Origin of the sequence: Polynucleobacter nymphae, assembly GCF_018882155.1 — a bacterium.
Classification (GTDB): domain Bacteria; phylum Pseudomonadota; class Gammaproteobacteria; order Burkholderiales; family Burkholderiaceae; genus Polynucleobacter; species Polynucleobacter nymphae.
The window spans coordinates 630,890-861,575 of sequence record NZ_JACVPA010000001.1; the positions used below are offsets into that span (position 1 = coordinate 630,890).

Annotated in this window: 217 protein-coding genes, 3 tRNA genes and 1 pseudogene (2 of these 221 cut by a window edge); 68 read left to right on the forward strand and 153 right to left on the reverse strand. The window is 45.0% G+C overall.

The features are described from left to right. The 3 genes in view from guaB to ICN29_RS03295 are tightly spaced (at most 26 nt apart) and all read right to left on the reverse strand, a layout consistent with a single transcriptional unit that may run on beyond the window. Positions 1–1,375 carry the 5' portion of an IMP dehydrogenase gene (gene guaB, locus ICN29_RS03285; protein WP_216129681.1) on the reverse strand. 89 nt of this gene lie to the left of the window's left edge, so the window shows 1,375 of its 1,464 coding nt (coding positions 1–1,375); the start codon lies at positions 1,373–1,375; the stop codon falls past the left edge of the window. A 26-nt stretch (positions 1,376–1,401) separates the two neighbouring features. Further along, the gene (locus ICN29_RS03290; RefSeq protein WP_216129684.1) at positions 1,402–1,752 is read right to left on the reverse strand and encodes an RnfH family protein; all 351 of its coding nucleotides are present in this window, start codon (positions 1,750–1,752) and stop codon (positions 1,402–1,404) included. Next, positions 1,745–2,176 carry a type II toxin-antitoxin system RatA family toxin gene (locus ICN29_RS03295; RefSeq protein ID WP_216129686.1) on the reverse strand — a complete coding sequence of 144 codons (432 nt, stop codon included), beginning with the start codon at positions 2,174–2,176 and terminating at the stop codon, positions 1,745–1,747. Before ICN29_RS03295 ends, ICN29_RS03290 begins: the two co-directional genes overlap by 8 nt. A gap of 25 nt (positions 2,177–2,201) precedes the next feature. On the opposite strand from ICN29_RS03295, the gene smpB reads away from it, so the two are divergent. Further along, positions 2,202–2,654: an SsrA-binding protein SmpB gene (gene smpB, locus ICN29_RS03300; RefSeq protein WP_216129688.1), complete on the forward strand. Its 453-nt coding sequence runs from the start codon at positions 2,202–2,204 to the stop codon at positions 2,652–2,654. Positions 2,655–2,712: 58 nt separating this feature from the next. Here the strand turns inward: smpB and ppsA are convergent, their stop codons facing one another. Beyond that, a complete protein-coding gene (ppsA, locus tag ICN29_RS03305; RefSeq protein WP_216129690.1) occupies positions 2,713–5,118 on the reverse strand; it encodes a phosphoenolpyruvate synthase in 2,406 nt (801 codons plus the stop codon). Positions 5,119–5,222: 104 nt separating this feature from the next. Here ppsA and ppsR point away from each other — a divergent pair, with 104 nt between their 5' ends. Continuing rightward, positions 5,223–6,050: a posphoenolpyruvate synthetase regulatory kinase/phosphorylase PpsR gene (ppsR, locus tag ICN29_RS03310; RefSeq protein ID WP_216129692.1), complete on the forward strand. Its 828-nt coding sequence runs from the start codon at positions 5,223–5,225 to the stop codon at positions 6,048–6,050. A 9-nt stretch (positions 6,051–6,059) separates the two neighbouring features. Here ppsR and ICN29_RS03315 read toward each other — a convergent pair whose 3' ends face one another. The 16 genes from ICN29_RS03315 to rpsB all read right to left on the reverse strand — a co-directional run bounded on the left by ICN29_RS03315 (position 6,060) and on the right by rpsB (position 21,043). After that, positions 6,060–6,884, reverse strand: coding sequence for a TrmH family RNA methyltransferase (locus ICN29_RS03315; RefSeq protein ID WP_216129694.1), 825 nt, complete (start codon positions 6,882–6,884; stop codon positions 6,060–6,062). Positions 6,885–6,886: 2 nt separating this feature from the next. Next, complete coding sequence (gene rnhB, locus ICN29_RS03320) at positions 6,887–7,480, reverse strand: ribonuclease HII (RefSeq protein WP_216129696.1); 594 nt, start codon at positions 7,478–7,480, stop codon at positions 6,887–6,889. After that, positions 7,477–8,682 carry a lipid-A-disaccharide synthase gene (lpxB, locus tag ICN29_RS03325; protein WP_216129698.1) on the reverse strand — a complete coding sequence of 402 codons (1,206 nt, stop codon included), beginning with the start codon at positions 8,680–8,682 and terminating at the stop codon, positions 7,477–7,479. The genes rnhB and lpxB overlap by 4 nt, the downstream gene beginning before the upstream one ends. A gap of 9 nt (positions 8,683–8,691) precedes the next feature. After that, positions 8,692–9,489, reverse strand: coding sequence for an acyl-ACP--UDP-N-acetylglucosamine O-acyltransferase (lpxA, locus tag ICN29_RS03330; RefSeq protein ID WP_216129700.1), 798 nt, complete (start codon positions 9,487–9,489; stop codon positions 8,692–8,694). Further along, positions 9,489–9,938, reverse strand: a complete 450-nt coding sequence (gene fabZ / locus ICN29_RS03335; RefSeq protein ID WP_216129701.1) for a 3-hydroxyacyl-ACP dehydratase FabZ — start codon at positions 9,936–9,938, stop codon at positions 9,489–9,491. The genes lpxA and fabZ overlap by 1 nt, the downstream gene beginning before the upstream one ends. 47 nt (positions 9,939–9,985) lie before the next feature. Further along, positions 9,986–11,053 carry a UDP-3-O-(3-hydroxymyristoyl)glucosamine N-acyltransferase gene (gene lpxD, locus ICN29_RS03340; protein ID WP_216129703.1) on the reverse strand — a complete coding sequence of 356 codons (1,068 nt, stop codon included), beginning with the start codon at positions 11,051–11,053 and terminating at the stop codon, positions 9,986–9,988. Positions 11,054–11,058: 5 nt separating this feature from the next. Then, positions 11,059–11,586: an OmpH/Skp family outer membrane protein gene (locus ICN29_RS03345; RefSeq protein ID WP_216129705.1), complete on the reverse strand. Its 528-nt coding sequence runs from the start codon at positions 11,584–11,586 to the stop codon at positions 11,059–11,061. 17 nt (positions 11,587–11,603) lie between these two features. Further along, the gene (bamA, locus tag ICN29_RS03350; RefSeq protein WP_216129707.1) at positions 11,604–13,952 is read right to left on the reverse strand and encodes an outer membrane protein assembly factor BamA; all 2,349 of its coding nucleotides are present in this window, start codon (positions 13,950–13,952) and stop codon (positions 11,604–11,606) included. Continuing rightward, the gene (locus ICN29_RS03355; protein WP_216129709.1) at positions 13,949–15,079 is read right to left on the reverse strand and encodes a M50 family metallopeptidase; all 1,131 of its coding nucleotides are present in this window, start codon (positions 15,077–15,079) and stop codon (positions 13,949–13,951) included. The genes bamA and ICN29_RS03355 overlap by 4 nt, the downstream gene beginning before the upstream one ends. Positions 15,080–15,119: 40 nt before the next feature. Then, a complete protein-coding gene (gene ispC, locus ICN29_RS03360; RefSeq protein WP_216129711.1) occupies positions 15,120–16,295 on the reverse strand; it encodes a 1-deoxy-D-xylulose-5-phosphate reductoisomerase in 1,176 nt (391 codons plus the stop codon). After that, the gene (locus ICN29_RS03365) at positions 16,295–17,122 is read right to left on the reverse strand and encodes a phosphatidate cytidylyltransferase (protein WP_216129714.1); all 828 of its coding nucleotides are present in this window, start codon (positions 17,120–17,122) and stop codon (positions 16,295–16,297) included. Before ICN29_RS03365 ends, ispC begins: the two co-directional genes overlap by 1 nt. Before the next feature lie 19 nt (positions 17,123–17,141). Then, positions 17,142–17,915 carry a polyprenyl diphosphate synthase gene (gene uppS, locus ICN29_RS03370; protein ID WP_216129716.1) on the reverse strand — a complete coding sequence of 258 codons (774 nt, stop codon included), beginning with the start codon at positions 17,913–17,915 and terminating at the stop codon, positions 17,142–17,144. Positions 17,916–17,940: 25 nt separating this feature from the next. Next, a complete protein-coding gene (gene frr, locus ICN29_RS03375) occupies positions 17,941–18,501 on the reverse strand; it encodes a ribosome recycling factor (RefSeq protein ID WP_216129718.1) in 561 nt (186 codons plus the stop codon). 11 nt (positions 18,502–18,512) lie between these two features. After that, the gene (gene pyrH / locus ICN29_RS03380) at positions 18,513–19,223 is read right to left on the reverse strand and encodes a UMP kinase (RefSeq protein ID WP_216129720.1); all 711 of its coding nucleotides are present in this window, start codon (positions 19,221–19,223) and stop codon (positions 18,513–18,515) included. 186 nt (positions 19,224–19,409) lie between these two features. Further along, positions 19,410–20,294 carry a translation elongation factor Ts gene (gene tsf / locus ICN29_RS03385; RefSeq protein ID WP_216129722.1) on the reverse strand — a complete coding sequence of 295 codons (885 nt, stop codon included), beginning with the start codon at positions 20,292–20,294 and terminating at the stop codon, positions 19,410–19,412. Further along, entirely contained in the window at positions 20,294–21,043 is a 750-nt protein-coding gene (gene rpsB, locus ICN29_RS03390; protein WP_216129724.1) for a 30S ribosomal protein S2, read from the reverse strand. Before rpsB ends, tsf begins: the two co-directional genes overlap by 1 nt. 268 nt (positions 21,044–21,311) lie before the next feature. Here rpsB and map point away from each other — a divergent pair, with 268 nt between their 5' ends. Beyond that, positions 21,312–22,148 (forward strand): type I methionyl aminopeptidase, encoded by an 837-nt coding sequence (gene map / locus ICN29_RS03395; RefSeq protein WP_216129726.1) that lies wholly within the window; start codon positions 21,312–21,314, stop codon positions 22,146–22,148. Positions 22,149–22,152: 4 nt separating this feature from the next. Next, on the forward strand, positions 22,153–24,753 hold the full coding sequence (locus ICN29_RS03400; protein WP_216129728.1) for a [protein-PII] uridylyltransferase: 2,601 nt from the start codon (positions 22,153–22,155) through the stop codon (positions 24,751–24,753). Here ICN29_RS03400 and ICN29_RS03405 read toward each other — a convergent pair. Together ICN29_RS03405 and gcl are read right to left on the reverse strand one after the other, a co-directional pair. After that, complete coding sequence (locus ICN29_RS03405; RefSeq protein WP_216129730.1) at positions 24,750–25,229, reverse strand: NUDIX hydrolase; 480 nt, start codon at positions 25,227–25,229, stop codon at positions 24,750–24,752. The two genes, ICN29_RS03400 and ICN29_RS03405, sit on opposite strands and share 4 nt — an antisense overlap. Positions 25,230–25,364: 135 nt before the next feature. Next, positions 25,365–27,155 (reverse strand): glyoxylate carboligase, encoded by a 1,791-nt coding sequence (gcl, locus tag ICN29_RS03410; protein WP_216129732.1) that lies wholly within the window; start codon positions 27,153–27,155, stop codon positions 25,365–25,367. 133 nt (positions 27,156–27,288) lie between these two features. On the opposite strand from gcl, the gene ICN29_RS03415 reads away from it, so the two are divergent. After that, a complete protein-coding gene (locus ICN29_RS03415; RefSeq protein WP_216129734.1) occupies positions 27,289–28,212 on the forward strand; it encodes a LysR family transcriptional regulator in 924 nt (307 codons plus the stop codon). Between the two features lie 44 nt (positions 28,213–28,256). On the opposite strand, the gene ICN29_RS03420 is transcribed toward ICN29_RS03415, so the two are convergent. The 5 genes from ICN29_RS03420 to smc are packed head-to-tail and all read right to left on the reverse strand — an operon-like array spanning position 28,257 to position 35,819. Beyond that, complete coding sequence (locus tag ICN29_RS03420; RefSeq protein ID WP_088524572.1) at positions 28,257–28,439, reverse strand: 4-oxalocrotonate tautomerase; 183 nt, start codon at positions 28,437–28,439, stop codon at positions 28,257–28,259. Positions 28,440–28,451: 12 nt separating this feature from the next. Then, positions 28,452–29,189, reverse strand: a complete 738-nt coding sequence (locus ICN29_RS03425; RefSeq protein WP_216129736.1) for a class II aldolase/adducin family protein — start codon at positions 29,187–29,189, stop codon at positions 28,452–28,454. Between the two features lie 42 nt (positions 29,190–29,231). Continuing rightward, on the reverse strand, positions 29,232–31,247 hold the full coding sequence (gene ligA / locus ICN29_RS03430; RefSeq protein ID WP_216129738.1) for an NAD-dependent DNA ligase LigA: 2,016 nt from the start codon (positions 31,245–31,247) through the stop codon (positions 29,232–29,234). 9 nt (positions 31,248–31,256) lie between these two features. Beyond that, entirely contained in the window at positions 31,257–32,297 is a 1,041-nt protein-coding gene (locus ICN29_RS03435) for a cell division protein ZipA C-terminal FtsZ-binding domain-containing protein (protein ID WP_369411624.1), read from the reverse strand. Further along, entirely contained in the window at positions 32,298–35,819 is a 3,522-nt protein-coding gene (gene smc / locus ICN29_RS03440; protein ID WP_216129740.1) for a chromosome segregation protein SMC, read from the reverse strand. 175 nt (positions 35,820–35,994) lie between these two features. Here smc and dapD point away from each other — a divergent pair, with 175 nt between their 5' ends. From dapD to prmB, 3 genes are read left to right on the forward strand one after another with little or no spacing between them, the layout of a single operon-like run. Continuing rightward, positions 35,995–36,822: a 2,3,4,5-tetrahydropyridine-2,6-dicarboxylate N-succinyltransferase gene (dapD, locus tag ICN29_RS03445; protein WP_216129742.1), complete on the forward strand. Its 828-nt coding sequence runs from the start codon at positions 35,995–35,997 to the stop codon at positions 36,820–36,822. A gap of 6 nt (positions 36,823–36,828) precedes the next feature. Then, positions 36,829–37,980: a succinyl-diaminopimelate desuccinylase gene (dapE, locus tag ICN29_RS03450; protein ID WP_216129744.1), complete on the forward strand. Its 1,152-nt coding sequence runs from the start codon at positions 36,829–36,831 to the stop codon at positions 37,978–37,980. A 38-nt stretch (positions 37,981–38,018) separates the two neighbouring features. Next, entirely contained in the window at positions 38,019–38,918 is a 900-nt protein-coding gene (prmB, locus tag ICN29_RS03455; protein ID WP_216129746.1) for a 50S ribosomal protein L3 N(5)-glutamine methyltransferase, read from the forward strand. 10 nt (positions 38,919–38,928) lie between these two features. Here prmB and radA read toward each other — a convergent pair whose 3' ends face one another. Genes radA through ICN29_RS03470 form a run of 3 tightly spaced genes read right to left on the reverse strand, consistent with a single transcriptional unit; the run spans position 38,929 to position 42,678 of the window. Continuing rightward, the gene (gene radA, locus ICN29_RS03460) at positions 38,929–40,293 is read right to left on the reverse strand and encodes a DNA repair protein RadA (RefSeq protein ID WP_216129748.1); all 1,365 of its coding nucleotides are present in this window, start codon (positions 40,291–40,293) and stop codon (positions 38,929–38,931) included. Between the two features lie 40 nt (positions 40,294–40,333). Further along, a complete protein-coding gene (locus tag ICN29_RS03465) occupies positions 40,334–40,840 on the reverse strand; it encodes a hypothetical protein (RefSeq protein WP_216129750.1) in 507 nt (168 codons plus the stop codon). After that, on the reverse strand, positions 40,837–42,678 hold the full coding sequence (locus tag ICN29_RS03470) for a potassium transporter Kup (protein WP_255538130.1): 1,842 nt from the start codon (positions 42,676–42,678) through the stop codon (positions 40,837–40,839). The genes ICN29_RS03465 and ICN29_RS03470 overlap by 4 nt, the downstream gene beginning before the upstream one ends. Before the next feature lie 258 nt (positions 42,679–42,936). Here ICN29_RS03470 and ICN29_RS03475 point away from each other — a divergent pair. The 3 genes from ICN29_RS03475 (at position 42,937) to ICN29_RS03485 (ending at position 44,615) form a co-directional block, all read left to right on the forward strand. Beyond that, positions 42,937–43,013: transfer RNA gene (locus ICN29_RS03475), tRNA-Met, on the forward strand. 248 nt (positions 43,014–43,261) lie between these two features. Next, the gene (locus ICN29_RS03480) at positions 43,262–43,435 is read left to right on the forward strand and encodes a hypothetical protein (RefSeq protein ID WP_216129754.1); all 174 of its coding nucleotides are present in this window, start codon (positions 43,262–43,264) and stop codon (positions 43,433–43,435) included. A gap of 334 nt (positions 43,436–43,769) precedes the next feature. Next, positions 43,770–44,615, forward strand: a complete 846-nt coding sequence (locus ICN29_RS03485) for a hypothetical protein (RefSeq protein WP_216129756.1) — start codon at positions 43,770–43,772, stop codon at positions 44,613–44,615. Between the two features lie 13 nt (positions 44,616–44,628). Here the strand turns inward: ICN29_RS03485 and ICN29_RS03490 are convergent, their stop codons facing one another. From ICN29_RS03490 to ICN29_RS03560, 15 genes are all read right to left on the reverse strand, one after another. Then, the gene (locus ICN29_RS03490; protein ID WP_216129758.1) at positions 44,629–45,018 is read right to left on the reverse strand and encodes a hypothetical protein; all 390 of its coding nucleotides are present in this window, start codon (positions 45,016–45,018) and stop codon (positions 44,629–44,631) included. Between the two features lie 13 nt (positions 45,019–45,031). Then, on the reverse strand, positions 45,032–45,322 hold the full coding sequence (locus ICN29_RS03495) for a hypothetical protein (protein WP_216129760.1): 291 nt from the start codon (positions 45,320–45,322) through the stop codon (positions 45,032–45,034). 19 nt (positions 45,323–45,341) lie between these two features. Continuing rightward, positions 45,342–46,295 carry an SHOCT domain-containing protein gene (locus ICN29_RS03500; protein ID WP_216129762.1) on the reverse strand — a complete coding sequence of 318 codons (954 nt, stop codon included), beginning with the start codon at positions 46,293–46,295 and terminating at the stop codon, positions 45,342–45,344. A 128-nt stretch (positions 46,296–46,423) separates the two neighbouring features. Continuing rightward, positions 46,424–47,023, reverse strand: coding sequence for a hypothetical protein (locus ICN29_RS03505; RefSeq protein WP_216129765.1), 600 nt, complete (start codon positions 47,021–47,023; stop codon positions 46,424–46,426). Further along, positions 47,023–47,244 carry a hypothetical protein gene (locus ICN29_RS03510; protein WP_216129767.1) on the reverse strand — a complete coding sequence of 74 codons (222 nt, stop codon included), beginning with the start codon at positions 47,242–47,244 and terminating at the stop codon, positions 47,023–47,025. The genes ICN29_RS03505 and ICN29_RS03510 overlap by 1 nt, the downstream gene beginning before the upstream one ends. A gap of 112 nt (positions 47,245–47,356) precedes the next feature. Continuing rightward, positions 47,357–48,892, reverse strand: a complete 1,536-nt coding sequence (locus ICN29_RS03515) for a YfjI family protein (protein ID WP_216129769.1) — start codon at positions 48,890–48,892, stop codon at positions 47,357–47,359. 109 nt (positions 48,893–49,001) lie between these two features. Beyond that, positions 49,002–49,226: a hypothetical protein gene (locus ICN29_RS03520; protein ID WP_216129771.1), complete on the reverse strand. Its 225-nt coding sequence runs from the start codon at positions 49,224–49,226 to the stop codon at positions 49,002–49,004. After that, complete coding sequence (locus ICN29_RS03525; protein WP_216129773.1) at positions 49,223–49,459, reverse strand: hypothetical protein; 237 nt, start codon at positions 49,457–49,459, stop codon at positions 49,223–49,225. The genes ICN29_RS03520 and ICN29_RS03525 overlap by 4 nt, the downstream gene beginning before the upstream one ends. 128 nt (positions 49,460–49,587) lie before the next feature. Continuing rightward, positions 49,588–50,286 carry a hypothetical protein gene (locus ICN29_RS03530; protein WP_216129775.1) on the reverse strand — a complete coding sequence of 233 codons (699 nt, stop codon included), beginning with the start codon at positions 50,284–50,286 and terminating at the stop codon, positions 49,588–49,590. 94 nt (positions 50,287–50,380) lie between these two features. Further along, positions 50,381–51,682, reverse strand: a complete 1,302-nt coding sequence (locus ICN29_RS03535) for a tyrosine-type recombinase/integrase (protein ID WP_216129777.1) — start codon at positions 51,680–51,682, stop codon at positions 50,381–50,383. Positions 51,683–51,972: 290 nt separating this feature from the next. Beyond that, complete coding sequence (locus ICN29_RS03540; protein WP_216129779.1) at positions 51,973–52,512, reverse strand: hypothetical protein; 540 nt, start codon at positions 52,510–52,512, stop codon at positions 51,973–51,975. A gap of 108 nt (positions 52,513–52,620) precedes the next feature. Next, a complete protein-coding gene (locus ICN29_RS03545; protein WP_216129781.1) occupies positions 52,621–55,014 on the reverse strand; it encodes a DNA internalization-related competence protein ComEC/Rec2 in 2,394 nt (797 codons plus the stop codon). Between the two features lie 79 nt (positions 55,015–55,093). After that, positions 55,094–55,930: a TatD family hydrolase gene (locus ICN29_RS03550; RefSeq protein ID WP_216131973.1), complete on the reverse strand. Its 837-nt coding sequence runs from the start codon at positions 55,928–55,930 to the stop codon at positions 55,094–55,096. A gap of 11 nt (positions 55,931–55,941) precedes the next feature. Continuing rightward, positions 55,942–56,637 carry an ABC transporter ATP-binding protein gene (locus tag ICN29_RS03555; protein ID WP_216129783.1) on the reverse strand — a complete coding sequence of 232 codons (696 nt, stop codon included), beginning with the start codon at positions 56,635–56,637 and terminating at the stop codon, positions 55,942–55,944. Beyond that, a complete protein-coding gene (locus ICN29_RS03560) occupies positions 56,630–57,892 on the reverse strand; it encodes a lipoprotein-releasing ABC transporter permease subunit (protein WP_216129785.1) in 1,263 nt (420 codons plus the stop codon). Before ICN29_RS03560 ends, ICN29_RS03555 begins: the two co-directional genes overlap by 8 nt. A 67-nt stretch (positions 57,893–57,959) precedes the next feature. Between ICN29_RS03560 and ICN29_RS03565 the strand changes: the two genes are divergently transcribed. From ICN29_RS03565 to lysS, 4 genes are all read left to right on the forward strand, one after another. Further along, complete coding sequence (locus ICN29_RS03565) at positions 57,960–58,931, forward strand: hypothetical protein (RefSeq protein WP_255538049.1); 972 nt, start codon at positions 57,960–57,962, stop codon at positions 58,929–58,931. Continuing rightward, positions 58,931–60,682 carry a single-stranded-DNA-specific exonuclease RecJ gene (recJ, locus tag ICN29_RS03570; RefSeq protein ID WP_216129789.1) on the forward strand — a complete coding sequence of 584 codons (1,752 nt, stop codon included), beginning with the start codon at positions 58,931–58,933 and terminating at the stop codon, positions 60,680–60,682. Before ICN29_RS03565 ends, recJ begins: the two co-directional genes overlap by 1 nt. Before the next feature lie 34 nt (positions 60,683–60,716). Then, positions 60,717–61,821 (forward strand): peptide chain release factor 2 gene (prfB, locus tag ICN29_RS03575; protein ID WP_216129791.1). Its coding sequence is split into 2 segments (ribosomal slippage): positions 60,717–60,788 and positions 60,790–61,821, totalling 1,104 coding nucleotides; the frame shifts between segments, so codons are not numbered across the junction. A 28-nt stretch (positions 61,822–61,849) separates the two neighbouring features. Continuing rightward, positions 61,850–63,394: a lysine--tRNA ligase gene (lysS, locus tag ICN29_RS03580; RefSeq protein WP_216129793.1), complete on the forward strand. Its 1,545-nt coding sequence runs from the start codon at positions 61,850–61,852 to the stop codon at positions 63,392–63,394. Between the two features lie 28 nt (positions 63,395–63,422). Here lysS and ICN29_RS03585 read toward each other — a convergent pair whose 3' ends face one another. After that, complete coding sequence (locus ICN29_RS03585) at positions 63,423–63,893, reverse strand: chemotaxis protein CheW (protein WP_216129795.1); 471 nt, start codon at positions 63,891–63,893, stop codon at positions 63,423–63,425. 2 nt (positions 63,894–63,895) lie between these two features. Next, entirely contained in the window at positions 63,896–66,127 is a 2,232-nt protein-coding gene (locus ICN29_RS03590) for a chemotaxis protein CheA (RefSeq protein ID WP_216129797.1), read from the reverse strand. 148 nt (positions 66,128–66,275) lie between these two features. On the opposite strand from ICN29_RS03590, the gene ICN29_RS03595 reads away from it, so the two are divergent. Further along, positions 66,276–67,904, forward strand: a complete 1,629-nt coding sequence (locus tag ICN29_RS03595) for a methyl-accepting chemotaxis protein (RefSeq protein WP_216129807.1) — start codon at positions 66,276–66,278, stop codon at positions 67,902–67,904. A 137-nt stretch (positions 67,905–68,041) separates the two neighbouring features. On the opposite strand, the gene ICN29_RS03600 is transcribed toward ICN29_RS03595, so the two are convergent. Next, the gene (locus ICN29_RS03600; protein ID WP_216129809.1) at positions 68,042–68,524 is read right to left on the reverse strand and encodes a disulfide bond formation protein B; all 483 of its coding nucleotides are present in this window, start codon (positions 68,522–68,524) and stop codon (positions 68,042–68,044) included. Positions 68,525–68,696: 172 nt separating this feature from the next. Between ICN29_RS03600 and ICN29_RS03605 the strand changes: the two genes are divergently transcribed. After that, entirely contained in the window at positions 68,697–69,473 is a 777-nt protein-coding gene (locus tag ICN29_RS03605) for a ferredoxin--NADP reductase (RefSeq protein ID WP_216129811.1), read from the forward strand. Positions 69,474–69,521: 48 nt separating this feature from the next. On the opposite strand, the gene ICN29_RS03610 is transcribed toward ICN29_RS03605, so the two are convergent. The 7 genes from ICN29_RS03610 to accB form a co-directional block, all read right to left on the reverse strand. After that, the gene (locus ICN29_RS03610) at positions 69,522–69,692 is read right to left on the reverse strand and encodes a hypothetical protein (RefSeq protein WP_216129813.1); all 171 of its coding nucleotides are present in this window, start codon (positions 69,690–69,692) and stop codon (positions 69,522–69,524) included. A gap of 81 nt (positions 69,693–69,773) precedes the next feature. Beyond that, complete coding sequence (locus ICN29_RS03615; RefSeq protein WP_216131975.1) at positions 69,774–70,532, reverse strand: TSUP family transporter; 759 nt, start codon at positions 70,530–70,532, stop codon at positions 69,774–69,776. Continuing rightward, positions 70,529–71,305 (reverse strand): ABC transporter ATP-binding protein, encoded by a 777-nt coding sequence (locus ICN29_RS03620; RefSeq protein WP_216129815.1) that lies wholly within the window; start codon positions 71,303–71,305, stop codon positions 70,529–70,531. Before ICN29_RS03620 ends, ICN29_RS03615 begins: the two co-directional genes overlap by 4 nt. Before the next feature lie 41 nt (positions 71,306–71,346). Beyond that, positions 71,347–72,120, reverse strand: coding sequence for an ABC transporter permease (locus ICN29_RS03625; RefSeq protein WP_216129817.1), 774 nt, complete (start codon positions 72,118–72,120; stop codon positions 71,347–71,349). A 6-nt stretch (positions 72,121–72,126) separates the two neighbouring features. Further along, positions 72,127–73,410 (reverse strand): ABC transporter substrate-binding protein, encoded by a 1,284-nt coding sequence (locus ICN29_RS03630; RefSeq protein ID WP_216129819.1) that lies wholly within the window; start codon positions 73,408–73,410, stop codon positions 72,127–72,129. Between the two features lie 60 nt (positions 73,411–73,470). Then, positions 73,471–74,928, reverse strand: a complete 1,458-nt coding sequence (locus ICN29_RS03635; protein ID WP_216129821.1) for a pyruvate carboxylase subunit B — start codon at positions 74,926–74,928, stop codon at positions 73,471–73,473. Beyond that, the gene (gene accB, locus ICN29_RS03640; protein ID WP_255538050.1) at positions 74,928–75,506 is read right to left on the reverse strand and encodes an acetyl-CoA carboxylase biotin carboxyl carrier protein; all 579 of its coding nucleotides are present in this window, start codon (positions 75,504–75,506) and stop codon (positions 74,928–74,930) included. Before accB ends, ICN29_RS03635 begins: the two co-directional genes overlap by 1 nt. 112 nt (positions 75,507–75,618) lie before the next feature. Here accB and ICN29_RS03645 point away from each other — a divergent pair, with 112 nt between their 5' ends. Genes ICN29_RS03645 through ICN29_RS03660 form a run of 4 tightly spaced genes read left to right on the forward strand, consistent with a single transcriptional unit; the run spans position 75,619 to position 79,697 of the window. Then, positions 75,619–76,431, forward strand: coding sequence for an IclR family transcriptional regulator (locus tag ICN29_RS03645; RefSeq protein ID WP_216129823.1), 813 nt, complete (start codon positions 75,619–75,621; stop codon positions 76,429–76,431). A gap of 16 nt (positions 76,432–76,447) precedes the next feature. Beyond that, complete coding sequence (locus ICN29_RS03650; RefSeq protein ID WP_216129825.1) at positions 76,448–77,278, forward strand: 3-oxoadipate:acetyl-CoA acetyltransferase; 831 nt, start codon at positions 76,448–76,450, stop codon at positions 77,276–77,278. 5 nt (positions 77,279–77,283) lie between these two features. Continuing rightward, positions 77,284–78,894, forward strand: a complete 1,611-nt coding sequence (locus tag ICN29_RS03655; protein WP_216129827.1) for a GMC family oxidoreductase — start codon at positions 77,284–77,286, stop codon at positions 78,892–78,894. Beyond that, the gene (locus ICN29_RS03660) at positions 78,894–79,697 is read left to right on the forward strand and encodes a sulfite exporter TauE/SafE family protein (RefSeq protein ID WP_369411625.1); all 804 of its coding nucleotides are present in this window, start codon (positions 78,894–78,896) and stop codon (positions 79,695–79,697) included. Before ICN29_RS03655 ends, ICN29_RS03660 begins: the two co-directional genes overlap by 1 nt. Here ICN29_RS03660 and ICN29_RS03665 read toward each other — a convergent pair. Genes ICN29_RS03665 through ICN29_RS03675 form a run of 3 tightly spaced genes read right to left on the reverse strand, consistent with a single transcriptional unit; the run spans position 79,686 to position 83,648 of the window. Further along, entirely contained in the window at positions 79,686–81,212 is a 1,527-nt protein-coding gene (locus ICN29_RS03665) for an AMP-binding protein (RefSeq protein ID WP_216129831.1), read from the reverse strand. The two genes, ICN29_RS03660 and ICN29_RS03665, sit on opposite strands and share 12 nt — an antisense overlap. A gap of 8 nt (positions 81,213–81,220) precedes the next feature. Further along, positions 81,221–82,627, reverse strand: coding sequence for an acylating sulfoacetaldehyde dehydrogenase (sauS, locus tag ICN29_RS03670; protein ID WP_216129833.1), 1,407 nt, complete (start codon positions 82,625–82,627; stop codon positions 81,221–81,223). Positions 82,628–82,670: 43 nt separating this feature from the next. Beyond that, positions 82,671–83,648, reverse strand: coding sequence for a tripartite tricarboxylate transporter substrate binding protein (locus ICN29_RS03675; RefSeq protein ID WP_216129835.1), 978 nt, complete (start codon positions 83,646–83,648; stop codon positions 82,671–82,673). A 193-nt stretch (positions 83,649–83,841) separates the two neighbouring features. Here ICN29_RS03675 and ICN29_RS03680 point away from each other — a divergent pair, with 193 nt between their 5' ends. Genes ICN29_RS03680 through ICN29_RS03705 form a run of 6 tightly spaced genes read left to right on the forward strand, consistent with a single transcriptional unit; the run spans position 83,842 to position 90,661 of the window. After that, complete coding sequence (locus ICN29_RS03680) at positions 83,842–84,642, forward strand: IclR family transcriptional regulator (RefSeq protein WP_255538052.1); 801 nt, start codon at positions 83,842–83,844, stop codon at positions 84,640–84,642. 37 nt (positions 84,643–84,679) lie between these two features. Then, positions 84,680–85,591, forward strand: coding sequence for a bifunctional enoyl-CoA hydratase/phosphate acetyltransferase (locus ICN29_RS03685; RefSeq protein WP_216129837.1), 912 nt, complete (start codon positions 84,680–84,682; stop codon positions 85,589–85,591). A gap of 12 nt (positions 85,592–85,603) precedes the next feature. After that, positions 85,604–88,489: a molybdopterin oxidoreductase family protein gene (locus ICN29_RS03690; protein ID WP_216129839.1), complete on the forward strand. Its 2,886-nt coding sequence runs from the start codon at positions 85,604–85,606 to the stop codon at positions 88,487–88,489. Continuing rightward, on the forward strand, positions 88,486–89,142 hold the full coding sequence (locus ICN29_RS03695; RefSeq protein ID WP_216129842.1) for a 4Fe-4S dicluster domain-containing protein: 657 nt from the start codon (positions 88,486–88,488) through the stop codon (positions 89,140–89,142). Before ICN29_RS03690 ends, ICN29_RS03695 begins: the two co-directional genes overlap by 4 nt. Beyond that, complete coding sequence (locus tag ICN29_RS03700) at positions 89,142–90,077, forward strand: dimethyl sulfoxide reductase anchor subunit family protein (RefSeq protein WP_216129844.1); 936 nt, start codon at positions 89,142–89,144, stop codon at positions 90,075–90,077. The genes ICN29_RS03695 and ICN29_RS03700 overlap by 1 nt, the downstream gene beginning before the upstream one ends. 14 nt (positions 90,078–90,091) lie before the next feature. Beyond that, the gene (locus ICN29_RS03705) at positions 90,092–90,661 is read left to right on the forward strand and encodes a nitroreductase family protein (protein ID WP_255538053.1); all 570 of its coding nucleotides are present in this window, start codon (positions 90,092–90,094) and stop codon (positions 90,659–90,661) included. Here ICN29_RS03705 and ICN29_RS03710 read toward each other — a convergent pair. From ICN29_RS03710 to xsc, 4 genes are all read right to left on the reverse strand, one after another. Next, on the reverse strand, positions 90,658–91,065 hold the full coding sequence (locus tag ICN29_RS03710) for an aconitase X swivel domain-containing protein (protein ID WP_216129846.1): 408 nt from the start codon (positions 91,063–91,065) through the stop codon (positions 90,658–90,660). The genes ICN29_RS03705 and ICN29_RS03710 overlap by 4 nt on opposite strands. Then, positions 91,062–92,294, reverse strand: a complete 1,233-nt coding sequence (locus ICN29_RS03715; RefSeq protein WP_216129847.1) for an aconitase X — start codon at positions 92,292–92,294, stop codon at positions 91,062–91,064. Before ICN29_RS03715 ends, ICN29_RS03710 begins: the two co-directional genes overlap by 4 nt. A 17-nt stretch (positions 92,295–92,311) precedes the next feature. Further along, positions 92,312–93,295: a Bug family tripartite tricarboxylate transporter substrate binding protein gene (locus tag ICN29_RS03720; protein ID WP_216129849.1), complete on the reverse strand. Its 984-nt coding sequence runs from the start codon at positions 93,293–93,295 to the stop codon at positions 92,312–92,314. 99 nt (positions 93,296–93,394) lie between these two features. Continuing rightward, positions 93,395–95,203 carry a sulfoacetaldehyde acetyltransferase gene (gene xsc, locus ICN29_RS03725; protein WP_216129851.1) on the reverse strand — a complete coding sequence of 603 codons (1,809 nt, stop codon included), beginning with the start codon at positions 95,201–95,203 and terminating at the stop codon, positions 93,395–93,397. A 193-nt stretch (positions 95,204–95,396) separates the two neighbouring features. On the opposite strand from xsc, the gene ICN29_RS03730 reads away from it, so the two are divergent. Next, positions 95,397–96,323 carry an AAA family ATPase gene (locus ICN29_RS03730; RefSeq protein WP_216131978.1) on the forward strand — a complete coding sequence of 309 codons (927 nt, stop codon included), beginning with the start codon at positions 95,397–95,399 and terminating at the stop codon, positions 96,321–96,323. Positions 96,324–96,343: 20 nt separating this feature from the next. Further along, on the forward strand, positions 96,344–98,071 hold the full coding sequence (locus ICN29_RS03735; protein ID WP_216129853.1) for a cobaltochelatase CobT-related protein: 1,728 nt from the start codon (positions 96,344–96,346) through the stop codon (positions 98,069–98,071). On the opposite strand, the gene ICN29_RS03740 is transcribed toward ICN29_RS03735, so the two are convergent. The 5 genes from ICN29_RS03740 to ICN29_RS03760 are packed head-to-tail and all read right to left on the reverse strand — an operon-like array spanning position 98,068 to position 102,270. Continuing rightward, on the reverse strand, positions 98,068–98,787 hold the full coding sequence (locus ICN29_RS03740; protein ID WP_216129856.1) for a GntR family transcriptional regulator: 720 nt from the start codon (positions 98,785–98,787) through the stop codon (positions 98,068–98,070). The two genes, ICN29_RS03735 and ICN29_RS03740, sit on opposite strands and share 4 nt — an antisense overlap. 10 nt (positions 98,788–98,797) lie before the next feature. Beyond that, entirely contained in the window at positions 98,798–99,970 is a 1,173-nt protein-coding gene (locus ICN29_RS03745) for a UxaA family hydrolase (protein ID WP_216861467.1), read from the reverse strand. A 40-nt stretch (positions 99,971–100,010) separates the two neighbouring features. Then, positions 100,011–100,292 (reverse strand): UxaA family hydrolase, encoded by a 282-nt coding sequence (locus tag ICN29_RS03750; RefSeq protein ID WP_028818665.1) that lies wholly within the window; start codon positions 100,290–100,292, stop codon positions 100,011–100,013. 30 nt (positions 100,293–100,322) lie between these two features. Then, positions 100,323–101,333, reverse strand: a complete 1,011-nt coding sequence (locus ICN29_RS03755; protein ID WP_216129858.1) for an Ldh family oxidoreductase — start codon at positions 101,331–101,333, stop codon at positions 100,323–100,325. 1 nt (position 101,334) lies between these two features. Continuing rightward, positions 101,335–102,270 (reverse strand): hydroxyacid dehydrogenase, encoded by a 936-nt coding sequence (locus ICN29_RS03760; protein WP_369411627.1) that lies wholly within the window; start codon positions 102,268–102,270, stop codon positions 101,335–101,337. 138 nt (positions 102,271–102,408) lie between these two features. Between ICN29_RS03760 and ICN29_RS03765 the strand changes: the two genes are divergently transcribed. Beyond that, complete coding sequence (locus ICN29_RS03765) at positions 102,409–103,398, forward strand: Bug family tripartite tricarboxylate transporter substrate binding protein (RefSeq protein WP_216129860.1); 990 nt, start codon at positions 102,409–102,411, stop codon at positions 103,396–103,398. 64 nt (positions 103,399–103,462) lie between these two features. Here ICN29_RS03765 and ICN29_RS03770 read toward each other — a convergent pair whose 3' ends face one another. From ICN29_RS03770 to uvrB, 15 genes are all read right to left on the reverse strand, one after another. Next, positions 103,463–104,206 (reverse strand): sulfite exporter TauE/SafE family protein, encoded by a 744-nt coding sequence (locus ICN29_RS03770; RefSeq protein WP_216129862.1) that lies wholly within the window; start codon positions 104,204–104,206, stop codon positions 103,463–103,465. Between the two features lie 11 nt (positions 104,207–104,217). After that, positions 104,218–105,939, reverse strand: a complete 1,722-nt coding sequence (locus ICN29_RS03775) for an L-aspartate oxidase (RefSeq protein WP_216129864.1) — start codon at positions 105,937–105,939, stop codon at positions 104,218–104,220. Continuing rightward, the gene (locus ICN29_RS03780) at positions 105,936–106,547 is read right to left on the reverse strand and encodes a fumarate hydratase C-terminal domain-containing protein (protein ID WP_216129866.1); all 612 of its coding nucleotides are present in this window, start codon (positions 106,545–106,547) and stop codon (positions 105,936–105,938) included. The genes ICN29_RS03775 and ICN29_RS03780 overlap by 4 nt, the downstream gene beginning before the upstream one ends. A gap of 11 nt (positions 106,548–106,558) precedes the next feature. After that, entirely contained in the window at positions 106,559–107,434 is an 876-nt protein-coding gene (locus tag ICN29_RS03785) for a fumarate hydratase (RefSeq protein WP_216129868.1), read from the reverse strand. A 10-nt stretch (positions 107,435–107,444) separates the two neighbouring features. After that, a complete protein-coding gene (sdhC, locus tag ICN29_RS03790) occupies positions 107,445–107,804 on the reverse strand; it encodes a succinate dehydrogenase, cytochrome b556 subunit (protein ID WP_216129870.1) in 360 nt (119 codons plus the stop codon). Then, a complete protein-coding gene (locus ICN29_RS03795) occupies positions 107,801–108,151 on the reverse strand; it encodes a succinate dehydrogenase (protein ID WP_216129872.1) in 351 nt (116 codons plus the stop codon). The genes sdhC and ICN29_RS03795 overlap by 4 nt, the downstream gene beginning before the upstream one ends. Then, positions 108,148–108,879 carry a succinate dehydrogenase/fumarate reductase iron-sulfur subunit gene (locus ICN29_RS03800; protein ID WP_216129874.1) on the reverse strand — a complete coding sequence of 244 codons (732 nt, stop codon included), beginning with the start codon at positions 108,877–108,879 and terminating at the stop codon, positions 108,148–108,150. The genes ICN29_RS03795 and ICN29_RS03800 overlap by 4 nt, the downstream gene beginning before the upstream one ends. A gap of 320 nt (positions 108,880–109,199) precedes the next feature. Then, positions 109,200–109,538, reverse strand: a complete 339-nt coding sequence (gene fdx / locus ICN29_RS03805) for an ISC system 2Fe-2S type ferredoxin (RefSeq protein WP_216129876.1) — start codon at positions 109,536–109,538, stop codon at positions 109,200–109,202. Between the two features lie 32 nt (positions 109,539–109,570). Beyond that, positions 109,571–111,436 carry a Fe-S protein assembly chaperone HscA gene (gene hscA / locus ICN29_RS03810; protein ID WP_216129878.1) on the reverse strand — a complete coding sequence of 622 codons (1,866 nt, stop codon included), beginning with the start codon at positions 111,434–111,436 and terminating at the stop codon, positions 109,571–109,573. 28 nt (positions 111,437–111,464) lie between these two features. Next, positions 111,465–111,992, reverse strand: a complete 528-nt coding sequence (gene hscB / locus ICN29_RS03815; RefSeq protein ID WP_369411628.1) for a Fe-S protein assembly co-chaperone HscB — start codon at positions 111,990–111,992, stop codon at positions 111,465–111,467. Then, complete coding sequence (gene iscA, locus ICN29_RS03820) at positions 111,970–112,293, reverse strand: iron-sulfur cluster assembly protein IscA (RefSeq protein WP_216129882.1); 324 nt, start codon at positions 112,291–112,293, stop codon at positions 111,970–111,972. The genes hscB and iscA overlap by 23 nt, the downstream gene beginning before the upstream one ends. A gap of 13 nt (positions 112,294–112,306) precedes the next feature. After that, the gene (gene iscU / locus ICN29_RS03825; RefSeq protein WP_216129884.1) at positions 112,307–112,693 is read right to left on the reverse strand and encodes a Fe-S cluster assembly scaffold IscU; all 387 of its coding nucleotides are present in this window, start codon (positions 112,691–112,693) and stop codon (positions 112,307–112,309) included. Positions 112,694–112,721: 28 nt separating this feature from the next. After that, positions 112,722–113,981: an IscS subfamily cysteine desulfurase gene (locus ICN29_RS03830; protein WP_439651249.1), complete on the reverse strand. Its 1,260-nt coding sequence runs from the start codon at positions 113,979–113,981 to the stop codon at positions 112,722–112,724. A gap of 26 nt (positions 113,982–114,007) precedes the next feature. Further along, a complete protein-coding gene (locus ICN29_RS03835) occupies positions 114,008–114,577 on the reverse strand; it encodes a Fe-S cluster assembly transcription factor (protein WP_216129886.1) in 570 nt (189 codons plus the stop codon). Between the two features lie 138 nt (positions 114,578–114,715). Beyond that, positions 114,716–116,872 carry an excinuclease ABC subunit UvrB gene (gene uvrB / locus ICN29_RS03840; RefSeq protein ID WP_255538054.1) on the reverse strand — a complete coding sequence of 719 codons (2,157 nt, stop codon included), beginning with the start codon at positions 116,870–116,872 and terminating at the stop codon, positions 114,716–114,718. Positions 116,873–117,031: 159 nt separating this feature from the next. On the opposite strand from uvrB, the gene ICN29_RS03845 reads away from it, so the two are divergent. Genes ICN29_RS03845 through ICN29_RS03865 form a run of 5 tightly spaced genes read left to right on the forward strand, consistent with a single transcriptional unit; the run spans position 117,032 to position 121,374 of the window. Continuing rightward, a complete protein-coding gene (locus tag ICN29_RS03845) occupies positions 117,032–118,231 on the forward strand; it encodes an amino acid aminotransferase (RefSeq protein ID WP_216129888.1) in 1,200 nt (399 codons plus the stop codon). Positions 118,232–118,262: 31 nt separating this feature from the next. Next, a complete protein-coding gene (locus ICN29_RS03850) occupies positions 118,263–119,555 on the forward strand; it encodes a polyhydroxyalkanoate depolymerase (RefSeq protein ID WP_216129891.1) in 1,293 nt (430 codons plus the stop codon). Between the two features lie 52 nt (positions 119,556–119,607). After that, entirely contained in the window at positions 119,608–120,300 is a 693-nt protein-coding gene (gene rsxB, locus ICN29_RS03855) for an electron transport complex subunit RsxB (RefSeq protein WP_216129893.1), read from the forward strand. Then, positions 120,300–120,956, forward strand: coding sequence for an endonuclease III (gene nth, locus ICN29_RS03860; RefSeq protein WP_216131986.1), 657 nt, complete (start codon positions 120,300–120,302; stop codon positions 120,954–120,956). The genes rsxB and nth overlap by 1 nt, the downstream gene beginning before the upstream one ends. After that, positions 120,949–121,374, forward strand: coding sequence for a DUF1841 family protein (locus ICN29_RS03865; protein WP_216131988.1), 426 nt, complete (start codon positions 120,949–120,951; stop codon positions 121,372–121,374). Before nth ends, ICN29_RS03865 begins: the two co-directional genes overlap by 8 nt. A gap of 28 nt (positions 121,375–121,402) precedes the next feature. Here ICN29_RS03865 and ICN29_RS03870 read toward each other — a convergent pair whose 3' ends face one another. From ICN29_RS03870 to clpB, 10 genes are all read right to left on the reverse strand, one after another. Next, the gene (locus ICN29_RS03870; RefSeq protein ID WP_216129895.1) at positions 121,403–122,215 is read right to left on the reverse strand and encodes a substrate-binding domain-containing protein; all 813 of its coding nucleotides are present in this window, start codon (positions 122,213–122,215) and stop codon (positions 121,403–121,405) included. A 25-nt stretch (positions 122,216–122,240) separates the two neighbouring features. Next, positions 122,241–122,624, reverse strand: coding sequence for a Zn-ribbon domain-containing OB-fold protein (locus ICN29_RS03875; protein ID WP_216129897.1), 384 nt, complete (start codon positions 122,622–122,624; stop codon positions 122,241–122,243). Continuing rightward, positions 122,624–123,793 (reverse strand): thiolase family protein, encoded by a 1,170-nt coding sequence (locus ICN29_RS03880; protein WP_071464787.1) that lies wholly within the window; start codon positions 123,791–123,793, stop codon positions 122,624–122,626. Before ICN29_RS03880 ends, ICN29_RS03875 begins: the two co-directional genes overlap by 1 nt. Before the next feature lie 37 nt (positions 123,794–123,830). Beyond that, on the reverse strand, positions 123,831–124,760 hold the full coding sequence (locus tag ICN29_RS03885; RefSeq protein ID WP_255538055.1) for a tripartite tricarboxylate transporter substrate binding protein: 930 nt from the start codon (positions 124,758–124,760) through the stop codon (positions 123,831–123,833). A 58-nt stretch (positions 124,761–124,818) separates the two neighbouring features. Further along, positions 124,819–125,481 carry a 3-oxoacid CoA-transferase subunit B gene (locus tag ICN29_RS03890; RefSeq protein WP_216129899.1) on the reverse strand — a complete coding sequence of 221 codons (663 nt, stop codon included), beginning with the start codon at positions 125,479–125,481 and terminating at the stop codon, positions 124,819–124,821. Further along, on the reverse strand, positions 125,478–126,149 hold the full coding sequence (locus ICN29_RS03895; RefSeq protein WP_216129901.1) for a 3-oxoacid CoA-transferase subunit A: 672 nt from the start codon (positions 126,147–126,149) through the stop codon (positions 125,478–125,480). Before ICN29_RS03895 ends, ICN29_RS03890 begins: the two co-directional genes overlap by 4 nt. 63 nt (positions 126,150–126,212) lie before the next feature. Then, on the reverse strand, positions 126,213–126,653 hold the full coding sequence (locus tag ICN29_RS03900; RefSeq protein ID WP_216129903.1) for an HIT family protein: 441 nt from the start codon (positions 126,651–126,653) through the stop codon (positions 126,213–126,215). 112 nt (positions 126,654–126,765) lie between these two features. Continuing rightward, entirely contained in the window at positions 126,766–128,064 is a 1,299-nt protein-coding gene (gene aceA / locus ICN29_RS03905) for an isocitrate lyase (protein ID WP_216129905.1), read from the reverse strand. A gap of 269 nt (positions 128,065–128,333) precedes the next feature. Beyond that, on the reverse strand, positions 128,334–129,569 hold the full coding sequence (locus tag ICN29_RS03910) for an MFS transporter (protein ID WP_216129907.1): 1,236 nt from the start codon (positions 129,567–129,569) through the stop codon (positions 128,334–128,336). Positions 129,570–129,610: 41 nt separating this feature from the next. Beyond that, on the reverse strand, positions 129,611–132,214 hold the full coding sequence (gene clpB / locus ICN29_RS03915) for an ATP-dependent chaperone ClpB (RefSeq protein ID WP_216129909.1): 2,604 nt from the start codon (positions 132,212–132,214) through the stop codon (positions 129,611–129,613). Between the two features lie 94 nt (positions 132,215–132,308). Between clpB and ICN29_RS03920 the strand changes: the two genes are divergently transcribed. Continuing rightward, complete coding sequence (locus ICN29_RS03920; protein WP_216129911.1) at positions 132,309–132,548, forward strand: GIY-YIG nuclease family protein; 240 nt, start codon at positions 132,309–132,311, stop codon at positions 132,546–132,548. A gap of 31 nt (positions 132,549–132,579) precedes the next feature. On the opposite strand, the gene ICN29_RS03925 is transcribed toward ICN29_RS03920, so the two are convergent. The 8 genes from ICN29_RS03925 to ICN29_RS03960 all read right to left on the reverse strand — a co-directional run bounded on the left by ICN29_RS03925 (position 132,580) and on the right by ICN29_RS03960 (position 141,810). After that, positions 132,580–133,860, reverse strand: coding sequence for an APC family permease (locus ICN29_RS03925; RefSeq protein ID WP_216129913.1), 1,281 nt, complete (start codon positions 133,858–133,860; stop codon positions 132,580–132,582). A 74-nt stretch (positions 133,861–133,934) separates the two neighbouring features. Next, complete coding sequence (locus ICN29_RS03930; protein WP_216129916.1) at positions 133,935–135,737, reverse strand: sulfatase family protein; 1,803 nt, start codon at positions 135,735–135,737, stop codon at positions 133,935–133,937. A 57-nt stretch (positions 135,738–135,794) separates the two neighbouring features. Further along, positions 135,795–136,256 carry a molybdopterin synthase catalytic subunit MoaE gene (gene moaE / locus ICN29_RS03935; RefSeq protein ID WP_216129918.1) on the reverse strand — a complete coding sequence of 154 codons (462 nt, stop codon included), beginning with the start codon at positions 136,254–136,256 and terminating at the stop codon, positions 135,795–135,797. A gap of 1 nt (position 136,257) precedes the next feature. Further along, positions 136,258–136,515 carry a molybdopterin converting factor subunit 1 gene (moaD, locus tag ICN29_RS03940; RefSeq protein WP_216129920.1) on the reverse strand — a complete coding sequence of 86 codons (258 nt, stop codon included), beginning with the start codon at positions 136,513–136,515 and terminating at the stop codon, positions 136,258–136,260. A gap of 18 nt (positions 136,516–136,533) precedes the next feature. Then, on the reverse strand, positions 136,534–137,760 hold the full coding sequence (locus tag ICN29_RS03945) for a molybdopterin molybdotransferase MoeA (protein ID WP_216131992.1): 1,227 nt from the start codon (positions 137,758–137,760) through the stop codon (positions 136,534–136,536). A gap of 35 nt (positions 137,761–137,795) precedes the next feature. Continuing rightward, positions 137,796–139,238: a threonine synthase gene (gene thrC, locus ICN29_RS03950; protein WP_216129922.1), complete on the reverse strand. Its 1,443-nt coding sequence runs from the start codon at positions 139,236–139,238 to the stop codon at positions 137,796–137,798. 8 nt (positions 139,239–139,246) lie between these two features. Next, positions 139,247–140,557, reverse strand: coding sequence for a homoserine dehydrogenase (locus ICN29_RS03955; RefSeq protein ID WP_216129924.1), 1,311 nt, complete (start codon positions 140,555–140,557; stop codon positions 139,247–139,249). Continuing rightward, positions 140,554–141,810 (reverse strand): pyridoxal phosphate-dependent aminotransferase, encoded by a 1,257-nt coding sequence (locus tag ICN29_RS03960; RefSeq protein ID WP_216129926.1) that lies wholly within the window; start codon positions 141,808–141,810, stop codon positions 140,554–140,556. The genes ICN29_RS03955 and ICN29_RS03960 overlap by 4 nt, the downstream gene beginning before the upstream one ends. 79 nt (positions 141,811–141,889) lie before the next feature. Here ICN29_RS03960 and ICN29_RS03965 point away from each other — a divergent pair, with 79 nt between their 5' ends. The 10 genes and pseudogenes from ICN29_RS03965 to ICN29_RS10785 form a co-directional block, all read left to right on the forward strand. Next, entirely contained in the window at positions 141,890–142,267 is a 378-nt protein-coding gene (locus ICN29_RS03965) for an Mth938-like domain-containing protein (RefSeq protein ID WP_216129928.1), read from the forward strand. Further along, positions 142,267–143,955 (forward strand): ArnT family glycosyltransferase, encoded by a 1,689-nt coding sequence (locus tag ICN29_RS03970; protein WP_216129930.1) that lies wholly within the window; start codon positions 142,267–142,269, stop codon positions 143,953–143,955. Before ICN29_RS03965 ends, ICN29_RS03970 begins: the two co-directional genes overlap by 1 nt. 11 nt (positions 143,956–143,966) lie before the next feature. Further along, entirely contained in the window at positions 143,967–145,130 is a 1,164-nt protein-coding gene (locus ICN29_RS03975) for a DegT/DnrJ/EryC1/StrS family aminotransferase (RefSeq protein WP_216129932.1), read from the forward strand. Positions 145,131–145,171: 41 nt separating this feature from the next. Further along, entirely contained in the window at positions 145,172–146,134 is a 963-nt protein-coding gene (locus ICN29_RS03980; protein WP_216129934.1) for a glycosyltransferase, read from the forward strand. Next, a complete protein-coding gene (locus tag ICN29_RS03985; protein ID WP_216129936.1) occupies positions 146,135–147,004 on the forward strand; it encodes a formyltransferase in 870 nt (289 codons plus the stop codon). Between the two features lie 48 nt (positions 147,005–147,052). Next, positions 147,053–148,099 (forward strand): bifunctional UDP-4-keto-pentose/UDP-xylose synthase, encoded by a 1,047-nt coding sequence (locus ICN29_RS03990; protein ID WP_216129938.1) that lies wholly within the window; start codon positions 147,053–147,055, stop codon positions 148,097–148,099. 19 nt (positions 148,100–148,118) lie between these two features. Continuing rightward, positions 148,119–149,036 carry a polysaccharide deacetylase family protein gene (locus ICN29_RS03995; protein WP_216129940.1) on the forward strand — a complete coding sequence of 306 codons (918 nt, stop codon included), beginning with the start codon at positions 148,119–148,121 and terminating at the stop codon, positions 149,034–149,036. Positions 149,037–149,073: 37 nt separating this feature from the next. Next, positions 149,074–149,541 carry a peroxiredoxin gene (locus tag ICN29_RS04000; protein WP_216129942.1) on the forward strand — a complete coding sequence of 156 codons (468 nt, stop codon included), beginning with the start codon at positions 149,074–149,076 and terminating at the stop codon, positions 149,539–149,541. 235 nt (positions 149,542–149,776) lie between these two features. After that, complete coding sequence (locus tag ICN29_RS04005) at positions 149,777–151,423, forward strand: PhoH family protein (RefSeq protein WP_216129945.1); 1,647 nt, start codon at positions 149,777–149,779, stop codon at positions 151,421–151,423. A 4-nt stretch (positions 151,424–151,427) separates the two neighbouring features. Continuing rightward, a pseudogene (locus ICN29_RS10785) lies at positions 151,428–151,928 on the forward strand (C40 family peptidase); the annotation flags it as partial. 17 nt (positions 151,929–151,945) lie between these two features. Here ICN29_RS10785 and dnaB read toward each other — a convergent pair. The 6 genes from dnaB to ICN29_RS04040 form a co-directional block, all read right to left on the reverse strand. Continuing rightward, the gene (gene dnaB, locus ICN29_RS04015) at positions 151,946–154,441 is read right to left on the reverse strand and encodes a replicative DNA helicase (RefSeq protein ID WP_439651250.1); all 2,496 of its coding nucleotides are present in this window, start codon (positions 154,439–154,441) and stop codon (positions 151,946–151,948) included. A 22-nt stretch (positions 154,442–154,463) separates the two neighbouring features. After that, a complete protein-coding gene (rplI, locus tag ICN29_RS04020) occupies positions 154,464–154,916 on the reverse strand; it encodes a 50S ribosomal protein L9 (RefSeq protein ID WP_216129947.1) in 453 nt (150 codons plus the stop codon). A 13-nt stretch (positions 154,917–154,929) separates the two neighbouring features. Then, entirely contained in the window at positions 154,930–155,202 is a 273-nt protein-coding gene (gene rpsR, locus ICN29_RS04025) for a 30S ribosomal protein S18 (protein ID WP_028819198.1), read from the reverse strand. Positions 155,203–155,215: 13 nt separating this feature from the next. Further along, positions 155,216–155,509 (reverse strand): primosomal replication protein N, encoded by a 294-nt coding sequence (priB, locus tag ICN29_RS04030; RefSeq protein WP_216129949.1) that lies wholly within the window; start codon positions 155,507–155,509, stop codon positions 155,216–155,218. A gap of 59 nt (positions 155,510–155,568) precedes the next feature. Then, positions 155,569–155,943 carry a 30S ribosomal protein S6 gene (gene rpsF / locus ICN29_RS04035; protein ID WP_087909118.1) on the reverse strand — a complete coding sequence of 125 codons (375 nt, stop codon included), beginning with the start codon at positions 155,941–155,943 and terminating at the stop codon, positions 155,569–155,571. Positions 155,944–156,077: 134 nt separating this feature from the next. Then, positions 156,078–157,154 carry an asparaginase gene (locus ICN29_RS04040; protein WP_216129951.1) on the reverse strand — a complete coding sequence of 359 codons (1,077 nt, stop codon included), beginning with the start codon at positions 157,152–157,154 and terminating at the stop codon, positions 156,078–156,080. Positions 157,155–157,214: 60 nt separating this feature from the next. Here ICN29_RS04040 and lexA point away from each other — a divergent pair, with 60 nt between their 5' ends. Beyond that, positions 157,215–157,934 (forward strand): transcriptional repressor LexA, encoded by a 720-nt coding sequence (gene lexA / locus ICN29_RS04045; protein WP_216129953.1) that lies wholly within the window; start codon positions 157,215–157,217, stop codon positions 157,932–157,934. 73 nt (positions 157,935–158,007) lie between these two features. Here lexA and ICN29_RS04050 read toward each other — a convergent pair whose 3' ends face one another. From ICN29_RS04050 to uvrC, 5 genes are all read right to left on the reverse strand, one after another. Beyond that, on the reverse strand, positions 158,008–158,469 hold the full coding sequence (locus ICN29_RS04050; protein ID WP_216129955.1) for a hypothetical protein: 462 nt from the start codon (positions 158,467–158,469) through the stop codon (positions 158,008–158,010). Between the two features lie 95 nt (positions 158,470–158,564). After that, positions 158,565–158,638: transfer RNA gene (locus tag ICN29_RS04055), tRNA-Cys, on the reverse strand. Positions 158,639–158,687: 49 nt separating this feature from the next. Continuing rightward, positions 158,688–158,763 (reverse strand) — tRNA-Gly (locus ICN29_RS04060). A gap of 82 nt (positions 158,764–158,845) precedes the next feature. Next, positions 158,846–159,421 (reverse strand): CDP-diacylglycerol--glycerol-3-phosphate 3-phosphatidyltransferase, encoded by a 576-nt coding sequence (gene pgsA / locus ICN29_RS04065; RefSeq protein ID WP_216129957.1) that lies wholly within the window; start codon positions 159,419–159,421, stop codon positions 158,846–158,848. Between the two features lie 34 nt (positions 159,422–159,455). Further along, a complete protein-coding gene (uvrC, locus tag ICN29_RS04070) occupies positions 159,456–161,378 on the reverse strand; it encodes an excinuclease ABC subunit UvrC (RefSeq protein WP_216129960.1) in 1,923 nt (640 codons plus the stop codon). On the opposite strand from uvrC, the gene earP reads away from it, so the two are divergent. From earP to ICN29_RS04085, 3 genes are all read left to right on the forward strand, one after another. Then, positions 161,377–162,447: an elongation factor P maturation arginine rhamnosyltransferase EarP gene (gene earP / locus ICN29_RS04075; RefSeq protein WP_216129962.1), complete on the forward strand. Its 1,071-nt coding sequence runs from the start codon at positions 161,377–161,379 to the stop codon at positions 162,445–162,447. The two genes, uvrC and earP, sit on opposite strands and share 2 nt — an antisense overlap. A gap of 86 nt (positions 162,448–162,533) precedes the next feature. Continuing rightward, on the forward strand, positions 162,534–163,094 hold the full coding sequence (gene efp / locus ICN29_RS04080) for an elongation factor P (RefSeq protein WP_216129964.1): 561 nt from the start codon (positions 162,534–162,536) through the stop codon (positions 163,092–163,094). Positions 163,095–163,177: 83 nt separating this feature from the next. Next, the gene (locus ICN29_RS04085) at positions 163,178–164,182 is read left to right on the forward strand and encodes a GNAT family N-acetyltransferase (protein ID WP_216129966.1); all 1,005 of its coding nucleotides are present in this window, start codon (positions 163,178–163,180) and stop codon (positions 164,180–164,182) included. Positions 164,183–164,202: 20 nt separating this feature from the next. Here ICN29_RS04085 and nagZ read toward each other — a convergent pair whose 3' ends face one another. The 17 genes from nagZ to ICN29_RS04170 all read right to left on the reverse strand — a co-directional run bounded on the left by nagZ (position 164,203) and on the right by ICN29_RS04170 (position 179,472). Continuing rightward, positions 164,203–165,276, reverse strand: a complete 1,074-nt coding sequence (gene nagZ / locus ICN29_RS04090; protein WP_216129968.1) for a beta-N-acetylhexosaminidase — start codon at positions 165,274–165,276, stop codon at positions 164,203–164,205. A gap of 31 nt (positions 165,277–165,307) precedes the next feature. Further along, on the reverse strand, positions 165,308–165,700 hold the full coding sequence (gene acpS, locus ICN29_RS04095) for a holo-ACP synthase (protein ID WP_216129970.1): 393 nt from the start codon (positions 165,698–165,700) through the stop codon (positions 165,308–165,310). A gap of 5 nt (positions 165,701–165,705) precedes the next feature. Next, a complete protein-coding gene (gene pdxJ, locus ICN29_RS04100) occupies positions 165,706–166,437 on the reverse strand; it encodes a pyridoxine 5'-phosphate synthase (RefSeq protein ID WP_216129972.1) in 732 nt (243 codons plus the stop codon). A gap of 12 nt (positions 166,438–166,449) precedes the next feature. Continuing rightward, positions 166,450–167,184 (reverse strand): DNA repair protein RecO, encoded by a 735-nt coding sequence (gene recO / locus ICN29_RS04105; RefSeq protein WP_216129974.1) that lies wholly within the window; start codon positions 167,182–167,184, stop codon positions 166,450–166,452. A gap of 6 nt (positions 167,185–167,190) precedes the next feature. Beyond that, on the reverse strand, positions 167,191–168,126 hold the full coding sequence (era, locus tag ICN29_RS04110; protein WP_216129976.1) for a GTPase Era: 936 nt from the start codon (positions 168,124–168,126) through the stop codon (positions 167,191–167,193). A gap of 2 nt (positions 168,127–168,128) precedes the next feature. Continuing rightward, a complete protein-coding gene (rnc, locus tag ICN29_RS04115) occupies positions 168,129–168,920 on the reverse strand; it encodes a ribonuclease III (protein ID WP_216129978.1) in 792 nt (263 codons plus the stop codon). Positions 168,921–168,925: 5 nt separating this feature from the next. Continuing rightward, the gene (gene lepB, locus ICN29_RS04120; RefSeq protein WP_216129980.1) at positions 168,926–169,732 is read right to left on the reverse strand and encodes a signal peptidase I; all 807 of its coding nucleotides are present in this window, start codon (positions 169,730–169,732) and stop codon (positions 168,926–168,928) included. After that, positions 169,732–171,537 carry a translation elongation factor 4 gene (lepA, locus tag ICN29_RS04125; RefSeq protein WP_216129982.1) on the reverse strand — a complete coding sequence of 602 codons (1,806 nt, stop codon included), beginning with the start codon at positions 171,535–171,537 and terminating at the stop codon, positions 169,732–169,734. Before lepA ends, lepB begins: the two co-directional genes overlap by 1 nt. 136 nt (positions 171,538–171,673) lie before the next feature. Next, positions 171,674–173,122 carry a DegQ family serine endoprotease gene (locus ICN29_RS04130; protein ID WP_216129985.1) on the reverse strand — a complete coding sequence of 483 codons (1,449 nt, stop codon included), beginning with the start codon at positions 173,120–173,122 and terminating at the stop codon, positions 171,674–171,676. A 50-nt stretch (positions 173,123–173,172) separates the two neighbouring features. Continuing rightward, positions 173,173–174,420, reverse strand: a complete 1,248-nt coding sequence (fabF, locus tag ICN29_RS04135) for a beta-ketoacyl-ACP synthase II (protein ID WP_216129987.1) — start codon at positions 174,418–174,420, stop codon at positions 173,173–173,175. Positions 174,421–174,441: 21 nt separating this feature from the next. Beyond that, a complete protein-coding gene (gene acpP / locus ICN29_RS04140; protein ID WP_028819177.1) occupies positions 174,442–174,681 on the reverse strand; it encodes an acyl carrier protein in 240 nt (79 codons plus the stop codon). 102 nt (positions 174,682–174,783) lie between these two features. Beyond that, positions 174,784–175,527 (reverse strand): 3-oxoacyl-ACP reductase FabG, encoded by a 744-nt coding sequence (gene fabG, locus ICN29_RS04145; protein ID WP_216129989.1) that lies wholly within the window; start codon positions 175,525–175,527, stop codon positions 174,784–174,786. A 27-nt stretch (positions 175,528–175,554) separates the two neighbouring features. After that, the gene (fabD, locus tag ICN29_RS04150; protein ID WP_216129991.1) at positions 175,555–176,490 is read right to left on the reverse strand and encodes an ACP S-malonyltransferase; all 936 of its coding nucleotides are present in this window, start codon (positions 176,488–176,490) and stop codon (positions 175,555–175,557) included. Positions 176,491–176,531: 41 nt separating this feature from the next. Further along, entirely contained in the window at positions 176,532–177,518 is a 987-nt protein-coding gene (locus ICN29_RS04155) for a beta-ketoacyl-ACP synthase III (protein WP_216129993.1), read from the reverse strand. Continuing rightward, on the reverse strand, positions 177,515–178,528 hold the full coding sequence (gene plsX, locus ICN29_RS04160; protein ID WP_216129995.1) for a phosphate acyltransferase PlsX: 1,014 nt from the start codon (positions 178,526–178,528) through the stop codon (positions 177,515–177,517). The genes ICN29_RS04155 and plsX overlap by 4 nt, the downstream gene beginning before the upstream one ends. Positions 178,529–178,611: 83 nt before the next feature. After that, positions 178,612–178,791 (reverse strand): 50S ribosomal protein L32, encoded by a 180-nt coding sequence (gene rpmF / locus ICN29_RS04165; RefSeq protein WP_011902241.1) that lies wholly within the window; start codon positions 178,789–178,791, stop codon positions 178,612–178,614. Positions 178,792–178,893: 102 nt separating this feature from the next. Next, on the reverse strand, positions 178,894–179,472 hold the full coding sequence (locus ICN29_RS04170; protein WP_216129997.1) for a YceD family protein: 579 nt from the start codon (positions 179,470–179,472) through the stop codon (positions 178,894–178,896). A 54-nt stretch (positions 179,473–179,526) separates the two neighbouring features. Here ICN29_RS04170 and ICN29_RS04175 point away from each other — a divergent pair, with 54 nt between their 5' ends. Then, positions 179,527–180,123, forward strand: a complete 597-nt coding sequence (locus ICN29_RS04175) for a Maf family nucleotide pyrophosphatase (RefSeq protein WP_216129999.1) — start codon at positions 179,527–179,529, stop codon at positions 180,121–180,123. Between the two features lie 21 nt (positions 180,124–180,144). Continuing rightward, positions 180,145–180,915 carry an SAM-dependent methyltransferase gene (locus ICN29_RS04180; protein ID WP_216130001.1) on the forward strand — a complete coding sequence of 257 codons (771 nt, stop codon included), beginning with the start codon at positions 180,145–180,147 and terminating at the stop codon, positions 180,913–180,915. A gap of 4 nt (positions 180,916–180,919) precedes the next feature. Here ICN29_RS04180 and sppA read toward each other — a convergent pair whose 3' ends face one another. From sppA to ICN29_RS04195, 3 genes are read right to left on the reverse strand one after another with little or no spacing between them, the layout of a single operon-like run. Beyond that, positions 180,920–181,867: a signal peptide peptidase SppA gene (gene sppA, locus ICN29_RS04185; protein ID WP_216130003.1), complete on the reverse strand. Its 948-nt coding sequence runs from the start codon at positions 181,865–181,867 to the stop codon at positions 180,920–180,922. Between the two features lie 28 nt (positions 181,868–181,895). Beyond that, positions 181,896–182,570 (reverse strand): HAD-IA family hydrolase, encoded by a 675-nt coding sequence (locus ICN29_RS04190; protein ID WP_216130004.1) that lies wholly within the window; start codon positions 182,568–182,570, stop codon positions 181,896–181,898. Positions 182,571–182,603: 33 nt separating this feature from the next. Beyond that, on the reverse strand, positions 182,604–183,608 hold the full coding sequence (locus ICN29_RS04195; RefSeq protein ID WP_216130006.1) for an RluA family pseudouridine synthase: 1,005 nt from the start codon (positions 183,606–183,608) through the stop codon (positions 182,604–182,606). Positions 183,609–184,070: 462 nt separating this feature from the next. Here ICN29_RS04195 and ICN29_RS04200 point away from each other — a divergent pair, with 462 nt between their 5' ends. The 5 genes from ICN29_RS04200 (at position 184,071) to ICN29_RS04220 (ending at position 190,110) form a co-directional block, all read left to right on the forward strand. After that, positions 184,071–186,656 (forward strand): ribonuclease E/G, encoded by a 2,586-nt coding sequence (locus ICN29_RS04200; protein WP_216130008.1) that lies wholly within the window; start codon positions 184,071–184,073, stop codon positions 186,654–186,656. 93 nt (positions 186,657–186,749) lie between these two features. Further along, positions 186,750–187,886, forward strand: coding sequence for a GTP 3',8-cyclase MoaA (gene moaA / locus ICN29_RS04205; RefSeq protein ID WP_216130010.1), 1,137 nt, complete (start codon positions 186,750–186,752; stop codon positions 187,884–187,886). Next, positions 187,886–188,491, forward strand: coding sequence for a molybdenum cofactor guanylyltransferase MobA (gene mobA / locus ICN29_RS04210; protein WP_216130012.1), 606 nt, complete (start codon positions 187,886–187,888; stop codon positions 188,489–188,491). Before moaA ends, mobA begins: the two co-directional genes overlap by 1 nt. Then, positions 188,488–189,804 (forward strand): molybdopterin molybdotransferase MoeA, encoded by a 1,317-nt coding sequence (moeA, locus tag ICN29_RS04215; protein WP_216130014.1) that lies wholly within the window; start codon positions 188,488–188,490, stop codon positions 189,802–189,804. The genes mobA and moeA overlap by 4 nt, the downstream gene beginning before the upstream one ends. 12 nt (positions 189,805–189,816) lie before the next feature. Continuing rightward, positions 189,817–190,110 (forward strand): hypothetical protein, encoded by a 294-nt coding sequence (locus ICN29_RS04220; RefSeq protein ID WP_216130016.1) that lies wholly within the window; start codon positions 189,817–189,819, stop codon positions 190,108–190,110. Positions 190,111–190,199: 89 nt separating this feature from the next. On the opposite strand, the gene ICN29_RS04225 is transcribed toward ICN29_RS04220, so the two are convergent. Next, positions 190,200–191,186 carry a 2-hydroxyacid dehydrogenase gene (locus ICN29_RS04225; RefSeq protein WP_216130018.1) on the reverse strand — a complete coding sequence of 329 codons (987 nt, stop codon included), beginning with the start codon at positions 191,184–191,186 and terminating at the stop codon, positions 190,200–190,202. Between the two features lie 48 nt (positions 191,187–191,234). Further along, positions 191,235–191,903, reverse strand: coding sequence for a DsbA family oxidoreductase (locus ICN29_RS04230; protein ID WP_216130020.1), 669 nt, complete (start codon positions 191,901–191,903; stop codon positions 191,235–191,237). Positions 191,904–192,122: 219 nt separating this feature from the next. On the opposite strand from ICN29_RS04230, the gene ICN29_RS04235 reads away from it, so the two are divergent. From ICN29_RS04235 to ICN29_RS04245, 3 genes are all read left to right on the forward strand, one after another. Next, positions 192,123–193,238, forward strand: coding sequence for a TRAP transporter substrate-binding protein (locus ICN29_RS04235; protein ID WP_216130022.1), 1,116 nt, complete (start codon positions 192,123–192,125; stop codon positions 193,236–193,238). Between the two features lie 126 nt (positions 193,239–193,364). After that, positions 193,365–194,033, forward strand: coding sequence for a TRAP transporter small permease subunit (locus tag ICN29_RS04240; RefSeq protein WP_216130024.1), 669 nt, complete (start codon positions 193,365–193,367; stop codon positions 194,031–194,033). Beyond that, positions 194,026–195,906, forward strand: a complete 1,881-nt coding sequence (locus ICN29_RS04245) for a TRAP transporter large permease (RefSeq protein WP_216130027.1) — start codon at positions 194,026–194,028, stop codon at positions 195,904–195,906. Before ICN29_RS04240 ends, ICN29_RS04245 begins: the two co-directional genes overlap by 8 nt. Positions 195,907–195,979: 73 nt before the next feature. On the opposite strand, the gene ICN29_RS04250 is transcribed toward ICN29_RS04245, so the two are convergent. Together ICN29_RS04250 and ICN29_RS04255 are read right to left on the reverse strand one after the other, a co-directional pair. Beyond that, positions 195,980–196,516: a hypothetical protein gene (locus ICN29_RS04250; RefSeq protein WP_216130029.1), complete on the reverse strand. Its 537-nt coding sequence runs from the start codon at positions 196,514–196,516 to the stop codon at positions 195,980–195,982. A gap of 99 nt (positions 196,517–196,615) precedes the next feature. Next, on the reverse strand, positions 196,616–197,530 hold the full coding sequence (locus ICN29_RS04255; RefSeq protein ID WP_216130031.1) for a 2-dehydropantoate 2-reductase: 915 nt from the start codon (positions 197,528–197,530) through the stop codon (positions 196,616–196,618). A gap of 175 nt (positions 197,531–197,705) precedes the next feature. Between ICN29_RS04255 and fdxA the strand changes: the two genes are divergently transcribed. From fdxA to ICN29_RS04275, 4 genes are read left to right on the forward strand one after another with little or no spacing between them, the layout of a single operon-like run. Further along, positions 197,706–198,029 (forward strand): ferredoxin FdxA, encoded by a 324-nt coding sequence (fdxA, locus tag ICN29_RS04260; RefSeq protein ID WP_216130033.1) that lies wholly within the window; start codon positions 197,706–197,708, stop codon positions 198,027–198,029. Positions 198,030–198,055: 26 nt separating this feature from the next. Further along, positions 198,056–199,102, forward strand: a complete 1,047-nt coding sequence (locus ICN29_RS04265) for an NAD(P)/FAD-dependent oxidoreductase (protein WP_216130035.1) — start codon at positions 198,056–198,058, stop codon at positions 199,100–199,102. 34 nt (positions 199,103–199,136) lie between these two features. Beyond that, the gene (locus tag ICN29_RS04270) at positions 199,137–199,931 is read left to right on the forward strand and encodes a thymidylate synthase (protein ID WP_216130037.1); all 795 of its coding nucleotides are present in this window, start codon (positions 199,137–199,139) and stop codon (positions 199,929–199,931) included. A 17-nt stretch (positions 199,932–199,948) separates the two neighbouring features. Then, entirely contained in the window at positions 199,949–200,437 is a 489-nt protein-coding gene (locus ICN29_RS04275) for a dihydrofolate reductase (RefSeq protein WP_216130039.1), read from the forward strand. Positions 200,438–200,511: 74 nt separating this feature from the next. Here the strand turns inward: ICN29_RS04275 and ICN29_RS04280 are convergent, their stop codons facing one another. The 10 genes from ICN29_RS04280 to ICN29_RS04325 all read right to left on the reverse strand — a co-directional run bounded on the left by ICN29_RS04280 (position 200,512) and on the right by ICN29_RS04325 (position 220,756). Then, the gene (locus ICN29_RS04280; protein WP_216130041.1) at positions 200,512–201,354 is read right to left on the reverse strand and encodes a peptidylprolyl isomerase; all 843 of its coding nucleotides are present in this window, start codon (positions 201,352–201,354) and stop codon (positions 200,512–200,514) included. 50 nt (positions 201,355–201,404) lie between these two features. Beyond that, the gene (locus ICN29_RS04285) at positions 201,405–201,725 is read right to left on the reverse strand and encodes a hypothetical protein (protein WP_255538056.1); all 321 of its coding nucleotides are present in this window, start codon (positions 201,723–201,725) and stop codon (positions 201,405–201,407) included. A 38-nt stretch (positions 201,726–201,763) separates the two neighbouring features. Beyond that, a complete protein-coding gene (gene msrQ / locus ICN29_RS04290; protein ID WP_216130043.1) occupies positions 201,764–202,357 on the reverse strand; it encodes a protein-methionine-sulfoxide reductase heme-binding subunit MsrQ in 594 nt (197 codons plus the stop codon). A gap of 66 nt (positions 202,358–202,423) precedes the next feature. Next, a complete protein-coding gene (locus tag ICN29_RS04295; protein ID WP_216130045.1) occupies positions 202,424–204,652 on the reverse strand; it encodes a xanthine dehydrogenase family protein molybdopterin-binding subunit in 2,229 nt (742 codons plus the stop codon). Between the two features lie 10 nt (positions 204,653–204,662). Beyond that, the gene (locus ICN29_RS04300; protein ID WP_216130047.1) at positions 204,663–205,160 is read right to left on the reverse strand and encodes a (2Fe-2S)-binding protein; all 498 of its coding nucleotides are present in this window, start codon (positions 205,158–205,160) and stop codon (positions 204,663–204,665) included. Positions 205,161–205,293: 133 nt separating this feature from the next. Next, positions 205,294–205,707: an ExbD/TolR family protein gene (locus tag ICN29_RS04305; protein WP_255538057.1), complete on the reverse strand. Its 414-nt coding sequence runs from the start codon at positions 205,705–205,707 to the stop codon at positions 205,294–205,296. A gap of 42 nt (positions 205,708–205,749) precedes the next feature. Further along, positions 205,750–206,388, reverse strand: coding sequence for a MotA/TolQ/ExbB proton channel family protein (locus tag ICN29_RS04310; RefSeq protein ID WP_216130051.1), 639 nt, complete (start codon positions 206,386–206,388; stop codon positions 205,750–205,752). Between the two features lie 18 nt (positions 206,389–206,406). Beyond that, the gene (locus ICN29_RS04315) at positions 206,407–207,051 is read right to left on the reverse strand and encodes an energy transducer TonB (RefSeq protein ID WP_216130053.1); all 645 of its coding nucleotides are present in this window, start codon (positions 207,049–207,051) and stop codon (positions 206,407–206,409) included. A 35-nt stretch (positions 207,052–207,086) separates the two neighbouring features. Next, positions 207,087–218,741, reverse strand: coding sequence for a YDG domain-containing protein (locus tag ICN29_RS04320; RefSeq protein ID WP_216130055.1), 11,655 nt, complete (start codon positions 218,739–218,741; stop codon positions 207,087–207,089). 251 nt (positions 218,742–218,992) lie between these two features. After that, a complete protein-coding gene (locus ICN29_RS04325) occupies positions 218,993–220,756 on the reverse strand; it encodes a ShlB/FhaC/HecB family hemolysin secretion/activation protein (protein WP_216130057.1) in 1,764 nt (587 codons plus the stop codon). A 222-nt stretch (positions 220,757–220,978) separates the two neighbouring features. Between ICN29_RS04325 and ICN29_RS04330 the strand changes: the two genes are divergently transcribed. Further along, entirely contained in the window at positions 220,979–221,194 is a 216-nt protein-coding gene (locus tag ICN29_RS04330; RefSeq protein WP_087909072.1) for a hypothetical protein, read from the forward strand. Between the two features lie 13 nt (positions 221,195–221,207). Here ICN29_RS04330 and ICN29_RS04335 read toward each other — a convergent pair whose 3' ends face one another. Continuing rightward, complete coding sequence (locus tag ICN29_RS04335; protein ID WP_216130059.1) at positions 221,208–221,501, reverse strand: 4a-hydroxytetrahydrobiopterin dehydratase; 294 nt, start codon at positions 221,499–221,501, stop codon at positions 221,208–221,210. Beyond that, positions 221,502–222,227 (reverse strand): pseudouridine synthase, encoded by a 726-nt coding sequence (locus tag ICN29_RS04340; protein ID WP_216130061.1) that lies wholly within the window; start codon positions 222,225–222,227, stop codon positions 221,502–221,504. A gap of 103 nt (positions 222,228–222,330) precedes the next feature. Here ICN29_RS04340 and ICN29_RS04345 point away from each other — a divergent pair, with 103 nt between their 5' ends. Then, a complete protein-coding gene (locus ICN29_RS04345) occupies positions 222,331–222,864 on the forward strand; it encodes a DUF2889 domain-containing protein (protein WP_216130063.1) in 534 nt (177 codons plus the stop codon). Positions 222,865–222,868: 4 nt separating this feature from the next. Here ICN29_RS04345 and ICN29_RS04350 read toward each other — a convergent pair whose 3' ends face one another. The 6 genes from ICN29_RS04350 to ICN29_RS04375 all read right to left on the reverse strand — a co-directional run bounded on the left by ICN29_RS04350 (position 222,869) and on the right by ICN29_RS04375 (position 228,934). Then, positions 222,869–223,639, reverse strand: a complete 771-nt coding sequence (locus tag ICN29_RS04350) for an SDR family NAD(P)-dependent oxidoreductase (RefSeq protein ID WP_216130065.1) — start codon at positions 223,637–223,639, stop codon at positions 222,869–222,871. A gap of 89 nt (positions 223,640–223,728) precedes the next feature. Beyond that, the gene (locus tag ICN29_RS04355) at positions 223,729–224,646 is read right to left on the reverse strand and encodes an HpcH/HpaI aldolase/citrate lyase family protein (RefSeq protein WP_216130067.1); all 918 of its coding nucleotides are present in this window, start codon (positions 224,644–224,646) and stop codon (positions 223,729–223,731) included. A 24-nt stretch (positions 224,647–224,670) separates the two neighbouring features. Next, on the reverse strand, positions 224,671–225,888 hold the full coding sequence (locus ICN29_RS04360) for a CaiB/BaiF CoA transferase family protein (RefSeq protein ID WP_216130069.1): 1,218 nt from the start codon (positions 225,886–225,888) through the stop codon (positions 224,671–224,673). 23 nt (positions 225,889–225,911) lie between these two features. Then, positions 225,912–226,760: a TauD/TfdA dioxygenase family protein gene (locus ICN29_RS04365; RefSeq protein WP_216130072.1), complete on the reverse strand. Its 849-nt coding sequence runs from the start codon at positions 226,758–226,760 to the stop codon at positions 225,912–225,914. Between the two features lie 9 nt (positions 226,761–226,769). Beyond that, positions 226,770–228,185: an MmgE/PrpD family protein gene (locus ICN29_RS04370; protein WP_216130074.1), complete on the reverse strand. Its 1,416-nt coding sequence runs from the start codon at positions 228,183–228,185 to the stop codon at positions 226,770–226,772. Continuing rightward, entirely contained in the window at positions 228,185–228,934 is a 750-nt protein-coding gene (locus tag ICN29_RS04375) for a GntR family transcriptional regulator (RefSeq protein ID WP_255538058.1), read from the reverse strand. The genes ICN29_RS04370 and ICN29_RS04375 overlap by 1 nt, the downstream gene beginning before the upstream one ends. 127 nt (positions 228,935–229,061) lie before the next feature. Here ICN29_RS04375 and ICN29_RS04380 point away from each other — a divergent pair, with 127 nt between their 5' ends. Together ICN29_RS04380 and ICN29_RS04385 are read left to right on the forward strand one after the other, a co-directional pair. Further along, the gene (locus tag ICN29_RS04380; RefSeq protein WP_216130078.1) at positions 229,062–230,051 is read left to right on the forward strand and encodes a Bug family tripartite tricarboxylate transporter substrate binding protein; all 990 of its coding nucleotides are present in this window, start codon (positions 229,062–229,064) and stop codon (positions 230,049–230,051) included. 43 nt (positions 230,052–230,094) lie between these two features. Beyond that, on the forward strand, positions 230,095–230,686 hold the 5' portion of the coding sequence (locus ICN29_RS04385; RefSeq protein WP_216130080.1) for a Bug family tripartite tricarboxylate transporter substrate binding protein. Its footprint extends 371 nt past the window's final position; 592 of the gene's 963 nt are visible here — the first part of the coding sequence; its start codon is at positions 230,095–230,097; the stop codon falls past the right edge of the window.

A 230,686-nucleotide genomic window follows, 5' to 3' on the forward strand; every position in this document is an offset into this window, starting at 1 on the left:
AATTGGCTTTTTCATGCAATTCAGCAATGGTTTTACAACCCAGATAACCCATTGAGGAACGAATACCGCCTGTGAGTTGATGCAAGATTGCTAGAACACTACCCTTGTAGGGAACTTGTCCCTCAATGCCTTCTGGAACCAGCTTCTCTGCATTGGCCACGATATCGCTCTGGAAATAGCGATCTGCAGAACCATCAGCCATTGCGCCCAATGAACCCATGCCGCGATAACTCTTGTAAGAACGTCCTTGATATAAGAACACTTCGCCTGGGGCTTCTTCAGTGCCAGCGAACATACCACCCATCATCACAGAACTTGCGCCAGCTGCTAATGCTTTTGCAATATCGCCAGAGTAACGCACACCACCGTCAGCAATTAATGGAATGCCGGTACCCTTTAGTGCAGCAGCTACGTTGACGATCGCAGTAATTTGAGGAACACCAACCCCCGCAACAATCCGAGTAGTACAAATTGAGCCAGGACCAATGCCAACCTTAACGCCATCAGCGCCATGATCAACTAAAGCCTTAGCTGCATCACCAGTAGCAATATTGCCGCCAATCACTTGCACATGTGGGAATTTTTTCTTCACCCATTTGACGCGATCTAGAACACCTTGGCTATGACCATGAGCAGTATCAACCACAATGACATCTACCCCAGCGCGCACTAAAAGCTCAATACGTTCATCATTATCAGGACCCACACCAACCGCAGCACCCACGCGTAGCTTGCCTTCGCTATCTTTGCAAGCATTAGGGTGTTCAGTGGCCTTCAGAATATCTTTCACAGTGATCAGACCACGTAATTCAAATTTGTCATTCACAACCAATACGCGCTCTAAGCGATGCTGACTCATTAAGCGCTTTGCTTCTTCTAATGAGCAACCTTCTTTCACAGTCACCAAGCGCTCACGTGGAGTCATTTTGGTTTTTACTGGAGCATCTAAATCTTCCTCGAAACGCAAATCACGGTTTGTGATAATGCCGACAACTTCTTTACCAACTAGAACTGGAAATCCAGAGAAGCCATGTTCACGAGAAAGTTGAATCACTTGGCGCAGGGTCACATCTGGAGCAATAGTGATTGGGTCGCGCAGAACCCCTGATTCGTATCGCTTTACTTTGGCTACTTCACGCGCTTGCTCAGCTGGCGTTAAGTTTTTATGAATAATCCCAATGCCGCCTTCACTAGCCATGGCAATTGCCAAACGACCTTCGGTCACGGTATCCATTGCAGCAGACACCAGCGGTGTATTGAGAGAAATTTCTCGAGTTAACTTACTTGCCAGACTGGCATCTCGAGGGAGTACCGATGAATAGGCCGGCACGAGGAGCACATCGTCAAAAGTGAGTGCTTTTTGAATGAGTCGCATACAAAACCCCTAGTCACAAAAACAGATTATAGCCTCCTAGCCTTTCTTTTAGCTGCGGCAGCCTGGAATTTGGCATCCTGGTTCTGGTTGGCCTTCTTACGACGGACGCTCTTGGGGTCAATTAAAAGCGGGGAATACAGCTCCAAACGATCCCCTGAGTAAATGGGGCTATCCCAATCTTTACGCTTTCCAAAGACCCCAAAACAGCCTTTTCTGGCTAAGACTGGGTCATCTTGACCGGTCGCAATACCTGCCCTTACCAAGGCCAAACCCACCGTAGCCAATTCGCCATCTTTGAGAGTTAACTGAAATGAGCTCAGAACGGGGTCACCCTTTCTGGCATCACAAAGCAAGAGATCTAGGCTGCGACTAGCCATCCAGATCCTCCGCCCTTTTCACAAAACAATCCACAAAAGTACCAGCAATATGGCTGAAAACAGGGCCGATGATCTTATCGAGAATGGCACTCTTAAATTCCCAATGGAGCTTAAATTCGACCTTACAGGCATCTTCTCGCAAGGGCACGAAATTCCACTGCCCCGAAAAATGCTTAAAAGGGCCATCTACAAAGACCATATCAATTGTTTCTGGGCGATGGTTGATATTGCGGGTATGGAAAAATTGAGTAATACCCTTGAAATGAATATTAATTTTGGCGTCCAAAACTGTCTCAGTTTGCTCAAAAATCTCTACTCCACCACACCAAGGCAAAAACTCGGGGTAGCGCGCCACATCAGTTACCAAGCCATACATTCGGTCAGCTGAGTGCCCAATTAAAACGGTCTTGTAGACGTCTGCCATAATCGATCTTGGAAGCTAAATAACTATGAGTATCGTCGATAACAAAAAAGCCTTCTTCGATTATTTTATCGAGGAACGCTTCGAGGCCGGGCTTGTACTGGAGGGCTGGGAAGTTAAAGCCATCCGCGCAGGTCGCGCGCACATCAAGGAAGCGTATGTCGTCATTCGCAAGGCGGAGCTTTTCCTGATCGGCTGCCACATCACCCCCCTGCTTTCCGCTTCTACTCATATTGTTCCTGACAGCACCCGCACCAGAAAGCTACTCCTGAATGCCATTGAGATCCGCAAGCTGATCGGCAAAGTAGAGCAAAAAGGCTACACCTTGGTACCACTTAATCTCCATTTCTCCAAAGGCAATGTGAAGTGCGAAATTGGGCTAGCTAGAGGTAAAAAGCAACATGACAAACGCGCCGCCACCAAAGAGCGTGAATGGGAAGTTCAAAAAGGCCGCATTGCTAGAGGCGATTTAAATGCCTAGCGCTTCTGAGAAAAAGGCCTAGATTCAATCTAGGCCTTTTGATGTACTGCTTGAGTTATTAGGTTTTTAAATTCTTACCTAACATTTCCCAGGTCTCAATCACGCTATCTGGGTTTAATGAGATTGAAGTAATCCCCTTCTCTACCAACCAACGTGCAAAGTCAGGGTGATCTGATGGGCCTTGGCCACAGATGCCAACATACTTATTTTGTTTGAGGCAAGCATCAATAGAGCGTGCAATCATGAACTCTACAGCTGGGTCGCGCTCATCAAAATCAATTGCAAGCAACTCCATGCCAGAGTCACGATCAAGACCTAGGGTTAACTGGGTCATATCATTAGAGCCGATAGAGAAACCATCGAAATACTCTAAGAACTGATCAGCCAAAATCGCATTTGATGGAATCTCACACATCATGATGAGACGCAAACCATTGACACCACGCTTCAGACCAAGCTTCTCCATCATCTCAATCACGCGCTTAGCTTGATTAATAGTCCGTACAAATGGCACCATGATCTCTACATTATCAAGGCCCATCACTTCGCGCACGCACTTCATCGCTGCACACTCCAGAGCAAAAGCTTCACCAAAATCTGCAGATACATAGCGTGATGCGCCACGGAAGCCTAGCATTGGATTTTCTTCATCAGGCTCATAGCGTGAACCGCCAATCAACTTCTTGTACTCATTCGATTTGAAGTCAGATAAACGCACGATCACAGGTTTTGGATAGAAAGCGGCTGCAATCGTTGCTACACCCTCAACTAACTTATCCTCATAAAACTGACGTGGGCTAGCATAACCGCGGGCCACGCTCTCTACAGCACGTTTGAGATCAGGATCAATGTTTGGGTACTCCAATACTGCACGGGGATGAACGCCAATGTAATTGTTGATAATGAATTCAAGACGGGCAAGACCTACGCCAGCATTGGGGATTTGGCAGAAATCAAATGCCAGCTGAGGATTGCCAATGTTCATCGTGATCTTCACAGGAATCTCTGGCAATACGCCCCGAGATATTTCGGTGACCTCAGTTTCGATCAAGCCATCATAAATATGACCCTCATCACCTTCAGCACAAGATACGGTCACCATCATGCCATCTTGCAAATGCTCGGTTGCATCGCCACAACCGACTACTGCAGGGACGCCCAGCTCACGCGCAATAATCGCTGCGTGACAAGTACGACCTCCACGGTTAGTGACAATTGCAGAAGCACGCTTCATCACTGGTTCCCAGTTCGGGTCAGTCATATCAGCAACCAATACATCGCCTGGCTGAACGCGATCCATCTCGCTAGGATCACGAATGATTCTCACAGGGCCTGCGCCAATTTTCTGGCCAATTGCACGACCTTTAGCTAAAACCTTAGAACTCCCTTTGAGTTTGTAACGCATCTCGACTTGGCCAGCCGCTTGACTCTTCACAGTCTCAGGGCGGGCCTGAAGAATGTAGATACGGCCATCTTGACCATCTTTACCCCACTCGATATCCATTGGACGACCGTAGTGCTTTTCGATAATGACGGCATATTTAGCTAACTCAGTGATGTCTGCATCTTCCAAAGAAAAACGATTACGCTTTTCTGGGGTGACATCAACCGTTTGCACTTTTTCAGTAGACCCTTTAGGCGCAAATTGCATCTGAATTAACTTGGATCCTAAAGAGCGACGAATAATCGCTTTTTTATCTTGGGCTAGCGTAGTTTTAAATACATAAAACTCATCAGGGTTGACTGCACCCTGCACCACTGTCTCACCCAAGCCGTAGCTTGATGTAATGAAGACTACATCTTTAAATCCAGATTCCGTATCTAAGGTAAACATCACACCAGCAGCGCCCAAATCAGAACGAACCATACGCTGAATACCAGCAGACAAGGCAACTTCAGCATGGGCAAAGCCTTTGTGAACACGGTAAGAAATTGCTCGATCGTTATAAAGGGAGGCAAATACTTCACGGATTTTCTTCAGAACATCGTCGATACCCTCAACGTTTAAAAATGTCTCTTGCTGCCCAGCAAAAGAGGCGTCTGGCAAGTCTTCTGCAGTGGCAGATGAACGCACAGCAAAAGAACCTTTGCCAGAATCATCCAAAACTACAAAAGCTTTACGAATTTCTTCATCTAACTTTGCTTGAAATGGTGCTGTTTCGATCCAGTTACGAATTTCAGCACCAGCTTGCGCTAATGCCCGAACATCATCGATATTCAAACCTTCCAAACGCTTTTGAATACGCTCGGTCAGATTATTGTGTTTCAGAAAATCTCGAAATGCCAATGCAGTAGTCGCAAAACCCGTTGGTACTCGAACTCCTGTGGAGGCTAACTGAGAAATCATCTCACCTAATGAAGCATTCTTACCGCCGACTGATTCAACATCAGTCATCCGAAGCTGCTCAAAAGGCAAAACATAGGCATCTGCCATACTGCTATTTTGTTGCTGTTGGTTGGACATAAAAACTCTCTAAGGGAAGAAAAAACTGGTCGAGCGGCCACTCAAATGGGGCATACTTCAATAATTCCTATTGTAGTGCTGACCCTGACTTTTAGGCCAAATCCATGTCTACCGAAACCCGTATAGTTTTTATTGTTTCTGATGGAACCGGCATTACTGCCGAGAACTTCAGCCAATCGATTCTGGCCCAATTTGAGGCTACTTTTAAGCACATTCGCATTCCCTTTGTGGATAGTGTTGATAAAGCTCATGAGGCCGTCAGCAACATCAACCAAGCACTTAACAAATATGGTGTACAGCCGATTGTGTTCACCACTTTGGTGAATCCTGAACTCAATCATATTGTCAGTAAAGCTAATGGCCTGATTTTGGATATGTTCCAAACCTTTGTGGTGCCTCTTGAGGCCGCACTAGGTATGAAATCAACCCATGCTATGAACCGCCTGCATCACAATGCGGATACTGAAGCCTATAAGAACCGTATCGAGGCCATCAATTACTCCTTGGCTCACGATGATGGGCAATCCAATCAAAATCTCGTAGAAGCTGATGTCATATTGATTGGCATCTCGCGGGTTGGTAAAACGCCAACTAGTCTTTACTTGGCAATGCAATACGGATTGAAGGCAGCAAACTATCCGCTGATTCCAGAAGACTTCGAACGCGGGCATTTACCTAAAGACTTGATACCGTATCGCCAAAAGATTTTTGGCCTCATGATTGACGCTGAGCGACTTTCTGAGATTCGGAATGAACGACGTCCCGGTAGTAATTACGCCAAACTAGAAAACTGTCGTTATGAAATTAATGAAGCAACCGCGATGATGAAAAAACAATCCATCCCTTGGGTTCTCACTACCAGTAAATCGATTGAAGAGATTGCAACCACTATCTTGCAGGCCATGAAATCCGATAAAACGATTTTGGGCTAGCTGCTTGGTTTAACTTCGCCTTACGCGCATTGTCTCAAAGAGGCAAATTGCTGCTGCAGTTGAGACATTCAATGACTCTACCCTTGCATCGATCGGAATAGATACTCCTTTAGCTTGTGCAAGCAAATCGTCTGATACACCCTGCCCCTCGCTACCCATGATCCAAGCAACCGGATGCTGCAATTCCTTTTGTAAGGAGAAGATGTCGCACTCAGCATCCGCAGTAGCAGCTAGCATCGGCGCTGTAACTGCACTGAGCACTTGCTGATTAGACCAGCCTTCGTATAAATCTAACAAGCGGTGCGCCCCCATACCGGCACGCAATACTTTGGTAGACCATAAATGTGCACAGCCTGTTAAAGCAATCACCTGTGTAAATCCTGCAGCGGCTGCGGTGCGCAAGATAGATCCGACATTTCCAGCGTCCTGAATGCGGTCTAAGATGAGCAGATCCCCAGGAAGAGTTGCGATCGATTCTGGCAGTGTTAAGCACGATTTCGGAAGACCAAGTAGACCAGCAATATGCGGTGCACTCACCAACTCACTCAATAAATCCCACAAGGTACTATCCAGTTGATAAACCTTGGTGTCAGGACATATTTCGATATGTTCATAGACTGCCTGTGAAATTTCCACATTCTTAAGGCCAATTTCTGAAGTAAACAAGGTCTTTAGGGCGGGATCACCCACCCAAGTTTGTACTAGATGAATACCCTCCAATAAGGCCTGGCCGCTGGCTAGTCTTGCCTTTTGCCCTTTAGAGCCAGTAGCTTGTAGATTGCGAATCTCTTTAAATAGGGGATTCTCTTTGGAAGTAATGAGATCGAAGTTCATTGCTAACGGGTAATACCTTCAAGAACTTTTCGCACAGGAGAGAAACTTTTACGATGCTCATCACATGCACCAAATTCTTTTAGAGCAGCAAAGTGAGCTTCAGTTGGGTAGCCCATGTGCTGAGCAAAACCATATTGTGGGTGGAGGGCATCGAGTATTTTCATCTGACGATCACGCGTCACTTTAGCAATGATAGATGCTGCTGAAATCGCTGGCTCTTTGGCATCCCCTTTAATAATTGCTTCAGAGGGAATGGGCAATTCAGGACAACGATTACCATCAATTAACGCTTTGTCGGGCCAGGCGCCTAATCTGCTTGCTAAATCCTCAACTGCACGACGCATCGCTAGCATCGTCGCTTGCAAAATATTAATGTCATCAATCTCTGCAGGACTGGCTTGGCCAACACCCCAGGCCTTGGCTTTTTCTATGATTTGCTCATAAAGAAAATCCCGTCTAGCAGGAGTGAGCTTCTTAGAGTCTTTTAATCCTGCGATGGGCTTGCTGGGGTCGAGCACCACCGCTCCTGCCACGACAGCTCCAACCAAGGGGCCGCGCCCCGCCTCATCAACGCCGCAGATCCAAATCAAACTCACGACTGCACTCTTTTCTGACGACTGTTCGCAATCGTTTGAGCAACCGCTTGCGCAACCAAGAGGCCAGTTGGGCGACGAAGAGTCTCATGCATTTGAGAAAACCGCGCCTTGAGTTCACTAACTTTATTGGGATGATTTAACCAATCGATGAGAGCTTGGGCTAACTTTTCTGGTGTAGCCTCATCTTGCAATAACTCTGGAACCACAAACTCACCACATAAAATATTCGGCAGACCTACATAAGGTAAATATCCTTGGCGCTTCATGATTTGAGCAGTAAGCCAAGGTACCTTATAAGAAATCACCATTGGCTTTTTCCAGAGGGCGGCCTGCAGGGTTGCTGTGCCGCTGGCAATCAACACCACATCGGATGCCTCTAATACTTCATCTGCCATACCATCAAGCAATTCAATCTGAATATCAGGCTTCAGATTTTTAGCTTGAAGTAGCAGTTGCTCCAGCGGCGCACGTAATCGTGGTGTAGCCACTGGAATTAAAAAATGGAGCTTTTGCCCTTTTAATTTTTCAGTCAACAACTGCATCGTCTCAAAGAATACCGGGGCAATCAGCTCAATTTCTGAGTTGCGACTACCTGGTAAAACTGCAATGACAATCCCATCGAGCGCAGTGCTAGGTAGTTTTAGTATCTTAGTAATTTTTTCTCGAGCCTGCTTGGTGTTTGGCTCAAGCGGGATCTCACTTGCTAAGGGGTGACCTACATAGGTAGATGCTATGCCTGCGCGATCGTAGATTTCAGTTTCGAAAGGGAAAATACACAGCATGCGCTCAACAGCTCGAGAGATCTTCTTAATGCGCCCCGCTCTCCATGCCCAAATCGATGGAGACACTAAATGTAAAGTTGGAATCCCTGCATTGCGTAAATGGAGCTCAACACCTAAATTAAAATCTGGGGCATCTATTCCTAAATAGACATCAGGACGCCCTTCACCAGTCAGGTTTTGGATAAGCTCCTTGCGTAGCTTAAGAATGGCAGGGAGTTGCTTGACTGCCTCAACATAACCACGAACGCTCAAGGTCTCTATCGGCCAATCGGAACGCATACCTTGAGCTTGCATGCGAGGACCTCCAATGCCATAAACCTCTAGGCCAGCCATATCCGGAATTTGATTTAATGCACTCAGCACTGGTGCAGCAAGCAAATCACCAGAGGGTTCGCCAGCTACACAAGCTAACTTAGGCAAAGTAGCGCCTTACCGAATGATGCCGCGCGTAGAGGCGGCAATGAAATCATGAAACTCGGTCAATTTTTCTGCGGTGGCAGCATCCGCTGTGTTTGCTGTGATCATTTTTTTAATTTCTACCTTAGCATCCTCAAAACTAAAGCCATCCTTGTAGAGAATCTTGTATGCCTGACGTAGTGCAGAAATTGTTTCACTTGAAAATCCACGGCGCTTTAGACCTTCAGCATTAATTCCATGGGGGGCAGCTTTATCGCCTGCTGCAATAACAAATGGCGGGATATCTTGAACCAAAACAGAAGCGCCGCCCAGCATGACATGCTGCCCGATACGAACAAACTGATGAACGCCAGACATACCGCCCATAATCGCCCAATCATGAACTTGTACGTGACCTGCAATCTGGGCATTGCTAGAAAAAATAGTGTGATTACCTACTTGGCAATCATGTGCAATATGGACATAGGACATGATCCAATTATCACTACCGATACGTGTAATACCTTCATCTTGCGCCGTACCAGTATGAATTGTCGTGAACTCACGAACTGTATTGCGATCGCCAATAATCAGTTGAGTCGGTTCGCCACGGTATTTCATATCCTGCGGGACGCCACCAATCGAGGCAAAATGCGCAAAATTATTATCTTTGCCGATGGTCGTATAACCTTCAATGACAGTATGTGAAGCTACCTTAGTGCCAGAACCAATCTTCACATTGGGGCCAATAACAGAATAAGGGCCAATCTCAACATCGCTAGCCAACTCGGCTTTGCTATCAATAACAGCAGATGCATGAATCCGAGTCATTACACACCCTTCCTACGCACGGCACAAGTAATGTCAGCCTCAGCTGCCAGCTCACCATCAACAGTTGCTTTGACATGAAACTTATAGATGCCAGCCTTTTCACGCTGGTAAGTAGCTACCATGACCAATTGGTCTCCAGGCAATACGGGCTTTTTAAACCGGGCCCCATCAATGCCAGCAAAATAGTAGACAGCATCATCTGCTTTTTCTTCCGTAAATGTTAACAAGGCAGCAGTCTGCGCCAAGGCCTCAATGATGAGTACACCAGGCATTACTGGAAAATCAGGAAAATGTCCTTGAAAAAAAGGTTCATTGATCGTGACATTCTTAATTGCAGTAATGCTTTGACGAGGCGTGAATTCTAAGACCCGGTCCACCAATAAAAATGGATAGCGATGTGGCAATAACTTCATGATCTTATTAATATCAATTGCTATTTCTTTACTCATTAGATTGCCCGTATGAAAGTATTTAATTAAATCAATGTAAAAGAGTCTTAGGACTCTGTAGTTTTATTTTTGTCTAGCAAACGCAAGCGTTGACGTATTTTATCTAGACCACGCAAGATAGCGGCATTCTTCTCCCAAGCACTATGCGGCATTGAAGGATAAACCCCCGTGAAATGCTTTCCTGGCTGCGTAATTGAGCGAATAATCGAGGTGTTGCCAGAAATGGTAGTCCTATCAGCAATAGTTAAATGGCCTGCAAAATTAGCAGCCCCGCCAATAATGCAGAAATTGCCAATTTTTGTGCTGCCCGAAATTGCAGCGCATCCCGCAATCACACAGCAGTCACCAACAGTGACGTTATGCGCAATTTGCACTTGATTATCAATTTTAGTTCCCGAACCAATCATGGTATCGCTCATAGCACCACGATCAATCGTAGTCGAAGCACCAATCTCGACATCATTACCAATCACAACCCTGCCAGTTTGGGGAATCTTGACCCACTCTCCGCCGGCTGAAGAAAAATCTGGTGCAAATCCAAAACCATCAGCGCCAATCACAGCGCCACTATGAATAATGCAGCGCTCACCAATTTGTATGTCATGATAAATAGATACTGAGGGGTAAACCAGCGTATCACTGGCAATGACTGTATTCATTCCAAGACTAGTATTCCCCAGAATTACTACACGCTCACCCAACTTGACACCGGCGCCGATTTGCACAAAAGGGCCAATGTGACATGAAGCAGGAACAATTGCTGTTGCATCTATTGCCGCACTTGGATGTATTCCAGACATATATTTTAGCGAGCTGGATTTTGCAAAATACTGGGCCATTCTGGCAAAAGTTACATAGGGATTTTTAGAAACAAAGTAAACCCGCTTTGATGGGTTAGCACTTGGATTCGCTTGCAAAAAATCTAGATCAGCCTTACTGAGAATCAATGCGCCTGCAAGACTATCGCTTGCCTGTTGTCGATATAGCGGATTAGACAGGAAGGATATTTGCTTGGCTTGTGCAAGCTCTAAAGGAGCAAGACCAATAAATACTTGTGAAGCCTCCCCCACCAAGCTTGCTTGAAACTGTTCGGCCAGCTCGATGGCGGTGGGCATAAAACTTACTTGAGACTATTTAAAGCCTTGATGACATCATCCGTTACGTCAGCCTTAGGGCTAACATAAGCAGCTTCTTGAACAATGACGTCAATTTTTCTTTGCTCGGCGATTTGCTTGAGAACTAAATTTGCTTTTTCAGCAATCTTGGCACGCTCTTCAAATGTACGCTGATTCAGATCTTCTGTAAATTCACGTTGCTTACGTTGCAATTCACGATCTTGATCTGCCAACTCACGTTGACGGCGAATCCGCTCTGCTTCATTCATTACGGCAGCATCACGATCTAGCTTTTCAGCAGCAGACTTAATCTTTTGCGCGCTATCACGCAAATCATTCTGACGCTTAGTAAATTCGTTTTGTAGGCGGGTTTGCATTGCTTTAGCTAAGTTAGACTCATTAAATACTTTTTCTGAGTTCACAACCGCCACACGTATGCCGGCATCTTGCGCAAAGACTTTCGGAGCGGCTACAGTTGCTATGAGAGCAACCAAGCCTAATTGAATCCATTTTGAAGAGTAATAAAACTTCATAAAATTTCCTTAAACAATTAAAACGCTGTACCAACCTGGAACTGCAAACGCTGAACATTATCCGTAGGTAAAGATTTATACGGTAGGCCATAACTGAATTTCAAGGGTCCTAACGGTGATATCCATGATAAACCTAAGCCATAGGAGTATTTTAAGACCAGATTAATATTGCTTCCGTAGGCATTACCACCGTCAACGAAGGTAAATACGCGCAGGGTCTTATCAGCCCCAGAGCCAGGTACTGGGACGGTATATTCCACATTACTCACAATTTTAGATTGGCCGCCGGTGGGCTGATAAGCCCCGGTATAGGTGTTGTAGTAGGTAGGGCCTAGTGAGCCAGGGGCGTAACCACGAACTGAGCCAATACCGCCCACATAGTAATTCTTGGTAATTGGGAAGGTATGCGATCCATAAGCCTGGCCATAACCAACCTCGCCATTAAAGGACAAGATATTTCCTTTAGAAAATGAGTGATATTTTTGATACTGGCCAAAAAGGCGATAGAAGGTCATATTGCCAGCTGGTGTTCCAACCTCACCTGACAGCTGCTGCAAGGATCCAGATGATGGAATCAGCGCGCTGTCACGCCCATCGCGTGCCCAACCAACAGTTGCCGGAATATTGTATGTGTGTAAGGTAGCAGGATATCCTGGCGCTGCAATGTTATAGCTTTGAGCGTAGGTTAAATAGGGCTGAGGAGTATTAATCGTGGTGTTGATCTGAAAGGCCTCAATACCAGTGCCGAAGAATACCCGGTCTACCTCCGTGTAGGGCACACCAAATTTAATATTAGAGCCCACCGATTTAATTTGATAATCTGGATCACCAACGTAATAAAGTGGTTTAGATGAGCGGTAGTAAAGATCGGTATAGCGACTAATACCATCCTCAGTGAAATAAGGATCATAGTTCGATAAAGCAAGGCTTTGATTAACCTTGCCCACAGCAGCATTTAGACCAATCGATGTACCCGTACCAAACGCATTCTCTTGATTTATACCAGCAGTCAAAATGACTTTTTCTGTAGAAGAGTAGCCTGCGCCAATCGTTACCGCACCCGTCGGCTTTTCTTTTACCTTCACTTGTACATCTACCTGATCGGGGGAGCCCGGAACATCCTGGGTGGTAATGTCTGTTTCGGTGAAGTAGCCCAAGCGACCAATACGCTTCTTAGACAAGTCAATCTTGTCGCTATCAAACCAAGAACTCTCAAACTGACGCATCTCACGACGAATGACTACGTCACGAGTTTTTGCGTTGCCAGAAATTGCTACCTGACGAACATAAATACGTCGTCCTGGATCAATCACCAGAGTAAGGTCAACCTCGGCTAGATCACGACGGATATCAGGTTGAGGATTGATGGTTGCAAATGCGTAACCATAGGAACCTAAAATCTCCGCAATTGCCTTAGTACTCTCAGTCAACTTAGCAGAAGAAAAAGTGTCGCCAGGCTTTAAAGTGATTAATTGCATGAACTCAGCCTCTTTACCCAAGGTATCACCGGCTACAGTTACGTCTTTCACTGTGAACTTTTTACCCTCATTAATACTGATGGTGAGATAAACACCTTTTTTATCGGGAGTAATCGATACCTGAGTAGACTCAATGACGAATTCAAGATATCCACGATTCAAATAGTAAGAACGAATCGTCTCCAAATCAGCAGTCAACTTTTGCTTGGAATACAAATTGTCTTTGCTGTACCAAGATAACCAACCGCCTGTCTTTAGCTGCATCTCACTTTTAAGAGTACTTTCGCTAAAGGCTTCATTACCAATGAAGTTAATTTCTTGAATTTTGGCAATTGGGCCTTCATCAACATTAAAATAGACGGCCACCTGATTCCGTTCAACCGGGGTAACGGTTGCCACCACTTCAGCCGCATACATGCCCTTGCCCACATACTGGCGCTTTAACTCTTGTTCAGCCTTATCAATAAGCGCCTTGTCATAAAAGCGGGCTTCAGCAACCCCTACGGCCTTTAAAGACTTTCGAACAATTTCCTGATCAAACTCCTTCATGCCCGTAAATTCAATCCGAGAGATGGTTGGACGCTCTTCAATAATCACAATCAGAACATCGCCTTGAGCCTGAATTTGCACATCCCTAAAGAAGCCGGTGCTATACAAAGCCTTAATTGCTTCTGCACTCTTTTCTTCTGTAAAGGTATCCCCAACTTGCACAGGCAGATAGCTAAATACAGTGCCCGGCTCTACCCGCTGCAATCCTTCGATACGAATATCCTTAACCACAAAAGATTCAGCCGCATAAGCATGCAAACTAAGCGTGGCAGCAAAGATCAACAAAAGCTGAGCAATTAGACGGATAGAAATGCGAAGAGGTGAGGTCAGAAAATTCAAGGCGAAAAATAGCGTTGTAAATCGTTAAACAAGGCCAGAACAGATAGAGAAATCAATAATAGAAAGCCCACTTTCTGGAACTGTTCTTGTATCGAAATCGATACCCGCTTACCAGCGACCAACTCCCATGCATCATACAGTAGCTGCCCCCCATCAAGCATTGGGAAGGGAAGCAAATTCAATAAGCCAATGCTAATACTTATAAGTGCTAAAAATGCAAAAAATGGCTGCCAACCTACCTGGGCAGACTTACCCGCCATATCCGCAATACTTAAGGGGCCACCCAACTGCTTTAGCGAGGTATTTCCGGTGAATATTCCAGCCATTAGCCTTATAGAGACCTTAGTAATCAACCATACCCTCTCAGCAGCAAATCCCATAGCATCAAGGGGCCCTAATTTCAGCTCAGCCCACTGCGCCAGAGGCACTGACTTAGGCAGAACTCCAAGGGCCAGCATAGGATCATTTTGAGGGCTTAATTGGGGCAAATCCTGAGTCAAAAAGGTCTTAATGTACTGACCGCCCGAAGGAGTCTGCATTTCTAAGGCAAATCCAGTTTCCCCAGTAAGAGCATCCAAAAGAATCCAGCGCAAGGCATTCCAACTGAGAACAGGTTCAAATTCACTAGCAAGGGGAACGGAATTTGAATTAGGTAGACTCTGCCAACCAATCACCCGATCGCCTTCCACAACGCCCAATTTAGCCGCAACTGAATTTTCGGGTGGGGCCTTCAATAGCGCCGGCAATTGTGGAGCACCAGATACGTAAATAACAGCGAACAAAACTACTGCCAAGAAAAAATTAGCGAATGGGCCGGCGGCAACAATGAGTGAACGCTGCCAGAGTGGTTTGTGATCAAAAGCATGCAGCTCATTTGTGGGGTCAATGGTTTGTTGACGATCTCGACCATCTAGCAACTTCACGTAACCGCCCAGAGGAATGGAAGCAATCACCCACTCTGTTTTGTTATTTGCAACATAAGTAAACAATGGTTTACCAAAGCCAACCGCAAATCGAAGTACGCGCACTCCACACAAGCGGGCGGCTAAAAAGTGTCCGAACTCATGAAAACTCACGAGCACCCCCAAAGTGACTAAAAATGCAGCAAGAGTAATAAGTGCCTGCAAATAAGTTCCTAATTACTTTTTGAAATGAAAGACTGATAGTCTAAATAAAATCACGCGCTGCTTTTCTGGCTTGTGCATCAATCTCCAAAATACACTCGATCGAGTCTGCATTAACTACTGGCATGAGATTTAACACCTTCTCGACTACTAAAGGGATACGCAAATAAGGCATACCCTCATCCAAAAAAGCGGCCACTGCAATTTCATTAGCGGCATTCAGAACCGTAGGTGCAGTACCTCCCGCTTTTGCAGCTGCGAAAGCCAAAGACAAACAAGGAAAGTGCGCCAAGTCTGGCTCGTTAAAGCTCAAGGCTGCCAATTGAGTCAAGCTTAAGGGTGCAACACCAGCATCGATCCGCTCTGGCCACGCTAGACCATAAGCAATCGGCGTGCGCATATCAGGTTGACCTAATTGTGCAATTACAGAACCATCTCGGTAGCGCACCATGGAATGCACTACGCTTTGCGGATGAATTAATACTTTAATTTTTTCTAAAGGTAATCCAAATAACCAAAAAGCCTCAATCACTTCGAGTCCTTTATTCATCATGGTTGCTGAATCGACTGAAATCTTTCTACCCATTACCCAATTTGGATGAGCGCAGGCTTGCTCAGGCGTAATGCCTCCTAATTGCTCCAGAGGAGTACTTCTAAAGGGACCGCCTGAGGCAGTTAACCATAACTCTTCCACACCCAGACTTGGATTTGGCGTTTTAGAAAATTGAGCAGGAAGACATTGAAAAATGGCATTGTGCTCACTATCAATGGGCAGTAGCTCACCTCCGCCCTGCTTCATGGCTTGTATAAATAAATTGCCAGACATGACTAAAGCTTCTTTATTTGCAAGCAATACTCTTTTGCCTGCTTTGGCAGCAGCTAAGGTAGGCACTAAACCAGCGGCGCCAACTATCGCAGCCATGACTGTGTCACATCCTGATTCTGTAACAGCACTGACTAGTGCTTGAGGACCATAGAGCACTTGCGTACTGATTTTTTGATCACGCAATAACTTCTCTAGGCGAGCTGCGCCATCAGCGTCAGAAACAACTGCAATGGCAGGTTTAAATTCAGCACATTGCTGCGCCAATCGATCGATTTGTTTTCCAGCTGTAAGGGCAGATACCTTAAATCGGTCTGGATGTGCCCGGATCACATCCAGCGTATTCACACCGATAGATCCCGTTGATCCCAGAATAGCGATATGCTTTATTGTCATCACACAAACCCTGCCAGTAATGCTGCAATTGGCATTGTTGGAATCAAAGCATCAACGCGGTCGAGTACACCACCATGCCCTGGCAACAAATGACTACTATCCTTCACTCCAGCCAAGCGTTTTAACTGAGACTCAAATAGATCGCCAAAGATACTAAAGGCGACTAAAACTGTCACCATCAAAAACATCGGCACCCATCCAAAACGAATTGCCCACGCACCAAATAGACTAGACTCAAAAGGTAAATAGATTACACAGAGCAATGCATAGCCATAAGAGAGCGCAAGACCACCAATAGCACCCTCAACTGACTTGCCTGGACTGATTTGTATAGCTAGCTTGCGTTTACCAAATGACTTACCAACAAAGTAAGCGCCAATGTCCGCAACCCAAACCAAAGTCATGCTGGTCAATAAAAATATTAAGCCAAGCTCACGCAAGAAAACCAGAGCAAACCAAGTTGCCGGCAATAAGATCAAACCGAGTACGACGTAAAAGGGGCGTAACTTTTGTAAAGAAAGGTTTATGCCTTTTGCCAAAATAAATGGTGCTACAAAGAACCAAAAGATAACTGCCAAAAGTAATAATGCAAATTGCCAGGATGGGTTTTGCATACCAAGCAAAAACAAAATGATTGCCAAAGAAAATAATGCATATAACCAAGCAGCCCGCCTAGCTTCTGGAGCAAGTAAACAGCTCCACTCCCATGCAGCAGTCAATAAGGCCGCCAAAAAGAATGCGCCAATATACATAGCTGGCAATAACAATAGGATGGGGAAAAATACTGCTAGCAGAACAAGGGCAGTAATAACTCGAGTTTTTAGCATGGGTGATTTATGGACAGAATCAGACTGCGTTACTCAGCGCTTGCGAAGCAAGCTGAGCACTGGTGCGACCAAAACGGCGCTCGCGCTGGCTAAACCAATCAAATGCTTTACGCAGCTCAACTTCATCAAACTCAGGCCATAAAACATCTGTGAAATACAGCTCGGTATAAGCCAGCTGCCATAACAAGAAATTGCTCACACGCTGCTCGCCTCCAGTACGGATAAATAAATCTGGCTCTGGAGCGTAAGCCATAGAGAGATGGGGGGCAAGCAATTCCTCAGTCACTTGCTCTGACTTCAGATTGGGATTAGCTTCTAAGCAACGGCGCATGGCTTGCAAGATATCCCAGCGGCCGCCATAGTTCGCAGCAACGGTTAAGGTAATCGCTTTACACCCAGCAGTCTTTTCTTCTGCAAACTGAACCATTTCTTGTATCGCTGAATCGAAACGACTGAGGTCGCCAATCACGCGTAGGCAAATACCATTTTCAGCAAGACGTGCAACCTCACCTTTCAGAGATTTGAGAAATAACTTCATCAAAAAGCCTACTTCTTCTGGAGGGCGACGCCAGTTCTCAGAACTGAATGCAAAAATAGTGAGATATTCAACACCGCTGCGATGACACTCTTGAATAATCTTACGAACCGCAGCCAAACCCTCTGAGTGGCCAGCGACCCGGGGCATCATGCGTTTGCCTGCCCAACGCCCGTTACCATCCATGATGATTGCCACATGGCGAGGAATCGCGCTTAGCTCCGGAATATCCTGGGTTGAACTGGGGTGTTGAGTCATCAGAAACTTAAATTCAATCAGGTCCTTAAACCGTCATGATCTCTTTTTCTTTTTCAGAAATGATCTTGTCAATGTCGACTACTGCCTTGTCTGTCATCTTCTGAATATCGTCAGTCGCGCGACGCTCATCATCCTCTGAAATTTCTTTATCTTTAGTCAAGCGCTTTAAATGCTCGTTAGCATCACGACGCAAATTGCGCACAGCAATCTTGGTATCTTCACCTTCACTCTTCACAACCTTAGTGAGTTCACGGCGGCGCTCTTCAGTCAAAGCAGGCATTGGTACCCGGATTACGGTCCCTTGCGACATTGGGTTTAAGCCTAAATCAGAATCCCGAATTGCCTTCTCAATAGCTGCAACCATCGTCTTTTCAAATGGTTGAACGTTAATGGTGCGGGCATCTGCCAAACCTAAGCTAGCAAGCTGAGTTAAAGGGGTGGGATTACCGTAATACTCCACCTGCACATGCTCCAAAATTCCGGGATTAGCACGTCCAGAGCGAATCTTTGCCAAACTACTTTTCAAAGACTCAAGAGACTTTTGCATCTTTTGATCGGTTGTGGATTTAATTGCTGCTGCAGACATCAGGCCTCCTATTAAACATGCACCAAGGTACCCTCGGATTCACCCTGCACTACGCGCATTAATGCACCTGGCTTGAGAATCGAAAATACTTTGATTGGTAATTTACGGTCACGACACAAAGCGAATGCAGTGGCATCCATGACTTGCAAGTTTTTAATAATTGCTTCATCAAAGGTAATGGTCTTATATAAAGTTGCGGCGGGATCTTTTACTGGATCAGCGCTATAGATACCATCGACCTTCGTTGCTTTGAGCATGACATCAACGCCCATCTCAGCACCACGAAGAGCGGCGGCTGTATCAGTTGTAAAGAATGGGTTACCTGTGCCAGCTGCGAAGATCACCACCTTACCTTCACTCATTGCACGAATCGCACGCGGACGAATATAAGGCTCAACTACTTGATCCATTCGAAGTGCAGATTGCACGCGTGCCTCAACACCCTTTTGACGCAAAGCATCTTGTAATGCCAGGGAATTCATCATGGTAGCCAACATACCCATATAGTCTGCAGTAGCTCGATCCATACCGGCAGCACCACCGGCAACACCACGGAAAATATTACCGCCGCCAATCACAATGGCAAGCTCAACACCGCTACTCACTACCTGGGCAATTTCTGAGACCATGGAATCAATCGTGATCGGATTGATTCCAAAAGCATCATCACCCATAAGGGCTTCACCAGATAGTTTGAGGAGGACGCGTTTGTAGGCTGGCATGTTTTTATTTTTCCGTAATTTGCCAAGTAATTTACTTACTTAGCTTATTGATCTTTAAGCACTTTTTAATATCTCCGCTAAATTATAAAGGGCTTGGGGAAGATCAAACAAAAGGGCATAGAAACCTGAGTTTCTATGCCCTTTTGGGTATTACAGACCATCTGGGGCAAACCCCAAAATGGCTAATTAAGCAGTAGCTTTAGAGGCAGCAGCTACCTGAGCGGCAACTTCAGCCGCAAAGTCATCTTGGCGCTTCTCAATGCCCTCACCTACAACAAACATCGTAAAGCCCTTGATTGTTGTATTTGCAGCCTTGAGCATTTGCTCAACAGTTTGCTTGTCGTTCTTCACGAAAGTTTGGTTCAACAAAGAAACTTCTTTGAGGTATTTCTGAATAGAACCTTCAACCATTTTCTCAACGATTTCTGGTGGTTTGCCAGATTCAGCAGCTTTTTGCACGGCAACGCTACGCTCAATCGCAATCGCTTGAGCAGGAACGTCTGCTGTAGATAAAGCAACAGGCTTCATCGCAGCAATATGCATTGCTACATCCTTAGCAGCAGTATCGTCACCATCAAATTCAACCATCACACCAATGCGTGTGCCATGGAGATAAGAGGCTAACTTACTGTTGTTAGCAAAACGCTTAAAGCGACGTGGCATGATGTTTTCACCGATCTTACCGATCAATGCACTGCGAACTTCATCAACGGTTTTACCATTTAATGGCAATGCCAACAAAGCAGCCACGTCAGCGGGGTTCTTTTCAGCAACCAACTTCACGCAGTCGTTTGTAAACGCCAAGAAGTCATCGTTCTTCGAAACGAAGTCAGTTTCGCAGTTCACTTCAAGCAAGGCACCTGTAGTGCCATTGATGAATGAAACAACAATACCTTCAGCTGTTACACGAGAAGCAGCTTTACCAGCTTTGCTACCGAGTTTGACGCGCAGAATTTCTTCTGCACGTGCCATGTCACCATCAGCCTCAGTCAAAGCTTTTTTGCACTCCATCATTGGAGCATCAGTCTTGGCGCGTAACTCGCCAACCATTGCGGCTGTAATAGCGGCCATTATTCAGCTTTCCCTTCTTCAACAAACTCTTCTTCGCCTGCTTTAACAGCAGTCAAGATTTCTTGGACAGAATTGGCCTTGCCTTCGAGGATTGCATCAGTAATACCGCGGGTATAGAGGAGAACAGCTTTGCTAGAGTCATCGTTACCAGGAATGATGTAATCAATGCCTTCTGGTGAGTGGTTGGTATCTACCACAGCAATTACTGGAATACCAAGTTTGTTAGCTTCAGTAATAGCAATCTTGTGATAGCCGACATCCACAACAAAAATAGCATCAGGAACACCATTCAAATCTTGGATACCGCCAAGTGCTTTTTGCAATTTATCGAGATCACGGTCATTGGTCAAAGCTTCTTTCTTAGAAAGCTTTTCCCAGTCGCCAGCTTCTTTAGCAACTGCCATATCTTTTAAACGCTTCAGTGAACCTTTAACAGTTTTAAAATTGGTAAGCGTACCGCCCAACCAACGGCTGTCGATATAAGGCATACCAGCACGAGTTGCTTCTTCAGCAATGATCTCGCGTGATTGACGCTTAGTACCAACATATAAAATAGTGCCACGATTAGCAGCAACTTGTTTTGCAAATTTCAGGGCATCCTGAAACATTGGCAATGTTTTTTCCAAGTTGATGATGTGGATCTTATTGCGATGGCCGAAAATATAAGGAGCCATTCTTGGGGACCAGAAACGGGTTTGGTGACCAAAATGGCAACCGGCTTCCAGCATTTGACGCATTGTTACTGACATAACTTCTCCTAAGGGTTGGTTCTAAAGTTGAGTCCTAGCTGCGCTAAAAAACGCCACCCCGGAAGGCTCAACTTGCGATTTCAAGTCCAAAATAGACCTGAGACCAAAATTATAGCTTAAATATCAATGCTCTAGCTAGCCCTGCCCCAGTATCAAACAAAGGGAAGAGGCATAAAAGTGGTTCTGAGGACTCCCTAAAGAAGACAATTGCCTAAATTCTAGGCAATCTTACTAAGTCAGAACTGCCCAAGTCGTTGATAATCAAGGCATGAATAGTGTGTTTACCGCAGAAAAAGACATCCTTGGGATGCGAGAAGCTGGTCGCTTGGCTAGCGAAGTGCTGGATCATGTGACGCCCCATGTCAAAGCTGGGGTCACCACTGGTGAATTGGACCGCATTTGCCATGAGTACATGCGCGATGTCCAAAATACGATTCCTGCACCACTGAACTACCAGCCACCAGGCTACCCACCATTTCCAGCATCCATTTGTACCTCAGTAAATGATGTGATTTGTCATGGCATTCCAGGTGACAAAGTTTTAAAAGGTGGTGATGTTGTTAATTTAGACATTACTGTGATTACTCCCGATGGCTACTACGGTGATACCAGTCGTATGTTCATGGTGGGCGAAGTTTCTGTTATGGCAAAACGTCTCACCCAAATTACTTTTGAATGTATGTGGCTTGGCATTGCAGAAGTAAAGCCCGGCGCATCACTTGGCGATATTGGTCACGTTATCCAAAGCCATGCTGAAAAGTCTGGGTACTCAGTAGTGCGTGAATATTGTGGACACGGTATCGGCAAAGTATTTCATCAAGATCCACAAATTCTGCATTACGGCAAACCAGGCACGGGTGAAAAACTCCTTGCTGGCATGACCTTCACAATCGAACCCATGATTAATGCTGGGCGTCGTGATATTCGTACGATGCCTGACCAGTGGACAGTCAAAACAAAAGATCGTAGCCTATCTGCGCAGTGGGAACACACCCTCCTAGTTACGCAAACTGGTGTTGAGGTCTTAACCTGGTCCGAAGGTAGCAACCCTCCACCTGATTGCGTTAAAGGTCTTTCTTTTAGACCATTGCTCGCTAGCGTCTAAATCCATGAGCGATTTGCAGCAGGGAAAAAATCAGATTACCGACGCAGCAAATCTGCGCGTCGCACGAGAAATTGCATACACCGAGTTTAAAAAAACTCAGGCTGTTGGAAAACTCACTAAGCAGTTAAGCAAATTCACAGATCAGCTTCTCACTCAATTTTGGAGTGATTGTGGTTTGAACAACGATGCTACTTTGCTTGCAGTTGGCGGATACGGTAGGAGCTCACTATTTCCTTACTCTGATATTGATATCCTCATATTGCTACCCACAAATGCTGAGTTGGCTCAGTCCTTGTCAAAGAAGGTTGAGCAATACGTCACGAACTGTTGGGATGCCGGCTTGGAGATTGCATCTTCAGTAAGAACGGTTGCTGAATGCATTTCGGAATCCGAACAAGATATTACAGTGCGCACTTCTTTACTTGAGGCGCGATTCATTTGCGGCAAAAGACAACTGTTTAAGGAATTTTCAAACGCATTTGAAGCTGCCATGGATCCCAAAGCTTTTTTCCAAGCCAAACAAGCAGAGCAAATTCAGCGTCACTATAAATATCAGAACACGCCCTATGCCCTTGAGCCAAACTGCAAAGAAAGCCCTGGTGGCTTGCGGGATCTTCAAGTCATCTCTTGGGTCAGTAAAGCTGCATTACTTGGTAATACCTTTAAAGACTTAAACGCAGCAGGCTTGGTCACCCAACGCGAGCTCACTGAGCTGAATCGCAATCAGCGTTTTTTAGAGACACTGCGGGCGAATCTCCATTTGCTAGCAGGCCGCCGACAGGATGTCCTAGTTTTTGACTTACAGACCGCATTAGCAAAGTCCATGGGCATCGAAGAAGAGTCATCACGCGAAGCTAGTGAAGCAATTATGCGTCGCTACTACTGGGCTGCAAAAGCGGTGAATCAACTCAATGACGTACTGCTGCAAAACATTGAAGCGCTACTCTTTCCACAAGAGTCAAAAACGACACATCCAATTCCTGGTGAAGGTAATGAGTATTTTATTGAGCGCCAAGGCGTCCTAGATATCACTGATCCGCAGCTTTACCAAAAGCATCCCGAGCAAATCCTACGAACCTTTTTAGTACTTTCTCAAACGTCTAATGTAAAGAGTCTTTCGGCAACTATTTTTAGAGCCTTGTACAACGCTCGTCAAAAGATGGATAGCAAATGGCGTGCTGCCCCGGTGAATAGAGCCCTCTTTATGGAGCTACTCAAACAACCAGAGGGCGTAAGCCGAGCATTTCATCTTATGAATAGCACTAGCGTCTTGGGTCGCTACCTACCTGCCTTTAGAAGAATCGTTGGACAAATGCAGCATGACTTATTTCATGTGTACACAGTTGATCAACATATCCTGATGGTATTACGTAATGTACGTCGCTTTATGGTGATCGAGCATACCCACGAATTTCCATTCTGCAGTAGCCTGATTGCCCACTTTGAAAGGCCATGGCTGTTAGTTGTAGCCGCCTTATTTCATGACATTGCCAAAGGCCGCGGTGGCGATCACTCGCAATTAGGCAAGGCTGATGTACGTAAATTTGCTAAAGATCATGGCTTAGATAAGAAAGATACTGAACTCATAGTATGGCTAGTTGCAGAGCATCTCAATATGAGCCAGACAGCTCAGAAACAAGACATCACCGACCCAGATGTGGTGCGAGCATTTGCCAAAAAAGTGGGTGATGAGCGCCACCTTACTGCACTCTACTTATTAACTGTGGCTGACGTTCGTGGCACTAGCCCCAAAGTTTGGAATGCCTGGAAAGGCAAGCTCTTAGAAGACCTCTATCGCGCTACCCTCAGAGTCTTGGGCGGAGCCAAGCCCGATGCCTCTTCAGAACTAGCGCAACATCAAGAAGAGTCCAGAACTAAATTACGGTTGTACGGCATTGATGATGAGTCTTATGAAGATCTCTGGAAGCAACTAGATGTTGCATTCTTCTTAAGACAAGATTCAACCGATATTGCTTGGCTCACACGACATCTTTATAACAAGGTCAATAGTGATCAACCTATCGTCAGAGCAAGGCTATCTCCGATTGGCGATGGATTACAGGTTGCCGTCTACGTTAAAGACCAAGAAGACCTCTTTGCCAGAATTTGCGCTTACTTTGAAAAACATGGTTTCTCAATTTGGGATGCACGCATTCATACGACACGCCATGGTTACGCTTTAGATACCTTCCAAATATCCGGCAGTACCTTAATAGATGAAGGTGGAAGCTACCGTGACATCATTCAACTAGTGGAGTTTGAATTGACCGCCGCCCTCACGAATGCAGATCCCTTACCTAATCCAAGCATGGGTCGTCTCTCTAGACAGTCACGCACCTTCCCAATTCAGCCACGTGTCCATATGGTTCCGGATGATCGCGGCAGATATTACACACTGGCACTATCGGCCAGTGACCGCACAGGTCTTCTTTACACAATCTCTAGGGTGCTTGCCAAACATCAAGTCTCGATTCATACCGCACGAATCAATACCCTAGGCGAGCGAGTAGAAGACGTATTGCTGCTTGATGCTGCCAACTTGGGTAAGAATCCCAAGTTACAAATCCAACTTGAGACCGAATTGCTAGAGGCCTTGGGGGCTTAATTTAGCTTTGCTAGGGCTCGCTTAATGCGGTCACTTTCAACCTGGTCAAAAGAAATCCATGCGCAAGCAAGATCCTCAGTAGATTGCTCTTGAGAGGATACCCTCAGACAATATAGTAGGTCGATATGCAAATGAGTGTCTTCACCCTTCTTGGGATTTGCTGGGATTTCATGAATGTCGATATCGATTGGCTCAAGATCTTTCGAATCCGGAACGCAGATAAAACCAGTCTCCTCATAAACCTCACGAATGGCTGCATCAATCGGCAATTCGCCATCATCAATGTGACCGCCCGGCTGAAACCATCGTTTAATAAATGGATGGAAGATTAGCAACACCTTGCCGTTATTGATAACTAGACCACTGGCCGTAATATGCCCTAGCTTATTAGATCTTTTGAAGGGGTTTTCATAATCAAGGATCGAATAAACCTGTTCCTCAAAAATAGAATTAAAAGATTCGGGCAATTTCTGCATAGAAAATCTTTAAATCAAAAATCTTACTAAGAGCTACTATGGCTTGCCACCTGATTTCTTGGTAAGAAATTACCTACAAAAGAAAGAGCCCAGGTTTTAAGCTGGGCTCTAGTAATGCAAACTACTTCAGAATGCTTAGTCTAAGAGGCCTGCCATTTGTAAGCCCTCACGACCAGCTGGGTGGCGACAATCAACTTCCTCAAACTCATTGATATTGTCAATCTCCATACCCATCGCAATGTTAGTTACCTTCTCCATGATCACCTCTACTACTACTGGCACCATGAAGTGTTTAGCCATCTTTTGTGCTTCAACTAAAGCAGCATTAATCTTTGCGGGATCGCTTACGCGGATTAATTTGCAACCTAAACCTTCAACTACTTTACCGTGATCAACGCCATAACCTTTAAGGGTTGTGTCGTCCACGTTAATGTTGTCAAAGGCCAACTGTACGCAATAGTCCATCTCAAAACCGCGTTGTGCCTGACGAATTAAGCCGAGATAGCTATTATTCACCAACACCATCACTAAAGGTAATTTGAATTGCGCACCTACAGCCAGCTCTTCAATTAAGAACTGGAAGTCATAATCGCCTGATAAACCGACGACGGTACGAGTAGGATCAGCAGCCAATACACCTAGCGCAGCCGGAATAGTCCAGCCTAATGGGCCAGCTTGTCCGCAGTTAATCCACTGACGATCGCCATACACATGCAAGAACTGTCCGCCTGCAATTTGCGATAAACCAATGGTGGTGACATAAATAGTGTCGCGACCAAATGCAGTGTTCATTTCTTGATAAACGCGTTGTGGCTTGACTGGAATGTTATCAAAATCAGTCTTACGCAACATAAGCTTCTTACGCTCTTGGCAACGACTTACCCAATCACCGTAATTATTCAACTTGCCTTTTGCTTTCCACTCTTTAGCAACTTGAACAAATAACTCTAGAGCTGCTTTGGCATCAGAAACAATTCCATAATCAGGCGTAAATACGCGACCAATTTGGGTTGGCTCAACATCAACGTGAATAAACTTACGACCTTTGGTGTACACATCAATTGAACCAGTATGACGATTCGCCCAACGGTTACCAATACCTAATACAAAGTCACTCGCTAACATCGTTGCATTACCGTAGCGATGTGCAGTTTGCAAACCAACCATGCCAGCCATTAAAGGATGATCATCTGGGATTGATCCCCAACCCATTAAGGTTGGGATTACTGGAATGCCCATCAGCTCAGCAAACTCTACTAATAATTTAGAAGCATCTGCATTAATAATTCCGCCGCCAGCCACAATCAATGGCTTCTCAGCAGTCATTAACATTTCCATCGCTTTTTCGATTTGCTTGCGACTTGCTGTAGGTTTATAAACCGCCAATGGCTCATAAGTATCGATATCAAATTCAATCTCAGCCATCTGAACATCGATTGGCAAATCAATCAGCACTGGCCCTGGGCGTCCAGAGCGCATGATATGAAATGCTTGCTGAAATACTCGTGGCACTAAACCTGGCTCGCGAACGGTAACAGCCCACTTGGTAACTGGCTTAGCAATACTCTCGATATCAACAGCCTGGAAATCTTCTTTGTACAAACGTGCGCGTGGCGCTTGACCTGTAATACAAAGAATCGGAATGGAATCAGCACTTGCTGAGTAAAGACCGGTGATCATGTCGGTTCCAGCAGGGCCAGAGGTGCCAATACATACTCCGATGTTGCCAGCCTTAGCACGTGTATAACCTTCGGCCATATGCGATGCACCTTCTACGTGGCGAGCCAAAATATGGGTAATGGATTGACGCTCACGCAGTTGCGCGTAGAGTGGATTAATTGCAGCGCCAGGTACTCCGAAGGCAGTCGTAATGCCCTCTTTTTCCATCACCAAAACTGCTGCCATTGCTGCCTTCATTTTTGCCATGATTCGTCTCCCAATGTTGTTGTAGCGCAATGATGGTGAAATTTGCCCTTTTTGGGAAGATCAGCAAATCTATATCTAGTATTCCACCATGGAATAGTGTAAAAATAGGGCATTAAAACCCCTAAAAAGTACTATGGATCGCGTTCAAGGTATTTTTCTATTCGTTCGGATTGTTGAAACGGGCTCATTTAGCAAGGCTGCTGAGGACTTAGGCATTACCCAACCTACCGCCACTAAGTTTGTAGCTAGCCTAGAAAAGCGTTTAGGCACCCTATTACTGCATCGCAGTACACGTGGGGTCACAGCTACTGAGATTGGGAAGCTCTACTACGAAAAATGTAAGGTCATTTCTCAGGAAATTAATGAGGCTGATGATCTGGCTTCATTAATGCAATCTAAGGTTCGTGGCAAATTAACGATTAGCTCTTCGGTTGCTTTTGGGCGCCGCGTGCTAACGCCCTCGATCTTAGAATTCATGTCACATCATCCAGAGTTAGAGGTAGATTTGAGTATGGATGATCGCTACATCAACTTAATTGAGCAAGGAGTTGATTTAGCAATTCGGATGAGAAATCTGCCGGACTCCTCATTAGGCTCCCGATTTATTGGCATGAATCCGTGGATATTGGTTGCTAATCCTAATTATCTTCAAGATCATCCGGCGCCCAAGGCGCCAGAAGATATCAAAAAGCATCGCGCCCTCATCTACACAACAGCGCAAAGTGATCATCGCTGGAGCTTTACGAACCCGCAAAATCAAACTGAAGTCGTTGAGGTTAAGGGTCCATTTATATCCAATAACCTTTCTTCCATTCTCTCAGCAGCTAGAGCAGGAATGGGCTTAGCTGCACTGCCCTGCTATGTAGCCTACCAATCTATTCAAGATCAAGTGTTACAGCCAGTAATGGAAGATTGGTTACTACCAAGCCAGGAAATGCATGCAGTATTTTCGTCGCCCAAACATGTGCCGACTAAAGTGAGTCAATGTATTGATTGGCTACAAGGTCAATTTAAGGGAGAGTGGTGGAAGGGCCTTCCTCCAGAGCACATTGAATAAAAAAATCCCCAATAGACGGGGATCAATGCTGAATGAAGTTAGCTCTAATCACTCCAAAGCTTACCTGCAGTAGCCCAATCTGATTTTTTAATGTCTTGATAGATCACATCTACGGACTCGGCAGAACAACCCATAATTTTGACAGCAGCCTCAGTGATCGCTTTCGCATACTCACGCTTTACATCCTCTGTACGACCCTCAAATAATTGAACTTGAATGACTGGCACTTTTACCTCCGACTAATAGTTAATGAATATACGTTGATATGCAGGCCATTCTAACTGGCCCTCCTGATCACCATCACTACATAATTGCCTATAGGTTAACTGACATACCTCAGGAGTAGGAGTAATCAATTGCTCAGCAGATCCAGCTAGTAACTGAATTTTGCAGGCCTTATCCAGAACATCCATTAAATAAAATGCTTGTTGAATAGACGACCCACAAACAATGCTGCCATGATTATGTAATAGCATGGCCTTCTTATTCCCTAAATTCTCAATCAAGGAAGTCTGCTCTTGCGATGAAAGCGCTAAGCCTTGGTATGGGTGATAACCCATATCTTGGTAGAAACGCAAAGCATGCTGAGAAATCGGTAATAGCCCTTGTTTCTGGGCTGATACAGCAATCACAGAATCCGCATGCAAATGGAATACGCAATGGGCATCTAACCTTGCTGCATGTACCGCCCCATGAATCGCAAAACCCGTTTGATTAACTGGGCCATCACCAGACAATATCTGACCTGCAATATTGACCTTCACTAAATTTTGTGGGGTGACCTCATTAAAGTGCAACCCAAACTGATTGAGTAAATAAGCGCCATCTTCACCTGGTATAGCTGCTGATATGTGGGTATAGATTCCATCATCCCAATTTTTGAGATGCGCTAATTGATAGGCTGTTGCTAAATCAATACGAACCTGCTTTTCTAGATCAGAAACATTGCCCAAGGCAGCCCACTCTTTCGAGTTCATATGGAATTTTGAATGTAATGTATTCATTTGAAAATAAGAGTCTTATCTCAATAAATTGAGCATTGCAGCTTCATCAATCACTGTTACACCCAATTCTTCGGCTTTGGTGAGCTTACTACCTGCATCAGCGCCTGCCACGACGTAGTCTGTTTTTGTAGAAACTGACCCAGCTACCTTAGCACCGGCTTTTTCAAGCAAATCCTTTGCCTCATCTCTTGTCATAGTTGGAAATGTTCCCGTCAGAACAAAAGTCTTACCTGCTACTGCCGCACTGATGATTTTTTCTTCTACGGCAAGCTGCATTCCTGAAGCTAGAAGTTGTTCAATGACCTCACGGTTATGGGCTTCTTGCATAAAACTCGTGATGGAATCTGCCACTACTGGCCCAACATCTTTGACTGTGAGTAGGTCTTCTATGCTGGCATCCATTAGGGCATGCATCGATTGATAGTGATTAGCCAAATCTTTCGCTGTAGTCTCGCCCACATGACGAATACCTAAAGCGAAGATGAATCTGGCCAATGTGGTATCTCTGGACTGGTTAATTGCCTGAATCAAATTATCTGCAGACTTATCACCCATGCGCTCAAGATTGGCTAGAGCAGTAAACCCTAATTTGTATAGGTCTGCAGGAGTTCTCACTAGATTGTGATCCACTAATTGATCCACAATCTTATCGCCCAAGCCCTCAATGTCTAGAGCTCTTCTATGGGCAAAGTGAATTAATGCCTGTTTGCGCTGCGCCCCACAAAATAATCCGCCGCTGCAGCGAGCGATGGCTTCATCTGCCAAACGCTCAATATGCGAATCACATACTGGACACCTTGTTGGCATTACAAATTCTATTGTGTTGGCAGGTCTGCGATCTTTAATGACCGAAACTACTTCTGGAATGACATCACCTGCTCTGCGTACTGAAACAGTATCACCAATGCGCACATCCTTGCGCTTTACTTCGTCTTCGTTATGAAGCGTGGCATTGGTAACTGTTACTCCACCCACTTCAACTGGGGCAAGTCTGGCCACTGGAGTAATTGCACCTGTGCGCCCCACCTGGACATCAATTCCTAAGACAGTGGTTAGCGCTTCTTGTGCCGGGTACTTATGTGCCAAGGCAAATCTCGGGGCTCTGGATACAAAACCGAGCTTAGCTTGCTCTGCAAATGCATTGACTTTATAGACCACGCCATCAATGTCGTATGGGAGAGAGTCTCGTTTTTCACCAATCTCATTGTAGAAATTGAGGATCTCTTGCACAGAGTTCAGCACTCTGCGCTCTGTGCAAACTGGTAAGCCTAGCTCTACGTAGGCGTTTAGTAATTCTTCATGGGTTTTTGGTAGCCAAGATTGAGGCTCCAATGCACCCAAGCCATACGCAAAGAAAGAGAGCGGTCTTTTTGCGGTGATCTTAGAATCTAATTGACGCAAGCTACCAGCAGCTGCATTCCTTGGATTGGCAAACTCTTTCTCACCCAGCTCTGCTGCCTGTTGATTCATCTTCTCGAAGTCTTTGAGATACATAAAGACTTCACCGCGAACTTCTAAGACTTGAGGGATATTCTTGCCAGTAAGTTTGAGGGGAATAGCACGAATTGTTTTGATATTGGCCGTGACATCTTCGCCGCTGGCGCCATCACCCCGTGTAGCAGCAGTGATTAGGGAGCCATTTTCATAACGTAGTGAGATAGCTAAGCCATCAAATTTGAGCTCGCCAGCATAAGCTACATGATCTAGGTGCAAGCCTTCACGACAACGACGATCAAAGGCAACAAGTTCAGCTTCTTCAAAGGCGTTATTTAAAGAGAGCATCGGCACTTCATGAGTTACAGAATCAAACTCTTTGAGAGCAACGCCACCGATCCTTTGCGACAGCGATTCTGAAGTAACCCATTCTGGATGCGCAAGCTCAATATCTAAGAGCTCCCGATAGAGGCGGTCATACTCAATATCGGGCAGAAGTGGGTTATCAAGGACGTAATAGGCATGCTCTAAGCGTGCAAGCTCTCCCTGCAAGAATGCATACCGCTCCGCTAAATTTGTCGGACTATTAGACGACAAGACGATTTCCTAGCTAAAGAGTCTGCTAGCCGTAGAAGATCCAGCGGGAACGCCAGACTTCTCTAGATTGGCATAAAGAACGTCGAGATGCTGACGAATACTCACTACTGCAGCTTCACTCAAATTAATACCATTGTCATCAACTAAACGGCCATGGGCAGCTTGAGCAATCTCAACACCTTCACCAAGCATTCTTTCAAAGGCACGTTCTTCTTGAGCAACTAGTGGAACCTCAAGCAATAAGGTCAATTGCGATACCGATGAATTAGGATCTAAATCAGCGCTATTAAAGACGAACATACCATTGCTGTAGAACTCATATTGCCTGCCGTTACGAGCCAATTTGAAACCACGTTGACGCATGAGGGCATCAAAATTACCCCATGGGTATGGCGCATCAAATAAAACATTAATGCTGAGTTGAATATCGCTATCAGCAGCCATCACATCTAACTCTTTGGCACTTTCCAACATCGTATTCACACTAGGCATGTCAATTTGAGAACCTAAAGTCTCCGCTAGTGCTTGTGCTCGTGAGCAAAAATCAGACAACTCTAAAACTCCAATAGCACCACGGCGACTCGCTAATTGAATGGCTAACTGCAATTCTGAATAGGAAGCCCCAGGTTTAAGATCTTCCCAATCCTCTGCAGCATCTTGGTCAGCGGTTAGGCCTTCACAAACCCACCTGGCGGTAGCTTGTACTTGTGAATCAGCCCAATCATGAATCTCTTCCAAGATCTCTGATCCGGCAATAGCTTGGTCAAAACGAAGTGTGATGACGCAATCAATACGGGGATCAATACTAAATTTCTCTGGAGAAGAGCTTGCTACTGACATAGATCCAAAACTCGGCTCAGTACGCCCCATCTCTGGATCAGCAAAACTAGGCTCGTGAGCAAATTGAGTTTGCTCTCTTGCTTGGCGACGTGCCCGCGCGTATTTAAAATTAAGGATAGCTACCAATATCAGAATCACTAGCCCAATGGCAGCTAATGCGAATTGCAAATCAGACAAACCCAACATCGTCATGATTTGTTCCACGTACACTTAGGCGGCCTCCACCATCGATACAGCAGATGAGATATCTACCGCCACAATTCTGGATACGCCCTGCTCTTGCATGGTGACACCAATGAGTTGATGGGCAATTTCCATGGTGATCTTGTTGTGTGAGATGAAAATAAATTGTGTCTTTTCTGACATTTTGGCAACCATCTTTGCATAGCGCAAGGTATTCGCATCATCCAATGGAGCATCCACCTCATCCAGTAAGCAGAATGGGGCTGGATTGAGAAGGAAGAGCGAGAAAACCAAAGCAATTGCAGTCAAGGCTTTTTCACCACCGGAGAGAAGATGAATAGAGCTATTTTTCTTACCAGGAGGCTGCGCCATGACTTGAACACCAGAATCCAAAATTTCTTCGCCAGTCATCACTAGTTCAGCATGTCCACCACCAAAGAGCTCTGGAAACTGTTTCCCAAAATGGATATTGACTTGATCAAAAGTATCTTGCAATAGGTCACGGGTTTCGGCATCAATCTTTGCGATCGCATCAGTCAAAGTCTGCATTGCTTCATTCAAGTCGGCAGATTGAGCATCCAAGAACTGCTTGCGCTCCCGTGAGCTGGATAACTCATCAAGAGCCGCCATATTAACCGGACCCAAGGATTGAATTTCAGTATTCAAGCGATTGACTTCAGTTTGTAGTGCGCCCACCTTCAAGTCTGGGCTGAAATTCGCCTCCAAGGCAATGAGGTCAGCCTCAGCATCTGTCAATAAGGTTGCAAATTGTTCGTAGTTCAAGCGTGCAGCTTGTTCGCGTAACTGCAAATCAACTACTTTGTCGCGCATTGGCTGTAATCCACGTTCTATTTGCATACGGGCTTCATCAGCCTCGCGAAGTTGATGCAATAAAGCATCTTGTTCGGTGCGAGCATTCGCAAGAGAGGCCTCACGTGCACTGCGTGCTAGCAATAAATCTTGCAATTTATCTTGCGCTTCTTCATCACTTAAAGCTGCCAGCTCTTGCGTAGCCAAGTCATACTTATCCTGGATCTCCATGATCTGGGTACGTGCTGTACTTTGATCACGTTGCAAATCAGCAATGCGTTGCTGCAATGAACGAGTTGCAAATGCTGCTTCTTGTGCGGCCATCTCAGCAACACGAAGTGATTCACGTAAGCGATCGCGCTCTTGAGTAGCCAACTCTAATTTTTCCTGGGCCGCCTGGAGAGACTCTTGAAGTCCCTGCTTTGATCTCTCGGATTCTGCTAACTCTGCAGTTGATTGGGCTTGATTTGTGCTTAATTGCTCCATCTGCTGATGCAACTCTGACAACTCACTCTGAATTTGTGCGGCACGCTGGCTATATTGCTCTTCGGCTTGGGTGAGCTGCATTCTTTCTACTTCAAAGCCATGCGCTTCTTGCACAGCATGCTCAGCATTGATGCGCGCCTGCTCTGCTGCTTGGTGTGCAGCTTGATAATTTGCTGCGCACTGATCCAACTCACTCTGCAACTCACTTTGCATCAGTTTTTGTGCACGTAATTGCTTCTCAAGACTCTCCATCTCTTGGGCACGCGCCAACATACCAGCTTGCTCTGAGTCTGCAGCATAGAGCTGCACACTCACGCGGCTCACTAAGTGACCTTGTTGAGTGACAAAAGCTCCGCCAGCAGGTAATTTCTCACGACGATGCAAAGCATCTTCGAGACTGCTAGCAATATAAATATTGTCTAACCATTCTTGTAATACAGAAGTCAGCCTTGCTGCGCCAGCACTTTGAATACGCGTCAGCAATGGTGTGAAATCGGTAGGCACATTGGTATGTGCAGGAGTAATTTCTTCAGTCAGCAAAATTGCCAAACGACTTGGAGGGGCATCATTAGCCAAGGCTAATGTTTCTTGAACGCTCTTTGCTGTGACTGCAGCTAAACGTTCACGCAATACAGATTCCAAAGCAGCTTCCCAACCACTTTCAACCTTAAGCTCTTGCCAGAGACGTTTACTTTCTTTGAGACCCTTGCTCTCTAGCCATGGTCCAATCTTGCCTTGTGCCTGAACACTGGCCTGTAAGGCGGTCAGCGCTGTTAGCTTTGCTTCAGTTTGTGCGAGATCCTGATTTGCAGTCTGAATCTTTTGTTGTGCGGCATTCCGCGCCTCATCTGCAGCTGGTACGCGTTGTTGGGTATCTGCTGCGCGTTGCCTAGCCTCATCAACCTTACGCTGCGCCATCACTTGACGATCAATCGAGGTTTGCAAAGCCTGCGCATCAGGCCTGCGCATGCCATCCAATTCGCTGGTAAGGCGAGTCTCGCGCCCTTTTAGCTCATCCGATTGAGCAGACATCGCACGCATACGCTCACCCAAACTGGCTAAGCGCTGTTCGATCGAGGCCAAGCTCTCGCGCGCATGATTCAGGTCTCGCGCAGATGCTTGATAAGCTTCTTCACGCGCCGGCATTTGCTCTTGTAAGCCATTTAAATCTGCCAGCAGAGTGTGTTCTTTTTCTGTAGCTAGAGATAGTTCATGCTCGGTAGTACGTTGCGCTTGTGCAGCATCAGTCTCTTGTACAGTCCAACGTTGTAACTGCGCTTGTAAATCGAGTGTTTGCTGCTGTAAGCGTTGACGTGCTTCTTGTACATAATGAATCTGAGACTCAACCTGACTAATATCAGAGTTGGTTTGATACAAATCGCCTTGAGCCTGAGAAACCTTATCTTGTAATGCATACTGTTGGGTACGCATGGTTTCTAATTCAGCCTCTGCATGACGTAGCTTGGCGGTTTGCTCTTCCAAGCCGACTTGAGTATCGCGAATACCATTGGCATGGCGTTCTTGCTCTTTACCAGCCTCGGTCTGACGCACAAACCAGAGCAACTGCTGCTGTGATTTCATTTGTGTTGAAAGCTCTGCATGACGCTCTGCAACCGTAGCTTGTTTTTCTAAACGAGTCAGTTGTTGATCGAGCTCACGCAAGATATCTTCAACCCGAGTTAGATTTTCTACAGTGTCTTCTAAACGTGACGCAGTTTCTTTGCGACGCTCTTTATATTTAGAAACACCAGCAGCCTCTTCTAAGAAGATGCGTAATTCTTCTGGCTTTGCTTCTAAGATGCGATTGATCGTTCCTTGTCCAATAATGGCGTAACCTCTTGGACCCATACCAGTGCCCAAGAAAATATCTTGAATATCTTTACGACGCACTACTTGATTGTTGACGTAGTAACTAGAGTTACCGTCACGCGTTAGAACACGTTTGATGCCTAATTCTGTAAAAGCACTCCACTGACCTTGAGCACGTCCCTCAGAATTATCAAAAATGAGTTCCACGCTGGCACGACCAGATGGCTTACGCAAACCAGAACCATTAAAAATGACGTCCTGCATGGATTCGCCACGCAGTTCGCTAGCACGCGATTCGCCCAAAACCCAGCGGACAGCGTCGATAATGTTCGACTTTCCGCAACCGTTAGGTCCCACGACGCCAATTAATTGACCGGGCATTTCAAAATGGGTTGGGTCAACGAAAGACTTAAAGCCGGAAAGTTTGATGGATTTCAGTTGCACGGCGTACTTTGTAGGGAAAAAAGGGGTTTAAATAAGGGGGTAATTAATTAAAGCTAAAGTGGGAAGATGATAGCAAGCTTAAGACTCCTTAGACGCGTTTTCTGCCCATCGATATAATGATAAATCTACCTCCAGGGACAAAACCCCTTAACAATCTGATAGTTAACTAAAAAGCATGAGCCAATCACCACAAAACATCATTGAACAAGCCTGGGAAAACCGCGCAAACCTCTCCCCAGATACCGCTCCAGGGGATGTCCGTAATGCGGTAAATGCGGTCTTAGAAGGCCTCAATGCTGGCACTATTCGCGTTGCTGAACGCCGTAGCGTTGGCAAATGGGATGTCAACCAGTGGGTGAAGAAGGCTGTTTTGCTCTCTTTCCGCTTAGAGGACAACGTTCCTATGGGTGCTGGTGGGTACACCCAGTTTTACGACAAAGTACCGAGTAAATTTCAGAACTACACCGCAGCTGACTTTGCTGCAGGTGGCTTTCGCGTAGTTCCCCCTGCAATTGCCCGTCGCGGCTCATTTATTGGCAAAAATGCAGTTTTAATGCCTTCCTACGTCAATATTGGCGCCTATGTCGGTGAAGGCACTATGGTCGACACCTGGGCAACCGTAGGTTCTTGCGCTCAAATTGGTAAGAACGTTCACCTTTCTGGTGGCGTAGGTATCGGCGGCGTTTTGGAACCGATCCAAGCTGGGCCAGTGATCGTTGAAGATAACTGCTTTATCGGTGCCCGCTCCGAAGTGGTTGAAGGCGTAGTCATCGAAGAGAATTCAGTTCTCTCCATGGGAGTCTATTTAGGTCAAAGCACCAAGATTTATGACCGTGAAACTGGTGAAATACATTATGGCCGCGTTCCAGCAGGCTCAGTAGTAGTTCCGGGATCTCTTCCTTCTGCTTGCGGAAAATATAGTTTGTATGCTGCCATCATCGTCAAGAAGGTGGATGCTCAAACTAGAGCAAAGACCGCCATTAACGAATTACTCCGCGATTAAATTTTGATGAGCGCCACCCTTGGGCTGACTGAGGCTCTGATTGCCTGCCACTCCGTTACTCCGGCCGATGGTGGTTGCCAAGAGTTAATCGCTAAACGCTTGCAAGCAATTGGCTTTCATACTGAGAGTGTCGTTAGTGGCCCCGATCACTTTCAGGTGACCAATCTATGGGCAATGAAAAAAGGTAAGTCTGGTGACCAAGGCAAAGTATTGATGTTTGCTGGACATACAGATGTAGTGCCAACCGGACCATTAGAAAAGTGGGATAGCAATCCTTTTACTCCTACTATTCGCAATGGCATGCTCTATGGTCGTGGTGCGGCGGATATGAAAACCTCTCTTGCGGGCTTTGTTGTTGCCACTGAAGAATTTGTTACTGCTCATCCTAATCACCAAGGCTCGATTGCCTTTCTGATCACGAGTGATGAAGAAGGCCCAGCGAATGATGGCACTGTCATTATGTGTGAGCGTTTGCAAAAACAAGGGCAGCGCCTGGACTATTGCGTCATTGGCGAACCTACTTCAGTAGAGCAACTAGGCGACATGATTAAAAACGGTCGTCGCGGCTCTTTATCAGGCAAGTTGAATATCAAAGGCATTCAGGCACATATCGCCTATCCCCACCTAGGCAAGAATCCGATTCACCTTTCAGCACCTGCAATCTCTGCTTTAGTAGAAACAGAGTGGGATAAAGGTAATCAATACTTTCAGCCTACCAGCTTTCAGATATCGAATATTCATTCTGGAACCGGAGCGAACAATATTATTCCTGGTGAATTAACAATTTATTTCAACTTCCGCTTCTCCACTGAGAGTAAGCCTGAGCAATTGCGAGAGCGCCTTGAAAAGATTCTCAAAGACGCTGGCATTGATTTTGAAATTGATTGGCACTTGGGTGGCAGTCCCTTTATTACTGGGGATGGTGAGCTCGCTAGCGCGTTACGTAAAGCGATCAAAGCAGAAACTCAATTAGAAACTGAACTATCTACTACCGGCGGTACTAGCGATGGTCGCTTTATTGCCAAGATTTGTAAAGAAGTTGTAGAGTTTGGCCCCCTCAACGCCACTAGTCACAAAATCAATGAGTGTGTCATTGTTGATGATGTAGAGCCACTCAAAAATATTTATCGCAAAACACTTGAGCAACTCATTGCTTAGTCGCCAATACATTCTTTTCTAACTTAATCCAATCCATCATGGATCCTGAGCCTTCAAAATCCTTAACAGTCAATCAGTGCATAGATCACATTGCACAAAAACTGGGGGCGGCAAACTTGCATTATGGACATGGTGCAATTGATGAGCAAAGCGAAGCTTTATGGCTTGTCAGCAAACAAATCAATTTAAGTCCTAGTGAAGCGCTTGATCATTTAGATGACCCTATCACAGATGAGCAACAGAAAAAAGCGTTAGCTGTTGCCGATGAAAGAATCCTTACGCGCAAACCACTCGCCTATATCTTGGGTGAAGCATGGTTGATGGGCGTCCCTTTTTTCTGTAGCGAGCAAAGTATTATTCCGCGCTCATGGATTGCTGAACTCATTGTGAATGGCTCATTAGAGTCATGGTTACCTGCAGATGGAAAAGCACTTGATTTATGTACCGGCAATGGTTCGCTAGCGATTCTCTTGGCGCTCTCCTGCCCCGATATTCATGTGAGTGCATGCGATATCAGCATGCCAGCCTTATCTGTAGCCGCCCGTAATGTAGATCGCCACGGCCTGAACTCCCAGGTAGAGTTATTGGAGGGAGACTTATGGAATGCATTGCCTGAGCCTAATGAAGATAACTTATTCGACCTGATCATTTGTAACCCACCATATGTCAATACGCATTCAATGAATGCGCTCCCCACTGAGTATCATGCTGAGCCAGTCTTGGCGTTAGCGGGTGGAGATGATGGTATGGACTTAATCAGACGCATCATTGCTTTGGCGCCAGATTACTTATCTGAGCGAGGCGCTATTCTGATTGAGATTGGCAATGAGTATGAAAACTTCAAAAAAGCCTTTCCACAAATTCCGGCAATCTGGATGGAAGTCTCTGCTGGAGAAGAGCAAGTCTTATTAATTCAGGCGGAAGATCTACACCAATAAAACGTGAGGTTTAACTCAGCTCAGCTGCAGCAGCAATTGCCTGATCAATACGCTCAACTGGAATTACTTTCAATCCTGGAATTTTTGTCTTTGGCATATTAGCCTTTGGAATAATGGCCAGCGTAAAGCCTAACTTTGCCGCTTCTTTTAAACGCTCCTGGCCACGTGGGCATGGACGTATCTCACCCGCCAAACCAACCTCACCAAACACGATCAGCTCTTTTGGTAACGCACGATTGCGAATCGATGATTGAATTGCCAGCAACACCGCCAAGTCAGCGGCTGGCTCAGAGATTTTGACGCCGCCTACAGCGTTTAAGAAAACATCTTGATCAAAGCAAGCAATGCCTGCATGACGATGCAAGACTGCTAAGAGCATTGCTAAACGAGCTTGCTCTAGGCCAACTGCCAAACGCCGTGGGTTAGGAACGTGTGCAGTATCTACCAGTGCCTGAATTTCTACCAAGAGAGGTCGGCTACCCTCTTGCGTAACGAGTACGCAAGCACCTGGAACCATTTGCTCATGCTGCGATAAGAAAATGGCTGAAGGATTAGTGACACCACGCAGACCTTTTTCGGTCATTGCAAATACACCCAATTCATTCACAGGACCAAAACGATTCTTAATCGAACGCACTAGGCGAAAGGAGGAATGGGTATCTCCCTCAAAGTACAAAACGGTATCCACAATGTGTTCTAAGACTCTTGGTCCGGCGAGGTGCCCATCTTTAGTGACATGGCCCACCATCAATACACAGATACCGCTCGATTTAGCAGCTCTGGTTAATTGCGCAGCACACTCACGCACTTGCGCTACAGATCCAGGAGCAGAGCTGAGCACTTCGGAGTACAAGGTTTGAATAGAATCCACTACCAATACTTGTGGCTTAACGGTGTCCATAATCGAAATCAGTTTCTCCAACTGAATTTCTGCTAAGACCTCTAACTGTGGCGCATTGAGTGCAATCCGTTTTGCTCTTAATGCAATTTGGGCTGCTGATTCCTCGCCGCTACTGTAGAGGACATTCATGCCAGCAGCACTCATCTCCGCCAAAGCTTGCAATAGCAATGTCGACTTACCAATTCCAGGATCACCACCCAAAAGAACCACACCACCAGGAACTAAGCCTCCGCCCAAGACGCGATCAAACTCTTCAACGCCAGTAGTAAATCTGGGTAGATCCTCTGCAGTAATTGCAGAAAGTTTTTGTCTTGGTAAAGATTGCGCTAAGCCCTGAAAGCGAGAATTTGCTGTTATCTCAGGCAAACCCTCTTCCATCGTGTTCCATTCCTGACAGGACGGACACTGCCCCTGCCACTTTGCAGAGGTGCCACCACAGGAATGGCAGATATAAACTGTTTTGACTTTAGCCAAGAGTTACCTAATCATGAAATTAAAAATATTGAATCAGTAATTAATCGAGCTGCGTGCCTGCTTTATTCTCTTGCGCACGCTTAGGCGCATCTTTGCGGCGCTGCTCTAGGTCTGCCGCTCTTACTGCAGCTTCTTTCTGCTTTTCTTCAAATTCACGCTGATTATCTGCGCGCTCAGCCGCTTTCACAGGCGAGGCTCGCTCAGCAGCGCGCTTAATATCTTCTTGATCTTTTAAGCTCTTGCGTAATTTTCGCTGAACTTCATGAAGTGCAATCTCTTGCTGGGTAATTGGATCTATCTCTTTGCGATATTGGGATCTAGCACTGCCAATACAGTAATTCACCCAATACTTTTGATAGCACTCAGAAGATGCCTTGCCCCAGCGATATTTGGCCCACTCACGCTGAAGCTCTAACTCTTGTTCAACCTTATCTAACTGCTCAAGCTCGGCTTCTTCTGCAGGAGTCGCTAGGACTAAGCCACTAAATGAACAAGCTACAAGAAAAATTCCGAGGAATATTGTTGAGCGTAGAACCAGACTTCTCAAATTTCCACCTTCGAACCCAACTCAACAATTCGATTGGTAGGTATCTTAAAGAAGTCAGACTGACGCCCTGCATTTTGATACATCCAGCGAAACAAACGCTCACGCCATAGTGCCATGCCAGGAATATCAGTAACAACAAGAGTATCTCGAGATAAGAAGAATGAGGTATCCATCAAATCAAACTTCAGTCCGCAAGATTTTTCAACCGATTCAATAATCCGAACTACATCAGGTGTTTCATTGAAACCATAGACAGCACGCACCACATAGATGCCATTTCCAAGATCGCGAAGAGTAATCCGCTCTTCGTCTTTAACGTAGGGCACATCCCAAATGCTGATCTTTAAGAAAAAGACTCTTTCATGAAGCACATGGTTATGCTTGAGGTTGTGCAAAAAAGATACCGGTAGATAGTCTACGTGAGCTGTCAGAAAGACTGCAGTCCCTTCAACCCGATGAGGCGGATGCTGCATCAAGACATCAATAAATCCCTTAAGAGCAATACCCTTATTCATAGCGCTTTGACGCAATATCCTGCGTCCCTGGTACCAGGTCATGAGAACTATGAAACAGATTGCGCCCAATAGCAGAGGGAACCACCCACCTTCCATAATTTTCAAAAGGTTTGCTGTTAGAAAAGCAAGATCAACTGCTAAAAATGCACTAATTACTAAGGTAACTAAGAAAGTATTCCAGCGCCAAACAACCCGCATCACGATAGCTGCTAAGAAGGTGGTAACAATCATCGTGGTAGTCACTGCAATACCATAGGCAGCAGCTAAATTCTCTGACTTCTTAAACGCCAAAACGACGGCAATCACCAGGACCAATAAAGTCCAATTTACTAATGGCATGTAGATTTGGCCAATCTCACTGTCTGAGGTATGACGTACCTTCATGCGAGGAACAAATCCTAACAAGATTGCTTGGCTTGTCATTGAGAAGGCCCCAGAGATAACTGCTTGTGATGCAATCACTGTTGCAGAGGTCGCCAAAATAACTAATGGAAAAACAAATCCTTCAGGAACCATTAAGAAAAATGGATTACTAATAGTCTCTGGATTATTTAAAAACATGGCGCCTTGGCCAAAGTAATTTAAGAGTAAACAAGGCATGACAATAAAAAACCACCCCATGCGGATTGGCTTAACCCCAAAGTGCCCCATATCAGCATATAAGGCCTCAGCACCAGTCAATACTAAGAAGACGGCGCCTAGAACAATAAAGCCCTGGAGTGCATGCTCAAACATAAAGTTGACGGCGTACATTGGATTGATAGCGCCAAAAATGGCTGGAAACTGAATGATTTGGTACAAGCCCATCAAACCAATAACTACAAACCACACAACCATGATGGGGCCGAATAGTTTTCCGACGACATCAGTGCCTGTTTTCTGAATAAAAAACAATATCACTAAGATAAAGATCGTTACCGGAATAACAAAGCGGGTGAAATCAGGAGAAATGACCTCGAGCCCCTCAACCGCAGAGAGTACTGAGATGGCCGGAGTAATAATGGCATCGCCATAAAACATACAGGCTCCAAAAACGCCCGCCATGATGATCAAAAGTGAACGCTTTGAGCCAGATGGGGCAGTTCTTAGAGCTAAGGCCATGAGCGCCAGAATTCCGCCCTCACCATGATTATTTGCGCGCATCACAAACAAAACATATTTAAGGGAAACCACAATTGCAAAAGCCCAGAAGACCATTGAAATGACGCCATAAACAGCATCAGTAGAAAATGGGATGCCGTGCTCTGCACTAAAACATTCCTTCAATGCATATAAGGGGCTGGTGCCAATGTCGCCAAAGACCACGCCAATGGCAGCAAACATCAAAGCTACTGAAGCGCCTTTTTTGTGCGGATGATCTTCACGCGAGATATCTACAGGCCTTAGTAAGGATGATTCAGAGAACTCGGGATTGCTAACTGACATTAATGGACCTAATTGCAATGTTGTGTCGCAATATATTACTCCTTATGGAGGCCTGTTAAATGATGTGCTAAACCTTCAAAAACCGCTTTTTTATATACCAATTGCAGGAAAACCTCGACAGAGACCCCTAAAAAATGGTAGAATTTCAGCTTCAGACGCGGGGTGGAGCAGTCTGGCAGCTCGTCGGGCTCATAACCCGAAGGTCGTAGGTTCAAATCCTGCCCCCGCAACCAAACAGTAGAAGGCTTCTAGGGCGATTATGTCTTTGAAGCCTTTTTGCTTTTATGCGCTATGTATTGGCTATGTATTGGTTGCAAGGCTAAATTCACCCTTTTTAGCTTCTTTTGGCAACTGATTTGGGCATGACCTTTAGTGGTGCGTGACCCCATTACCAGCCCACCCAAAAGAAAAAATCAATATTTGAATGAATTAAATCTTTAATATGACTAAATCAATCTGATTCAAACTGAAAAGGCTTCCAATGAAACACAACCTAATCATGCTTGCTATATGGATTGGCTTGGGCTTTTTAACTTACTACCTAATGGGTAAGCATGAAGCGCCCGATTGGGCAAAAGACTTTTTTGTTTTTGTTGCCCTTTCGTTTGGATTGGTTTTTATAAATCAATTCATCAATAGCATTGATAAAGCCTAGCTACAATAGCTATATAGACTATATGTCTATAAGGTAAGGTTAGGTGGATTGGTCTTTAGCCACCCTCAAGCCGTTCACTTAAATTAACTCTTTTTGCTCTCGCAACAATTCATTAAGGTATTTGATTAACTCTCGCACTTCTAGGCTTTTGCCGGTTTTGTAGGCGTTCTGCCCTTTAGGACACCCCCCCTGCCTCAACTTACTTTGCAGAAAATTGGTGTCCGAGTTGCTTTTAAACGAAAAGAATTGGTTTTTAGTTTCAAACCGATTGTTCATATTCGGTTTTAGGCAAAAGAAGGGCTACTATTAATAGAGGATATATAAAGGATTCACTATGAAGCCATTTAAAGTTGCACTTACTCTAATTACCATGCTCTTAGTTCAAATACTCAGTGGATGCACGCCTGCTCCATATCGTCAATCAAACTATCAACAGTCAAATTATCAGCAATCAACCAATCAACAATCTAGCTTTGGTAATGTTCCTATGAAATTAGCAAGCTCCATGGATATAAGTAATTCTAACTTTCAAGAATGTTCTAAAAAAGTAGATTCCTCACCTAATGGCTCTTTAGTGTACAAGGATGTTTTATATCGCCACTATTCCGACCCGAATCGAAAAAGCCTTGTAGAGTCCACAGCGAAAATCACTGCGATTCAATCTAAAGCCCTTTCTGAATTGCTACCATTTTTTCAGCAATGTTTACAAGCTAGAATCACTCCATTGAAAGACTACCCACTTATAACATCGGCTTATAAAGCTGAGCAGGATAGATTAAAACTCGTTTATTTAAATTTAATCAGTAAAAAAATAACAATCGGTGAGGCAAACTTTCAAAAGAATGAAATTGAGAATGAAAGTATTGGTCAGTTCACATCAGCCTTTCAATCTTATATGGATAGCTCTCCCCAAATGCAGCCCCAACAAGCTCAGCAATATAACCAACCTCAGCAACCACAACAGCCGCCCACAGCATATCAAGAAGCTTTAATTAGACAAATGCAGTACCAAAATATTCAAAATAGCATTCAGCAGATAACCGCACCTAAGATTACTGCTCCACTACCTTCGTATACAAATCAGAACCAGAATCCTTTTTACCAAGCACCACAACAACCGGTTCAACCGCCTGTTGTTAATTGCGTTCCAAATGGCATGGGTGGGTTTAGGTGTCAGTAGTAATTCCAAGAATTTACTTCATGAACCTTTCATAGTTTGACTCAGGTCTAACTCTTTCATCGGTCATACACTTACCAACAGGCTTGTATTCAATAATTTTCTTATTTTTAATATAGAAGATATTGTCACACCCAACAAGTTGAGATGAGCAGGTTTGAAAACTCTGAAAAGCTGAATAAGAAACAGTCCCAAAGCTTCCGCAGCCCCCAATAGCCCTTTTATTTGGATAGACCCTGATTTCAACGCCACTATCCGTTACTGTCTTAATCATTGGCAAGGTTAGGAAAAAGGATTGAGTATCCAATGCCTCAACTGGCACACCAACCCATGCATCTAAATCCTGTTGTCTCACGCTACCGCAACCAACTAAAAAAAGTGTTAGCAATAAAGCTATGATTTTCATATCGTCAATTCAGTTATTTGCACTCGATTGCTAGAGTGTTTTGAGGCGCAATTATCATTCCACCTGAAGTGGGAACTCCAACCGTTCCTGTTGACCTATCAATGATTGAATAGCCTGATGGGCAAATCTCGCCAGCCTTTTGATAACAAGCTTCTAGACTTCTTCCCATCCCGCTACAACGCATTGAATACGCCTTCTTGCCATTCGGACCATTGAATGGGACTGGGTCGATAGATGCGCATCCTGATAAGAAGGTTGCCAAGCCAACCACCATTAAAAGAATGGTGCTTTTGAAATTAAACATTTTTAGACCTTTATTTTTATTACATAGATTTGAGAATTTCAGCCTTTTTGGAATCGTAATCTTGCTGAGTAATTAACCCCTTCTTCAGCATGCTGTTTAATGTTTCTAGCTTATCTGCTGGGCTACCGCTCGAACTTGATGTTGCTGGGCTTATTACTGGGGCTAGTGCGGATGGTTTAGAGTCTGCCTTTACAGGCATAGTTTGCTTGGTTACTGTGGTTTTAATGCCGTCAGCTATTGATTCGCCTTCTAAGCCCTTAATTGAACTTACTATGTTTACGAATTCAGGCTTTGTTTCTGGAAACATGCCATTTGGACACCACTCATTGATATATAAAACTTCATTCCCAGCATCAATTAGAGTTATCAAATAAGTCATATCTTTACCAAATACACCTTTTGTTGTCCCAGTAACCTCAAAACGAAGTGCATTCAATCCGTTGATTTTTAATCGTTCTGAGTTTTTGCTTGCTCCATCTTTGAGTAAATTAATTTGTGCCTTCTCAAAGTTATTCGCCATTGTGTCCATATCTAGGTTTGGCTTCTTAGCCATACTGGAAATCATGATGGATTTATCGCTAACACTTTTTGACTTTGCTAATAAAAGACGACCATTAAATCTCTCTAAATCTTTAATGGGTTGAGCATCGTAATCATCTGGGACTTCAATGCCAGCTTTTGATGAATGGTTATATGTAAACTCAACCTCAGCACGAATTGGTAATGCAGCATTTTGACAGATAGAAGAAGTGCCTGAAAGCGATATTATCTTTGCGGTGTTGGTAGTAACAGGCGATGGGATTACATCCCCTTCTTTATAAGTATCCTTGACACAAATATCTCCCTTGGCTCCAGTAAAGGCATCTCCAATTGCTCTGGTGGCACTGCTAGGCAAAAAGAAGAAAAACCAAGCATTAGCATTGGATGACAAACCTAGCCCAACAACTAATAGAAGTGTCGATAGCTTCTTCATATATCCCCCTGTAGACTAACTATCCTATCAGGTCTTTTTGAGTTCGTAATAAATTATTTAAGTATTTAATCAATTCACGCACTTCTAGGCTTTTACCAGTTTTGAAGGCATTCTGTGATGACCTTTTCTTACCTTCCGGCGTCTTTGCGCCTGTCGATTGTTTCCAAGGCTTCCATCGTTGTATCAGTTCCCGTTGGCATTGTCGTTGTTCCGGTGTCCAATTCCGCATAGTTACCCTTTAATAGTTCGTTTTGTGGCGTTATGTTTTTTTCTGCCAAATTGTTCACTTGTTGATGACCTTGGGCAATATTGGCTTGCTTAACAAAGGTCGTATTGCTTGGTTGCTTTAATTGCACCAATGCTTGCAAAGTAGCCCGACATTGATTTTGGGCTTTTAAAGCAAATCGCATATGGGTTTCGTATTGCAATAGCTTTTCTTGCGCCTTGGCTCGCCTTGCTAGGCTTGTAAACATCACCTCCAATGCAACTGCTTGGCTTATATACATTTCCTCAATCTTGGACAAGTCACCTGATTGGATTTGTTCGATTGTCTTTTCCAATACTTGCATAGTGGATTGAAAACCAAAATCTTCACCCAAACCAATATCAAATGATTCCCTAACTGCGGTGCTTAAAAAATCGGACTTGGAATTAAATTCAGCTAATGCCTCCTCTTTGGTTTGGTCTTTTTCCAGCTTTAATGTAAGCACTTGTTTTTTATCTGCCATTAATTACTCCAGTCATCATTTGTCATTGCTCGCCCTGCTTCATAAGCATTCTGTAAGGCTCTTAAACAGCCTATGGTGAGTTTTTTATCCTCAGCAAGGTCAACGCACCAAGCACCATAGTCAGCTTCACTCCAATCGTTTTTAGGGGCGAGGAATTTGTATAAATCTTCAAACTCTTCAATATCCCTACTTGTTGGGTCAGCCTTACTAGGCGGCTGCATAGACCGATTCAATTCCAGTCGTTCTGATAGTTTTGTCATATATCTGCATTACTGCGATTCATGCGAATCATGCGATTTAGCCACTTGAATCGCACCAATCGCACTAATCGCACTATCTGCCCCCCAGTAAATATGGATTAATTGCCATCCATTCAACCTGATTAATGATTGCGGTTTGGACTAATCCCTGTTCAATCAAGTAGTCGATTGCTGGGTTGACCCTATCTGCTTTACGAATGCTTGAATTCTTACTTACCAACTTTTTTTCATATGGATGCATGCCAATGGTTCTTACCAGCCAATTCAAAATCTTTTCTGCATCTATCTGCGCCTGTGGCAATACTATTTTTAAAGCTTCATTTAAGTAGTAATTTGCAACCTCTTTAGCAGACCGCATGATTTCTGCTGATATTTCATTGGCATTAGGCTCTATAGCCACTTGAAAATTTGCAGCAATACGAAGAAGGTTTTCAGCAGATTTAGCCGCAATGCTCTTGATGGTTTGGTAGTCGCCTTCAAAACCTATGCCCTGCTCGACTAGGTTATGAAACTCAATCCACTCCACCTTTGCTTCTGGCGATAGCTTTAGAACTGCAGGCTTAAGAACTCCATTTTCTAACTGCATTGGCTTATCTAAGAATTGAGTGAGTATTTTGGTAAACCTATTAATGCGATTTGTGCGATTTGGAGGTTCAGAGTAAAACCGCATACCCATAGTTGATTCTGGCTGGCACACTAAAAATCGACTGGTTAAGCCAATTCCTTGAGCCATACCATTACCAATGCCTAGTAGCGACTTGTAAATTGATTCCTGCAACATCAATTGGAATGTAAATCTAGGGCTGGCTACAAACCTAGTACCTTCACCTCTTGTTACATCCTTAACTGACTGCCCATCCCACAACTTATTCCAAGTTGCAAAAGTTTTTTGGACATTTTCTGGTTTCGTTGCATAACCACCCAGCAATGTTCCGGCTTCATTTACACATCCATAGCCAATAGGAAATCCTGATAGATGCTTAATTAAGGCTTCAGTAGTGAATGTTTCCCAAAGAATAATTTTCTCAATTGGCGGCTCAGGCTCTTCTAACCTTCGCAATTGATGCATTATTTCTTCAGGGGACTGTTTCTTACTACCGGACTTAATGGTACTTTTAGCTACTTCATAGGCTTCTAGTTCTAGCTTGTATTCTTGTAACTGATTTGAATACTCAAGATGCTGACTTAATTCCCAAGTTTTAAAAGGCTCAAAACAAAACCTATCAGCAGAAGATTTCCGCTCACCTGATTCAGCGACAGTCATAAACCATAGCGAAATTGGGATTTTTGTATTGGCATCTCTAGCCACATCAAAATGGGCTTGTGCCGCACCACTTAACGCACCTAATGCACTATTCACCGCCAAAGCAATTGGGCATTGAGTAATTTCTACGACCTCTTGGACATGCTCACGAATAATGTCAGGCAAAGCATCTAATGGAAATGGATTTCTGGCTGAAGTTTTAACAACTGGCTCAAACCATTCAAGGTTATTTACCCAGCCGACTTCATGCCCATAAAACACTTTTGGTCTATCTTCATCAATCAACTTACTAGCTGCGGAATACATAGCTATAGCAGCTGCACCTCTATCTTGTATTGAAGTCATATTGCACCTCGAATAAAAGTGCTGGTAACTAGTTTTAATTTAGATTTGGTTTTAGAATTAGGCTTGCTAAGGGCGCTTATTCTTGAGGTTTTGGGATAGGCGTTTTTTTTCATTCTGACAATACCTTTCCAAAGGCTTCATAGACTGCGCCATAATTTGCATCCTTACTAGCGTTGCCCATAGTGGTAAAAAAGGCTTTCTCTTGGTTGCTCAAGAAGGGATGTTTATATTCAATCTCCTCAATCAACCTACTTACAGAAAGCACTACATCAAGCTCAAATTGCCGTTTGACTTCATCCGGCATTGATTCGTAAATAGTTTGGGCGTGGGTCATAGCGCACCTCTTAGCTTTTCAGCTATTTGGGCTACCGACCAAAGCAAGCGGTTACCAATTTTTGTAGGTCGAATGCCGTACGCTTCGCCAGTCAAAGAGTAGTTCTTGCGAACTGTTTGGCTTGCCACATTAAATACTTGGGCGAATTCGGAAGTGTTTACTAAATCCCTATTACCAGCGATTGCCGATAGTCCGGGCGGAAGATTTGTTACTACTTCATTAGATTGATTCATGGCAACTACTCCTGTTATTTGATTGCAACAGGCGTAGGCTAGGCGTTTTTTATTTCTTTAAACACCCCAAAAATAGGGCTTTTGGTCTATTCGGAAGGTATTCCAACTCTTTGGAATGTATTCGGAATTTATTCGTCTTCAGATAACTTAATAATTAAATTATCAATTGCTTGATTGATTGCTTTTAGGTCAGCTTTATTGGTTACACCATCTTTCGTTATGTAATCAATGCCTTTATTTCTAACAAAAATATCTTCAGGTGCTTGGTTGTCTTTTACATCTTGCTTTAATTTAGCTATGAAATCATAGGCGTTAGGTGGATATTCTTTTCCATCTTTATATTCTTTTTCTAAAAATTCAAACAAAGCAAGGCGGTATCCGGGATAAGCCTTGCCGGGCTTTAATTGCCATTTTTGAATTACCTTTGCACTTGTAAGCAATTGTGATGTTTCACTAAATTTAGCCAGCGCCCTAAATTCATTTGGAATTTCATTTTGCTCATTCCATGAAACATCTTCACAAGCCCACCTTGCGAACTTCTTTAAATCTACAAAATCATCTTTTTGTATGTCCGCTTCTGCCAAATACTCAATTACCCAACCACTTCCGGAAGCCCAATCATGGGCATCTTCAAAATAAAGGCGATATTGACTCCAAATAGTTAGGTTAGATAAAAACTTATCTTTATCTTCTCTTGCTTCATACCACTTTGGGCAAACATTCATACATAGTAAAAGCGCCTGATTTAGCGTTACAGTTCGCTTGTTTTTCCAGCTTGTCCAGTTTGGCGTTGGAATAGTATTTTTGAGTTTTTCAACATCAACCATGGCATACCTCTATGCACCTTCAATAAAGCGCTTTGCCGGTCAGGGAAGGTAATCCTGATTTTCGCTTCGTCAAGCTAGGCAAAGGCTATTTCTATTATTCCGTATTTACGACCCTTAGGCGTTTTGCACCTTCTTGTGGTTGTGGAATGCCAGCTTCATCAAGAATGAATTTTTCAATCTTGCTATGCCATTGGCGCAATAAATCAATAGGGCGTCTGCGGTAGTGCTTCTCCGCAAGTGCGCTTGGCTTATGCCCCATGATTTGTGCGGAAATACCTGTTGGGCATTCAACCCATTCAGCAAGTGTTCCGAAAGACCTTCTTAAGCCATGAATAGATAAGCTGGGAATGCCAGCACCTTCAATCACTACTTGGTGTGCCTTGCGTGGCTCAGTCAATCGACCACTTTTAGCTGTTGGGCTTGCGAATACATACTTATTCACCCTTTTTAGATTGTTAAGCAACAACTCAACATATGGCGTTAGAGGTATGGTTCGAGTTCCTTCTACCTTGTCCTTAATTAAAGCCGTATGCCATTGGGTATCAACATCAGCCCATTCAAGTGCCGCTAGTTCGTTTCTTCTAGCACCGGTAAGTAAAAGGATTTGAAGGTATGAACCAATGATAGGATTATTAATTTTTTTAACCCCATCAAACCATGTCTTTAATTGCTCCTTTTGCAAGCAATCGTCTTTAGCTTGTTTAGGAGGAAGTTCCTTAGTTAATCTATCGCAGGCAGTTGTATCCACCAATGCCTTGTAATCGTTTTGGTCAGCAGCCCAAGTAAGAAAGGCTTTTAAAGCAGACAAAGCCAACCTAGCCCTTGAAGGTCTATCTTTAACCTCTTTCTTAACCATAGCCAAAACTTTATCTTTTGTAATTTCATTGATAGGCAAAGACAGTAGGTCGAGCAAGATTCCTTTTTGCTTGACTGCTGGCTGACCAATCTTCAATCCTCTTGTAATCTTTTCGCCACCCTTACGCACCATATCCTTATGGTCGGACTTATGTCTATCACCCCATTGGTGCTGTCTTGCTTTGATGTATTCACCCCAAACTACAAGCCCAGTAACGCCCTTTAAACGGCTTGCCTTGTTCTTTGCTTCGGCTTTAGCCCTTTCTTCCCTTGGGTCAATTCCTTGGTCTGTAAGCACTTTTAATCGCCTTGCTTCGACTTGTGCCGCGCCCAATGTCCAAGTTTCAATATCACCAATAGTTAAGCGAAGGTTCGTTCCGTTAAACCATGTTTGAAAGATATAGGCTCGATTTCCTGTTGGCGTAACCCTTAAGCCTAGACTGGGGGTCTTGCTGTCCCAATGGATGGTTTGAGACTTACCACTTTCGCAGGCTAAGTCTTTGATTTTATTAGCAGTAAATCCAATGTGTTTTGTAGCCATTTAACCTAAAAATCCCATGTATTGGTCATGTATTGATTTTATATCTATTTTGGGGAATATCAAGCAATTCTAATCATAGGCTTCAAAGCCATATATTTGTTGACTTCTGTAGATTTAACAAACACTTAGGAACGATAATCAACGCTAAGAAATAGGCTGTTTTTCTTGCTCATAACCCGAAGGTCGTAGGTTCAAATCCTGCCCCCGCAACCAGTAATTCAGTACTAAGCCCTTAATTTTTAAGGGCTTTTTGCTTTTTAGCTGAGGCTAAATTGCAAAGTTCCTTGATGCTAGTTTTTAGGGCCATCCACTGCCTGTAAGAAGCCCTTCAGATACTGGGCTGGCAAAAACAAATCGCTACTGACCCCAGTCTTTGAAGAAATCGTGACTTGGAATCCCTTATCTGTTTGCTCCCGCAAAAAAGCATCGGTCACCTGAATTGACATTAATTCTTTAAAAACGCATCCCCTAGCCTCACAGATCCCAGCTTCTCGGGACACCACTTTGAAAGTGCTTGCAGGTTTATTCAGCAAGTTAGCAGATTCGTAGTAACGCCATGGAGAGAAATAAGTCAGCAAAACAAGGAGTTCATATGTTTTAGCACCCTGCTTCGATTGCTCTGCTCTCAGACTAAACATTTCAAATGTATTAGTAGCATCCATTGTGTTGATAGGAGGCCCTTGATATGTTTTTCCACCAGTGCTTGGATTTGAGCTAACGATGGTAGATTGATAAACATCATTTATCTCCCAGGCACTAACGACTTTATCGTTACCTCTGCACGCTATTAAACCAAGACTAACTATGAGTAAAAAAATTATTCTGTACATATCTAAATCCCCTTAAGTCTGCAAATCATACATCGACCAACTAAAGAGGGATTTATTGCCGCTAGATACACTAGCGATAAGCATTTCCATTTTTAGCTTCGCTCTATATTACTCTTTGACATTCCGGTGCCAAAGATGCTTTATATCACGTCGCCAAAATTGTGTCGAAGACTTAGTGTTATTTTTAAATGTCCAGATTTGTGCGCCGGTAATAGGGGTTTGATAAAAAGGAATATTTAAATCTCGATAGCGTGCGCTAACAGTGGGGTGTGGATGGCCATAGCGATTACGATAACCATTTTGTGCAAAAGCTTGATCAGGCTCTAAATTTTTGAGTAAGTCGAAGGATGAGGATGTTTTACTTCCATGGTGTGGCGCCATGAAGATGAGTTGCCTATTACCAATCTCTTCTAATATCGCTGGATTGAGCCGCTCCACCATCTCAGCCTCACCCTGCTTTTCTACATCACCGGTTAACCAGAAGGAAGCATTCTGGTTGCGAACCTCAAGCACGCAACTCATTTCATTGGGCTTCCTAGAATATTGCTCTTCAAAAAGTGTGTCTTCATTTGGGTGCCATACTATAAATTCAACGCCATCCCAAATCCAGCGCTGCCCAAACCGACAGGGGATACTCGGGATTTTTCTAGTCTGAAGATTTTGAAGTAAAGGATTATCTCTAGGTAATGAACCCATCATGAAATCAAACTGAATTTGCTTTAGTAAGGTAGCGGCACCGCCCACATGATCACTATCACTGTGGCTAATCACCATGCGATCTATTTGTTCAATACCTCTGCCTCGCAGATAAGGAAGAATCACACGCTGCCCTGCATCATCCCTCCTTCCCTGAATGGGTCCAGTGTCATAAAGTAATTTCCTATTTTCCGTCTCAAGCAAGACTGCCGTGCCTTGGCCAATATCCAGAACGGTTGCCCTGAATTCACCAACAACTAAAGAATCTGGATTTGAGAAACTGAGTGGCGGAACAAATAAAGGGATGGATAGAGATAAAGCTAAAGTGCGCATTCTCCAATTACTAAGTAATCTTCCTGGACGAATCGCATAAGTAATACCCACTCCTGATATCAATAAGATCCACCACACTGGCTGCCCCGCCCAAACTACTGACCAATTCCAACTGGCCATCCAATCTAATGCAATCGCTAGACACTCCATTGACGTATGGGCTAGCAATACAAGCCACTTACCAAGTAATTGCGGTAGCAATGCGCCAGCAATCGCTAATGGAGTCACAAGATAACTCACCAAAGGGATTGCAAAGGCATTAGCCAATGGTGAGACTACTGATACCTGATAAAACCAATACAAAGTCAATGGGAGTAATGCAATGGTAACAACCGCTTGTACTCGACAGGCCTCACGTAAGGCTTGAATGAAGCGATGGGTCCAATGAACCTCAAGCTCCTTTCCAGTTGGGATGCCTAGCAAACCTGCTGAGTCACCCATGGCATATAAGATGGCTGCAACTGCGCCAAATGACAACCAAAATCCTGGGGTGTATGGTGCCATCGGATCAATCAATAGAACAAATGCTAATGCCCACCACCAAATATCAAAGGATCTAGGATTTCTGCCAGACCATAGCGCATATGCCACTACACCAACCATATACATGGTTCTTTGCGCCGGTATCTGAAAACCTGCTAACCATGCATAGATAAATGCCGTCAAAAATCCAGCAATTGCAGCAACCTTGCCAACAGGAATGAGTAGTGGCCAAGAGCGGCGTCGCCAAATAAAGGCTGCTATCGATGCACCAACGCCAGCCAACATCGTCACATGTAGCCCTGATATAGAAATCAAGTGCCCAATACCGGTAGCATTGAATACCTGCCAGTCATCCTGATCAATCGCATTTTGATCGCCCATTACCAAAGCAATAATCACACCCGCATAGCGAGCATCTGCTGGCAACATGGATTGAATCTTTTTACGTAATTCCCAACGCACTAACTCCATGCGCAGCTCAAACTCTGTTAACCCAATATCTTTAGCGGATATCAATTCTCCTGATCGCACTGAGCCGCTAGCCCCAAAGTCTTGATGAAAGGACCATCGCTCAAAATCAAAGGTATAAGGATTGAGAGACCCGTAGGGACGCTTGAGTTTTACTTTGAACTCCCAACGTTGGCCAGGAATAATCTCAGGAATTGCCTGTGGATTTCTCCAGGCAGGCTGCCAACTTAAATAGATACGCCGAGGAAGCGTGCCTGTAGCATCATCCACTTCAAATGTAAACTTGGCGCCCTCAGAATTTCCTTGAGGCAATGCAGCTACGCGCCCTTCTATTAGTAATTCTTTACCTTCCATTTCTGGAGACAGGATATTATCCAATCGATTTTCAGCATAGCGCGCATTCCAAGCAAAACCCAGTATGAATATGAAAGCAATAATTGCTGATTTGCGTAACTGACTTAATGGTTTGCTGATGAAGAAAAAGAATATGCAACTGATGCTAAGCAGAAAGCATGCGGACATCCAATAAAACGGAATCTTTGGTAAAAAGAAAAGGAGTGATCCCCCGGCGATAAATGCCGTAATCGCAAAGCGCAAGAGCTTAAGAAGCTAGTTTGGGATTTGAGAGATCTGCGCAGAGCGCTGACCAACGGGGTAATACCTGCATGGCATTGCGCCATACTGCCAAGGCAAAGTCAGCCTCATTGACTCCACGAATAGACGCCAAAGTCCTGGCGATACGAGGCAAGAAGGCTGGCTCGTTAAATGCAAGCCCCTCTTCTCTTAACCATGCTGGTGGAATATCGGGCGCATCGGTTTCTGTAACGATGCTGTCTATAGGTAAATCCGTTAAGAGTCGTCGAATTTGTAAGGCACGCTCATAAGTAGCGGCGCCACCAAATCCCAACTTAAAACCCAGCTCAATAAATTGTTCAGCCTGCTGAAAGCTGCCATTAAATGCATGTGCAATACCACCGGGAACTTTACGACGGCGTAAGGCTTTCAAGATAACATCTTGGGAGCGACGTACGTGCAGAACTACAGGTAATTGAAACTGTTGAGCTAGATCTAATTGCGCATTAAAAAAATATTCTTGCTTATGAGGATCTAAGCCTTCCACAAAATAATCCAGGCCGATCTCGCCGATACCAACAAAGCGAGGGTCAGTAAGGGATTGCGATATTTCTTGTTCAAGAATAGCAATATCACCTTCTTGGGCTTGATTGGTATAAAGAGGATGAATGCCAAGCGTATAAACCAAGCCCGGAATCAATTGACTGTAATGTTTGGCAATTTCACGAACATGCTGGCAATCACCCGCTTTTACTGCAGGTAATAAAATGGCTTGAACATTCTTTTCAGTAGCAGCCTGAATGACCCCAGGTAAGGCACGCTCAAACTCAGGCGCATCTAGATGGCAATGGGTATCAATCCACATAGGATGCTGACTCATTGCAAGAAAGTCTTTAATACTCCACGCTCTAAATGCAAAATACGATCACAACGTTTAGCACGGATTGGATCATGCGTCACAATCACAAAGGCGGTTCCCTGATCGCGAGCAATATCTAGCATTAAATCAAAAACACTATCGGCAGTTTCGGTATCCAAGTTGCCAGTTGGCTCATCGGCTAAAACACATGCAGGATTACCGACTAAGGCTCTTGCAACGGCCACGCGCTGACGCTCGCCCCCTGATAATTCACCAGGTATGTGTAACTCACGTGCAGCTAAACCAACTGCTTTGAGTATTTTGCTAGCGCGCTCCATAGACTCATCATTATCTAAGCCTCGAATACGTAAAGGTAAAGCGACGTTCTCAACAGCGCTAAATTCATCTAAGAGATGATGAAACTGATAAATAAACCCTAGGCTTTGATTGCGGAGTTGATCTAACTTTTTGACAGATAGCTGATTTAAATTAGAACCCGCTAAAACAACAGTGCCTGCGCTTGGATTATCCAAACCTCCTAAAAGATGTAGTAAGGTACTTTTGCCTGAGCCAGATGAACCCACAATAGCAACCTTCTCTGAAGGCATAACATCTAAATCAATACTCTTGAGTACTTCTACAGCTGTGGGCCCCTGACCATAAGTCTTAGCTAAACCTCTAGCCATGAGAACTAAATTATCTTGATTACTCATATCGTAGGGCCTCCGCAGGCCGTACTTTGGCGGCACGACGACTTGGATAGAGAGTGGCTAACACCGATAAGCCGAATGCCATCAGGCCGACGGTCACTACATCACTTAATCTGACATCAGAAGGTAACTCACTGATGAAATAAACCTCACGTGGCAAGAAACGTACGCGGAAGATTGCTTCAATCGCAGGAACGATGACATCGATATTGAGCGCAATGAGTAAACCTAAGCCAACACCTGATAAAGAGCCAAGGATGCCAATGGCTAAGCCTTGGATTAAAAAGATTCTTTGAATCAAGCCAGGGCTCGCACCCATTGTTCTCAAAATAGCAATATCAGCCTGTTTCTCATTCACGGTCATGACTAATGTAGATACGAGATTAAATGCCGCCACCGCAATAATTAAAGTCAGGATGATGAACATCATCTTCTTTTCAGTTTGAACCGCAGCAAACCAATTACGATTTGAGCGTGACCAATCAGTTACCCATAAAGCTTGGGGTACTACTGCAGCAAGTTGATTGGCAATCTCAGGTGCACGCTGCATATCGTCTATCTTCACACGCAAACCAGATGGGTTTTGCAAGCGCAGTAAGGCAGCAGCATCTTTCCAATGCATGATTGCCAAAGAGCTGTCGTATTCGTAATGCCCGCTATCCACAATGCCCACTACTTGCAGTGTACGCATGCGTGGCATTGCACCTGCCGGTGTTAAATCACTTTCAGGAACGATTAAGTTAATACGATCGCCAACATGTGCGCCGACGAGTGCTGCAAGTTGAGCACCCAGAGCAACGCCAAAGCTGCCAGGCTTAAGATCATCAATGCTGCCAGCAACGAATTGTTTTGGCAGATCAGACACTTTTCCTTCTTCACTAGGTAATATGCCTCGGATAGTGACCCCGCGCATGACATTGTCGCGACTAAGTAAACCTTGCGAGCTCACCATTGGGGCTACGCCCACTACATGTGGTTGTGCAGCAACCTTAAGAGCAACCGGCTCCCAATTAGCCAATCCTTCTGGTGCAGTAATTTCTACATGGGAGAGAACAGATAGCATGCGGTCACGAACTTCCTTCTGGAAACCGTTCATGACTGAAAGAACAACAATCAGGGAGGCAACACCTAAGGCAATACCAGCAGTCGAGATTCCAGAAATGAAAGATAGGAAGCCGTCGCGCCTACCCACTGTCTTACGACGCTTGGATCGGGTATAGCGCAGGCCAATTTCTAGCTCTATGGGAAGTCTTAACATAGCCACAGTTTAGTGAATTACGAAGACAAACCGATGGAATACCTAAATGCCACCTAAAATCAGGGAAATGACTGCAAATTCCCCATCTTCCCCAAGCCCTCAGAGCACTCTGCGGCGCTTTACCCTGATGCTGTCAGGTGAGGATGCTTTGGATTCCGAGGAAGAACAGGCCATGGGTGATCGTCCAGTTAAAGGACTACCTCATGAGCGCTTTTTACTTGGGAGCCATGTACCGCTGGCACCAGTCTTGTTGTTAGGACAAACATCGCAAGCTGTAAATCCCTCTGACGACATTGCCTGCCTACAACCCGTTCATCTTCATGCGACACGTGACCACCTTATTTTGATGGGGCAAAACCAGATCGATCTGACACAAACTGAATCTGCTGAACTTCTGAGAGTTGCTCTAACCTATATTGAGGAAGATTTTCAAAGCCCTATTCTGTTTGAAGGGCAGCACTATTGGTTCATTCCAGCAGGTCCATTTGCGAGTTTAGAGAGCTACAGCATCGATCAAGCGCATGGTCGTAATATTGATTGGTGGATGCCACGAGATACAAATGAGGATGGTATTGCAAAGCGTTGGCGTAAATTACAAAACGAAATTCAGATGCTATGGCATATCAGTCCCATCAATGAAGAACGAGAACAAGGTGGCATGCCAAGTATCAACTCCTTATGGATTAGCGGCATTGGTAAATTAAGTGATGTGCAAGCCCCACAGGTAGTTCAACAATCAAAACATCTTTATGGGTCACACCCCTTGTTAGCTGGATTAGCAAAGCTATACAACATCCCCCATTCAAAAGCATTCAATATTCCAGCGATGGGATCCTTTGCTTGGCTTGAACAAGGAGAAACTATCTGGCCAGCATTAAGGACAGCACTGCTGAATAAAGAACTAGATGAAGTACTGATCATTGATTTTCCAAAAGGGAAAGTACGTGAGCGAGTCTTCACAGCTAAAGATCTTGATAAAAAATCTTGGGCCTTCTGGAAAAAAGCAGAGCCTCTCACTTGGAAGGAAATCATTCTGTAATGGGTCTCTTTTCACAACGCCCCTTCTCAGAGCGCACTGCTACCTGGTTGCAACAAAGTGGCCTTCATCCACTGCTTGCTAGACTTTATGCGGCACGAGGTCTTGAGTCTCCCGAAGAACTCTCACTCGACTTAAAGCAATTGCTCTCGCCAATAGAGCTTAAGAATTGCATCAGCACGGCATCCCTGTTAGCGGACATCCTTGAACGAAAAGAGCCGATGCTCATTGTGGCTGACTATGACTGTGATGGTGCTACCGCTTGCGCAGTTGGCTTACGGGGCTTACGGATGCTTGGTGGCCCCGAGACTCCTATCCATTTTCTGGTGCCGAATCGCTTCACCATGGGCTATGGTCTCACCCCTGAAGTAGTCGAGCTTGCTGCTCAGCAAAGCCCTAAACCCAAATATCTCATCACCGTTGATAACGGCATTGCAAGTGAAGCTGGCGTTGACCGCGCACGTGAACTAGCTATGGAAGTCATCGTTACTGATCATCACTTGCCTGGCGATCGCCTGCCGAAGGCTACTGCCATAGTCAATCCCAATCAACCTGGTTGCACCTTCCCGAGCAAAGCACTTGCGGGTGTTGGTGTGATGTTTTATCTATTGGTGGCATTGCGTGCAGAACTCCGTAAACGCGGCAAATTTACCAATGAGACTCAACCTAAAGTGGAGAATTTATTAGATCTCGTTGCCTTGGGAACTGTTGCTGATGTAGCACAGCTTGATCGTAATAATCGTGTATTGGTTTCTAATGGCTTAAAACGCATTCGAGCTGGCGTATCTCAACCTGGAATACAAGCCCTGTTTCAAGCAGCAGTGCGAGATCCTCGTAAGGCGAATACTTTTGATTTGGGTTTTGCAATTGGTCCGCGTCTTAACGCTGCTGGGCGCTTAGCAGATATGACTTTGGGTATTCGCTTGCTGCTAACGGACAACGCTGATGAAGCGATGATGATTGCGCAAGAACTCGATCGCATTAACCGCGAGCGTCGTGGAATTGAAACAGGTATGCAAGAAGCAGCTCTTGCTCATCTTGCAGAAGATCAATTAACCGGAACAATAGCGCAGCGCACTAGTATTTGTCTTTGGAATCCAGAGTGGCATCAAGGCGTTGTCGGCATTGTGGCGTCACGCTTAAAAGAGCGTTTCAATCGCCCTGCCATTGTTTTTGCGCCCGCTGATGGCAGCACCGGAGAAGAATTGCGTGGTTCTGGCAGATCATTAACTGGCTTTCATTTACGTGATGCTTTAGATATCGTTTCTAAACGTGAGCCTGATCTGATTCTGAAATTTGGTGGCCATGCGATGGCTGCAGGCTTAACGATTCGCAAAAGTGACTTTGAAAAGTTTGATGTCTGTTTTCAGGAAGTGGCAAGTAGCTTGCTGACAGATGAACTATTAGAACGTCGCCATACCCATGATGGCGCCCTTCAAGCCTTCGAGTTCACCCCTGAAATTGGAGATCTGCTTGCCGAAGAAATTTGGGGTCAAGGATTTCCACAGCCAGTCTTTTATGGAGAATTTGAGATTACCCAGCAAAGCCTCATGAAAGAAAAGCACCTGCGCCTGATGCTGCGTCCCGTTGGGATGGCAGCTGATAATAAGCCTCTGAGCGCTGTTTGGTTCAACCGCACCCAAAGCCTCCCAGCCAAAGCCAAATTGGTCTACCGCTTGGTGACCGATCGCTATCAAGGGCAAGCCCGCGTCCAGCTCATGATTGAGGCCCATGATGAGGGTGTTGGGGCCTGAAGGGCAAGTGCAATAACCCCCTTATAATTAGGGGATGGAAGCTGAACAACTAAACACTATTTCGAATACCTTGTACGACCTGCTCACCCGTGAGCAAGCTCTTCGGGGGTATCTTTGACTTCGAAGTAAAGTCACGTCGCCTTACCGAAGTTAATTCAATCCTAGAAGATCCCACTATTTGGGATGATCAAAAGAAAGCACAAGCACTTGGCAAAGAGAAGAAATTGCTCGATGGCGTAGTTGCTACTTTAACTAATTTAAATACCAACATCACCAGCGCTCTTGAGCTATTTGATATGGCTAAAGAGGAAAGTGACTTTGAAACTATCTCTGCCATCGAGCAAGATGTGGAGACTTATAGCAAGATCATTGGTGATTTAGAGTTCCGCCGTATGTTCCACAATGAGATGGACTCATGTAATTGCTTTATTGATATTCAAGCCGGTGCAGGTGGAACAGAAGCTTGTGATTGGGCTAGCATGCTCTACCGTCAATATCTCAAGTATTGCGAACGTAAAGGCTATAAAACAGAAATTCTTGAGGAATCTGATGGTGATGTTGCTGGTATCAAAAGCGCAACTATCAAAGTCGATGGCGAGTATGCCTACGGTCATCTCCGCTCTGAAACTGGTGTCCATCGCTTAGTGCGCAAGTCACCATTTGATTCTTCTAATGGTCGTCATACTTCTTTCGCCTCAATTTATGTCTATCCTGAAATTGATGACTCCATTGAAATTGAAGTCAATCCTGCTGATATTCGCACCGATACCTACCGCGCCTCTGGTGCAGGGGGTCAGCACATTAATAAAACCGACTCTGCCGTCCGTCTCACACACTTGCCAACCGGAATCGTGGTTCAGTGTCAGAATGATCGCAGCCAACACCGCAACCGCGCTGAAGCCATGACGATGCTAAAGTCGCGTTTATATGAACATGAAATGCAAAAGCGTCGCGTAGAGCAAGATAAGTTAGAGGCGAGCAAAACGGATGTAGGTTGGGGTCATCAAATCCGCTCTTACGTTTTGGATCAAAGTCGCATTAAAGATTTACGTACCAACGTCGAGATCTCTAATACCCAAAAGGTATTGGATGGAGATCTGGATGCTTTTATTGAAGCTAGCCTGAAACAAGGCGTTTAATTACCGTAATACCACTGTAACCCAGAATATGAACGATAAAACTAATCAAGTACCGGCAACTGAAGCAGTAGATGAGAACCACATCATTGCAGAGCGCCGTGAAAAACTCGCTAAGCTCCGTGAAGGTGGCATTGCCTTCCCAAATGATTTTGTTCCGACTCATCTCGCTGCAGATCTACATACCCACTACGACAGCCTCACTAAAGAAGAGCTCGCAGCCAAGAAAGTGCATGTCAAAGTTGCTGGCCGCATGGTACTTAAACGCGTGATGGGTAAAGCCAGCTTTGCCACCATTCAAGATCGTAGCGGTCAAATTCAGTTCTATATCAGCGATGAACTGAGTGGTGCTGATACCCATGGCGCTTTTAAGCATTGGGATATGGGTGACTTCATCTCTGCTGAAGGTAATCTTTTTAAGACTAATAAAGGTGAGCTCTCAGTTGAGTCCAGTAACTTACGCTTACTTAGCAAGTCCTTGCGCCCATTACCAGATAAGTTCCATGGCCTCTCTGATCTAGAAACTAAATATCGTCAGCGCTATGTGGATCTGATCGTAAATCCAGAAAGTCGCAATACCTTTAAAGCACGTAGTAATGCGATTGCCTCATTACGGCGCCATATGCTCGATGCTGACTTTATGGAAGTAGAAACGCCTATGCTCCACCCAATTCCTGGTGGCGCTACAGCAAAACCATTTACTACCCACCACAATGCTTTAGACATGCAAATGTTTTTGCGTATCGCACCTGAGCTTTATCTCAAGCGTTTGGTAGTCGGTGGCTTTGAGCGCGTCTTCGAAATTAATCGTAACTTCCGTAACGAAGGTGTCAGCCCACGTCATAATCCAGAATTCACAATGATGGAATTTTATGCGGCCTATACAGACTACCGTTGGCTCATGGACTTCACTGAAGGCCTAATTCGTGCAGCAGCAATAGATGCGCAAGGCACTGCAACTCTGACTCATCAAGGTCGCGAATTGGACTTAAGCAAACCATTCCAACGTTTAACAATTACTGAAGCAATTCTGAAGTACGGGCCACAGTCTAATAAAACCTATCAGGTAGCTCAATTGGAGGATGCAGATTTCATTCGCGCTGAATTGAAAAAAGGTGGTGAGAATCCAGACTCACCAACGCTGAAAAACGCAGGTATTGGCGCCTTACAGCTCGCCTTGTTTGAATTAGTAGCTGAAGAGCATCTCTGGGAACCAACCTATATTATTGATTACCCAATCGAAGTAAGCCCACTTGCTAGAGAATCCGATACGCGCCCGGGCATTACTGAGCGCTTTGAACTCTTCATCACTGGTCGTGAGATTGCCAACGGCTTCTCTGAGCTTAATGATGCTGAAGATCAAGCCAATCGTTTCCGTAAACAAGTAGCGCAAAAGGAAGCTGGGGATGAAGAAGCGATGTACTTTGACCATGACTTCATTCGCGCACTTGAATATGGTATGCCACCAACAGGTGGTTGCGGTATTGGTATCGACCGCTTAGTGATGCTGCTCACAGATGTGCCAAATATTCGAGACGTTATTTTCTTTCCTCACCTACGTCGTGAAGAGGAATAGCTAGAATAGAGATAAAACAAAAGGCACTCTAAGGCGCCACCGATACTGCTTGCAGGCTAGTAAGAACCGAGCCATGAGGGTTTTGAGCATTTCGCAATATTGCACCGGTATCTAAAATAATTAAAAGTCCTTCCGATAGCCTGAATGCACCCTGAATTGCCTCCTGAAACTGTCCAGATAAATGGGTTGGAGGGAGTACCAACTCTGCGGTATTAAACGTCATAATATCGCCAATCGAATCTACCATTAATGCAATATTATTTTCCTGGACCTTGAGAATGATACTGAAAGACTCGCACTTAGAGTCAGCAATTTCTAAGTAGGCTCCCATGTCTACTGCTGGCATCAATAAACCTCGCAGGTTTAATATGCCCCGAATCATTTTTGGGCTGCCAGGAACCTGAGTGCATCTTAAATTTCGATTCACCTCAATTAACTCTTCCGCAGGTATGCCCAGAGCATAAACACCAACATAAAAAACTAAGAATGAGCGTTCCATATTCAATTGGGCAAATATAAATCGATTACTTTTGGATATTCGTCAGACTCTTCCTGAATATTGTGCATAACAAGCACCTCTTCTAAGTCCAGCACATTGATAACTTGATCATTGTAGATAATGCAACCATTTAAGCCCCGCTGTGGAGTAGAAAGTTCATGCAGCTTAGCGGGTACTTCAATGATATCGGTTACCTGTTTCGCAACCAAGCCATATAAACGGTCTCGATAATGGCAGGTTAAAACAGGAGCATGAGCATGATGCAAGTGGGAATCCTTCGATCCTCCGCTCACATAATGATCTAGCCGGACTAAATCCATGAGTTGCTCATTAAAATAGACCACTTCACGGTTACCGTTTTGTTGAATTTGAGATGGATCTAATTTAATAATATGATCAATTGAATCTAAAGGTAAGGCAATTTTATTTAAGCCTGGAATCTCAAATAGGAGTACTGAAATCATCTCCTCAACAACTGGCACATAAAGCTCCTCCTGCCTGATTGGGTTGGCTTGCAAGCGTTCAACCAGACCTGATTTACGGGCGATGCCATCAATATCTAAAATAAGGGCAACCTCACCATTACCCATAATAGTGGCGCCTGCAAAATTAGACATGTCCCTTAATAACTCTCCCAAAGGCTTAATCACAATATCTTGAATATTGAGGACCTCTTCCACCACCAATCCAAACAAAGTGCCGTTAAAGTTAAGCACTGCTATAAAGAGCTTCTGCTTTGGTTTAAGAGGGCTGGCAGGCAAATTAAGCTGTTCATTTAAAAATAATAAGGGGATTAATTTATCTCTCAAGCGGAAGGTAGGTGTGCCATAAAAATCCTCAATACCGTTATGAGGCTGATTTGGCGCAAAGCGCACTAATTCTAAGATGCGATTTTGAGGGATCAAGAATATTTCCTCTGCGCACCTGATAAACAGAGTTGGCAAGATCGCCAATGTGAGTGGAATTTTCAACCTAACATGAGTACCCTCATTAGGGACACTCGTGATTTCAATACTACCGCCAATATTTTCAATATTGTTTTTCACAACATCCATACCCACCCCTCTTCCGGAGAGATTGGTTATGGTGTCACGAGTAGAAAAACCTGGTAAGAAGATTAAATCAATCAACTCTTTATGATTGAGAGCGTGTGCTTTTTCTGCACTGATCAAGCCGCGAGAAATGGCATGTTGCCGAACACGCTCATAGTCGACCCCTGCACCATCATCAATCACTTCAACAATCACTGTACCGTTTTGGTGGGCTGCACGGAGAATCAAATAGGCAAGTTCTGACTTACCCTTTTCTAAACGAATTTCTGGGGTTTCAATGCTGTGATCAATACTGTTTCGAATCAGATGGATTAATGGATCTCGAATACTATCAAGCAAGATGCGATCCAATTCGGTTTCAGAGCCTTCCTGCAAAAGTCGCACCTTCTTGCCACATTCAGCAGAGACGTCTCGAACCAGACGAGGAAACTTATCCCAAATATGATAAATCGGCTGCATCCGCATTTTCATCATGCGCTCTTGCAGCTCTAGGGTTAATAGATCGATGCTGCGTACTGCACTAGTGAATAACTTATCAGTAGATTGTTGCGAGAATGGGAGCAAGCGATTACGCGCAAGCACCATCTCACTAGCAATATTCATTAACTTATCGAGAACTTCTGGATTTACTTTGACCGGGACAACAACCTCTTGTCCGGTAGTATTGGTTAAAACTGGTTCAGAAGGCTCCGAATACTCCATCTGAATTTCAGGCAAAGGTTGTGACTCATTTTTTGATGGCTCCTCAGGCGCCTTATTTGGCATTGGAGAAATCGTTTGATCGGTCTGTTTAATTGCCGCTGGTTCTAAATTAAGCAAAACTGCAATAAGCTCCTGATCATCTCCTTCAGGCTCTAAATGATTGGCTTCTACTCCCTCAATAATGCTCCGGAGAATGTCATTCATCTCTAGCAAGCGAGTTGATTTATCGAAATCTAATTCAGCCTGACCAGCACGAATTTTGCCTAATAAGCTCTCACCTGCATGGGAAAGCTTCTCTAGGCGCTTCAGAGCAAAAAAGCCGCTACTCCCCTTAAGGGTGTGTAAACCCCGGAAGATATTCCCCACTAAAGCCTGATCTCCAGGGTTTTCCTCTAAGCGGACAAAATCACCATCAAGTCGATCAATGATTTCCCGGGCCTCCAGGATAAATTCAGCGAGGATTTCGTCGTGATTTTCCATATAAGGTAATAGTAATAGACATTTATTTGGGCGGGCGGATAAAATAGGGAGCTAATGAGATATTAGCTTATATTAGGCAATAATCACATGACTAGCCTCATCCTATAGCCCGCCTTACGCATGAACCTTCTACAGGAAGCCCTACTGAATGTTTCGCAACTTTTTAGATAAATTCGAAAGACAATCTACCGTCAAAACTAAGCTGCAAGTAAGCTTTGGTCTGATTCTATTTTTTACTCTAATAGTCGGCGTTATTTCGATCTACGGCTACTATGTCATCGGTAAAAGCACTGACTGGCTATACGTGCAAGGCACAAGAGGAATTGAAGAATCAAAGCAATTACAAATTGAAGCGTTAGCTTTTGATATCGAATTAAATCACCTACTACTTTCCTCAACCCTTCCGAATAAAGCTGAGGGTCAAGCATTACGCGAACAGTCCCTAGCAAATATTGAAAAGCTAAGAACCAACTTAGAAAAGACAATCAAAGTTGTTGATGCAAACATTATTCGCTCTAAAACAAGGGTTGAATTTAATGAGTTAGTTGAAGACTTTGATATTTACTTAATAGCAATCGAGCAGATCGCTTTACTTGAAAAAGGTTCGCCATCTGCAGCAACAGCTATGTATTTTAGTGAAAAGTTTCAAGGCTTTAAACCGCGCATTACAAAAGACCTTGAGGACTTTGTAGACGCTAAATTAGAAAGCGCTAAGCTTTTCTATCAAGCAGCTGAGGAAGCCAAGTATTACGGAATCATTTCTACGCTTGTCACCATTATTATCTCGGTCTTACTTAGCATTCTGATTGGCATTCGCTTCAGGCAGTCTATTATTAGCCCTCTCCATAAAACTAAAGATGCTCTAAATGCTTTGGCTGAGTCTCGTCTCAATACCACTATTGAAGGTCTAAATTACGCAGGCGTCGTAGGTCAAATCGCCCAGTCGGCTCAAAAACTGCAAAATAATCTTCGTGGAGCCATTCAGGAAATTAGCAGTAATTCATTGATGATTAGCGCGTCCTCTGAAGAGCTTGCAGCGGTGAGCGCCCAGTTAAATGCAAACGCTGAAGAAACCTCATCTCAAGCCAATGAAGTTGCGCAGTCCTCCGATATTGTCAGTCAAAATACCCAATCAGTTGCTGCTTCTACAGAAGAATTTAGCGCCAGCATTCGTGAGATCTCGATTAATGCCATGGAAGCCTCTCGTGTTGCTAATCAGGCCGTCACTATTGCCAACAGCACTAATCAGCAAATGTCTAAGCTTAGTAATAGCAGTATTCAAATTGGAGAGGTTGTTGCTGTTATTGCTGATATTGCTGAACAAACAAATCTATTAGCTCTTAATGCAACCATTGAGGCGGCTCGTGCTGGAGAGCTAGGCAAAGGCTTTGCCGTTGTTGCAAACGAAGTGAAAGAGTTGGCCCGCTCTACCGCTAAAGCCACCAATGAAATTGGCCAATCAATTGATACGATCCAATCTGATGCAAAGGGCGCTATTGAATCCATTGCTGAAATTACTCAGATTATTAATAAGATAGATAACATCTCTAGCATTATTGCTGCAGCAGTTGAGGAGCAAGCCGCAACAGTGAGCGAGATTTCTCGAAATATTTCTACTTCTGCAAGTAGCTCCGCCAGAATTACAGAGACTGTAGAGGCTGTTGCCCTTGCCTCACGCGGAATCTCTTCGGGATCTTCTGAGATCCAGAATTCCTCTGCTGAATTGGCTAGAGTGGCTTCTAAGCTAAAGGATTTGGTATCTAAATTTGAGTGCTAAGCTCATTTAGCGAAAGTTAACAAAGGGCATCCAATGGATGCCCTTTGTTTTAACAGCATTAGCCATGGCTATATCAATATGATATTTAGCAGAATATGCTGGATTACGCCTCCTGTAAAAGAAAAGATTGTGATGAGTTAAGGATGAGATTTTCTAAAGAATGTGATGAGCAAAATGAACAACAGCACTACAAACCATAATAAAGACCACTCGGGCACTTGTAGTCCAAGGATAGCCGGTAGCTTTGCTGAACATAAGCCATCTGCTTTAAATAACCATGGCAAGCCTTGTGCTAATTGAAATTGATTAATCCAAGTTTCAAGGGGATCAATGCCACAAGATATTTCTGGGTGAGATAAAAGCCATACCTGGCGCGCAGCCACAGATAGGCCGTATGCCGCAAATAATGTAGCTAGCCCATGAAACAGCTTTCTCAAGGGGCTAATACCGGCTGCTAAGAAGGAAGAAATCGCAATACCGAGATAGCCAATTCTCTGCAAAATACATAATGGGCACGGCAAGAAACTGACCTCTTGGTAGCCCACTTGCTGGAGAATGACCGCAAAAACTACCAATGCAAGACTAAATAAGGAAATGCATAAATAGTGTATTGAGCTCATCAGAACATCATAGCCCTTTCAGAAAAGTCCGATTCAATCAGGGTTCTTATTACCAAAAATTGGATACATATCACCACTTAGTCCTATTTGTGGGGGATTTACCCAAAAACTAGGGCTCAGGAATGGGATAATTAACAATTGTTAAAATTAAGACTTTTCATTACAAGCATTTATGGCCGCATATAACACCGAAACTGTTCTCACTGTTCACCACTGGAACGACACCCTATTTAGCTTTACCACTACCCGCAATAAAGGCCTGCGTTTTCGTAGCGGCCATTTCTTGATGATCGGGCTAGAGGTTGAAGGCAAGCCTTTAGTAAGAGCGTATAGCGTTGCTAGCCCAAATTATGAAGAGCATCTCGAGTTCTTAAGCATTAAGGTTCAAGATGGCCCTCTAACATCACGTTTACAAAAAATTCAGGTGGGTGATCCGATTCTTGTTAGCGAGAAGTCTGTTGGCACCTTAGTCATTGACGACTTAAATCCTGGCAAACACCTTTATCTATTTAGTACTGGTACTGGTTTGGCGCCATTTATGAGCATCATTCGTGACCCAGAAACCTATGATAAGTTTGAAAAGGTTGTTTTGATTCATGGTGTGCGCTTGGTTAGCGAGCTGGCTTATGGTGAATATATCAAGAATGAACTCACGCAAGATGAATACATCGGTGAGATCATCCGTGAGAAGCTGATCTACTACCCCACAGTGACAAGAGAGGCATTCAAACACACTGGACGCCTTACTACCGCTATTGAATCTGGCCAACTCTTTCAAGATATTGGTTTACCTCCACTTGATCCATCAGTAGATAGAGCGATGATCTGTGGCAGCCCTTCTATGCTGAAAGAAACGGCTGAGATGCTTGATGCCAAAGGCTTTAAAGTCTCTCCTAGCCTTGGCCAATTAGGCGACTATGTATTTGAACGCGCGTTTGTGGAGAAGTAATCCCTTAGCTATCCAAAAAGGTAGGCAATCAGACTGAAATTCAGGCCGTTAATCTTCAATTTGAAAATATACTTTTTCACTTGCCGCTGAAATTGCTTCCGCACTTGATAGAGCACTTACAGACTGATCGATCCCCTTTGATGAAATAAAGGTTTTTTCTGTGGTCAGAAAAACTACTTCAGCTTCAGTATCTTGCTTGTTTTGAACTATGTAAGCCATATCGCACTCCCTCATTTGATCCGGTGTGCTTACAGAATAGGTTGTATTGATATCCCTGGGAAGAACATCTATTTCATATGCTTATATCGATTCAAATATAAACAAAAACAGTAAATTAAAGCCTGCATTTGCGATCAGAAGCAATAAGCAGAGTCTTTTCAAGGCGTTATCAGATACCGTATGAGCCTCTAAAACACGTTTAGCCAAGATCATTCCCAGCCAATAGGAGGGAATCGCAAGCAAAAGATAGGCAAACCAATCAAGCCCTCCCCCCATTGAACTTGCAGCAATAATCGCGAATACAGAGATGCCAGAAATAAATTGGGATAACAAAGAGCGTGTTCTATCGAATGCTTTATTAATTGAATTGAGATACAAGGCAGCCGGCGGCCCACCAATTCCACACGAACCTAATAATAGCCCCGATAAACTGCCGGCCAATCCATCCAAAGCGTTAGAGCTATTTAATCGAACATGGGGCTTGAGCAATAAGTAACTCGCAAAAAACATCACTACTGCGCTTGTAGAAAGCTTGAGTATGACTAGTGGTATAAATCTAGCCAGCCAAATGCCGATCGGAAGAAAAACTGCTGCAAAAAATAACATGAACCAAAGTTGAGGTCGATCTTCTGCATGTACTTTCCATTGGCGAGAAAGCAAAACGCCTCCAAATATTTCTGAGCACATGACGATAGGAATGAGAAAGGGGATCGGAAACATCCACATCAAGAGCGGCGTCATGATGAGCGCCCCTCCAAAACCGCTTAAGCGCCTAATGAACCCCCCAAGAACTGCCGCAAAAATGAATAGGCAGATTAAAGGCAGATTTTCAAAAATCAGATAGCCTCACTAACATCATGCTCACCAGCAATCAAATCACGAATCTGGCGACGGATTGCTAGATAAGCGGGGGTGTCCTCGATCATTCTGCGCGGCTCCGGAACTCGGATGATTTCCTTTACCCTGCCAGGGCGGCGCGTCATCACCACAATGACATCAGATAGATTGATCGCCTCTTCGATACTATGCGTTACGAGCACAACCGTTTTACTCTCTTCATGCAAAATCCGAATCATTTCAGCCTGCATCATGGCTCGATTTTGAGCATCCAGAGCAGCAAATGGCTCGTCCATCAAAAGAACAGTGGGGTCGACAACTAACGCCCTAGCAATAGAAACCCGTTGACGCATACCGCCTGATAATTGATGCGGATAATGATTGATAAATTGACTAAGGCCTACCAAAGCTGCAAAACGAGTCACAATTTTCTCGATTTCTGCAGCACCAGTACCTTTAACTTTTAAACCAAATGCAATGTTGTCATGCACAGTCAGCCATGGAAATAAAGCATAGTCCTGAAACACCATCGATCGATCAGCACCAGGACCATGAACCACTTTGCCAGCGCACTCGATTTGTCCAGCTGTCGGCTCCTCAAAGCCAGCAATCAAATTCAGTAAGGTAGTTTTGCCGCAACCACTGTGACCTAGGATTGAGCAAAACTCATTTTTCTGAACCTCTAGGGAAATATCATCAATCGCCAAGACTTCTTGCCCCTTGGCATGCATTGAAGGATAAATTTTTCTGATGTGTTCTACTTTAAGTGCGAGCATTAGTTTGTATATTTGAATGATGAATAGATAATGTTTAAGGCTTAAGCATTAAGTGCTCTAGACCATGGCATGAGTTTCTGAGCTCTGTATCGAATGAGCCTATCCAAACATAAGCCAATCACTCCAATAGCCAACATACCAACTAAAATATAATCCGTCCGCAATACAGTGCGGGCATCATTGATTAAGAATCCAAGGCCAGAATTGGCGCCCACTAATTCAGCTGCTACTAATGCCATCCAACCAACCCCCAAGCCAATGCGAATACCAGTAACGATCTGGGGTAAAGCTGCACGCAAAACAACGTGAGTGATGACCCCCCAAGAGCCGGCTCCCAGGCACCGAGCTGCACGAATCAGATTGGGCTCTACGTTCTTCACCGCATCAATCGTATTTAAGAGGATAGGAAAAAATATCCCTAAAAAAATAATGAATTGATTCTGAACATTACCAACGCCGAACCACAAAATGCTTAATGGGATCCAGGCAATAGGCGGGATTGGACGCAAAATTTCAACGATGGGATCAACTTGCTCATTCACCCATTTAAAGCAACCCATGACTATTCCCAAGGGAATCGCAACAGATGCATAGCAAAAAGCTATGAATTCTCTGGATAAGCTATCGATTAAATGTTTCCAGATTTCTCCAGACTTCATTAATTCATAACCGCCTTGTGCCACTCCCGAAGGAGGTGGCAACAAGGTAGCTTCTGTTTTATCCAAAATAAACCGACTGGCATATTCCCAGGCAGCAAGCAAAATAATCAATAAAGCTAAACGACGAAATTGCTTGAAAAAATTTAATATTTGCATAACGCCTTATTTTTTGTATACCTTGCCATCAAAAGACCAATCTCTGGTGAGATCGCCTTTTTCAGGGAATGCCTGCGGTTTAGACGTATTTAATGGGTTCATATAAGTTGGATATGGAGTCTTATCCATCGGTGCAGACCAATCAGCCGGCAAAAATGGAGGTCGAGTAATGGTTGCCCAACCCAACTTTTCAAAAGTCTTATCCATAAAGCGAGTATCCACAGCACGTGCAAAATCAATACCGGTTAACTTATTCTGAATACGCTTATTCTCATATAGCCATGTGTAAATTGGCTCATTTGCACGACCCCAGAATACTGGGATTGGGTAAATGTAGTTAGGCTTGTATAGCAAGTTATATGCTGAAATTTGCTGACGCAAGATCTCTTTTGAATAATTCTTCAAATTCGGATCTTCCTGCATCACATCTACCGCAGCATCTGGATTTTTTCTAATCCAAAGAGTGGCTTCAGCAATTGCATCAGTAAATGCCTGTACTACATCAGGTGCGTTATCAATCACTTCCTGACGCACATAGAATGTACCTTCATAAATATTGTACGGAAAGCTATCGCTGATAATTCTGGCGTTCTTACGTTCTTTAACCATGATGGTTGGGGTTGGATCCCAAGGCACCACCGCATCAAGACCTTTAGGCATCGCCATTTGCTCACCCGGAGGCATATTCTTCAAAATGATGTCTTTACCAATCTCAATGCCATTGGCTTTAGCAGCAGCCTGAATATAGAACTCGGCTGAAGAACCCGTCACAATGCCGATGGTTGCAGGTGGATTCGATCCCTTGAAGTCCTTGAATGACTTAATTTTTGAATCCAGCGGCACCAGCACAGCATGCATCAAGTTGGTATTGATTACTGCGATCGTCTTCACCGGGATATTTTTATCAATCAGCGATGTGAATGGGAAATTTCCGCCATTACCAAACTGGAATCGACCAGAAATGATCACTTCATTAATTGCAGGCCCAGATGGGAATGCCTGTAATTTAGACTCAATGCCACGCTTAGCCAATAGACCTTTTTTGTCCATGACTAAGTTAATCGTATTTTGACCTGACCATGGTGGTTGGAATGCAATCTGCAATGGCCACCAACCTTTTTCCTTAAGCCAAGCCACCGATTTTGCTGAAACTTTTTCATCCGCACCTTCAGGCCAACCGTAATCATTGAACTTGGCACTATTTTGAGCCATCGACAGCATTGGGGCTCCTGAAAGCATTGCAACAGCTAGTACTGAAAAGATACGACGCGACGCATTAAATTGTTTCATTACGATCTCCTTAATAATGGAATTGCTTGAATTTCATACCAAACAGCGAACGTCTAAAAGCTAACTCGTAAAGCTTAACTCAACACCACCTAATCTAGTTCTAATTTTTCCATACTCTTTTTTCATCACCAAATACTTCACCAATTCCGTAAAGGGCTGTAAAGCAGGCCCCTGCTTCAAGGCTTCTTGAGCGCCATCCCTTAATCCTAAAGCAAGATTTTCAGGATAAAAAGCATGCAGACTTAATTGCTGCTTACTGATTGAGCGCCCCCATTTTTTCCTCAATCCGGGCAAGGCTGCTTGAATTAACTCACCTGGCCTTCTTGAGGCATCGTAATCTACCTTGGCGCGAGTCATCACTTCTGCACTAGGCGTACCAGCTAATTTTCCATAATGCCCTTTGAGATAAAGCTTAATCTCATCAGGAATTGTTTTATAGCGCTCACCCTGCATGACATTCAAGACGGCCTGCGTCACTATATATTGTGCAAATGGGCTAACCAGGATGGGGTAGCCTAAATCCTCACGCACCCTTGCTGTCTCTTCCAAGATCTCTGCCTCCCTATGGGAGATACCCATAACTGCTAATTGAGCGCGTAAGTTTGAAATCATTCCACCTGGAATTTGATGTTCATATAAGGCAGGGTCATAAGTAGCCATCTGTCCGCGAGAAAAATGATCACGTGAGCAGATCCAATCAAAATACTCATCTACCTTTTCCAATGCAGCCAGATTCATCTTGGGCGCCCTTCCCAGTTTTTGTGCGCTCGCGTAAACATCTAGTACTGATGGTAATGAAGCCCCATTCGCTAAGCAATTAGTAGCTACATACCCATACGAAAAACCAGCCTTTATAGCCTCTTCATAAACTTGAGGCGCTAAGCCAGATTGGCAGTGAGAATGTAACTTAATAGGAATACCCTTAGCAGCAGTAACAATAGCTGGAAAAAGCGTTACTGCCCGCTCCGGAGTTAATAAGCCCGTGGGATCTTTTACAGAAATAAAATCGACTCCTAGTTTCACAAGCTCACGGGTACGGGCAATAAAGTAAGCATCGTCATGCACTGGGCTTAAGGCGTAGGTGAGCATTGCATTAATCAGCATGCTATTTTTCTTACCAGCCTTCACAGATGATTCGATATTGCGATTGTCATTTAAGGCGTCATATACCGTTAGCACCTTGACGCCTGACTCTGCAAGTAATTCAATATTGAGAGCGACGACATCATCTGGAAATAATTCAAAGGTATAAATACTTTGACCACGTGTTAAGGCATCAGTAGGGGTCGCCAGTTGCTTGCTTAGAAACTCCATACGCTTCCAAGGGTCTTCTCGCAGGAAACGTACCATCACATCAAATACTGCACCTCCCAATACATTGATATAACGATAGCCAGCCTGATCTATATCCGCTAAGGCAGGATACATATGGGGAGTAGTCATACGAGTAGACCAAAGACACTGATGCGCATCGCGCAGGGTGACGTCAATTAGCTCAAAAGGTTTTTTAACGGCCATCAAGAAACCTCAATCACCATCAGAGCTTGGCCTGCTTCAATATTTTCGCCATCCTCAACCAGAATTCGTGAGACAGTGCCGCTGCATTCAGCAGGAATCGTATTCAGTAATTTCATTACCTCAACAATACAAACGTCTGTATCCGGCTTCACGCGCTTACCTACCTCAACAAAGGGAGGCGAACTCGGGCTAGGTCTGCGATAAAAAGTTCCAATCATGGGGCTTGTAATCAAACGCTCAGAGGCCGAGATTGCGAATGGTGCCGGAGTGCTTACTACAGCAGAAGGATTCACAGGAGCTGCTGAATTTACTTGAGGGGCTACAAAGTTGGCGACACCTGAAGATGACGGTGAACCGACAGAAATCTCAATTTCAAATTCATCTGTCTTATAAGCAAAGCTAGTAAATGTTCCAGCATCCTTGATTAAGGCAACAATCTCCTTCACCTGTTTCATTGTGAATTCAGGCGGCACCTTAACGGTATTTACAGCCTTTTTCTTAGGCAAAGCCGCAGAACTTTTATTCAAAGTCTTAGGCTTTGCTCTCGCTTTAGAAGCGGGCTTCTTTTTTGTTTGCATTGTCTCTTGTTTTTAGTTAATATTTTCTCTAATGGAATTTAAAGTATCATCTGATGAAATGCTTTAAGGGTAAACACTTAAAATCGCAAATATCTCCAAAAAACCTCAATAAATGTCACAAAAGCTATCCCGCATCACCCCGCCTTCGGAAATATTCGAAGAATCAGCCAAATCCAGCATGGCGGAGAAGGTTTTACTGATACTGGAGACCATTGCTCAATCTGAATTTCCGCTGACCCTGGAAACCATTTCTACCAGCACTCACTTAGCGAAACCTACTGCCTTTAGATTGTTAAATACTTTGGTGACACAAGGCTTTATAGAGCGCGATCCCAATGGTAGGCGTTTTCAGCCAAGCGCGAAGTTACGTATCCTTGGAATCAATATTCTTTCTGTAGATTCGATTCGCTCACAACGCGTAGCAGTCATGAAACGTTTAGTTGAAGAAATTGGTGAAACTTGTAACTTCAATATTCTCGATGGCAATAAAGTCATGTATCTAGATCGAGTTGAAACGAGTGCCCCCATCCGCCTTCACGTTGACTTAGGAATGCGTGTACCTCTTCACTGTACTGCTAGTGGCAAACTATTTCTGTCTGGGATGACCGAATTACAAGTCAGAAGATCTTTGGGAAATGAGCCTTTTGAAATCTACACAGACAAAACGATCCTGAGCTATAAAAAGCTTTTCCCCGAACTTGAAAAGATTCGTCAAGATGGCTATGCCCTTGATGAATCCGCCTTTCTAGAGGGATTTATTGGTATCGCAGTACCCGTAATGAACTCAAAACAGAAAACCTTTGCGACCATTACGGCGCATGGGCCAGCGCCCCGTATGCAAGAAAAATCAATTGAATTCTATATAGGCCCCTTACAACAGGCCGCAAGAGATATTCAAAATAGCCTCTCAGAAACCAGTACTTAAACTTAATGGAGTAAATATGACTACCCCAGTAATTATTACCGTAGCAATGACTGGTGCAATTCCGCGCAAGAAAGATTGTCCAGGTCTTCCGGTGACGACATCTGAACAGATAGAAGAAATCCATAAAGCATATGAGGCAGGCGCAACACTGGCCCATATACATGTTCGCAATCCAGATGAAAGTCCTAGCTCTGACCCAGACTTATATGCAGCCGTACAAGTAGGTATTCAGAAACATTGCCCTGGAATCATTGTTCAATTTTCTACGGGTGGTCGTGGACGCGATCAAGCAGCTCGCGGTGGAATGTTGTTTCATCGTCCCGATATGGCCTCGCTAGCAACTGGTTCGGTGAACTTTCCTAACGGTATTTATGAGAATCCACCAGAATTTGTTGATGGTCTGGCTGGTGAAATGCTCAAGTACGAGATCAAGCCTGAAATTGAAATTTTTGACTTGGCTATGCTTTATAACGCTGCGAACTTAATCGAACGGGGCCTCTTAAAAGCCCCTGCTCACGTTCAATTTGTGATGGGCATCCCTAATGCCATGCCCGCAAGACGCTCAATCCTAGAATTTTTGATCTCAGAATTGAAAGTAGTCATGCCAGATGCTACTTGGTGTGCAGCTGGGGTAGCGCGCTATCAACTACCGGTGAATGAATGGACGCTGGAGTTGGGCGGTCATGTGAGAACTGGTCTTGAAGACAATACCCGCTTTGATAAAACCAGGCTCGCTAAAGATAATGCCGAATTAGTCGCACGTTTAGCCGAAATGGCGCCTGCGTATAACCGCAGTGTTGCAACGCCAGCCCAAGCACGTGAAATTTTAGGATTAAGAAAACACTAAATAGTATGTCGAACACAATATTCGATTACGTTGTTGTTGGTGGCGGTTCATCCGGTTGTGTTTTAGCGAACCGACTTTCTGAGGACCCCAATCATTCAGTTTGCCTCATTGAGGCCGGCCCCAGTGATAAGTCACCCTGGATTCACTTGCCTATTGGTTATGCAAAAACGATGTGGGATCCGAAAGTTAATTGGAAATTTCAAACTGAGCCAGATCCGGGCATGAATGATCGCCAAATTTATTGGCCACGCGGTAAAACCTTAGGGGGATCTAGCTCAATTAATGGATTGATCTTTATCCGCGGACAAAAAGAGGATTACGATGGCTGGCGTGATCTTGGTAATCCCGGTTGGGGTTGGGATGATGTATTGCCCTACTTTAAAAAAGCAGAGGGTAATGACAGATTAGGAGAACCACTGCATTCTCAAACAGGCCCATTAAAGGCCTCATCCATCCCTAAGAAACATGCCTTAGTGGAAGCGTTTAAAAAAGCGGCTAATGCGCTTGGTGTGCCCAACACTGATGACTTTAATAATCTAACTCAAGAAGGTGTTGGTTACTTCCAGCTCAGTACTCATAAAGGATTTCGTTGTAGTGCTGCAGTAGCCTACCTAAAACCAGCTAAGCATCGCTCTAATCTAACTATTCTGACTAACAGCCAAGCCAGTAAAGTTATTTTCGAAAATAAAAAAGCGGTTGGGGTTGAATACATCCAACAGGGCATTAAAAAAACTGTCTACGCCAATAAAGAAGTGATTTTGAGCGCAGGATCAATCCAGAGTCCACAAATTCTGCAACTATCTGGAGTGGGCCCAGCAAACCTATTGCAGGAATTTAATATCCCCGTCATACAAGACTTGCCAGGCGTCGGTGAAAATTTACAAGACCACCTCCAATTTCGTTTGATATATGAATTAAATCAACCTATTTCTACCAATGATCAACTCTCGTCATGGTTCGGAAAACTGAAGATGGGTTTAGACTGGCTATTATTTAGAGGCGGCCCCCTTTCTATTGGAATTAATCAAGGCGGCCTCTTTACCCGAGTCATGAAGGATTCCAAAACGCCTGATATTCAATTTCATATGGCAACCCTATCTGCTGAAATGGCAGGAGGAAAAGTGCACCCTTTCTCCGGGTTCACAATGTCGGTATGTCAGCTTCGACCAGAATCCCGTGGGTATGTCCGCATTCAATCTACAGACCCACTAAGGCCGCCAAAAATGTTTGCTAACTATTTAGCCACTCAATATGATCGCGATACCAGTGTTGCGGCAGTGAATTTTGCTAGAAAAATTGCGCAGACTGAACCACTACGTTCTTTGATTACTCGCGAAGTAAAGCCAAATAACCCAAAATCGGATGCAGAAATACTAGAGTTCTGCCGTAATAATGGCGCCACTATCTTTCACCCGACTGGTACCTGCAAAATGGGTCCAAATAATGATCCAATGGCAGTTCTAGATTCCTCGTTAAGAGTCCGGGGAGTGCAAGGTCTCAGGGTGGTCGATTGCTCCGCAATGCCAACAGTCCCATCAGGTAATACTAATTGGCCTGCAGTGATGTTGGCCGAAAGAGCGGCGGATTTAATTCTGGGGAAGGTTATTAACCAATAGTGCACTACTTTATTTTTTCCCTGATTGGAGTAATAACAGGATTTTTTATGGCGCTATTTGGTATTGGCGGAGGTGCATTTATTGTTCCCGCATTAGATGCCGCATTCTTAACAGTACCTCATTTTATTCACCCACCTTTCCAATTAATCGTCATCGGCAGCCTTTGCACCATTATCATTGGCGCACTTCCTCGAGCAATCAAAGTACTCAGAAGAAGTAAGAGCGAGCGCAACACTGCTAACACCCTGATTCTTAGCGCTCTACTTTTTATTTTCCCAGCAAGTGTTGTTGCGACTGAGTTGTCTGATACGGCACTTCGTCTTGGGTTTTCCATAACTATCGCTTTGGTTGGGCTATGGACCCTGTTAGGCAAATCCCCTGCATCAAAAGTATTACAACACCCAATAAAGCCTAATCTTATTAAGCTAATCACAGTCGGAGCTATCTCAGGAATTTCTTCAGTACTTTTTGGTCTTGGCGGAGCCACGCTTTTGATGCCACTTTTAACAATGTGGGTTGGTCTGCCCATTGCCGCTTGCGTAAACATCTCAATCCTTTTCGTTTTAGCGACTTCTATAGTGAGCTTAACGACTCTTAGCTTTGCTTGGATAGGGATTCATGGGGTGGACAGCATTGATAGCGCCATGATAATTTTGATACTCATTCTTGGAATAAGCGCCGCTTTTACACAAACTATTGCAGCTGGAAAGTTGCTCAAGATGAAGGACAGCTTAAGGCAAAAATTGTTGGGCTGCTACCTCATTATTCTTAGCGTCTGGGTAATAGCCCGCCTAATGCAGTAAATCCAATAATTTTAGACGCTGAACTTTACCAGATGGACCCCTAGGCAAGTCCTCCATGAATAGAATCAACTTCGGTGTTCTAAATTTGCCAAGTTCTTTAAGGCAAAAAAGACGCATCTCTTCTTCTGTACAAGAGATATCTGGTTTTAAAACAATACAAACCATAATTTCCTGCCCATAGTTGGCGTCTGGGATACCAACTGCAGCCGCATCTAATACTGCTGGATGTTTCAGTATGGCCTCATCAATTTCACGTGGGGCAATATTTTCCCCGCCTTTAATAATGAGCTCCTTTAGGCGCCCAGTAATGAAATAAAAACCATCATCATCACGCATTCCTAAATCGCCAGTCTTGAGCCACCCCTCGCTATCAAATGCTTTAGCAGTTTCGGCCTCCGCTTTGTAGTAAGCATTGAGAACATTACCGCCGCGTAAACAGATTTCTCCGGCTACATTCGCACCAAGAGGTTTCCCATCAGCATCAATGACTTTCGCTTCTACACCGCAAGGGAGGCCAGGACTTCCATAGCGCCGCCTCTCATCATGAGGGTTGCAAAACACCATTGAGGCTGACTCGGTCATACCCATACCTTCAATGACCGTAATTCCGAACAAAGCTTCGAATTCACGATGGTGCTCAGGAGGTAGCGGAGCGGAGGCTGAACGACCAAAACGAATCGCTTTCAGCTCCTCGCGACTAGGCAAGGTGCCCCCACTTTTTGCTCCATTGATTAAATAAGCAATGATGGTAGGTACCATATTGATCCAAGTGCATTGATATTGAATTGCCAGCTTCCACCAACTCGATACTGAGAAAGCATGAGGGGCAACAACAGATCCGCCAGAAACAAAGGGTGTAATCGTCGAAATCACTTGTCCATTGATGTGATAAATCGGCAAAGAACTTAAGACTGTGTCTGCTTCAGTAAGTGAGTGCCATGACGCCATCGAACGGGCGGCATGTAATAAATTGGCGTGGGTTAGTAATACCCCTTTAGGTGTTCCCGTTGTACCGGAGGTATACATGAGAAGCGCTGGCTGAGTAGGCTTTACGGTAGGTAAAGTTCCTGCTGCAGACTTCATAAATGGGCTTTCAGGCTGATCAGGATCTAGCTCTACCAATTGAAATTTTCGCTTGGTGTTTTCGAGTGCTGCAAATAAACTCTGCTTTTTATCCGGAGAGTAAAACAAGATTTCTATATCACTATGATCCAGAACCCAGGCAAGTTGATTTGTAGGTGCCAATAGATTGAGTGGTGTAATGACGCGACCACATGCCATAGCAGCTAAAAAAATCGTACTGGTCTGACGACCATTGTGCATGTATAAACCAACATGCCCATGAGCACTAATCTTCTGCTCTTCTAACCATGTTGAAAAATGATGTGCTTCTTTAGCAAGTTGGCCATAACTCAGAGTGGCCCCAGTTTCAGGAGCATATAAAAAAACTTTGCCCGCTTGTACTACCGACCAATGTAATAGAACCTCGCCCAAGCTTTGGCATGATGTCGTCACTTTAAAACTCAAGCCTGAGGAAAACGTGCGAAGTAATCTTTTAGGAGATCTTCAACCTTAGGAACCCGCTCTGGAATTGGCCGTACTACTCTGGTGATATTAAGGTAGTGGCGATAGGTCATATTGTCTGAAAAATTATTCTTTCCCCAAGTACCACAGCCCATGGAAAGTGAAAACGGAAGTCCATTCTCAAAACTACCTCCAGTAGCGATGGTATGCGCTTGATTCACAATCACTCTAGCCACCTTTAAATTCTCAGCCAGAGTTGCAGCACGCTTTTCCATTACTGCACCACTTAAGGCAGTATGTAAACCAACTGAATGGCCATTTCCTTGATAGTTGTACACATTCGCCACCAAGTCCTGAGCAGCCTTGAAATCAGCAGCCTTCCAAACTGTGAGAACAGGGCTTAATTTCTCGCCTGAGAAAGGAGCGGATGGGCCAAAGCCATCTTCCTCAACCATCAAAAATTTGGCTTCTTTTGCCTTTGGATTTTGTAATTTCGCACGCTCTGTAATGACCGAAGGATATTGCGCTGTTAAGGTCGATGTGAGTTTGCCATCTTGAAACATCACTTCCTCAAGACGTTTTTTATCTGCAGCATCCAGCATAACGCCACCAGCCCGCTCCAACGCCATAATTGCATTCTGATACACATCAGCACATATCACGACTCCATTTTCACTAGAGCAGCTTGTTGCATTATCAAAAATCTTGGATTGGGTAATTTTTGTAGCAGCTCCATTTAAATCAGCATGCTCATCAATAATGGCTAGTACATTACCTGCTCCCACCCCAAAGGCAGGAGTGCCACAACTATAGGCAGCCCGAATATTGGCTTGTGAACCAGTGGCGACAACTAAATCTGCTAAACGCATTAATTCATTGGTGGAATCTTTAGTAATCGGAAATGGCAACATCTGCACTAGATCACGAGGCGCATGTACCAAATCTAATTGTTGATGAACAAACTCCAATAATCGTACACAAGTTGAATATCCTTTTGGGGATGGTGCAACTACAACGGCGTTACGACATTTGATTGCATTGAGAATTTTATTAATTGGAGTTGCGCCTGGATTAGTTGAGGGTGTGATAGCAGCGACCACCCCTACTGGACGGGCATATTCAGTAAGCCCCGTCTTCAAATCCTCAGAAATAATGCCCACCGTCTTCGCCATATTTAAATCACGAATCAGGCCAAGCGTTTTTCTAAAGTTCTTCTTAAACTTATCAGCAACATCACCAAGACCAGTATCTTTCACTGCAAGCTCAGCCAACTCTTGATTTCGCTTAGGCTCTAAGATGGCCCAAGCCACAGCCTCCACCACCAAGTTCACTTGTGCTTGCGTATATTGCTCGTATTTTTGTTGAGCTATACGGCCTCGCTCAACAATGCTCTCTACTGGTGTCATATCTTCTACTTAGTTAATATTTTCAAATGATTAGATGCTTCATCTATTCTGCTTTGATAGCAGCATCTTTCGTTACTTTCTTCCACTTCACAATCTCACTTTTGACGATTGCTCCAAGTTGTGCTGGTGTGCTGCCCACCGCCTCAGCGCCTTGGCCTAATAACTTTTCCTTCACTGCTGGGTCTGCCAATGCTTTGATCGTTGCCTTGTAAAGCGTATCAATAATAGGCTGTGGCGTTTTAGCAGGTACAAACATCGCATACCAAGAGTCAACCTCATAATCTTTAAATCCTAACTCTGCCATCGTAGGCACATCAGGAAAAATAGGAGAGCGCTTGACAGTAGAAACTGCTAAAGCACGTAACTTCCCTGCTTTAATAAAGTTTGCTGCTGCAGGAATAGAAACCCAAAGAAGTGGCACTTGACCAGCCATGACGTCAGTAACAGCCGGGCCGCCACCGCGATAAGGAATATGAGTCATGGAAACTCCTGCCGCAGTGGCCATCATTGCGCCAGCCAAATGTCCTGGCGACCCATTGCCTACAGATGCATAAGAAATTGAATCGGGTTTTGCTTTGGCCATATCAATCACCTCCTTCACAGTCTTAGCTGGGAAATCAGGAGTGGCCACTAATATCTGCGGTAACGATGCTACCAATGAAACTGGCAAAAAATCTTTTTCGGTATCAAAAGCTAACTTTGGATAGATTGCAGGATTGATTGTGTGGGAAGACAGTGTGAATAAAACCGTATAACCATCTGCAGGTGATTTTGCAACAATGTCTGTGCCAATCGATCCGCCTGCACCACCGCGATTATCAATAATGATTTGTTGGCCTAAAGCCTGGCTCAGTGGTTCCTGCATGATGCGGGCTATTACGTCAGTTCCGCCCCCGGGTGGGTATGGCACAACAAATTTAATCGGCTTAGTAGGCCATGATTGGGCCCCCGCTAATTGAGCAAAACCTAGCAAGCTAAAGGCTATAGTCAGTACAGCGACCAACAGATTGCTTCTACGCATACCTTATCTCCTGTTTTAAACACACTCCATGGGCTTATATTAGCCCTTATTGGGAAGTCTAGATACGATAACTAATCCTACTAAACGGAACAAGTTGTTTCGTATAAGTAAAAATACTAACATTTTCTCTGGATATTGCCAATATGTTCTATTAGAATGAACAAAATGACACAATTCTTGAGATTTTCTACTTATGCTTGAAATTGACAATAACGAACCGTTAGATATCAGCAAAAAAGATAGTGCTAACGAAAATTCATCGATGCTCAAAGGCATTGTCATATTAGAGGCTTTAGCAGCTCTTCAGCAGCCCGCAACTTTAGCGCAACTCATGCAAATTACGGGAATGCCAAAAGCATCTCTGCATCGCACCCTAGCTATTTTCGAAGAAGCTGGATTGGTAGCTAGAGAACCCGGTGGTCGTACTTATGCCCCTGGCGATCGTTTGTCTAGCCTAGCCATGGCGACTTTGACGCACGATACTGTCTCCGCGATTCGGCATAGCATTTTAAGAAAATTGGTTGCTGATCTAGGAGAGACCTGTAATTTGGCCGTCCTTAAACGTGGTGAGTTGTTTTATCTAGATCGCGTAGAAGCCAATTGGGCCTTACGTTTACATCTCCCGCCGGGCACTGTACTGCCTCCACATTGCAGCGCTAGTGGCAAGCTATTGCTGGCTTTCAAAACACCTGATGAGCGCGCTAAGCTTTTAGAAAATTTACCGCTCGAGAAATTTACTCACAGAACAATTACTGATCGCGATCTCCTCGAGTCTGAGCTTGAACGCATTGTCAGTACTGGATATGCCATTGATAATGAGGAATACGTTCTTGGCGTCTCGTGTGTTGCGGTACCAGTTCGAGATGCGATGGGCGATGTGGTAGCGGCCATCGCGGTTCACGCAGCGACTGCAAGACTACCTCTTAATCAAGCCATGGAACATATTCCAAAGCTCAAAGAAGCTTCTGAGCGTATCTCTCAAACATTGTCCTAATTTCATCTGATAACGGTAAACCCCTTAGGCAAACCTCATGGATAAATATCCCTTATTAGAAAAAATGATTGATGAGGCTAAAAGCGATATCCCTTTAGGGGTCGTTTATCCACTGAGTGTGCCTGCCCTTGAAACCGTCCTTGATTTAATCAAAAGGCAGCTGTGCACCCCAATCTTAATTGGGCCTCAAGATCTCATTTTGGAACTGGCAGCGAAGGAAAAACTCTCCTTAGATGGAATTGAAATTGTCGATACGCCCAATGACCCCATCATTGCAGCCAAGAAAGCAGTGGAGCTCGTAAAAGAGGGCAAGCTAGCAGTTCTGATGAAGGGATCATTACACACCGAAGATCTAATGGGTCCAATAGTGAAGCGTGATGGCTTAAGAACCGATCGCAGAACGAGTCATTTATTTTTATTTGAGCTAGAGCATTACCCCAAATTACTGGGGATCAGTGACTGCGTAGTCAATATCGCGCCCAACGCCTCTCAAAAAATACAGATTCTGAAAAGTAGTCTCGAAGCCCTTAACAAACTTGGGATCAAAGATACAAAGGTGGCGATCATTGCTGCTACAGAGGTTGTTAATCCAGGTATGCAAGCCACTATCGATGCAAAAGAGATTGTCGACACTCATGCTGTAAGTCCAATTCACCCCGCAACCATTATCGAAGGCCCCTTTGGATTTGATAACGCTATTTCGGCCCACTCTGCTAAAACAAAAGGAATCCATTCGCAGGTTGCTGGTGATCCAGATCTTCTTTTGGTTCCTGACTTACAAGTAGGTAATATTCTTTATAAGTCCTTGGTCTATATGGCTGGGGCTGAGTGCGCTGGAACCATTCTAGGAGCTCAAGTTCCGATCATCCTCACATCGCGATCTGACTCTGTATTTTCAAGGGTGGCATCTGCTGCAATGGCTATTTTGCTTGCTAAACAACCTCAATAAATAAGTAAAGCTATGTTCAAAATATTTTCAAATGACCCTGTGCATGACCCCCTCAAGAAGCAAGAGGCCGTAACAGAGATTAAGAAAACAACCTGCTATATGTGTGCATGCCGATGTGGTATCCGTGCACATCTGCGCAATGGTGAGCTTGTCTATATTGATGGCAATCCAGAGCATCCTCTAAATCAAGGTGTCATTTGCGCCAAGGGTGCTTCGGGAATCATGAAGCAAAAATCCCCTGCCCGCATTACTCAACCACTCTTGAGAAAAGCGGGTAGCAATCGCGGAGATGGTGAATTTGAGCCCATTAGTTGGGATAAAGCCTTTGAAATTCTTACAAAACGTCTAAGCCACATACGCGCTACCGATCCTAAAAAGTTTGCGCTCTTTACTGGACGAGATCAAATGCAGGCCTTAACGGGTTTATTCGCACGGCAATTTGGTACGCCTAATTATGCTGCCCATGGCGGATTTTGCTCAGTCAATATGGCCGCAGGAATGATCTACACCATTGGCGGAAGTTTTTGGGAATTTGGTGGCCCCGACTTAGATCAGGCCAAACTGTTTGTCATGATCGGCACTGCTGAAGATCATCACAGTAATCCAATGAAGATTGCACTGTCTAAATTTAAAAGAGCAGGTGGGCGCTTTATCTCGATTAACCCAGTGAGAACTGGATATTCAGCAATTGCAGATGAGTGGATCCCGATTAAGCCTGGCACCGACGGCGCTCTTTTTATGGCGCTGATGCATGAGCTCATTCGTCTTGAGAAATATGATGCCCCTTTCTTAAAACGTTTTAGTAACTCAGCACAATTAGTGTGCATGGATTCTGGTGCGGAAGAAGGATTGTTTCTATACGATCCAGATTCAGATCCGATCAATCTCGATTTACCTCATAACAAATACATTTGGGATGAAAAGACTCAAAGTGCGCAGCCCTGCTATAAGCAAGGAACATCTCCGGTTCTAGTTGGTGAATATACGATGGGACCTGGTCCGCATCAAGGGAAGAAAGTGGTTCCCGCATTTGAACTACTCAAACGACAAGTGAGTGAAACTACTCCAGAGTGGGCAGCCGCAATTACCAGTATTCCTGCAGCAAGAATTCGTAAACTTGCTCTAGAAATTGCAGACACTGCATTCGGTCAAGAGTTTGAGCTTCCCATCCCCTGGACAGATTCTTGGGGAGAAAAGCATGACTCCATCACAGGTAGACCGGTTGCGTTTCATGCAATGCGTGGGCTATCCGCTCACTCAAACGGCTTTCAAACTACTCGAGGGTTAGCAGTATTGATGTCGCTATTGGGAACGATTGATCGCCCAGGAGGCTTTAGACATAAAGCGCCCTACCCAAGACAGGTACCACCGAATGCAAAGCCCCCGTCATCTGAAAATGATATTAAGCCTAATACACCGTTAGCCAAACCCCCTTTAGGCTGGCCAACACAACCAGAAGATTTGGCATTAGATTCGCAAGGTAATCCACTGCGTATTGATAAGGCCTACTCTTGGGAACATCCTCTTGCTGCACACGGCTTGATGCATAACGTCATCACTAATGCAGTAAAGGGTGACCCCTACTCCATCGATACTTTGATGATTTTCATGGCTAATATGTCATGGAATTCCACCATGAATACGATGGAAGTGCGGGAGCATTTGAATGCTAAGAATGATGATGGCGAATTTAAGATTCCATTCTTAGTCGTATGCGATGCTTTCCAATCGGAAATGGTGGACTTTGCTGATCTCGTATTGCCAGACACTACTTATTTAGAGCGTCACGACGTCATGAGTATGTTAGATCGTCCTATTTCAGAATTTGATGGTCCAGTTGATTCAGTCCGCATTCCAGTTCTCGAGCCTTTGGGTGAATGTAAGCCATTTCAGGAAGTCTTAATTGAACTCGCCTCTCGCTTAAAGTTTCCAGCGTTTACAACACCAGACGGTGAGCGCAAATTCAAAGACTATCCAGACTTTATTACCCGCTTTCAGACTGCACCCGATTCAGGCATCGGATTTCTCTCTGGGTGGCGTGGCAAAGATGGTGAAAAACCTCTCAAAGGCGAACCCAATCCCAATCAGTGGCAAAAGTATGCTGAGAATAACTGCGTACATCAATACCACATGCCGCCTGAACATCAATACATGCGCAATTGGAATAAGGGATATTTAGATTTTTCTAAAGAAAATGCACTACGGCAAAAAAATGATCCCATCATGATTGCTGTTTATTCAGATATCTTGCAAAGATTTAGATTGGCCGCCACCGGCAAGCGTCCTGGAGCTCAACCACCTGCCCACCTCAAAGATCGAATCTATAAATATTTCGATCCCCTGCCATTCTGGTATCCACCACTTGAAGATGAAGCAACAGATCTCAATAAATTTACTTTGAATGCGATTACTCAGCGGCCCATGGCCATGTATCACTCCTGGGATTCTCAAAATGCTTGGTTAAGACAAATTCATAGCCATAATTATTTATACGTCAATACTGCAACAGCTCTACAGCATGGTATTGCAGATGGCGCCTGGATGTGGATTGAATCTCAATGGGGCAAAGTCAAATGTATGGCCCGTCACTCAGAAGCGGTTGATCCTGGAACAGTTTGGACCTGGAATGCGATTGGTAAAGCAGAATCTGCTTGGAGTCTATCTGATAATGCAGATGAATCCAAAAAAGGGTTCTTATTAAATCATTTGATTTCTGAAAAACTCACATTAGGTGGTTTTACTGTAAGCAACTCTGATCCTATTACAGGGCAGGCAGGTTGGTACGATGTTCGAGTGAGATTAGCCGCAGCTGGAGATGATGAGGTACAAGAAACATGGCCTCAGGTAAAAGCCTATGAAGTACCTGGAATGTCTCTCAAAAAGGAGGCAAACAAGTGAGCACCAATAAACAACTCGCCTTAGTCATTGATCTTAATGTTTGTGTCGGCTGTCACGCCTGTGTCACCTCCTGCAAAGAGTGGAATACTTCGGGCTCTGCAGGGCCACTAACAGAGCTGAATGCTTATGGCGCAAGCCCAAGTGGAACTTTTTTTAATAGGGTACAAACCTATGAAGCAGGATCATTCCCAAATACCCAAACAGTTCACTTTCCAAAATCCTGTCTGCATTGCGAAGAGCCTCCCTGCGTACCTGTTTGCCCAACAGGAGCAAGTTATAAGCGCAAAGAGGATGGCATCGTTTTAGTTGATTACGATAAATGTATTGGCTGCAGCTATTGCTCTTGGGCGTGCCCTTACGGAGCTCGTGAACTAGACGAAGAACGCCAAGTTATGACGAAATGTACTTTGTGTGTAGATCGTATTTATAGCGAAACCTTGCCTGAATCAGAACGTAAGCCTGCATGCGTGCTCGCGTGCCCAACAAGCGCCCGTATTTTTGGTGATGTTCATGATCCAGAGTCGGACGCAAGTAAAGCGATTGCGGAGCGTGGAGGTTATGCCCTCATGCCTGAATGGGAAACCCAGCCTGCTAACCACTACTTACCTCGCTCGATTATGGAAACGATTGACGCAGCAAGGAATGATAAATAATGCGTCCCCAATTTTCCATTATCTTTTTTACAACTCTAGCTGGAATGGCGCAAGGCTTGTTGTTTTTCATTGCTCTTTTGAATATAGAAGCGCCCATCTTGTCTGCTCCATTTCTAGCAATACTCGCCTTACCTGTGAGCTTCATACTACTGACATTAGGCTTGGTGGCCTCATTTTTTCATTTAGGACATCCTGAGCGTGCTTGGCGTGCCGCAATGATGTGGCGTACTTCTTGGCTATCTAGAGAAGTGCTCGCTCTACCGACAGTGATGCTACTAACAGCAATGACATTCCTCTTTGTCATTTCTGGGTTAGTGCCAGTATGGCTCTGGGCAGTATTACTGATCAGCATCCTAGCCCTATGGATCTGTACTGCCAAAATTTACCAATGCATTCGTTTTATTCAGGAATGGTCGCATCCCTCTACTCTCAGCAACTTCATCCTGCTAGGATTGACCTCAGGTGGCCTGCTACTGGAATTTCTTCTGATGCTTTGGAATGAGCCGGGCGCTCCTTTGGACATGAGCATGATTTCGGGCGCTAACTTTATCTTGTTATTTCTTGCCCTCAATCTCAAGCTATGGATCTGGCGTCGCAATCAAAAGTTAAAGCCTAAGTCCAATTTAGCTTCTGCTACAGGCATTAAAGGTAACAATATTCGCCAAACTTCCATGGGGTTTATGGGCGGCAGCTTTAATACTCGAGAATTTTTCCATCATCAAACTGATCGAGTCATTAGCAATATTAGAAAAATTATTTTATTGATGACTTATATAGGTCCAATGATCTTGCTAGCCTTTTCGATGAATTCGCCCAGTATTATCCAAATAGCGATTGCCTTACTCATGCATTACATTGGGCTGTTAGCGGAAAGATGGATGTTTTTTGCTGAAGCAAATCACCCTCAAAATTTGTACTATCAGAGAGTGTCATAAAAAGTACCCAGTCTATGGATGACTTTGCTGAAAAACTTATTCATGGCAGGGTTCATGTCTCACCTAAAAGACTAGGCAATCCTGGCCCTGATGAGGCACAAAAGAATCAGATTCTATTAGCGGCAAATGCTGCTCCAGACCACGGCAGAATGATGCCTTGGCGCTTTATTGAAATCGGGCAAGTGAGTCGCGATGCTCTAGGCGAGGTCTTCTCCCAGTGTCTACTCGATCGCGATCAAAACGCCACGTCAGAACAACTTCAAGAAGCTAGGGAGAAAGCCTTACGAGGCCCCCTACTTCTATTGGCCATTGCTGACTATGCTGATAGCACCAATGAAATTAGCAAAGAAGAGAAACTAGTGTCCTTAGGGTGTGCAGTTCAGAACATTTTGCTAAGCGCTTACGCTCTTGGCTTCGGATCTGGGCTCTCTAGTGGCAAAGCTCTACAAAGCCCAAGGCTGAGAGGTTTATTTAATCTTCCGGATCATGAAGACCCGATTTGCTTTATCACTATTGGCGCAGTCACGAAAACTAAACCTGGACGAATCAGGCCTAGCTTATCCGCATACCATTCTATTTTTTAGAGCACTTCAACCGTCTTATGAATTGGGTCTATACGCAGACGTGACCCACTCTGAATCGCCTGCGTGATATCACAGTCAAAACCACTCAGCATTGGTATATCTGCATGTGCAGCGCCTTGGGCCAAAATAGGGTTAGCCGCATTAAAAATAATCGCTAATGGGCAAAGATTTCTAGACTTCATTTCATATAGCATCCATGCACTTGCTACACCACCCTTAGCAGCATCTAAAACTAAAATCTTATCTTTATAGGATTGGCCAAAAAGCCTATGGGCTGGTCTTGAAAAAACACCTTTAAGACGGTCCAAGTCATATCGGGCAGAAAAACCATCTGAGGCACTTAAACATTCGCCTTCAATGCTATTGCCTTGTGCATGTTTGGCCTGATATATTTTTCCACTCATTTCAATCTCCCAGAAACCGCTGCGTCAACGCAATCTTCCATAGAAGCTAACATCGGCGTATACCCATACCCACCCAAGATATTGACTATCTTTGCACTATTGGTTGCTAGCACCTTCCAGCCGTTTGCCTCAGCAATCTCTCTTGCATAAGATTGATAAAAACACATTCCTGAAAATACCGTTCCCCCAGCATTCTCGATCATTGCCGTATAACCCATGCGGTCTGCATCAGGTTTTACTTGTGGGCTTGTCATTGCTAATAATGGCTTGATAAATTTCTTGCCATTACATAGCTCTGCGATACTTTTCATTTCCATCAAACTTAACTGAGGTGCTGAAAAGACCACTACATCAACCTCCTCTGCAATACGGTACGAGTTTTGTAGACTCATCACTTCTTCTTGGGTAATCACCACCTCTGGAAGATGGAGGTACTCCAAATCTCGGGCATGCAAAGCTTCGGGCGTAACACCCAAGACATGAAATAAAGCTGTAGATCCAAAACTCGCCATTGCAGCACCAAAATGTTTCATTGCATCAGAGCCTGGATGACCTTCGATACCTTCAAGCACTGGTACGGACCAGTAGTTGCCTGATTTTTTTCCAATCACACCACCTAATGCGCCCCACTCATTTAACGTTTTGGGGGTCCAGAGTGTTTTAAATCGATGGGTTGGCTTACGATGCTCATCAAGATGGTAGCCATAGCGTGGCGTTCTTCCGGTAAGCCCAGCTGCTAGCGCCGAAGGTCCACCCTCAAAATTAGATCTAGCGCCACAAACGCTATTTGAATAGATCACGACGCCCGTATCACCAAACGCTAAGTGCTCACCAAAAACAGGGGCCATGATGGTTTGATAATTAATGCAGGTATCAGTCATAGAGACGCCCATTTTGACAAATGCATTGATTGCACGTCTTTCTAACTCAACCATTTTTTCAGTTTGGCCAAGTTGCTTGGCTTTTGTAAAGTCAGTGCCTCTTGGATCAGTAATAGTAGGAATGCGAACTTGCCGAGCCTCGAATGTATTTTGAGCTAAGCTTTCCAACCACTCTACACCTGACTCACCCAAGCTTTCAGTATCGGCCATGATATGCGCCTGAGATACTGGGACCAAGTCTTGGGCACTGAAAAATTCACCGACTTTAATTTGATGCGCAATTGCAATCTGCCTTACTGGACCAAATTCACCAGCTAGCATTGCTTTTTCTTCTTCGTTCAACTTCATATCTTTTTTCCCATCAATTAATCAACGGTGGCACCAGAATCTCGAACTACTCTAGCCCATTTAGCAATTTCGCTTGTCTGAAAATTGGCCAAACTCTCTTTAAAGTCAGTATTAGGCTGGACGCCTAAGTTCCCAAGCCGCTCTTTAAATGCTGCCGACTGAGCTACCTTCTCGGTATCTGACCTGAGTTTTTTCGTAATGCCCTCTGGTAATTTGGCTGGTCCAAATAATGCCCACCAAGCAGTAGATTCAAATTGTGGGTAGCCTAATTCAGCAACCGTAGGAACATTTGGTAATAAAGGTGAGCGTGTTTTACTAGTTACTGCTAGTGCCCGCAATTTTCCAGAGGTAATATGTGGCAATACAGACTGAATTGGATCAAACATTAACGGGATTTGACTGCCAATCAGGTCAGTTACAGCAGGCGCACTTCCTTTGTATGGAATATGCTTAAATTTAGTCTGAGTAGTTGATTCAAATAAAGCTGCAGTTAAATGTCCTGGGGTGCCATTCCCTGCAGTGCCAAAAGCAATCGTATCTGGCTTTGATTTTGCCTCCGTGATTAACTCAGCGAGCGTCTTAATCTTGTCATTAGCATTAACAACAATGACTACAGGTGCGCTAGCAACCAATGCAATCGGTGTGAAATCCTTAGTCATATCATAGGGAAGCTGCTTGTATAAGCTACCGTTAATTGCATTTGTCCCTACCGTACCCATAAACAAGGTATATCCGTCTGGTGCTGACTTAGCTACTAAATCTGCCCCAATAGAGCCGCCTGCTCCACCCTTATTTTCAATGACTACTTGCTCTTTCAGAAGATCACCCAATAGCAGAGCCAATGGCCTTGCAACAATATCAGTAGGACCCCCAGGAGGAAAAGGGACAATTAATCTGATGGGCTTAATTGGATAAGATTGCGATAGAACATTGCTAGAGAATAAAAGCAAACTCAAGATCGCTAAAAGATATTTTCCAGTTATATATGAAAACCGATTCATCTCAATCTGCTCCTGGTTAGGATGGTCTTAATTTCTCTAACTGTAGAGAAGAAAAAGTCCAGTTAAACCGGACCTTTTCTCATTATTAACTACTTCTTATTAGACGTAATCTTTGTACTTATCTAAGAGGCGTACTGGCTTAGAAAGTGCGTCGCGACGGAAAGGATCACCCAGTTCACGGGTACACATAATCTCAACAACACAGGTTTTGCCCTCTTTCATTTGCATCTCAACCGCCTTCTTAAGAGCAGGGCCAACTTGATCAAGTTGATCAACCACAATTCCCTCTGCACCCATCGATTTGGCAATATCTGCAAAACTTGGACTATCTAATTCGCCAGCAACAAAGCGGCGGTTATAGAAATCTACCTGATTCTTTTTCTCTGCGCCCCATTGACGATTGTGAAATACCACCGCCGTCACAGGAATGTCATGGCGAACTGCAGTCAGAATCTCTACCATACTCATCGCCCACGCACCATCGCCAGCATAGGCAATTGCAGGGCGATTAGAAGCAGCTGCTTTCGCACCAATAATGGTTGGCAATGCGTAACCGCAATTACCAAAGCTCATTGGGGCAAAAAAACTACGTGGCTTTTCAAAGCGGAGGTAACTATTTGCCACAGAATTAATATTACCGATATCAGTAGACACCATCACATCAGCTGGCATCGCCTTCTCAAGCTCACGCAACACTTGACGCGGATGCAAATAATGGCCGCCCGTTGGGGTCTGCTCTTTTTTCTGCTCTTCAATCATGTCAAGACTGAACGGGTCGCGCTCATGCGTCCATTCGTCTAATTCTTTTTCCCATGTAGCTTTTTCGGTAGCAATCGTCTTTGCACGGTCAGCCTTTGTCGCATCACAAACCAAAGTCTTACCAGCTAAACGCTTAGTCAAGGCGATGGCTGCTTCTTTTGCATCACCACAAATACCTACTGAAATTTTCTTAACCAAGCCCAACATTTTGTTATCAGCATCAATCTGAATAATCTTGGCATTCTTAGGCCAATAATCCATACCATGCTGTGGCAAAGTACCAAATGGGCCAAGGCGTGAGCCTAATGCAACGACTACGTCAGCCTGAGAGATCAGCTTCATGGCAGCCTTTGAGCCTTGATAGCCTAAAGGACCGCACCATAGAGGATGGCTTGCTGGGAAGGAGTCATTATGAAGATAGCTATTAACTACGGGGGCGCCTAAACGCTCAGCAAACGCCTTACATTCCTCCACTCCATCGGCCATCACTACGCCACCACCAGAAATAATGACTGGGAATTTTGCATTCGCCAATAACTCTGCAGCTTCATCTAAACTCTTCTCGCCACCAGGGCCGCGATCAAGACGATGGGGTTGTGGAATCTCTACTTCAATCTCACCATAGAAATAATCGCGAGGAATATTTAATTGGGTTGGGCCCATTTCTGACATCGCACGATCAAAGCAGCGACCGGTATATTCAGCCATCCGTTTTGGATTATTGACGTGGCCTTGATATTTAGTGAACTCTTCAAACATTGGTAATTGATTGGCTTCCTGAAAGCCGCCTAAACCCATGCCCATCGTTCCAGTCTCTGGAGTCACAATCACTACCGGGCTATGCGCCCAATAAGCAGCTGCAATACCTGTAACGCAGTTACTAATGCCAGGTCCATTTTGACCAATCACTACACCATGACGACCACTTACTCGTGAGTAGCCGTCTGCCATATGTGCAGCACCCTGCTCATGCACCACTGGTATTAAACGAATACCAGCAGGAGCAAAAATATCCATTGCATCCATAAAGGCAGAGCCCATGATGCCAAAAATATCAGTTACCTTATTAGCGGCCATTGTTTCGACAAAAGCCTCTGAGGGGGTCATTTTTTGTGGGCCAGCAGGTAAATTAGTGCCTGTCTTAGACATTCAGCTCTCCTAGATATTCAATTAAACGGAACATTTTGTTCTACAATCCATATATTAATCGTGTATTTTCCCCCATGTCAAGTATATAAACCCCAATATGGAATATATTTGACAACGCATTAAGACTTTTAAAGGACGCACCATGGCTGCCAGCCCCCCATCCATCGACTTATTGAATTTTCAACCGGATAAGATGGTTTCTCTGCATTCTGTCTTCCCCGAGTGCAGGGGCTTTGCCGATTTCCAAATTCCAGCATTTAGTCAAAAATCTGACTTAGTACCGTCAGTTGATCCAAGTTATCAACTCAATCCGCAAGCCAGTGTGGCCATTCTTGCTGGCTTTGCCTACAACCGCAGAGTGCTCATTCAGGGCATGCATGGCACTGGTAAATCAACTCACTTAGAACAAGTTGCTGCTCGCTTAAATTGGCCTTGCTTACGCATTAATCTAGACGGGCAAATTACCCGCATGGATCTGGTTGGAAAAGAAATCATCACCCTTGAGGATGGCAAGCAAATTACTCAGTTCCAAGAAGGACTCATTCCATGGAGTCTACAGCGCTCAATTGCACTAATACTAGATGAATATGATGCCGGTCAAGCTGATGTCATGTTTGTGATTCAACGCATGCTTGAACGCGAAGGACGTCTCACCCTGCTTGATCAAAATAGAGTGATCGAGCCCAACCCAGCATTTCGGATTTTTGCGACTAGCAATACCGTTGGCTTAGGCAACTGGAATGGGCTGTATCAAGGAACCCAGTTACTCAACCATGGGCAAATGGACCGCTGGGATATCGTTGCTGCCCTCAATTATTTAGAGCCGGCGGAAGAAGAAAAAATATTACTAGCAAAGGTTCCAGAGCTTTCGCCGGAGACTGCAAAGCAAATGATTGCTCTTGCCAATCTCAGTAGAAAAGGATTTGAGGCTGGTGATATCTCCACTCTCATGTCAACTAGAACCCTGATTACCTGGGGAGAAAATTGGCGCATCTTTAAGGACTTGCAACTTGGCTTTACCTTAGCGTTTTTGAATAAGTGCGAGTCAGAAGAAAAAGCATTGGTTGCAGAATACTATCAGCGCTGCTTTGCAGCTGAGCTGGTTATTAATCAAAACTAGTACTCCTTTACTGTTAGATCTTGCAAACCGAATCTCACGATGAAGTAGAGTTACAAAACCGCTATGGGGCTATCATTCGCTCCCTATCTGGGGACACCCATCTGCAAATTCGGGATTGGCACCTATTTCACAAGAGCCTTGCACTCAATGCCTTAGCTCCACATCTCAACTTAGATTATTTGCAAGCTTCTTGGGCTGATCCACGAGGAGTATTAGACGGTGTTGCCTTGCGTCTTCGCCATTCAGACTATGAACTACATCTTTTACATTCTCCAAATGGTCAGATTGAGTCGCTAGTATTTGAAGTTTTAGAGCAGATTCGCGTAGAAAGTATTTGCCCAGCTGGGCTCAAGGGTAGCAAGCAGAATGTGGAAAATCAATTCATTGCGTGGATGCAAGAATTTATGGCCAATGGCGGAGTGGAAGGTAGCATCGGTCTTTTATTGCTTTCTATTTTCTCGACAGTCTGGGTCAAACTAAACCAGCGCTCCCTCCCGCAATTGATGCAAGATGTAGTAGAGGCAACTCGAGCAGGACTTGCGGCAGAACTTGGACCTTATTTAGTCAAACTCAAAGAAAATCAATTTGACCAAGCTAGCTATATTAAGACTGCTCTTGAAATTACCAGGCTAGTAGGCAGCTTAATCGATGCGGAATATCAAAATGTGCCTAGCATTCGAACAAAACAAAAAAATATTAGCAATACATTCTTAAAAATTGAATGGGTCCAACCCCCAAGTCCAAGCTCACCTTCTGAAAAACAGCAGAACTATTCTGTACAAGACTCTAGGAAATCTTTAGAGCGCTCATTAGAGCAATACACAGTATTTAATTCTGCGTACGATATTGAGATTGAGGCTAAAAAAAGTATTCGGCCAGCCCAACTTGCTATTTATCAGCATGAGCTCAGCGAGGAAGTCACAAAGCTAAATATACCCTGGGGAAAATTAACCAGGTCTTACCAAAATATCTTCCATACAAAAATACTCAAAAGATGGGAGACTACTCAGACCGAGGGCCTAATAGATCGACGCTACCTTACCCGTATCGCAACTGCCCCACTAGATCCCGTTCTTTACAAGCATCCCTCTCAAAAGATAGAGGCCTTAGGCAGCGTTACGCTGTTGATCGACTGTTCTGGCTCAATGAAGGATCAAAGACTGAAGATCGCCACTTGCGTAGATGCTCTGGTGAGGATACTGGAGCAGGCCCAGATTCAAACTGAAGTGCTTGGTTATAGTACGAGCACTTGGCAAGGTGGGCGACCTTTTAAAGAATGGCGCAGAGGTGGGCAAATACCTCATCCAGGCAGATTAAATGAACGTGCTCACTGGATCTTCAAAGATTTTCATACTCACTGGCGCAAGGCGAGGCCAGGGATTGCTGCACTCCTTAGACCAGAAATCTATGCTGAGAGTATTGATGGAGAAGCAGTCCTTTGGGCAGCACAACGCTTGCAAAATGAAGGTGGTAATAAATCTACGCAAAAAAAACTGATTCTATTTTCAGATGGCTGCCCTATGGATCGAGCTACTATCGAGGCGAATGGTGAGCATTTCCTTAAAAGCCACCTGTTACAGGCAATTGCATGGTGTGAACAGCAACATCATTTTGAGTTATGGGGATGCGGAATTGGAGAAGAATTAAGAGCGTTCTTTCCGCACCGCTTAAGCTGGGATCAAGAAAGTGAAAATCCCAGTGAATCCCTGATGAATTGGGCCAAAGAACTAAAGCCTGTAATGCGTTAGGTTACCAACTCGTTGAAGTACTCATGGTGAGCAGTATTGAGCGTAGAAATACGCCACTCGATAGGTTCATCTTGTATATCCAGCGCCACCCTACGAATATGTAGTACAGGTGAATCTGGTTTTAACTTTAGCCAAGTTGACATTTGCCTACCCGCTAATCCAGCCCGCAATCTTTCATTCGTTTTGACTACTGACTGACCATAACGCATTTGGTATAGCTGGTAAATGCTGCCCTCCCGCTTATCAAACTCAATACGAGATAAGTTTTTAAATCGTTTTTTATCTAAAGTAATGTGGTCGATCATGACACACTCATTCTCTAAATATAAGCGGTTAACAATACGCCAAATGGGAGCCCCCTCCTTAATGCGCAGCTTAAGCGATTCTTCCTTAGTTGCTTGCGCTGCTACAAAAGAGGCAGTCTCCACACGAGGATATGTTTTTTTATCGGCATCCCAGCGAGCAACATGGAAAAAATAGTAAAGCAGCCGCTTAGCATCATGTTCTGCAACATAGGTCCCCCTGCCTTGACGGCGGACAACAATCCCTTCCGCAACTAATTCGTCTACCGCCTTGCGCAGGGTTCCTATAGATACATCTAACTCTTTGGCCAAATCCTTTTCAGCAGGCAATGCCTGCCCCATTGGATAACGCCCCCTGACCAGATCTTCAGTGATCTTTTGCTTTACTTCTTCATAAGCGGTCAGGGATTTCATAGCTTAAGACTTAAGCAGACTCGTAAAGACGGGTCATCACAAACTCACGGTGGCCCAAAATCTCAGCAGCGGTTAATTCACCGTTAGCAGTTCTCAGAAGAGCATCGAGAAGCTTCTCACCCGCAGAATCTAAGGTCTCCTCACGACGCAAAATACCAGAAACATCTACATCGATATGTTCAGACATCGTCCGTACTGTTTTTGGATTGGCGCACAACTTAATCACCGGCAGAATTGGATTACCAATGACATTGCCTTGTCCTGTTGGGAAGAAGTGGGCTGCAAAACCAGCGGCTGCGCAAAGCGTAACCATTTCGGCAGCAGCTGAAGAGGAGTCCATAAAATGCAAACCTGGAATAGTAGGGGTCTCAGCCTTATCTAGAACGCCATCTACAACGCATTTCTTACCAATCTTCTGGATATTGCCAAGAGCCTTTTCCTCAATCGTAGTCAAGCCACCAGCAATATTGCCTTTAGTAGGTTGTGAATCAGATAAATCGCTCGTTTTGTTCTTCTCAATGACATCTTGATAGTGATCAAACATTGCCCGGAATTTTTTCTTCACCTCTGGAGTACGGCAGCGCGCTTCAACCAAATGCTCACCGCCCGTTAACTCAGTCGTTTCACCAAATACCAAGGTAGAGCCAATCTCGTAAAGCTTATCAAACGCGTTACCAACTGTTGGGTTCGATGCACACCCAGAAGTAGTATCAGACTCACCACACTTTGTTGAAACCCATAACTCTGATAGCGGAGCTGAAACACGTTGCTGTTTCGAAGCATGTTTCATCATGGAATAAGCAGCCTTACTAGCACTAGCAATAGTTGCTGTATCGCCATTACCTTCAATCCAGAAACCTTCTACCGGCTTGCCAGATGCCTTAATTCCATCAACCACAATCTTTGTCCACTGCGGTTCGATACCAATCACCACCACCCCAGCTACGTTTGGATTACAACCAGCGCCAATCAGAGTTCTAAAATGGAGCTCTAAGTCTGCACCAAATTGAAGACGGCCATATGGATGCGGAATAGCAATCGTACCTTTAATATTGTTCGCAACCGCTTCACATGCAGCATTCGACAAATCATCCAAGGGCAAAATGACGACATGGTTACGAATACCCATGCGACCATTTTCACGGCGGTAGCCCATAAAGGTTGCTTCTTTTAAATTAATCATTTTCTATCTCTCTTAATATCGTAATAAATACTCGTATGGATTACCAACGCTTAGTTTTGACATTTTGAACATGGGTATGCTCACCCTTTTTAATAGGAGCAACCACCTTACCAATATCAACACCGTACTTAATAATGGTGTCGCCAGTTTTCATGTCCTGTAATGCAATCTTGTGGCCAATAGGGATATCACTTTCTGATTTGATATTGACCGTGCTATCGCCATCCATTACCCAGCCTATTAAATCAGTACCAGCCTTCACGCCCTCCACCACGACAACGCCAACGACATCTCCTGGTTCATGCACGACAAAATGAATCATTTCTTTCTCCTTATTAATCTTGTTTGAATACTACCCATTCCATGACTGACGAATGCCAGTCTGAATTTCTTCTACAACAACATCAGAAACATTTACACCCGCTTTAAATCCTGCGGCTCTTTGCTTAAAGCGTCGCTGCCCTGGCAAACGAGTACCTGTATCGGCTGCCAACACTTTTAAAAAGTCTCGCATTCTATTTGCAAAAGCTTGACTGCCAGAAAGACCTGGATCGATAGTCAGTAGCAATTGGCCAATACGTGGACGATTTCCCTTCGCATCAAAAAATGAGTCTGCCTCATATGAGAATCTGCTTCCAGATAAACCTACTACTAACAATTCAACAATCAATGCTAGTAATGCGCCCTTATCACCACCCAAAGGAACCATTAACCCTTTTAGGCCTTCGTGTGGATCTGTTGTAGGTCTTCCGTCTGCCGTTAAGGCCCAGCCTTCAGGAATAGACTCCCCTTTTTTTGCTGCAACGAGTAACTTTCCACGTGCTACTGCAGAGAGTGACATATCGATGACTAGGGGATCACGATTGGTGACTGGAAATGCCGCTGCCAAAGGGTTAGTACCGAAGATTGCTTTGCTGCCCCCAACCATTGGCATCGCTGCCGGAGTATTACCAAACAACAGAGAGATATAACCTGCGCGCGCAGCAGCCTCTGTAAAATGACCAGCAACACCAAAGTGGTGGCTATTAGTGACCGCTACAAGTCCAACCCCACTTTTTGAGGCAAGGTTGACTGATAAATCGGTTGCAAAACGAAGGGCTGGAAAAGCCAACCCATCACAAGCATCAACTAAAGCTGCAGAGGTCTTAAATGGGCGAACTTTAATTTTAGGAGCCAGCTCAACACGGCCATTTTTTGCATGACCCGCATATTGTGAAACTCTGGCTAACCCATGTGAAGCTAAACCATCTAATTCAGCAAGCGCTAAAAATTGTGCTGTTTCAAAAGCGGCTTTGTCACCAATACCTGCAGCCTTCAAACCAGCCGTCGCTAACTGAACCATCTTTTCGTAGGATAGGTTCATTTCAAACCCCTAAATACCGATTGACTTCATCGGCAATCATTTGGCTAACACGCTCATTACTCTCATGCGTAACGCCCGCAATATGTGGCGTCAGAATGAGGTTCTCAATTCCGGTGAAATGACTTAAATCTTTGGCAGGCTCTGCAGAGAAGACATCAATTGCGGCGCCACCAATGCGTCCTGAACGGAGTCGCTCAGCTAATGCTAATTCATCTACTATCCCGCCTCGAGCAGTATTGATGAGGCAAGCACCCTCTTTCATTTGATCAAGTATTGCTGCATTAAATAAATTCTTGGTTTCAGGTAAATAAGGAAGGTGCAGCGAAACTGCGTCACTTTTAGAAAGTAGTTCATTTAATTTAAGCAAAGGAACTGAAAAGCCATCAAGAACAACAGAGTCCCCTGAGAGCATTGGGTCGTAAGCCACACATTGCAAGCCAAACGCATGTGCTTTTTTGGCAACCACCCTGCCGATACTACCGAAACCTACAATACCCAAGGTTTGACCTAAAAATTCATGGTACCCAGAAAAACGAGGGCGAGGCCACTCTCCCTTGAGGGTTACTATTGTTGCAGGAATAAATCCACGGCTTAAGGCAACTGCAGCTCCGATAACATATTCAGCCACTGACTCGGCATTGGCTCCTGTTGCAGGAATCACTTTGATATTACGTTTAGCACAAGCAGGTAACTCAATATTTTCAAGTCCAACTCCTAAGCGACCAACAACTTTTAGGCTCGGCGCAGCAAGCAAGATTTCTTCATTCACCTGAGTCAAGTTACGCACAATGAGCACATCAATATTTTGCATTGCAGCAATTAAAGCTACGCGATCTTTGTATAAGTCAGGCTCATAAGTAACATCATGCTTTGAATGCAGGGTATCTAGGGCTTGACTAGTAATGAATTCAGAGATCAAAATAGCTGACATATCCATATCATATAGATGATTTAAATCACTTGCAAGAAAACGTACTATTTTTTAAGAATCAAATAAGCTTACTATTTATAAATAGTGCTTATGTAATGAAATAAGAGATAAGATAAAAAATACCATTAAACCTGGAGGAGCAAGATGATTGGGAAAGAATTAATTAACGCTTTAAGATATGCACTCATTAGCGTAGGTGCGCTAGCGTGTATTTTCTCCCCTTCAATTGCACAGGCTCAGAGTTGGCCAGATAAACCCGTTAGATTAATTATTCCCTTTGCCGCTGGCGGTACTACAGATATCCTCGGAAGAATCTTTGCACAGCAAATGACCACCATTCTTGGTCAAAATGTCATTGTTGAAAATAAAGGTGGGGCTGGAGGTAATATTGGCGCCGAAATTGTTGCGAACTCACCCCCCAATGGTTATACCTTATTGCTTGCATCTGGAAGCATGATGACAGTTAACCCTTATCTATATAAAAAGCTTCCTTTAAATTACGCCACTGATCTCACCTACATTACTGCAGTAGCTGGCGGTCCAATGCTTGTGTCGGTTAGCCCAAACCTACCCGTTAATAACCTAAAAGAGTTTATCGCTCTAGCAAAAACGAAAGAATTAACTTTTGGCTCTGCCGGCATTGGTAGTCAGGTCCATATGGCTGGTGAAAATTTCACTTACGCATCTGGAATTACGGCTACGCACATACCTTATAAAGGTGAAGCACCAGCACTGAACGATTTAATTTCTGGACAAATCGACTTTATGGTTGGCAATCTTCCAGCGGCGGCAGGCTTTGCAAAAGCTGGAAAAATCAAAGCACTAGCCATTACTAGCAGTAAAAGAGTTGCGCAATTACCTGATGTTCCCACTGTTTCAGAAGCAGCTATTCCAGGATTCGTCAATGTTGGCTGGTATGCACTAGCTGCGCCATCAGGCACTCCAAAAGCCATTGTCGACAAAATTTATACTGCGACTCAAAAGGCTCTGGAATCAGAAGCAATGCGTAAGAGTTTAGAAATTAATGGTCTCACAGCAATTGTGAACACTCCTAAAGAGCTAGATGCTCAAATTAAAAATGAGTCTGCTAGCTGGGAAAAAGTAATTAAGGCTCGCAATATCGTTGCCCAATGAACGTTAGCTAAGGACGCTGGTTAAGAGCGTCCTCAGCTTCATAACCTAGTGCAAGTAATGCGCTTTAAAAGAACTGGCGTACTAACAAAGTAGTTCCTGAAAAAAGCAAAATAGCGCCATAAGCGACTCGCATCGCTATATTATTTAATCTAGTATGAAGATGAGTTCCTGCCCAAATACCAAGAAAGGTTGCGGGCATTAGGCAAACTGCTAATCCAACCACTTGCCAACTCAGAATCAAGCCGGTAACAAGCATTAAAGTTAGGCGCAATAAGGTCAGTATTAATATTGCGAACGCCATAGTTGCCCGCACAGCCTTAGGATCGCTAATGCGTAGTCCAAGATAGGACGCGTAAATAGCGCCACCAGTGGCAAATAAAGCAGTAAAAACACCCCCAAAAAATCCAAACGGCGCAGCCCACCATTTATTAATTGGGTCACCCATGTCTGAATTTCTTTGCCACAAGACTCGAGCCCCATTGATTACAGCAAAGCATCCTAATGTGATTAATAGCGGCTCACTAGGCGCCTTCACTAATAGAACAATTCCTAGAATCATCCCGATCAGGCTGAATGGAAATAGCCATTTGAGTTCTTTTAGATCAGCATCCTGAGAAGATTTTTTACCCACGTACATAGTGGCGCAGATATCAATAGCAACCATCATTGGAACCACTAATTTCAGTGGGTACATTTGTACCAGCAGAGGTACTGAAATGATTGATGCACCAAATCCTGAAATACCGAAAATAAAATAGGCGCCAAAAATAATTAAGCTTGCCAATATAAATTGGCTAGGTTCAATCAAATCAAAAATGTTTAAGCCTCAACCAAAATTGTTTGCCCAGGCTTAATCATTGTAAATTGCACTGGGCGATTCTCAATGTTTAATACCTGATGATTCAAGCTAACTGCTGTGTAGTAAGAATCTTCAAGCGATCCTGGCTCAGGAAAATCTTCACGGTAGTGAGCTCCTCTTGAATTCTCTCTAGCAATAGCCGCTTGCGTTACAGCCTGACTAACCAGAATGAGATTTTGCAAGTTCATCCAATCTTGCCAAGTATTACTGTATTCCCGCTGAATATCACCAACACCTATTTGATGTAATTGAGATGCTAACTGCTTCAAGGTTTGGCTTGCACGCGATAAGCTTTCTCTAGTCCTTGAGATACCAACATCATCCCACATGCACTCCGCTAAAGCATCCCGAATTGACTCAATATCGCCAGGCGGTTTTTGCAATGGCGCTTCATGCTCTTGAATACTCGCTATCACCTCATCCATATTGCAATCTCTTAACTGCTGGGAAGCAACCCAACGCGCCATCGACTCGCCTGCAATACCACCAAATACGGTTGAGTTGGCAACACCATTACCGCCTAAGCGATTGGCACCATGCACGCCGCCCGTGTCTTCACCAGCAGCAAACAGCCCCGGTAGGTCAGTAGTGCAATCCTTCTTAAAGACTAAACCGCCCATCATGTAGTGGGCAGTAGGTACAACCTCCACTAAATCATTAGTTAAATCAAATCCACTATCAGCGCAACGCTCGACCATACCCTTAAATTGTTTGCGCACATTCTCAGGACCTAAATGGCTCATTTGAATATAAACACCGCCACTTGGAGTGGCGCGTCCTGCACGGATTTCAGAATTAATTGCTCTAGAAACAATATCTCTCGTAGCGCGTTCATTGCGAGGATCATAGTTACCCATAAAGCGCTCTTGATTACCATTGAGCAAATAGCCACCAGCACCACGCAAGCCCTCCTCGATAACTGTGCCTGTCATACGAGTGCCCGGTCCAGCCAATAATCCCGTAGGATGAAACTGCACCATCTCCATATCACGCAAAGTGAGGCCAGCACGCAATGCCATTGCTAAGCCATCGCAACTCTTGTCTCCCGACGGGGTATGGTATTTATACATTGTTGGGCCACCACCAGTAGCAAGCAAGACAGCTTTAGCACGCACTAATACAAATTGGCCAGTCTGCATATTGAGCATCAAGACGCCTGCAAGTGATTTTCCATCCTTACTATGAATTAATTCAATGGCACGATGCTCTTCAAGACGATTGATTCCTCGCGCCCAAACTTGTTCGGCTAAACGATTGATAATCTCAATTCCAGTGAGGTCGCCTTTGTGAACAGTGCGATCAAATGTTTGGCCAGCAAATGCTTTTTGATGAACTGTGCCATCAGGATTTCGATCAAAAAAGCAGCCCAGCTCATTTTCTAACTCATGAATGCACTCAACTGCTTTGTTGACTAGCGTCCAAGCAAGGTCTTGATCAGAGAGCCATTTGCCACCCTCAATCGTATCCATGAAATGGCGCTCAACCGAATCTCCTTCAGCTAGTGCCACGTTGTAACCACCTTGAACCATGCGTGTGCAACCAGACTTACCCAATAGACCCTTCACCGCGATTGTGATATCTAAGTTGGGATTTTCCTGATGTGCATGCAAGGCTGCAAAGAGGCCTGCACCCCCAGATCCGAGAATCAAGATGTCAGTCTCAATAATTGGAACAGAGCTCATGAAATTATTCCAAGACTTTTTAGTACAGCATCTTTTTTACGAGCTACATCACTCTTCACTTCTTGATAAATACTTCCACCATGGCTATCCATTGCAACCAATAAAGGACCAAAATCCTTCACCTTGAAACGCCAAAGTGACTCTGGATTGAGATCATCCATATCTACATCTTCAATTTGTTCTATCCAAGTAGTCTCTAGCGCAGCAGTACCACCAATAATGGCTAGATATACGCCGCCAAGATCCTGAAATGCTTGTGCAGACCCTTCACGCATCCCACCCTTGCCCACAATCATGCGAATACCATTCTGGGTCATCAAAGGACGGGTGAAGCGCTCCATGCGATCTGAAGTAGTTGTGCCAATACAGATAGGCTCATAGCCAGCAGGAAATTCTTTACTCACTGAGACTTTACGGACATTAGGCGCCGTATGAATAACTGCATGGCCATTTAAATCAAAACGAGTCTTACGATCATGATCAAACATCTGAATTTGTGTCGCATCTCGAATGCCAAACAAGGTATTTTGTAAAGTCACAGTATCGTTGATGCGAAGCTTGCGAATAGCTTCTTCACTAACTGGTGTTGTAAGATTGTAATGAGCCATCAGTTATTTTCCTAGAATCCGTAACTCACACCAGCAGGCGTAAAGGTGGCGCGTGCTCTTCGTGCAGAATGGCACTGCATATTGACCGCCACAGGATTCATAGTGATATGCGTATGGGCAAGCTCTACCTGGACTGCAAAGGCAGTTCCATCACCACCAAGCCCTTGCGGGCCAATACCCAGTTGATTGACAGCGGCACTTAACTCTTTTTCAAGTTTGGCCCCTTCTTCATCACTACATTGAGTTCCGATCTCACGGGTCGCCGCTCGCTTTGCCATGGCTACGCATTGATCAGACGTGCCACCAATGCCAACACCAACTATGGTTGGCGGACAAGTCTTGCCGCCTGCGGAAACGATACTCTCAATTACAAAGGCCTTAATACCATTAATACCCTCTGCTGGAATTGCCATTTTTAGAAAGGAATTGTTCTCTGAACCACTTCCCTTTGGCACCATTTCAATTTCTACAGACTCTGCATGATCAAAAAAATCAATATGAATTGCTGGCATATCAATACCACAAGAAGTATGATTATTTTTTCGGGTAATAGGATGCACAACTGAAGATCTCAGTGGATACTCTTTGGTAGCGCGCTCGCAACCTTTACGAATAGCAGCCTTTAATGCCACGCCATCAAATTGCACATTACTACCGATCTTGACGTTATAAATTGGCAAGCCAGTATCTTGGCAGAGGAGATTGTCTTCACGCTCTGCTACTGAGATATTGGTAATCATAGTTTTTAAAACCACTTGAGCACGTGCATCTGTCTCTGATTTATCCAATCTATTGATAGCAGCCTTGATGTCATCAGGTAGCACTTTGAGAGCGCGAATATAAAGCTCTTTACAAGCCTCTTCAACTAAGTTCATTTGTAATTGCATATCAGCCTAATCAATTAGCAAAATATAAAAATAATAGCCCGCAAGCTATAGCGAACAAAATAGAGATCTGTATCCAACCCTTACGTAATCCATTCCAAGCTCCAAACTCAATTACTAACAGACGCAAACCGCCAGCCAAATGCACTGCTAGCAAGATGACTAAAGCCCACTCCCCAAATTTAAATACCCAGATATCCGTTAATACCAAGGATTTCTGAAAATCTTGAGCACCGCGCAAAGATTGAGACAACATCAGAAAGTGAAGCGGAAGAAAACACGCTAATAACAAACCAGAAAAACGATGGCAGGCATATGCAAAATACGATAAATGACTTTTGGCACGAGAATCTAGTCTTGGTCTAGAGCTCATAAGGCACCGCCGGTATATACGCCAACAACAGCTGCGCTGCCCAACACGAGAATAAAAAGTCCTAAAGCGCTGGCTACAGGTTTAGCGATACCACTTTTGGGAAAAGTCTCTTGCAATATATTGGCGATGCCAATTGGGGCATGAATAAAGCAAGCAAGCACGAAAACTTCATAAAAGAGCGCAAATAGAACATTCCCTTCCGTGCGCCCTAAAATTTCTTGGGCAGTAATACCACCCCTAATGGCATAAAAAATAATTACTAGATGAACTGCAACGCAAATGCCAAGTACCATAGCGCTAATTCTTTGGGCATACCAGAGCTTAGCCTGCAGCACTCCCTGGTTCATAACTTGCCCCACTTGCTGCCTCGCACTGCAGCTCTGGCTACCAACTTTTTGAGCCCAGCAATACCAGCAGTAGGCGCAATGGATTTAGGACAAGTTTCAGTACAAGAACCTTGTGTATGGCAAGCATGACAGCCCCCATCCCCCGCTACAGCATGCATACGCTCTAGCTGCTGAACATCTCTTACATCATTTGTTAATGTCCAAGCGCGATTAAGAGCTGCAGGCCCAAGATAGTTTGGTCTAGATTCAACAACTTCACACGAGGCATAGCAAACACCACAACCAATGCATTCAATACCAGCGTTAGCTAATTGACGCTCTTCAGACTCTGGAGGTACTTTTGCAAAATCATCATGACGTGTTTTGTCGCCCTTAAAGAACCCAACTGCGCCCTTCCATTTATTGAAAAACTCGCGCATATCAGTAGCAAGATCTTTAATAACCGGTAAATTATTTAATGGGGCAATCTGTAAAGTGTCCCCTTGCACAATCTGCGACACATGTGTGCGACAAGTCCAGCGAGCTACTCCATTGACAGTCATGGCGCAGGAACCGCACATCCCGACACGACAGGCAAAGCGATAACTTAAAGTAGGGTCCAGCTTTCTTTGGATATACGTAACTACATCCAATACGGTCTGATTGGGGTTGCGAGGCACTGAGTACTCGACAAACTCCCCCTCTTGGGCGCCACGCCAGACTTTTACTTTGAGATCAGAATTTGACATATCCCTATTATATGGACGCAATTGGAATGTAGGCCCAAGCGCAAAATCGCTTGATATCACAAATCAATGGGGTGAATAACTTACCTGGATTGATTAAGGATAGTGTCAACTGAGTTATTCAAAAATCAAGTACTGCTGCGCCCAGGCATCGAAATGCATTACTAAATCTTGTAAAAGAAAAGCCACCCCGAAGGATGGCTTAAAAGAGATTTTTGGAGGTGCTACTTAAAGAACAAACTACAAGTACATATTAGCCCTCTGAATTGCTTACTTTGTGACTGTTTGCATCTTTCAGGACTAATTTGCTTCATTTTGGTGCATTAATGATTCTCTTTGGCGTGATTGATTGAGTATTTGGGTATCTCAATCACTAAATCTTGTTTTGCCACAATCGCTTGGCAGGATAAGCGTGACTGTGGGTTCAGGCCCCAAGCACGATCTAACATATCTTCTTCGTTCTCATCGGGTGTATTCAGACTCTGGCCGCCCTCCTTCACAATGACATGGCAAGTGGTGCAAGCGCAGACCATATCGCAAGCATGCTCAATTGGAATGTCATTTTCTAGCAGAGCTTCGCAAATCGATGTACCTGGTGCCACTTCAACTACAGCACCTTCTGGGCAATACTCACTATGAGGTAATACAACAATTTGCGTCATGATTCTTTTCTATTAGTTTTGTTTCTATTGTTTTATATCTCTGCAACATTCTTCCCAGCCAAAGCCTTCTGAATGCTGGCGTTCATCCGCATTTGTGCAAAATCATCACTCGCTTTAGCAGCATGATCTACTGCCTTGCGTAATACTTCACTGCTAGTTTCTTCATTCAAAATCTTTTGCAAAACTAGCATCTCTTGATCGATCGCAGCTTGCTCTTCTTTGTTGAGTAAGACTCGATCACTATTTAATGCTGTTTGTACTGCATCGAGTAAACGCTGAGCATTTACTTGCTCTTCACGCAATGATCTGGCCAAGAGGTCCTCTTTTGCAGAGGCAAAGCCATCTTGTAGCATGCGCGTAATTTCAGAATCCGTTAAACCATAAGAAGGCTTAATATCAATTGAGGCTTGAACTCCAGAACCCTGCTCCATAGCGCTGACAGATAACAATCCATCCGCATCTACCTGAAACGTCACCCGAATACGCGCAGCACCTGCAGCCATACCCGGAATACCTCGTAACTCAAATTTGCCCAGAGAGCGACAATCTTGTGCGAGCTCACGCTCGCCCTGCACCACCTGAATTGCTAATGCAGTTTGACCATCTTTAAAAGTTGTAAATTCTTGTGCTCTAGCCACTGGAATCGGTGTATTGCGCGGAATAATCTTTTCGACCAAGCCGCCCATCATTTCAATACCCAGAGAGAGTGGAATAACATCCAATAGCAGCCATTCATCATCCTTGCTTTGATTGCCAGCCAATAAGTCGGCTTGCATGGCAGCGCCAAGCGCAACCACTTGATCTGGATTTAAATTATTGAGCGGCTGGGTTCCAAATAACTCACCTACGGCACGCTGTACATTGGGCATACGGGTAGAACCGCCAACCATCACTACACCTTTCACATCTTCAGCCTTCAAACCAGCATCACGCAAGGCTTTTTTACAGGCTGTTAAGGTTTTAGTAACGAGGTTTTGAGTAATTTCAAAGAGCTGTGCTTGACTAACGCCGACATTCACTACGGTGCCGTCTGCGAGAGTCTCATGAACACGCGCTAATGGGCTATGGCTAAGCAACTCTTTGGCATGTTTGCATGCCAATAACAGGGTTCGATGATCATGAATCGATAAGGGCGCTAGTTTTGACTGCTCAATCACCCAGCAATATAAGCGATGATCAAAATCATCACCACCCAAAGCAGAATCACCACCGGTGGAAAGCACTTCAAATACACCCCTACTCATTTTGAGAATAGAGATATCGAAGGTTCCACCACCTAAATCATAAACAGCATAGATACCTTCAGAGGCATTATCCAAACCATAGGCAATCGCTGCAGCAGTAGGTTCATTCAGAAGTCTGAGCACTTCAATACCAGCTAACTTAGCAGCATCTTTAGTAGCTTGACGTTGTGCATCGTCAAAATAAGCAGGCACAGTAATCACGGCGCCAACAATATCTTCCGCGACAGAGTCTTCAGCGAGTTGACGTAAGCGCGCTAAGATCTCAGCAGAGACTTCAATTGGACTCTTGTCGCCGGCAACTGTTCTCAATTTGAGCATGCCTGGTTGATCAATAAAATCGTATGGAGCGCTCTCAATATTTTCTACATCTTGTATGCCTCGACCCATAAAGCGTTTCACAGAAACAATCGTGTTCTTTGGATCAATTACCACACTCTCAAGAGCTTCAAAGCCAGCTTGAGTTCTACCATTCGGTAGATAGCGCACAACTGATGGGAGTAACTCTCTACCCTGAGCATCAGGCAGCACTTTAGGCAGAGCATCGCGCACGATAGCAACGAGCGAATTAGTAGTTCCCAAATCAATACCAACAGCAATACGGCGCTGATGGGGTGCTAAGGATTTACCAGGTTCGGAGATTTGCAATAAGGCCATAAGGGTTAAATTTTAATTCGGTCGTAGGCTAGGCCAAAGCCACAATGGCATCATCAAGCTCGAGAGCAAACTTATCGATAAAGAGCAAGCCTCTGAGAAGTTCAGCAGCGCGTTGGTAATTTTTAGCGCTATCGATTGCTTGGGCTATCTCAGTCAGGGTATCTTGCTTAGAGGTCTCAACCTCATCCATGAGCTTTTCTAAAGCTGGCAGATCCTCAGCTTGCTCATCCAAACTCTCGCGCCATCCCATCTGCTTCATGAGAAATGCAGCTGGCATAGCAGTATTGGTTTCTAGTTTGGCATCTACGCCGTGCAGTTGGCAAATATATAAACCCCGTTGCACAGGATTTTTCAGCGTTTGTAATGCTGTATTAGCTAATGTAGCCATTTGCATGGCAAGGCGTTGCTCTGTATCGCTACCACGTGCATGGCGATCGGGATGAACTTCTTTCTGAATCGCTAGGTAAGCCTGGTCTAGGGCAGGCAAGTCGATTTTGAATTGCTGATTTAGTCCAAAGAAGCGAAAGTAATCGTCAGACGCGGAAGGATTCGCCACAACCACACTCATCTTTTACGTTTGGATTTTGAAACTTAAACCCTTCGTTCAAACCCTCACGTACAAAGTCTAGCTCTGTTCCATCCAAATAAGCCAAGCTCTTTGGATCAATAAATACTTTCACCCCATTGGACTCAAATACTTGATCCTCTGGCGCTGGCTCATCAACATACTCCAATTGATAAGCCAAGCCAGAACAGCCTGTAGTGCGAACACCTAAACGCAAACCACAGCCCTTACCGCGCTTTTCTAAATTGCGGTTGACGTGTGCAGCTGCTTTGTCGGTTAAGGTAATTGCCATAGTTTGACTTTATTTATTTCGCTGGATGCTTATCTTTGTAATCAGCAACGGCTGCTTTAATGGCATCTTCAGCCAAGATAGAGCAGTGAATTTTTACAGGTGGCAAAGCCAACTCTTCAGCAATCAGAGAATTCTTAATCTCTAAAGCTTGATCCAAAGTCTTACCCTTGACCCACTCAGTAACTAATGAGGAGGAGGCAATCGCTGAGCCACAACCATAGGTCTTGAACTTAGCGTCTTCAATTACGCCTTGATCATTTACGCGGATTTGCAATTTCATCACATCGCCACAAGCAGGCGCGCCAACCATACCAGTACCTACGCTTTCGTCGCCCTTCTCAAATGAGCCAACGTTGCGGGGGTTCTCGTAATGATCGATTACTTTTTCACTATATGCCATGGTATGTCCTCGTTAATCCTTCAAATTCTTAATGTGCTGCCCATTGAATCGTACTTAAGTCGACTCCGTCTTTAAACATTTCCCACAGTGGTGAGAGTTCACGCAACTTCGCAATCTTTTCTTTTACCAACTTGATTGTGAAATCCACTTCTTCTTCAGTCGTAAAACGGCCGAGAGTAAAACGAATCGAACTATGTGCCAATTCATCATTACGACCTAAAGCACGTAACACATAAGATGGCTCAAGAGATGCTGATGTACAAGCCGAGCCAGATGAAATGGCTAAATCTTTCAAAGCCATCAACATCGATTCACCTTCAACATAGTTAAAACTGATATTGAGGTTATGGGGTACACGGTGATCCATGTCGCCATTGACATAAACCTCTTCAATATCTTTCAGGCCGGCCAATAGACGATCACGCAATGCTCGAATGCGTTGATTTTCTTCAGGCATCTCAAGGCGAGCAATGCGGAACGCCTCACCCATACCAACAATTTGATGGACAGCTAGTGTTCCAGAGCGCATACCGCGCTCATGCCCACCACCATGAATCTGGGCTTCAATCCGAATACGGGGCTTACGACGCACAAACAATGCGCCAATTCCTTTGGGGCCATAAGTCTTATGAGCAGAAAAACTCATCAGATCCACTTTGACTTTTTCTAAATCAATTTCGACTTTACCAGTAGCTTGTGCAGCATCCACATGCAAAATCACGCCACGTGAGCGACACAAGTCGCCAATAGCAGGAATATCTTGCACCACACCGATTTCATTATTGACATACATTACTGATGTCAAAATCGTGCCAGGCTTCATTGCAGCCTCTAACTGAGCAAAGTCAATTAAGCCGCTTGGCAATACGTCTAAGTAAGTCACTTCATAACCTTCACGCTCTAGCTCACGGCAAGTATCTAAAGTTGCCTTGTGCTCGGTCTTCACGGTAATGATGTGATTGCCACGATCTTTATAAAAATGCGCTGCACCTTTTAATGCAAGATTGATACTCTCAGTAGCGCCGCTAGTAAATACAATTTCTCGTGGATCAGCATGAACTAGGAGTGCAACTTCTGAACGCGCCCACTCAACCGCTTCTTCAGCAGCCCAGCCGTACGCATGACTACGGGACGCAGCGTTACCAAACTGCTCACGCAAGTAGGGCAACATTTTATCAACCACGCGGGGATCAATGGGCGTTGTAGCCGAGTAGTCCATATACACCGGAAAGTGCTTAGGACTAAACATCGGAACGGGTTGCTTTGGAAGGTCTTGTGGTGCGTTCATGATTTACTTATGGATAAATACTGCTATTAACTTTGGCGCGCCAAATTAAATACTGAATTAATTAATGGTGCTTTAGGGGCCACTTCTTTTTTAGCTGCAAGTGCTGGCGCTGGCTTTTCAGCTTTCGCACTTTCAACTTTGATTTTCTTTTGACGCATGTCTTGAATCACTACTCCGCGCCCTTCCTGTTGCTGAACCAGGTTGCGCAAACTCACAGAGCTTAAGTACTCAACCATTTTGAGGTTGAGGTTGCTCCAAAGATCATGGGTCATACAGTGACCATGCTCCTCTTCGTCGCTATGACAGTTGCCCTTACCACCGCATTGGGTCGCATCCAATGGTTCATCCACTGCAACAATGATGTCGGCAACGCTGATCGCATCAGCAGTGCGTGCAAGGGTATAACCGCCTCCAGGGCCACGAGTACTCTCGACGATATTGAAACGGCGTAATTTGCCGAACAATTGCTCTAAATAGGACAGGGAAATCTTTTGTCTTTGGCTAATTCCGGCCAAAGTTACGGGGCCATGCGCTTCACGCAGGGCTAAATCGATCATTGCAGTTACTGCAAAACGGCCTTTAGTAGTAAGTCTCATATTTCACCTTGGTAATAGATTGTTTATGGACAGCTCATGGTTGGGTGGGTAATACCCGACCAATCCACTCAAGTTTACCATATGGCCTAGAAAAATGCCCGTCAAATGTCCTCTAAAGACCCTTCAGGCATCACGTATCTAGCCTATAGAGTCCCTAGAACGAGCTCCAAAGGCCATTTCCTTAACCTTGGTCAGACGGTCGCGAGTACTAGCCGCCTTCTCAAACTCCAGATTCTTGGCTTCAGCGTTCATTTGCTTCTCCAGGCGCTTGATTTCACCAGCAAGATCCTTCTCGCTCATATCCTCATAGCGAGCCCGCTCCTGCTCAATCTGCATCTCATCACGCTTCTCTTTGACGTCATAGACGCCATCAATAATGTCCTTAATCCGCTTTTGAACCCCTTTGGGCTCGATTCCATGGAGCTTATTAAAGGCAATTTGCTTGGTACGGCGTCTTTCGGTTTCCCCCATTGCCCTGCGCATGGAGTCGGTCACCCGATCGGCATACAAAATGGCTTTACCCCGAATGTTTCGTGCAGCCCGTCCAATCGTCTGAATCAAACTGCGTTCTGAGCGTAAGAAGCCTTCTTTATCGGCATCTAAAATAGCCACTAGAGAAACCTCTGGGATATCTAAACCTTCACGCAATAAGTTGATACCCACCAAGACATCAAAGACTCCCAAACGTAAGTCCCGCAAAATTTCCACCCGTTCAACGGTATCGATATCTGAGTGTACGTAACGCACCTTCACACCGTTATCAGAAAGATAATCTGTTAATTGCTCTGCCATTCGTTTGGTCAGCACCGTTACCAAAACGCGCTCTTTTACTTTAACGCGCTCATGAATCTGGTCTAACAAATTATCCACTTGAGTGCTTGCTGGTAATACTTCAATTTCTGGATCAACCAATCCTGTTGGTCGCGCTACTTGCTCAACAACTTGACCTTGGTGAGTTTTTTCATAATCAGCTGGCGTAGCAGAAACAAAAATAGTCTGACGCATCTTAGTTTCAAACTCTGTAAATTTGAGTGGCCGGTTATCCATTGCCGAAGGTAAACGAAAACCAAACTCCACCAAAGTATGTTTGCGCGATTTATCGCCGTTATACATGGCGTTGAGCTGTCCAATCAAGACATGGCTTTCATCTAAAAACATCAAGGCATCATTTGGGAGATAGTCCACCAAGGTTGGCGGAGCCTCGCCCGGAGAAGCACCAGATAGATGGCGGGAGTAGTTCTCAATGCCCTTACAAAAACCCAACTCGTTAAGCATTTCAAGATCAAACCGAGTCCGCTGTTCTAGACGTTGTGCCTCAACGAGTTTGCCATTCTTAACAAACTCATCCAGGCGAGTGCGTAGCTCCACCTTGATTGTTTCAATCGCCTTGAGTACCGTGTCGCGGGGTGTCACATAGTGCGAACTTGGATAGACTGTAAAACGGGGAATTTTCTGACGAATTTTTCCTGTAAGTGGATCAAAGAATTGCAAACTCTCCACCACATCGTCAAATAATTCCACGCGTACTGCCAACTCATTATGTTCAGCCGGGAAAATATCAATCGTATCCCCACGTACCCGAAATACGCCACGCTTGAAATCTGTCTCATTGCGATCGTATTGCATCGCAATTAAGCGCATCAAAATATCACGTTGACTCATTTTGTCGCCAGGACGTAGTGTCATCACCATACTGTGATAGTCACCAGGATTACCGATACCGTAAATTGCAGAGACGGTTGCAACGATGATGACATCACGTCGTTCTAACAAACTCTTCGTTGCAGAGAGTCGCATCTGCTCAATGTGCTCATTAATAGATGAGTCTTTTTCAATAAAGAGATCGCGCTGAGGAACATAAGCCTCAGGTTGGTAATAGTCGTAGTAACTCACAAAGTACTCAACCGCATTTTTTGGAAAAAACTCCCTAAATTCGCTATAGAGCTGTGCGGCTAAGGTCTTATTTGGGGCAAAAATAATGGCTGGACGACCTGTTCTAGCGATCACATTGGCCATGGTGAAGGTCTTTCCAGACCCCGTAACGCCCAGCAGAGTCTGAAAAGTAAGTCCATCCTCAATTCCCTCTACCAAAGCCTGAATAGCCTCTGGTTGATCCCCAGCAGGGGTAAAGGGCTGATAAAGCTGATACGGAGAATCTGGAAAGCTCACAAATTTAGCAGGATCTAGATCATGGCCGGCCTCCCCCAATGGGTCGGCAACCGGCTTTTTGATATCTTCTTTAGCTGCAGGATTCGGGGCAGTTTTGGGGTACTTAGGGGGCATCTCGGCTATCATTTCATCTGTGAGCTTTCTTCACAGCGAATTTTGTACAAACAATGATTTTGCCGTTTTTATTTGGAAATAGTTGATTCTGGAATCTAAAACTGACAATTAAGCTTAATTCAACGGCAATTACTAGCAAAACTACCTTTAAACCACCATTCTCGACCACCAATGACCCTGTTTGCCTCAGTCCAATTAGCCCCTAAAGATCCTATTTTCGGCCTCACAGAAGCCTACGTTGCAGATCAACGTCCTGACAAAGTAAACCTTGGTGTTGGCGTGTATTACACAGACGAGGGTAAGGTACCTCTCCTTAAAGCGGTGATCAAAGCTGAAGAAGCGATTGTTGCTAAACATTCACCACGCAGCTACATTCCAATTGAAGGCCCAAACCCATACAACAGTGCAGTGCAAACTTTATTGTTTGGTACTGACTCAGCACTGATTAAAGATGGCCGTGTGGTAACTGCAGAATGTTTAGGCGGCACTGGAGCATTACGAGTTGGCGGCGACTTTATTAAGCGTCTTAATCTTAATGCGCCTTGCGCTATCAGCAACCCAACTTGGGAAAATCACCGCGGTATTTTTGAATCTGCTGGCTTTGAGGTGATTGAATATACCTACTTCGATGGCAAAACTCGTGGTGTTGATTTTGCTGGCATGGTGAAATCCTTAGAATCTTTCCCGAAGAACACAACCGTGCTTTTACATGCATGCTGCCATAACCCTACGGGTGCGGACATTACTGAAGCCCAGTGGCGTCAGGTGATCGATATCTGTAAGAACAAGGGTCTGATTCCCTTTCTGGATATGGCTTATCAAGGCTTTGCAGCTGGAATTGAAGAAGACGGTATTGCAGTTCGCCTCTTTGCCCAGTCTGGCATGTCCTTCTTTGTATCGAGCTCTTTCTCTAAGTCATTCTCACTCTATGGTGAGCGCGTAGGTGCTTTATCTATCGTGACACAAAGTAAAGATGAATCTACTCGCGTGCTCTCCCAATTAAAGCGCTTGATTCGTACCAACTATTCAAATCCCCCAACTCACGGCGCCGCCATTGCTGCTGCTGTTTTGAATTCTCCAGAATTGCGTAAGCTCTGGGAAGATGAGTTGGCAGAAATGCGTGACCGCATTAAAGCAATGCGTCATGGTCTCGTTGAAAAACTCGCTGCTGCTGGTGTGAAGCAAGATTTTGCTTTTATCGAGCAGCAACGTGGAATGTTTTCTTACTCAGGCTTAACAGCTGAGCAAGTTGAACGCTTACAGAAAGAAGATGGTATTTATGCCCTCTCCACTGGACGCATTTGTGTCGCGGCGCTGAATACTAAAAATATTGATAAAGTAGCCAAAGCAATCGCCCGCGTTTTAGGATAACAAGCGGATCCACTGAATTACAGGAGCTAGAATGCTATATCAGTTACACGAGTTCCAAACAGCCTTACTGCAACCAATCAGTTCATGGGCACGAGCAGCCTCTGAGGCATTTATCAATGCCTCCAACCCCGCATCAATGGTTCCAGGATCAGAGCGTTTAGCTGCTAGCTGCGAACTTCTCTATCGCTTAGGTAAAAACTATACAAAACCAGAGTTTGGTATTCGCTCAGTACAAGCACATGGTCAAGAAGTAGCCATCCATGAAAGAACTATCGTTGCAAAACCCTTTTGTAACTTAGTTCGCTTCAAGCGCTTTTCAGATGATGTAGAAACTATCAAGAGCCTCAAGGAAGATCCTGTTGTATTGGTGGTTGCGCCCATGTCTGGACACCATGCCACTTTGTTGCGCGACACTGTTCGCACCCTTTTGCAAGACCATAAGGTTTACATTACCGACTGGATCGATGCCCGTAATGTTCCAGTGGCAGATGGTGAGTTTGGCTTGGATGACTACGTTCACTACATCCAAGAATTTATTCGGACGATTGGCGCACAAGATTTACATGTCATCTCTGTTTGTCAGCCTACCGTTCCAACCTTAGGCGCTATCTCCTTAATGGCTTCTGCTGGTGAAGTAACACCTGCATCGATGATCATGATGGGGGGCCCAATTGACGCCCGTAAATCACCTACCTCTGTGAATAACTTGGCTGAGCAAAAGTCATATGGGTGGTTCCAAAGTCATGTGATTTATAAAGTACCGCCGAGCTATCCTGGCGTAGGTCGCAAAGTTTATCCAGGTTTCTTGCAACACACTGGCTTTATTGCTATGAACCCACAGAACCATCTGCAATCGCATTGGGACTACTTCCAAGACCTCGTGCGGGGTGACGAACAGGATACCGAATCACATATTCGCTTCTATGATGAGTACAACGCGGTATTAGATTTAGATGCTAAGTTCTACTTGGATACTATTAAGACTGTTTTCCAAGATTACGCCTTACCGAATGGCACTTGGGAAGTAGCCGGTGATCTAGTAAAGCCTCAAGATATTACCAAGACAGCACTTCTGACGGTAGAGGGTGAGCTTGACGATATCTCTGGCAGCGGACAAACCCGCTCGGCGCATGGCTTGTGTATTGGTATTCCGAAAGAACATAAAGCCCACTACGAAGTTGCTGGTGCAGGTCACTACGGTATCTTTGCTGGTCGTCGTTGGCGTGATAAGGTATATCCAAAGATTAAATCGTTCATTCGCGAGCATCAAGTTGCGCACAGCACAACTAAAGCAAGGCCTCCTAAATTAGAAGGCACTAACTAAGCATTAATCAGTGGGGGCTAAGGCCCTCACTTTTTTAGCCCACTATCTCGCAATGAAAAACACACAAGCGAACGAACTTGCTGATCGCTTGGAGGACACTCTTCCTCAAACTCAATGTACTAAATGCGGTTATCCCGATTGCCGCGGCTATGCAGAGGCAATGGCCAGTGGCGAAGCATTACCCAATCGGTGCCCACCAGGAGGCATTGATGGCATTGCGCGTTTAAGCAAAATCCTTATTCCCATTTATCCACAAGATGCTTTTGAGCTGCACCCGACAATTGATCCCGACTGCGGCATGGAACGCCCAAGACCAGTCGCTTTCATTGACCCACAAAAATGTATTGGTTGTACGCTATGTATTCAGGCATGCCCTGTAGATGCCATTGTTGGTGCATCAAAACAAATGCACGTTGTATTGACTGAGTGGTGTACGGGCTGTGATCTTTGTATCCCACCATGCCCTGTCGATTGCATCACGATGATTGATGTTACGGGCAATCAAACAGGTTGGAATGCCTGGTCAACAGACCTGGCCGATATTTCACGTCAGCGTTATCACGAGCGAGAACAGCGCCTTGATAGAGAACAAAAAGACAATGATGATCGTTTAGCTAAAAAAGCTGCGGCCAAACTCATTGCAGTCAATGCCGATAACCCAACATCAGATGAGCAAAAGCAAGAGCAAGAGCGCAAACGCGCCATTATTGCTGCTGCGATTGCACGCTCTCAGCAAAAGAAATGATGAATCCTGAGAAGCGGCGCGCTTTTTTTGAGCAGCTCAAAGCCAATAATCCAAAACCTACCACCGAACTAGAGTACAGCTCGCCATTTGAGTTACTTATTGCAGTATTGCTCTCAGCTCAAGCGACTGACGTATCGGTCAATAAAGGCACTCGCAAACTCTTTAAGATTGCTAATACTCCGAAAACCTTATTAGAGTTAGGCGAAGATGGAGTTCGACCCTATATTCAACACATTGGTTTATTTAACTCTAAGGGCAGGCATATTCAAGAAACCTGTCGCCTACTACTTGATAAACATCAAGGTAAAGTTCCGCAAACGCGCGAAGAGCTAGAAGCGTTACCAGGCGTAGGCAGAAAAACTGCCAATGTAATTCTCAATACTGCCTTTGGGCAGCCCACCATTGCAGTCGATACACATATTTTCAGAGTTTCTAATCGCACTGGCTTGGCACCTGGCAAAGATGTGGTGAAAGTGGAAGAGCAATTACTTAAACGCGTACCCAAAGAGTATTTGCTAGACGCACATCATTGGCTTATCCTGCATGGTAGATACACTTGCAAAGCGCGTAACCCAGATTGTGCCCAATGTATTGTTGAGCCTTTGTGTGGCTTTAAACAAAAAACTGGCAAAGGAAAAGTTCGTGGCGATATTTAATCCAACTCGAGAAGAAGTACGTCGCTTTTTCTGCAATACCTGGAAAAAGAAAACTGATGGCCACATCCTAGATCCAATGGAAACACTTGCGAGTGATTGGATGGCAGAGCACCCTGAATACCATACGCTGCTACGTGATCCTGAAGGTGCTTTATCAGAGGACTACACACCAGAACGTGGTGAAACCAATCCTTTTTTACATCTTTCTATGCACCTATCAATTAGCGAGCAGATCTCTATCAATCAGCCACCCGGTATTAAAGAGGTAGCAGAAAAGCTGACCAAGAAAACGGGATCAGAGCATGAAGCCCAACACCTCATCATGGAATGTTTAGGGCAAGCGATGTGGGAAGCGCAACGTGAAGGGCAGCCACTGAATCCAGAAAACTATCTAGAAGCTCTCAAAAGGTTGGTTTAAGGAGAACCTCAAGAAGTCATTCTTGCATTCATCGGCTATGCTTTTGAATTGACCACGGTAAAACTGGCAATACTGGTTTCAATCCAGCTTTTTCGATAATCGGAACCGCCTTAGATGAAGCTAGAAATGCAATGAGGTCTCGAGAGTTTTCTAAGTTAGCAACATTGCTAGTGATGCCAGCCGAGAACAGAACGGTTTTTTGTGCCTCAGGTGGCAGCTCGCCAATAAATGTAACGCCTGGTATAGGCAACAGCTCACTCACTTGCTGGAAGCCTAAGTCGGCCTCTCCACGCGCAACAACTGAAGCAACTCGCTCGCTATAAATTTTTCTTCCAGTCTTATCCATTTGCTCAGATATACCCATTTTCGGAAAAAGTACTGTAGATAAATACACGCCGCTTGCGCTTGCTGAATAGGCAACTGACTTCGCATTTAATAATGCCGATTTAAGACCGTTCATCGTGCTGATATCTGGCTTTGGGGCGCCAGTCTTCACAACAGCGCCCATAACTGAAGCGACTAGATCCACTCTGGTGCCAGACTGAACTACTCCACTTTTAATAAAACCATCCAAGGCAGGGGCGGCCAAAATTAATACATCAAACTGCTCACCCCTAGCCAGCCTAGAAGGAATAGAATCGGGCGCAGCTCCCATAGAGGAGCCATAAGAAATAATAACCTTATTAGAAGTTTGCTTTTCATACTCAGGAGCCAAATCTTTTAGTGCCTCAGCAAATGCACCCGATGTAATCACCTGGATATCTGCTGCGAATACTGAAGAAGCTAGCAATAGGCTAACTAAAAAGGCTAAGGTCGTTCTTTTAATGAATTGAGCGCGCATAAATCACTTCCAAGTGAAAATGTTTTTAGATCGGTTCAAATAAATGCGTCTTTTGACCATCTTCTGTGTCTTGAAAAACAACTTTCACTTTTTGCCCAATACGAATTGAATCAAAATTGCAATTCGTTAAATGCGTCAGCATGGAAATACCCTCTTGTAAGCGGACATAAGCCATGGCAAACGGTACTTCAACACCGCGCCTCATCACAGTGTAAGAGTAGATCTCTCCTAGGCCATCAGACTTGACCCAAGTCGTATCGTCACCGCCACAATGTGGACAGATAACACGCGGGTAGTAATGCGCTTCTTTACAACTATTGCAATACTTGAGTAAGAGTTGATTCTCTTGAGCAGCCTCTAAAAAAGCTTTGTTTTCAGGATTACTAATGGGGCTTGGTAAGCGATGCATTACAGTCTCCCTAAAATTAATACTGCTGCGCCATGGCGTGTGCCGAGGGCACCGCCAATACCAGAGGCTAGCGCAAACTCTAGATTAGGGACTTGCACTGCTGGATGAGCCTCTCCGCGCAACTGTCTAACTGCTTCAATCACCTTAGTCATGCCCCCACGGTTGGCTGGATGGTTATTACACAAGCCTCCACCATCGGTATTAAAAGCAAGCTTACCTTTACCAGAAATCAATTGTCCACCTTCAACAAACTTACCACCCTCACCTTTTTTGCAGAATCCGAGATCCTCCAACTGGATGAGTACCGTAATAGTGAAGCTGTCATAAATAGATGCATAACGAATTTGCTCAGGTGTTAACTTGGCTTCCTTGAATGCTAAAGGGGCTGCCCAAGCTAAACCAGAATAGGTGAGGTCAACTTTGCCGCCCATCTGACCCTTAGTAGTTTCGCCTGCACCCATCATCGTAACGACAGGTTTCTTTAAAGTCTTGGCAATATCAGGATGTACTACTACCAGCGCCCCACCACTATCAGTTACCACGCAACAATCTGCACGATGTAATGGATCTGCAATCATCGGAGAATTCAAGACATCTTCAACAGTTAAAACATCCTTTAAGGCAGCATTCGGATTGTGTTGTGCATGATGTGAGGCGGCCACCTTAATCCAAGCAAGCTGTTCGCTAGTGGTACCAAACTCATACATATGGCGCATTGCACACATTGCATAAGTATTTAAAGGCGCTGGTGAGTATGGCTTTTCAAATGCAAAGTCGGGAGCACTAGCCCACTGACTTCGAACCTGTGTACCACTCGAACCTTCAGACTTTGGGCGCCCTGCGAGGGTAATTAGAGCGACCTTACATTGGCCCGCCGCAATCGCACGTGCCGCATGATTAACATGGGTTAGGTAGGAAGAGCCGCCAGTATCTGTCGAGTCTAAATATTTTAGTTTCTTGAGACCTAAATAGTCTGCCATTGATACCGGACCCATACCTGGGGCATCACCAGCACAAAAATATCCATCTACATCATCTAAAGTAAGCCCAGCATCTAGTAAAGCGCCTCGCGCCACCTCAGCATGCAACTGCGCAACAGTGTGATCTGGAGCTACACGTAAGGGATGCTCATATATTCCAGCAATACAGGCATTGGATGCAAAAGACATGACTATTCCTTTAGTAAACTTTTATTCCGTAATTGATCTAATCAACTGTAATTTGTGACTGCGCAATCAGCTTACGCCACTTTTCCATTTCACCTTTAATAAAGGTAGAAAATTGTTCAGGGGTTCCAGGCATTGGATCAGCGCCCTGCGCAATTAACTTATCTTTAAATTTAGGATCTGCCAAAATACTTTGTAGCTCTTTATTTAAGCGATTACGTATGCCTATCGGTAAATTTGCTGGTGCAACTAATCCATACCAAGTTGCCATGTCGTAACCAGGTAAGCCAGATTCTGCAATAGTTGGAACACCCGGAGCTGCTGCTGAACGTTTTGCGCTCGTGATACCTAAACCCCTTAAATTGCCAGCTTTTACTTGCGGCACGGCGCTTGGTAGGTTCGGAAAGCTCATATCAACCTGACCCGAGATCACATCAGGCATCGCGTTACCGGTGCCTTTATATGGTACATGGATCATCTCAATCTTTGCCATCTTTTCAAACAATACTGCCGAGAGATGCACTGAGGTTCCACTACCGCTAGAAGCAAAAGTGAGCCTTCCGGGATTGGCCTTTGCAGCAGCAATAATCTCAGCCACAGACTTATAGGGTGAGTTCACAGGAACTACCAACATATTTGGCGCTGAAAACACCCCACCAATGGCGGTGAAATCTTTGATTGGATCGTATGGTAGATTTTTATACAGTGATGCATTTACTGCATGCCCAATGGATGGGAAATACAAGGTATACCCATCCGCTGTCGAGCGAGCTACCAGTTCTGCAGCAATATTGCCATTAGCCCCTGCTTTATTCTCGACAATGACTGGCTGCCCAAGCCGAGTGGATAAGCCCTCTGCCAAAGCGCGCCCTACTGTATCAGCTGAACCACCAGGAGAAAACCCAACAATCAAATGAATGGGTTTTATGGGATATGAAGATGCAATATCAGCAGCATGGGCAGAGCTCAAGCCAATCCAAAATATTAGGGCAAGGAAAAAATAATTGAATTGCAGTTTGGAATACAAATTATTTCCTCAGCTGACGCATTGGTACTCTACTGAGTTGTTGTAAGTCTTCAAAACTCAGTCCATCTATCCAATCAACTGCTACTAAACCTTCAGGTGTTACTGCGATGGTTGCTAAATCGGTATAGATGCAATCTACTGCTGCCAGAGCAGTTAAGGGGTAAGTGCACTCTTGAACTAACTTAGATTCTCCAGACTTCGTGAGATGCTCCATCATCACAAATAACTTTTTAGCGCCCAAAGCAAGATCCATGGCGCCGCCCACTGCAGGAATAGCTTTAGGATCCCCAGTGCGCCAGTTGGCAATATCGCCCTTGATAGAAACCTGGAAGGCACCCAATACGCAAATATCAATATGTCCACCACGAATCATGACGAAAGAATCTGCGTGATGACATAAAGAAGCACCAGGAAGCATCGTGACCGGTTGTTTGCCAGCGTTTACCAACTCTTCATCAATCTCATGCTCTTTCGCTAATGGGCCCATGCCCAGCAAACCATTTTCAGAATGTAAAAGAATTTCTTTATCTGGAGGAAGGAAATTGGAAATGGTCATCGGTTGACCAATACCTAGATTCACATGCGCGCCATCGGGTATGTCTTGAACAATGCGCTTAGCAATATCAGATGTCGTACGCTTCTGTACTTTAGAGAGATCAATCATGATTTTCCTCCAACACGCACAACGCGTTTTACGAAAATTCCAGGAGTCACAATATTTTCTGGATCTAATACACCCAAGTCTACAATCTGATTGACTTGGGCAATAGTGCAGTGAGCGGCAGTAGCCATAATTGGCCCGAAGTTTCGCCCAGTTCGATGATAAGTAAGGTTGCCCCAACGATCACCCTTATCTGCCTTAATCAATGCGTAATCCGCTTTGATAGCAGTTTCTAAAATATGATTAACACCATTAATGACACGAGTCTCTTTGCCATTGGCCAATTCTGTACCGAAGCCCGTTGGTGTGTAAAAACCGCCAATGCCAGCGCCGCCAGCACGAATACGTTCTGCGAGAGTGCCCTGTGGGACCAACTCTAATTCAATCTTGCCAGCACGATAGAGCTCGTCAAAAGCACCGGACTCAGGTTGCCGCGGAAAAGAGCAAACCATTTTCTTGACTTGACCAGCACCAATGAGCTTTGCAATACCGATCCCAGAATTACCAGCATTGTTACTCACAATAGTGAGGTTCTTGGCGCCTTGCTCCGCTAACGCATCTAATAAGTAAATCGGCAGGCCTGCGCCACCAAAACCCGAAACCAGAATGGTTGAGCCATCACTAATATCCTGCATAGCCTGCGCCACGCTAGGAAAAATTTTGTCTATCACTACCCGTCTCCATCTTTTTTATTTTGGGTACTACTTTCAGTTATTCTCTGATCTAGTGCTAATTTAATGCATTTGAGAAATTGCAGAGCGAATTGCGTCAGGCAACCGCTTAGCAAGAGCCCTTCTGTCCTCTAGTGAAGATTTCGGTATCTCTTGCGTACGCGCTGACCATGCTGACCCTGGAAAAAAAGGATCATTCTTGTATCTCGGAATGACATGCCAATGAATATGGGGAACCATATTACCCAAGGCGGCAATATTGATCTTATCTGGCTGCATGACATGGCGAATAGCCTCTTCTACAGCAAATACTAGCGTCATGAGATGCTCACGCTCACCATAGGTCAGATCACTCATTTCGGCAACATGATGATTCCAAACTACTCTACAAAAACCGGGTAGGTCAGGATCGTTCACCAGGATGACGCGACAGTCGTCTCCCCGCCAGATGAGTTCGCCCTCTTCTAGCTTGAGTTCCGCTTTACACAGTGTGCAATTTGTCATGAGAAGAATGTATACGAAAACGGCATCTAAGTCACCCTTGTGGGGTAATTTAGATGCCGTGGCAGTAATAAGTGCTACTGCTACTACAAACTACTTAGGGATCTAGTAGGAGTTAGTGGAACTGCTCTTCTTCAGTAGAACCAGTCAGGGCTGTTACAGAAGACTTACCGCCCTGAATGACGGTAGTGACATCATCAAAGTAACCAGTACCAACTTCTTGCTGATGTGAAACGAAAGTGTAACCACGCTCACGAGCAGCAAATTCTGGCTCTTGCACTTTCTCAACATAAGCAGTCATACCACGCTTGGAATAGTCTTGCGCCAAGTCGAACATGTTGTACCACATTGAGTGAATACCAGCGAGGGTAATAAATTGATATTTGTAACCCATCGCACCCAACTCACGCTGGAACACCGCAATCGTTGCATCATCCAAGTTTTTCTTCCAGTTAAAAGATGGTGAACAGTTGTAAGCCAACATCTTACCTGGGAACTTTGCACGAATTGCTTCAGCAAATTTACGGGCAAAATCGAGATCAGGCGTACCAGTCTCACACCACACCATATCAGCGTAAGCAGCATATGCCAAACCACGTGAGATTGCTTGATCTAAACCTTTGCGGGTTTTGTAGAAGCCCTCTGGAGTGCGTTCACCCGTTAAGAATGGCTTATCGTTTTCATCATAGTCAGAGGTCAATAAATCAGCGGCTTCGGCATCAGTTCGCGCTAAGATAATAGTTGGCACACCCATCACGTCAGCAGCTAAACGGGCAGAGATCAATTTTTGAACAGATTCAGCCGTTGGCAGTAGTACCTTGCCACCTAAGTGACCGCACTTCTTCACTGAAGACAATTGGTCTTCGAAGTGCACTCCAGCAGCTCCTTGCTTAATCAACGCTTTACTCAATTCAAAGGCATTCAATACGCCACCGAAACCAGCTTCAGCATCAGCAACGATTGGAGCAAAGTATTCGATGTAACCGGCATCACCTTTATTAATTCCTTTTGACGTCTGGATTTCATCGGCACGTTGAAATGAATTATTAATGCGCTCAACCATCTTAGGTACTGAATCTACTGGATACAAAGATTGGTCTGGGTACATAGCAGCAGAAGAGTTACCATCAGCAGCAACTTGCCAGCCGGATAAATAAATCGCCTGAATACCCGCTTTCACCTGTTGCATAGCCTGGCCACCAGTCAATGCACCTAAGCAATTAACGTAAGCTTCGTTGTTCACCAATTGCCAGAGACGCTCAGCGCCATGCTTAGCTAAAGTGTGCTCAATCTTTAGTGAACCGCGCAGACGGACAACGTCCTCTGCTGTGTAACCACGGGTAATGCCCTGCCAACGTGGATTGGTATCCCAATCCTTTTGTAGTGCTGCGATTTCTGCTTTACGATCTGCCATGTTTTTCTCCCTAAGTTAAACAAGTACTTCAAATATTGAGACAGTTAACTCTTATGTCTTATATAAGAGTTTAGACAGTTCAAGATATCAAACAAGGGGGATTACAAGAATTTATAAAAATATTTAGTTATTTAAAAACAATAACTTATATCTGTATTTTTATAATGTGGAATAAGAAATCACTGCTCGGAATGAAATCGGTGAAGCCTGGTTGCACTGTATTTTACGCAGTGTAATGGCATTCCATATTGTGAAAAGTGTAGAGTGTCTTAAGCGGCTTTAGGCGCAGTAACAGCGGATACCTTAAAGACGGTTGGAATAATCAGTAACTGGAACAAGGCAATGCCAATAAATAAAGCCTTAGGTAGGCCGGCATCCATAAAGAAACCGAAGATAAATGGGCCTACTGCTGCACCTAAATCAATGCCTGAGTAAACAATTCCATACACTCGCCCTGCCACACCTTTGGGAGTTGCCAGCTTTACTAGTAGATCGCGTGATGGTGCAACAACACCATAACCAAATCCCAGCGCAAAGAAAATGAGTGGAATCATTTCTGCAGAAACTAAACCGGTGCCAAGCAGCAAGCACATCACTATTGTTATAGATAAGCAAAAGCTCACGATACGTTCTGGGGCCTGCAATTTAGCGGCTAAGTAACCGCCAAATAAAACCCCACTAGCACTTCCCAGCGCTAACAAGGTAATGAAATAACTACCGATATCCAAAGGTATCTGATAAATCTCAAAAAGTGAGCTAGGTGCAAATGATTGCAGGCTCGAGGTTGAGGCCATGCTAAAGAAAAAGAATATCCAGCAGAACCACACTGCTGGGAGTTTGAGAAAAGCAAAAGTACCTGCAGGCGCGCTACCGGGGCTAATGGTTTGCGCACTACCATGGGATTGAGTATGACGCTCTTTTACATCATCAATTAACTGGGACCTATTCAGCCAGAGGATCAATAGGATCAAAGCCTCTAGGACAGCAGCTGACTGAAAAGCAATACGCCAATCTGTCAACTGCGCAATCCCAACCATAAACGCTGGCGCAGCTGCCCAACCCAAATAGCCAGTTACTCCATGCATTGAATAGGCATAAGGCAAATTAGGCGGTGAAACTTTGTGATTAATCAGTGTGTAATCTACTGGATGAAAAATACCGTTACCACACCCAGCGATTACCGCCCCTATTAAGAGCATCGCATAGCCATTGCTTTGTGAATAGATCAGGGCTGCAAGAATCAATAACCCAATACCACCAAATAAAACTGGCCTTGCTCCAATACGGTCTACTAAAAAACCAGAGGCAGCTTGCGCGACACAGGAGATTAAAAAGAAAACTGACATGAGTAAACCCAGTTCGGCATAACTCAAGGCAAAAGCATCCTTCAACCATGGGAACATGGGAGGCAGAATCAAGTGAAAGAAGTGAGAGCTGCCGTGAGCTAGGCTAATGAGAGCAATAACCCGGACATCACTGGCACGCCTACTAAGCGCAACAGTCATGTACCAAGTTTACTGGCGCAGGAAGATTTCTGCTGAAATACTTAGTGAACCTGACGTGTAAAGCTAAAGTCACCTTTTTTATCTACATCCACAGGTACCACGTCTTTAGGCCCGAACTTGCCTTCCAAGATCATCTTAGAAACTGGGTTCTCGATGTACTGCTGAATGGCCCGCTTGAGTGGTCTTGCTCCAAAGACAGGGTCAAAGCCCACTTCAGCAATCTTATTCAAGGCAGCATCACTTACCTCAAGCTGCATATCTACCTTTGCCAAGCGAACTGACAAGTTCTTCAGCAAGATCTTAGCGATATTGGCAATATTGCCTTTATCCAAACCATGGAAGACCACAATCTCATCAATGCGGTTCAAGAACTCTGGACGGAAATGACTCTTCAGCTCTTCAAACACCGCTTCTTTAATCTCTAACTGTTTCTTACCAGTCATCGACTGAATGAGATGCGAGCCAATATTACTAGTCATCACGATCACAGTATTCTTAAAGTCCACAGTACGACCTTGACCATCTGTTAGACGACCATCATCTAACACTTGCAAGAGTACATTAAAGACATCCGGGTGTGCTTTTTCAATTTCATCAAAGAGAATCACGCTGTAGGGATGACGACGAACTTGCTCAGTGAGATAGCCACCCTCTTCGTAACCTACATAGCCTGGAGGCGCGCCAATTAAACGGGCAACGCTATGCTTCTCCATGAACTCACTCATATCGATGCGAATGAGATGATCTTCACTATCAAATAAGAAGCCTGCCAATGCTTTGCACAGCTCAGTCTTACCAACACCAGTAGGCCCCAAGAATAAGAATGACCCATAAGGACGATTCTCTTCAGACAGACCAGCGCGGGAACGACGGATGGCATCTGATACCGCACGAATCGCCTCTTCCTGCCCAACCACACGCTTATGTAAGAGCTCTTCCATCTTCAGGAGCTTATCGCGCTCACCTTGCATCATCTTTGATACTGGGATACCAGTCGCCCGAGATACCACTTCAGCAATTTCTTCTGCGCCTACCTGGGTCCGCAAAAGCTTATTCTTCACCACGCCATTTTTATCGCCTTTAGCTTCAGCTGCAGCAGCAGACTTCAGTTTGGCTTCCAGCTCTGGTAGTTTTCCATACTGTAATTCTGCGACTTGCTCTAGCTTACCTTCGCGCTGTAGCTTAGTAATATCAGCGCGTACTTTTTCAATCTCTTCCTTCAGATTAGCGGCGCCCAAAACGGCACCCTTCTCCGCTTTCCAGATTTCCTCTAAATCAGCGTACTCAGCGCCTAGGCGTTTGATTTCATCTTCTATAAGGCCAAGGCGCTTTTGAGAAGCTTCATCCTTTTCTTTCTTAACCGCTTCACGCTCAATCTTGAGCTGAATCAGACGACGCTCTAGTTTGTCCATCACCTCAGGCTTAGAATCAATCTCCATCCGAATGCGTGAACCGGCTTCGTCAATTAAGTCGATAGCTTTGTCTGGTAAGAAACGATCGGTGATGTAGCGATGCGATAACTCGGCAGCAGCCACAATCGCAGGGTCAGTAATCTCAATACCATGGTGAAGCTCATAACGCTCTTGCAAACCACGCAAGATTGCAATCGTTGCTTCAACGCTAGGCTCTTCAACCATGACTTTTTGAAAGCGCCGCTCTAGTGCAGCATCTTTTTCAATATATTTCCGGTATTCATCTAAAGTCGTTGCACCGATGCAATGCAATTCACCACGAGCTAGGGCAGGCTTGAGCATATTGCCGGCATCCATTGCGCCGTCACCCTTACCAGCACCAACCATCGTATGAATCTCATCAATAAAGATGATGGTTTGACCTTCGTCTTTAGCAACATCGCTCAACACTGCCTTCAAGCGCTCTTCAAACTCGCCACGATACTTAGCACCTGCCAACAACAAAGCCATATCTAAAACTAGGACTCGCTTGTTCTTCAGGGTTTCAGGAACCTCGCCGTTCACAATACGCTGCGCTAAACCTTCAACAATCGCAGTCTTGCCGACGCCAGGCTCACCAATCAAAACAGGGTTGTTCTTACCGCGACGCTGCAAGATCTGAATGGTGCGACGAATCTCATCATCACGACCAATCACAGGATCTAACTTACCCATCCGAGCACGCTCAGTTAAATCAATGGTGTATTTCTTTAAGGCCTCACGTTGACCTTCGGCATCTGCACTATTCACTGATTCCCCTCCGCGCACTAAATCAATAGCTGCTTCTAACGATTTACGATTTAATCCATTCTCACGAGAAACTTTGCCAAGCTCACCTTTGTCATCTGCAACTACTAGCAAAAATAACTCACCAGCAATAAATTGGTCATTACGCTTATTAGCTTCTTTTTCACATAGATTGAGCCAGTTACTTAAATCACGACCAACTTGGACCTCGCCACTCGTGCCCTGCACCTCAGGCAAATTCGCGATGATCTTTTCTGCACCTTTTTCAAGGCCCAAGACATTTACTCCGGCACGGGTAAGCAAGCTCTTGGCTGCACCATCAGAATCGCGCAACATGGCTAGCAATACATGGACTGGTTCAATATATTGGTTATCTTTAGCTAAAGCGATACTTTGGGCCTCACTTAAGGCCTCTTGAAATTTGGTTGTTAACTTATCTATTCTCATTTTTGTACTCCATATATCTATCTATAGAATATAAGGGCAATATGACATATTTCAAGGCTTTTACACCCTCTTTTTAAGCGAATTTACCCCTACTTTGACCTGGCTTGTTTACCTCCTTGAATGCGCTGATGGCACTTACTATGCTGGCATTACTAACCGCCTAGAACATCGTCTTGAAGCCCATAATTCGGGCCAAGGTGCGCGCTATACGAGATCTCGTAGACCAGTTGTCCTATTGGCAACTCAAGAGCATCCCGACCGATCAGAGGCCTCTAAAGCAGAGGCGAAATTAAAGGGGCTTCCTCGAAGCGAGAAAATGGGATTCTTTAAATAAGCCGAATTAGCATCTTTGTAAGTGGCTCATCTTAGACTTTAGTGAATTGATATTTCAACTGCATCAATAAAGTGCCTAGTAAAGCAATGCCTAAAACAATTACTCCTGCGGGCGAAGATTTAATTTCGTTAATTAGTAAAGAAATAAATAAGATCAAATTAATGACTACGCCGCACCACAGAAGATAAGCATTAGCACCTGTTTGATGGCGTATCAGAATATGCCCATAGCTAATCACACTAAAGAGCAATAGAAAGGCCATGCTGGCCATCTTGCCAACAATCTCTAGTGGAAATCCTAAGACTAAGGCAATAACGATCAGTGAAGAGATCAAGAGTTGCTTTGTTTGACTATGTCCTAGTGTTTGGCTTAGCCATTGCATGTTTGAGTGCTCTGAAACCACTACTCCCAGAACTCTAGTGGCAGTAAATATCGTAGCGTTAACAGCAGCCGCACATGCCAGTAAGGCGACAACACCAACAGCAATAAAGCCTGCTCTGCCCATTAAAATATTTGCAGCAGATCCAATCACATTACTTGGATCTGCTTGTATCAAATCTAGTGGTGTAATTTGGATAATGACAAAGCTTACTAATACATAAAGAGAAATTATTAGTGAGACAGCGATATACATTGATTTTGGGATAATTTTTTTAGGTTCAGCCATTGAACTGGCTGCGCTGCTCACAACAGCAAAGCCCTGATAGTTAATATAGAGCATCCCTGTTGCAATCGCCATATCTTTGATGGGTCCTCCACTAAAACTTAAACTGGCTAAAGGAAGTTGTGAAAAGCCGTAACTACTCAGTCCAATCAGTGAAAAAAATACAATGCCAATTGCAATCAAACCAGCAAACCCAACAATACTTGCGCCCAGTAAATTAACTAAAGCTAGAATCAAGACCAAGGCACTGCCTATCAGTTTTAACTCTAATGAGGTGAAAAAATTACCAGTTAAAACGACAATAAACTCTGTAAATCCAGATGCATATAGTGCGGTTGATACTAGAAATCCAAGATATAAAAAAGTATTCATCCAACCAGAAATAAAACCATTGCCATATGTAGAGACAATGTATCCTGCAGGACCTCCGCCAGCTGAAAAAGTAGCGCTAAGCTTTGCGCAAGAGTAAACGGTAAACAGGACCGCAATTCCTGCAAGTAAAAAAGGGTATGGGAAGTGGGATTTAGCCGTAAAATTAGCAAATCCCAAAATCGTGAAGAGCCCTGAGCCCATCATCCCGCTCATACTCATTGCTATAGCAGAATATAGGCCTACATTTCCTGATTTACTGACTTGATTGTTTGACATTAGCTACCATGTTGTGCTGTTGGAGTTAGTTTAACCCTTTGCGACTAATAAGCTAGCAGCTAATTCATCGTGTATTACCTCTGATCTGGCTTAGCGAAATACCATCTTCCATTTCGGATCGGCAAGAAGCTGCCGTCATCCACTCCTACCTCTTGCGCAATACGCTCATTCATGACCTTATTCATGGCCATGATCAAGGCTCCATTCTTCTTAGGATCCATGGCTAAGTTATTCATCTCATTAGGATCATTTTGCAGGTCAAAAAGTTCTAAATCATTCTTAGCTAAGATTTCTTCCATAGTCGTTGGAGTATTGAAATAGAGGGGTGAGAAGTAGCGTGAGAAGCGGTATCTTCCATCAAACACGCTACGAATGCCAACGCGATTAGCAAAGTTAGGTTCGTGCTCTTTCAAAATCTTGACCGATTGCTTATAGTCATACTTGCCAGACATTAACCAAGAGTAGGTTTTTTCAGCCCAGAACCAGCTCGTAAACATGAGCATATTGAAATTAAATAATGAGGCCGGTCTCGCAGCGTCCACTTCAGCTTTTTCTGGCTCTTTAAATAATGGCGTGAGGTCTTTACCTTTCAATCCCTCTGAAGCCTTTGCAATACTTTTTGAATCCTTGCCAGTCATTGCCAAAATAGTAGTAGCCAAGTCAATCTGTGACGTAATTGCCTGACACTCTTTGCCACCTGGATAAGCGGGATGAATAATCATTAATGGAATATGGTTTTGCTCTTTGTAAGCAGTAGTACCTTTGCCCCGCATTTGATGGGTGCCACCTAATTCACCATGGTCAGCTGTAAAAATGACAATGGTGTTATCTTCCATGCCACTATCTTTCAAGCCCTGCATTACTGCAGCTACATTCTCATCGCTATCGCGCATGCAATTGAAGTAGTAGTCCAGCAGCAATCTCCAGCGACGGTCTTCATTTGGCCAGGGGCCCATCAGCAAATCCCAAATTTCTTGGTAAAGCTTATGTGCCTTGGGTCTTCCAGGCGCATCAAGAGCCTGCTTGCGACTGTCTGGCAATGGATAGTTATTCCAAGTAGCCTGATATAGCTCTGAAGTAGGTGGTGGCAATATTGCCATGGCATGCTTAGCACCCTGAACTGGTTTGCCAGGTAAATCGGAGTTCACATAAGTCACATCATGCGGGTTGACAATATTGACCGCTAGATACCAAGGTTGCTTTTTAGCTTTGAGTTCCTGGCCTTCGTTACGAAGCCAGCCAACAGCAGAGGACAGTGTTAACTTATCAAAGGTATAGCCGCCCTGCTGCTGATCAACGATATCACCTACCCCCAAGAAATCATTGAAGCCATAGGACTTGATAATCTTACGATAGGTATCCATCGGAGCGTCATAGGCTTTTTTAACCACATCCATATTGGCAGAAAGATGCCACTTACCTTGATATGCGGCGTGGTAACCCAGCTCTTGAAGGCGATGGCCAATTGTTTTTACTTTTAGAGATAAATCAGGCTGCCAGAGGAAGTTAAGGTTATCAAAAATACCTGAATGCTGAATATGCAAACCTGTGTAAATGACTGAGCGGGCAGATGAACACTGCATTGATGCCGCCTGGTGATTCGTAAAGGTAATTGCTTTTTTCTTGATTGCTTCACGTGCAGGGACTGGTATTGGCCACTTTGGAAAGAAGTGCTCTTGATCTACTAAAACAAAGAGGATGTTGTAGCCGGCAGGTGGACTGCTAGGTGCAACCGGGGGTGCTTTGTGGGGGCTAGACTGTGCTTGTGCACTTTGTAAACCAGCTGGTAACAATGTGGAGCCTATCGCTGCAGTGCCAGAAGTTAATAGATCACGGCGGGAAGGATTCTGTGGCTCGTTATTTGAATTTTTAGTCATGTCATTTAGCAAGAGATTAATCAAGACATCATTTAACGGGTGAAAATAACTCAATCATTATTTTTTATTCCAACGCTCCATTGCAGCAGCATCTGTCACTCTAGAGTCGACCCAACGGGCGCCCTCAGGGGTATCTTCTTTCTTCCAGAATGGTGCTGCTGTCTTGAGATAGTCCATGATGAACTCACATGCTGCAAATGCTTCGCCTCTGTGCGCACTAGTCACCACTACTAAAACAATTTGATCTTCTGGTAGCAGTGGGCCAACTCTGTGGATGACTAAGGTTTGGTAGATATCCCAACGCGCCTTGGCTTGATCCAAAATTTCTTGCAATGCTTTTTCAGTCATGCCAGGGTAATGCTCCAAGGTCATGCCCTTTACTTGACTACCATCATTCATATCGCGCACAGCGCCCAAGAAACTCACTACTGCACCAACTCTGGGGTCGCCTTTGCGCAGTCCCGCTATTTCAGCACTGATATCAAAATCTTTTTCTTGAATGCGGATTGAACTCGACATTTCAGCCCCCAGTCACCGGTGGAAAGAAGGCTACTTCAGCATTTTCTTTTAGAGGTGTGCTTGCATCAACCATTATCTGATTAAGAGCGCAGCGCAATACCTTACTTTCGGCTAATACTTCAGCCCAAGGATTACCGCGCTCTATTAAATACATTCTGAGATCTGCAATAGTTTTAACAGTACCTGGAATGGTGATCTCCTCTTGCGAAACACCAAGAGCTTCTCGCAGTGAGGCAAAGAATCGTAATTGGAGTTTCATGAGGTAATCGTAAACCGATTATTTGAGGAGTGTATCAAAGGGGATGTACTTCACTAGATCGCCAGATTTAATGAGCTGATTTGGTGGGCAATCCACTAGACCATCACCCCAAGAGGCACTCGTAAGCACACCAGAGCTTTGATTTGGAAATAAATCTAGTCCGCCATTGCTATTAAGTTTGACACGCAAGAACTCATTGCGACGATCTGCTTTTAACCAATCAAAGTCTGCGCGCATCAAGTAAGACTGGGCTTGTTTTACCTCACGGCCTTGCAACTTCAGAATAAATGGTCTTACGAATAATAAAAAGGTTACAAAGCTCGATACTGGATTTCCAGGCAAGCCAATGAACCAAGCTTCACCATCTTTGGGTTGATCTGATTTACGAACTGCACCGAATGCCAAGGGCTTACCGGGTTTAATCGCAATCTGCCATAAATCTAATCTACCTTCAGCAGTTACCGCAGGCTTAATATGATCTTCCTCGCCAACCGATACGCCACCAGACGTAATGATGAGATCATGGTCTTTACTGGCTTTACGTAACGCTGCTTTCGTTGCGTCTAATCGATCGGGAACAATTCCTAAGTCCGTTGCATCGCATCCTAATGATTTGAGGCAAGCTAATAAAGTATCGCGATTGGAGTTATAAATGCCGCCTGGTTTCAGCGGCTCACCGGGAAGAGATAGTTCATCACCCGTGAAGAATGCGGCGACTTTTACTCTGCGTTTCACGTTGAGATGCGTTAAGCCAGCAGAGGCAGCCACACCAAGCTCTTGTGGGCGCAAGAAAGTGCCTGCAGTCAGAGCTGTTTTGCCTGTCCTTAAATCTTCGCCCCTCCGACGAATCCATTGCCCTACTGCTGGTACTACATTGACCTGCACTTGATCGTTAGCCCCTTCAGGAATGCTGCAATCTTCTTGCATCACTACGGCATCGGTACCTAGAGGGACTGGTGCACCAGTAAAAATACGGGCAGCAGTTCCCGCTTGAAGCTCAGTTCCCACTGAACCTGCCGGAATGCGTTGTGCAATCTTTAGAATACTTCCAGATTTTTGGATATCGGCAGTACGTACCGCATAGCCATCCATCGAAGTATTATCTAGTGGTGGAACATCCACTAAGCTATTCACGTTTTCAGCAAGCACACGACCTAAGCTTGCTTGCATCGCAACGCTTTCATTGTCGACAACTGGCTTGGCGTGAGACAGTAAATGATCCAAGGCCTGCTGCGCAGTCAACATTGGAGGCTTAGTCATAATGATTGATTGCTTGTGTTTTAACTAAGATGCGTTGTAATGAATGCTTTGATCTGATTGATGTCAGCATCAATATTCTCTACACGCTGAGGCTGAGATTTGATATCTTTAAATGCAGGCGGGCACTCAGCAGGGCGACCTAAAGCTTCCTGAATCGTTTCTTCAAACTTCACTGGGAGCGCAGTCTCGAGAACCAGCATTGGAATGCCAGCTTGTAAATGCTCGCGCGCTACCTTCACACCATCAGCAGTATGCGTATCGATCATGACACCATATTGCTGATCAATATTACGAATAGTGTCTAGGCGGTTCTGGTGTGTACTGCGACCAGATTGAAAACCGTACTGCCCAAGCTCTTTAAAGACTGCCTCTTTAGAAATATCGAAGCCACCCGTCTCGTCGACTTGCTTAAATATGCCTGCTGTTGCTTTACCGTCTTGGCCCATAAAGTCAAATACAAAACGCTCAAAGTTACTTGCCTTAGAGATGTCCATTGATGGGCTAGAGGTATGCAGTGTCTCAGCAGACTTGCGCGCGCGATATACACCAGTGCGGAAGAATTCATCAAGCACATCATTCTCATTAGTTGCAACGACGAGGTGCGCGATTGGCAAACCCATCATGCGTGCGATATGACCAGCACAGACATTGCCGAAATTTCCTGAGGGCACAGTAAATGACACTTTCTCATTACTCGACTTAGTAGCAAGAAGATAACCTTGGAAGTAATACACCACCTGAGCAACTACCCTACCCCAGTTAATGGAGTTCACGGTACCGATTTGATTCTTAGCCTTGAACGCATGATCGTTACTGACTGCCTTCACAATATCCTGGCAATCGTCGAATACACCAGCTACTGCTAAGTTGAAAATATTAGGGTCTTGTAAGGAATACATCTGCGCAGATTGGAAGGCACTCATCTTACCGCGGGGCGAGAGCATAAATACCTTTACGCCATCCTTGCCGCGCATCGCGTATTCGGCAGCGCTACCCGTGTCACCAGATGTGGCGCCCAAGATATTGAGATGCTGACCTTTTTTCTTCAGGGCGTATTCAAAAAGATTGCCCAACAATTGCATGGCCATATCTTTGAAGGCTAAAGTTGGGCCATTTGAAAGACTTAAGAGTCCTATACGTGTGCCATGCTCCTCACCCAACCAATGTATCGGCGTAATGTCTTTAGCATTGTCTTGGGAGCGACCATTGCAGTAGACCTGCTCGGTATAGGTCTTACGTAAGATGCTACGCAACTCTGCCTGCGGAATGTCATCGCAATATACACTTAAGACTTCATAAGCAAGATCAGCATAAGAAAGGCCGCGCCAAGCATCCAGTTGAGCTGCAGTGACTTTTGGATACTGGGCTGGTAAATACAAGCCGCCATCTGGTGCCAGTCCACCCAATAGAATTTCTAAGAAGGACTGTTGTGGACTATTGCCACGAGTAGATTGGTAACGCATTAATTGACTTAAGACAGATTTTCTAAACGAATCTTCACCACTTCGCCATCTACAGTTTTGAGATTCTGGATCTCTTTGATGGCAGCAAGCATACTTTTCTCTTTAGTCTCGTGAGTTAAGGTCACTAAGTCTGTTTGACTCTCGCCCTCTTCAGCCTCTTTTTGCAAAAGGGCGTCAATAGAGATGCTATGTGAGGCCAAGATCTTGGTAATCTCAGCTAACACGCCAGCTTGGTCAGCTACACGCATGCGTAAATAATAGCCAGTAGTAATCTCGCCAATTGGCAAGATGGGTGTGTTTTGCACTGCATCTGGCTGGAAGGCTAAATACGGAACACGATGCTCAGGGTCGGCACTCAGGAGGCGAGTGATATCTACCAAATCAGCAATCACTGCCGATGCAGTTGGCTCAGAGCCAGCACCCTTACCGTAATACAAAGTAGTGCCTACTGCATCCCCGAATACTTGAACGGCGTTCATAGCCCCTTCGACATTAGCAATCAAACGCTTTGTAGGGATTAAAGTGGGATGTACACGCAACTCAACACCCGTTGGCGTCTTCTTGGCGATACCTAGTAACTTGATACGGTAACCCAATTGCTCTGCATAACGAATATCGATTGCAGCCAACTTGGTAATACCTTCTACATAAGCTTTGTCAAATTGCATTGGAATACCAAAGGCAATCGCACTCATGATCGTTGCCTTATGAGCAGCATCAATACCTTCAATATCAAATGTAGGATCCGCTTCGGCGTAACCTAAACGTTGCGCCTCTTTGAGAACGGTTGCAAAGTCTAAACCTTTATCGCGCATTTCAGACAAAATGAAGTTGGTTGTACCGTTAATGATGCCGGCGATCCATTCAATTCGATTGGCTGTCAAACCTTCGCGCAAAGCTTTGATAATGGGGATGCCACCAGCAACTGCGGCTTCAAATGCCACCATCACGCCTTTAGCGTGAGCTGCTTTAAAAATCTCGTTACCATGAACAGCGATCAAGGCTTTATTGGCTGTAACTACATGCTTACCAGCAGCAATCGCCTCTAAAACTAAGTCTTTAGCAATGCCATAGCCACCAATGAGCTCAACTACGATATCAATCTCAGGGTTATTAATGACAGCACGAGCATCACTAACGATCTGCGCACGATCTTTAACGATTTCTTTAGCGCGCTCTACATTAAGATCAGCAACGGTATTAATCCGAATGCCACGACCAGCACGACGAGTAATTTCATCCTGGTTACGCTCGAGCACTGTGAACACACCACCACCAACAGTGCCAATACCTAAGAGACCTACTTGGATCGGTTTCATGATGCCTTTGCTGCAGCTGAAGGAGTCTTAAGACTATGTTTTTTACGGTAACGCTCCAGGAAGCGGGCAAGACGACCAATGGCCTCCTTGAGAACATCTTCGTGGGGTAAAAATACGACGCGGAAGTGATCAGGCTTGCCCCAGTTAAAACCAGAGCCCTGCACTAGCAATACTTTTTCTTCTTTTAAGAATTCAGCAACAAACTGTTGATCATCTTCAATCGGATACATCTCAGGATCTAGCTTGGGAAATAAATACAAAGCAGATTTTGGTTTGACACAAGTAACGCCTGGAATATCCGTAATTAATTTCCAAGCGAGATCACGCTGTCTTGCCAAGCGACCACCCTCAGCTACTAAGTCATTAATACTTTGATAACCACCGAGTGCGGTTTGAATTGCGTATTGCCCTGGTACGTTTGCGCACAAGCGCATCGAGGAAAGCATATTCAAACCCTCAATGTAATCACGTACCATCTCTTTATCGCCTGAAACCACCATCCAGCCGGCGCGATAGCCGCATGAGCGGTAGTTCTTAGATAGGCCATTAAAAGTGATCGTCACTACGTCAGTGGATAAAGAGGCGAGAGAGATGTGCTTCTCCTCGTCATACAACATCTTGTCGTAGATCTCATCAGAAAACAGAATCAAATCATGCTCGCGCGCAATTTTTGTCATCTCGAGTAGTGCTTCTTTGGAATAAATAGCACCTGTTGGATTGTTTGGATTAATGACCACAATCGCTTTAGTACGAGGTGTAATTTTTTTACGCAAATCATTTAAGTCTGGCGCCCAATCTTTGGACTCATCACAAAGATAGTGAACTGGGGTACCACTAGATAAACTTACCGCAGCAGTCCAAAGTGGATAGTCAGGTGCTGGTACCAATACTTCATCACCATCATTAAGTAATGCGTTCATTGAAAGCACGATCAGCTCAGAAACACCGTTACCGGTATAAACATCATCTAGGGCCACCCCTTGAATGCCTTTTTCTTGGCAATACTGCATGATGGCTTTGCGTGCAGCAAAGATGCCCTTGGAATCAGAATAAGCTGAGGCATTGCTTAAATTACGAATCATGTCCAACTGAATTTCTTCAGGTGGATCAAAACCGAAAACCCCTACGTTTCCGATGTTTAATTTGATGATCTTGTGGCCTTCTTCCTCCATGCGCTGGGCGAGCTCGAGCACGGGCCCACGTATGTCGTAGCAGACATCATTGAGTTTTAAGGACTTTAGGATGGGTTTCACAATAAATTAAAGGGTAAGTTCTTGAAATCTTGGAAAAAACAGCTAGCTATAATCCACATAATTATGACAGAGAGTCCACTTGAAGCTTCAATCTGACCCCCATTCTGGCGCCAATACGATCACTGGCTATGGGGATGGCTATGTCGAGATCAACCAGATCCCATATGCCCATGCCGTCTTATTGAGCTCTGATGGGGCAATCTCTCAGTGGCCAGTGGAGTCATTCGATGGTCTAGTAGCAGCTGATTTTGACCAAATGGTTGAGCGCAAACCTGAATTAATCTTGATCGGTACAGGCAGTCGGCAGCGTTTTCCGAAGCCCGAACTCCTGAAATCCCTCATTTCGGCCAAAATTGGCTTTGAAATCATGGATTCCCAAGCGGCCTGTCGTACCTACAACATATTAGTGGGTGAAGGACGTCAAGTTCTGCTGGCCTTAATCGTGGAGCCAATCTAATGCAATTTGGACAAATTCGGCAATCGTCTGCCCTGCATCCCGGCAAAATTTTATTGTTGCTCATCATTTATGGCTTGCTGTGGTTTGGCACACTGAACTACCGTCACCTCATTCCATCTGATGAGGGACGCTATGCAGAGATTGCTAGAGAGATGTTAGTCACGGGTGATTGGGTGACCCCGCGATATAACGGCTACAAGTATTTTGAAAAGCCACCACTACAGGCTTGGGCAACTGCAGCAAGCTTTCAAATATTTGGGATTGGTGACTGGCAAGCGCGTTTATGGACTGCACTTACTGGCTTCTTAACAATTTTGTTCATTGGTTTTACTGGAGCACGCATCTACAACGCTCGAGCAGGATGGCTGGCCGCAGTTGTGCTCGCTTCAAGTCCAATGTGGGTCATTAGCAGCCATTTCAATTCTCTTGATATGGGTTTGTCTGCATTTTTAGTTGCAGCCCTGTGTAGCGTCTTGCTAGCGCAAACATCTCATAACAAAAGCACGCGTCGTAATTGGATGTGGGCCTGTTGGGCCTTCATGGCGCTTGCAACACTTTCTAAAGGGCTGATTGGTGCCGCTATTCCGGTGATGGTCTTAATTGCTTACTCCATCAGCACTTGGGATTGGAAAATCTGGGCGCGCTTACGTTTGTTCAGCGGTACGGTTTTATTTCTAGCAATTACTGCACCATGGTTTATCTTAGTTGCACAGCGCAATCCTGAATTCTTAGAGTTCTTCTTTATTCATGAGCATCTGCAACGCTTCACCCAGGATGCTCACAGCAGAACAGGCCCGATCTACTACTTCGTGCCCCTACTCATCATGGGTTTGTTACCTTGGGTTTTACAAATCCCCGGATCGATTGTGCAGGCATGGAACGAACGTCGGCGTGAGTTCTCCAGCGGCTGGTTATTGGTATGCTGGTTTGTGGTGATCTTTGCCTTCTTTAGCGTTTCACGCTCCAAGTTGCCTGGCTACATCATTCCCATTTTTCCAGCACTTGCATTATTAATTGGCAATCGTCTAGATCAACTATTAGCCCATAACAATTCCATGGAGCTTCCTTGGAAACTACAAACCATCGGATTTGCAATCTTGGGTTGCGTTGGATTTTTCTTCCTCTCCGACATTAGTCGGCAAGCAAGGCCAGATGAGATCGAAGCCTACGCGCAATACACTTATTGGGTAATAGCCGCTTTGCTTGCGCTTATTAGCTTTAGCCTATTTGCAGCATGGCAAAGTCAGCGTAACGGCATTCAAAGCATTGTGAGTTTTGCTTGTGGATTTTTTCTCTGCGCCATCATTGCGGGGACCGGTCATGAAACTTTAGGTCGCGCCGTTTCAGGAATAGATCTTGTGAACCGAGTCAGGGCGTCTATTCCCGAAAAAGTGAATTTCTATTCTATCCGCCTCCTAGATCACACTGTGCCGTTTTATCTTGGCAGAACCATGATCATGGTCGAATCTCCAGATGAACTCGAGTTTGGCGTAAATCAAGAACCTGAGCTTTGGATGCCTACCTTAGATGCCTTCATTGCGCGCTGGAAAGAAGATCCGACTGCTTATGCCTTAATGGTTCCAGAACAGTATGTAGCGCTACAAGAGATCAACTTACCAATGCAAGAGGTGGATCGCGATTCCCGCAGAGTGATTGTGAAACATCCAGATACATTGAATGCGAAGTAATATAAGACATCATGTCAAACGACCCTTCATTCATCCCCTTTACGCGTCCTAGCTTTAATCAAGAAACGATTGATGCTGTTGCGGAGGTATTGCGCTCTGGCTGGGTAACTTCGGGTCCTAAATTAGCAGAATTTGAAGCCACCTTAAGTACCTATTTTGGTGGTCGTCCTGTGCGTTGTTTTGCCAATGGCACAGCAACAATGAAGATTGCATTGCAAGTTGCCGATATTGGCGCTGGTGATGAAGTTATTACTACACCCATTTCTTGGGTTGCTACTTCCAATGTTATTTTGAGTGTTGGCGCTACACCCATCTTTGTTGATGTTGATCCTATTACACGCAATATTGATCTCAATAAAGTTGCAGCCGCAATTACACCAAAAACACGAGCAATCATGCCGGTCTATCTTGCTGGTTTACCAGTAGATATGGATCAGCTGTACGCAATAGCGAAGCAGCACAATCTGCGCGTGATTGAAGATGCCGCGCAAGCTTTTGGCTCCCAGTGGCATGGCAAGAAGATTGGTAGCTTTGGCGACCTAGTGAGCTTTAGCTTCCAAGCTAACAAAAACCTCACTACTGTAGAAGGTGGCTGCTTGGTTTTCAATAGCGATACTGAAGCCAAGCTGGCTGAAAAATTCCGCCTACAAGGCTTAACGCGTCAAGGTATGGATGGCATGGATGTAGATGTGCTTGGCGGTAAAGATAATTTGACGGATGTGAATGCAGTAATTGGACTGCAACAGCTCAAACAATTACCCACCTATCAAGCGCGCCGCGCAGCACTGGCGCATCAATACTTTGATACTGTTCGCACAGAACTTAAATCTGCCGGATTAGAAAGTCTCAAATTAGAACTGCCAGTTGAGAATTTCACTGAGAGTAATTGGCATATGTTTCAGGTGCTACTGCCACTTGAGCAATTGAATTGCGATCGAGCACAGGTGATGACTGAGTTAAAAGATCTTGGTATTGGCACAGGAGTGCACTACCCTGCTATCACTGGATTTACGCTTTATAAAAATCAAGGTTACAAAATCAGCGATACGCCGATAGCAGAACGCATTGGTCGCTCCATCCTCACTCTGCCACTTTTTCCCGGCATGGCAGACCAAGATATTGGCCGCATAGCTAGTGGATTAGTCGGAATCCTCAAGAAACACTACAAAAACTAGCCTAATTGGGCTTAGCCCCAAGAATCAGGCAAAATTGCGGCATGACTGCAAATCTCGTTGCCAATCCAAAGCTTTCTATTGTTATTCCCGTTTATAACGAGGAAGATGGCCTTCAGGCACTTTTTGATCGCCTCTATCCATCCTTGGATGCTATAGCGAGCAAACGTAATATTTCTTATGAGATCGTTTTTGTAAACGACGGCAGTAAAGATCGCTCAGCAGGCATTCTGGCCAAACAAGTGGAATTACGTCCTGACGTTACACGTGCCGTTTTGTTCCATAGTAACTTTGGCCAACATATGGCCATCATGGCAGGTTTTGAATACGCCAAAGGTGAATACATCGTCACCTTAGATGCAGACTTACAAAATCCTCCTGAAGAAATTGATGCCCTGACTGAGCAGTTATTAAAAGGTCATGATTACGTAGGCACTATTCGTGCAGATCGGCGTGATAGTTTTTTTAGAAAAATGGCTTCGCGTGCCATGAATCGTTTACGTGAAAACATTACCCACATCACAATGACAGATCAAGGCTGTATGTTACGCGGCTATAGCCGTCGCATCGTTGACTTAGTCCGTCAATGTGACGAAAACAATACTTTTATTCCTGCATTAGCGTACACCTTCTCGGCCAACCCGATCGAAATTAATGTGAAACACGAAGAGCGTTTTGCTGGTGAATCCAAATATAGCCTCTACCAACTCATTCGTTTGAACTTTGATTTGGTAACCGGTTTCTCAGTAATGCCGTTGCAGATCTTCTCTATTTTGGGGATGCTGCTAGCTCTTGCTGCTGGCAGCTTGTTTGCGTACCTACTGGTGCGCCGTTTCCTTCTGGGTGCTGAGGTTGAGGGAGTCTTCACCCTCTTTGCTTTAACCTTCTTCTTGATTGGCGTCATGCTCTTTGGACTTGGCCTCTTAGGTGAATACATTGGCCGTATTTATCAGCAAATCAGAAATCGTCCACGTTATGTTGTGCAAACTGTTTTAGAGAAAAAATAATTGCACGCAGTCGTCTTCGCTTATCACGATGTTGGTGTCAATTGCCTTAAAGCCTTATTAGCTGCAGGCATCAAAATTGATCTTGTAGTTACTCACCAAGACGATCCGAATGAGAATGTTTGGTTTGGCAGTGTTGCTCAACTCTGCACTGATCAAAATATTCCCCACATCACCCCCAATGCAAATGAATTAGTCAGTTTAGTTCCCAGACTACAAGCCTTAGCACCAGACTATATTTTTTCTTTCTACTACCGCCATATGATTCCTGCGCAGATTTTGGCTTGCGCGAAGATTGCTGCTTTAAATATGCATGGCTCACTACTACCAAAGTATCGCGGCCGGGCTCCCGTGAACTGGGCAATTCTGCATGGGGAAACCCAAACTGGCGCAAGTTTGCACATCATGGAAACCAAACCGGATGCTGGTGACATAGTTGGTCAATCTGCGGTCAGCATTGGCCCCAATGAAACTGCTACAGATGTTTTTGGCAAGGTAAGCCAAGCGGCAGTAGTAGTTATCAACAAGGCGCTACCCAGCTTGATTGAAGGCAAGGTACCTCGCCAGCCTAACGATCTTCAAAAAGGCAGTTATTTTGGTGGTAGAAAGCCTGCGGATGGGCAAATTCATTGGAATCAGAAGGCTCTTCAAGTCCATAACCTAGTCAGGGCCGTTGCGCCCCCTTACCCAGGCGCGTTCACAGATCATCAGGGTAAGACCATGATTATTGCGCGTACCAGTCTCACAGGACCCTTTCCCAGCACTCTGGATCTTGGTATTGAAGGTATCCAAGTGGTTGATAATCGGGTATTCGGTATTTGCGGTGACCGCCAGGTAGTTGAAATCCTGGAATGGTTCCCCGTTAATAAATAAGTACTGTATTTAGCAAACCCAAATTAGATTAAAAACGAGGCAGTAAAGATGAAAAAAGTACTCATTCTTGGTGTTAATGGTTTTATTGGTCATCACCTTTCCAAGCGCATTCTGGAGACAACTGACTGGGATGTCTATGGCATGGATATGCAGAATGACCGCCTAGGTGATTTGATTAATCATCCGCGTATGCATTTTTTTGAAGGTGACATCACCATCAATAAAGAATGGGTTGAATATCATATTCGCAAGTGCGACGTTATTCTGCCTTTGGTTGCGATCGCTACTCCAGCCACATACGTACAACAACCATTAAAAGTATTTGAGCTCGACTTTGAAGCCAATCTTCCTATCGTGCGCTCTGCTGTTAAATATAAAAAGCATCTGGTGTTTCCATCTACCTCTGAAGTCTATGGAATGTGTGAGGATGATGAATTTGATCCTGCTAAATCCAATATGGTCTACGGCCCAATCAATAAGCCGCGCTGGATCTACGCTTGCTCCAAGCAGCTAATGGACCGCGTGATCTGGGGATATGGCATGGAAGGCTTACGCTTTACTCTCTTCCGTCCGTTTAATTGGATTGGTCCTGGTCTTGACAGTATCTATACAGCCAAAGAAGGCTCATCCCGTGTAGTGACCCAGTTCTTGGGCCATATCGTTCGCGGTGAACCTATTAACTTAGTAGATGGTGGCGCTCAAAAACGGGCCTTTACATATATTGATGATGGCATTGATGCACTCATGAAGATCATTGATAACAAGGATGGTGTTGCCAACGGCAAGATATACAACATCGGCAATCCGAAGAACAATCACTCTGTCCGTGAACTTGCTAATCAAATGTTAGAGATTGCCCGTAGCATTCCTGAATATGCAAAAACTGCAAACCTAGTGAAGATTGTTGAAACCACTTCCGGCGCTTATTATGGTGAAGGTTATCAAGACGTTCAAAACCGTGTACCAGCAATTGACAACACGATGAGTGAGTTAAGCTGGAAGCCAACTACTACGATGGGTGACGCGCTCAAGAATATTTTTGAAGCCTATCGTCAGGATGTAGAAAAAGCCCGTTCTTTAGTAGATAAAGAATAAGAAATAAATTCAAGAGTTCATGGCTAAGATTGCTCTCAAGGTTGATGTCGATACCTTACGTGGGACCAAAGAAGGCGTACCGAACCTAGCTCGCACGCTAGAGCGCTTTGGCCTCAAAGCTACCTTCTTATTTAGCCTTGGTCCAGACCATACTGGCTGGGCTTTGAAGCGCGTCTTTCGTCCTGGCTTTTTGAAGAAAGTTAGCCGCACCTCTGTTGTAGAACACTATGGCATTAAGACTTTGCTTTATGGAGTTCTCATCCCCGGTCCAGACATTGGTAAAAAAGCTGCTGTCCAAATGCGTGCGATCGATAAAGCTGGTCATGAAACCGGCATTCATACTTGGGATCATGTCGCTTGGCAAGATGCAGTACGTCATCAAGATTCACGATGGACTAAAGCAATGATGCAAAAAAGTTGGGATCGCTTTGTAGAGATCTTTGGTCATGCGCCAGTCACTTATGGAGCTGCTGGCTGGCAAATGAATGAAGCTGCGTTTGAGCAGCTGGATCAATGGGGTATTACTTATTCCTCTGATGGTAGAGCCAAGCCCAATCTCATGCCCTATCGGTTAGCACTCCCTTCAGGCAAAGCGAAGCATGTGCAATATCCAACTACCCTACCAACTTTTGATGAACTCATTGGCATCGATGGCGCAGATGAGTTTGACGCAGTCAAAAAACTCCTAGAAATCACCCAAAGCAATCCTAATGATCAAGTCTTTACCCTGCATGCCGAGCTTGAGGGCCAAAAGCTACTGCCGGCTTTTGAGCAACTATTGGCTGGATGGCTAAATCAAGGCCACGAGCTAGTGACTATGGGCGAGTTGCACAAATCTTGGGATGCCACCAAACAACTCGATAAAATAGCCGTATTACCATTAACGTGGGGTGAAATACCTAACCGCAGCGGTGAACTGATTATTCAGAATACTTAATTAAATAGAACTTAGAGACAAACAACAAAGGATCATCATGACAGTAGCTATCGGTCAATCTATGCCTCAGTGCGCCATTCCTGCAACTTCGGGCCTGACCTTTTCTCCATCCTCAGCTCAGGGTAAGAAACTGGTTCTCTACTTTTATCCAAAAGATATGACTCCTGGCTGCACAGCAGAGTCCGGTGAATTTCGTGACCATATTAATGCCTTCACCAAAGCCAATACCTTGGTGGTAGGAGTTTCCCGAGATAGTCTGAAGTCACACGATAACTTCCGCAGCAAATTGGGCCTACCATTTGAGCTTGTTGCCGATACCGAAGAAAAGCTATGCCAAATCTTTGGCGTCATGAAGATGAAGAATATGTACGGCAAGCAGGTGCGCGGGGTTGAGCGCAGCACCTTCCTATTTGATTCCTCTGGCAAGCTCGTCAAGGAGTGGCGCGGCCTCAAAGTACCTGGCCATGTGACAGAGGTATTACAGGCAGCCCAAGCCGCTAAATAATTTTTACAACAATTTGTTCTGAGGTGCTTGCAAACCCCAAAATTTGGGGTAAAGTAAAGTCATATGCACCGCAAACGACGGGAAAGTCTGACAATCCGTTTGAATCAGCAGCCTGAATATTTCAGAACAGGTTCGGGGAGCAACCCCCGCCGTTTTTTAGATCTCACAGCAACCATTTTCGCAATCAGCCGCCATAGCAACTCGCTTGGCGGTTTTTTCTTTTAGGAGAGTCTGCATGCCACTGCCACCCATCCCAACTCAAATTGCTGATCAAGTCAAACTGACTCACAAGGACACACCAGATTTAAAGAAACGTCCTGCACCAGCAAAACCAGTGGTGATGGAAACTGCAGATTGGGCAAATGATGTGGAAGAAGATTTATCTGCAGCTGAAGTAGCTCTCGAGAAAATTAAAGCAGATCATGCGCCTACTCGCAATGAGGGCGGAGTAGTAGTACCTGCAAAACCTAAACGGATTATTCGCACTGGGCCACCAAGCTTATTCGTTTTAGATACCAATGTCTTAATGCACGATCCTAGCTCTTTGTTCCGCTTCTCAGAGCATGACCTCTTCTTACCAATGACTACGCTTGAAGAGCTAGACAACCACAAGAAGGGTATGACTGAGGTAGCCCGCAACGCCCGCACCGTTAGCAGATCGCTAGATCAGCTAGTCGCAGGAACTAGCGGTACATTAGATGAAGGCATCCCTCTGAATAAGCTTGGTAATCAAGATGTTTCTGGGCGCCTCTTTTTCCAAACCAAGTTATCCACCCAAGCATTGCCTGAAGGACTTCCAGAAGGTAAAGGCGACAACATGATTTTGGCAGTAGTTAGCGAACTGCAAAAAAATCGCAATGGCCAAGAAGTAGTGCTGGTATCCAAAGATATCAATATGCGCATCAAAGCGCGTGCACTAGGTTTACCTGCTGAAGATTATTTCAATGACCAAGTTTTAGAAGATCGTGACTTGATGTACTCCGGAATCATGGCTTTATCGGCTGATTTCTGGCCAAAGCATGGCAAGGATATGGAAAGTTGGTCGGACCCTAAGTCTGGCACGATGTTCTATAGAGTGACTGGCCCTGCTGTTCTAAGCATGCTGGTAAATCAATTTGTTTATCAAGAGAATCCTGATGGCTCAACACCCTTCTACGCCCACGTCAGAGAAATCAATGGCAAAACTGCCCTGCTTCAAACTCTCAGGGACTTCTCTCACCAGAAAAATAATGTGTGGAGCGTGACTGCTCGCAATCGTGAGCAAAACTTTGCCATGAACTTACTGATGAACCCAGATATCGACTTTGTAACCCTACTAGGTCAAGCGGGTACTGGTAAAACTTTACTGGCCTTAGCCGCTGGACTTGAGCAAGTATTGGATAGTAAACGCTATAACGAGATCATCATTACTCGCGCTACTGTTCCTGTTGGTGAAGACATTGGCTTTCTGCCAGGAACCGAAGAAGAAAAAATGCAGCCATGGATGGGCGCCTTTGATGACAACCTTGAAGTTCTTCAGCGCAATGATGATGCTGGTGAATGGGGTCGTGCTGCAACCCAAGAGCTCATCCGCTCACGGATTAAGGTGAAGAGCATGAACTTTATGCGCGGCAGAACTTTTGTTAGTAAGTACGTCATTATTGATGAGGCTCAGAATTTAACGCCTAAGCAAATGAAAACTCTGGTAACTCGTGCGGGTCCAGGAACTAAAATTGTTTGCTTGGGTAATATTGCTCAGATTGATACGCCTTACTTAACTGAAGGCTCATCAGGCCTGACTTATGTCGTTGATCGCTTTAAGGGTTGGCGTCATGGTGGTCACGTCACTCTTGCGCGTGGCGAGCGTTCACGTCTTGCGGATCATGCTGCTGACGCGCTCTAAGCAAATCCTCTCATGCCGCACTCTCATCGGGTGCGGCATTTTTATTTGCGCCATCACATTAAGTGGATGTAGTACCTTTGGCCCTAAATCAAGCCCCTCTAAAGTTTCGCAATTTAAGCAAGATACCAGCGTAGGCACTGAAGATATTTCAATTGCAGCACTTGGTTTAGTGGATGTGCCCTATCGCTATGGTGGCAATACTCCAAAGGGCGGATTTGATTGCAGTGGGCTCATCGTCTATGTCTATAACAAAGCCGCAAGCGTTAAGCTGCCACGCACTATTCAACTCATGAGTAATCAAGGGCAAAGTATTGATGGTCAGCCACCCGCCCCAGGCGACTTGGTGTTCTTTAATACCACTGGAGAAAAATATTCACACGCTGGAATCTATGTGGGGCAAGGACGTTTTGTTCATGCCCCAAGTGCAGGTGGAACTGTACGGCTTGATTACATTACAGCGCCCTATTGGGCCGCCAAATTTACTGAGGCACGTCGTATTGCGCCTCGCTAAGTATCGTGTTTTTAGAAGGGCTCGTAACCGCCAGAAGAATATCCAACTGATCCCATCGCCAAGTTATCGAACTTGGTATATGGACCTTGCCAACTTAATCTGACTGTACCGATTGGACCGTTACGTTGTTTACCGATGATGATCTCTGCCATTCCTTTATCGGTTGTTGTATCTGGGTGATAGACCTCATCACGATAAATAAACATAATGACGTCTGCATCTTGCTCAATTGCACCTGACTCACGCAAGTCAGACATGATGGGGCGCTTATTTGGGCGTTGCTCTAGACCACGATTTAATTGGGAGAGTGCTACTACTGGGCACTGTAATTCTTTTGCAAGTGATTTAAGGGAGCGTGAGATTTCAGAAATCTCAGTCGCTCGATTTTCCTGACCAGAGCCACTCATGAGCTGCAAATAGTCAATCACTACCAAGCCCAGGGTGCCGCCAAAATTTCGGGCGATTCGACGTGCTCTTGCACGCAATTCAAGACTGGATAAAGCACCAGTCTCATCAATCAAAATTTGGGTATTACTTAAACGGGCAATAGCGTCAGTTACGCGTGGCCACTCATCATCTTGTAACTTACCAGTGCGCATACGACTTTGATCAACGCGCCCTACTGAACCGAGTAAGCGCGATGCTAGTTGTTCACCAGACATCTCCATTGAGAAAATCACTACTGGCAACCCTTCAGAAAGCGCAACGTTCTCTGCAATATTGAGTGCCAAGGCAGTATTATGCGTAACTACATAGTCATTGGTTATGTAGGTTCTTTGGGGATGGCTAACTGAAATACATTGCGCCTCAGATACCCTGGACGGCTCAATGCTCTGAAATGAAAGCCTACGCTGGCGATCCCAGGTGGCCCTTAATCTTGCTTTCTTTTCAGGCAAGGTAAAAGCTTGGAAGGCTGGACCAAAACTCATATTTAAAACATAAGATAAGCGACCCCGCTTCTTTTCACCCTTGTAGGTATAGCTAGTCTGCTTATGTGCTATTGAACAAAAGCCCCCCAAAGATCTAGCTAAAGAAGCAACGTCTTCAGACAATTGCTTACTGACAGTGCAATAGCGAATGGAACCCCATTTCTCAATCCAGCCATCTGTATCCATCAGGCCTTGGAACAATGCGAGACGAGAATTCTTATTGGCCTCAAGATAAGTCGCGGGAATATATTTATCAAAACTTCTGCAACCCAGGACGCCTATATCTTGCAGCGCAGACCTAAAATAATTCTCTGGAACTGCTTGACGCTTTCCATTTACAGCGATTCTGGCTTTGGAGACTAATCTCCAGTCGTACGCATTTGCATGAACCAGCTCCATCTCATAGTTTGCAAGCAAATTCATACGCTCTACAAGCTCAGGTGACTTAGTTGAAAACATCACTGAGCGATGGGATAGCGCTAGAGTGCCATCACCTAGCAATGCCCCTAAAACCCACGGATGAATCGGCAATTCATTCGAGTGACCAAAATCACCTGAGACAGGGTCTATCCATAATCTATTCTTATACCGAACACACTGCAGCATTTCCATTAAGCGAACAGTATTGATGACACGTGGCTCAGACCAATCTCGATACATCACACGCCATAGGTGCTCATCGCAACACTCAGCGTGACGACCATCAGAAAAAGTAACTTTGTATATCTGCTTAATGCCTTGCGGGTAAATGCCGGTCACCATCGAATGCTGGCCATCTACAGAAGCGAGACGATCGCCAAAACGCAAATCGCCCATCAACTTCCAACCATCCACCGTTTTCACTTTTGCATCTAGTGGTTGTGCCTTACCCATGGAAGGTCTTCCAGCCACAATCACTAAGTCGCCTTTTTGTAAGCCACTCGTTTGCTTATCTAAATCAATGAAGCCGGTGGCAATACCAGTGATGTCGCTACCACCTTGACGGTTATATAACTCATCAATACGCGCAACCACGGAGCGCAGAAGTGGCTCGATCTCGAGGTAATCGGCTTTGCGGCTACCGTCTTCACCAATTTGCAAAATACGAGACTCTGCTTCATCCAGAAGTGTCCTGACAGAACGTCCTTCTGGAACAAAGGCTGAGTTAACGATGCTGTCTGACACTTCAATCAAGCGACGCAAAATACTACGATCACGAACAATATCGGCATAGCCTTTAATGTTTGCAGAACTTGGAGTGTTTTGCGCTAGAGAATTAAGGTAATCAACGCTGACTAAATCGCCGCCCTGCTCAGACTTAATTGCATCATGAACAGTAATAACGTCAGCAGGATGATTGTCGCCAACTAAACGGGTAATGACCTTATAGATCAATGCATGTTCAGGACGGTAGAAATCTTTATCGTTTAAAACACCACCTAAGCGATCCCAGGCAGTGTTATCGATCAGCAGACCACCGAGCAATGATTGCTCGGCTTCTACAGAATGAGGTGGGACTTTTAAAGCCTGCACGACTGCATCCCCAGAGCCCGCCATGCCGGGATTCAGCGTAACGGAACGTGAACGAGATTCAGCCATGAGGCTAGTTTACAGACTTAAATTAAGCTTGCTCGCCAACTACACGAATGGTGATATTAGCCACTACATCGGTATGAACAGCAACCGCTACAGGGTGATCACCAACCATTTTCAACGGGCCAGTAGGCATGCGAATCGAAGACTTCTCAATCGTAAATCCTTTGGCTTTCAGGCTATCAGCGATGTCATGGTTAGTTACAGAACCAAACAAACGACCGTCAACACCCGCTTTTTGACCGATTTCAAGAACCAAGTCTTTGAGCTTTGTGCCAACTGCTTCAGCCGCAGCCAATTTCTCAGCAGCCAATTTTTCTAACTCAGCACGACGAACTGCAAAGTCAGCAATAGCTGCTTCAGTCGCACGACGCGCTTTACGTTGTGGGATTAAAAAGTTACGAGCGAAACCGTCTTTAACGCGAACTACGTCACCGAGGTTGCCCAGGTTTGTTACTTTTTCTAAAAGAATGATTTGCATTGAGGGCTCCCAATTATTTCTTATGTTGATCGGAGAATGGCAATAAAGCCAAGAAACGGGCACGCTTAATAGCAGTATCTAGCTGACGCTGATATTTAGCTTTTGTACCTGTCAAACGAGCAGGAGTGATCTTAGCGTTCTCGCCAATGAAGTCCTTCAATGTATCTACATCTTTGTAGTCGATTTGCTCAACGCCACCAACTGTGAAACGGCAATAACGCTTACGCTTGAACAGTGGGTTCTGAGCTGGTTTCTTTTTGAAATCGGGTTTCTTTCCAAACGCCATGATGATTTCCTCTTTAATTTTTCAATTGAATATGGTTAATATGGAAAACAAGTCTTTGATTACGTAGAGTCTTGGGTGCTAAGAATCCTTCAAATACTGCCTCAGTACCTAAATCCATTTGCTCTAGATCCTTTTGTATCGGACCGATTACGATGGCTTCAACGCTCATCAAGATTTTCCTTGCCACTCCTACCTCGTTTGCTTGGCCACTATGTTCTAGCTGACAATGCATCACCGGTATTCCTGCTGGTGTAAATCGAATTGCGTCTTTAGATACCAAGATTGCAGTGAGGGTGAAATGATTCAACGCCGTTCCGCTTCTCTGATACGTTTTCTAGTCTGTGTATTCCTCTTCAAATTTCTAACTTATTCCGCAGCTACAGGAGCTTCGGTTTGAGCTGATTTGCGCGCTTCTTCACGTTGCACTTCTTTCATCATGATCGAAGGCTCAGTTTCAGCTTTCTTAGTCTTGATGATGAGGTGACGCAAAACAGCATCATTAAATTTAAACGCATGCTCGAGCTCTTCCAGAGTTTTCTGGTCGCACTCAATATTCATGCAAACGTAATGGGCTTTAGCAAGTTTGTCGATCATGTAAGCCATCTGACGACGACCCCAATCTTCCATACGATGAATTTTGCCGCCAGCAGCTGCTAATGTAGCTTTGTAGCGATCGATCATCGCGGGCACTTGCTCGCTTTGGTCCGGATGGACGATAAAAACGATTTCATAATGACGCATCTAACACTCCTTAAGGATGAAGTCACCTGAGCGTCTTGCTAACTTCCGATGGTTTTTGAAGTTAGCGCCAGTGTGACAAGGTAGTAACAAATTGTAAGTACTGCTACAACACTTTTACCGCCGCTTTTCAGCGCTTACCTAATCTCTGGCAAGACCGCTATTCTAGCAAAAAAATCCTGCCAAGTCAGGGATTTACCAGCTAATTGAGCCTGTTTTTCAGCATTCAGAGCCAATTGAAGGGCAATTCTAGCCCTAGGGCCAGAAAGAGTGCCTGAAGCCAAGCATCCATCAAGGTCTTTTTCTGGGATATCAGTCAAAGTAGCGCCAGCTCCGGTTCGAGTGGTTCGCACTAGCGCAACGCCCTTTTTTACAGCCGTTACCAAAGTATCTCTCCAGGCGTCATGAAAGCCCCCCATACCCGATCCAGCGAGGACTAAGCCCTTCACCTGGGAATTGAGCCAGAGCGCAATCGTCTCAGAGCGTGCGCCCGCATGGCTCGTCAAGATTTCCACCCAAGGCCATTCATCGCCCTTGGGGATGGGTAAATCCTCTTTCCAAGCCGCCTCTTTAGCCTTCACGCCCCAGAGCCATGAAGGATTAATTAAGCCAACTGAGCTACTAGGAGAGGCTTGAATGGGTGCATTCAGTGCAGAGCCATGTCGCTTAGCCAAGTCCATCGCCATGCAGCCCCTGCCATCCATTACAGCGTAAATACCACCAGGACAATTCTCCAATGGGGTAGATGCCCAGCGAATCGCATCTAGTAGGTTAGAAGGTCCATCTGCTTGGGGGGCATTTGATGGCAACATGGCGCCGGTTAAGATCACCCGTTTGCCTAAAATTTGAGCATAATTTCCACAGGTGAGCTGTAAAAAGATACCCGTCTCTTCAATGGTGTCTGTTCCGTGAGTAATCACTAACCCCAAAACCGCCGGATTAGCAAGGGAAGCTCTAACAACTTCACCAAGATCACTTAATAACGCCTCTGTCAGGTTCCGGCTATTGATGTTAGCCACTTGCTGAGAAACCAGCTTGACGCCCTCTGGAACAGCGGATTCAATATGAGTCAGCAAAGACTTCACCTCCACTTGTCCAGCCTCATATCGCAAGGGCTGATCGCCTGGGTTTGGGGCCAAACCGGCAATGGTGCCGCCCATTCCTAGAACTAAGATGTGGGGAGAATTTTCAGGTTTAGCTTGATTTGGACTCATACCCCCATTATCTCCCCTAAAGGACTTGAAAAATCAAATAGTGCTGTATACAATCCCAGTATGGACATAAATACAGTCGATTTTCCTGAGGAGCTGACTGCCCTCCCCAAACTCACTTCACGCCAGAATGAGATTTTGGAATTAATCACTAGAGCCATTGATGAAAGTGGCTCACCACCTACTCGCGCAGAAATTGCCACCCAACTCGGTTTTGCATCTGCCAATGCTGCTGAAGAACATCTTCGCGCACTCGCAAAAAAAGGTTATATCGAATTAACTCCTGGCACTTCTCGCGGCATTCGGATTCCACAACGTTTTAATCAAACGCATCACACCAATAAATATCGCCAGATGTCATTGCCATCAGGTGCATTACAACAACTCACGCTTCCCTTAATTGGACGTGTTGCTGCTGGCTCACCCATTATGGCGGTTGAGCATATTGAAAAACAAGTTCCAATTGATCCAAACTTGTTTAGCAAGGGTGCCGACTACTTATTAAAAGTGGTTGGGATGAGTATGCGAGATGCTGGAATTTTGGATGGCGACTATTTGGCCGTGCGTAAAACAACCGAAGTTCGTAATGGCGATATCGTGGTTGCACGTCTTGATGATGAAGTAACAGTGAAGCGTTGGCAGCAAAAGAAAACTGCTAATGGTATGGTGATTGAATTACAAGCCGAGAATCCAGACTTTAAAAACATTTTAGTAGATGGTCGTCAACCCAACTTCGCGATTGAGGGTCAAGCTGTTGGCCTCATTAGGGCTGGAGGGCTGTAAACCAATCGCTCTAAAACAAAAGGCCTCCACTGGAGGCCTTTTTATTTTCCCCATTGGGGGCTAAGTATTGAATTTACTTCTTGCTTGGCGCTACTACATTTGCATTCTTTGGCGACGAAGTAATAATGATGATGGTTTTTGGTCCCAGAAAAGAGCCTTCACTAAGCTCTACAGAAGCGGTGCGATCACCTTTTGTAAAAACCAAAGTACTCGTTTTAGATTTCACAGCACTAACTGTTGTCCAGCCTGCTCTTGGATATTCAGATTGGAAAAAGGCATAAATATCTGTTGGTGTTTGTACGCCAGACAACGTGACCCGACCTACCCAGCTATCACCACGACCAATGATTAAAGAATCTGAACCAACAATTTTGGATGCGGCTGGTAACGGCATATCGCCTAGGAGTTGAGTCTGAATCTCCTGAACCTCACTAGTTGTCCCAGTAGGAGAGTCCCCAGAGCTAGCACAAGCGCCTAATAGCGCAGAAAAGCACAATGTCAGTATTCCAACTTTAAGTGTGTGTAGTTTGATCATTTTTCGCTATATTTCGCTTTAGGTAGTTAATGAGTATTACTTCCATTGCTTGAAAGTATTTTAGGGGATACCCCCATTTCGTCAAGCGAAATTACTGGAGGCGCGTGAGGGAATCGAACCCCCGTACGAAGCTTTGCAGGCTCCTGCCTAACCACTCGGCCAACGCGCCAAATACTTAAATCAAAAATGGGAAGCTTTTCAGGGCTTCCCATCGAACTTGGAGCGGGAAAGGAGGTTCGAACTCCCGACCTATACCTTGGCAAGGTATCGCTCTACCAGCTGAGCTATTCCCGCATAACAGGGCGACAGTTTAACAAACAATCGAAGAGAAAGCATTATTCCTTCGAAAGGCTCAATTGGCTGGGCTTTGTAAGAGTTAATCAATCTTGCCAGCTAATTGTGGCAAGGCCTTTTTCATGTAATAGAACATTGACCAGAGTGTTAGAAAAGAAGCTACCCAAATTAGCCAAGTGCCAATTCTGGCGCAGTCCAGCCAGCCAAATAAAGTGTCATTAAGCAATAAAAACGGAATTGCCACTAATTGCGATGTCGTTTTTAATTTACCGACCAAATGCACAGCCACGCTTTTACCAGCGCCCAACAAAGCCATCCACTCTCGCAAAGCAGAGATCGTAATTTCTCGTCCAATAATGATCAGCGCAACCCACACTTGAACACGGTCCATATTTAACAAGACCAATAATGCTGCTGCCACAATGAGTTTATCGGCGACGGGATCTAAAAATTGCCCAAAGGCAGATTCTTGCTGCATGCGTCTCGCCAAAAATCCATCCAACCAATCTGTGAGCGCAGCAAACACAAAGATGACCGTTGCGATGACATTCTTCTCAAGCGGCGTTAACCATGTGCCTGGAAGATAAAAGATTCCTATCAGCAATGGAATTGCTGCAACACGCAACCAGGTTAAGGCAATCGGTAGATTAAATGGCATATATCAAGCATAAACTAAATGAGTGACTGATTTGCTAGTGGAGCTGGCGATAAATTTGCTCAGCAAGAGTAAGTGAGACTCCTTCTACGCTGGCAATCTCTTCGATGCTTGCATTAGCAACCCCTTTTAAGCCGCCAAAACGGGCTAGTAGCTTTTGGCGTCGCTTTGCGCCGATACCTTCGATCTCCTCTAAACGGGAGACCGTTCTTGCTTTAGCTCGCTTGGCGCGCATACCGGTGATTGCAAAACGATGAGCCTCATCACGAATCTGTGCAACTAGTAATAAAGCGGCACTATCAATGCCAAGTTCTAGGGCTTTGCGCCCATCAGCAAAGATCAGTGTCTCCAAGCCCACCTTACGCCCCTCGCCTTTAGCTACCCCCACAATTAACCCCACATCCATGCCAAACTCTGCCAGGACTTGCCTTGCCATCTCAACCTGCCCTTTACCGCCATCAATCAGAATGACCTGCGGGATCTTATCTACCGGGAGCTCCTGAAAGTTGGCATAGCGTCTTTGCAAGACTTGTCGCATAGCAGCGTAGTCGTCACCTGGAGTAATGTCGGTGATATTAAAACGGCGGTATTCACTAGACTGCATCACGTTCTTTGCATAAACCACACAAGAAGCTTGGGTTGCTTCCCCAGAGGTATGACTAATATCAAAACACTCGATTCGTAATTGCTCAAGACTTTCTAAATCGAGTGCCAAAATATCTGCTAATGCACGTGCTCTGGCCAACTGCCCACCAGTCTCCACTAAGCGCTTAGTCAAAGCAATCTTGGCATTACCCTCAGCCATTGCAAGCCAATGCCGTCTTTGTCCATGTGGTTGATGTAAGAAGGTAATTTTTCTACCAGCCTGAGCATTTAATAACTCATGCAAACCTTCAGGAGGCACATCACTCAGCTTAGATACATCATCACTGATCGATTGCAGAGCGTGATTTAAAACGAGTACAGATGGAATTAAATTGCTTGTTGCTCCAGAAGCCGCCTCATCCATATTTTCTTCTAAATAATGTTGCGCAATAAAAGCTTCCAGAATTTCTGGGGGCGATGGTAGCTCGCCAGAGGTCGTACGTAATCCTTTGGGGAAGTAAGCTCTATCGCCTAGGTGACGGCCACCCCGCACCATTGCCAAATTCACACAAACCATTCCCTCCATTTGCGCAAGCGCAATCACATCCACATCGCCCTCACCTTCAGCAACGGTATCCATCGATTGCTGCTGCAGAACACTAGAGAGATCGGCAATCCGATCTCGCAGAACTGCAGCCATTTCAAATTCCATCGCTTCGCTATGCACATGCATTTCTTTTTCAAGCTCTGATAACACCCGACTGTGATCACCCTCTAAAAATCGGGTTGCCTGAGCCACATCTTGACCGTATTGCTCTCCGCTGAGCCTGCCAACACACGGGGCGCTACAACGATGAATTTGATGGAGTAAACAAGGGCGACTGCGATTCTTAAAGACAGAGTCTTCACAGGTTCGTAGACGAAACACTTTTTGTAAAATCTGCACGCTATTGCGCACCGCCCAAGAATTTGGAAAAGGCCCGAAGTAATGGTTGCGTTTATCGATCTTGCCACGATAGGAGGCCAGCCGTGGGAACTGGTGGCCCGTTAACATCACATAGGGGTAAGACTTATCATCTCTAAATAAAATATTAAATGGTGGAGCCAGCTCTTTAATGAGATTGTTCTCTAGAATGAGGGCTTCGGTTTCGGTCCGTGTTACTGTTGTTTCATAACGGGCGATTTTGCCCACCATCAGTGCTATGCGTGGAGAAAGTTGTTTGCTTTGAAAATAACTGGAGACGCGTTTTTTAAGGTGGCGAGCTTTGCCAACATATAGAATCTGCCCCGCTTCATCAAAGAAGCGATACACCCCCGGTAATCCGGGTAGCCGTTTAACGTCCTGCTGAAGGTTTTCAAAAAAAGAATTACTCATGCGTTGGGATATTTTCTGCCAAATCGTAGACAACTATGGTGATGCTGGTATTTGCTGGCGTCTAGCCCGAAGCTTATCAAGTCTTCATGGCCAAGAAGTACGTATTTTCTGCAATGACTTGCCAACCCTTAATTTACTCGCTTCTGGCAGCAATGAAGCTCTCAGCCACAAAATTGATCTGCAACCATGGGAAGCTAGCTATAACAATGCCAGGCATCCCGTGCAAACTCCGGATGTAGTCATTGAGGCTTTTGCTTGCGATTTACCAGAACGTTATCTTGCGGGACTCTTCATTGCCCCCGTAAAACCGATCATCATTAATTTAGAGTATTTAAGTGCCGAGCCATGGATTACGGAATTTCATGCAAAGGCATCGCCACAATCTCATGGTATTTCAAAGTATTTTTTCTTCCCAGGATTTCAAAATGATGTTGGTGGCCTACTACTAGATCCCATCCCTCCTGAAGGAGCACAAGTTGCCCATCTCATTCCAAAGAGTTTGAAATCGATCTGGATAAATCTGCGGCCTAGGGCAAAACGCATCAGTATTTTTTGCTACCCTGGAGCGCCCTTACGTAAATGGCTTGAAGACTTAGGCAGTCTTGGGGAAAGCGTTGATGTATTACTGACCCATGGACACGCAGAGCTCTTAAATCTACCGGGTGAAAAAGCGATTCACTTACCTGCGAACATTCAACTCCTCTCAATCCCATTTGTATCGCAAGATGAATATGACTGGGTGCTTTCCCAATGCGACTTTAATATTGTCCGGGGAGAAGATTCATTCATCCGCACGCAACTTGCTGGCAAACCATTTATTTGGCACATCTACCCTCAAGAAGATCGCGCCCACGAAGTCAAATTAGCTGCTTTTTTAGATCTATACCTAGAGAATGCTAGCCAAGAACTTAGATTAGCCGCGATTGCTGCAATGACTTGGGCCATGCCCAGTGAATGGCTTCAATCACTAGACGCCTGGCATAGTCACTCCATCGCCTGGCGTGCCCATATACTCAGAAAACAAGAAGATGGCGGTCTAGCAGCGCGCTTAATGCGCTTTATAGCCTAAGCCCTGCAATAAAGGCTTTCGGGCGGTTACAATCTTGTTTTTGATAAAAACTGCAGAAAAATAGCTCTGCACCCAGGAATAGCAAGATGAAAACAGCACAAGAACTCCGCGTTGGTAACGTAGTAATGATCGGCACTGATGCCATGGTCGTTTTAAAAGCCGAATATAGCCGCTCAGGCCGCAACTCCTCAGTTGTGAAAATGAAATTTAAGAACTTGTTAAGTGGCGCGCCTAACGAAGGTGTTTATAAAGCTGATGATAAGTTTGATGTTGTCATTCTTGAAAAGAAAGATTGCACCTATTCTTATTTCGCAGATCCCATGTATGTATTTATGGATGGTGACTACAACCAGTACGAAGTGGAAGCCGAGTTCATGGGTGATGCATTAAATTACCTTGAAGAAAGCATGCCATGCGAAGTCGTGTTCTACGAAGGTAAAGCACTTTCAGTAGCAATGCCGAACTCACTCGTTCGTGAAATCATTTACACAGAACCTGCAGTAAAAGGCGATACCAGCTCCGGTAAAGTCTTGAAGAATGCAAAACTGGCCACCGGCTATGAATTGCAAGTTCCTTTGTTCTGTAATACTGGTGACAAAATCGAAATAGATACTCGTACCGGTGAATACCGCAGCCGCGCTAACTAAATAAAAACTGAGCAGCAAACGCTCAAACAAAAGCCCAGCATGCTGGGCTTTTTTATTGTGGTGCTTAAGGCCATAATGTCAAAATGACAAATAACATCCCTCACACAATCAGACCCCTCAAGGTGACTGATATTCCACAACTCATAGACTGCGTAAGGCGCTGCTATGGAGATAGCTATCCTTTTCATGAAATGTATGATCCGGTAGCACTTCAAAAAATGGTGGATGACAAATTAATGCACTCCGTTGTTGCCATTCATGCAGATGGTCATCTGATAGGTCACTGCGCACTTACTTTTGATAGTGTTAATAACACCACCCCAGAAGCTGGGAAGATGATTGTTGACCCAGATTTTCGTGGTCATCATATTGCCGAAGAGATGGCAAAAGTTCGCATTGATATTGCTAAGCAATTAGATTTAGTAGGATTTTGGACTGACTGCGTTACTAACCATCCTTATAGCCAAGATGAAATGATTGCATTTGGCGCACAAGAGACAGGGATATTACTGGGCGCATCCCCTTCTCGAGAAATGGCTGGCTTGCAAAACTTTGCCGATACTCGTATGTCTTTTTTATCTTGCTATCTGCCACTAAAAGAAAATATCAACACGATTTACCTACCCGAAAATCATTTTGATTTTGTAAATGATTTAGCTACGAGGGTGAATGTCAAAAGAAAGATTGCGATATCCAATGCCTCAGGATCCGGTAAATCGGTATATAGCGTCAAAGTAAATCCTGCGACCCAAATGGCTAATTTCAAGGTGCAGCATATCGGTGAAGACTTTTCCTCAGCCATGAGTGCCGAGCTTGCAAAGCTCGAATCACAGAACTTGGCTTTTACGATACTGAACCTGCCCATATCGCAAGAGGCTGCTGCTGTAGCTTTTTCTCAGCTCGAAGACATGGGGTTCTTTTGGGGTGCATGGCTACCCAATTATTCGGCTCAAGGCGATGTAATCCGCCTGCAAAAGCTACATGAGTCCATCAACGTAGATGAGATCATTTGCGCAAGAGCTCAGGGTGAGGAAATTAAAAAATATGTTATTTCTGAATGGGATCGGGTAACACCCAAAAATAAGTAAGGCAATGACAACAGTAATGATTAAATCAATCTGAATTGTTTTAACAAACCTTTTGCATGCTGATACTGCGCCTCATCTTGCAAATCATCCCAAGCCAATGCGGGTGACTTTGGCATTAAGCAATTTAAACGCTCCATAGATTCTGATTTTTTAGCTTGAGATACCTTCAGTTTTGCAAGTAGTTGATCAGCTAAATCTGGGCGATTACAAATCAGGACTGCATCACAGCCAGCATTGAGTGCCAACTCAGCACCCTTCACGACAGAGCCCGCAACACTAGCTCCTTCCATTGATAGATCGTCACTAAAGATCACGCCCTCAAAACCCAGCTCCTGGCGTAGGATTGAATGAAGCCAGACACTAGAAAATCCTGCGGGGTTCTTATCTACCTTCGGATAGATGACGTGAGCAGGCATGACTGCTGCCAGACTCAGATCTAACCACTCATAAGGCTTAGCATCATCATTCAAAATTTCAGTCAAGGAACGCTCATCTACCGGAATCGCTACATGAGAATCTGCTTCTGCCCAACCATGCCCCGGAAAATGCTTGCCACAGTTGGCCATATCAGCCAAACGCAAACCTTCATTTAGACTTTTAGCTAAGGCAAACACAATTTGTGGATCACGACTAAATGAACGATCACCAATCACTCCACTACGACCAAAATCTAAATCTAGAACGGGGGTAAAACTGAAGTCCACACCACAAGCCCGCAGCTCAGCAGCCAATATGTATCCGCAAGCAGTAGCTGCCGCCATAGCAAGCGCTGCTGATTCGGCGGCATGAATCGATTGACTCTTGGCACTCCATAACTCACCCAACTTTCGCATTGCTGGCAAATGTGTAAACCCATCAGCCTTACAACGCTGAACTCTCCCGCCCTCATGATCAATTGAAATGAGTACATCAGGTCGTAGCTTTTTGATCTCACCAGTGAGTTTGGTGAGCTGCTGACGATTAGCAAAGTTTCTACCAAATAAAATAACACCACCTGTCAAAGGATCTCGAATACGACGACGATCTTCGGTATTTAATTCAAGGCCTACAACATCTAATGTGACTGGGCCTGGATTCATAGTGGATTTACTCATTTCTTCCTCTTGATATTCTTTCTTCTGACTTTTATTTTTGAGTGACGATTACATGGGCAATAGCCATATCCTGCTCATCACTTACGGTAACTTGTGCTTCCCAATTTTTTTCCGCCATAAACTGAGCCAGAGCACCCAAATAAGAAGTAACAGGCTTGCCACTGGGTTCATTTAAAGTTTGTAATGAGCGCCAAGTCATTGGCATTCTCATTCCTAGGCCAATTGCCTTAGAGAAGGCTTCTTTAGCTGCAAAGCGTGTCGCCAAGAAAGCAATCCCTCGCTTGTGATTTCTGGCAAGTCGGTGTTTAAATACCAACATCTCATCAGGGCCCAAAATTCTCTCTGCTAAACGCCCATTGGTTCGATCGTAAGCTGCTTGTAAGCGCTCGATCTGAAGAATGTCTGTGCCGATACCGATGATCATTTGGATTATTTCACTCTTGCTTGAGTCATTAAGGATTTCATATCCGTGATGGCTTTTTGCCAACCCTTAAATATTGCCTCCGCCACAATCGCATGTCCGATATTCAGTTCAGATAACTCCGTGATAGCCGCAATAGCCATCACATTACCTTCATTTAGGCCGTGCCCAGCATTCACTCTTAAGCCGATACTTTTTCCAAACTGAGCTGCCTTACGAATACGCTCTAATTCTGTCGCCTGGTCTGCGTCCGATAAGTCCGCATAACGACCAGTGTGCAACTCCACAACCGTGGCCCCAGAATCTTTTGCGGCCTGAATTTGTTTTTCTTCTGGATCAATGAAGAGTGATACCCGAATGCCCGCCTCTTGCAGTTGCTTTGTCGCAGCCTTAACTACTTCAAATTGCCCTGCTACATCTAGGCCGCCTTCAGTAGTTACTTCTTCTCGCTTCTCAGGAACTAAGCACACATCATGTGGCTTGACCTTACAAGCGATCTTGATCATTTCCGGGGTCACTGCGCACTCGAGATTCATACGCGTTTTGATAAGCGGGCGCAGTGCTAGTAGATCGGCATCTTTAATATGACGGCGATCTTCACGCAAATGTAGGGTAATTAAATCTGCGCCAGCTTCTTCAGCCAATTGCGCTGCCTTAATAGGATCTGGATAAACCGTACCACGGGCATTACGCAGTGTGGCTACGTGATCGATATTAATACCGAGTTCTAGGGCTGTCATGACTGTAGATTACTAGATTTTTTTAAGATCAATCAAAATTTGTCTGGTGGTCAAGACTTGGTCTTGTAGATGCAAACCCAAGAGATAGCGCATGAGCTGCTTACTCTCCGATAATGTTTCTGGATCAGAAAAATCTCCAACTGCAATTGCGAGCAGGGATTTACCGGTCAATATCGGCCAATGTCCCGGATCATCCTCCTGGGCTGGACGAACACCGCGCTCAGGTTGGTAGACATACCGAGTCTTAGCATCAGGCAATTCATTGGTTTCAACACAGCGATCCAAAGCAGCCGCATAACCAGTTTCTTGCAAAAGTGATAATTCAAATGGGCGCAAGATTTCTTCTAGACCTTTAGATTCAAACTCAAGATTAGATAAGGCATTGATCGTTTCTGTATAACGATCATAGAGTTTTTCGTAATCGTCTTCACGCGCTAAAAATTTGACGAGTAATTCATTGAGATAGAAGCCACATAGCAGTGCATCGCCAACCAATGAAGGCATCCCACCTACCCACTCAGACTTGGTGAGTGTGCGCAACTCCGACTTACCGCTCCAAGAAACCAAAAGCGGTTGAAAGCGTTGTAATACTGGGCGCAATGTCGAGTGTGGACGCTTCGCACCTTTAGCAATTAAGGCCATGCGGCCATACTGCCGCGTAAAGACATCCAGAATTAAGCTAGTCTCTTTATAAGGGATGCTGTGCAATACAAAAGCAGGCTCGTCAGCAACGCGAATCGAGGCCATCAGAATTTATTCCAAACCTTGCGCCCGCAATTCAGCGCGATCATCAGCCCAACCCCGTTTTACTTTGACCCAAGTCTCTAAAAAGACTTTGCCATCAAAGAGCTTTTCCATATCAATGCGGGCATCAGTAGAGATCTTTTTGAGGCGCTCGCCCTTTGCACCAATAATCATAGCTTTATGACTATCACGATCAACCAAAATAGTTGCAGCGATACGGCGCATCTTGCCATCCATCTTAAATTGATCAATCACTACTGTGCTGGTGTACGGCAACTCTTCACCAGTAAAGCGGAAGACCTTCTCACGCAGAATTTCAGCAGCGAGAAAGCGCTCACTACGATCGGTAATGGTATCGCCATCGTAGACAGCCGGTGCTTCAGGTAAATAACCCTCTAATACATCTAAGAGTCTTTGAACATCGCCAGGGCTTTTCGCACTCATCGGCACAATTTCTGCAAACTCAGACTTTTGCTCTTCGTGGCCACCCAGCTCACTCCATGGCCGCGCCATATCTTTCATAAAGTTGAGTAAAGCCTGATCACGCTCAGAAGGCGTCTGAAAACGGCTATTAAAGAGATCAAGCTTATTGAGAACCAGCACTACCGGCAAATCATCTGGCAGTAGTTTTAAAACTTTCTTATCGTCTTCACCAAAATATCCTGCTTCAACCACAAAGCAAGCTACGTTGACATCCTGTAATGCTGTTGTCACTGTGCGGTTCAAGGCTTTATTAAGCGTATTCATCAGGCGCGTCTGAAAACCTGGTGTGTCGATGAAAATAAATTGCGCCTCTTCACGATTCTGAATGCCCAGAATACGGTGGCGTGTTGTTTGAGCCTTGCGAGAGGTAATGCTGATCTTTTGGCCAACCAAAGCATTGAGCAGGGTTGATTTGCCCATATTGGGACGCCCAACAATAGCGATAGTGCCGCATCTAAACACGATTAGCCTTTCAGCTTAAGATTTAACTGCTCTTCGGCTACTTCTTTTTTGGCTGCTTTTTTCTTAGCCGACCGAGTTTTCTTGGGTTTGCGAGATTCCTGTGGCAAAGCCTTGGGAACTGCTAGTAAAGCCTTCTTCGCGGCAGACTGTTCAGCCGCACGACGTGATGCACCCTCACCTTTTACGGATACCTTCAGGCTAGGAATTAAGCATTCCACTTCAAATTGCTGGTTATGAGCAGCGCCAGTAGTGCCAGTCACGTTATACGTAGGCAAAGGCAACTGATAACTTTGTAAACATTCTTGCAAGAGTGTTTTGTCATCCTTACCTAAAGTCTTAGGATCAACTTGCGCGAGGATAATCGAATATAACTTTCTGAGGCATCCTTTGGCGGCATCAAATCCACCATCTAAAAAGATGGCGCCAGTAACTGCCTCTAATGTGTCAGCCAAAATTGATGGGCGACGAAAGCCGCCACTCTTGAGCTCACCCTCACCCAGACGCAAATAGTCTGATAAGGACAAAGTTTGCGCAATCTCATATAAAGCTTGCTGCTTAACTAAATTGGCACGCACACGCGAGAGATCGCCCTCATCTAAATCGGAGTAACGCTCATAGAGTAAATCTGCAACCACGCAATTGAGAATTGAGTCGCCAAGAAACTCCAAACGCTCGTTATTTTTCTTGCTGTGACTGCGATGAGTCAAAGCTTGATTTAAGAGCTCAGGCTTTTTGAATGTATAGCCAAGGCGCTCTTGCAGTGGTGCAGTTTCGATAACGGCGCGCGCGTTCATGATATTTACTCGAAGCCGCCGATGCGACCCAGGTTGCCGAGATTTAACCAGACAAAGAAGGCTCTACCCACAATATTTTTATCAGGCACAAAACCCCAGTAGCGAGAATCAGCACTGTTATCACGGTTATCACCCATCGCAAAGTAATGCCCTGGTGGCACGGTGCAAGTTAAACCCGCTTGCTGATATTGGCAAAAATCTGATCCTGGAAAGCGCTCAGTCGGAAATACAGTTGCAGGACGATCTGGATCATTCAAAATCTCGTGACGATTGCCGCCTAAATCTACTGGGAATGTCTCTGCATAACGTTTTGCATAACGCATATTCTCGGGATCAAGATAAGACTCACCACCACTGTATTGCAATGGTTGACCATTAAGCGTCAGATGCTTGTCTTGATAAGTAATCACATCACCTGGTAAAGCCACGATGCGTTTAATGTAATCAACTGACTCATCACGTGGGTAACGAAAGACCACCACATCACCCCGCTTTGGGGTACCAAGATCCACGACTTTTTGATTGATCACCGGTAGACGAATTCCGTAGGTAAATTTATTGACCAAAATGAAATCGCCAATTTGCAAGGTTGGGATCATCGAGCCCGATGGAATCTTAAAGGGCTCAACAATGAAGGAGCGTAAAACAAATACTGCACAGATCACTGGGAAAAAACCAGCGGTGTACTCCAACCATAAAGGCATGCGGTCGATACCCGCCAAGCGTCTTTGTGGTGCAAAGTAGAGCTTATCAGCGGCATAAGCAATGCCAGTAATAACGACCAAGATCAAAAGGATCAGCGCAAAGTTCATTAACCCTCCACCTGCAAAATAGCCAAGAAAGCTTCCTGTGGAATTTCCACATTACCCACTTGTTTCATACGCTTCTTACCTTCTTTTTGCTTCTCTAGTAGCTTGCGCTTACGAGAGATATCGCCACCATAACATTTAGCTAAAACGTTTTTACGTAAAGCTTTGACATTTTCACGTGCAACAATATTGCTACCAATCGCAGCCTGAATAGCCACATCAAACATTTGCCGCGGAATAATGCCGCGCATCTTAGAGACTACTTCACGGCCACGGTGTTGACTATTGCTCCTATGGACAATCACTGACAGGGCATCAACCCGATCACCATTAATCAAAATATCGACTTTGACTACATCGGCTGGGCGATATTCTTTGAACTCGTAGTCCATCGAGGCATAGCCCCGTGAAATGGATTTCAGGCGATCGAAAAAGTCCATCACAATCTCTGCCATCGGTAGTTCATAGGTCAACTGCACTTGGCGACCTAGATAATTCATACCCGTCTGAATGCCTCGCTTACCAACACACAAAGTAATGATGGAGCCTACATACTCTTGAGGCATATAGAGATTAACCGTCACGATCGGCTCTAAGATGGTGTCAACCTTACTAGTCTCAGGCATCTTCGATGGGTTATCTACCATAATGATGGTGCCGTCTGATTGCTGCACTTGATACACCACAGTAGGTGCGGTTGTGATCAAGTTCATGTCGTACTGGCGCTCTAAACGTTCTTGCACGATCTCCATGTGAAGCAGACCCAAGAATCCGCAACGGAATCCAAAACCTAAAGCTTGAGATACTTCTGGCTCATACAAAAGAGAAGCGTCATTGAGTTTTAACTTCTCCAGAGATTCACGCAGCTGATCGTACTCACTTGCTTCAACTGGATACAAACCAGCGAATACTTGAGATTTGACTTCTTTAAATCCAGGCAATGGCACGATGGCGGGCGTACGACCTACTTGTCCGACAGCATGTGTGACGGTATCACCTACTTTTGCGGCCTTCAATTCCTTAATACCTGCAATGATGAAGCCCACTTGACCAGCACTGAGCTCAGGGCGATCTACCGACTTAGGACTAAAGACACCGACATGCTCAACCAAGTGCGTTGAACCATTAGCCATCAAAGTAATTTTGTCTTTAGGCTTAAGAGTGCCGTTCACAACACGAACCAACATCACAACACCAACGTAGTTATCAAACCAAGAATCAATGATGAGACACTGCAGTGGCGCACTTGCGTCACCTTGAGGTGGGGGCACACGACGAATCATTTCTTCAATGACTTCATGAACTCCTAGGCCGGTCTTAGCAGAACAAGTAACAGCATCAGTGGCGTCAATCCCAATCACATCTTCAATTTCTTGAATGGCGCGCTCAGGATCAGCTTGTGGCAAATCAATCTTATTGAGAACTGGGACTACTTCAACACCAAGCTCAATCGCGGTGTAGCAGTTCGCCACCGTTTGCGCCTCAACACCCTGACTCGCATCAACCACTAATAGAGCGCCCTCGCAAGCCGATAAGGAGCGACTAACCTCGTATGAGAAGTCCACATGCCCAGGGGTATCAATCAAGTTGAGGTTATAAATCTTGCCGTCTTTGGCTTTGTAACTGAGCGCAGCAGTTTGGGCTTTAATGGTGATGCCGCGTTCACGCTCAATATCCATTGAATCGAGAACCTGGGCTTCCATTTCACGATCAGAAAGACCGCCACAAAGTTGAATAATGCGATCCGCGAGCGTAGATTTGCCGTGATCAATATGGGCGATGATAGAAAAATTGCGGATTAAATCCATAGCGTCTTAATAGGTCATTCAAAAAACGCCTTGTCAGAACGCACCACAATGATGCGCTGCAAAAAGCCGTCTTAAAGAGATTGTAATGGGTGGCGCCTAAAAGGCAGCAAACCCCATTTTTTAGCCTAAAAAGGGCTTATTTTGGCCTTACGGGAATGACCAAGGTGCTATCAGAACGGCGAATAAAGACCGGTACAGCCTTATTGGCATCAAGTCCTTTAACTAGGGCCTCAAACTGCTTCACGCCCGTGATATCGGCATCAGCAATCCGAATAATCACATCGCCAGGGCGAACCCCAGCTTTTGCCAAGGGACCATCTCCTAGGCCAGTAACCTCAACACCACCCTTGATATTCAAATCTTTCTTTTTAGTATCGGATAAGTCAGTGACTACTACCCCAAAGGCGCTGACACCGTTGCTATTTGCAGCAGGAGTGTCTGACTTTTTAGCTGCTGCTTGCGCAGAATCCGTATCTGCAACAGTAACAGTCAAATCACGCGTACCACCCTTACGCCAAACTTGCACAGTAGCCGTTGTTCCTGGTTTGGTTTCACCAACAACACGTGGTAAATCTGTCGACTTATTGAGGTCACGCCCATTAAAGTTGAGAATCACATCGCCAGACTCAATTCCACCAGCTGCTGCAGGACCATTAGGCTCAACATTGCGTACATAAGCACCACGAGGTTTACCTAAACCTAAACTCTCAGCAATCTCTTTTGTCATTTCACCTAAGGCAACACCAATCCGACCGCGTGTCATTTTTCCATTCGTACGCAATTGATCTGCCACACGCATCGCTTCATCAATGGGGATCGCAAATGAAATTCCCATATAGCCGCCAGAGCGACTAAAAATTTGAGAGTTAATGCCGATGACTTGGCCAGCAGTATTTAACAATGGCCCACCAGAGTTACCAGGATTGACTGCAACGTCAGTCTGAATAAAAGGCAAGTAATCACCAGTGTCACGGCTCTTTGCCGACACAATGCCTGCTGTGACGGTGTTCTCAAGGCCAAACGGTGAACCGATCGCCAGAACCCACTCACCTACTCTGACCTTCGAAGAGTCACCCATGGGCAATCTTGGTAAGTCACGCGCGTCAATTTTTACCACTGCTACGTCAGTGCGTTTATCTAAGCCTAATAACTTGGCCTTGAACTCGCGCTTATCCGTTAAGGTGACATAAATAGTGGTTGCACCCTCAACAACGTGTGCATTAGTCAAAATCAAACCATTGGATTCAATAATGAAACCAGAGCCTACACCACGATCTGCCTCTTGCGGTTTACCGGCATTCGGTTGAGCTTGTTTTGGTCCATTTGGAATACCAGGAATGGGTACACCAAAGAAGCGGCGAAAGAATTCTGCTTGGTCCTCAGGCATGCCTGGGATGCCGCCTTGAGACTGTTGAACCATGACCTTTTCGGTGGTGCGAATATTCACTACAGCTGGACTGGCGCGCTCAACTAAATCCGCAAAATCCGGAATCATGACCCGAGGATTTTGTGCGGAAGCATTGGGTATCAATGCAGTTTGCCCAAGACTCAAAATAGCCAAGAGCGCAATAAGGTACTTTTTCATAATGCTATGGGCCTACTTGGTAAAAACCAAAAATGGAGATAAAGAGAATATTAGGTCAGCTTACCAAAAATCAAGGTGCCGTTAGTACCACCAAAGCCAAAGTTGTTTTTGACCGCATGCTCGATCTTCACGTCCCTAGCGGTATTGGCGCAGTAGTCCAAGTCACACTCAGGATCCTGATTAAAGATATTGATGGTCGGTGGGGATTTCTGGTGATGGAGCGCCAGAATGGTGAAAACAGACTCCAAACCGCCAGCACCGCCCAAAAGGTGGCCAGTCATCGACTTGGTTGAATTAATTAAAACCTTTTTGGCTTGATCACCCAGGGCAGCTTTAATGGCTTCGGTTTCATTCTTGTCACCTAGCGGTGTAGAAGTGCCATGTGCATTCAAATACTGAATTTGATCGGGATTCAAATGGGCATCGCGCATGGCATTGACCATACAGCGGCGTGGGCCGTCCATATTGGGTGCAGTCATGTGATACGCATCGCCACTCATGCCAAAACCAAGTAGTTCGCAATAGATTTTTGCGCCACGTGCTTTTGCATGCTCATACTCTTCGATTACCACCACTCCAGCACCTTCGCCAAGAACAAAACCATCACGGTCTTTATCCCAAGGACGTGAAGCAGTTGCAGGATCATCATTGCGGGTAGAGAGCGCTCTTGCTGAAGCAAAGCCACCAACACCTAAAGCAGAAATAGTAGATTCAGAACCACCAGCAACCATTACATCGGCATCGCCGTACTGAATTAAGCGGGCAGCCAGACCAATACTATGTAAACCAGTAGTACAGGCAGTCACTGCTGCAACATTTGGACCTTTGAGACCGAATAAAATGCTGAGGTGGCCAGAAATCATATTGATGATTGAGCCAGGCACAAAAAATGGTGAGATACGACGAGGGCCGCGAGCTAATAGCTCAGCCCCAGTTTCCTCAATCATTGGTAGGCCGCCAATGCCAGAGCCCACCATTACGCCTACGCGCTCGGCATTTTGCTCATTGATCTCTAGACCGCTGTCACGAATAGCTTGCGCACCCGCAGCAATGCCGAAATGGATAAAGGTATCCATATGGCGTGCTTCTTTGGCAGAAACATATTCTTCAACATTGAAATCTTTCACCTCTCCCGCAAAATGAACACTTAATGGAGTGTGGTCGAACTTAGTGATCGTAGCAATGCCAGATTTGCCCGCAAGCAAATTAGACCAAGCTACATCAACTGAATTACCAACAGGTGAGATGAGGCCAAGGCCAGTAACTACTACCCGGCGTCGGCCATTTGATGCTGACACAGTAATACCTAGGCTAGGGAATTAACCCTGAGCTTTTGATTTAGCGAAGTCGATCGCGAGCTGAACTGTGGTGATTTTTTCGGCTTCCTCGTCAGGAATTTCAATACCAAATTCATCTTCCAAAGCCATTACCAGCTCAACAGTGTCAAGAGAGTCAGCGCCCAGGTCATTCACAAAAGAAGATTCATTTTTGATATCTCCTTCAGCGACGCCCAATTGCTCAGCGACGATTTTCTTAACGCGTTGTTCGATGTTATCCATTAAGTCCCCCAGGGGTTGTAAAAAAACGATTGAAGAATTTTATCAGCTTGGCCGAGTAATTTAGCAAATTCGCCTAAAAATGGTCAATTCCTTGCTTTAGCCTTAGGCTAAATAGAGTCCGCCATTGACGTGTAGGGTATTACCCGTAATGTATCCAGCCGCTGGGGAGGCCAAAAATGCCACTGCCTGGGCCACATCCTCAGGACTTCCTAAGCGCGCTAAAGGAATGTTCACTTTTAGGGCATTTTGCTGTTCTTCACTCAGAGCGCGGGTCATGTCGGTATCAATAAATCCAGGTGCTACACAATTGACGGTGATATTACGGCTACCGATTTCACGAGCTAGCGCACGGGTCATGCCAGAAACCCCTGCTTTTGCAGCGGCATAATTCGCCTGCCCTGCATTACCCATATGACCCACAATTGAAGTGATGTTAATAATGCGGCCACCACGTGCCTTCATCATGGGGCGCAAAACGGCTTGAGATAAACGAAACACTGAACTCAAGTTGGTATCAATCACATCGGCCCACTCATTTGATTTCATGCGCATTGCTAAGTTATCGCGTGTGATGCCAGCGTTATTCACCAGAATATTGATACCGCCATGGTCTTTCACAATCTGCTCAATCATTTCTTCGCAAGCATTTGGTGCCGTGACATTCAAAACAAAACCACAACCACCCGAAGGCATTAAGCGTGCATCAATTGCTTTAGCACCATCGGCAGAAGTTGCAGTACCAATCACCTTGGCGCCGCACTTGGCTAATTCATCAGCAATCGCTTGACCAATGCCACGTGATGCGCCAGTTACCAGAGCAATTTGTCCACTGAGGTCAAGATTCATATTTGTCTTTCGCTATATCAATAATGCTTATTTTAAGGTAGCCAGTACTTCATTTAAGCTAGCTTCATCAAATACTGGCACGCCAGTCACTTGATCGTTGATTCGCTTAGTTAATCCTGCTAACACTTTGCCAGGACCGCACTCGACCACCTGAGTAATCCCTTGAGCGGCCATCGCCTGAATTGTTTCTTGCCAACGTACCGGCTTAGCAGCTTGGCGCACTAAGGCGTCCTTGATGGCGCTTGGATCATTCAAGATTTGAACATCGACGTTATTGATCACAGAAATTGCTGGCGCTTTGAATTCAATATTGGCTAGGTAGCCCTTGAGCTTTTCAGAAGCAGGTTGCAATAAAGACGAATGAAATGGTGCAGATACCGGTAGCGGTAAGGCGCGTTTAGCGCCGGCAGCTTTTAGTAACTCACAAGCTTTGGTGACAGCGTCACTTGCACCTGCAATCACTACTTGACCAGGCGCATTAAAGTTCACTGCCTCAACGACGCCTCCAGAGGCAGCACTTGCTTCTGCGCAAACCTGAATGACTGTTGCATCATCTAAACCTAAAATCGCAGCCATGCCACCCGTGCCGACTGGTACAGCACTTTGCATTGCCTGTGCACGAAAACGTACTAAAGGAACCGCATCTTTAAAGGAGACAACACCAGCCGCAACTAAAGCCGAGTACTCACCGAGGCTATGGCCAGCCAGCACCTTTGGTGCAGGACCACCAGCAGCCAACCAGGCGCGATAAAAAGCCACGCCAGCAGTCAACATCACTGGTTGAGTATTGGTAGTTAAGGATAGTGCTTCGGCAGGGCCTTCGGCAATTAACTTAGCAACATCTTCACCCAAAGCTTCTGAAGCTTCTTGCAATGTTTCGCGCACTTCAGGGCGCTCAGAAATAGAATTGAGCATGCCTACAGATTGGGAGCCTTGTCCGGGGAATACGAATGCAAATGTCATGAGATTAATTTACTAAAATTAGAAATAGAATGAATACTGTATTAATACTTTAAGGCTACCGCACCCCAAGCAAAGCCACCGCCCACACCCTCTAATAAAAGATGTTGTCCACGTTGAATTTGACCAGAGCGCACACCAGCATCTAGCGCCAAGGGAATGGATGCTGCGGAGGTATTGCCATGTTCATGTACTGTCACAATCACTTTATCCATGGACATCCCCATCTTCTTAGCGGTGCCTTCCATAATACGAATATTGGCTTGATGCGGCACCAACCAATCAATTTGTTCTGGCTTGAGATTGGCTTTTTCTAGAACCTCATGAGCCACTTGCTCTAATACTTTGACTGCCAATTTAAATACCGCTTGGCCATCCATCGTCATAAATGGGGAGCCATGAACTTCGCCATTACCAGCACGACCAGGTACACATAATATGTTGCGCTGACTACCATCAGCATGCAAAGCAGTAGCTAGAATGCCGGGTTCATTCGAGGCTTCAAGCACGACAGCACCAGCCCCATCACCAAACAACACACAAGTACCACGATCTTGGAAATCTAAAATGCGTGAGAAAGTCTCGGCACCAATGACCAAGACTCTTTTATAGGAGCCACAACGAATAAACGCATCTGCAGTAGCAAGGGCATAGGTAAACCCTGCACACACTGCTTGCACATCAAATGCGGCACAGGCAGTATGAGCACCTAATTTGTCTTGGACTACACAAGCAGTGCTTGGAAAGCCGCCCAAATGATCTGGTGTAGAAGTTGACAAGATGATCAGATCTAAAGCTTCTGAAGTAATGCCTGCACTCATTAATGCGGCTTGTGCTGCTTTGACAGCAAGATCACTCGTCAGCTCATGTTCAGCAGCAAAGTGACGTGCAGAAATACCGCTACGAGTAGTAATCCACTCATCGCTTGTCTCTAAGCCGGATTTAGCCAAACGCTCCACCAAGTCTTGGTTAGTTAAGCGCTGCTCTGGAAGATAACTTCCGGTTCCGGCTACTCTTGCAAAGGCACTCATTCTTTCGTCTCCGCCGCAAAGGCTGCAGCAATGCGCTCAACCATGCGATTTTTGGAAGCTTCATAGGCACGATCTAAGGCAAAACCAAATCCAAAGCGGTCAGCTGAGCCGTGGCTCTTAATGACGCAACCGCGTAAACCTAACAATACAGCACCGTTGTAACGACGATGATCTACGCGCTTACGCACACGCAACAATGGCACCATAGCGCAGATAGCCATCAATTTAGTCAGCCATGAGCGATTAAATTCTGACCGAATCAAGCCACTCATCATTTTTGCCAAACCTTCACTGGCTTTTAGAACCACATTACCCACAAATCCATCGCACACCACAATATCGGTAGTGCCTTTAAAAATATCATTGCCTTCTACGTTGCCATAAAAGTTTAAATTAGTTTGGCGCAGCAACTCACCGGTTTGCTTGACCACTTCATTACCCTTAATCACTTCTTCGCCAATATTGAGAAGACCAATTGAGGGATTTTGCTTACCATCCACCACCTGCACCATCACGCTAGCCATTTGGGCAAACTGCACTAGATGCATTGGCTCACAATCCGCATTGGCACCTAGATCAAGCATCGTTGTGCCAAGCCCCAACTCATTCGGAATAGCAGTTGCAATTGCGGGACGGTCAACGCCATCAAGGGTTTTAAGAATGTAGCGGGAAATAGCCATGAGCGCGCCCGTATTGCCAGAAGAGATCACTGCATCCGCTGCGCCCTCTTTGACTTGTTCAATCGCCACGCGCATGGACGAATCTTTTTTGCGACGCAAAGCAACTTCGATAGGGTCATCCATCAACACCACTTCGCTTGCAGAAATAATTTGAATGCGATCCATGTGAGAAGTAGAGGATTTAGTCAAGGCTTCTTTGATTAAATCAGGATCGCCCACGAGGGTAATCTTCACATCAGCATGTTTTTCTAGAAAATCGCAGGCGGCAGGAACCGTCACGATGACTCCATGATCTCCGCCCATGGCATCAATAGCTAGAGTAACGCTCATAAACTCATTGATTGCTGCAAGTGATTTATCTAAGAAAAAAGCGGCTTTTTTGGGAGCCGCTTCGATCTATTTAGACTAAAAAATTAGTCGTTTTTAGTTTTAACAACTTTACGACCACGATAGTAGCCGTTTGGTGAAATGTGGTGACGCAAATGAGCTTCACCAGTTGTGGCTTCAACAGCCGTAGCAGGTGCGGTCAAAAAGTCGTGCGCACGGTGCATGCCACGTTTGGAAGGTGATTTTTTATTTTGTTGGACGGCCATATTGAACTCCTAAGCAAGGCGACATTCTAGCATGAAAAAGCGCCTAAATGCTTGATTTATCGATTAAGAATACTTAAAACAACAGAGAAAATGATGCCCTATTTATGAGTTTTTCTTCATATTTTTCAATATTTTAAAGGGATTTTCACGCTCATCGGCCCCCTCATCTTCATCTTCAAGCCCAAACACCGTAGCATGAGGCTCACAAAAGCCCTCTGGATGCTTTGGAATCAAGGGCAAAGATAGTAAAACCTCATCCTCGATAGTCTCTAAGAGGTTAAAGTGCTGGCTGGCGAGCAAAGGCTCCTGCTCTTCATCGTCCAGAGGGTAGTTATCTGCCTCAGCCTCGCTAGCTACCAAGATAAAACGCCGTTTTTCGTCTAAATCGATGGCGCAATCTTGCAGACAACGCTGGCAAACCAAATGCAGGCGTCCATTTAAAGCTAGGTCCAAAATTTGGAGGGGCTCGCTACCAGGCGAATCTTCAAAATGGGTCTCTATTTGCCAGGTAAAGCCATCTCCTGAATTAATGCTCGCAACCTCCTTGGCAAGCCTTGGCATATCGGTAATCGGCAAAAATCCAGCCCCCCGATAGGTCTGTGGAACACAAAAATCAACCTTTTTTAAAGCAATTGCTTCGGCCGATAGCTGGACTTGAGGTAAAACTTGATTACGATTCATGGCATCAGTCTAAATCAAGGCATCCTCGAAAAGTCAGCAGCAATGAGTAACTCAATGAATTCATCCAAAAATCCACCCCTCATCTTGGCGTCTACCTCGGTATATCGCCGTGAGCTTTTAGAACGCTTACGAATTCCTTTTGAAGTAGTCTCTCCCAAAGTAGATGAAACACCACTGAATGGTGAGAGCACTCTCGAATTAGCATTACGTCTTGCAAAAGCAAAAGCTATAGCGGTGTCTAAAGATCATCCTAATGCATGGGTCATCGGCTCTGATCAAGTGGCGGATTTATGTGGCGCTGCAATTGGCAAACCAGGTAATTTCGAAAGAGCTCTGGCGCAACTACAACTCATGCGCGGCCAAAAAGTGACTTTTCATACGGCACTTTGCTTGATGAAGGGTGACACACAAACTACATTAAACGTTCCCACTGAAGTGACTTTTAGAAAACTCTCTGACGAGTCACTAGAAAGTTATTTATTAGCAGAGGAACCTTATGACTGTGCTGGTAGTGCTAAATCAGAAGGTCTTGGCATCAGCCTACTCGAGTCGATCAAGAGTGATGATCCTACTGCCCTTATTGGCTTACCGCTCATTGCTTTAACGGGTTTATTACGTGATGCTGGTTTTTTCATTCCAGCGAAGAATTAAAAGACCAATAGAAAATTAATCATGGCGAAACTTGGCACACTCTATTTAGTTCCTAACACCTTGGGCAATGATGCGCGCATCGAACAGTTGCCATGGGTGTTACCGACTGAAACGATCGCGCAAGCTGCAAAACTAAAGCACTGGATTGTGGAAGATGCTAAGACAGCGCGTGCTCTATTAAAAGCGGTTGACAGTATTTCTCCACTAGCTTGCACCATTCAAGAGATGCAAATGAGTGAATGGCGTGGTGCAGCTCGCAATGCAAAGTATGGTGATGCTGTGAAGCCTGCCGATTTACTCAAACCACTGTTGGCTGGCAATGATATGGGACTGATGTCTGAAGCAGGTGTTCCTGGAGTTGCTGATCCTGGCGCAGAACTAGTCCTTGCGGCACATCAACTTGGAGCACAAGTGAAGCCTTTGGTTGGTCCAAGCTCGATCTTGTTGGGCTTGATGGCCAGCGGTCTGAATGGCCAGCGCTTCGCTTTTCAGGGTTATTTACCGCAAGACACGCATGAGCGCAGCGCCAAACTCAAGCAGCTTGAATTGGAATCTCGAAAACTCCAACAAACCCAGATTTGGATTGAGACGCCTTATCGCAATACGGCGATGCTGATAGCTTGTTTGAATTCTTTAGCACCACAAACCTTGCTTTGCTTAGGAGTAGATCTCAGCCTCACATCCGAAATGATCACAACACTCTCGGTTGCAGATTGGCAGAAACGCTATCCAAATGAAACTGCATGTGCCCCATTACAAAATAGGCCAACCGTATTTCTACTGTTGGCCTAATTGTTTACTTGAGATCTGGAGTCCTGACTAAAGCCTTACCAGCAGCTGCACCAGCCTCAGCACCAAAGCGCTTAGCTACACGCTCCGCAAAATTTTCTTTCATGGTGTAGTCCAGAATATCTGGGGCTTTAAAGATATCGCGCGCCACGGTATCTACCGTGCCGTAGCCATCTACTAGACCAATCTTGACTGCCTGTTCACCATTCCAAATGCGGCCAGAAAATAATCCGGGCACATCTTTTAAGCGCGCTCCACGACCCTCTTTGACGACTGCAATAAATTGCTGATGAATTTCATCGATCATAGTCTTGACCATTTCAACTTGCTTAGGATCTTCTTTACTAAAGGGATCCAGCATGCCTTTATTAGAGCCCGCGGTAATCATGCGACGTGTCACTCCAACTTTGTCCATTAAACCTGTAAAACCAAAGCCTTCCATGATCACCCCGATTGAACCAACGAGGCTGGCTTTATCTACCAAGATCTGATCACCAGCGACTGCTACGTAGTACCCACCAGAGGCGCAAATATCTTCAACCACAACATAAAACGGTTTGTTTGGATAAAGCTTACGCAAACGATGAATTTCATCATTGATCATTCCTGCTTGTACTGGAGAACCGCCCGGACTATTAATGCGCAAGACAACGCCAGCGCTGTTCTCATTCTCAAAAGCAGAAACCAGTGAAGAGTTGATATCTAAGGCATTAGCCATGGAGCTCGATGAAATCTCACCTTCTAGCGTCACCATTGCAGTGTGCTTCTCTGCGCCCATGCCGCGCCCAGGAAGATGAAAATCAAATACTGAAAGAATCACTCCAACAATTACCACTAAAGTGAGTACACGCAGCACAGCTCTCCAGCGACGTGCCTTACGAGTCTCTTTCAAATTCTCTAGCAGTAAATGCTCTAGAGCTTGACGTTCCCAATTTGGATTTGGATTATTTTCCATCTTTGATTCCTTAGTATTACCGGTCCAGTTACAGATTCTGATCAAGCCATTGTGACAGTTCTGCCACATTATCGACATGCGCTAATGATTTTGAGGTCTTTAGAGTATCTGGCGGATGAGCGCCGTAGGTCACTGCAAGCGCATCCACGCCAGCATTAGCCGCCATGTCTAAATCGTGGGTGGTATCCCCAATCATCAGTATTCGGCGAGTGGACACTTGGGTTACATCCGATAACTCTAGCAACATCCCGGGATGGGGTTTTGAGAAAGACTCATCGGCTGTCCGCGTTTCATGAAAGAGATGACCAATTTGATGATGCTTTAAAGAACGATCTAAGCCCACTCTGGATTTACCAGTTGCCACGCCCAATAGATATTGATCAGCCCGAAGCTTTTCTAAGAGCTCACGAATGCCAACAAATAAATCGAGCTCATGGTCCTTAGCTAAATAGTGATAGCGGAAACGATCAGTCAATTTTGGAAAGTGCTCCGGTTCAATCCAAGGAACTGCTCTGCGTAATGAGTCGGCAATGCCTAAACCAATCACCGAACTCGCCAATGCATCATCCGGTGCTTTGAAACCTAAATCACGACAGGCCTGCTGAATGCAATGCACGATGGTTGGCGTGGAATCCATAATGGTTCCATCCCAATCCCAGACAATCAGGTCATATCGGCGATCTTGCTTGTTCTCGTCAATCATCTTGGCTTTACTTACTATCTTTACTTTTACTTACTACTCAAAGTTTTTCATCATGGCTGCAAATTCAGCCGGTAAGGGAGATTCAATCCGCATCTTCTCACCAGTTCGTGGGTGTGTGAAGCCCGCAAGGTGGGCATGGAGATAGAGACGTTTGGATTTAATTAGTTTATCTTGATCCTCAAAACCATATTTATCATCACCCAAGATGGCATGACCCAGTTTCTGAAGATGTACCCGGATCTGGTGGGTGCGCCCAGTTTTTAATTGAGCTTCAGCCAGAGTAATCGCGACTTCATCACGCTTCATCGTTTTCGTAACGCGCAGGGCAGTGTGACTTGGTAAGCCTTCCGGATCCACGCGCACTCTGCGCTCACCGTTGGCTAAAAGATATTTATGCAATGCGTACTTCAGTTGCATCACTTGGGCGCCTTGCGCAATTTCTCCATGGGCAAGCAAGTAATAACGCTTATCAGTTTGACCTTCCCGAATTTGACGATGGAGCTCGACTAAAGCACTGCGCTTTTTTGCCAGCAGCAATACGCCAGAAGTATCTCGGTCTAGACGGTGAACCAATTCTAAGAATTTCAATTCTGGGCGGGTAATGCGTAAAGTCTCAATCACTCCCAAGGCAATTCCGGAGCCGCCATGGACTGCTAAGCCGGGGGGCTTATCCACAATTAAGAGAGCGTCATCCTCAAAAAGGATTAGCATTTTGTCGGAATAGCTGTGGGCCCGAGATTTTGTTTGGGCACTATTGACTGCTGCCATTTGGGCAGGTTCAGCAATTCTGACCGGTGGAAGCCGCACGATATCGCCTTCGATAAGGCGAGTAGTTGGTTCGGCCCGCTTCTTATTCACCCGTACCTCGCCAGAACGAATAATTCGGTAAACGTGACTTTTGGGAACCCCTTTAGCCCAGCGCAGCAAGTAGTTGTCCAAGCGCTGACCAGCCTCCTCAGGACCAATGGTCTGAAGGTGAACTTTGGCCGGAGTATGGCCTGAGACTGCTTTTGGCTTTGATATGGGGTCAGATTTCATGATTTATCTCTCTTGCCAGCTCCATAGAGGACGACAAGGGACTCAACAATACCCCATTGTCATTCAACTTGTGCCGTATAATCAATGCTCTAGCCAATTTATTGGCCCGATACGAACCTAATTCAGGTTTGCATCGTGGAGCTTGGAGTCGCCCTTTAAAAGACTCCCGGGGTCGCCCCTCCCCCGTTGTAATGAGGCGCAGGGTTGGTGTGCCGTATGCCGCGACCCGCGATTAGAAGACAGTTTTCAGGCGCGCGCCTGCATTGATGACCTAAAGGAGGTCTCTGCGGCGATCGTCAAGTGTGGCACCGATTTAACCAACAGTTAACTGGGTGAACTGAGTAAAAGATGCTCAGATTTGCATGATCCACACTATTCAACCGCCATAGGCCATGCCTTGGGTGGTATCTAACTGATCTCCTACGCAGCGCGCAACGACATCCTCCCCCATAGGAGAGTGTTATGAAACGCATGTTATTTAATGCAACTCAACAAGAAGAGTTGCGAGTTGCCATCGTCGATGGTCAAAAACTCATCGATATTGATATCGAAGCTGCCGGTCGCGAACAACGCAAAGGCAATATTTACAAAGGTGTTATTACCCGCATTGAGCCTTCCCTGGAAGCGTGCTTTGTCAACTACGGTGAAGAGCGTCATGGCTTTTTGCCGTTTAAAGAAGTTGCCAGAACCTATTTCAAAGAGGGTGTAGACGTTCGCAGTGCCTCCATCAAGGATGCCCTGCGCGAAGGTCAAGAAATCATTGTTCAGGTAGAAAAAGAAGAGCGCGGCCAAAAAGGCGCGGCCTTAACTTCCTTTGTATCCTTGGCTGGCCGTTATTTGGTATTAATGCCAAATAACCCACGTGGAGGCGGTGTTTCACGTCGCATTGAGGGTGAAGACCGTCAAGAACTCCGTGATGCCATGTCCCAATTAGATATACCCGACGGCATGAGCATCATTGCTCGTACTGCTGGTATTGGTCGTGATGCTACAGAATTGCAATGGGATTTAAGTTACCTCATGCAGTTGTGGAAAGCAATTGATGAAGCTGCTAAAGGTAATTCAGCACCACTATTGATTTATCTCGAATCTAGCTTAGTCATTCGCGCAATCCGCGATTACTTCCAGCCTGATATCGGTGAGATTCTGATCGATACCGATGATATCTATGAGCAAGCCGCGGCATTTATGTCGGTAGTAATGCCAGACAATCTGCCAAGAGTAAAGCGCTATCAAGATGATGTGCCTTTGTTCTCACGCTTCCAAATTGAACACCAAATTGAAACTGCGTACTCACGGACTGTGCCATTGCCATCTGGCGGCGCGATTGTGATCGACCACACTGAAGCCTTGGTTTCTGTTGACGTGAACTCTGCCCGTGCAACCCGCGGTTCTGATATTGAAGAAACAGCTACTCGTACTAACTTAGAAGCTGCCGATGAAATTGCCCGTCAAGCACGTTTACGTGACTTGGGTGGCTTGATCGTGATCGACTTCATTGATATGGAATCGAGCAAGGCTCAGAAAGATGTTGAGAATCGCCTGCGCGATGCTCTGCGTCATGACCGTGCCCGCGTTCAAATGGGCAAGATCTCCAGATTTGGCTTGATGGAAATGTCACGCCAGCGCTTGCGCCCGGCTCTTTCTGAAGGCAGTCATGTCACTTGCCCACGTTGTAACGGCACAGGCCATATTCGTGACACCGAGTCTTCTGCATTGCAAGTTCTGCGCATCATTCAAGAAGAAGCAATGAAAGAAAACACAGCCGCGATTCATACACAGGTACCAGTCGAAGTGGCTGCTTTCCTCTTAAATGAAAAACGTGCTGAAGTAATTAAGATTGAGACTCGCTTCAAAGTAAACGTCTTGATGGTGCCGAACAAGCATTTAGAAACACCGCATTACAAGTTAGAGCGCTTACGTCATGATGATCCACGTCTTGATGATCAAAAGGCGAGCTATGTGATGGCTGAAGAAGCTGCTCGTGAACTTGAGACCGACACCACAGTAAGCCGCAAAGATGCTGATGTGAAGGTTCGCCCTGAAGCAGCTGTGAAGGGCATTACTCCAACACAACCTGCACCTGTTAGCCAACCACGTCCAGCTCGTACTGAAAAAGTAGTAACTGAAAGCTCTGGTGGTTTATTTGGATTTATCAAGAAGATGTTCTCCTCCTCTCCTGCAGTAGAAGAGAAGCCAGCAGAAAACAATGCACGTGGCCGCAATCAAGGACGCAATGCCAATGGTGGCGATCGCAACCGTGGTCGTAATCGTCGTGGTGAGCGTACAGAACGTCCAGCAGCAAATGCAGCTGAGGGCGCTACCGAAGGTAATAGCGGCAACCGAAATAATCGAAATAATCGCAACGGCAATCGTAATCAAAATGGTCCAAAACCGGAGCGTCAAGCAAACCCTGCTGCAGTAAGTCCTGCAACTGAGGCTGCTCCTGGTAGTGAAGCTACACCAAGCGCTGATGGCGAAGGGCCTCGTGGTCGTAGTCGCAACCGTCGTGGTCGTGGCCGTGGCAGAAATGAGCGCGACGAAAGTGCTGAGCGTACTGAAGGTAATGCATCGAATGCACCTGCAGTATCTGCAAGTCCATTTGCAGGCCCTCCAGTAGGTATGGCTGGCGCATCCGCATCAATGCCGATTCAGAATCTTGCAAATAGTTTTGGTAATACAAAACCTGCTGCCCAAAAACAAGAAAGATCTGAAAGAGCCCCACGTGCTCCACGTCCATCAAATCGTCCCGCACAGAGCGCTCCGGTAGTAGTTGTTACCGCAGTTTCTACTCTTGAGGTGATTGCTAAACCTGCGCCAGAACTTCCAAAGATTGCCTTCCAGGCACTTGAAGAAACTCCTTTGCATAGCGTTGTGCAATCTGCTGGCATGATCTGGGTTGCTACTGATGCTTCTAAGCATGCAGAAGCACAAGGTCAGATTCAGCCTGAGCCAAGCAACTTAGGCAGAACACCTAAACCTGCAGCAAGCCTTCCAGAAGGACCAATGGTTTTAGTTGAAACTGGTGGCCAAGAAAAAACGGTTTAACGCTGATTTAAGCTTTTCTCCAGACTGTCATTTATCCCATAAAGATATTTGGCGGTTTGGCAGAAACACCGTTTCAAAGCCATAATTCAGAATATGGTTGAAAAAACAATCCCCACAACGTCCAAGGTCATTCCGATCCGCATTGATGAAGGCAAAGGTCTGACTCCGTCTATTGGGGCCCAACTGGTCGCACCTCACGGTAACACCCAAGATAAACGTGGACGCATCTTGCGTGACCTCCGCATCTCTGTCACTGATCGCTGTAACTTCCGCTGCACTTATTGCATGCCTAAAGAAGTCTTTGATCAAAACTACCCTTATCTGTCCCACAAAGAGCTTTTGAGCTTTGAAGAAATTACTCGCTTAACTTCCATCTTTTCGACATTGGGTGTTGAGAAGATTCGCTTGACTGGTGGCGAACCACTCCTGCGCAAGAACTTAGAAGTGCTGATTGACATGCTAGCAAAGGTACGGACACCAGACGGTAAACCACTAGATCTCACCTTGACGACCAATGGCAGCATCCTTCGCAAGAAAGCGACTGCCTTAAAAGCTGCTGGTCTTCAACGACTCACTATTAGCTTAGATGGTTTAGATGATGGCATCTTTAAGAAAATGAATGATGTCGACTTTCCGGTGGCTGATGTTTTAGATGGCATTGCCGCTGCGCAAGAGGCTGGCTTTGAAAACATCAAAATCAATATGGTGGTGAAAAAAGGAACAAACGATCATGAGATCGTATCCATGGCAAAACACTTCAAAGGTAGCGGCATCACTCTACGATTTATTGAATTCATGGATGTTGGTAGTTCTAATGGTTGGAATATGGCAGAGGTGCTACCCTCCAAAGAAGTGATCGCCAGAATCAATGCAGTATTTCCATTAGAAGCGATCGAAGCCAATTACTCCGGGGAAGTGGCTCAGCGCTGGCGCTATGTCGATGGCTCAGGTGAGATTGGTGTCATCTCTAGTGTTACCCAAACCTTTTGCCACGAATGTACTCGCGCCCGCATTTCTACTGATGGGCAAATGTACCTCTGTCTTTTTGCGAATGAAGGATTTGATTTCAAGACCTTATTACGCTCGGGCAACAGTGATGCAGAAATTGCGAACGCCATTATGAATACTTGGGCAGCACGTGATGATCATTATTCTGAGATTCGTGGGTCCCATACTGCAAACCCATCGACTGGTTCTCGTAAAGTCGAAATGTCTTACATCGGCGGCTAATGATTTCCCCCGAACAAATCACTGGCCTCATACTGGCTGGCGGTCGAGCCCAACGCATGGGTGGTATCGATAAAGGACTCATTCCCTTTCTAGGTAAACCGCTGATTGAATCTACAATTACCAGACTTAAGAGCCAAGTTGGCCAAATCCTCATTAACGCTAATCGCAACATTACAAAGTACGCTAGTTATGGCTACCCTGTCATCATGGATGAGACGACTGATTTTTCAGGGCCGCTAGCTGGCTTTGCTGCTGGCCTCAAGGTATGCAAAACACCTTATCTACTGACTACACCCTGTGATTCACCTTTGCTGCCAACCGATTTAGGCATCAAACTAGCGACTGAGATGACCCGCGGTGACTTTCAACTGGTATATGCCTCAACTAAAGAGACGGATGGCAAGGTCTGGGCACAACCCGTTTTTTGCTTAATGCGAGCTGATCTTCAAGCGTCCCTGGAAACATTTCTGCAAAAAGGCGATCTCAAAATTGATCGTTGGTTTAAAGAGTTGGATAGTAGTACTGTCGTGTTTGAAGATGCGCAAGTATTTGCTAACGTCAACACCCCTGAAGAATTAAAACGCTTAGAAGAGGCCTTCGTATGAAGCACTCACCAAATAGCCCTATTCTTCTCACTTCATCACTACACGTCGATGAAGCCCGTAAAGCCATTTCTCAATTAGTCAACGAACTGATTGAAGAGTCCAAAGCCATAGGCGATTTAGCTGATCTCGAAACTGTTTCTCTAGATCAAGCAATTAATCGCATCCTGGCTGAAGATTTACTCTCTCCCATTGATGTTCCTGCAGCTGATAACTCAGCGATGGATGGCTATGCTTTTGACGGTAAATGCCTCGGTACTAGTGACGCTACTATCTCGCTGAAAATTGTAGGGACCGCCTTGGCTGGCAAACCCTATGAAGGTAGGATTAATTCTGGGGAGTGCCTCAAGATCATGACTGGTGGCGTGATGCCAAATGGCTGCGACACCGTGATCCCACAGGAATTGACCAGTTCCCAAACAGAAACGCAGATTGAATTTCATCAAAACCAATTAAAGCCTGGTGAGAACCGTCGCTTGCGTGGCGAAGATCTTCAACAAGGCAAGAGTGCAATTGCAGCAGGTCGTTTATTACGCCCATCGGATTTAGGTTTAGCAGCATCACTCGGAATCTCCACTCTCAAAGTGAAGCGCAAACTGAAGGTGGCAATTTTGTCCTCTGGGGATGAGCTGCGGTCCTTAGATCAAACCTTGGATGCTGGCAGTATTTATGACAGCAACCGCTATAGCCTGACTGGTTTACTGAATCGCCTTAACCTCGAGATCATTGATTGCGGCATCGTGCGCGATGATCCAGCTTCACTGAAAAAAGCATTCATTGACGCTGCCACAAAAGCAGATGTACTCATCTCTTCTGGAGGTGTCTCGGTTGGGGAGGCAGACTTTACTAAGCAGATCATGCAAGAGTTGGGGGATGTCGGGTTCTGGAAAATTGCGATGCGCCCTGGTCGACCAATGGCTTTTGGGATTTTGAAGGCCATTGCTGGTAAATCATCTGCACGCAAAACCTTGTTCTTTGGCCTGCCTGGCAACCCAGTAGCAGTAATGGTCACTTTCTATCAATTTGTGAGGAGCGCACTCTTGCAACTGAATGGTGCAAACCAAACCGAGCCCCCAATCACTCAAGCAATCTCTGAGGTGCCTATCCGTAAAAAACCGGGCCGTACCGAGTTTCAACGTGCCATCTTAGGGCGGAGTAGCGATGGACGCCCAAGCGTGAGACTGACTGGCAGCCAAGGCGCTGGTATTTTGCGCTCGATGAGTGAGGCGAATTGTTTTGTCATCCTCGCTCACGACCAAGGAAATATTTCTGCTGGCGACTGGGTAGATGTAGCGCTTTTTGATGGACTGCTTTAAGATTGCGTCATCATGAAACTTAGCAAAAAAGAACTCGTCTTCCTCGACCCAATGCACACCGCCAAAACATTGGTTTTGGTATACCTCTGCTTCTCCGTTCCAATCGTCTTATTGGCGCTATTCGTTGCCTTTATTCGTGATGGTGCTATTCCCGGATTTACAGTCTTATCTGCCCTGATTCTGAATGCCTTGTTAGGCTTTGGCTTATTGTGGATTGCTTGCAAGGTTTATAACTGGGTTGCTGGCAAATTCGGTGGAATTGAATTAGCCTTACGAGACTTACCAGAAGAAATTGACGCTGAGTAATTAGTCAAACTTCTTAGCCACAAAGCAATAAAGCCGAGCAATGCTCGGCTTTATTTTTTATCACTCTACTTGCTTGAGTTTTATTTTTACTAAGCTTTAAATACTTCCTGATTAATCAGGCTTGGTGGTTTCTTACCCGCAAGTGCAGCACGTAAATTTTCTACCGCTAAATCGATCATCGCCCTGCGCGTTTTTTCAGTTCCACTCGCAATGTGCGGAGCTAAGACCACATTGCTCAGTTTGAGTAATTCGGGATTTACTTTTGGTTCACCCTCAAATACATCTAGGCCTGCAGCAAAGATCTTTTTCTCTTTGAGCGCTTGCGCCAAAGCTGCATCATCCACAATACCGCCACGCGCAATGTTTACCAGGGTTGCAGTCGGCTTCATGAGCGCGATTTCTTTTGCACCAATGGTGTGATGATTCTCTGTTGTGTATGGCAATACCAAAATGACGTGATCAGCCGTACGAAGCAATTCCTCTTTAGAGACATACTTTGCAGCACAGGCTTTTTCATCAGACTCAGGTAGACGGCTGCGATTGTGATAAATCACATTCATTCCAAAACCGAGGGCGCGCTTTGCAATGCCTTGACCAATACGGCCCATACCAATAATGCCAAGTGTGCTGTGATGTAAATCCATACCTAAAGGATTAGTCACAATCGACCACTTATCCCACTTGCCATCTCTGATCCAGCGCTCAGACTCGGTAACACGCCTTGCTGTTGCCATTAATAATGCAAATCCAAAATCAGCAGTGCTATCAGTTAATACGTCTGGCGTATTACTAGCCATCACACCTGCTGCAGTAATTGCAGGCACATCAAAATTGTTATAGCCCACTGAAATATTAGCCACTATCTTTAAATTTTTAGCGTTAGCCAAAGCAGCCGCATCAATGCGCTCGCTACCCGTTACCAAGGCACCTGCCACGCTGGAGAGCTCTTTTTGCAATTCCTCAGCTGTAAAAACTTGATCAGCTTGATTGGAGCGAACTTCAAAAGACTCCTCTAGCTTGGCTAGCAAATCAGGGAATATTGCTCTTGCTACTAAAACTTTAGGTTTGTTGCTCATTTCTTTCCTTGTATTAATTTGGTAACCAACAATTTCACTGCATGAATTTTAAGTGACCTGAGGAGATTCTGCGATCACTTCTTTGAGAGAGGCCTCGAGAATATCCAAGGGTTGTGCGCCTTGTAATACATACTTGCCATTTAATATCAGGGTTGGCACCGCATTGATACCTTGATCTGTATGGCGGGTCTCTTGGGCTTTTACCTCTTTGGCGTACAGCCCCTCTTCTAAGACTTTTTTTGCTTGGCTTGGATCTAAGTGGGCTCTTTGCACCGCATCTAATAAGTGCTCACGTTTATCAAAATCGGCCGCAAGACAAAAGTAAGTGTTGAAGAACTCTCTTTTTAAATTGAGCTGACTAGCTAGGCCATGCTCGTGCCCAGCCCAGTACAGCAAACGATGAGCATCAAAAGTGTTGTATATCTTCTTTCGCCCCTCAGGATGAAAATTAAAACCTGCGGCTGCAGCACGCTCGCGAATATTGGCTTGATTAGCTTTGACCTGTTGCTCAGAAATCCCATATTTTTTACCAAGATACTCAATCGCATTCTCACCGCCAAGTTTCATCTGGGGGTTTAGCTCAAATGGCTCAAAATGAATGTCAAATTCAGCTTGGTCTTTGAGGCGTTCCATTGCTTGCTCGAGGGTTCCCAGCCCAACTGCGCACCATGGGCAGCCTATATCGGAAACAAAGTCAATTTTGATGGTGGGTTTCATGCTCACATAGTGTACTCAAGCGCTGGTTGCTTGAAGTGGCAAATTTAGGCTCAAACCAGGAAATTGCAGGATCTTTATTGCTGCAATGCACAATAAAAATAGTACTTGTTTCAAGGGGAAACCCTCAACCCTATTTACCCTAATTTAGAATAAGCTCTCTATAGGATTTATCACGTCCAGAAGTTAATTTTTTTATAAAAATGATCACAGGAGATTTAGATGTCAGAGACAAATAACACTAGCCCTCGCCGTAAGTTCCTAAAGAACGCTGCTGTTGGTAGCGCCGGCGCTGCTGCAATGGGCTTCCCAATGATTTCTAGCGCGCAAACCATTAATTTGCGCTTTCAATCCACTTGGCCAGCTAAAGATATTTTCCACGAGTACGCTAATGACTACGCTACAAAAATCAATGCGATGTCAGGTGGCCGTCTCAAAATTGAAGTGCTGCCTGCTGGTTCAGTAGTAAAAGCATTCGATATGTTGGACGCTGTATCTAGCGGAACATTGGATGGCGGTCATGGTGTTTTGGCATATTGGTATGGCAAAAGCCCAGCACTAGCACTATGGGGATCAGGCCCTGCTTTTGGTATGGATGCTAATACCGTTCTTGCCTGGAACCAATACGGTGGCGGTCAGCAATTACTCAATGAAATTTATAGCGACCTGAAGCTTGATGTCGTTTCATTCCCTTATGGCCCAATGCCAACACAGCCACTAGGTTGGTTTAAAAAGCCAATCGCTAAAGCGGATGACTTGAAGGGCTTGAAGTACCGTACTGTTGGTCTCTCAATTGAGATCTTCACAGATATGGGCGCATCAGTTCAAGCTTTACCTGGCGGCGATATTATTCCAGCAATGGATCGTGGTGTATTAGATGCAGCTGAGTTTAATAATGCGTCTTCAGATCGCTTGCTTGGCTTCCCAGACGTATCTAAAATCTGCATGCTGCAAAGCTTCCACCAGTCTTCAGAGCAGTTTGAAATTATCTTCAACAAGAAGAAATTCAACTCCTTGCCTGCAGATCTTCAGGCTATTCTGACTTATGGAACTCAAGCCGCTTCTCAGGATATGTCATGGAAAGCAATTGATCGCTACTCCAAAGACTTCGCAGAACTCCAAACAAAAGACAAGGTCAAGTTCTACGCTACACCGAAGTCTATTTTGGTAGCCCAGTTGAATGCTTGGGACAAGATTATTGCTAAAAAAGCTGCTGAAATCCCAATGTTCAAGAAAGTGCTTGATTCACAAAAAGCCTTTGCTCAACGTGCAGTTCGCTGGGATTTGCTGGTGAATGTGGATATGAAGATTGCTTACGACCATTATTTCAAGGCCTAAACCCCTTCAAAGCCCTCTGGGCTTATGTAATAATGTGCCCTAATGCGCATCTTGACCGGACGGCATCCCCGTCCGGTTTTTTTATATTTCCCTAGAGAAATAGTTCGTTGTCTTAGGAGAGTGGTTATGGATAAATTCATGCTAACAGTAGACGAAATCAGCACCTTTGTAGGTAAAGCTGCTGCTTGGCTTGTTGTTCTACTAATGCTGATGGTTTTTACAGACGTCGTCAGACGCTATGCACTTAACTCCCCTTCCGCATGGATTGGTGAGTTATCTGTCATGGCTTATGGCACCTTATTTATGATTTGTGGCGCCTATACTTTGGCACAAAATGGTCACGTTCGCGGTGACTTCCTTTACGGGTCAATGAAACCACGCACCCAAGCTACATTAGATTTAATCCTATATATCACCTTCTTCCTGCCAGGAATCGCCGCTTTGATTTATGCCGGTTATACCTATGCTGCAGAATCATGGCGCATCGGTGAGCACACCACTCAGATTGCAAATGGTCCGCCGCTCTATCCCTTCAAGACCATTATTCCGATTGCAGGAGCCTTTGTCATGCTGCAAGGTGTTGTAGAGATCTTGCGTTGCATTGTTTGCCTCAAAACAGGTGAATGGCCTGAACGATTAAAAGATGCTGAAGAAATTGATGTGATTGAACAGCAATTGGCCGCTTCTACCCACGTTGATGAAGAGTCCCGTCAACAAGCAATCAAAAATGCCAAATCCATCGATGAAGCAGCACACCATCGTATTGGTCAAACTAAAGAGATAAATCATGAGTGATCCAATTCTTGGCTTAGCCATGCTCGGTCTGATTATTGTTGTAATCATGCTGGGCTTCCCAACCGCCTTTACCCTGATGGGTTTAGGCATGATGTTTGGTTTTGTAGCCTTTTATGACCCATCGCAAAGCTGGGCTGCAAACAAAGTATTTACCTTGATGGTGCAAAGAACTTTCGGGGGTATGACTAACGACGTCTTGCTATCCATTCCGCTCTTTGTATTAATGGGATATGTGATGGAACGAGGAGCGCTAGTAGATAAGATGTTCTACAGTATCCAGCTCGCATTCCGTCGTGTACCTGCCTCATTAGCCGTAGCTACTCTGATTGTTTGTACCTTCTGGGGTATTGCAAGCGGTCTCGTTGGTGCGGTAGTGGTTCTCATGGGCGTGATCGCCATGAAGCCGATGATGAATGCTGGCTACGATACGCGCCTGGCTGCTGGCGTTATTACTGCCGGCGGAACCTTGGGTATTTTGATCCCGCCTTCGGTCATGATCATTGTTTATGCCGCTGTTGCAGGCCAATCTGTGGTTAAGCTCTATGCTGCTGCAATGGTGCCAGGCTTCTTCCTCGCATTCTTATACTTGGTCTACATCATTGGCTGGGCTTTAATTAATCCGAAGGTTGCGCCTAAGCTTCCCCCTGAGCAATTGATCGTGCCAGTGCCTGCACCTATTCGCTTTTTAGGTGAGCACTACTCAAAAAATATGTTGCTTGCCTCATTTAAAGCTTTATTTTCTCCTGCTAAGTTACTCAACGCACCAGCTGAGGCAAGACTCACTATCAAGCAGATTATTAAGAATGTCTTGGCAGCATTAACTCCATTCTTTTTGATAGCAGTCACTATGTGGGGCGTATGGTGGTATGTCATTATTCATCAGCAAGCTGAAAAAGATGCACAAAATGTTCCAGTAGCAACGCAGGTTGCTAAAGCCGCTCCCACTGCTGCTGCCGAGCCAGTCGAGGAAGCTTTAGTGGCTATCGATGCTACCTCTAACAAAACTAAATCTAAAGAAGTTGAGGAAGATGCGCCTTTAGTTGCCTTAGATGCAGCCTCTGGAGATGACCCAATTGAAGCTGGAGCAGTAGCGGAAGCTGATAATGGTCCGCCAGAAAACTTTGGACTGTACTTTGGTTTGACATGCGTACTCTTTGGGCTCTTGTTGGTTTACTACTACATCAAGTTAGATGAAGAACAGTTTGAAATTCTGAAGCTACTGATTGAGTCGGTGATGCCATTGGGTGTTCTTACGCTCTTGGTGTTAGCCGTGATCTTGCTCGGTATTACTACTGCTACTGAGTCTGCGGCGGTGGGTGCATTAGGCGCTTTCATTCTGGCACTTCATGCTGGCACCTTAGATTTTGAGCGCACCAAGCAGGCAGTATTTTTGACAGCGAAAACAACCTCGATGGTGTGCTGGTTGTTCGTAGGCTCAGCACTCTTCTCAGCTGTGTTTACCATTTTGGGTGGTCAATCGATCATTGAGCAATGGGTCCTGAAGTTAGACCTCACACCAATTCAGTTCATGCTGCTCTCGCAAGCGATCATCTTCTTCTTGGGATGGCCTTTAGAGTGGACTGAAATTATTGTGATTTTCGTGCCAATCTTCCTGCCTTTGTTGACTCACTTCAACATCGATCCACTTCTGTGGGGCACCTTGGTATTCGTGAACCTGCAAGCAGCGTTCTTGTCACCACCGGTGGCGATGTCTGCCTTCTATCTCAAAGGTGTATCACCGCCAAGCGTTACGCTTAACCAGATTTTTGCAGGCATGATGCCTTATATGTTCATCGTGATTGCCTGTATGGTCTTCATGTACATCTGGCCAGGCATGACATTATGGTTGCCGAAGTTCCTCTACGGAGGTTGATAGGCTAGGTTGTTTTACTAAAAGAAAAAGCGCTCTTCACGGAGCGCTTTTTTATGTCGACTATCGAGATGAACTAGGCAGCCTGTTTTAGCAGTTCACTATTAGTCTTGCCTAAAGCAATGGTAAATAAACCTTGCCAGTAATTAAATGCTGCCAACTCATCCTCATCTAGCTCCATCTCAAAAAAAGCAGGATGACGGATTAAAGAAAGCCAAATACGGCAAAACATCTTATCCTCGAGACGAGAGGGTTTGCTAATAAATGGAAGCTCCTCAAGATTGGGAATGATTTCGTAGACTTCAGTATTGACCATTTCTTGCTTATCTCTACTCAAGCGCATCATTTCAAGCATCACGCGGCCCAACTGATCGTAATGGCCCTGCCAGCAAATGGGGGTTGCTGCAATCTCTTTTGTCTTCTCTAAATACTTACGGGCAAACTCACTCCAGGCATGCGCTAAATCAAACTCTGTCTTTACCTTAGCGTTTTGCAAGGTAGTAGGCAGATTAGTAGACTTCATTAACTCTAGAGTGCGATCGCTCCCAAAGGTGTAATCAATGATTAATAATGGCTTTGCTGTTTTATCGATCTTTAGCCGATACTCTTCCATGGTCTACTCTTTCCTAATGGGGTTTGTTGATACCGATGCCTAAAGTGTAATCAATTGAGGTTTAGCTTTAGAAAATCAAGTGCTAGGGAAAGCCCTTGCTTAAACTGTCTGCTTACTCTCAACTGCCATATGGGTGTAAGCAATTTTTAAGAGTGGGCAATCTATAGCGCCATTACTAGTAAAGCCAATCAAATCACCCAAGATATGCTGATGCTCATTTTTCTTACCAGCCAGCAAGTCTCTGAGCATCGAAGCGGTAAAGGGAGATCCTTCTTTCGTCAAGATTTCTTCAGAAGTGGCTTGAGTCTTCTGGGAAATCGGATGTTTTTGGCTCGCAGCAATAGCGCAGCATTCTGCAAACATACGCTTACTGAGCTCTTTGCCATCAGGCGTTGCTGCAATCTCGCCAATCGAGCCACGACAGATCGTTGTCATGCCCGCTAAGGTCGCCAGGAACACCCATTTATCCCACAGGGCTTGCTCAATATCCTCCTTGTAAAAGGAGTCAAAATCGGTTTTTTGACATAGTGCAAATAATTCTTGGCATAACGCTACTTGTTCTGGCGTTCTAGGACCGATTGTCAATGAGCCTAATTCAGTCAACTGCTTTACTGAACCTGTTTCAGAAATGGTTGCCGCAATATGCGCTACGCCACCCATAACGCGCTCTTTGCCAAACTGACGATCTAAAGTTTGAAGATGTGTGTAACCATTCAAAAAAGGGAGGATGATTCCCTTTGAACTCGCTTTAGCGATCGACTTTAAAGAGTCCGCCAAATCAAAGGCTTTGCACGCCAAAATAATCAGGTCATAAACAGGCTCTAGCTGATCAGCCAAGACCGTTTTAGGATGGATCGTAAAGTTACCCTTAGGGGTCTCGATTGTTAAGCCCTGATCCAAAATGAGCTGCTGCCGTTGCTTGCGCAATAGATAGGTGATATCTGCGCCCGCCTGCTGCAGCTTGGCGCCAAAGAAACCGCCAATACCACCTGCTCCAACAATCAGTATTTTCATAATAGATGCTCTTTTTGATTAATTTCGACCCCCAAGGATAGCTCCGATTTTCTAAAGCCGCCAAAAGGGCCTTTGGACTTAGAAATTGGGCTTCACCTGAAAAATTGGCTATTTCGGCTAAAATTGAGGTTTTATAAATAACAGCCCCCTTTAGGGGTTCTTCAGACTAAAGACTATGACTTACGTTGTTACTGAATCCTGTATCCGCTGCAAATACACCGACTGTGTTGATGTTTGTCCAGTTGACTGTTTTCGTGAAGGCCCCAATTTTTTAGTGATCGACCCAGATGAGTGCATTGACTGTGCTGTCTGTGTTCCAGAGTGTCCTGTAAATGCAATTTATGCTGAAGATGATGTGCCTAGCGATCAACAGGCCTTCATTAAGATCAATGCTGATCTATCTTCCTCTTGGACTTCTATTACCAAGTCAAAAGCAGGGCTTCCTGATGCGGATGAGTGGAAAGATGTTAAAAATAAACTCGATCAGCTAGTAAAGTAATTTCTTAATCTCCCCTTCGAGAATTCGTGCTGCACTCACCCACACAAACCGACGCTGTCATTATTGGCGCGGGGCCTGTGGGTCTTTTTCAAGTCTTTGAACTTGGCCTGCTAGAAATCAAAGCGCATGTGATTGATTCTCTTCCAGAAGCTGGTGGACAATGCATCGAGCTTTATCCAGATAAACCGATTTACGATATTCCAGCAATTCCTGTCTGCACTGGACGTGAGCTTACCGAAAATCTACTCAAGCAAATCAAACCATTTGGTGCTCAATTTCATTTAGGGCAAGAAGTGACTCAACTTGAAAAACAAGCCGATGGTCGTTTTTTAATTACCACATCTAAAGACCAGCACTTCTTAAGTAAGACTGTCTTTATTGCTGGTGGTGTAGGAGCCTTTCAGCCTCGCACCTTAAATCTTGATGGCATAGAAGCTTTTGTGGGTAAACAGGTTTTCTACAGCGTCAAGAATCCCGACCAATTTACCGGTAAAAAGATTGTGATTTGCGGTGGTGGTGATGCTGCCTTAGATTGGGCGCTACATTTTGTAGATAAGGCTGCCAGCGTCACTCTCATTCATCGGCGTGATGACTTTAAAGCAGCGCCTGCATCGATTGCCAAAATGCGTGAGCTTTGCAAAAACCAGCAAATGCAATTACTCATTGGTCAAATTATCAACTACGAAGCTGAGCATAATCAGATCTCAAAAATCAGCGTTACTGATATTGATGGTAAAGATCATTCGATTGCAGTAGATGATCTTCTGATCTTTTTTGGTCTTTCACCCAAACTTGGTCCGATTGCTGATTGGGGACTAGATATTGACCGCAAACAAGTGGCTGTCGATACCGAGAAATTTCAGACCAGTATTCCCGGAATATATGCTGTCGGGGACATTAATATTTACCCAGGCAAGAAAAAACTCATTCTGTCGGGGTTTCATGAGGCGGCATTGGCAGCCTTTGCCGCGGCCGCTTATCTGAACCCAGAAAAACATATCCAACTCCAATACACCACGACCTCAACAAAGCTTCACAAGGTTCTTGGGGTGAGCCCGGCCACATTCGAGTAAGCTATCACTACTAGCCATTTTTACCTATATTCATATGCGCCAATACCACGATCTCATGAAAGAAGTCCTTGCCAAAGGCGTCCAAAAGTCCGATAGGACGGGTACAGGCACTATCTCGGTATTTGGGCATCAGATGCGCTTTAACTTAGCTGATGGCTTTCCGATGGTCACGACCAAGAAGCTTCACCTCAAATCCATCATCTATGAGTTGCTCTGGTTTCTTAAAGGCAGCACCGATAACAATTGGCTTAAAGAGCGTGGCGTATCGATTTGGAATGAATGGGCAGCCCCTGATGGCGAACTGGGTCCGATCTACGGTTACCAGTGGCGCTCATGGCCAGCCCCTAACGGCAAACATATTGATCAAATCTCTGAAGTAGTAGAAACCATCAAGAAGAATCCGGATTCACGTCGCATTATTGTGTCCGCATGGAACGTAGCAGATATTCCACGCATGGCTTTAGCGCCCTGCCATGCCTTCTTTCAGTTCTACGTTGCCGATGGTAAGTTATCCTGCCAACTCTATCAACGCAGCGCTGATATTTTCTTAGGCGTCCCGTTCAACATAGCTAGCTATGCCCTACTCACACACATGATGGCGCAACAATGTAATTTAGAGGTTGGTGATTTTATTTGGACTGGTGGCGATTGTCATCTGTACAGTAACCACTTAGAACAAGTAGATCTCCAGTTATCGAGAGATTTCTTCCCATTGCCAAAGCTGAACATTCTGCGCAAACCAGATTCTATTTTTGATTACGAGTTCGAAGATTTTGAAATCCTCGGCTACGAATCGCATCCGCACATCAAAGCGCCAGTAGCGATCTAAGAACAAGAGAGCAATTAATGACACAGCCTGCTATTTCCATGATTGTTGCGCGCTCGCGCAATCACGTCATTGGCCGTGATAACCAAATGCCCTGGAAGATCTCTGCTGACTTGCAATTCTTTAAGCGCGTTACCATGGGCCACCCCGTCATCATGGGCCGCAAGACTTGGGAATCGATTGGCCGACCACTGCCTGGCCGTCGTAATATTGTGGTGAGTCGTAATGCGCAGTTTCAGCCGGAGGGAGCAGAGCTTGCAGGCTCTTTAGAAGAGGCCTTAAATCGCTTAAGTGAAGCGCCACGCGTATTTGTGATTGGTGGTGAGCAGCTCTTTAAGCAAGCTTTTGCTAAAGCAGATCGCCTTTACATTACTGAAATTGATATCGACATAAACGATGGTGATACCTTCTTCGAGGTTCCTGATGAAGCCTCTTGGAAAGAGATTGAACGTACTCCAGGAGTTGAGGGCGATATCACTTTTAATTTTGTGACACATGAGCGCAAATAAGCATAGATTCAAATAATGATTACATAATAAAAAAGAGCTCCGAGGAGCTCTTTTTTCATCATCGAGAAAACGCTTTACTGCACTACGATCTTAGATTCCTTGGCGATCTGTGATAAAAACTCAAATTGCTTTCTTTGCGCTAAGCCATTCCGAATCGCAGGCTTAGCTTGTTCGAATGAAGGTGGCTTACTGCTTCTCTTATCTTCAAGCTTCAGTAAATACCAGCCCTGCTGCATCTGAATAGGAGCTTGTGATACCTGGCCTTTAGCCAGATTTAACAATACCGCTGAAATTTGTGGTGCCAGCTGCCCAGCCTGAACCCAACCCACTGCGCCACCTTGTACTCGATTGGGCGCAAGAGAAATACTCTTTGCCACCTTATCAAAAGGCTCGCCCTTTTTAATACGACTTAATGCTGCTTGCGCATCGGCTTCAGTGGCAATCGCAATATCACTCACCTTATATTCGACCATCATCCCCGTAGGACCAAGCGAGGCAATCTCTTTGTTGTACTCAGCCTGCATATCAGCCTCGCTGATTGGGTTTTGCGCCATAAATGTAGATAGCTCAAGATCTGCTAAATAATTTTGACGAATCAACATGAGTTGAGTGTTTGCTTTTTCAGAGTTTGCTAAACCATCTTTTTCAGCACGCTGAGAAAGGAGTAATACTTCAATAAATTTCTGGACTACTGCTTTACGAAGATCAGGAGAATCTTGCTGACCTTGAGAAGTAGCCATCTTAATACCCTGCTCCACCATGTCGTTGGTGATGATTGCGCCATTCACAGAAGCTGCAGCATTAATTGGTAAACCACTGAGCTGAGCAGATGCACTAGCAATCAATCCTGCTGATAAAAAACTGGCAGTAAGTAAAGTGCTTAATTTCGATTTAAATTGGGAAGAAAATAAATTCATGAGACTGAGTCTTTCTAAAAATGAACCTTAATGTTAACAGTAGCCTAAAGCTAGAAGCGATAAACAGGGGCGCTTGTTGGGGTATAGGGATCAGCTGATTGGGTTTCAATCGCCTCTGCCTCTTGCTCACCTTGTGGGGGGCTGAAATACTTCGAATTTCCAGGCGGCTGTTTTGTCAAATCCATCTCACGCGCAGGAGTCGCTACCGGGCCAAAAGGACCTTCCGCTGGTGAGATAGGTTGATGGTTGAATTCTCGCAATTGCTCAGAGGTATAGGCGGGGCCCGTCTGCGAACCCTTGGGCGGTGGACCTTGAGTTGCTGAGCAACTCGTTAAGGCAAGGCAGAGCAGAAGTCTGGGGTAGGTATTCATTAAGCTATTGTATGAGAGTACTATTCCGTACTCTTAAATCAGGAGCGTATTTTTTGCAGCCACGTTCGTAACCACGGCAAGCGGCATAAGAGCAGCAGCAAAATAACTACTCCATAGACAGAAACTGTCTGTAAATCATTTTTGCCGGCCTTATGCCACCAATAATGAATCACTGCTGTACAAGCAATTACATAAACCAGCTTATGAAGTAAGCTCCAGCGCCTGCCTAAGACTCGCACAGCCCAGTGATTTGATGTCAAAGCTAACGGAATGAGAAGTACGAATGTCGTAAAACCCATTGTGATAAAGGGGCGCTTGACTACGTCAGCCCACATTGCCTGAAGATTGATATTTTGATCAAGCCAAAACCAAATTGCAAAATGCATACAGGCATAAAAGAAACAGAAGAGGCCAAACATCCGACGCCACTGAACCCAAGCAACCCAGCCAGTAAGTAAGCGCATTGGCGTCATTGCCAAAGTAACACACAAAAATACGAGCGCCCAAGTACCAGTGGAACGAGTTACAAACTCGATAGGATTGGCTCCCAAATCATCCCCAAAGCCAAGCCATAGCAAGCGCCCTAATGGCAATAGAGAAATGAAAAATAGGATGCTCTTGAGATACTTCATCAGTGCATATTAAACGACCCACCGTTTAAAGGATGGGTCGCATTCATCAGAAACTGCACTAGCACTCTAAGCTAAACTCAAACCCTCTCTACTGAGGGGGAAGTTACGCACTGGCCTGCCTATAGCCGCAGAGATGGCATTGGCAACTGCAGGGCCAACAACGCAGATAGTCGGCTCACCTACACCACCCCAAAAATCGTAAGTCGGGACTAGAACGGTCTCAATCCTTGGGGTTGAGGCCAGCTTGAGTAGTGGGTAGGTATCGAGGTTTTGCTGCTTAATACGACCATTCTCCACGGTAATCTCTGGATTAAATATTGCTCCCAATGCCATTGCTACAGAGCCCTCAATCTGCTCACGCGTCAAATAGGGATTAACCACATGACCGCAATCTAATGCAAAAACTAAGCGACTAATTTTGACAACATTATTTTTTACCGAGACCTCGGCAACGCAAGCGGAATAACTAGCATAGCCCATGAACTGCGCGACCCCACGATAGGTACCTGCAGGCAACGGCTTATCCCAATTGGCTTTCTTGGCAGCAGCATTCAAAACACCTAAATGCTTTGGATGGCTTTGCATTAGCACTTGCCTAAATTGCACTGGGTCTTTACCAGCCGCCTTGGCACACTCATCCATAAAGCATTCCATGAAGATGCCGTTCTGATTGGTATTTACACCGCGCCATGGACCTACAGGAACATGTGTATTCTTCATCACATATTCGGTGAGCAGGGTTGGGAAGGTATAACCCAACTGGGCATCAGGGCCTTTTTCATAAAGACCTTGCAGTTGACGCTCATCCTTGCCATTCTTAATTGCGGTAGGTGCCAGAGTAGCATTAATTGACTGGCCTGACACTTTGATATGCATACCTGTCAAATTGCCAGCATTATCTAGACCAGCACTCATCTTGGCCATCGCAATTGGATGGTAATAGTCATGAGTTAAATCTTCTTCACGACTCCAAACTGCTTTTACTGGTATCCCTGGAAATTGCTGCGCTACTTTGGCTGCAAAAGTAGTGAAGTCTTGTGTAGATCCACGACGGCCTAAACCACAACCAGAATCCAATTTATACACTTCGCAGTTGGCAAGTGGTATCCCTGTTGCCTCTGAAAGCGCTGCATGTGAGCCTTCGCCATTTTGAGTGGGAACCCAGGCTTCTGCTCGATTGCCAACAATTTTAACGGTAGCATTCATAGGCTCCATCGTGACGTGCGCTCTAAATGGCGTGTAATAAATGGCTTCTACTTTTTTATTGGCACTATTAATAGCCGCAGGTGCATCGCCTTCTTTGCGCTGCCAAAAGTCTCCTTGCTCATCTAAGCCATCCTGAAGCATTTTTTCAATACCAGCCTGTGAAGTACTTGCACCCTTACCCTCATCCCAGACAATGGGTAAAGCATTCAGTGCAGTATTAGCACGCCACCAAGTATCTGCAACGACGGCAAGTGTACTGTCGTTAATTTTGACAACGCCCTTCACACCACGCATGCCTGCGATTTTGGTCTCGTCATAGCTGACTAATTTGCCACCAAATACAGGACATGCCTTAACAGAGGCGCATAGCATATTTGGTAACTGCAAATCAATGCCATATACCTTTGTGCCATTTACCTTATTAGCTGAATCAATGCGCGCATAGGGCTGCCCAGCAACCTTCCAATTCCGAGGATCTCGTAAAGTAATCGACTTAGGATCAGGGGGAGTCAAAGTGGATGCTAATTGTGCAACCTTGCCATAAGTGGTTTTTCGCCCTGTTGGAGTATGGGTGATAACCCCTTTATCTACCTTAAGTTCACTGACTGGCACATTCCATTGCTTTGCTGCTGCCTCTAAAAGCATGATGCGAGCTGCTGCTGCACCACGGCGCACGTAGTCTTCAGAAATCCGAATACCCCGACTACCGCCGGTACCATGCTCTCCCCACACACGTTTACGAGTTAAGCTTTGACCAGGTGTTGCGGATTGGGTTTTGACTTTCTTCCAGTTGCATTCCAACTCTTCAGTAACGAGTTGAGCTAAGCCAGTGCGCGTACCCTGCCCCATTTCTGAGCGGGCAATTCTGATGTAGACAGTTTCATCGGGAGCAATACTGACCCAAGCATTGACTTCATCATCACCAAACTTGGTTGGTGTATTTGGATCGTATTGAACACCTGCTGCATAAGCTAAATCCGGTATAGCACCAATTCCTAACATCAAGCCACCGCCAACAAGCGTGCCCTTGATAATGAAATCTCGACGTGCGAGGCTCTCTAGGGAGATATTTTTATTATTCATTGTCATATTATTCTCCTTAACCACGTGTTGCAGGAGTAGCGTCATACTGCGCCAAGACTTCTATCAAGGTCTTTTGGCCTGAGGCAACATGAATCCCATCGCGAATCTTTTGATAGGTGCCACAACGACAAACGTTAGCCATGGCACTATCAATATCAGCATCGCTCGGTTTCGGAATTTTCTTTAATAGAGCAGCAGCGGCCATTACCTGACCAGATTGACAATAGCCACACTGTGGCACGTCTAGTGCAATCCAAGCTTTTTGAACAGGATGTGAATTGTCTTTAGAAAGTGCTTCAATGGTTGTGATCTTGGCAGAACCCACTGCCGAAACCGGTATGGAGCAAGAACGCACTAGCTCGCCATTGAGATAGACACTGCAAGCACCACACTGCGCAACTCCGCAGCCATACTTGGTACCAGTCAGGCCAATGCTCTCACGAATTGCCCATAACAAAGGCATATTGGGTTCAACGTCAATATTATGAATTTGACCATTCACATTAAGCTGCATGCTGCCTCCTGTTTTTTATTATCAAATCACTATAAATGATTATTGGCTTGCTGCAGTCGCACAAGAATTTCACTAAATGAAAAGGCCCAGCAAACTAGCCGGGCCCCAATCAATACAGCGTAGAAAGGAACAATTAAGGGGCAGTTTTCCCGGCCAGGGTAACAAAGGAAAGCTTCACCATGCCAGCCGATTGAGATAGGGCCATCAGCTCGGCAACTCGGCCGTAAGGCACTGCTTTATCAGCCTGAATTGCTAAAGAAGCTTCGGGATTGCTAGAGGCTGCATTGAGGGCCTTTTCTAGCTCTTTATCATTTACAGGGCTGCCATCTAGAGTTAAGGCGCCACTACTATCGATGGTTAACTGTAATTTCTTACCCTTATCTTCTAGAGTCACTGCCGTAGTCTTCGGAAGATTGACCTTCATTGACTGCGGAACAATCAGCGGAGCCGTCAGAATAAACACCACCAACAAAACCAACATCACATCTACCAGTGGCGTGACGTTAATTTCAGCCATTGCACCCATGCCACTATCGTTTTTTTGCATCTGCATAATCTATGCCCTCAATATTCTTTTAATGACTGCTTTTTACCGTTTTTCAATTTGACTCGAAGCCAAGCGCAAGAAAGACTCAATGAACGACTCTAAGTCCATGGTTGCTAACTTCAGACGGCGAAGGAAGTAGTTGTAAAACAAGACCGCGGGAATCGCCGTTGCAATACCAATTGCAGTAGCAATCAAGGCTTCACCAATTGGACCTGCAACCACGTCGATGTTGGCAGCACCGCTTTTACTGATACTTTCAAGCGCATGCATAATGCCCCAGACCGTCCCAAACAATCCAATAAATGGGGAGATTGAGCCGATGGTTGCTAACTCATTAAGACCCTGCTCATGGCGACGTAAAATATTCACCAGCGTCCGACGCATGGGTTGCTGAAGAACCTCATTGGGCTCACCGATAAAGCGCAGACCCACTGGGTTTTTCTGAAATTGATCGTATTCGAGATAGCCGGACTTAGCCAAGGTGCTGATATCGCCTTTGCCATTCTCTGCAACTACCTTACCCGCATTCCAGTCTTTTGCATCCCAGAACTCCTTACGGAATTGCTCGCCCTCTTTCTCAGCACGGCCGTATTCACGGAACTTAATGAATGCGATTGTCCACGTGATGATAGACATCAATATAAGTAATAGCAGGACGCCATTAACGACAGTAAATTCCATATCAAGCCTCTTTCTTCTTTAGGTATTTTTTAATCCAAATCGAATCGGTACCTTCACCCACTGATCCACAATTTTGCCATTCTGCTTGGCAGGAACAAACTTCCACTTCTTAACAGTATTGAGCGCTGAATCATCCAAGGAATCAAAACCGCTCGTTCTTGCTAACTGCACTTCATCCACTTCTCCGGAAGGCAGAACATGCACACGCAGAATCACAGTACCTTCTTGGCGATTCTGAAAAGCAAAACTAGGGTATGGTGGCTTAGGATTATTTAAATACGCCGCCTTGTAATCCGCATCCGTAGTTTGTACGCTATCCGAACTGCTGCTGGACTGCGCAGGCGCTGAGGGCTGACTTTGCTCTACCGGAGCTTTTTGAACAGCGTCAGGGGATTTTTCTTGAGTTTTGGGAGGCGCTGGTTTTTGCTGTGGCTGTGGTGGCGTTGGCTTTGCTGTGCTGAAAGGAGCAGAGCTCAACTCGATCGTAATATCTGCCTTTTTCTTGACCTTAAAGTCTGGCAAACCATATTTACCAATAATCCACACCAGAATATGGGCCACCAGTACAAAGACAACGATCTTCCAAAAGTTTTTGAAAGGAGTATCCGAACCCCCGCCTAAAAAGGGATTGGAATAAGTGCTTTGGAGCAAGTTCTGATTCATATGTTTATTGTATTTAGATCATATTCTGCATGAATTTAGGAGGCCTTGCCGTTGTTTTTCTTCTTACGCTCTTCTTCATCTTTCTCTTTGTCTGCAGGGCGATCATCCGTTTCAATATCGCCTACATCCACGCTAGCCTCAACAGAATACTTACGCTCTAGCTTAGTCTGCTGAGATACTGAAGACATAATAAAACTATTTCTAGAGCTGCTTACGGTAGCGGTAGTACCTGCAGTATTAGCTGGAGGGTTATAAGGTGTAAACGCCTTAGCGCCTGTGATGGCATTGATACTCCGGCCATTCAGGTTGGCAGTATTTACTGTGATACTCGCACCAGCTGCGTTAAGGCCAGTAATTACTGGCACCGCAACATTCAAAGTAGGTGTGATCACAGTTACATCACTTAAGCCAATAGTGCCAGATCCAAGGCTAATGTTCTTAAAGGTTTCAAGGACGCTCTTAGCAGCAGTCTTAATTAATCCAGTCAGCGTATTTGTGGTTCCAACACTTTGTGTCAAAGCACTCAGACTATACAGCGCTGAAGTATTTTGAGTTTTACCTGACCCATTCAATTGGACTGTTGGAGAAGCTACTCCAGGAGTCTGAATTGCAGCTACCTGCATCGTATGAGTGGCATTAGCGGATGCATCACTCACATAGCTACCAAAGTTCACCATCGGATCACGAGAAATTAAGGTCCTAGCAAACACTGGGTTATTTTGGAAGAGTACGGGAGCAGAATTAAAGACGCTAGTTGAATAGGCGCTATAGGTGTTGTACAAGAAACCTACCTGACCAGTGTCACCAATAAATACTTGACCAACAGCCGCGCTCTTCACATAATCCCCATTCGTTTTTGCAGCTACTAAGTTATAAGCCAGAGTAGAGGTATTTTTACTATAGCAATCGCCACCACCACCACAATAGTTTTCGCTCAATTGCGCAGGCGTGATTGGGGTATAGCAACCACCGATGCCGCAATAGTTTTGCTGATCTGCTGTCAAAACGTCAGCGTTGATAAAAGTTGCTTGTGAATCTACTTCTAGTACGTTCAGTGGCAATACAGAACCTACGCTCTTATTGAAGGTGACTGTGCCATTTGGAGTTTGTACCAATAAAGAATTAGACTTCGACTGATTGCCATCTAAGAGGCCGTTAAACACAATATTGCCTAAATTCGAGATCAAGCTCGTGACACCGACCTTAGAAATTGCTACATCACCATAGGTTTGATTGCCGTTAGTAGTAATGTCAGAGATGATTTTGAGTGAGCCAGAGGTGGTTAATTGTGACAACACTACACCAGGTGATACACCGAATGAGCCACCAAGGCCTTGAATAGCGCTAGAACCAAGGGCATTAGCTACCCCAGCAATCAAGGTCGCACCATTGTTCACAATAGTATTACCTGAATAACTATTTACGCCTGCTAACGTAATTGCGCCAGTTCCAGCAACCGTTACAGTACCGGTGCCAGCGATATTCATATCAATCGTATCTGGGCTGCCTAAGTTAAAAGTCACATTACCAGCATTGGCAATATTGGTGCGAACAGGGCCCACTACTCCAGAGTCATACACTACGGAAGTAGCAATCGGCACAATCACATTAGCCACGTTTGCTAAATCAGGGATTGCACCTAGAGCTGTGCCATTGCTTACTCTCCAACTATTTGGATCAGACCAAGAGCCACCAGTAGTTGAGCCAACATAAGTTACAGAATTGAGTAGTGTAATCACGCCATTGGCGGGGCCATGATCAGTTTGGTTTCCACCATCCGCAACATAAATACCGCCACCAGACATAACATAGTTTGGTGCGTCAACTCCATCAAACGTGACGCCTATAGTATAGGCTTTGTTAGTACCGACATTACGATCAACATATGAACCTTTTGCAGTAGTACTCACTAAGTCACGAGCAATAAAGACTATATTACCCGCAGCAAAACCAGTGCTCATTGAAGTATTGCCATCGTAGACTTTACTAATCCCAGAAACATTGAAGTTGGCAAAGCTTAAAGTTTTTGGAGTCACTGAAACTCCACTAACTGCTATAGCTGAATTAAATAAACCAGTAAAGTTTCCATTAGGCACTGTTTGTGGAGTAGAAATCAGGTTGTAAGCTCCCACAGCTAAAGCACCTGAAGTACTGTAAACCGGATTAGCAATCGCAAGATTGACATTCATACTCGATGTGCCATCAGTCACAGTAGCAATACCAGTGCTTGCTAGATTTGCAAAATTGACAGTAGAGCTCAGCTGCACTGCTGAGTTAGGGCCTGGATTAATAACTGAGGTAGGAACGTAAGCTGCTGTAGATACTATATTGGTTGGGGCACTGCCATACTCAAGCATGCCTGAATTGATTCTTACGAGCAACTGGCCAGCCCCAATGATAGTGTAATTACCGGGCGCATAGGTAATTCCATAGTTAGCAGAATTTATACCGGTCACTTGTAATACCCCAGTATAGGTACCAACACTTTCAACGCCTGCATTACTTCTGGTGATGGTTGCATTAGTCAAATCTAAAGCAGTAGAAGTTTCACCATTTTTGAAGCCAGAGTAAAGAAGGCCGTTATAACCTAGGGCATCTAACTGACCAATCAGTTTTGCATCATTTACCGGGGTAATAGTGAGAAGCGCCTTACTAATAATCAAGTTGCCTGGCTGGTATAGGATGGTGTAATTTGAAAGGCCTGTGCCACGAGCATTACTAATTTGTAAGCCGCCAGTGTATGCGCCTGCAGCTGATGCACCAGAAACGTTCTGACTATTGTTATAGGTAATCGTAGCTCCAGAGATAGAGTCACCGTTTACTAAGCCGATAGAGCTTAAAGCATCGGAGCCCTGACTCAAGACTGTTGGCGTACCATAAATAATGGGTGATCCCGGACCACCTTGAGTATTTGCGCTTACTGTTAGCGTGATTGGTGTCACCGTTAATGAGCCATTTGTAGTAACTAAGGAATAGTTTGCATTGCTCACAGAGTTTGCTGTAATCGCATAACTGCCGACGTTAGATGCTGATCCAGCAGATCTGTTATAAGGCGAAGCCGTAGTTGCCAAGGTGACATTGGCCTGATCACCATTCACCAATCCATTGACAGTTGATGTGAAGTTTGGCAATGCAGCAGCACCATAAGACATGCTTGCATTAGCCACAGTTACATACAGTGGTCTTGGAGTCACCGTCAGCGTAGAATAGTTATTACTTTCATACTGAATACTATAGTTACCTAAACCGGTTCCAGCTGCTCCACTGGCCGTAATGCTATAAATATTTGAACCAGTTGTGATGCCTGAAGTCGCCAAGGCTCCAGTGCTAGACAAAGTCACAGTGCTCACTGGATTGCTACCTACCCAGCCTGCAACACTAAAGCCTTGATAAGAATTTGTGGCAACGCCATTAAGGTAGTTCACGGTCTGAGTGGCAGTATTAGTACCATCGTCACTATTACTGGTGCTAGCAAGCACTTCGCCATAAACCTTAGTTTGAGCACTTGGGGTAATAGTCAATGGTCTAGCAGAAATGGTAATTGGTGCAGTTGTTGCATTCAAGACTGGTAATACGTAGTTACTCACAACGCCACCATTAGAACCGTTAGCAAGCGTGATTGCTGCAATATAGTTATTTGCTGTAGTGACATTTGCACTAAAGGCAGTAACGCCTGAGTAATTCAAGGTTTCATTACCAATCAAACCGCCTATTGTGACTGGACTACTAATAGTGGTTGTACCGTCGTATACCTTGCTAGCAGAACCAAAAGTTAGAGTAAGCAATTTAGCTGCAATAGCCACATTGTTATAGGTATATGCGCTATTTAAAGTTGGCGCTAAATAGTTGCTTGCCAATCCGCCATTAGTACCATCCGCGATAGTGATAGCGCTAATGTAACTTGCACCAACAACATTGGCGCTATTGGCAGTAGCACCTGAGTAATTAAGAGTCTCATTGCCAACCAAACCATTGATAGTGACCGCTCCAGTTAAAGATGTTGTGCCATCGTAAGGTCTGGTTGCAGAAAGGTTAAGTGACTTAGCTGTAATGGATGCAGGCGCATAGGCAGCACTCAAAGTAGGTAAAGCATAGTTACTAGCTATACCACCAAGCGTGCCGTCAGCAAGATTAATAGCACTGATGTAGCTAGCACCAACCACATTCGCACTATTGGCTGTTGCAGTGTAATTTAAGGTTTGATTTCCAACCAAGCCGGTAATGGTTACCGCACCAGCCAAGCTAGTTGTACCGTCATACACTTTTGTTGCAGACAGGGTTACGGCCTTAGGCGTAATTGTCAACGGCGCTGTAACAGCTGTTAGCGGCAAGTATGTATAGTTGCTTGCCAATCCGCCATTTGTGCCATCGCCGATGGTAATGGCATTGATGTAACTAGCACCTACTACATTCGGACTATTCGCAGTAGCTGCAGCATAAGTCAGGGTTTGATTACCTACCAGGTTACCTAAGGTTACCGCACCAGTTAAATTGGTACTGCCGTCATACACCTTAGCCGCACTGAGCGTCAGGACACGAGCATTAACTGTAGCCATATTATTCGTAGGCCCAGGAGTGCCAAAGTAACCTGGATTAATAATATAGTTGCTTGCCAAGGCAGTGCCACCTGTGATTGTGAATGCAGTCACATAATTGGAGCCATTAGCACTCACGTTAGCGTTGGCTAAAGTTACCTGACCTAAGCCAGTAATAGTCTCGTTATTAACCATTCCAGCTACACCGAAGTTCGAATTAGCAAAGACGTTGCTACCGCTGTAAGTAGCTGATATTGAAATACCTAAAGGTGCTGGCGTAATGTTAGCCCATAAGCCACCAGGAACATAGTTGAGTAAGTTGTAGTTGCCAGCTGCACCACCAGTGAGGTAACCCGTAGGTGTAACCATGATGCGGGTACCCACATTTGCGTTAGCAAAGTCGCCTGTGGTTAATACCATCTGCGCATCATCGCCTAGGATAATGCCCTGTGCAGTTCCAGAAACTACTGCTGCAGTGGTGCCGTCATAAACTTTGTTGCTAGCTGTACCACCAGTAATACTGACATTCATCTTAATCAGATTTGCAGTATTTAATAGATTGTTATTCGGGGCTGTATCGGTACGTACTGCATTTAATGTGTAGTTACTCATACTGGCTGTACCTGAGCCGATAGTGATTGCTGTCACATAGTTGCGAGCGTTATCGGCTACATTCTTATAAGCGAATGTAGCACTACTAATGGACTCAATCGTATCGCCAATACCTAAGCCATAAACATTGGGGACGGTAGCAAAGTTATAGGTTGAGTTATAGGAACCCGTTAAAGTGACGCCTAATGGCGCCTTGGTAATAGAAACATTATTCCAGGTGTACTGACTATTCAAGGTCGGTGCAGCATAGTTGCTTGCCTTACCGCCATTGAGACCATCAGATAAAGTCAAAGAAGAAATATAACGAGCATCATTTACATTACGGCTATTTGCAGCAGCTGTGTAATTGAGCGTTTCATTACCAATTAAAGAATTGTTGAAGTTGATGAAGCCATCTAGATTGGTAGTACCATCAAATACTTTTGTTGCCGAAAGATTGAGGTATTTAGGATTAATTTTTGCGGTAAATCCAGTAGGCTGAATTAAATTGTAGTTAATCGCCTTATCTCCAGTCAAAGCAGCGACTGGAGTAACAGCGATATCGTTAGGGGATGCATTCTGATTTGCAAAACTGCCAGCCATACTAATACCAAGAGCATCTCCAACAACTTTTCCAACGATAGTTGCACTATCTAAATTAAAGGTTGCGGTGATATTGCCATCGTAATATTTATTATTAGCAATAGCCCCTGATATTGTCACATTTTTTGGTGTAACCGTCGCAGCACTCTGCAATGAAGGATCAGGCCCGTTATAGCGACCATAAATATTGAGCTGATAGTTATTCATACTGGCGCTACCAGAGCCAATTGTTATGCCAGTAACGTAATTATTGGCATTACCAACATCAGCACCTGAAACAGTCGCTGATGTGATGGAATTAATCGAGTCGCTAAATTTCAACCCACCAGTAATGGTAAAGCTGGTTGGGGCAATGGTAGTGGTGCCGTTGTATTCACCAGTTACTTCAACTCCAAGTGGGGCTTTATCAATTTTATAAGTCCGCTGAGTACCGGTCACACTGACTGTTTTACCGTCGTTTGAAACCAAGCTAGAAGAAATAATCGGGGTAGCATTTTGAGCTAGATTTGAACTAATGACTCCATCAATGGAGCTACTAAAGCGTAGATTTGCTAAGGCAACTGTGGTTGAATAGCCAAACCCAGTACCTCCAATAGAAACACTAGCGTTCGTTGCTAACCAAGCATTCGCCTCAGTAGAGGTGTAGGCTTGTCCATAAACAGCGGAATAATTAGTACCTAGTGAGACGTTATAGACCGCAGTATCATTCGCTCGATAATTAATGAAATTACCGCCCGTATAGGCGCTTGCATTCGTAAATACTCCGCCGGCCATTCCATACTGAACATTTCTGCCAACGCTTGCTAATGCTCTGGTTAAGCCTGCTGCATTCTCTATCGAGCTAGCTAAACCAGAGTTAGCGTTAGGACTTGAGGTCGATAAACCAACCACTCCAGCAGAGTTACTAATAGTACCCAACGCAGTAATAGATGATCCACCAGAATTTCCTGCATTCAAATCTTTTCCAGCAGTGACTCTTATTCCACCAGGTGCACTATTAACCAAATTTCCAAGCGCTACATTTCCAGCTGACTTTACCTCAATCATCGATGTGCTTGGGGTGCAGCAACTACTATTGTTATTGGTAATTGTCGAGGTGCCTAAAGAAATATCTCCCGCTAAAGATGTAATAAATACTCCTAAACCACCTGTAGATGTGATGGAATTATTTCCAGACATCGAAATTGCAGCACCACTACTAGCATTTGAGGCTGTTAAGTAAATAGCCGCTGCGGAAATTGAGCTATTAACCGCTAAGATATTGCTCGGAAGATTAATTAAAAGGTAGCTTCCTGAATTAATAGCAAAAGTTAATCCTGTTAAAGTTGGCCCATTGAATGCTCTAGAGCCGTTAACAAGGTCATTCACTGTTCCGATGGTAACGTTTGAAGCGGAGCGCAACTGTAGGATTGCCATACTCGTACCAGCAATAGTAGCTATCTGATTGGCGCTATTTCCTAAGTAGATATTTGCATAATTTACAAAGCCCAGGCCGTAACCGTTGGCATTAACAATTCCATTTAAATAGATGCTTCCTTCACCGTTACCACTACCGGCTCCACCAATGAAAGTCACATTACTTAAATTAACTGCGCCATTAAAATTTGCAGTAGTTGAGCTCGAATTAATCAATGCGCCTTTTGCATCCTTACCAAGGCCTTGAATATTTAAGGTGTATCCGTATAAAGTTCGGCCATTGAGATCAATAGTAGGAGCATCTACAGTTGTACCTGTTACTGGAATCTCAACTATGTTGGTGCCATTACCAAAAGGCTGATCTGAATCTACTCTTAAGGTACCGCCGTAAACAGTGAATGCACCAACATATTGATTCCACCCGCTTAATGAAAGTACATTACCGGAGCCGTAAGAATCCAGACTTAAGGAAATAGTTCCGTTGATAGCGCCAGCAATGGTGCTATTTTTGCTATTACCTCCAAGCGAAATATTGAGAGATGCCAAAGCACTACCAGCTGAGCCCTTGCCTTGAACTGCCTGGAGATTTAGGGTCCCAATATTATTTAAACCCAAGCCATTGGAGCTGCCGCCCAATAGTTGCAAAATAACAGCACCACTTCCTCCAGCACCACCAGTGCCAGTGTATGGGCCAGTATTACCGCCACCGCCGCCCATTCCAGTATCAGGTCTACCAGGATTTCCATTTCTATCACAGGCAACGCATTGACCTGGCGGAATATTATTCTGTCCATCCTGTCGAGTTGAAGCAATGCCTCCAAAACCATAATATTGCGGGGCCTGTGGGTAGCTTGTTGCACCGCCGCCGCCGCCGCCACCACCGCCGCCGCCGTAATATAGGGTGCTACCTGTTATTTCGGATCTTACGCCATCAGCACCGTTTTTATCGATAGCAGAAAGTGCACCGGCTCTAGCCGATCCACCCATTCCGTAATATTGGTAGTTCACAACACCAGCGGCACCACCACCCGAACCACCATAAGCAACTGACAGTGGCACAGAACCACCCACCATGGAGGAAACGCCACCAGATCCACCAGTGGTGCTTGCAGTATTGCCACCCTGACCGCCTAAACCGACACTAATTGAGTGCGAAGTTGCAGCCAAAGTAACATCGGCGGTAAATACGCCGCCGCCGCCGCCGCCAGTTCCGTAGACGTTGTTTCCACCCGAAGCAGAACCACCACCACCACCGCCACCCACAATCAAGACAGAACTTAAGGAAGAAAAAGTTGGGGTGTATGTGTAGTTCGATGCATTTGAAGAGGTTCCTAGATAAGTTAAGACACCACCGGGAATAATTCCATTTACTGCATTAGGGTCGGTGGGGCTTGAACCAGTAGAACTTTGGCCAACTAAGGACCCTTGCAAAACAACAAGTCCATTACTCAAAAGACTCCATTGGCCTTGAGCATATATACCTAAAGCTAGGCCCCCACTAGTCACTCCCGTTACCGCAAGGTTATATCCATTGGTATTAAGGGTAGGAGAGCCTAGGATTACCAAATTGCCATTAAAAGTTAGGTTTCCACGAGTATTGATGCTGGCGCCCATCACAATGGATGGGGCGGTAAAAGTTAGCGGCGCATTTGCAATTAAGGTATTGGTTGGTGAATTAACAAAAATTGATTGGCTGGCCACATATGACTGACCTCCTAAAGTAGAAATGCTGGCATATATATAGATCAGATTTCCGGTTAGGCTCAGAGCGCCACCGCCGGTAGCAGCATTAATAGCGGATGTCACATAAATATTGCCCTGGCTAATACCATTCAAATCAGCGCCATTAAGAGTTACGCCATTGAAAGTTTTAGTGGGGTCAGAGGTGGAGAGAGATACGGATATGCCCTGATTTAGGGCGGATTGAATACTTCCTGCTGCAGCTGTGTCAATAGTGTAGTCATACGGATCTAAGAGCCACATACCACCCCGACCGGCATTAATTGAAGCTAATTGAGTAACGGTTCCGCCAGAGGTTTCGATGAGACCGCCGCCAGTGGAATCGGCTCCATCAGTCTGGCTAGCATTGAGAATGGTTGCGGCATCAAGAGTGGTCGACTGGGAGAAAGGTATCGATTTACCTGCCGAGTCGTAACCCACCATGATGGAGCCACCCTTAGTAAATCCGGTGGCTTCTAGAGTAGAGCTATGAATAGTGGTGTCATTGGCTGCGGATACCCCTAAGCTGCCACCCCGCCCTGTTCCACCATTTGTCTGGATTAGAGAGTTACTTAATAGTAGGTTTCCGGCTGATGTGATCAAACGAATAGATCCGCCATCGGTAGTACCATTCGCCGAAATCGTAGCTGTATTGATATTAAAGTCGTTCGCTGCAGTCAAAGCGATGATTCCGCCTGGGCCATTATTTCCATTTGCCTGGATCAAACTACCACTTCCTTGGGTAATTTGAGCGTTGCTTTGGCTTGGTGCAAGGAGGTTAATTTGGGCTGCTGAGGCAGAAATGGATCCCCCAAAAGTACCGTTTGCCAGGATTTGTGCAGTCGCAGAAATCGTGATTGAGTCTGTCCCCGTGAGGGTAATTTGATTGGTTGCGGTGCTGGTATAGCTCGATTGATTAGCTGCAGTGGTGGAATAAACCTGGTCTAAATTGATACTTGCTTGGTTAGCTGCTGCTAAATAATGAGGCAAATCTTCCTGACGAATCAGGGTGCCGTTGTAAGAAATAGTGTTACTTGAGCTATTCGAATTGGTGGAATTTGCCTGATTTGTGCCTACCTGCAGACCGCCACTGACATAAATTGCACTCGCTAAAAGCTGGATTGCACTACCCAAATTGCTGCTATTTCCGGCATTAATATTGCCGTAGCTATAGACAGCTTGAGCCTGAACCGTGACCTGATTGGCATTAATCGTGCTACCTACATTCAGGTAAGCGATCGAACTATTAATAATGACATTGAGATTTTGACCTGAAATATCCGCATTGAGGTTAAAGATTCCGGATGAAGTGAGAGTCAAAGTAGTCAGACTTCCAGACTCTTTGAGGATATTTGCACCGCTAGCAATAGTCAGGCTACCGCTTCCGTTCTGGGTGCAGGCACCCAGAGATGGGCAAACATTACCGTTTACGGCGATGCTCACATTGTTATTTGTGAGAGCTGCAGAGATGACGCTAGCAGCAGAACTATCAATAGTGAGGTCAATTGGATCCAAGAACCACAATCCAGACTTGCCTTTTGGAGCAGCGGTAGTGACAGAAAGGTTCTTGCCAAGGACTACACTGCCAGCCGAGCTAGTCTCAACCATGCCGCCGTTACCGTTCAAATAGCCACCAACTGCTGATAGAACACCATTCACTACAGTTTTGACTTGTGACCAAATCACGATCGAACCACCATTACCTTGGGTAATAGCTGAAGTATTGACGCTAGCGGCCTCTTCCACAGTAACTGTCTTAGCCTGTTGGTTTGCAGCTTGAGGATTGCTTGCCAAAATTTGGGTTGCTGTTTGTGCGCTAGCGGTATTTGCTGGGGTTGCTACAGCCACGTTAGTCGCCAATGTTCTGCCCACACCCACTTCAATTGTTCCACCACCCGCTTTACCGGTAGCCGTTGTTTTGGAATTTGCTGCCAGGGTGATGTTTTCACCAACGATGTTAATTTGACCACCAGTGCTGTTAGCCCCATTACCGTTGGCAGAAACCGTACCAGCCTGGTTCACAGTAGAGGCCACGATATCGATGACGCCACCGTTATCCACAATCGCATTGGCTGCAATTCGACCGGTATTCTGAATCAGGGAGCTCATGAGCTCACGAGCAGTTCCCGCAGCGAGGACCACTAAACCGCCGTTGGTCTCGATTACCCGCTTATTTTCGATCAGGCCTTTGTAGGTAGCCACATCAACCGAAACTCGAATTAACTGAGTACCACGAAAATCCAAGGTGATTTTTTCACCACTGGCCAGTGCAATCGTACTGCCGGCACCTTTTCTGGCGAGCAAATAACCTTCATTGCGCACTTCAGGCGCCAATAAAGCGATGTAGCCATTCGGATCAGTTGCAACAATTTTGCCTTCGTTAACAATTTTGCCTTGGCCATTTCCAGCAAAAGTGCTTCTGCCTTCCATGAAATCTTTGTTATTAATATCTAGGGTACTTGCAACAACACCTGCGGCATGCACTTCAGCACCTTTACCAAAGTTCACGCCATTTGGATTGACCAACATGACTTGGCCGTTTGCCCGAATGGCACCCTCAACAATTGAAGGACTAGCGGAGGTCACTCGGTTGAGTGTTACCGCACCACTATTTGGCTGATTAAAATTCACTGTGGCATTTTGGCCGACGTTAAAAGTATTCCAATTAATGACCGCACGTTGTGAGGTTTGATTAATGTTCATCGTGGCGCTAGTGGCCGTTTGACTCGAAGTAATAGTTGCCGAACCAGCAACCACTTTTCCACCAGTAGGCAAAGTATTTACAGCAATTTTATTTTGAGCAAAAGCACTTTGCGAGGCGAGCACAAAAAAACAGGTGAAAGCACATGCTTTACCTATTGGATTCAGTTTAAAAACAAACTGATGACCTAAACGAAAAATAGAAAGGCGCGACCTTCCTGTGGTTTTCGAGCGCAGACAAACTCCCAATTCCGGAATATTCAATCTTATATAAAAATTAGAACAATTTCAGGGGGGAATGCGTCTTTTTAGAGATTTTTGCCAAATTTATTGGCAAAAACAAAGAAACTCACCAAATTAAGGTGATTGTATTAGCTCTAGAGCCTATAGCTTGCGGTGACCCAAGCTCTTGGGGAGGTATTTGTTGATTCGACGTTGACTGCGTTTCCGGTGTTGCTATACAAAGGATTGCTACCCACTTTCCAGGCAACCATACCACCTAGAGTCCACTTTTCATATTCCCATTTCACACTAAAACCTGCACCCATTAATGAATAAGTATTCGATGCATTAGTCAGACCCTTAAGGGCCAAGTAAGTGTTGTAATCTTTATATTGCTGCACTAAACCGCCATCAAAAAAGAGGCTGGTTTGCAATGTTTCAGAAAAGTTATGTCGTAATTCCACAGTACCTATACCACCCTGCGCGCCCGGACTTTGTGCAACTGGATAAGCGCGCACGCCGCTCGGTCCGCCCAAATAAAATTGCTCTGCAGAGTTCAAATTACCTGAGGCAAATTGACCTTGAACAGAAACATAGAAAGTAGTCTCGCCATCATTAAGTACTTGCTGATTACGTGCCAGACTAAAGTTCAGCTTACTAAACGCATTTGGGGTATATAGATTGCCATTGATGGTGCTATAGGTTGCTGGACTACTAGACTGAATATCCAGCTGTCCAAAAGTGACCATGACAGAACCGTTTGAGATGCCGCCGCCCAAAAAGTTATCAGCATGATTACCGACTAAGCTAGCAGATAAATCCCGAATCTTGTACTGACTAGCCACAGAGTCATTTGAAATATTGTTATTCAAATACGTCTTATAGTCATAGCCAAGCGAGGCATTGATATTGGTTTTGGGTCCCCGCCAAACAGGGTAGGCTAAATTCACACCCTGAGTTGCGGCTTGGCCATAGTTACCGTTGTAAGTGTAATTACTCACATTGCGGTAATTCAGATAAGTACTATTAAATCCAACCCGCAGACCATTAGGCATTACCGGCAAAGAGTAATTAACCTGCCCGTACTGAGAGCCCTGGGCAAAAATACCAGCCACACTCAAAATGTCGCCAATTCCTAAAGGTTGCAGCAAGTCAGCTGAAACCACTCCCTGGCCTTGACCCGTAGTTCGGCTACCGTAGTTATTCACATCTAACTTGGCGTTCCACATCTCGGTGGGCTGGGTGAGATTAATGCGGGCATTGATCTCACCATCTTGATCCCCTTTTTCGAGATCACTATTGGCAACGACTCCAGGCACCTCATTCAAAATCATGAGCGCTCGTTCTAAATTATCGTTATCGAGCAATTCGCCGATAGGGTTGTAGTAGGTAATGTACTGGGCAGCCTTATCTTTACTAAAGACAATCGGCCCCTCAGGCGTATCGACACTGAGCTTACCCAGCTTGGCTTCGGTTATCAATATTTTGACTATGCCATCCACTACCCGTTGAGGTGGAATGATGGCTTGAACAATGATGCCCTGAGCACGGTAGAGATCAACCACTTCATCGCAAGCCTTTTGTAAATCTTTAAAACTCACCCTTTGATCTACCCAATCTACTAAAGCATCTTGTACTTTTTCCTGAGGCACCGCCTTCACGCCCTCAATGACAAACCCCTTGACCACAAAAGTAGGCCCAGATTCCTTAGAGCCCGAAGGAGAATGTTGGTCTGGCATTGATAGCTCTGGTAGTGGCGCAGCACTTGGTGATGGCAACTGTTGACGTAATTCTTGTTGCAGCGCGCCCGCATCTGGACCTTGAGCAAACACCCAAGATGATTGCCCAAGCATTGCCAAAACCGAAACGGCTGCGATTGCTTGGTAGATTACTTGATGCGTAGTGCGTTGAAAATTCATGAAAGGGCTCTAAAAGCGTTGGTAAATATTTATATTTTTTAACACGAAGATTCTATCAAAAATCGCTATTTTTTATTGAGTGGGCTATCTGCCTGGAGCGCATTAGCCCGCTCAAGCACTATATAGATAGCTCAAGCCATGTTCTTGGGTCGTTTGATTTGAGCTTTACCCTATCGAATTGACCCCTAATTTGCTATCCTGAAGATTCAATTAAGGATAAATATGACTGACAACGACCAAAACCAAAATGACGAAGATTTTGACTATGGCTGCGAATGCGCAATGACTTTGCTCAACGAGCCTACGGAAGATTGTCTGAATGACTTAATTGACGAGCTTGATGAGGATGGCATGATCTCGACCGAAGTCGTTTATGGCTTACTCGCAACGATTTTGATGAGCATTAATGAAGAAGATCACGAAGGCGATGAGCATTAATTTGCAATGCTTGTTAGACCTGGAGTGCAAATAAATCCATCGCCTGAGCCATCTGAATATCTAAAGCAGTTAGGCCTTTGCTTGAGTGGGTACTTAAGTGCACGGTGACCTTATTCCAGGAGTTTGACCAATCTGGGTGGTGATCAATTTCTTCAGCGCGCTGTGCGCAGAGCGTCATAAACTCAAAAGCTTGTCTGAAATCTGCAAAGATAAATTCACGAGAAATCATTTTTCGAGATGCATCTAGCGTCCACAAAGGGATGCTGTTCTGAAAATCGAAATCTTCTGGTAAGAGGGCCTGTTTCATTTATGGGCTGACACTTTGTGAGAGTTGCTGCAAATCTTCTGGATATAACCAACGCCATTGTCCTTCTGCCAGATCTGTAGGCATGACATAGGCACCAATTTCTATACGGTGCAGTTTAGCAACATGATTGCCTACCGCAACCATCATGCGTTTGACTTGGTGATAACGCCCTTCCACTATCGTCATTGTTAAGCTATTTTCTGAAAGCTGTTTACACGCTGTGGCAAAACATGGTTTTGGATCATCATCCAACACAACACCATTTAAGAGATGATCTATTTGAGCCTGCGTTATCGGATCTGGTGTTGTGATCTGATAGACCTTACCAATATTCTTTTTAGGCGTCGTCATTTTATGAATAAACTGACCATCATCCGAAATCAATAGCAGCCCAGTAGTGTCAAAGTCTAAGCGCCCTACGCATTGCAAGCCGCGCTCGACAAAGGGAGTTGGTAGCAAACTATAGACGCTGGAGTGATGAGTTGTTTTATGAGAGCACTCGTAATTGGGTGGCTTGTTAAATGCGATGTAAGCCTTTTCGTGATATTCCCAATTCTGCCCTTCGACATTCAAAACCAATCCTTCAGTTGCAATGCGCTCTTCCGGATCTTGCGCCAACACACCATTGACTTTTACTAACTCCGCAAATACCAGATCAGTACAGTAGCGACGCGTACCAAAGCCTTGGCTAAAAAGAATTTTTTCGAGAGAAATGGGTTTTGCCATAAGCCGTTCAGAATACTATAGAGAGGCCATATTTTGGGTATCAGGCCCCCTTGGAGTGCAATTCATTATGATTGAGTATTCTCATTGATTATCTATAGCCGCCATGCTTCCTGATCCAAAACCCCGTAGCCCACTCCACACCCGTGAAGTTACTTATCATGGCTATGCGAGAGAAGATGGTCTTTGGGATATTGAAGGTCATCTCAAAGACATCAAGTTACACCCATTTGTTACAGGTGCGAAGACTTGGGCTCCGGGTGAAGCGATTCACGATATGTGGGTGCGAGTAACCTTAGATGATCATCTTACGATCAAAGATATCGCAGTAGCGATGGATAGCCACCCACATCCTGAATGTCCTTTGGTCATCCCGCCAATGGATACATTAATTGGTGCGCGGATTGGTAAAGGTTGGCGTAAAACCATTGAGACGCACTTAGGTGGAATTAAAGGTTGTACTCACTTGCGTGAGTTACTCAACAACATTGCCACTGCAGCGTATCAATCGATTCCTGGCGCACTCTTTGATCCTGATGAAAACAAGCCCCCTTTATATTTGGGGACCTGTAAGTCTTGGGATTTTGACGGCCCCGTAGTAATGCGCGTGTATCCCCAGTTTTATCAGTGGAAAAAATAAGTACTTAGAGCTCTCCGCGATAAATCGAAGTACCAGTAAATGATTGTGCTATTGGCATAATCTCCACGGCATTGATATTCATATGCGCAGGCAAAGTTGCAGACCAAAAAATAGCTTCGGCTATATCGTCGGCGCTGAGTGCTTCTACGCCTTCATACACTTTCTCTGCCTTTGCATCGTCACCCTTAAAACGTACATTAGAGTATTCAGTGCCTGAACTTAAACCTGGCTCTACACATGTCACGCGTAAACGGGTACCAGTCAAGTCAGCGCGTAAATTCAGGCTAAATTGCTTCACGAATGCTTTACTTGCGCCGTATACATTACTGCCAGGATAGGGATAAAGACCTGCGACAGAGCCCACATTTATGACGTGACCACATTTACGCTCAACCATGCCAGGTAAAAAAGCTCGGGTCATATGAATCAGCCCTTTAATATTGGTATCAATCATACGATCCCAATCCGTAATATTGGTTTGATGTGCTGGCTCTAGACCTAATGCGAGTCCAGCGTTATTCACAAGAATCGTCAGTTTGGCAAACTCTGCAGGCAAAGTGGTGGCTAAGGAATCCACCTTGGTGCTATCGCAGATGTCTAATGCCAATGTAAGCAGTTTTTGTTGTTGGTCTGTAGGTAAAGATGCTTTGAGTGCATTTAAGCGTTCTATCCTTCTACCCACCGCTATGACCTTATGGCCGTGCGCCAAAAAACGTCTTGCAGTTGCCTCGCCAAATCCAGCAGTAGCGCCAGTTACTAAAACGGTATGTTCCATGCTTCCTCTTTTAATCAGTAAAGACCCAGAATGATTGCTTCAAGAGTGATTTTGCACTAAGAGGCGCTGATGCCAAATAAAGCTGGCTACTATCTACTATTAGCAGAAATGGCCTGATGAATGGCTAAGGTTTTTTGAGCTCTATACAAGATGGGGTAATCCACAAACATCCCATCAACCTGAATGGCTGCCAAGCCCTTCTTTTCAGCTTCAAAAAAGCTGTCTACAATTTTCTGAGCACGCAAAACTTCATCTGCAGTGGGGGTGAATACTTGATTTGTAATACCCACCTGATCAGGGTGAATACATAATCTTCCCTGAAAGCCAAGATTCAAACTTCTGACAACTGATTTTTCTAGGCCCTCATGATCTTTGAGGTGAATCCAAACAGTATCAATAGGCGCCTCTAAATTAGCCGCTCTGGCCGTCACAATGCATGCATTTCTAACGACATCTAATTCTCTCTCGTTTGAAGTCCAGAGCATTCCGACATCATTGCAAAAATCACCAGCGCCAAAAGTAAAACGCTTGACCCGCTGATATTCATTACTTGATCTATAGCGATGGTCTATAAATATCTTATTGAGATTGGTAAAACCTTTCGCTGTTTCAATAATTGGTAGTAGATCTATGCTGCCAATCTTTAAACCCCGTTCTCTTTCAAGAGTGGCCAATAACCAATCTATCGTTTCGATATCCTCTGGACCCTGTACTTTAGGCAGCACCACTCCATATAAACCTGTACCTACTACTGCCTGAAGATCTCCCAGCGTCCACTGAGTATCGAGTGCATTTACTCTCACGTAAATTTTGGATCGACTGCCACTCTTGATTGCGGCAATCGCATCCTGTCTTGCGCTCACTTTCTCGCTATTCGCAACCGCATCCTCCAAATCCAGAATGACGGCATCCGCATCGAGACCAAGCGCTTTGGTCACTCTTCTTTCATGATTTGCTGGAGTGAAAAGAAGGGTTCGAAGCAAATTATTTTTAGTGTCTGTATTCATTTTTGACCATATATGAAGATCTAACTATATAACACCATCTTGACGCAGGCTCTCTATTTCTTCAGGCTTTAAGGCCAAAATGCTTGCAAGTAAAGAATCGACATCTGCCCCCAGTTTTGGGCCTAAAGAATGAATCTTCCCAGGGGTTCCCGAGAGCCGCGGAACGACATTGGGTACCGCAATGACTTGATCTTCTGAAATTCTAGGCTCTTTGATAAAGGCGATATTCTCGCGTGCAGCAAACTGCTCATTGGTGAAGATTTCCTCAATTGAATTAATGGGGCCGCATGGCACCTCGCCCTCTGAACACAGTTTTAATAGTTCTTGGCGAGTATATTGTGTGGTCCAGTCTGTTACAAATTGATCGATAGCAAGACGATCTTTTTCGCGATCAACAATTTTTCCCCACTTACCATTTCCCGCGAGTTCTGGGCATTCCATCAGCACAGCCAACCTCATAAAAATCTTATCGCTAGTACAAGCAATCGCAATCCATTTTTTATCTTTAGTCTGATAATGACTATGTGGAACGACATTCACCGTTCCTGCCCCCATCCGCTCTCGAACATAGCCATTGAAATGATAAGCAGGCGCTAACTCATCCAAAATCCGAAATACTGATTCATACAAACCAACATCAACTACTTGACCTTCTTGAGTTTTGTCTCGAGCTTGGAGTGCCACCAAAGCGCCTAAAGCACCATACATTCCCGATAAATAATCTGCCAAGGTTGCTGAGCCAGGTGACACTGGGGGTCGATCAGGGTATCCCGATAAATAAGAAATGCCGCCAAAGCCATTGGCTACCCTACCAAAACCTGGCAGCGGGCTTAGCGGTCCAGTTTGTCCATAGGCTGAGATCCTGACCATAATCAACTTGGGATTATGTTTCTTTAACTCATCCCAACTCAGACCCCACGACTCAAATGTACCTGGTTGAAAATTCTCAACCAGCACATCACTCTTCTCAACCAATTTTTTTAATAGATCAGCGCCTTCTTTTTTACGTAAATCAATCGTGATAGATTTTTTATTACGACCTTCAGAAAGCCAAATCAAAGAATCGCCACAAGGTGTAGGCGTTCCAAACTTGCGGGTAGGGTCGCCAACCTTAGGAAGCTCAACTTTAATTACTTCAGCACCAAATTCAGCAAAAAAGGTAGCGCAATATGGGCCAGCAATAAAAGTTGCGCAGTCTAATACCCGCAATCCCGAAAGTGCTCCGGGCTGTAAATTATTCATGTCGTTATTCTTTGCTCGCCTATTTAAACTGGTACCGCGTATTTTGGATCCGGAAGTATGGTTGTTCTCTTCATGAGACGCTCTTGCTTGGGATCAAATGGCTCCCGTCTATGCATAGTACAGGCGTTATCCCACAAAACACCGTCACCCAACTGCCAAACATGTGAATAGACAAACTCCGGTTTAACAGACCATGCAAAAAGTTCTTGTAATAAATCATCACTGGTTGACTTATCCAAGCCAACAATTTGCGTAGTCATTCCAGGGCAAATATAGAGCGCCTTTTTACCAGAATACGGATGGACTCTGACGATGGGATGTTCGATATCAGGAGTTTTCTTTTTCTGCTCAGCGCTGGTAGGCACGCTATAAAGCGCATTAAAAGCCTCGTAAGATTGAAGCGCTTTTTTTCCATCAATTGCATTTTTAATAGACTGCGGTAAAGCCTCATAGACAGCCGACATATCAGAAAAAGAGGTCTCTCCACCAGAGCTTGGCAGTATTACCGAGAATAGAAATGATCCTACCGCTGGCCGTGGCAAATAGATTTGATCGTAATGCCAACCGACTTCAGAGTCAGCCAAAATTCCTACTGGCTTTCCTTCTTTGGTCATATTTGAGATATAGAGAATTTCCGGAGACTTCTGCGATAAAAACTCTTTCCGGATATGAATTTCAAGATCTCCAAGCTGCTTTGAAAATGAAACGATTTCAGCCTCATCCATGACTTGATCTCTAAACAGCAGAATCTCATATTGATGCCAGAGTGCCTTCACCTCATTAATCGTTTGAGAATCGAGGGGTTTAGATAAGTCTAATCCACTAATCTCAGCCCCAAAAGTCTTTTGCAATGGTCGTATCTTTAAGCCCATCTTCTTCTCCTAGTGAACTCTCAACTGATGCAGGATATTGGTGAGAGATTGTTGATGCTCTAACTTTAAAAAGTCTTTAGTAAAATTATTTGCAGCTTCGAGGCTAATGACGCCCTCTACATTTGAATCAAACTTTCTCAGAACCTCTTCCTGAGAAAGCGGGTTAGCACTTGAACCTCGATTCATTTGCTCGCGATGAATGAGAACTTCGCCTGATTTCAGTTGAATCTCTACTTCGCCCGAATAAAACTCTGGAAATGCTGACTTAGGATCCAGTTCATATTCAATTTTTTGACATAGCGCCAGAATTTGCGGATCAAAAATCGTATTGTCTTCTAGTTCTTTGAGTGTGAATTGACCTTTGATCAAGCTGGTAGCAATCACAAAGTGAATAGAAAACTGAGCCTCGTAGGAATTTTTTGGCATTCTTTTACTAGCCTGAGGCTCACAAACGACTTGCACTTGTTTTTCGCTAATGCGCGCTTTGATGCTCTTGATATTGTCGATCTCAAATCTATTCTCATTGCGGAGAATAATGGCAGCATCGGCAAACGCATGGTTGTAATGGCACGCAGGATAGGGTTTCAATGAAATGTTTTGCATCTCCCAAATCTGCCCAAGTCCATTCGTACATTTTTCTAGACTGGCGAGATTGCTAGAGTCAGTATGGGTATTAAACAAACCATAGCGGCCTTCAAAAGCATTTCGCGGGCCAATAAAACCATTTTTAGCCATGGCGCAAGCTGTCACAGCTGATGATGCAGCCCACCCAGGGTGCATTCGCTTAGTCCAAGCTCCGCCCTCTAAAAATTCCATCACTCCAGAAGCCATCGATAAAGCGATACCTAGTGCATTAGTTAACTCATCTATCGTCAACTTCATTACGCGTCCAACTAATACTGTTGCTCCGAAAATGCCCACTAGGCCAGTTGGATGAAATCCTTTTGCATGAAATCCACCGTTTGCAGCAGATGCAATCCTGCTGGCCACCTCAATTGCACCGAGATAAGCAACCAGCGCTTCTTGCCCGCTGATCTGATAGCGCTGTCCAACACTCAAAAGCGCTGCCATAGCGCTTGATGAGGCATGTATCACTCCAACTGCATGCGTGTCATCAAAATCTAAGCCATGAATGTAGGTTCCATTAACAAGAATGGCATCGCGCATGGATAACTTATGTGGAACTCCGAGAACTGGGTATTGCTGATCATTACTCTCTTGCAAGGACAATAATGCGCGCAAGGTTTTTTTAGCAAAATCATGGCTACTAGAGGTAAGACCTATGCCAATGGCATCCAGCATATGCAGTTTTGCTTGCGCACTAACCGCTGTCGGAATTTGCTCAAACTGAAGAGCGAGCGCAAACTCAGACAATCTCTCAGAAATTGTCGCTAACTGTTTTTCCTGTGATTCTTTAAACATCATCAGGATCTATTTAAACCGAGAGATTGATCATAGTTCAGGCTCACTTGATAGGTATATTGGTCTGCCCTATAAATACTATTAGTCACTAGCAAGAGCTTATTTTGCGAGCCGTAATAATGCCGAATAATATTTAGCCCCGCTGAGCCAGCCTTCACCCCTAAGTGTTTCGACTGATCTTTAGATATCAAGCAGCCTGAAATTCGCTGATCGACTTTGGTAATCTTAAATCCAGTAATTTTTTCCAGTAAAGCATAAATGGGTACTTTCAGACTAGCCAAGTAGGTTTCAACCCTGCTGTAAACCACTGGCACATAAATTTCACTCGCTACCAAAGGCAGCGCAGGCTTAATTTTCTGACGCAGAACTTTGATTTTCTTCCACGTCGCGCCCATTGGTAAAGCTAAGTCATTAAACTGTTTTTCGGAAATACGCACTTCTTTTGACTCCAAAACGATGAGCTTAGAATTTTTAATGTAAGTAAAAAGATCATCAATAGATCCATGGCTTTGTACAAAGCTACGCTCTTCATGCACCGAAACAACAACCGATCCAGTTTTTGGCTTACGGGCGATTAAGCCCATGGCAACGAGTTCTCTCAGAGATTCCCGCACTGCATAACGAGATGCATTGAATTTTTGCTGTAACTCATGTTCTGTGGGCAAGACAGACCCCAAGGGGTAATGTTTGGTACGTATCTGATCGACTAAACAACTCGTGATTGGCTCATTAACTTTCACAACATTCCTCATTAATACTATTGTTCGAACAATATAAGCTTAGCAATTCAAAATACCCACTAGGGATAACCCCAGCTTTGAATGTATTTCAAAAAAATCTCTCTAGAATGAGAAAAAAATAATTTAAGGAGACAAACTGATGTGGCTTGCTAATAAATCACATGCAATGAGATTTGCAATTGGGATCACTCTGCCTTTATTTGGGCTACTATCCTTTTCAGCTGCTGCTGATAACTACCCTAATCGACCCATTAAGCTAGTGATTCCCTATGCAGTGGGCGGTGGCTCAGATGCCGTTGCAAGAATCATGTCACCAAACCTCAAAAATATTTTGAATCAAACTATTGTTTTGGAAAATAAAGGTGGGGTAGGAAGCACCCTGGGAACAGAAATCGTTGCTAGGAGTGAACCAGACGGATACACGCTACTATTAAATACCGATGTGATTGCCATCATGCCTTTATTGTTCAAAAAATTAAACTTTGATCCTCAAAAAGATTTTGTTCCGATCTCTTTTATCACTTCAGCGCCAATTGTTTTAGCCGCTAATCCAGATTTTCCAGCCAATTCAATCAAAGAATTAATTGCTCTAGCAAAGAAGAGCCCTGGTCAAATATCCCTTGCAACCCCTGGCGCTGGAAGCCCTCAAGACTTAGCTTCCATTCTCTTTGCTAATAAAGCACAAGTTAAATTCAACTCTATTCCATATAAAGGTAATGGGCCAGCCTTAGTGGACATTCTGGCTGGCCATGTCAATATTGGCATGTTTACACTTTCCACCGTAAAAGAGTACGCCAAGACCGGGAAATTAAAAATCTTGGCAGTAATTAGCGCCAAAAGAACGCCGCTTGCTCCTGAGATTATTTCTTTAACAGAAGCGGGACTTCCGGATGTAGAAGTGAGTTCAAAATATTTGATCTTGGCTCCGGCTAAAACACCCAAAGACATTATTTCAAAACTTGAAAAAGATTTCGCAAAGCTAGCTGAAAATAAAAACTATCAGTCCGAACTTCTCAATCTGGGTTTTGAGGCCATCTCTTCAAGCTCTAGCGAGACAACTGAAATCCTCAATAAGGAAAGCGTCAAATGGACGCCCATACTTAAAAATCTAGATATTTCAATTCAATAATTTATTACTATCCCTCACTAAGTCGACCCTAATGGAGCATTTCATGAAAATCAAACCAAAAATTCATTGCCTGATCGCAAGTGGATTGATCCTTTTCTCATCGCTTGCCTTCTCTCAGTATCCAAATAGAACAATTAAATTTGTAGTCCCTTTTCCTGCTGGACAGGCAACAGATATCTTTTCAAGAATTGTTGCTGACGAGCTCTCTCAAACACTCCCACAAAAAGTGATCGTGGATAACAAAGGTGGTGCAAATGGCATACCAGGAACTCTTTATGGGAAAGAGGCTGCGCCAGATGGTTATACCCTCACCATGGCTTCAAGTAGTACGATTGCTGTAAATCCTGCACTCTATCCAGGCTTACCGTATAGCCCAAAAGATTTTGAACCAGTAAATGGAGTTTTTATTGTTCCTCTTTTGCTAGTAGCAAATCAAAACTCGCCCTTCACCACACTAAAACAAATTGTTGACTACGCCCAAAGCAATCCCGGAAAACTCGAGTGGGCATACTCTGCACCCAACCAACAGCTCGCAGAAGAATTATTAAAAACACGTGCAAAAATTGACATTCTTTCTGTTCCGTACAAAGGTAGTGGCCAAGCCGTTACCGATTTAATTGGGGGTCAAATTAATT

Bases quoted from the DNA above. Each gene is read 5' to 3' on its own strand.
- ICN29_RS03290 (WP_216129684.1), bottom strand. From the start codon at position 1,752: ATGGCTAGTCGCAGCCTAGATCTCTTGCTTTGTGATGCCAGAAAGGGT.
- ICN29_RS03295 (WP_216129686.1), bottom strand. From the start codon at position 2,176: ATGGCAGACGTCTACAAGACCGTTTTAATTGGGCACTCAGCTGACCGA.
- smpB (WP_216129688.1), top strand. From the start codon at position 2,202: ATGAGTATCGTCGATAACAAAAAAGCCTTCTTCGATTATTTTATCGAG.
- ppsA (WP_216129690.1), bottom strand. From the start codon at position 5,118: ATGTCCAACCAACAGCAACAAAATAGCAGTATGGCAGATGCCTATGTT.
- ppsR (WP_216129692.1), top strand. From the start codon at position 5,223: ATGTCTACCGAAACCCGTATAGTTTTTATTGTTTCTGATGGAACCGGC.
- ICN29_RS03315 (WP_216129694.1), bottom strand. From the start codon at position 6,884: ATGAACTTCGATCTCATTACTTCCAAAGAGAATCCCCTATTTAAAGAG.
- lpxA (WP_216129700.1), bottom strand. From the start codon at position 9,489: ATGACTCGGATTCATGCATCTGCTGTTATTGATAGCAAAGCCGAGTTG.
- fabZ (WP_216129701.1), bottom strand. From the start codon at position 9,938: ATGAGTAAAGAAATAGCAATTGATATTAATAAGATCATGAAGTTATTG.
- lpxD (WP_216129703.1), bottom strand. From the start codon at position 11,053: ATGCCCACCGCCATCGAGCTGGCCGAACAGTTTCAAGCAAGCTTGGTG.
- ICN29_RS03345 (WP_216129705.1), bottom strand. From the start codon at position 11,586: ATGAAGTTTTATTACTCTTCAAAATGGATTCAATTAGGCTTGGTTGCT.
- ispC (WP_216129711.1), bottom strand. From the start codon at position 16,295: ATGACAATAAAGCATATCGCTATTCTGGGATCAACGGGATCTATCGGT.
- ICN29_RS03365 (WP_216129714.1), bottom strand. From the start codon at position 17,122: ATGCTAAAAACTCGAGTTATTACTGCCCTTGTTCTGCTAGCAGTATTT.
- uppS (WP_216129716.1), bottom strand. From the start codon at position 17,915: ATGACTCAACACCCCAGTTCAACCCAGGATATTCCGGAGCTAAGCGCG.
- frr (WP_216129718.1), bottom strand. From the start codon at position 18,501: ATGTCTGCAGCAGCAATTAAATCCACAACCGATCAAAAGATGCAAAAG.
- pyrH (WP_216129720.1), bottom strand. From the start codon at position 19,223: ATGCCAGCCTACAAACGCGTCCTCCTCAAACTATCTGGTGAAGCCCTT.
- tsf (WP_216129722.1), bottom strand. From the start codon at position 20,294: ATGGCCGCTATTACAGCCGCAATGGTTGGCGAGTTACGCGCCAAGACT.
- rpsB (WP_216129724.1), bottom strand. From the start codon at position 21,043: ATGTCAGTAACAATGCGTCAAATGCTGGAAGCCGGTTGCCATTTTGGT.
- map (WP_216129726.1), top strand. From the start codon at position 21,312: ATGAATAGTGTGTTTACCGCAGAAAAAGACATCCTTGGGATGCGAGAA.
- ICN29_RS03400 (WP_216129728.1), top strand. From the start codon at position 22,153: ATGAGCGATTTGCAGCAGGGAAAAAATCAGATTACCGACGCAGCAAAT.
- ICN29_RS03405 (WP_216129730.1), bottom strand. From the start codon at position 25,229: ATGCAGAAATTGCCCGAATCTTTTAATTCTATTTTTGAGGAACAGGTT.
- gcl (WP_216129732.1), bottom strand. From the start codon at position 27,155: ATGGCAAAAATGAAGGCAGCAATGGCAGCAGTTTTGGTGATGGAAAAA.
- ICN29_RS03415 (WP_216129734.1), top strand. From the start codon at position 27,289: ATGGATCGCGTTCAAGGTATTTTTCTATTCGTTCGGATTGTTGAAACG.
- ICN29_RS03425 (WP_216129736.1), bottom strand. From the start codon at position 29,189: ATGAACTCGAAAGAGTGGGCTGCCTTGGGCAATGTTTCTGATCTAGAA.
- dapD (WP_216129742.1), top strand. From the start codon at position 35,995: ATGAGCCAATCACCACAAAACATCATTGAACAAGCCTGGGAAAACCGC.
- dapE (WP_216129744.1), top strand. From the start codon at position 36,829: ATGAGCGCCACCCTTGGGCTGACTGAGGCTCTGATTGCCTGCCACTCC.
- prmB (WP_216129746.1), top strand. From the start codon at position 38,019: ATGGATCCTGAGCCTTCAAAATCCTTAACAGTCAATCAGTGCATAGAT.
- ICN29_RS03470 (WP_255538130.1), bottom strand. From the start codon at position 42,678: ATGTTTGCTGCCATTGGCGTGGTCTTTGGCGACATTGGCACCAGCCCC.
- ICN29_RS03480 (WP_216129754.1), top strand. From the start codon at position 43,262: ATGAAACACAACCTAATCATGCTTGCTATATGGATTGGCTTGGGCTTT.
- ICN29_RS03485 (WP_216129756.1), top strand. From the start codon at position 43,770: ATGAAGCCATTTAAAGTTGCACTTACTCTAATTACCATGCTCTTAGTT.
- ICN29_RS03490 (WP_216129758.1), bottom strand. From the start codon at position 45,018: ATGAAAATCATAGCTTTATTGCTAACACTTTTTTTAGTTGGTTGCGGT.
- ICN29_RS03495 (WP_216129760.1), bottom strand. From the start codon at position 45,322: ATGTTTAATTTCAAAAGCACCATTCTTTTAATGGTGGTTGGCTTGGCA.
- ICN29_RS03500 (WP_216129762.1), bottom strand. From the start codon at position 46,295: ATGAAGAAGCTATCGACACTTCTATTAGTTGTTGGGCTAGGTTTGTCA.
- ICN29_RS03505 (WP_216129765.1), bottom strand. From the start codon at position 47,023: ATGGCAGATAAAAAACAAGTGCTTACATTAAAGCTGGAAAAAGACCAA.
- ICN29_RS03510 (WP_216129767.1), bottom strand. From the start codon at position 47,244: ATGCAGCCGCCTAGTAAGGCTGACCCAACAAGTAGGGATATTGAAGAG.
- ICN29_RS03515 (WP_216129769.1), bottom strand. From the start codon at position 48,892: ATGACTTCAATACAAGATAGAGGTGCAGCTGCTATAGCTATGTATTCC.
- ICN29_RS03520 (WP_216129771.1), bottom strand. From the start codon at position 49,226: ATGACCCACGCCCAAACTATTTACGAATCAATGCCGGATGAAGTCAAA.
- ICN29_RS03525 (WP_216129773.1), bottom strand. From the start codon at position 49,459: ATGAATCAATCTAATGAAGTAGTAACAAATCTTCCGCCCGGACTATCG.
- ICN29_RS03530 (WP_216129775.1), bottom strand. From the start codon at position 50,286: ATGGTTGATGTTGAAAAACTCAAAAATACTATTCCAACGCCAAACTGG.
- ICN29_RS03535 (WP_216129777.1), bottom strand. From the start codon at position 51,682: ATGGCTACAAAACACATTGGATTTACTGCTAATAAAATCAAAGACTTA.
- ICN29_RS03540 (WP_216129779.1), bottom strand. From the start codon at position 52,512: ATGTACAGAATAATTTTTTTACTCATAGTTAGTCTTGGTTTAATAGCG.
- ICN29_RS03545 (WP_216129781.1), bottom strand. From the start codon at position 55,014: ATGTCCGCATGCTTTCTGCTTAGCATCAGTTGCATATTCTTTTTCTTC.
- ICN29_RS03550 (WP_216131973.1), bottom strand. From the start codon at position 55,930: ATGTGGATTGATACCCATTGCCATCTAGATGCGCCTGAGTTTGAGCGT.
- ICN29_RS03555 (WP_216129783.1), bottom strand. From the start codon at position 56,637: ATGAGTAATCAAGATAATTTAGTTCTCATGGCTAGAGGTTTAGCTAAG.
- ICN29_RS03560 (WP_216129785.1), bottom strand. From the start codon at position 57,892: ATGTTAAGACTTCCCATAGAGCTAGAAATTGGCCTGCGCTATACCCGA.
- ICN29_RS03565 (WP_255538049.1), top strand. From the start codon at position 57,960: ATGACTGCAAATTCCCCATCTTCCCCAAGCCCTCAGAGCACTCTGCGG.
- recJ (WP_216129789.1), top strand. From the start codon at position 58,931: ATGGGTCTCTTTTCACAACGCCCCTTCTCAGAGCGCACTGCTACCTGG.
- lysS (WP_216129793.1), top strand. From the start codon at position 61,850: ATGAACGATAAAACTAATCAAGTACCGGCAACTGAAGCAGTAGATGAG.
- ICN29_RS03585 (WP_216129795.1), bottom strand. From the start codon at position 63,893: ATGGAACGCTCATTCTTAGTTTTTTATGTTGGTGTTTATGCTCTGGGC.
- ICN29_RS03590 (WP_216129797.1), bottom strand. From the start codon at position 66,127: ATGGAAAATCACGACGAAATCCTCGCTGAATTTATCCTGGAGGCCCGG.
- ICN29_RS03595 (WP_216129807.1), top strand. From the start codon at position 66,276: ATGTTTCGCAACTTTTTAGATAAATTCGAAAGACAATCTACCGTCAAA.
- ICN29_RS03600 (WP_216129809.1), bottom strand. From the start codon at position 68,524: ATGAGCTCAATACACTATTTATGCATTTCCTTATTTAGTCTTGCATTG.
- ICN29_RS03605 (WP_216129811.1), top strand. From the start codon at position 68,697: ATGGCCGCATATAACACCGAAACTGTTCTCACTGTTCACCACTGGAAC.
- ICN29_RS03610 (WP_216129813.1), bottom strand. From the start codon at position 69,692: ATGGCTTACATAGTTCAAAACAAGCAAGATACTGAAGCTGAAGTAGTT.
- ICN29_RS03620 (WP_216129815.1), bottom strand. From the start codon at position 71,305: ATGCTCGCACTTAAAGTAGAACACATCAGAAAAATTTATCCTTCAATG.
- ICN29_RS03625 (WP_216129817.1), bottom strand. From the start codon at position 72,120: ATGCAAATATTAAATTTTTTCAAGCAATTTCGTCGTTTAGCTTTATTG.
- ICN29_RS03630 (WP_216129819.1), bottom strand. From the start codon at position 73,410: ATGAAACAATTTAATGCGTCGCGTCGTATCTTTTCAGTACTAGCTGTT.
- ICN29_RS03635 (WP_216129821.1), bottom strand. From the start codon at position 74,928: ATGGCCGTTAAAAAACCTTTTGAGCTAATTGACGTCACCCTGCGCGAT.
- accB (WP_255538050.1), bottom strand. From the start codon at position 75,506: ATGCAAACAAAAAAGAAGCCCGCTTCTAAAGCGAGAGCAAAGCCTAAG.
- ICN29_RS03645 (WP_216129823.1), top strand. From the start codon at position 75,619: ATGTCACAAAAGCTATCCCGCATCACCCCGCCTTCGGAAATATTCGAA.
- ICN29_RS03650 (WP_216129825.1), top strand. From the start codon at position 76,448: ATGACTACCCCAGTAATTATTACCGTAGCAATGACTGGTGCAATTCCG.
- ICN29_RS03655 (WP_216129827.1), top strand. From the start codon at position 77,284: ATGTCGAACACAATATTCGATTACGTTGTTGTTGGTGGCGGTTCATCC.
- sauS (WP_216129833.1), bottom strand. From the start codon at position 82,627: ATGACACCAGTAGAGAGCATTGTTGAGCGAGGCCGTATAGCTCAACAA.
- ICN29_RS03675 (WP_216129835.1), bottom strand. From the start codon at position 83,648: ATGCGTAGAAGCAATCTGTTGGTCGCTGTACTGACTATAGCCTTTAGC.
- ICN29_RS03680 (WP_255538052.1), top strand. From the start codon at position 83,842: ATGCTTGAAATTGACAATAACGAACCGTTAGATATCAGCAAAAAAGAT.
- ICN29_RS03685 (WP_216129837.1), top strand. From the start codon at position 84,680: ATGGATAAATATCCCTTATTAGAAAAAATGATTGATGAGGCTAAAAGC.
- ICN29_RS03690 (WP_216129839.1), top strand. From the start codon at position 85,604: ATGTTCAAAATATTTTCAAATGACCCTGTGCATGACCCCCTCAAGAAG.
- ICN29_RS03700 (WP_216129844.1), top strand. From the start codon at position 89,142: ATGCGTCCCCAATTTTCCATTATCTTTTTTACAACTCTAGCTGGAATG.
- ICN29_RS03705 (WP_255538053.1), top strand. From the start codon at position 90,092: ATGGATGACTTTGCTGAAAAACTTATTCATGGCAGGGTTCATGTCTCA.
- ICN29_RS03710 (WP_216129846.1), bottom strand. From the start codon at position 91,065: ATGAGTGGAAAAATATATCAGGCCAAACATGCACAAGGCAATAGCATT.
- ICN29_RS03715 (WP_216129847.1), bottom strand. From the start codon at position 92,294: ATGAAGTTGAACGAAGAAGAAAAAGCAATGCTAGCTGGTGAATTTGGT.
- ICN29_RS03720 (WP_216129849.1), bottom strand. From the start codon at position 93,295: ATGAATCGGTTTTCATATATAACTGGAAAATATCTTTTAGCGATCTTG.
- xsc (WP_216129851.1), bottom strand. From the start codon at position 95,203: ATGTCTAAGACAGGCACTAATTTACCTGCTGGCCCACAAAAAATGACC.
- ICN29_RS03730 (WP_216131978.1), top strand. From the start codon at position 95,397: ATGGTTTCTCTGCATTCTGTCTTCCCCGAGTGCAGGGGCTTTGCCGAT.
- ICN29_RS03740 (WP_216129856.1), bottom strand. From the start codon at position 98,787: ATGAAATCCCTGACCGCTTATGAAGAAGTAAAGCAAAAGATCACTGAA.
- ICN29_RS03745 (WP_216861467.1), bottom strand. From the start codon at position 99,970: ATGATTAATTTAAAAGAAGCAACCTTTATGGGCTACCGCCGTGAAAAT.
- ICN29_RS03750 (WP_028818665.1), bottom strand. From the start codon at position 100,292: ATGATTCATTTTGTCGTGCATGAACCAGGAGATGTCGTTGGCGTTGTC.
- ICN29_RS03755 (WP_216129858.1), bottom strand. From the start codon at position 101,333: ATGAACCTATCCTACGAAAAGATGGTTCAGTTAGCGACGGCTGGTTTG.
- ICN29_RS03760 (WP_369411627.1), bottom strand. From the start codon at position 102,270: ATGGATATGTCAGCTATTTTGATCTCTGAATTCATTACTAGTCAAGCC.
- ICN29_RS03765 (WP_216129860.1), top strand. From the start codon at position 102,409: ATGATTGGGAAAGAATTAATTAACGCTTTAAGATATGCACTCATTAGC.
- ICN29_RS03775 (WP_216129864.1), bottom strand. From the start codon at position 105,939: ATGAGCTCTGTTCCAATTATTGAGACTGACATCTTGATTCTCGGATCT.
- ICN29_RS03780 (WP_216129866.1), bottom strand. From the start codon at position 106,547: ATGGCTCATTACAATCTTACAACACCAGTTAGTGAAGAAGCTATTCGC.
- ICN29_RS03785 (WP_216129868.1), bottom strand. From the start codon at position 107,434: ATGCAATTACAAATGAACTTAGTTGAAGAGGCTTGTAAAGAGCTTTAT.
- sdhC (WP_216129870.1), bottom strand. From the start codon at position 107,804: ATGAGCTCTAGACCAAGACTAGATTCTCGTGCCAAAAGTCATTTATCG.
- ICN29_RS03795 (WP_216129872.1), bottom strand. From the start codon at position 108,151: ATGAACCAGGGAGTGCTGCAGGCTAAGCTCTGGTATGCCCAAAGAATT.
- ICN29_RS03800 (WP_216129874.1), bottom strand. From the start codon at position 108,879: ATGTCAAATTCTGATCTCAAAGTAAAAGTCTGGCGTGGCGCCCAAGAG.
- fdx (WP_216129876.1), bottom strand. From the start codon at position 109,538: ATGACGCAAATTGTTGTATTACCTCATAGTGAGTATTGCCCAGAAGGT.
- hscA (WP_216129878.1), bottom strand. From the start codon at position 111,436: ATGGCCTTATTGCAAATCTCCGAACCTGGTAAATCCTTAGCACCCCAT.
- iscA (WP_216129882.1), bottom strand. From the start codon at position 112,293: ATGGCAATTACCTTAACCGACAAAGCAGCTGCACACGTCAACCGCAAT.
- iscU (WP_216129884.1), bottom strand. From the start codon at position 112,693: ATGGCATATAGTGAAAAAGTAATCGATCATTACGAGAACCCCCGCAAC.
- ICN29_RS03830 (WP_439651249.1), bottom strand. From the start codon at position 113,981: ATGAACGCACCACAAGACCTTCCAAAGCAACCCGTTCCGATGTTTAGT.
- ICN29_RS03835 (WP_216129886.1), bottom strand. From the start codon at position 114,577: ATGAGACTTACTACTAAAGGCCGTTTTGCAGTAACTGCAATGATCGAT.
- uvrB (WP_255538054.1), bottom strand. From the start codon at position 116,872: ATGATAGCCGAGATGCCCCCTAAGTACCCCAAAACTGCCCCGAATCCT.
- ICN29_RS03845 (WP_216129888.1), top strand. From the start codon at position 117,032: ATGACCCTGTTTGCCTCAGTCCAATTAGCCCCTAAAGATCCTATTTTC.
- ICN29_RS03850 (WP_216129891.1), top strand. From the start codon at position 118,263: ATGCTATATCAGTTACACGAGTTCCAAACAGCCTTACTGCAACCAATC.
- rsxB (WP_216129893.1), top strand. From the start codon at position 119,608: ATGAAAAACACACAAGCGAACGAACTTGCTGATCGCTTGGAGGACACT.
- nth (WP_216131986.1), top strand. From the start codon at position 120,300: ATGAATCCTGAGAAGCGGCGCGCTTTTTTTGAGCAGCTCAAAGCCAAT.
- ICN29_RS03870 (WP_216129895.1), bottom strand. From the start codon at position 122,215: ATGCGCGCTCAATTCATTAAAAGAACGACCTTAGCCTTTTTAGTTAGC.
- ICN29_RS03875 (WP_216129897.1), bottom strand. From the start codon at position 122,624: ATGCATCGCTTACCAAGCCCCATTAGTAATCCTGAAAACAAAGCTTTT.
- ICN29_RS03880 (WP_071464787.1), bottom strand. From the start codon at position 123,793: ATGTCTTTTGCATCCAATGCCTGTATTGCTGGAATATATGAGCATCCC.
- ICN29_RS03890 (WP_216129899.1), bottom strand. From the start codon at position 125,481: ATGATTGATCTCTCTAAAGTACAGAAGCGTACGACATCTGATATTGCT.
- ICN29_RS03900 (WP_216129903.1), bottom strand. From the start codon at position 126,653: ATGACAAATTGCACACTGTGTAAAGCGGAACTCAAGCTAGAAGAGGGC.
- aceA (WP_216129905.1), bottom strand. From the start codon at position 128,064: ATGGCAGATCGTAAAGCAGAAATCGCAGCACTACAAAAGGATTGGGAT.
- ICN29_RS03910 (WP_216129907.1), bottom strand. From the start codon at position 129,569: ATGACTGTTGCGCTTAGTAGGCGTGCCAGTGATGTCCGGGTTATTGCT.
- clpB (WP_216129909.1), bottom strand. From the start codon at position 132,214: ATGAGAATAGATAAGTTAACAACCAAATTTCAAGAGGCCTTAAGTGAG.
- ICN29_RS03925 (WP_216129913.1), bottom strand. From the start codon at position 133,860: ATGTCAAACAATCAAGTCAGTAAATCAGGAAATGTAGGCCTATATTCT.
- ICN29_RS03930 (WP_216129916.1), bottom strand. From the start codon at position 135,737: ATGACTAAAAATTCAAATAACGAGCCACAGAATCCTTCCCGCCGTGAT.
- moaE (WP_216129918.1), bottom strand. From the start codon at position 136,256: ATGTCGAGTTCAATCCGCATTCAAGAAAAAGATTTTGATATCAGTGCT.
- moaD (WP_216129920.1), bottom strand. From the start codon at position 136,515: ATGAAACTCCAATTACGATTCTTTGCCTCACTGCGAGAAGCTCTTGGT.
- ICN29_RS03945 (WP_216131992.1), bottom strand. From the start codon at position 137,760: ATGTTGACTGCGCAGCAGGCCTTGGATCATTTACTGTCTCACGCCAAG.
- thrC (WP_216129922.1), bottom strand. From the start codon at position 139,238: ATGCGTTACCAATCTACTCGTGGCAATAGTCCACAACAGTCCTTCTTA.
- ICN29_RS03955 (WP_216129924.1), bottom strand. From the start codon at position 140,557: ATGAAACCGATCCAAGTAGGTCTCTTAGGTATTGGCACTGTTGGTGGT.
- ICN29_RS03970 (WP_216129930.1), top strand. From the start codon at position 142,267: ATGCAATTTGGACAAATTCGGCAATCGTCTGCCCTGCATCCCGGCAAA.
- ICN29_RS03975 (WP_216129932.1), top strand. From the start codon at position 143,967: ATGTCAAACGACCCTTCATTCATCCCCTTTACGCGTCCTAGCTTTAAT.
- ICN29_RS03980 (WP_216129934.1), top strand. From the start codon at position 145,172: ATGACTGCAAATCTCGTTGCCAATCCAAAGCTTTCTATTGTTATTCCC.
- ICN29_RS03990 (WP_216129938.1), top strand. From the start codon at position 147,053: ATGAAAAAAGTACTCATTCTTGGTGTTAATGGTTTTATTGGTCATCAC.
- ICN29_RS03995 (WP_216129940.1), top strand. From the start codon at position 148,119: ATGGCTAAGATTGCTCTCAAGGTTGATGTCGATACCTTACGTGGGACC.
- ICN29_RS04000 (WP_216129942.1), top strand. From the start codon at position 149,074: ATGACAGTAGCTATCGGTCAATCTATGCCTCAGTGCGCCATTCCTGCA.
- ICN29_RS04005 (WP_216129945.1), top strand. From the start codon at position 149,777: ATGCCACTGCCACCCATCCCAACTCAAATTGCTGATCAAGTCAAACTG.
- dnaB (WP_439651250.1), bottom strand. From the start codon at position 154,441: ATGGCTGAATCTCGTTCACGTTCCGTTACGCTGAATCCCGGCATGGCG.
- rplI (WP_216129947.1), bottom strand. From the start codon at position 154,916: ATGCAAATCATTCTTTTAGAAAAAGTAACAAACCTGGGCAACCTCGGT.
- rpsR (WP_028819198.1), bottom strand. From the start codon at position 155,202: ATGGCGTTTGGAAAGAAACCCGATTTCAAAAAGAAACCAGCTCAGAAC.
- rpsF (WP_087909118.1), bottom strand. From the start codon at position 155,943: ATGCGTCATTATGAAATCGTTTTTATCGTCCATCCGGACCAAAGCGAG.
- ICN29_RS04040 (WP_216129951.1), bottom strand. From the start codon at position 157,154: ATGAGTCCAAATCAAGCTAAACCTGAAAATTCTCCCCACATCTTAGTT.
- lexA (WP_216129953.1), top strand. From the start codon at position 157,215: ATGGACATAAATACAGTCGATTTTCCTGAGGAGCTGACTGCCCTCCCC.
- ICN29_RS04050 (WP_216129955.1), bottom strand. From the start codon at position 158,469: ATGATCAAACTACACACACTTAAAGTTGGAATACTGACATTGTGCTTT.
- pgsA (WP_216129957.1), bottom strand. From the start codon at position 159,421: ATGCCATTTAATCTACCGATTGCCTTAACCTGGTTGCGTGTTGCAGCA.
- earP (WP_216129962.1), top strand. From the start codon at position 161,377: ATGCGTTGGGATATTTTCTGCCAAATCGTAGACAACTATGGTGATGCT.
- uvrC (WP_216129960.1), bottom strand. From the start codon at position 161,378: ATGAGTAATTCTTTTTTTGAAAACCTTCAGCAGGACGTTAAACGGCTA.
- efp (WP_216129964.1), top strand. From the start codon at position 162,534: ATGAAAACAGCACAAGAACTCCGCGTTGGTAACGTAGTAATGATCGGC.
- ICN29_RS04085 (WP_216129966.1), top strand. From the start codon at position 163,178: ATGACAAATAACATCCCTCACACAATCAGACCCCTCAAGGTGACTGAT.
- nagZ (WP_216129968.1), bottom strand. From the start codon at position 165,276: ATGAGTAAATCCACTATGAATCCAGGCCCAGTCACATTAGATGTTGTA.
- acpS (WP_216129970.1), bottom strand. From the start codon at position 165,700: ATGATCATCGGTATCGGCACAGACATTCTTCAGATCGAGCGCTTACAA.
- pdxJ (WP_216129972.1), bottom strand. From the start codon at position 166,437: ATGACAGCCCTAGAACTCGGTATTAATATCGATCACGTAGCCACACTG.
- recO (WP_216129974.1), bottom strand. From the start codon at position 167,184: ATGGCCTCGATTCGCGTTGCTGACGAGCCTGCTTTTGTATTGCACAGC.
- rnc (WP_216129978.1), bottom strand. From the start codon at position 168,920: ATGAACGCGCGCGCCGTTATCGAAACTGCACCACTGCAAGAGCGCCTT.
- lepB (WP_216129980.1), bottom strand. From the start codon at position 169,732: ATGAACTTTGCGCTGATCCTTTTGATCTTGGTCGTTATTACTGGCATT.
- lepA (WP_216129982.1), bottom strand. From the start codon at position 171,537: ATGGATTTAATCCGCAATTTTTCTATCATCGCCCATATTGATCACGGC.
- ICN29_RS04130 (WP_216129985.1), bottom strand. From the start codon at position 173,122: ATGAAAAAGTACCTTATTGCGCTCTTGGCTATTTTGAGTCTTGGGCAA.
- acpP (WP_028819177.1), bottom strand. From the start codon at position 174,681: ATGGATAACATCGAACAACGCGTTAAGAAAATCGTCGCTGAGCAATTG.
- fabG (WP_216129989.1), bottom strand. From the start codon at position 175,527: ATGAATCTTGACCTCAGTGGACAAATTGCTCTGGTAACTGGCGCATCA.
- fabD (WP_216129991.1), bottom strand. From the start codon at position 176,490: ATGACATTTGCATTCGTATTCCCCGGACAAGGCTCCCAATCTGTAGGC.
- ICN29_RS04155 (WP_216129993.1), bottom strand. From the start codon at position 177,518: ATGAGTGCCTTTGCAAGAGTAGCCGGAACCGGAAGTTATCTTCCAGAG.
- plsX (WP_216129995.1), bottom strand. From the start codon at position 178,528: ATGAGCGTTACTCTAGCTATTGATGCCATGGGCGGAGATCATGGAGTC.
- rpmF (WP_011902241.1), bottom strand. From the start codon at position 178,791: ATGGCCGTCCAACAAAATAAAAAATCACCTTCCAAACGTGGCATGCAC.
- ICN29_RS04170 (WP_216129997.1), bottom strand. From the start codon at position 179,472: ATGAATCGTAATCAAGTTTTACCTCAAGTCCAGCTATCGGCCGAAGCA.
- ICN29_RS04175 (WP_216129999.1), top strand. From the start codon at position 179,527: ATGAATTCATCCAAAAATCCACCCCTCATCTTGGCGTCTACCTCGGTA.
- ICN29_RS04180 (WP_216130001.1), top strand. From the start codon at position 180,145: ATGGCGAAACTTGGCACACTCTATTTAGTTCCTAACACCTTGGGCAAT.
- sppA (WP_216130003.1), bottom strand. From the start codon at position 181,867: ATGGAAAATAATCCAAATCCAAATTGGGAACGTCAAGCTCTAGAGCAT.
- ICN29_RS04190 (WP_216130004.1), bottom strand. From the start codon at position 182,570: ATGATTGACGAGAACAAGCAAGATCGCCGATATGACCTGATTGTCTGG.
- ICN29_RS04195 (WP_216130006.1), bottom strand. From the start codon at position 183,608: ATGAAATCTGACCCCATATCAAAGCCAAAAGCAGTCTCAGGCCATACT.
- ICN29_RS04200 (WP_216130008.1), top strand. From the start codon at position 184,071: ATGAAACGCATGTTATTTAATGCAACTCAACAAGAAGAGTTGCGAGTT.
- moaA (WP_216130010.1), top strand. From the start codon at position 186,750: ATGGTTGAAAAAACAATCCCCACAACGTCCAAGGTCATTCCGATCCGC.
- mobA (WP_216130012.1), top strand. From the start codon at position 187,886: ATGATTTCCCCCGAACAAATCACTGGCCTCATACTGGCTGGCGGTCGA.
- moeA (WP_216130014.1), top strand. From the start codon at position 188,488: ATGAAGCACTCACCAAATAGCCCTATTCTTCTCACTTCATCACTACAC.
- ICN29_RS04220 (WP_216130016.1), top strand. From the start codon at position 189,817: ATGAAACTTAGCAAAAAAGAACTCGTCTTCCTCGACCCAATGCACACC.
- ICN29_RS04225 (WP_216130018.1), bottom strand. From the start codon at position 191,186: ATGAGCAACAAACCTAAAGTTTTAGTAGCAAGAGCAATATTCCCTGAT.
- ICN29_RS04230 (WP_216130020.1), bottom strand. From the start codon at position 191,903: ATGAAACCCACCATCAAAATTGACTTTGTTTCCGATATAGGCTGCCCA.
- ICN29_RS04235 (WP_216130022.1), top strand. From the start codon at position 192,123: ATGTCAGAGACAAATAACACTAGCCCTCGCCGTAAGTTCCTAAAGAAC.
- ICN29_RS04240 (WP_216130024.1), top strand. From the start codon at position 193,365: ATGGATAAATTCATGCTAACAGTAGACGAAATCAGCACCTTTGTAGGT.
- ICN29_RS04245 (WP_216130027.1), top strand. From the start codon at position 194,026: ATGAGTGATCCAATTCTTGGCTTAGCCATGCTCGGTCTGATTATTGTT.
- ICN29_RS04250 (WP_216130029.1), bottom strand. From the start codon at position 196,516: ATGGAAGAGTATCGGCTAAAGATCGATAAAACAGCAAAGCCATTATTA.
- ICN29_RS04255 (WP_216130031.1), bottom strand. From the start codon at position 197,530: ATGAAAATACTGATTGTTGGAGCAGGTGGTATTGGCGGTTTCTTTGGC.
- fdxA (WP_216130033.1), top strand. From the start codon at position 197,706: ATGACTTACGTTGTTACTGAATCCTGTATCCGCTGCAAATACACCGAC.
- ICN29_RS04270 (WP_216130037.1), top strand. From the start codon at position 199,137: ATGCGCCAATACCACGATCTCATGAAAGAAGTCCTTGCCAAAGGCGTC.
- ICN29_RS04275 (WP_216130039.1), top strand. From the start codon at position 199,949: ATGACACAGCCTGCTATTTCCATGATTGTTGCGCGCTCGCGCAATCAC.
- ICN29_RS04280 (WP_216130041.1), bottom strand. From the start codon at position 201,354: ATGAATTTATTTTCTTCCCAATTTAAATCGAAATTAAGCACTTTACTT.
- ICN29_RS04285 (WP_255538056.1), bottom strand. From the start codon at position 201,725: ATGAATACCTACCCCAGACTTCTGCTCTGCCTTGCCTTAACGAGTTGC.
- msrQ (WP_216130043.1), bottom strand. From the start codon at position 202,357: ATGAAGTATCTCAAGAGCATCCTATTTTTCATTTCTCTATTGCCATTA.
- ICN29_RS04295 (WP_216130045.1), bottom strand. From the start codon at position 204,652: ATGACAATGAATAATAAAAATATCTCCCTAGAGAGCCTCGCACGTCGA.
- ICN29_RS04300 (WP_216130047.1), bottom strand. From the start codon at position 205,160: ATGCAGCTTAATGTGAATGGTCAAATTCATAATATTGACGTTGAACCC.
- ICN29_RS04305 (WP_255538057.1), bottom strand. From the start codon at position 205,707: ATGCAAAAAAACGATAGTGGCATGGGTGCAATGGCTGAAATTAACGTC.
- ICN29_RS04310 (WP_216130051.1), bottom strand. From the start codon at position 206,388: ATGGAATTTACTGTCGTTAATGGCGTCCTGCTATTACTTATATTGATG.
- ICN29_RS04315 (WP_216130053.1), bottom strand. From the start codon at position 207,051: ATGAATCAGAACTTGCTCCAAAGCACTTATTCCAATCCCTTTTTAGGC.
- ICN29_RS04325 (WP_216130057.1), bottom strand. From the start codon at position 220,756: ATGAATTTTCAACGCACTACGCATCAAGTAATCTACCAAGCAATCGCA.
- ICN29_RS04330 (WP_087909072.1), top strand. From the start codon at position 220,979: ATGACTGACAACGACCAAAACCAAAATGACGAAGATTTTGACTATGGC.
- ICN29_RS04335 (WP_216130059.1), bottom strand. From the start codon at position 221,501: ATGAAACAGGCCCTCTTACCAGAAGATTTCGATTTTCAGAACAGCATC.
- ICN29_RS04340 (WP_216130061.1), bottom strand. From the start codon at position 222,227: ATGGCAAAACCCATTTCTCTCGAAAAAATTCTTTTTAGCCAAGGCTTT.
- ICN29_RS04345 (WP_216130063.1), top strand. From the start codon at position 222,331: ATGCTTCCTGATCCAAAACCCCGTAGCCCACTCCACACCCGTGAAGTT.
- ICN29_RS04350 (WP_216130065.1), bottom strand. From the start codon at position 223,639: ATGGAACATACCGTTTTAGTAACTGGCGCTACTGCTGGATTTGGCGAG.
- ICN29_RS04355 (WP_216130067.1), bottom strand. From the start codon at position 224,646: ATGAATACAGACACTAAAAATAATTTGCTTCGAACCCTTCTTTTCACT.
- ICN29_RS04360 (WP_216130069.1), bottom strand. From the start codon at position 225,888: ATGAATAATTTACAGCCCGGAGCACTTTCGGGATTGCGGGTATTAGAC.
- ICN29_RS04365 (WP_216130072.1), bottom strand. From the start codon at position 226,760: ATGGGCTTAAAGATACGACCATTGCAAAAGACTTTTGGGGCTGAGATT.
- ICN29_RS04370 (WP_216130074.1), bottom strand. From the start codon at position 228,185: ATGATGTTTAAAGAATCACAGGAAAAACAGTTAGCGACAATTTCTGAG.
- ICN29_RS04375 (WP_255538058.1), bottom strand. From the start codon at position 228,934: ATGAGGAATGTTGTGAAAGTTAATGAGCCAATCACGAGTTGTTTAGTC.
- ICN29_RS04380 (WP_216130078.1), top strand. From the start codon at position 229,062: ATGTGGCTTGCTAATAAATCACATGCAATGAGATTTGCAATTGGGATC.